The following is a 230686-nucleotide window of genomic DNA, read 5'->3' on the forward strand; positions in this document are numbered from 1 at the left end:
CGATCTGGCGAAGCGTGATGTGCGTGCTCACGGGCGAGGCTCCAGGCAATCCGGGCGGCGCCGGAACGGCGCCGCCTCGACGGTCCGAACGGTACACCGGATCGGGTCGCGCGATATTGATTCAATATATATCACGCCATCAAAAGGATGAATTTGTCGTGGCCGTTGCCGCTTCATAGCATGGAGTCAAACATGAAGCGGACGATGCGAATCGATGGAAACGCAGGAGAAAAAGGGCTTTTGCACGTTGTGCCGGTCGCGGTGCGGCACGATCAACGTCGTGCGTGGCGACATGATGATCAAGGTGCGGCCCGACGCATCGCATCCGACCGGCCAGGCGATGTGCATGAAGGGGAAAGCCGCACCTGAACTCGTGCACAGCCCGAACCGGGTGTTGTATCCGATGCGGCGGACCCGGCCCAAGGGTGCCGCCGATCCGGGCTGGCAGCGCATCGGCTGGGAGGAAGCGCTGTCCGAGATCGCGGAGCGCCTTGCGCATTTCAAGCGCGAGAACGGAGCCGAATCGGTGGCGTTCGGCGTCACGACGCCGAGCGGCACACCCATGAGCGACAGTATCGACTGGGTCGAACGGTTCGTCTGGTTGTTCGGAAGTCCGAACATCTGCTACGCGACCGAGATCTGCAACTGGCACAAGGACAGCGCGCATGTCTTCACGTTCGGCTGCGGCATGCCGACCGCGGATTATCAGCATGCCGACCTCATCGTTCTGTGGGGCAACAATCCCGCCAATACGTGGCTGGCCCAGGCCGATGCGATCGCAAAGGGGCGGCGCCGCGGAGCGAAACTGATCGTCGTCGATCCGCGGCCGACGCCGCTCGCACGCGAGGCGGACCTGTGGCTGCGCGTCAATCCCGGCACCGACGGTGCGCTCGCCATGGCCATCGCGAGGCAGATGATCGCGATCGGCAACGTCGACGAACCCTTCGTCCGGCGATGGACGAACGGCCCGTTGCTGGTGCGTGCCGATACCGGACGGTTCCTGCGTGAACGGGATATCGACCCACGCGCGTCGGGCAATCGATACGCACTCTGGAACCAGACGCTCGATCGGCTGGAGCTGGTTGACGAAGAGGCTGGTACGGCGCTCTCCGATCTGTCGATGACCGGCACGCGCCAAGTCGGGATCACGGACTCGGCCGGCCGTCTCATGCAAGTGGCATGCACGCCTGCGTTCGACCTCTATTCGCGTGCGCTCGCGGCCTATACGCCGGACCATGCCAGCACGATCACCGGAGTCGATGCCGCCGACATCATGAAGGCCGCGCACATGCTGCATCCCGGGCAGGGCATTGCGTATCACGCGTGGTCCGGCGTGGGGATGCACACCAATGCCACGCAGACGGAACGCGCCATCGCGACGTTGTATGCGTTGACGGGCGCGTTCGATACGCGCGGCTCCAATCGGGAATGGGCGAAGCAGCCGGCCAATGCGGTCAGCAGCTACGCGATGCTGGATCCGCAGCAGCGCGCGAAGGCGCTCGGCCTGGCGGAGCGGCCGCTCGGCCCGCCGTCGCAGGGTTGGGTGACGGCACGCGACGTCTATCGCGCCATTCTCGACGCCGAGCCCTATCGGGTACGCGCGCTGTTCGCGTTCGGCACGAACATGGTGCTGTCCCAGGCGGACGGCGGTATGGCCCACGATGCGCTGTGCGCGCTCGATTTTCACGTTCACTGCGATCTCTTCGAGACGCCGTCGTCGCGCTACGCGGACATCCTGCTGCCCGTGAACACGCCGTGGGAGCGGGAAGGCTTGCGGCTCGGCTTCGAGATCAACGAACGTGCGATCGAACTCGTTCAGTTGAGGCAGCGCATGGTGCCGCCGCGAGGGGAAAGCCGCGCCGACTACGACATCGTCTTCGATCTGGCCGTTCGGCTCGGCATGAAGGATCGGTTCTTCGGCGGCAGCATCGAGGCGGGATGGAATCATGTGCTCGAGCCGCTCGGGATGGACGTCGCGATGCTGCGCGAACATCCGGAGGGGATATCGCGGCCGTTGACGCAATACGAGCGTCGATACGCTTCGGCGACACCTGACGGCGCGCGCGGTTTCAACACGGAGACGTCGCGGGTCGAACTGTATTCCGAGCAGTTGCATCGTCACGGCTACCCGGCGGTGCCCCGATATGTGCCGCCGCAGCATGGACAGCGTGGGGAGGCGAACGATCGCCGCCGCTTCCCCTGCACGCTGACCTCGATGAAGAACGGCTACTACTGCCACAGTCAGCACCGCGGGCTTCCGAGCCTGCGCCGCCGCGCGCCGTACCCCGTCGCGGAACTCAATGACGCGCTGGCGGCGGAGCATGGCATCGTCGACGACGACTGGTTCCTGATCGAAACGACGAACGGCCAGGCGCGCTTCAAGGCACGCGTCGTGCCGGAGCTTGCGCATGACGTGATCGTGGCCGAATACGGCTGGTGGCAGGCCTGCGACGAGATCGGCATGGATGCGCTCGCCGTGGCGGGGCGCAAGCACAGCAACTTCAACCGGCTGGTTTCGGCGGCCACGCTCGATCCGGTGAGCGGATCGTCGCCGCTGCGTTCCGTCCGCTGCCGGATCCGCCCGGACCCGTCGATCGATCCGTCGCGCCGTGCGTGGAAAGGGCTGCGGGATTGTGTCGTCTCCGCCATCCACGAGGAAGCGAGCGGCGTGCGAACGGTCACGTTCCGGGCGTCGGATAGTGGGGCGTTGCCGGACTACTTGCCCGGGCAGCACGTGACCGTGCACGTTCCGACGCTGGGCGACGGCGGGACGACTCGCGCCTATTCATTGACGGGCGCCGCCTGCGAAGACGATCGCCGGACTTACGCCATCTCGGTGCGCCACCAGAAGGGCCGAACCGGGGAGGGTGTTCCGTTCGAAGGTGCGATGTCCTCCCATATCCATCGATCGCTCGAGGTGGGGGACCCCGTGTGGCTCGGCGCGCCCGCCGGCACCTTCATCGTGCCGCCGGCGTCGAAGCAGCCCGTCGTGATGTTCGCGGGCGGCATCGGCATCACGCCGTTCATCTCCTATCTGGAGTCGATCCGGGATCGGGGCGCGCAGGCGCCGGAATCGAAACTCTTCTATGCGAACCTGAACAGCGCGACGCACGCGTTCCGTGCGCGCATCGAGATACTGAAGCAGCGGCTGCCGAAGCTGGAAGTCGTCAACTGCTACAACCAGCCGCACGACGAGGTGCTCGGGCGTGACTACCAGATGAGGGGCTATCTGACGGCGGACGTCGTCAGTGACGACCTGATTCGACGGCGCGCACGGTTTTACTTGTGCGGCCCGGAACCGATGATGCAGGCGATTACCGCGGGATTGATCGAACGCGGTGTTCCACCCTTCGACATCTTCAAGGAGGCGTTCAGATCACCGTTCAGGCCGGCGCCCGACCCGTCGAAGCGATTCGTCGTCCAGTTCACCCGATCGCGTCGCGTGGCCACCTGGACGCCTAGTGACGGCAGCCTGCTGTCGTTCGCGGAGTCGCTCGGGGTCGCGATGCCGAGCGGCTGCCGTGTCGGGCAGTGCGAGAGCTGCACGGTCAAGGTCGTATCGGGTGAAGTCGCGCATTTGAGCGGGCACGGGCCCGATGAACCCGATGTGTGTCTCGCCTGTCAGGCCATTCCGGCAACCGACGTTGCCATCGATGCATGAACCCGCCGAAGGAAATGTTCACCATGAAATATTTTGACGCCGTGGCAACACGTGACGCACTGGATTTTGAATCGCTGGTATCGCGTCTGAGGCAAGCGTTCGTCGACGGCTGTCACGTGCCGCTTCGCCATGCGCATGCGATCAATGCCGGCAGTGAAGACGAAGGCACGGTGCTCATCATGCCCGCGTGGGAAGACACCGGCTATCTGGGCATCAAGACGGTCAACATCTTCCCGGGCAATGCACGGCACGGCTTACCCGGGCTGCATTCGACCTATGTGCTTTATGACGGGCGGACGGGAAAACCGCTTGCGCAGCTGGACGGGGACGAGATCACGTCGCGCCGCACCGCGGCTGCATCGGCCCTGGCGGCGACCTATCTGGCCCGTCCGGATGCGTCGCGTCTCGTGCTGCTGGGCGCCGGACGCGTCGGCAGCCTGGTTCCGCTCGCGTATCGCAGCCAGTTGCCCATTTCGGATATCGAAGTGTGGGACAGGAATCCCCGGGCAGTGGCCGAGCTGGTCGATCGGCTGGCCGGGCTCGGCTTCAACGCGGCGCCCGTTACCGATCTCGAGAAAAGCGTTCGGCGCGCGGACATCGTGAGTTGTGCGACGCTCGCGACGGAGCCGATCGTCCATGGCAAGTGGCTTGCGCCGGGATCGCATCTCGACCTGATCGGCAGTTTTACGCCGCGCATGCGCGAGGCCGACGACGATTGCTTCCGGGATGCGGCGATTTACGTCGATACGGACGAGGCACCGCAAAAATCCGGTGATCTCCTTGGCCCGCTGTCACGCGGTGTCGTCGCGATCGGCGGCCTGAACCGGACATTGTCGGCGTTGTGCAAGGGCGAAGCGAACGGCCGGCAGAATGACAGCGAGAGAACGGTGTTCAAGGCCGTCGGTACCGCGATGGAAGACCTGGCCGCTGCGATTCAGGTCTATGAAAAATCAAACTAGCGTGTTGACGGACAAGGAGACAAGGATGAAGGAGTGGATGGAAGTGCCGCGCGTCGATGCGCCGGCGACGGACCGCGAAGGCGCGCTCGAGCGAATGGCCGCCGGCGTCGCGCGCTGGTCGGAGAAGTGGTTCCCGGACGCTTATATCTTCGCCGCGATCGCCGTGGTCATCGTGGCGTTGGGCGCGCTTGCGATCGGTGCGCCGGTCAGGCAGGTCGGCGTGGCGTTCGGCGACGGCTTCTGGAGCCTCATCCCGTTCACGATGCAGATGGCGATCGTGGCCATTTCGGGTTATGTCGTCGCGGTATCGCCACCCGCGTCGAAACTGATCGACGCGCTCGCGCGGCTGCCGTCGTCCGGACGGGCGGCCGTGGCGTTCGTCGCGCTCGTCAGCATCGTCGCCTCGTTGTTCAACTGGGCGATCAGCCTGATCTTCAGCGGCCTGCTGGTCCGGGCACTGGCGCGTCGCGCCGATCTGCGCATGGACTACCGGGCCGCGGGCGCGGCCGCTTATCTCGGCATGGGGGCGACGTGGGCGCTTGGCTTGAGCTCGTCCGCATCGCAACTGCAAGCGAACCCGGACAGCTTGCCCAAGACGCTGCTCGCGATCACCGGCGTCATTCCGTTCGCGGAAACCATCTTCCTGCCGCAGTCGATGCTGATGGCTGCCGTGCTGACGGTCGTTTCGGTGCTGATTGCGTGGCTGTCCGCGCCCGGCGGCACGCGTGCAAAGACGGCGGCGGCGCTCGGGATTTCCCTCGACGACGCCCACGCCGCGATCCCGCGCCCGACTCGCCCGGGAGACTGGCTCGAGTACAGCCCGCTCGTCACCCTCGCGATCGTTGCGATCGGGACGATCTGGATGGCACACACGTTCACGACGAAAAATCCGCTGATCGCGATTTCGAACCTGAACACGTACAACTTCCTGTTCCTGATGCTGGGCATGCTGCTGAACTGGCGGCCGAGGCGCTTCCTCAATGCCGTCGCGCGTTCCGTGCCGTCGGTGGCGGGTGTGCTGATCCAGTTTCCGCTGTACGGCGGCATCGCGTACATCCTGACGAAGGCGTCGGCGCCTGCCGGATTGCCGCTCTCCGATCATCTCGCGCATTTCTTCGTCGCGCTGTCCTCGCAAGCGTCGTTTCCCGCGGTGATGGGGGGGTACTCGGCCGTCCTCGGATTCTTCGTGCCGTCCGGCGGCGGCAAGTGGATCATCGAGGCGCCCTACGTGATCGAGGCGGCAAAACTGCTGCACGTCCACCTGGGGTGGGCGGTGACGGTCTACAACGCGGCCGAGGCGTTGCCGAACCTGGTCAATCCGTTCTGGATGCTGCCGCTCCTCGGTGTGCTCGGGCTGCGGGCCCGCGACATCGTCGGGTTCACGTTCACGCAGCTGGTGGTGCATTTGCCGCTGGTGATCTTCATGCTCTGGGCCCTTGCGAGCACGCTCAATTACCATCCGCCCGTCATGCCCTGACGAACGTCGGGCTTGCTCGCCGCCGGCGGAATGCGTATCCGGCAGGCGCGGCGTGAAGTCGGTGCCGGCCGCGTACCGCGTTGGACACGACTACGCGCCCAGCACCGACAGATCGCGCGGCAGCGCACGCTTGAACATCGCGAGAATCTGCTGCGCCGCCTTCGGCGGCAGCGTGATCGCATGGCGCACGGCCGCCGCGATCTGGATCATCATCAGCTCGGCGAAGGTGCTCCGTTGCGCATGCGGAATATCGGGCGCCACTTCGCCCAGCGCATCCGCGAACAACCCCGCCAGAAACTCACCGTCCGCCCGGTCGAGTGCCTGCAATGCGCGGTCGGCCTGCGTGGCCCGCCAGATGTCGCGCATCAGCGGCTCGTCGACGAACATCCGGTAGTAGCTGTCCGTGATGCGGGCGAGCGTGGCGTGCAGGTCGTCGAGCGTCTTCATCGTCGCGAGGTCGCGTCGCACGCAGACGTGGCCCGCTTCGTTGTAGCGCTCAGCGAGCGTGCCGATCACGGCCGCCTTGTCAGGGAAGTACTGGTACAGCGAGCCGAACGAGATGCCCGTGCGTTCGACGATGTCGCTCATCCGGAACGCATCGCAGCCTTTCTCGATCATCACTTCCGACGCGCACGCGAGGATGCGCTCGAACCGCTCGCGGCTGCGCTGCTGCGTCGGCACCAGCCGTGCGCGCGCGGGCGTATCCGCCGTGTCCGCTGCCGCTTCGGGCCCATCGTTCTGCCCCGATTTTTGTCGGCCCATGCCGCCTCCAGAAAAACTTGACGTTGCTAATGCGAGAGTCTATCGTGTTTTTGAAACGCGAGACATTCTCGTATTTTAGCCAAAGGAGACGGTCATGTCGGCACTTCCCATCCTCATCGTCGGCGGTTCGGGCAAGACGGGCGCCCGCGTCGATGCGCGGCTGCGCGCGCGCGGCATCGCGCCCCGGCCCGTGTCGCGCACGTCGGCCGTCCGCTTCGACTGGACGGCGCCCGACACGTGGCCGGCCGCGCTCGACGGCGTATCGGCCGCGTACGTGACCTACCAGCCCGACCTGGCCGTCGAAGGCGCGGTGGACGCGATCGCCGCATTCGCGCAGCTTGCGCGGGAGCGCGGCGTCGAGCGGGTCGTGCTGCTGTCCGGGCGCGGCGAGCCCCGCGCGCAGGCCGCGGAGGCCGCGCTGCAGGCGTCGGGCGTGGAGTGGGGCGTGGTGCGCGCGAGCTGGTTCAACCAGAACTTCTCCGAGGGCTACCTGATCGACGGCGTGCTGGCCGGTGAAGTCGCGCTGCCGGCCGGCGCGGTGCGCGAGCCGTTCGTCGATGCGGACGACATCGCGGACGTCGCCGTGGCCGCGCTCACCGATGCGCGCTTCGCGAACCGCGTGATCGAGGTCACGGGGCCGCGCGCGCTGACGTTTGCCGAAGCGGTCGGCGAAATCGCACGGGCCGCCGGCCGGCCGGTCGTCTATCGCGAGATTCCGGCCGATGCGTTCGTCGCCGGATTGCGCGAAGCCGGCGTGCCGGAGCCGATTGTCGCGCTGCTCGACGATCTGTTCAGCGTGGTGCTCGACGGGCGCAACAGCGCGGTGACGCACGGCATCGAAGCGACGCTCGGGCGGCCGGCACGCGATTTCGCCGACTATGCGCGCGCGACGGCCGCCACCGGCGTGTGGAGTGCACGATCATGATCGCATTCGCGACCACCGCCTTGCTGTGGGGCTCGGCCGTCGGCTGCGGGTTGATGGCAGGCGTGTATTTCGCGTTCTCGACCTTCGTGATGACGTCGCTCGGACGGATCGCGCCGCAGGCCGGCGTGGCCGCGATGAATGCGATCAACGTCGACATCGTGCGTTCGCCGTTCATGCCGCTGTTCCTCGTCACGACGCTGATGGCGCTCGCGCTGGTCGTGCTCGCGTTGTTCCATCGCGAGCAGCCGGGCGCGATGCTGGCGGTCGCCGGCGGCGTGCTGTACGTGGTCGGGATGTTCGCGGTGACGATGGCCGTCAACGTGCCGCTCAACGATGCGCTCGCCGCGGCCGATCCGTCGACCGCACAGGGCGCGGCGCTGTGGACGCGTTACGTGCACGACTGGACGATGTGGAATCACGTGCGCACGGTGGCGTCGGCCGCCGCGTGCGTGTGCTTCATCGCGGGGATTGCCGCGCGCTAGCGGCGGGCGTCATGCGGTGGGCCGGGCGTGCGCGGGCGCGAGCGCGCCGCGCACGCCCGGCCCTACGCATAAAACGCCGACGGCGACACGCCGAAATGCCGCTTGAACATCGCGGAAAACGCGCTCTGGCTGCTGTAGCCGTGATCCATCGCGACGGTCAGCACCTTCTCGCCGTGCGCGAGGCGCTTGAGCGCGAGCAGCAGCCGCGCCTGTTCGCGCCATCGACGGAAGCTGAGCCCCGTCTCGCGCCGGAACGCACGATGGAGCGTGCGGACCGACAGCCCGAGCAGGTCGGCCCATTCGGCGATCGTGCGCAGATCGTCGGGCGCGGCGACGAGCGCGTCGCAGATCGTGCGCAGGCGCGGGTCGTGCGGCCACGGCAGGTACAGCGGCAGCAGCGGCGCGACCGTCACCTCGGCGAGCAGCAGGTGCATCAGGTGATCGTGGCGCGAGCCCGGCGCATAGTCGAGCGGCACGTCCACCGCGGCGAGGATCAGCTCGCGCAGCAGCGGATGCACTTCCACGACGCAGCTCCGCGCGGGCAGGTGCTCGACCGCGCCCGGTTCGACGAACACCGTGCGCATCTGCACGTCGCCGCTCATCTGCACCGTGTGGTCGAGACCGGCTTCGAGCCACACGCCGCGCGTCGGCGGCACGACCCACGATGCGCCTTCGGACTGCACGTGCATCACGCCCTCGATCGCATAGAGCAGCTGCGCGCGGCGATGCCGGTGCGGCGCGATCGACGTGCCGTGCGCGTACGTCGCCGCCATCGCCGAGACGGGCATCGGCGTCGATTCGAAGCGCAGGTGGGCACCGGGCGGCGTGGACTCGAGTGTCCGATTGGCGACAAGTCGTGACATTTTGGCGTGAGACAGGCAGGTGGACGGGCGGGCACGATGGCGTTCCCATCCACGCCAACCCCCTGTCGGGATATTAATCCGTCGAATGCGATGAACAAGTCTCCTTTTCTGTTTCCCTTCTGCGCGATCGCGCTGTGGGCCGGCAACGTGGTCGTGTCGAAGCTGTCGGCGTCGACGATCGACCCGTCGGCGATCACCTTCTACCGGCTGCTGCTCGCCGTCGCGCTGATGAGCGTGTTCACGCTGCGCCCCGCGTGGCGCAATCGCGTGGCGCTCGCAGCGCACCTGCCGAAGCTCGCGGTGCTCGGCTTTCTCGCGATGGCGCTGTTCCAGAGCCTGTCCTACGAGGCCGCGAAAACGACCAGCGCGACCAACATGGCGATCATCACGGCGCTCGTGCCGCTGATGACGATGGCGCTCAGCTCGCTGCTGCTCGGCGATCCGCCCAGCGTGGGCATGATCGGCGGCGGGGTGCTGTCGCTCGCAGGCGTCGTCTACCTGATTGCCGAAGGGCACCCGACGACGATCGCCGCGCGCGGCGTGCATACGGGCGACCTGCTGATGCTGGCCGCGTCGGCCGCCTATGCGCTGTACGGCGTATTGCTCAAGCGCTGGCGCATCGGTGCGCTGCCGGCGTGGCAGTCGACCTACGTGCAGGGGCTCGCCGCGCTCGTGTTCATGGCGCCGATGCTGCTGCGGTTGCCGGCGCAGGCGGCATGGCCGACGCGTGCGAGCGTGCCGCTGATCCTGTATGCCGGCGTGCTGGCGTCGGTGGTGCTGCCGTATCTGTGGATGCAGGGCGTGCGGCTGCTCGGCCCGAGCCGTTGCGCGATGTTCATGAACCTGCTGCCGGTGATGACGGCCGGCGGCGCGATCGTGCTGCTCGGCGAATCGCTGCGGCTGTATCACCTGATCGGCGGCGGCGTGGCACTCGTCGGCGTGGCGATCGCGCAGCGGTTTCCGTTCCAGGCGCGCGCTTCGCAGGGCGTGCGGCAATGAGTGGCGACCGCGACATGCAGCACCTGATGGCCGCATTGCCGGCCGCGCGTGCATCCGTGGAGGGCCCGGCGCTCGCTCACTCGCTCGAAAGGATCGCAGCCGCGCTCGAAGCGCTCGCGGGCACCGGCCAGCCGGCGCCCGTCGACTTCGACGCGGCCGTCGCATTCCGCTGGCGCGGCTTCGACGGCGGGCCGCGCGCGGCGCCGCTCGAACCGGTCGCGGCGCCCGCGCTCATCGCGTTCGATGCGCTGCGCAACGTCGAGCGACAGGTGGCGATCGTCGAACGGAACATGCGGCAGTTCGTGCGCGGTTTCGCGGCGAATCACGTGCTCACGGCATCGTGGCCCGCTGCAACTCAAACAGTCCGCCGTGAAGGAGCACACCAAAAATTCCACTGGTTGTCCCAATTTCATCTCCCACACATCGACCAGACTGTTGGGCGCTGTCCGACAGATGAAGAAGTGTCCGCCGTCGATACACTCGATCTTTCCTTGCGCGTGAAGATCGCTCCAATGGAACTCGTGGTACTCGTCCGTCTCGGCGTCAGCCAGGAACCGGCGCAGAGATCGCTTTTGATGCGTTTCATCGGTGCGGGATGACATCGACCAGCGAGTCAGATCGGAGCCATACCTCGACGGCAGGCGCGCAGCGCGTCGGCGTCATTCACTTTCTCGATGGTCAGCGTGTCGACTGCCCGGTCGACGAAATGCTGGCTGTCCTTGTCCCAGGGGAACAGGGTGTAAACGCCTGACCACAGATCCGCATGCGTGTCCCTGGCGTGAACGGGGCCGGACGCAGCAATCCACAACAGGACAATGAGCAGGCGTTTCATTGGTATCCCAGGGTCTGCATGACGTTGAACATGGTGCGCGGATCTTGCTGTCGGCATTGCGTCCTTCCGCGGAACGGCAACTGCGGCGTCAGTCCGATTTGCCCTGGTGCGCATCGAATTGCGCTCGATTGAACAGCTCGAAGTACAGCACGTCGTTCCATTCCAGACCCAGCGGATGTTCGGTATCGCCGGTGCGCGTGCTGTCACAGTTGTCGTCGAAACGCAGGCCGAAAAAGGCATCGAGCGGCGCGGGGCGCCGCTCGGCCGCGGCGCGCTGCAGCACGCGAGCCGCCTCTGCGGTGTCGCCCGGCAACGCTTCGAAGGCTGCGCCCACGTGACGGCAGCGGCCGATCTCCGCGTCGACGAGTCCGCGCAACGCATGCGGATCGCTTTCGGACATCAGGTCGAGTTCGACGGTTTCGAGCAGCAGGTACTGGTCGCGATGCTGCTCGAGAAATGCGAGGGTCTCGTCTAGCCATTCGGGCAGATGGTCGACCGCGGCGGGTGTCCCCGGTATCGGCGCGGGTGCGGGTTTGGACGCCGCCGGGGCAGGTGTCAGACCCGCCCAGCGCCGCATCCGGTCCACGAGCGTCGATTTCCCCGGGGTTTCCGGCGGCGGAGCGGCGGGCGTCGGCGCCGCATGCGATTCGATCAGCACCCTCAGGATGGCGACGAAACGCCTGACACGCTCGAATCCGGGCGCGAACGGGCTGCTGATCGCATGAAGCGGCACTTTCGCGCCGTCGAGTCCATCCGAGATCAGCGAAGCGCAGGGCTGCGGGTCGCACGACATCAGTAACCGATACATGAATGGCACGTCGTACGCCCATTCCGACAGCCCCGATATCGTCTCGGGACGATCTTCATACGAGGTCGGCCGGTTGCCGAGGCTATAAAGATAGGATCGATTGGCCATGCTGGCTCCCTGTCGACGAGAAGATGGTCCGATGCGGCGTGCGTGTGGCCGGCGCTAGCGATCGTCCGCAGTGGCGCGCGGATAACCGATCTCCACGAGATCGTCGTGGAGGGAGGCAAAATCACAATCGGGATTGAGTCGCCGGACGAGCCCGGCGGCAAGCGGTTCGTGGCGATACACGGCCGCGACGTCGCGCGGATCGATGTCGCACCCGTAATACTCGGCGGCGAATTCGACGTACTGCCCGGGCCGTCCGGCCAGCATGCCGAGCAATCGGGCGGAGCCGTCGGGGTCTTCAGCCGTGGACGATTCGACCGGCCCGCAGGACCAGCGCGTTTCGTGCGCCAGCCGCCAGATGCAGAACGTGCTGTCCTGGGTGGTGAATGCCGGTTCGTGCAGCAGATTGACGTGAAAGGCTTCGGGCAGGCCGCTGAAGATGGCGGGCGAGGGCTTTCCCGGCCGGTACGTCGGCGCGTCGCGCAGCACGCCACGGAGGGCGGCGCCCGCGGCGGAGAAGATCGCGAACCACTGGTCCCCGGAGCCGTTGCGCATCGAGGCCATCTTCTCCCCGTCTGCCCATGCCTGGTTGAACGAGTAGTACCGGTATTCCCATTCCGGTGACAGGACCGCATCGAGGATCGCAAGCGACTGCGTCAGGCGCATCAGGCCGTCGATGCCGGGGAGCGTGTTCAGATCGCGTGTCGAGACGTTCATGTCGTGTGTACCGGTCGCGAGCAGGATGCCGGTTCTCGATCGAAAGAAGCGTGTTCTCGTTGGACCGGCGAGGGGCCGCACGCGAATCGGCGCGCGGGAGCGCCAAGCGTACCACCGCGACCGCGTCCGCCAATCCTTCGGCGGCCGGGGCGTCACTCAATACCCCGACCCACTCCCCCCCTGATCCATCACGATCGCCACCCCCGAGCTCGTGCCGAGCCGCGTCGCGCCGGCCTCGATCATCGCCAGCGCGGCCGCGCGGTCGCGCACGCCGCCCGACGCCTTCACGCCGAGCACGGGGCCGACCGTGCGGCGCATCAGCGCGACATCCGCGAGCGTCGCGCCGCCGTGGCCGAACCCGGTCGACGTCTTCACGAACGCGACGCCGAGATCGCGGCACATCTCGCACACGCGCACCTTCTCGTCGTCGCTCAGCAGCCCCGTTTCGAGGATCACCTTGAGCGGCACCGCGCCGCATGCCTGATGCACGGCGTCGATGTCGGCCTTCACGTCGTCGGCGCGGCCGCTCTTCAGCGCGCCGATGTTGATCACCATGTCGATCTCGCCGGCGCCCGCCGCGATCGCGGCGGTGGCTTCGAATGCCTTGGCGGCCGACAGCCCGGCACCGAGCGGAAAGCCGACCACCGCACAGACGAGCACGCCGGTATCGGCCAGCTCGCGCGCGGCGAGCGGCACGTTCGCCGAATTCACGCAGACCGAGTAAAAGCGATGCTCGGCCGCCTGGCGGCAGAGTTCGCGGATCTGCGCGTCGCTCGCGTCGGGCGCGAGCAGCGTGTGATCGATGGTTTGAGCGAGTTGGGCGTTGGAAAGCGGCATGTTTCAGGACTCCACGGAGCGTGCGCCGGAAGGGCACACGTAAAGTTGATGTTTTCACATCGGTTTGTTACAAATACGACATTCCGGCCGGGCCCGCGCGCCCGGCACGACGAGCGACGGATGCGGCAGGCACGCAGGATACTGGCATGGAAACGAAGAAAGGCGAACGGATCAAGACACTGATGAACGTGCTGCAAGGGCAGAACGCGATTCATCTGAAGGAAGTGGCCGAGCTGTTCGGTGTGTCCGAGATGACGATCCGCCGCGATCTCGCGGACAACCCGCACGGCCTGAGCCTGATCGGCGGCTACGTGACGCGCCACTTCGCCGCGCAGCGCAGCGACATCGGCGAGTACGTGGTCAGCACCGAGAACGACCGGCAGACCGAGGAGAAGCGCCGCATCGGCAAGCTGGCCGCGCAGTTCGTGACGACCGGCGACACGATCTTCGTCGACTGCGGCTCGACCACGCCGTTCGTCGTCGACTTCATTCCGGACGACCTCGAATTCACCGCGGTCTGCAATTCGCTGAACGTGTTCGCGAAGCTGCAGCAGAAGCCGCATTGCAGCGTGATCCTGTGCGGCGGCGTGTACCACCGCAAGAACATGGTGTTCGAGTCGGTGGCCGAGACGGGCATCCTCGACACGGTGCGCGTGTCGAAGGCGTTCATCTCCGCCGCCGGCGTGAGCGACCGCTGTGGCGTGACCTGCTTCAACTTCCACGAAGTCGACGCGAAGAAGAAGGTGATGGCGCGTGCGCAGAACCGCTTCCTGCTCGTCGACCACACGAAATTCGACGAAGTGCGCGCGGCGTACTTCGCCGAGCTGACCGACTTCAACTACGTGATCTCGGACGGGCAACTGAGCCGCCGCTACGAAACGGCGATCCGCGAACACGGGATCGCGCTCGTGACCTGACGCCGCGCGGCCGCGCATCGCTTCACGCATCGCGGGCTTCCGCCGCGCTCAGGTAGCCGGTGACGACTTCGAAGCGGCGTGTCGCGCCCGGCGCGAGCGCCGCCACATGGCCCTTGCGGCGTTCGGCTTCATACCCCTCCGGCTCGCAGGTCGACGGCAGCGCGAACGCGGCGACCTGCTGGTCCGCGTTGTGCAGGATCCAGCGCGTCGCATGCGGGAATTGCTCGGGACGGTATGCGGTGTGGAACGCGCCGCCATCCGGATGTTCGAGCAGGAAATGCGCGACGCCGTCCGCATCCGTTTTCGCACCGTTCATGAAGAACACGATCTCCGGGTCGTACAGCGCGGGCGCATCGAGCGTGTGGAGCCGTTCCGGTGCGTGCGCGAGCGTGGCCGTGTAGTCGCGCCACGCGGCGGTCGGCTTGACGTGCGCGGGCACGCTGTCGCGCAACCGCAGCCCGCCTCGAGGCAGCGACTGCACGAAACGACCGCCCGGCACGTACGCATAGTTCAGGTGCGCCATGTACATCAGGTCCATCGGCGCGCCGCCGAGATTCGTCACCTCCATCGCGATCGTCATCTGCGCGTCGTGCTCGGCGAGCCGCACCGACGGGCGCGCGATGTAGTGGCTGCCGAATCCCTGCACGTATTCGTATTCGCCGGTCACTTCGACGAACGCGCCGCGCGCCTCCGCGCCGACGACGACGCTCGCGCGATCCATCGGCGCGCACGGCATCTCGCCGTGCAGCGCATGCGTATCGTCCGGCCCCGGGCAACCGTTGCGCAGCAGCCCGCTGTGGAACATGAAGCAGCCGTAGGTATCGATGATCGACGCCGCGCGCTTCGGCTGCCGGAACATGTGCTTCATCGTCAGGTCGCGGCCGTCGAACGCGGCGGCCCAGATCATCTGGCCGAGATACGGCAGCACGACGAGGTGGCCGCGACGGTTCTCGAGTTTCAGCGCCTCGACGCCGGACGGATACGCGAACGCGGTGACGGTGAGCCCGTCGGTGCGGTACAGCGTGCGCGGCGTGTCGCGAAAGTCGTCGCGGCGCAGTTCGATTTCGCCTCGCATGCTCAGGCTCCCGACGTGTTGCGCGTGGCGGCGTAGCGCGCGGGCGCGTGGCCGTCGGCGGCTGCGTCGGGTGTCGCGGCCGGCAGGTGGCGCAGGCAGTAGAAGCCGTAGTAGACGATCACGACGAAGCACGCGAGCGGCACGACGAACGCGAGCTGCATGTTGCCGCCCGTGTGATCGGAGATCAGCCCCTGGATCAGCGGCACGACCGCGCCGCCGACGATGCTCATCACGAGGATCGAGCCGCCGTATTCGGTGTCCTTGCCGAGCCCGTCGATCGTGAGGCCGTAGATCGTCGGCCAGCACGGGCCGAGGAACACGCTCACGCCCACGGCCGCATAGACGGCCGTGATGTCGTGCACGCTGATCGTGTACGCGAGCAGCGCGATGCACAGGATGCCGTAGACGATCAGCACCTTGGCCGGCCCGACACGCTTCATCACGAGCGTGGCGACGAGCTTGCCGACGAAGAAGGCGAAGAACGTGGCAAACAGGTAGTGCGACGCGCCGCGCTCGGTCAGGCCGCCGATCTGCATCGCGAGCCGGATCGTGAAGCTCCACACGCCGACCTGCGCGCCGACATACAGGAACTGCGCGACGACGCCCGCGACGAAGCGCCGGTTGCCGAACAGGCGCGCGAGCGTGCCGCGCGCGTCGATCCGGTGCGTGGCCACGCTCGGGCCGTTGCCCTTGCAGGCCGGGTAGGGCGTGAGCGCGAACACGATGAACACGGCCACGAGCACGACGATCAGCCACTTGTACGGCTCCAGCGTGGCCTGGATCATCGCGAGCTGGTGCACGTGGGCTTCGGCGGCCGACATCGCGGCGAGCTGCGCATGCGACGCATCGCCTTCCTTGAAGATCAGGAAGCTGCCCATGTACACGCCGGCCATCGCGCCGAACGGATAGAACGTCTGCGAGATGTTCAGCCGCCGCGTGCTGGTTGCGCGCGGGCCCATCAGCGTCGAATACGAATTCGATGCGGTTTCGAGAAACGACAGGCCGGCCGCGATCACGAACAGCGCGACGAGGAACATCCCGTACTTCGCCATCGACGCGGACGGGAAGAACAGCAGGCAGCCGGTCGTGTAGAGCAGCAGGCCGACGAGGATCGTCGTCTTGTAGCTGAACTTCTTCACGACGGTCGCGGCCGGAATCGCGAGGAAGAAGTAGCCGAGATAGAACGCGGACTGCACGAAGGCCGATTCGAAATCGGACAGGAAGAACGACTTCTTGAATTGCGCGATCAGTACGTCGTTCAGGTTCGCGGCGGTGCCCCACAGCGCGAACAGGCAGCACAGCAGCGTGAACGCGAAGAGCGGCGTGCGGTTCAGGTAATAGCCGTCGGGGGTGTGTTCGATTCTGGCTCGGCCCATGGGTGTCTCCTTCCCAATTGTCTCGTCGATGAAGGCGCCGCTTACATGCCGGCGTCGCGGAGGAAGCGTTCGAACGTCGCGGTGTCGGCGTACGACTTCTGCGTGCCGAGGCCCGTGACCGAATGCGCGGCATACGCGGACGCGTAACGCATCGCATCGAGTGCATTGCGTGACGCGGCATAGCAGCGCGCGAAGCAGCCGATGTACGCATCGCCGGCGCCCGTCGTGTCGCGTGCGTCGACCGGCACGCCCGGCACGTGCCGCACGCCGTCGCGCGATACCAGCAGCGAGCCGTCGCCGCCGAGCGTGACGAGCACGTGCTTGAGCCCGCGCGCGACCAGCGCTTCGGCGGCGCGCGCCGCGCTGTCGCGCGAATCGACCGGCATGCCGGACACGATCGCGAGCTCGGTTTCGTTCGGCACGAAGAATTCGACGGCGCGGATCCGCTCGAAATCGAGATCGGCCACCGCGGGCGCGGGGTTCAGCAGCACCGGAATGCCGTGGCGCGCGCCGAATTCGATCGCGTGATAGACGGTGTCGAGCTCGATCTCGAGCTGCAGCACGATCAGCGCGCATTCGGCGAGCTGCGGCGCGGCCGCGTCGATGTCGGCCGGCGTCAGGTGGCGGTTCGCACCCTTGACGATCAGGATGCTGTTGCTCGAATCGGGTTCGACGAAGATCGGCGCGACGCCGCTCGGCACGCCGGCGACCTTGCGCACGTGCGTGGTGTCGATGCCTTCGCGCGCGAAGTTGCGGATCGTGTTGTCGGCGAAGACGTCGTCGCCGACCTTCGTGACCATCACGACGCGCGCGCCGAGGCGGGCGGCCGCGACGGCCTGGTTCGCGCCCTTGCCGCCGCAGCCGAGCTCGAAGTTCGGTGCTTCGAGCGTTTCGCCCCGGGCGGGCATGCGTGCGACATAGGTCACGAGGTCGACCATGTTGCTGCCGATGACGGCGATTGTCTCCATCTGCGTCTCTTCCTTGGTATGGGGTGCGCCGCGCGCGTGGTGGGCGGCGACGTGCAATGCACGATAATAAAATCACATAAAATGTGAAAATGCAATCATACGATGTTCGGAGGGTTACTTTTGTCGGGGCGCAGCTGTGCCGGCATGTGCTATCGATGCCGCCTGATGCAAGCCTTGATCCGGCCGGGCGGCGCTTTCGGGGCAGTTCCGATGCGCTCGTCCGGGCCGTGACGAAACCGCTCGACGAAACGCCGCTCAGCAAGCTCGGCGTGGGGCAATTGGTGCGGCGTGCAGGCATGAAGGAATCCGAGCGCAGCGGAAGGGGGGGGCCTCACCGTGCTGGGCGGCGGCCTGATGTGAAAGGCGGTGCACCGGCTTCGGCAGGGCCCGCGCGCGCGAACCCGGACGCGATGGCCACGCGAATGGCCAGCACGTCGGCGACGATCCTCGACGCGTTCGATCCGACGTGCGGGTTCGCGCAGGCCGGTTCCAAATAACGGCGGCGACGCTCGGGAAGACGCCTTTAAGTTCGGTTGCATACGCAGTGGCGACGCGTGAGATGTGCGGACATCTCCGTCCGGGGCGTCCTCGGTTCCCGGCATCCGCACCGCGCCCGCGTGCACAGGGCTACCCGTCTCCGGCATACCGATCGGCGCCGCCAATGGGGTTCGGGGGTTCGCCACCGCACGCCACGCTGACGGCCCGATTACCGTTTTGTCATCAACCGCGTTCCCGCTTGCGCCGTACAGTGCGCCGTCGCCGTTTCCCGGTAACATCGCCGCATGTCACCACGACCGCGACGGAACCGCCATGCGCATCCTGATAGTTGAAGACGAGCCGAAGACGGGCGCCTACCTGAAGAAGGGTCTCGAGGAGTCGGGGTTCAGCGTCGATCTCGCGAAGGACGGCGGCGAAGGGCTGACGCTCGCGCAGGAAGAGCGCTACGACGTGATCGTGCTCGACGTGATGCTGCCGGTGCTCGACGGCTGGGGCGTGCTGAAGCGGCTGCGCGACACGCATACGACGCCGGTGCTGTTCCTGACCGCGCGCGACGACGTGCAGGACCGCGTGCACGGCCTCGAGCTCGGCGCCGACGATTACCTGGTGAAGCCGTTCGCGTTCGTCGAGCTGCTCGCCCGCATCCGCACGCTCGCGCGGCGCGGGCCGCCGCGCGAGACCGAGCATCTCGCGGTGGGCGACCTCGAAATCGACGTCGTGCGCCGCCGCGTGAAGCGCGGCGCCACGCGGATCGACCTGACGCCGCGCGAATTCTCGCTGCTGCAGCTGCTCGCACGCCGGCAAGGCGAAGTGCTGAGCCGCACGCAGATCGCGTCCTACGTGTGGGACATGAACTTCGACAGCGATACCAACGTCGTCGAAGTCGCGATCCGGCGCCTGCGCGCGAAGATCGACGACGCATTCCCGGTGAAGCTGATCCACACGGTGCGCGGCGTCGGCTACGTGCTCGAACCGAAGGACGACGCATGAGGTGGCCGCGTTCGCTGGCCGCGACGCTCGCACTCGCGATTGCCGCCACCACGCTGGCCGCGTTCGGGCTCGTCGGCGTGTACGTGTACGCGAGCCTCGAGCGGCAGGTCAATACGCAGGACGACCTCGACATCGTGCTCGCCGCGCGCCATACGCGCCGGCTCGCGGGCGAGCTCGAATCGCTCGACGCGGTGCGCGCGCATACGGAGCGGCTCACGAGCCAGGTGCTCGGCAACGAGGCGCTGTCGATGGTCGTCACCGATGGGCAGGGTGACATGCTGGTGCGCCACAACGTCACGCTCGCCGCGCTCGACGACGCGCGGCCGGCCGCGTCGGCGCCGCTGGCGGACGCGCAGCTGGTTGCGCCGAATGCGACGCCGATACCCGCGAACGACCGGATCACGGCCGATCGACTCGTCACATGGGTCGCGGCGGGCGGCACGCCGATGCGCGGCGTCGTGATCGAGGCCTTGCTCGGCGACCGCACGCCGATTCACATCGCGATCGCGCGTAACATGCGCGACCGGGCCGCGCTGCTCGACGGTTACCGCGACCGGCTCAAGCTTGCCGGCGGCCTCGGCGCGTTGTTCGCGCTGCTGCTCGGCTACGGGCTGATCCGCACGGCACTCGAGCCGCTGCGCGAAATCGTCGACAACACCGGCCGGATCACGGTCGACAAGCTCGACACGCGGCTCGACGCGTCGCGCGCGCCGCGCGAGCTGCGGGCGCTCGTCGATGCGCAGAATGCGATGCTCGGCCGCCTGCAGCAGGCGTTCTCGCATCTGTCGCAATTCAGCGCCGATCTCGCGCACGACCTGCGGACGCCGCTGAACAACATGCGCGGCGCGACCGAAGTCGCGCTCGCGCGGCCGCGCCCGGCCGACGAATACCAGGCGTTGCTCGAATCGCATCTCGAGGAATACGACCGGCTCGCGCGGATGATCGACAACGTGCTGTTCCTCGCGCGCGCCGAGCATCCGAGCTTCGTCACGCGGCAGCGGGCATTCGACGTGCGCGACGAACTCGAACGCATCGCCGGGTATTTCGAGGGGCTCGCCGACGAAGCGGGCTCGACGCTGCGCGTCGACGGGCAGGGGCGGCTGACCGCCGACGTCGAGCTGTTTCGCCGCGCGATCGGCAACCTGCTCGCGAACGCGCTGCGGTATACCCCGGCCGGCGGGGTCATCACGCTCGCCGTCGACGAAACGCCGGACGCGGTGCGCGTCGTCGTCGCGAATCCGGGCGAGCCGATCGATCCCGCGCTGCTGCCCCGGATCTTCGACCGGTTCGTGCGCGGCGACCCGGCGCGCAGCGGCGGTGCGCCGGGCGGCACGGCCGGGCTCGGCCTCGCGATCGTGCGGTCGGTGATGGAACTGCACGGCGGTTCCGCCCGCGTCGAAAGCGATGCGGCCGGCACGCGTTTCATGCTCACGTTCAGCCGGCCGTCGGCCTGATGCCCAAAACCCGGCTCATCCTCAGGCAGAAGGGCGACCCATTCGAGCTTAGCGTGAAGCGTCGCGTGAATTTCGAAGGGGAGGCAGTGGAGTATTTGGCCGCTGACAGCCTCAAAGTTACGTCGCCAGTTTGTATCGGGCTGCTGGCCTCGGAGCCGGCTTCAGCAGCCACTCAGGCCGCCGGACGTGTGCAACGCGGCTGATAGCTAACGGACATTCGCTTGAAACCAGTTCAGATCCTGTTGGGGCACGCACATATCGATCACGTTGCGCCCTACGTCGATGTCTCCCAGCGAGACATGCGCGAAGCGATTGCCGCGATCGACCTTGGGGAGTGAGGGGGGGCAGCTTGGCGATTTGGCCTCAACTTACGAGTGCTCGCGGCCGATAACTGTACGGTTGGCTGCACCGCGCCTTCGCTCTCGCTGGTATCTTCAATGTAGATACAAAGTGCTTGCCTTTTGATCTGCGGGTATCTACAATGGATCTACATTTGGAGTGATGATATGGAACTCAAAATTCAGAAGTGGGGCAACAGCGCGGCAGTCCGGCTTCCGGCCGTGTTGCTTGAGCAAATCGACGCGTCGGTAGGTAGCTCGCTGAATGCCGATGTGCGCCCCGATGGTGTGTTGCTTTCGCCAGCCCGGCGCAAGTATTCACTGGATGACCTGATCGCGCAGTGCGATCCGAAGGCCCCGGAACCGGCCGACCTGGCCGGGTGGGGCGAATCCAAGCCGGTGGGGCACGAAGCATGGTGAGGCGCGTCAAGTTTGAGAGGGGCGATATCGTGCGCGTTAGCCTGAACCCGACCGTAGGCAAGGAGCAACAAGGGGATTTTCGCCCCGCGCTCGTTCTGTCGCCTGCTGCGTTCAATGCGCTTGGCGTGGCGCTCGTCGCGCCGATTACGCAGGGCGGCGAATTTGCGCGATACGCGGGATTCGCTGTGCCCCTCTCGGGTTCGGGCACTGAAACGCAGGGCGTGGCCCTTGTGAACATGGTTCGCACGCTCGATCTTGAGGCGCGTGGCGCACGCAAGGTCGAGCGCGCCCCGTCCGAAGTGGTCGAAGATGCGCTCGCGCGTCTCCAGACCATTCTCGAATAAAGGAAAACAACATGGCAAATTTCAGCGTTTGGCACTGGACTATCCTGATCCTCCTGCCAATCATTTATCTGGTTCCTGCCGCACGCATTCTCCGAAAGGCAGGCTTCTCAGGCTGGCTTTGCTTGCTGTTGTTGGTACCGGCGGTCAATCTGGTGATGTACTGGGTCTTTGCTTTCGTCCGATGGCCAGTTGAAGGCGCCACCACCCGTACCAGTGCATAGGCATAGGAAAAGTGGTTGGCGTTTGAGGACGGGTATACCCGAGCGTCGCGGTCATAAACAACAAGAATGAGTTCAATATGGGCACTACCCCTGACGTGAAGACCGACGAGATATTGGTCACTGAAAAATCGTTGGCAAATGCTAAGAAAGAGAGCGGGGACCCGTTTGGGTTGGCGCGAGCCGCAGAGAGTTTTCGACATGGTTTCGTCGATAGCACCAGGATTCGCGAAGAGGAGAAGACCTTGCGCGATGCCAATGCGCATACGCAGAAGATGCTTGAGCTCGAACACACAGAAGCGGAACGTAAACGCACCTTTAGGTCGAATTGGGTAGTGGCGGCTGCGTTCTGCTTTTTTCAAGCCTTGATTGCCCTCTATGGCTTTAAGTCGAACAACGTGACGTACATCCTCACCGCCGCCAACGGCTTTGGAGGATTCTTCATTAGCCGGAAGTTTTGAGGTGTCGGAAAACAGGGGAAAGAAATGACGAGTCAAATATCCGTACAGCGCATGTTCAACGGACCGGGATACGACCTTGAATGGTTGCTCTCGAAGGCGGAGCGAGAACTTCAGCGAGCGATGTCGAGTATGTGCCTAGAAAATCCTGGCCGCGATTGATCGGTACAAGACGAGTCGGTAGGAGAACACCGGCGCGACCGGTACCGAGGAAAACGCATGGTTCGTCGAAAATACAAAAGAAAAAATCATCTTGCAGAGGCGATAAATCGCTCAAGTCCGGGATGGCAAATGCTTTGGTCCGTTATCGTTGTTTTTGTATTCGTCTTCTCGATGGTGATGTACTTCTCTCACTGAAAGTTCGGAAAAACCATGCTTTTCAGATGTGTAATTTCTCACCAGTTGCCTGGTTCTCGGTAACACTCCATCGTGCCACTTCATTGGCGTGGCGCTCGCCACGGTTGGACCGTTGAGCGCTGTTGCCGCGCCGAAACGGGAATCGCGGAGAGTGTGACGGTTTCTGATGTGCGCATTGCTCCCCACGACTTTTTCAGAAAGAGCCATGACGACCGCTCACTCGGACCGCGACCTGATCGACTATGCGACCCCGGAGGGCGCTCGGCACCTACTCGAACACGACGGTATTTCCGTGCGCAGGGGCTTTCTCGAGGCTTTGGCGCCGCAACTTGACAACATGGTCGATGCGCTGGCCGCGTGCTTCAAGTGGGTGCAGCCGGTCATGGATGCGGCGGCCGCGATGCGCACCGAGCGTACCGATCTGCTGAAGCTCCTCGCGCTTGGCGGAATAGACGACCTTGTGGTGTCGACCAAGCTGCTGCTGAGTGGCAAGCACGCGGCATCCGGCAACGTCGCGCGCCAGGCGATCGAGGGGGCCGCGATGGCGATGCTCTGTTCGACCGCTCAACCATTGGTGATCCAGCAGGACCGGACGAAGGGCGCAGTGCGGGCGCTCTATTGGCAGGAGGTGCTCAAGGAAGACCGGCGAGTGCAGGGGCAGCACGCCGTACGGCAGTTGGGCTGGAACGTTGAACTACTGGGCACACCAAAGATTTGGTTCGAAGGGCTCGCGGCTGGCCAGAGGCATTTCAGTCGCCTGAGCCACGCGGGCATTGATACGGTGGCATCGCGGATCACGTTTGCTGAGCTCGGATGCGGCGCGATCGAAATGGGCGGGCACTTCGATTCGAAGAAGACATCGTTATACAGCGGCGAGCTATCGTATCGGATAAATATGTGCCGACAGCTCACGCTTTTTATGGAGCATTTTCTCGCCACGATGACGCCGACACGCTGCGTATGACGGCTTCCGGACTCAAGCGAGCAGCGATTGATTATTCAAGGGGAAACTATGCTGAAATGGTTTTTCGATGAGATTCGGGAGGAATTGGGGCAGCCGGTGAAACTCAGGAAGTTGCTTGCTACGAAGTCAAATGTTCGCGTAAACCTCGGCGCGCCGTCCCCCTGTATTCGTGCGTCGAGCGTAATAGCTTGGCATCGGCTTGGAGAGGCCGATGTATCACACTGGCCGATGTTACGACGAGGCACATTGAGGGGTTGGAAGCACGTGGGCGGCCAATATTATGGATATGAAATCCATCGCCCCGAATATGAACAAATCGGCGTCAAGGAAGTTGTTAAGGGTTGGAGATGCGACATCTCGGATGTGCATGGGTTTTCTGCTTCAAAATCGGATCTTTCGATGTTTACGTCAACCGATGAAATGGTTGAACGAAACAGCCGCGATATGATTAGCGATATCACTATCGAAAAGCTCAACGAAAACCTCGCGCATCAAGAGATACGCATCCTGCATTCAGAAGGTACGACCGATTATTTTGAATGTTACCAGTGGGACAGGCGCGTTTGGCTCATGAACAGTGGCGGATCGCATCACTTCGCTGCGGCGAAGTACATCGCGGTACGTTTGAACCGACGGGTTCCACTACAAGGTTCGCTCAATTGGTATTCGATTGATGGAGAGAAGATCGCTTCGCTCCGTCGCGATTTCGAAATGTTCGTCATTCCGGATGACGCGGAATTTTCCAACGCCTTTCTCGACGTCATGCGTGGTTTCCGAGCGACGTGGCTGTGGCATGAAATGCCGCGTCCGTTCAATGCAACGCGGGCAATCCTGTTGCCCCGAACGGAGTCCCGGTCGATGCGCGTAGCAGACGAATTTAGGAGGGCAGGCGTGATTGACTTGGGCGAGTTCCTATCGAACCTGGCCGCTAGTCAGGGGACCAGCATCGGTCTCAATGGCGATGCTCCCACCATAGCTCAAGACGCGATGAGAGCAGAGTAGAGCGCCACGAAAAACGCCAGGAGCATGATCATGGTTCGCTATTTCGTTAGGGAGGAGGGTCGCTTGACCTTCCCGCCATATTCGAGAGCCGGTACAAGTGACAACGAGGCCCTTGCCGTTCGAGGGGGAAAACAACTTTCATGGAGTCTGAGATGATAGAGCGCCAGTTTTCGCCGACAGTCGCTGCTGGACAGGACGCTCCAAAGGTCGAGGCGGTGTACCAGAGGATCTGGACGGCAATGCTGGCGAACGCCTTTCCCGATCCGCTCAAAAACTTGGGGCTGCGATACCACGCCGTCGACGATGTGGTCTACGCAGACCTGCACGGTTTCAGCGTGCGGATGCGGTACGACCATGTGTGGCTGAAAGATGGATTGCCAACTGCAAGGCTGGGCGGTCGACTGCGCTTTATCCTCGTGACCACCGAAGGAAAAGATGGGGAAAAACTGTTCCAAGTGCTGTTCGATCCACGGGGCAATGCACGCTTTGGCACCGAGCAAGGCTACTTTTCGAGCGCTGGCAGCGACCCGCAGGATTTGACTTCATTCGTGCGCAAGACCAGTCTCCAGCTCGCAAATGCGGTTCACGCCAAGATGTCAGTCATCGAGTAGGGAAAACGGGAACGACGATGCGCTTCATGCTCGGCTGGAAGAAGCCTTCCATCTGGAGCGCGTCGGGGAAGAGGACCGGCGCGCGATTGTCGAAACGATGACCGCGATCATTCGGCAGGTATGGATCGAACGGGGCCCAGCGAGAACCAGCAGTAACAACTAGGAAATCGCGATGCAAATCACTCTTGACACCGCTAAGGCGGTCTACCTCAAGGCAATCGGCGCGGGCGCAAGTGATGGAGAATACATGGTTCGCGTGACTGACCGTGACATGCCGTGGGGTGACGTCAACGACCCGTATTACCGACGTGCAGCCTTTCATCCGCCGATTGACGAGTTGGAATGGCGCTACAGCTGCGCGCCTCTCACGTTCAACCGGCCGCCGGCAGCGTGACGGCGGGTTCGGGTCGCGCGGCCGCTGCGGGTTCTTTCTTGCCGGTGTTCGATTCCGCGCCTGATTCTGCACTCGCACTCGCCTGCCAGCCACCGCCCAACGCCTTCAACAACCCGACCTCGGCCTCCATTCGCCGTGCATCGATCTGGTCGGCCGTGCGCCGGTTCGTCAGCGCGATCGTCTGCGCGGTCACGACGTCCAGGTAGCTGACGGCGCCTGCATTGAACCGGTTCGTCGTCAGCCGCAGCGACAGGTCGGCCGCGTCGGTCGCGCGCTGCTGGCTGCGTGCCTCCGACGCGAGCGCATCGAGCGACGACAGCTGATCCTCGACCTGCTGGAATGCCACCAGCACGGTTTGCCGGTAATCGGCGACCGCGCCGTCGTATTGCGCATGCGCGCCGCGCAGCGACGCACTGCGGCGCCCGCCGTCGAACAGCGTGCCGGCGAGCTGCGGGCCGAGCGACCAGAACAGGCTCGGTGCGGTGAGCCACGGCGCGAAGAACGAACTTTCGAGCCCGGCGCTCGCCGACAGCACGAGGTCCGGAAAGAACGCCGCGCGCGCCTCGCCGATCTGCGCGTTCGCGGCCGCGACGCGACGCTCGGCCGCCGCGATGTCCGGCCGCCGCTCGAGCAGTTGCGACGGCACGCCGGGCGGGATGGCCGGCACGTCGTACGACTGCACGCGCGGCGGCAGCGCGAACGTCGACGCGCTTTCGCCGACCAACGTTGCAATCGCATGCTGGCGCTGCGCGCGCGACGCGTCGATGTCGGTGTCCTGCGTGCGGGTCGCTTCGAGCTGCGTGTCGGCCTGCGCGACCGCCGACGCGTCGATCGCACCGGCCGCAAGCTGCTGCTTCAGCAGCGTCAGTGCGTCCGCGTACGCGTGCACCGTGTCGTCGAGCAGCTGCTTCTGCGTGTCGAGCGAGCGCAGCGCGAAATAGTCGGTCGCGAGCTCGGCCGTCACCGACAGCTTCACGGCCTGCAGGTCGGCCGCGCTCGCGGCGGCGTTCGCCTGCGCGCCCGCCACCGCATCGCGCACGCGGCCGAATACGTCGGGCTCCCAGCTCGCGGCCACGCCGGCCTGATAGTCGGGCGTGGTCTTGCCGGCCAGCGACGAGCCGAGCCGGTTCTGCGACACGCGTGCGCGGCTTTGCGCGGCGCCCGCGGCGATCGTCGGCAGGAAGCCCGCATGCTGGTAGTCGACCATCGCGCGGGCCTGCTGCAAATCGGCGAGCGCTTTCTTCACCGTCTGGTTCGATACGTCGACGCGTGCTTCGAGCGCGTTCAGGTCGGCGTCGCCGAACACGGTCCACCATGCGCCGCGCGCGTCGGCGTCGGCCGGCATCGCGACGTGCCAGCCGGCTTGCGCAGGCGGTGCGGCCGGTGCGCCCGCGTAGTGCGCCGGTACGGCGACCGCGGGCGGTGAATACGGCGGCAGCGTCGTGCAGGCGGTCAACGCGGCCAATGCCGCGGCGGCGCCGAGCGCGACGGCGCGGCGGGCGAACGGGAGCGGATGAGCGAGGCGCATGGCGGATATCTCGTCAGGGGTTTTCGATAGGTCAGCCGCGTGCGGGCGCCGAGGCGGGTGTCGATGCGGCCGGCGCTGCGCCGCTCGCGCGCATCGGCGGCATGCCGCCCGCACCGCTCGCGGGCGCGGGTTGCGCGCTTTGCACCGACGAAGCGGCGACCGGTCCCGCCGCGTGCGCGATCGACACGATCTGCACGACTTCGCCGGCCGTGATCGCGTCGCCCGGGTTGTCGATCACGCGATCGCCTGCGGCGAGCCCCGAGACGATCTCGACGCGTGTGCCGAAATCGCGCCCGAGCTGCACGCGCTTGAGCACGGTGCGTCCGTTCGCGGCGACGGTCGCCACCGTCACGCCGTCCGGCCGGAACAGCAGCGCGCTGACGGGCAGCTCGAACGCGGGCGCGGCGCTCGCGACGACGAGGTGCGCTTGCGCATACGCACCGGGCAGCAGCGCGCCGTCGGCGTTGTCGACGTCGATCTCGACGCGCAGCGTGCGCGTGACCGGATCGATCGCGCCCGCCGTGCGCGCGATACGCGCGGCAAAGTGCCGCCCCGGATACTGCTGCGTGGTCAGGTAGACCGGCGTGCCGGTCGAGACGTCGGCCGCGCTGTCCTGCGGCACGTCGACGAACACGCGCAGCGTGCCGGTCTGCTCCAGATGGAACAGCTCGCCGGACAAGCCGGGACTGCCCGGCGTGCCGCCCGCGGTGACGAGCGTGCCGACGTCGACGTTGCGCGCGGTGATCACGCCGTCGAACGGCGCGCTGACCGCTTCGTACGACACCAGCTCGTTCAGGTGCGCGACGTTCGCCTGCGCGGACGCGAGCATCGCACGCTTCGCGTTCATGTCGGCCACCTTCGTGTCCGTATCCTGCTGCGACACCGATTGCGACTTCAGCATGTCCTGCCAGCGCTGCGCGGTCGATTTCGCATAGTCGTAGTTCGCCTGCGCGGTGGCCGCGTCGGCGCGCGCCTGGCGCAACTGCGCATCGAGATCGGGCGCGGCGATCCGCGCGAGCGGCTGGCCGGCCTTCACGTGCGTGCCGAGATCCGCGCTCCAGTGCGCGATATAGCCGCTGGTGCGCGCATAGATCGACGCTTCCGCGAACGGCATCACCGAACCGGGCAGCGTCAGCGTCTGGTCGGCGGGCGCCGTGCCGGGCGCGATCACCGATACCGGCAGCGCTTGCTGCGCGGCCACCTGCGCGCTCTGCGCGGCGCGCGCATCGATACGCGGCACGATACCGGTCGCGAGTAGTACGGCGGCGAGCGCGACGGCGGCGAGCGGCACGGTCAGTCGACGGGCGCTTCGGCGGTGCGGCGCGTCGGGCGCCGCCTCGCGTGAGCGGGGCGGGACGGCCGCGCGTTCGATCGTGCTTCCGGCAGGGTGGGCCGCGTCGGCGGCCGGCGGGGCGAGGGGTTCGATCGAGTCGTTCATGATGGGGGCTCGAGGTTGGACGAATCGGATGAAAGGGCGGCGGCGCGATCAGCCGAGCGCCGGCGTATCGGAGGTGGGCTGCGCGCGTCGTGCGGCCGCGGCCTCGCGACGCCGGTCGAGCCATGCGTGGACGAAGCCGAACACGACCGGCACGAACAGCAGCGTCGACACCGTGCCGAACGCGAGCCCGCCGATCACCGCGCGGCCGAGCGGCGCGTTCTGCTCGCCGCCGTCGCCGAGGCCGAGCGCCATCGGCAGCATCCCGATCAGCATCGCGAGCGCGGTCATCAGCACCGGGCGGAAGCGGTTGAACCCGGCGTCCAGCGCGGCCTGCCACGGCGGCGCGCCGCCGGCGAGCAGTTCGCGCGCCGTGTTTACGACGAGGATGCTGTTCGCGGTCGCGATGCCGATGCAGAGGATCGTGCCCGTCAGCGCAGGCACGGACAGCGTCGTGCGCGTGACGAACAGCATCCACGCGATGCCGGCGAGCGACGCGGGCAGGCCGCCGACGATCACGAGCGGGTCGAGCCACGACTGGAAATTGACGACCATCAGCAGGTAGACGAGCGCGACCGCGAGCACGAGGCCGCCGAGCAGGCCCGCGAACGATTCGTGCATCGCCTGCACCTGGCCGCGCAGCACGATCGACGAGCCGGGCGGCAGTTGCGCGCGGGCTGCGTCGACGAGTGTCGTCACGTCGGCGGTGACGCCGCCGAGGTCGCGCCCCTGCACCGACGCGAAGAGGTCGAGCACCGGCTGCACGTTGTAGTGCGACACGACCGCCTGCTGCGTCGTGCGCGAGAAGCTGCCGAGCGTGCCGAGCAGGTTCTGCGCGGGTGCGCCGGCCGCCGGGCCGCCGGCCGGCGTCTGCGGCGCGCGGGCGGTGCCGGCGGGCAGCGGCACGTTCGCGAGCGCCTGCAGCGAATTCACCGTGTATTGCGGCGTCTGCACGAGCACCGGGTAGCTGACGCCGTTGCGCGGATCGAGCCAGAAGTTCGGCGTGGTCTGCGAGCTGCCGGACAGCGCGATCAACAGGTTCTGCGCGACGTCGCGCTGCTGCAGCCCGGCCAGGATCGCCTTGGTGCGGTCGACGTTCACGTCGATCGCCGGTTCGTCGCCGGGTTGCTGGATGCGCGCGTCGACGAGGCCGCGCACGCCGCGCAGCTTCGCGAGCAGCGCGTTCGCGACCGCGCGGTTCGGGTCGAGCTGGTTGCCGACGATCTGGATGTCGATCGGCGCGGGCAGCCCGAAATTGAGGATCTGGCTGACGATGTCGGCCGGCAGGAACGCGAACGTCACGCCGGGGAACGACTGCGCGAGCACGTTGCGCAGCTTCGCGACGTACGCGGCCGTGGACGCATGGTTCGGCTTCAGCGTGATCAGCACGTCGGCGTCCCCGGTGCCGATCGGGTCGGACGCGTCGTACGTGAGGTTGATCCCGCTCACCGGCACGCCGATGTTGTCGAGCACGCCTGCGAGTTCGGTCGTCGGAATCACGTTGCGGATCTTCGCTTCGACTTCGTCGGTCAGCCGTGCGGTTTCCTCGATCCGCGTGCCGGTCGGCGCGCGCAGGTGCAGGCGGATCTCGCCGGTATCGACCGACGGAAAGAAGTCCTGGCCGGCGAACGCGAACAGGCCGGTCGATGCGACGCAGGCGAGCAGGAACGCGGCCGCGAAGCGGCGGCGCCGGGCGATCGCCGCGGCGAGCAGCGCGCGATAGCGCAGCCGAACGGCCTCGAAGCGATGTTCGAACGCGGCCTGGAAGCGCGCGAGGCGGGCGAACACGCCGCGCGGCGGCCGGCCGTGGCCCTTTGCGCGCATCAGCGCCATCGCGAGCGTCGGCACCAGCGTGCGCGAGAAGAAGTACGACGCGATCATCGCGAAGATCACCGCTTCGGCCAGCGGCACGAACAGGTAGCGTGCGACGCCGGTGAGCAGGAACATCGGCACGAACACGATGCAGATCGACAGCGTCGACACGAAGGTCGGCACCGCGATCTCGCCCGCGCCGGTCAGAATGGCTTCCTCGAGCGGCGCGCCGAGCTCGAGATGATGCGTGATGTTCTCGATGGCGACGGTCGCGTCGTCCACCAGGATCCCGACCGCGAGCGCGAGCCCGCCGAGCGTCATGATGTTGATGGTCTGGCCGAGCACGGCGAGTGCGAGCAGCGACGTGAGCACCGCGAGCGGGATCGTGATCGCGATGATCAGCGTCGCGCGCCAGCTGCCGAGGAACAGCAGGATCATCAGCGCGGTCAGGCAGGCGGCGATCAGCGCTTCGCGCACGACACCCTGGACCGCCGCCTTCACGAATACCGACTGGTCGTCGAGCGGCGAAATGTGCAGCGCCTTCGGCAGCCCGGCCGCGATCTTCGGCAGCATCGCCTTCACCTGGTCGATGATCGTCAGCGTCGACGCGCTGCCCGTTTTCTCGACGGTCAGCAGCGCCGCGCGTTTGCCGTCCACGCGCACGATGTTGGTCTGCGGCGCGTAGCCGTCGCGCACGTGAGCGACGTCGCGCACATAGACGACCGTGCCGCCGATCGTCTTCACCGGCAGGTCGTTCAGCGCGGCCACCGTCTGCGTGCTGCCGTTCATCTGCACGTCGTACTCGTGCGTGCCGATCTTCGCGGTGCCGCCGGGCAGGATCAGGTTCTGCGCGTTGATCGCGTTCACCACGTCGATCGGCGCGAGGCCCTTCGCCTGCAGCGCACGCGTGTCGAGATCGACGACGATCTGGCGGATCTTGCCGCCGAACGGCAGCGGCACGGCCGCGCCCTGGACGGTCGCGAGCTGCGTGCGGATGAAGCTGTTGCCGAGGTCGTACAGCTGCTGCTCGGCGAGCGTGTTGCTCGACAGCCCGAGCTGCAGGATCGGCACCGTCGACGCGTTGTACGTGATGATGTTCGGCGGCAGCGTGCCGGGTGGCAGGATGCGCAGGATCGACGCGGCGTTGCTCGAGGCTTCCGCGATCGCGCGATTGATGTCGGCGCCCGGGTGGAAGAAGATCTTCACGACCGACACGCCGTTCAGCGATTGCGATTCGATGTGCTCGATGTCGTCGACGTCCGACGTGAGCGCGCGTTCGTAGTTCGACGTGATGCGCTTGGCCATGTCTTCGGCGGAGAAGCCGTTGTATGACCAGACGATGCTGACGACCGGAATGTCGATGTTCGGGAAGATGTCGGTGGGGGTGCGCAGCAGCGCGAGCGGCCCCGCGATGAAGATCAGCAGCGCGAGTACGACGAACGTGTAGGGCCTGCGTAACGCCAGCCGGACGATCCACATGATGGTGCTCCTCGAAGCGGGGAATGGACGCGCATTCGATGCGACGAGCACGCAGTCTGCCGGCGCGGCGTTGACCCGACCCTGACTCGAAGATTACGAAACCGTTATCTGCGCCGGCACGACGGCAGCGGCCGTGCGGCGGGCCGCGCGGCGCGATGCGGGCTGGCCAAACACGCGCCGCCGACGGCGGGGCGCCGCTTCATCCATAATGTCCGGCGGCAAACCTTCGCTCATTCGCGTATCTCGCCGATTTCAGGAGCCAGACCGATGTCGTTGCGCACCGATGCAAACTTCTTCCTCCTTCTTGCCGACTCGTATCGCCGGCTCGTGAACCGGCCGCTCGTGCCCGACGGCATGAGCGCCTCCGACGGCGCCGCGTGGCTTTACGAGGCGGCGCCGTTCGGCATCCTGGCGCATGACACGTCGGCCGATCCGGTGTTCGTGTACGGCAACCGGCGCGCGCAGGCGATTTTCGAATACGACTGGGATGAACTGACGGCGTTGCCGTCCCGTCTGTCGGCGGAGCCGATGGAACGACACGAGCGCCAGGTGTTTCTCGACAAGGTGATGCGCGATGGCTTCGTGGCCGAATACCGCGGCGTGCGCGTGACGAAGTCCGGCAAGCGGTTCTGGATCGAGCGCGCGACCGTGTGGCAGCTCATGGACGCGGACGGAGTCGTGCACGGCCAGGCCGCGATGATTCCGGAAGTACGGCCGCTCGACGCGCCCGCATGAACGCGATGCTCGACTGGCATGCGCGTCGCGTTGAGGGCCCGCGCCGCGTGCGGCGAACCGGGTCGGTCCGCCCACGACGGACGCGAGCGCTCAGATAACAAAACCGTAATCGAAGCCTCACCTTCAGGAAAGCGCGCGAATCGCAGAATGAATCCAACTCTTCATCACATCGATGGGGAGCGGATGTCCGGCCTGATCCGCGGACGCGAACACGCCATCATTGAGAGGTGAACATCATGAACAACCTGATTCGTGCAGTCCTGCTTTCCTGCGCACTGAGCGCACCGATCGTCGCATTGGCGCAAACCACCGACCATGCGCTCACACGGGCCGACGTGCGCGCCGATCTCGTCCGCGTCGAACAGGCCGGTTATCGGCCGATCAGTAACGATCCGAACTATCCCGAGGACATCCAGGCCGCCGAGGAGAAGGTCGCCGTGCAGCAAGCGCAATCGGCCGCCGCACCGAGCGTCGCCGCAAAGCGCACTGATGCGCAATCGCTCGCGTCGCTCGACGAGCGCCAACTGTACGACCATCACTGAGCATGGTTGGCGACCGCCGTCCGCGGCTCGACGGCGGTGCCTTCAACGGACGGCATGCATGCCGTAGCGAGTCAGTCGTCGCCTTTCTCGAGCACGTTCTGCGTGAGCGCGATCGACGGAATCGTCGGCTTCAGCAACGCGCGGCGCGCGCGACGGCTCAGCCATTTCCAGCCGGCCACGAGCAGCAGCGCGACCAGCGGGATCGAGGCGATCGTCCAGGTCCCGTTCGGATAGTCGAATGCCATCAACACCAGCACGCCGAGCAGGAACAGCAGCGTGAGCCACGACGTCACGGGTGCGCCGGGCATCCTGAACGATACGTCCTCCACGTCGCCGCGCCTGACCGCGGCGCGGAACTTCATCTGGCACACGACGATGAAGCCCCATGTGCTGATGATGCCGAGCGACGCGATGTTCAGCACGATCTCGAACACGCTCGACGGCACCAGATAGTTGAGCAGCACGCCGACCACATAGATCGCGACCGTCACCAGAATGCCCGCGTACGGGACGGATTGCCCGCTCATCCGCGCGAGGAACGCGGGGGCCGAGCCGCCCATCGACAGCGAACGCAACACGCGCCCCGTCGAATACAGGCCGGAGTTGAGGCTCGACAGCGCGGCCGTGAGCACCACCAGGTTCATCACGGAGCCGATGCCCGGCACGCCGAGCGCGCCGAAGAACGTGACGAACGGGCTCTGGCCCGCCTTGTACGCACTCCACGGCAGCAGGCAGACCAGCAGAACGACCGATGCGACGTAGAAAATCGCGATGCGCCAGATCACGTTGTTGATCGCGCGCGGCAGCACCTTGCGCGCATCCTTGCATTCGCCGGCGGCCGTGCCGACCAGTTCGACGCCCGCGAACGCGAACACCACGCCCTGCACCAGCACCAGCGCCGGCATCAGTCCGTGCGGAAAGAACCCGCCGTTGTCGGTGATCAGATGCAGGCCGGTGCCATGGCCGGCCACCGGCATGCCCGTGCCGAGGATCGCCGCGCCGATCACGAGAAACAGCACGATCGCGGCGACCTTGACCAGCGCGAACCAGAACTCCATTTCAGCGAACCATTTCACGCCGATCAGGTTCATCGTCGCGACGATGCACAGCGCGACGAGCGCGAAGATCCACTGCGGCACGGCCGCGAACGGCGCCCAGTAATGCATGTAGAGCGCGACGGCGGTGATGTCGACGATGCCGGTCATCGCCCAGTTCAGGAAGTACATCCAGCCTGCGACGAACGACGCCTTCTCGCCGAGGAATTCGCGCGCGTACGACACGAAGCTGCCGCTGCTCGGGCGATGCATCACGAGCTCGCCGAGCGCGCGCAGGATCAGGAACGAAAACGCGCCGCAGACGAGATAGACGATCGCGAGCGCGGGGCCGGCGGCCTGCAGCCGGGCGCCGGCGCCGAGAAACAGCCCGGTGCCGATCGCCCCGCCGATCGCGATCATCTGCACCTGTCGATTGCCGAGGGTCTTGTGATAGCCGGCTTCGTGCGATTCGAGCCAGCTGCGTTTGTCGGTTTCGCCGGTTGTCGACGGGTCGGGAATCGATGCCATGACGGGTTCCTCGCGCAGGGAGGGGATGGGATTCGTCCCGGTCGCGGACGATCGGGACCACCGGTACCGGAGGTCCGGCGCGCGCAATCGCGCGCGCCCGTCCTGATGGCGGTTCGTCGAACGTGACGAAAGGCACGGTACGTCGCGAACGTAGTCAGCCGTAATTCCGGTCACAAACGGAATGCAAATTTGGACTGGGCCTGTTCGAATCCATGCATAGGGTGTCGGCGCCGGGTGAACCGGATAGGTAATTTGGTGCGCCGGCGCGCGCTGCGGGGGCAACCGTTACCGATGGCGCCGGCTCATGCACCGAAATGAGGAATCCGGCGCATCGAAATTTCCGTCTGGCGCCGGTGCGGCAAGCGTTTCACGGCGATGGCCCGGTTTTTGCTGGAATGGTGTCGGCCGCGCAATCGTTGCGCGCTGCCCGACGACATACCAGACAAGGAAGATTCACCGTGAGCCCGACGACCCGACCGTTCCCCCGACGCACCTGGCTGGCTGCGCTGCTCGCCGCCCCCGTGATCGCGCTGTTCGCCGCCGCGCCGGCCCACGCCGATGCGCTCGACACCATCGCGAAAAACGGCACGCTGCGCGTCGCGGTGCCCGAGGACTATCCGCCGTTCGGTTCGGTCGGCACGGACATGCAGCCGCAGGGCTACGACATCGACATGGCAGGCCTCCTCGCCAAGGCGCTCGGCGTCAAGTTGAAGCTGGTGCCCGTGAACAGCGCGAACCGGATTCCGTACCTGACGACCAACAAGGTCGACATGGTGATTTCGTCGCTCGGCAAGACCCCGGAGCGCGAGAAGGTCATCGATTTCTCGAGCGCGTACGCGCCGTATTTCCAGGGCGTGTTCGGGCCGTCCGACGTGAAGGTGAGCGCGCCCGCCGACCTCACCGGCAAGACGGTCGGCGCGACGCGCGGCGCGCTCGAGGAGATCGCGCTGTCGCAGCTCGCGCCGAACGCGACGATCAAGCGCTTCGAGGACAACAACGCGACGATCCAGGCGTTCCTGTCGGGGCAGGTGCAACTGATCGCGGCCGGCAACATCGTCGCGGCGGCGATTCTCGCGAAGAATCCGCCGCGCCGCCCCGAGGTCAAGTTCGTGATCAAGAATTCGCCGTGCTTCGTCGGCGTCAACAAGAACGAACCGCGCCTGCTCGCGAAGATCGACGATGCGATCGCGCATGCGAAGCAGGACGGCTCGCTCGGCGAGCTGTCGCGCAAGTGGCTCGGCCAGCCGCTGCCGGCCGGGCTGTGACGTATCGCAGTGCAGCCTGACACGTCGCCGCGGCCGGGATGCCCGGCACGGCGCGTGTCGTTGTCCGAACCCGAATTCATCCGTTTCCCATGAGCTACCAGCTTCAATTCGGCGAACTCGCCGATTACGCCGGCGTGTTCGCGAGCGGCGCGGCGATCACGCTCGCGCTGACGGCGGTCGCGACCGTGCTGGGCGTAGCCGTCGGCGTGCTCGGCGCGGCCGCGTACAGCGCCGACGCGCGCGCGGCCGTGCGGTTGCGCCCGCTGATCGGCGCGTACGTCGAGGCGATTCGCAATACGCCGTTCGTCGTCCAGCTGTTCTTCATCTTCTTCGGCTTGCCGGCGCTCGGCGTGCACATCGACGAGTACGCGGCCGCGATCCTCGCGATGACGCTCAACCTCGGCGCGTACTCGGTCGAGATCGTGCGCGCGGGCGTGGCCGCCGTGCCGAAAGGGCATCTGGAGGCGGCGTCCGCGCTGGCGATGTCGCGCGCGCAGATGCTGCGCCACGTCGTGCTGCCGCAGGCGCTCGCCAAGGTGTTTCCCGCGCTGTCGAGCCAGATCGTGATCACGATGCTGGGTTCGGCGGTCGTGTCGCAGATCTCGGTGGCCGATCTGACCTATGCGGCCGGCTACATCCAGTCGCGCAATTTCCGTGCATTCGAGACGTACTTCGTGATCACGCTCGCGTATCTGGCGATGGCGCTGCTGATGCGCGCCACGCTCGGCGCGATGGGCCGCCGCCTGTTCTCCCGCCGCGTGCGAGGTGCGCGATGACCGATTTCACGTTCGGGCAGATTCTCGCGAACCTGCTGCTGGCCGCGCGCTGGACGATCGTGCTGTCGATCGTGTCGTTCGTATCCGGCGGCCTCGTCGGCCTCGGGCTGCTCGTGATGCGCGTGTCGAATTCGACGGCGCTGCGCGGCATCGCGAAGCTCTATATCGAAGTGTTCCAGGGCACGCCGTTGCTGATGCAACTGTTCATCGTGTTCTTCGGCCTGCCGCTCGCCGGGCTCGACGTGCCGCCGTGGGTCGCGGCCACGGCGGGGCTCACGTTCTTCACCAGCGCCTATCTGGCGGAGATCTGGCGCGGCTGCGTCGAGGCGGTGCCGAAAGGGCAGTGGGAGGCGTCGGCCAGCCTGGCGATGAGTTATGTCGAGCAGTTGCGTCACGTGATCCTGCCGCAGGCCGCGCGCATCGCGATCGCGCCGACGGTCGGCTTCGGCGTGCAGGCGGTGAAGGATACGGCGCTCGTGTCGATCATCGGCTTCACCGAGCTGACGAAGGTCGGTATCGCGATCTCGAACGCGACGTTCCGGCCGTTCGTCGTGTATGGCCTCGTCGCGCTGATCTATTTCGCGCTCTGCTATCCGCTTACCCGTTATGCGCGCACGTTGCAAAGGAGATGGCATGCCGCTCGTTGAAACCCGGGGTCTCGAAAAGAACTTCGGCACCCATCATGTGCTCAAGGGCATCGACCTGTCCGTCGAGCGCGGGCAGGTCGTGTCGATCATCGGCCGCAGCGGCTCGGGCAAGAGCACGCTGCTGCGCACGCTCAACGGGCTCGAGAGCATCGACGCGGGCACGATCTCGGTCGACGGCGAACGCGTCGATGCACGGCATGCGGACTTGCGTGCGCTGCGGCTGAAGGTCGGCATGGTGTTCCAGCAATACAACCTGTTTCCGCACCTGAGCGCCGGACAGAACGTGATGCTCGCGCAGTCGGTGGTGAAGAAGGCGCACCGCCAGCAGGCGCGCGCGATCGCGGAGCTGATGCTCGAGCGCGTCGGCCTCGGCGACAAGTTCGACGCGTTTCCGGAACACCTGTCGGGCGGCCAGCAGCAGCGCGTCGCGATCGCGCGTGCGCTCGCGATGAAGCCGAGCGTGCTGCTGTGCGACGAAATCACGTCGGCGCTCGATCCCGAGCTCGTCGGCGAGGTGCTGGGCGTGATCGAGCAACTCGCGCGCGAGGACATGACGCTGATCATGGTCACCCACGAGATGAACTTCGCGCGTGCGGTGAGCGACAGGATCGTGTTCATGCACCAGGGCCGCGTGTGGGAGAGCGGGACGGCCGACGAGATTTTCGAGCGTCCGCAGACGGTTGAATTGACGCGGTTTCTCGGCAGCGTGCGGCACCCGGAAACGGTTGCGCGCTGACCGACACGGCCGTGCGGCCGGGCCGCGACCCGATGACAAGACCGTAATCGAAGCCTCACCTTCCGGAAAGCGCGCGAATCGCAGAATGGACACCACTCCTCATCGCATCGATGCGGAGCGGATGTCCGGCCTGATCTGCGGACGCGAACACGCCATCTCGAGAGGTGAACGTCATGAACGACCTGATTCGTGCAGTCCTGCTTTCCTGCGCACTGAGCGCACCCATCGCCGCATTCGCGCAAACCGCCGACCCTGCGCTCACCCGCGCCGACGTGGTCGCCGACCTGATTCAGGCGGAGCGCGACGGCACGCTGCCGACGTCGAACTGGGACTATCCGCCGAGCGCGCAGACGATCGCGCGCAATCGCGAGCTGTATGCGATCGCGCACGGCGAGCCGCGCACCGCGACGGCGGGCGTGGGAACGCCCGCGGCGGCGCCCGTCTCGACGGCGAGCGCGCAATGAAGCGGGCCACGGTATCGGCACGCGTGGCGGCCCTGGCGCTCGCCGCGTGGTGCGCGGCGCAGGGCGCGCCGGCCGCCGCGCGCGGCCAGCCGCAACTGCCCGACGACGATGGCGGGCGCGCCAGCGTGCTGCGCGCGCTCGATCCGTCGAGCGAGGCGCTGCGCCGGCCCGCCGACACGCGGCCGGCCCACGTTCAAGCTGCACCCATCCGGCGGGCGCCCAGCGCGATGCCGCGCGCGGCGATCACCGCACCCGCGGCGCGCTGACGGGCGTCCCAGCCCGCCAGCGCGGCGTCGAACCCGCGGCCTTGGCCGACGTCACGCAGCGCTTGTGCGAGGCCGAACGCATCGTCCGCCGCTTTCGCGACACCGGCCGCCGCGGCTGTCCAGGTCGTGCGGTGATTGCTCGAATATGCTGGCGTCCCAGCCGGTTGCGCGCAGGGCGGTCGCGGCGAACCGCGCGCCGACCGACTCGCCGATCGACCCGCCGACGATGACGGCCTTGCGGCCCGATCCGTGTTCCATCCGATGTCTCCCGATGATGGCCGAGCATAGGGCAAGCAACGGACGCAGCGTTTGAATCGTTCTGAAGCGGCCTGCGTGACAGCGCGACAGCGTGACGCGTGCGCCGCCGCTCAGCCGCGGCGGGCGTTTGGCGGGGGTGGCGGAGGAGCGGGAGGCCACGCGTTGCAGTGCGGCCGGCGTGCCGTTCAGGAACGCGTCGACCTGCCGTTCGATTTCGGCGTCGGGATCGTCGGGCACCGCCACTCCGCATACCCGCTTGCGCACGCCGAGAGGGAAGAAGCTCGCGCAGGCTCCAGCCCCGTTCGATTCGCGCGTTGCGCTGCGCTTCCGTCGCCGGCGTTGCTTCAGAAAAATTCAGTTCGCCGCCATGACTTTCAGGCGCACGTCCCCTAGTCTTGCTACCGAACCGCCGCATGGGCCGGCCGCGCAGGTTCAGGGCGCGGACTGCGCCGGCAAAACCATGGAAACCACGACATGCAACCTGGACAAGTAACGGCCGCCGGCGCGGTCGCGCCCGATCGCCTGCCCGGCGAGGACGTCTTTCTCGCGTCGATCGCAGGCTATGTCGACACGCTCGGCTTCGTCGCGCTGTTCGGCCTCTTTACCGCCCACGTGACCGGCAACTTCATCCTGATCGGCTCGGGCCTGGCCGGGGTCGGGCAGGGGCTGCTGATCAAATGGCTCGCGTTTCCGGCCTTCATCGGCGGGATCGTGGCCGCCCGCCTGCTCGACCACCGGATGCGCGTGCGCGGTCACGGCGCGCGGGCCGGTTCGCTGTACGCGTTGCAGGCGATCCTGCTCGCCGGCTTCATGTTCGCGGGGATCGCGGCGTCGCCGATCGGCAGCGCCGACGCGCCCGCGACGATCGTCTGCGGGCTGCTCGGCGCGGCGGCGATGGGCGTGCAGAACGCGCATGGCCGGCTGACCGCGCGCGCGGTGGTCGCCAACACGGTGATGACCGGCAACGTCACGCAGGCCGTCATCGATGCCTTCGACTGGCTCGTGCCGATCGCCGCGCCGGCCGAACGGGACGCCGCCCGCGCGCGGCTGCAGCGCACGCTGCCGCCGGTGGCCGGTTTCGCGCTCGGCGCGGGCGCCGGCGCGACGGCGTACCTGTATGCCGCGTTCTGGGCGCTCGCGCTGCCGCTCGCGGTGCTGGGCTTTCTCACGTATCGATCCGCACGCTTGGCCGAGCTGCCCGCCTCGCGCTGAACCCGTTTTCGCGCGCGGCGTGCCGCTGCGCGCCACCTTCAAGGAGAACCCGATGATTTCACTGAACCTGCGCCATGTGCTGCGCATGACGACTGCGTCGACGGCGCTGCTCGCCGCGTTGCTGGCGGCCGCCCCGTCGCATGCCGACGAAACGCATCTGGACGACACGGCGCGCCAGCCGGCCGCCGCGCGCTTCCCGGCGGTCGCGGTCGGCCCGCAGTACGACACGACGCACGTGTGCGTCGCGCCGGAAGACTTCGACCGCTTCACCGACAGCTTCGTCGCGACGTTCGGCGGCAAGAAGTCGAAGCAGGGCGTGTTCCAGGTCACGCCGACGCCGAGCCAGACGATGTCGCAACTGGTGCTCACGCCGGTCGGCACCATCTCGGTGTTCGGCTTCAAGACACCGATCCCGTATCCGTTCTGCGAGGAGCGCACCGGCTATCTGGTGACCGACATGGACGTGGCCGTGAAATCGGCGCGCGCGCATGGCGCGGACGTGGTCGTCGCGACGTTCCCCGATCCGATCGGGCGCGACGCGATCATCCGCTGGCCGGGCGGCGTGAACATGCAGCTGTACTGGCACACGCAGGCGCCGAATTACGACCCTCTGCAGACGGTGCCGGAAAACCGCGTGTACGTGTCGCCGGAACGCGCGAGCAAGCTCGCGCACGACTTCGCCGCGTTCTCGCACGGCAAGATCGTGTCGGACGTGCGCAAGGCGCCGGGCATCGAGATCGGCCGGCCGAACGACACGTACCGCCGCATTCGTATCGAATCGGGCTTCGGCAAGATGACGGTGCTCGCGACGGACGGCCATCTGCCTTTCCCGTTCGGGCGCGAAATGACCGGCTATGAAGTCGCCGACCTGGCCACGACGCTGAAGCAGGCGGAAGCCGCGGGCGTGACCGTGCTCGTGCCGCCGTTCACGTCGGACGGCCGCGACGCGGCGCTCGTGCAGTTCCCGGGCGGCTACGTCGCCGAAATCCACGCACGGTCGAAATAACGGTGCGCCGGCCGATCAAACCATCGTGGCGCGGCGCGCTGCCGGGCGTCGTGCTGGCCGGCGGCGTCGCGCTGCATGCCGGGACGGCGGCCGGTGCCGATGCGGCGGCCGCAGCAGCCGCAGCAGCACCCGCCGCTCAGCCGCAGGCGCCGGCGGCAGCGAGCGCCGCCGTGGCGTGCACCGCGAAGCGTCCGACCGTGCTGTTCAACCGCTGGCAGGAGGACTGGTCGGTGCTCGCGAACCCTTGCGTGCCGCGCAAGCCGTTCGACGCGCTGAAATACGTGCCGCTCGGCGACGACCCGTCGACCTACCTGTCGCTCGGCGCGAACCTGCGCGAGCGCTTCGAGCTGAACAACGCGCCGCTGTTCGGCCTCGGCTCCGCGCACGACGACAACTACCTGATCCAGCGCACGAACGTGCACGCGGACCTGCGCTATCGCAGCCATCTGCAGGCGTTCGTGCAGTTCGTCGATGCGCGGCCGTTCGGCAAGAATACGGTCGGCCCGGTCGACAAGGACCAGCTCGACATCGAGCAGGCGTTCGTCGCGTATGTCGACCAGATCGGCCCCGGCACGTTGAAGACGCGGGTCGGCCGGCAGGAGATGGCGTTCGACTTGCAACGCTTCGTGTCGGTGCGCGACGGCCCGAACGTGCGGCAGGCGTTCGACGCGCTGTGGGCCGATTACGAAATCGGCAAGTGGCGGCTGATCGGCTACGTGACGCGCCCGGTGCAGTATCGCGACGCCGCCGCGTTCGACGACGTGTCGAACCGGCACCTGCGATTCGACGGCGTGCGCGTCGAGCGCAACGGCACGGGGCCCGGCAACCTGTCCGCGTACTGGTCGCGCTACACGCGCGACAACGCGCGCTTTCCGGATGCGTCGGGCACCGAGCGGCGCGACGTGTTCGACATGCGCTATGCGGGCAAGGCCGACGGGCTCGACTGGGACGTCGAGGCGATGCTGCAGACGGGCCGCGTCGGGCAGGACACGGTGGGCGCGTGGGCGTTCGGCGCGTTGGGCGGCTATACGTTCGCGAAGACGGCCGGCACGCCGCGCATCGGGATCCAGGTCGACGGCGCGTCGGGCGATGCTCACCCGGGCGACCGGCGCGTGGGCACGTTCAACCCGATGTTTCCGAACGGTTATTACTTCACGCTCGCCGGTTATACGGGATACAGCAACCTGATCCACGTGAAGCCTTCGCTGACGTTCAAACCGGCGAGCACGGTCACGGTGCTCACCGCCGTCGGCTTCCAGTGGCGGCAGACGACCGCCGATGCGATCTATGGGCAGGGCATGTCGGCCGTGCCGGGCACGGCGGGCAAGGGCGGTGCGTGGACAGGGATGTACGCGCAGGCTCGCGTGGACTGGCTCGTCAATGCGAACACGGCCCTGGCGGTCGAGGCGGTGCACTTCCAGCTCGCCGATTCGATTCGCGCGCTGGGCGCGCGTAATGCCGACTATGTCGGCGTGGAAGCGAAGTTCGGTTGGTGACGCGGCGCGCGCCGCCGCTTCTGTCAGGGCGGCGCGCGCGTGACCGAACGACGCCACGCACGGGCAGGTCGCCAACGACCGGCGCGCAGACGCCGTTCACGCAGGCGATTGACGAACATCTCGAAACACACGCGAGCGCCTCGACCGTCCTGGTCGCATGCGCTCGAATTTTCCGATCACAGCGGTGTCGATTCGCGGCGCTTCGCGGCAGCGTCAGTTGCATGGGCGCCGGGCAGCGCACCGAACATGTGCTGGCTGCACTTCGCGTCGCGCCATGCGGTTCCCAGCCGGATTCCGCTGAACACGCGTCGCGCGAGCGGAAGAATCTGTTCGCCGGCCAGAATGCCGAGCAGGCCCACCAGGGCGACGGCGGGCGGCGCCGGCGATTGCACGCCGATCAGCGCATAAACGATGCCGGCGAGGATGCCGGCGAACAGCGAAGCAGAGTACGGTTTCATAGGTTTGAAATGACGTGACGGCAGTAAAAAATATGGATAACTACCAATATGGCGTCGATCCTAAAGTCGTGGATCAGCCTATCAGTTCTGCATGCTCGTTGTGAGTGTATTCAATGAAATTCAGATCTTTTCAGTCTGGATTTATAAAGGCCGCGAGAATCAGAACTATTAATTGGTGCGGTCGCAAATAAGCCTGTTGAATGACGCAGGCCGGCTGCCGAGTCGTCCGCCCCAGCGTATTCGACGCGTCGCGGATTCGTCGGCCCGGCGAGCCTTATTTCTCCCTGCGTCAAAGGACATCACCGCCATGAGCAACCCGAAGCTTGAAGTACTTACCCCGCACAACAGCCAACTGATCTTCATCGACCAGCAGCCGCAGATGGCATTCGGCGTGCAGTCGATCGATCGCCAGACGCTGAAGAACAACGTCGTCGGGCTCGCGAAGGCCGCGAAGGTCTTCAACATCCCGACCACGATCACGACGGTCGAAAGCGACAGCTTCTCCGGTCACACGTATCCGGAGCTGCTCGACGTGTTCCCGAACCAGAAGACGCTCGAACGCACGTCGATGAATTCGTGGGACGACCAGAAGGTGCGCGACGCACTGGCCGCGAACGGCCGCAAGAAGGTGATCGTGTCCGGTCTGTGGACCGAAGTCTGCAACACGACGTTCGCGCTGTGCGCGATGCTCGAAGGCGACTACGAAATCTACATGGTCGCCGACGCGTCGGGCGGCACCACGCAGGCCGCGCACGACTTCGCGATGCAGCGCATGGTGCAGGCGGGCGTCGTGCCGGTCACGTGGCAGCAGGTGCTGCTCGAGTGGCAGCGCGACTGGGCGCACCGCGAGACGTACGACGCCGTGATGGCGATCGCGAAGGAGCATTCGGGCGCGTACGGGATGGGCGTCGACTACGCGTACACGATGGTCCACAAGGCCGCGCCGCGCACCGCGACGCCGCACGAGTCGATCGCGCCCGTTCCGGCGAAGTAAGCGCGGACGGCCCGCGATCGCTGATGCCGGTGCGGCGGGTTCGAGGCGAACGCGCCGCATTGGCTCCCTTGCGCGGGCGGCGGACGGGACCGAAACACGCATGCCGCCCGCGGCAGGCTGATCGGACCACGGCCGCCGCATTCGAAATTTCCGGGAGATTTATCGCATGGAACCTTATCTGGTTTCCCTTGGTGCGGGCCTCTTGATCGGCGTGATTTACAGCGCGATCAAGGTTCGCTCTCCCGCACCGCCGCTGATTGCGCTGGTCGGGTTGCTCGGCATGCTGATTGGCGTGCAAGCGTTGCCCACCGTGAAACAGCTGCTTGGCTTCTGATCAACAAGAGGTGATGCATATGACCGCAACCGTGACCCAACCGGATCTGATCCTGCATAACGGCAGATTCACGACGCTCGACCGCGCGAACCCCGTCGCGACGGCGGTCGCGATTGCCGCCGGCCGCTTCGTCGCCGTCGGCAGCGACGCGGACGTGATGCCGCTCGCGGGCCGCGCGACGAAGGTGGTCGATCTCGGCGGCCGTGGCGTACTGCCGGGTCTGATCGACAACCACTGCCACGTGATTCGCGGTGGGCTGAACTACAACATGGAACTGCGTTGGGACGGCGTGCCGTCGCTCACGGTCGCGATGGACATGCTCAAGCGCCAGGTGGCCGTGACGCCCGCGCCGCAGTGGGTCCGCGTGGTCGGCGGTTTCACCGAGCATCAGTTCGTGGAGAAACGGCTCCCGACGATCGACGAACTCAATGCCGCCGCGCCGGACACGCCGGTTTTCATCCTGCACCTGTACGATCGCGCGTTGCTGAACGCGGCCGCGCTGCGGGTGGTCGGCTACACGAAGGACACGCCGGAGCCGCCGGGCGGGACCATCGTTCGCGATGCCGCCGGCAACCCGACCGGCCTGCTGCTTGCGAACCCGAACGCGACGATCCTTTACGCGACGCTCGCAAGGGGCCCGAAGCTGCCGTTCGAGTATCAGTACAATTCGACGCGCCATTTCATGCGCGAGCTGAACCGGCTCGGCGTGACGGGCGTGATCGACGCGGGCGGCGGCTCGCAGAATTATCCCGACGACTACGAGGTGATCCGCAAGCTGCACGACTCGGGCGAGATGACGATCCGGATCGCCTACAACCTGTTCACGCAGAAGCCGAACGCGGAGAAGGAAGACTTCGTGAACTGGACGAAGAGCGTCAAGTACCACGACGGCACCGACTATTTCCGCAATAACGGCGCCGGCGAGATGCTGGCGTTTTCCGCGGCCGACTTCGAGGACTTCCGGGTGGCACGTCCGGACCTGCCCGACCAGATGGAGGATGATCTCGAGGGCGTCGTTCGCGTGCTCGCGGAAAACCGTTGGCCGTGGCGCATGCACGCGACCTATGACGAGACCATCAGCCGCGCGCTCGACGTGTTCGAAAAGGTGAATCAGGACATCCCGCTCGACGGACTGAACTGGTTCTTCGATCACGCGGAAACGATCTCGGAACGCTCGATGGACCGCATCGCCGCGCTCGGCGGCGGCATCGCGGTGCAGCACCGGATGGCGTACCAGGGCGAATATTTCGTCGAGCGCTACGGCGCGCAAGCCGCGGAGGCCACGCCACCGGTGGCGAAGATGCTCGGCAAGGGGCTCAAGGTCTCGGCCGGCACCGACGCGACCCGCGTCGCGTCGTACAACCCGTGGGTGTCGCTTGCATGGCTCGTCACCGGCAAGACGGTCGGCGGCCTGCGGATGTACCCGCAGCGCAACCTGCTCGATCGGGAGACGGCACTGCGCATGTGGACCGAGTACGTGACGTGGTTCTCGAACGAAGAGGGCAAGAAAGGGCGCATCGCGGTGGGGCAGCTGGCCGACCTGGTGGTCCCGGATCGCGATTTCTTCGGGTGTGCCGAGGACGACATCGCCGGCACGACGGCTTTGCTCACGGTCGTGGGCGGAAAGATCGTGTGGGGGGCGGGGCCGTTCGCGTCGCACGACGCGCCGATCCCGCCGGCGATGCCCGACTGGTCGCCCGTGCGCGAGTTCGGCGGCTATGGCGGCTGGGGCGCGACGCAGCGCGCCGGCGCGCCGCTGCAACGGGCGGCCGCCGCTGCGATGTGCGGTTGCGCGAACGCGTGCAACGTTCACCAGCACGCGCACGCGAGTGCATGGGCGAGTGCGCTACCGACGTCCGACGCAAAGGGCTTCTGGGGCGCGTTCGGGTGCTCCTGCTGGGCGGTCTGACATGGCGACGCGGACCCATTGCGACTGCCCGACGTGGGCCCGTGCGCTTCATCGCCCTTGACGCTGTTTGCGAGCCCCTGGGACTCATCGGCGGGCTCGTCCTCGCCACTTGTGCTCAACCAGGGACGAGACCCGGCCGGCAGTCGTCCCGCCATTCGGTGACGATACGACGACCGGGATAAAGCGATGAGCCCGCTCCCTCCTCCAAAAAGGTGGATGGAGCGGGCTGACGCCGCAATATGTCGGATCGGACAGAGTGCGGCATGAACCTCGATTGAACAATCGGCCGGGCTATCGGCGCACGACCGCGACCGCGCAGAGGCTTCAGCGCGAGCGTGCGCGCCGCCACGCGCCGGGCGGATGGCCGACGATCCGCGCGAAGATGCGGTTCAGATGGCTCTGGTCCGCGAAGCCGCACGCGATCGCGATGTCGGCGAGCGTCATGTCGGAGGTCTCGATCAGTTCGCGCGCACGCGTCACGCGCTGTTCGAGCAGCCACTGGTGCGGCGTGCGGCCGGTGGTGCGCGAGAATGCGCGAATGAAGTAACCGCGCGACAGGTCGCATTCGGTCGCCACTTCCTCGATCGATACGCCGAGATCCGCCTTTTCCAGCAACAGCTCCTGCGCGCGCGCCAGTTTCGCCGGCGACAGGCTGCCCTTGTGGTCGAGTTCGCGCGTGCGCGCGTTGCCGTAACGGCGCACGAGGTGCGTGCCGATCGCGAGCCCCACCTGCTCGATGAACAGCGCGTTCAGCGGGCCGGGCGCGTCGAGGCTGTCGGCCACCGCGTGCGCGAGATGGCCGAGCACCGGATCGCGCACGTCGGGGCGGCACGTGAGGCCGCCGATTGCCTGCCCGCCGTGCTCCGGGCCGACGCGCTCGAGATACGCATGCGGCAGCTCGACCAGCACGAAGTCGAAGTTGCCGTACAGGTCCGCATGGAAGTGGCGCGAGAAATCGCGAATGTAGATCGAGTGATGCTGGAACCGGCGCTCGCTCGCGCCGGCGCGCCCGTAAAGCGTGCGGCGATGGCCGGCGGCCAGCGACACGCCGACCAGGAAGCCGCGGTCGCACGCGGGCATGTCGATGTGTTCCACGTGCGCGTCGCGCATGCATTTGCGGTGAAGCCGCAGGCCGCCGGTGGCGGTCTCGACATCCTTCGACAGCAGGCTGGCCACGCAGCCGAGCGTGTCCTTCGGCGGTGGCGGCGGGGATACCGCCGGCGCTGCGGTAACGGAGTCTGACATGGAATTCCCGGGCAAGTGACTCGGCGCGCGAAATGGCGAGTCCAGTTTAGCGACGCATGTGAACATTCAAAATGAATTTGCACAAACGTCCGCTCGCGAATCTGACGAATTGCTTTCAATGACGGCGCACGGCCGCCGTATCGCCCGTCACGACAGGCGTACGAGCGGCCCGGAAGCGTATCGCGCCCTACTTTTTCATGCAAGCGAATGCGCCGATCGCGTGGTCCGGCCGCCGCCCACAGCGCATTTTCCTTCAAGATTTTCGTCGCGCGCCCGTCTACACTCGGCCCGTAATTCAACAGTGTCCGGCCGGCGCCACGGTGCGCGGGGCCGGACATCCTGCCGGGTGGACTGCCGCGTTCACCGGGCGGTCATCCTGAGGGACCCGGAGGCGGCCATGATCCAGATCGGAACGTTGTCGGTGGATTTCGAGCAGCGCGACATTCGCCGTCAGGGCGCGTCGCTGCGCATCGGTGCACGCGCGCTCGACATTCTCGAAGTCCTGCACCGCGCGAGCGGGGCGGTCGTGTCGAAAGACGACATCATGGACGCGGTCTGGCCAGGCCTGATCGTCGAGGAAAACCGCCTTCAGGTGCATGTGGCGACGCTGCGCAAGGCGCTCGGCACGAGCCGCGATCTGATCAAGACGGTGCCCGGGCGCGGCTACCTGCTGGTCGCGTGCGCGTCGCCCGGCCCGGAACCGATGCCCGCGGCCGACACGCCGGCCGCCGTCCCGGCTGCCGTACCGACCGATGCCCGCGCGTCGTTGCTGCCTGCGCCGCTCGTCGGACGCGACACCGAAATCGCGCAGATCGTCGAGATGCTCGAACGCACGCCGGTCGTCACGCTCGTCGGCGCGGGCGGGATCGGCAAGACGAGCCTCGCCGTACGCGTGGCCCACGCGGTGCGCAGCCGCTCGCGCGAGCGCGTGCTGTTCGTGGAGCTGGCGCGCGCGGGGACGCGCGCCGACATGCTGATCGCCGTCGCGGCCGAACTCGGCCTGGATACGCAGCGCGTGCCCGCCATCGAGGACATCGGCGCCGCATTCGCGGCGTCGCGCTACCTGCTCGTGTTCGACAATGCCGAGCACATCGTCGATCTCGTCGCGAGCCTCGTCGAAACGCTGACGTCGTGCGCCGGCTCGCTGCGCGTCCTCGTGACGAGCCGCGAGCCGCTGCATATCTCGGCCGAAGCGGTGCTGCGCATGAGCCCGCTCGCGGTGCCCGGCGACGACGCGCGCACCGACGAGATCGTTCGTTGCTCCGCCGTCGAGCTGTTCCTGGAACGGGTTCGCACGGCTGCGCCGGATTGTCCGGTCGACGAAGCCGGCACGCGGCTGATCGCCGATATCTGCCGGCGGCTCGACGGGCTGCCGCTCGCGATCGAACTGGCCGCGGCGCGCGTCGCGACGCTCGGGCTCGCGGTCGTCGCGTCGCGGCTGGACGACCGGCTGAACCTGCTGACCGGCGGGCTGCGCTCGGCGCTGCCGCGTCATCAGACGCTGCGGGCGACCTTCGACTGGAGCTACGTGCTGCTCGACCCGGCCGCGCGTGCGCTGTTCCGCCGGATGGGATGCTTCATCGGGCCGTTTACGTTCGATGCCGCGCACGCGGTCGCCACCGAGCCCGGCACATCGGCCGCGAACATGATCGCGGTGCTCGGCGAACTGGTCGCCAAGTCGCTGGTGACCGTCGAGTTCCACGGCGCATCGGCGCGGTACCGGCTGACCGAGTCGACGCGCGCGTATGCGCTGGAAAAACTGCACAACGAGGGCGAGTTCGAGCGCATCGCGGCGCGTCACGCACGATACGAGCGCGAGCAAGGGCAGGGATACGAGCACGGGCACGCGGCGGCGAGCGTGGACGCGGCGCGGCGCAACGATGGGGGCGCCGAAGCACTGAACGACGCATCAGCGGAGGTGGGCACCGGGGCACTGAACGACGTGACAGCCGATGCGGTCACGGCAGTGCCGAACGACGCACCAGCCGATGCATCGACCGACGCGCTCGTCCTGGCCGCCGACGCAACGCCCGTGCCCGAAGCGGAACGCCTGGCGCGCGCGCTGCTGGAGCCGGCACGGATGCACGAATGCGCGGCGCGGGCGCGCCAGGTGCTCGCCGCTTTCGACACGGCCGCGGCCGACCCGGTCGATGCCGCGCGCGAGATGCGGTTGCGCGCGGCCTGCGCGTCGGCGCTGCTGCATACGGACGGCGACGCCGTGGCCGCGGCCGCGATGTGGGACCGCACGCTCGGTCTGGCCGCGCATGTCGGCGACGATACGTTCGATGCGCGCGCGCTGGTCGGGCAGTGGCATACGATGCTGACGCTGTCGGACATTCACGAATCGCTGCGTTACGCGACCCGCTTCGAGCGCGCGGCCGAGCGGCGCGGCGACCGCGCGCAGCGGCTTCTGGCCAACGCGATGGTCGCCACGTCGCTGCACTACTTCGGCGAGCACGCGCAGGCGCGCGAGCGGCTCGAAGCGGCGACGGCCGAACTCGGCGCGGTGGGCGAGCCGCCGTGCGCGCAGGCCGCGCTCGGCGTCGACATGACCACGCTCGCGCGCACGATGCTCACGCGGCTCGTGTGGATTCAGGGCGACCCCGACCATGCGATGCGCATCGCCGCGCAAGCGGTCGAGTGCGCGCGCCGCGGCCCGTCCGCGCTCGCGCTGTGCGTGGTGCTGGGGGCGGCCGCCGTGCCGATCGCACTGCGCTACGGTGACCACGACATCACGTCCGACTATCTCGCGACGCTGCGCGCGACCGCGAGTGCGCACGGCTTCGACATCTGGCGCAATCACGCGGAATGCCTGACCGGCCAGTTCGACATCCAGGCCGGTCATCCCGGCGCGGGCCTCGCGCGGCTCGAACCCGCGCTGCGGCGTGTCGAGGCGAGCGGGTTCCGGCGGCTGCTCGCCCCGTTGAACGTCGCGTATGCGGAGGGCCTCGTGCGCGTCGGCCGCGCAAGCGAGGCGCGCACGCGGCTCGATGCGACGCTCGCGCGCTGCCGTGCGCACGGCGAGCATCTGTTCGTGCCGGAACTGCTGCGCGTGACGGGTATCGCGATGCTCGAACAGGCACGGATTGCGGCCCCGGATGTCGCGCTCGCGTACGAGGCCGACGGCCATCGTCATCTGCAGATGGCGATCCAGACCGCGAACGGGCAGGGCGCCGCGATGTGGGCGCTGCGCGGCGCGCTGGATCTCGCCGATCACCTGATCGAGCGCGGGCGCATCGCGCACGCGTCGACGCTGGTCGCCGGCGTTGCGCGGCACTTCGATCCGCATTCGCGCGCCCATGATGTGCGGCGCTTGTTGCGTGTGCAGAATTTCGTCCGCCAGGACATGCCGCCGCCGTCCCGCCCGCCTGCGCGCCACGACGCCGCCGACGCGGCGCAGCAGGCCGCATAGCGATGCGCGAGTTCCAGGCAACAGCGCGACTGCGCGATCGCGGGATGCGTGCCGATGCGCGCGACGCAGCCATGTTCCGTCGTTCGACGACGCGCCGCACGCGCGGCGCGGCGCGGCGTGCGCGTGCGCACGGGAGGCCCGACGGTGCTTAGAGCGACGGAACCCGCGCGCGCGGCGGACCTCGTCGTCTTCAACGGCAAGATTGCGACCCAGGACGAGCAGCGCTCGTTCGTCAGCGCACTGGCGGTGAAGGACGGGCGCATCGTCGCGACCGGCGACGATCGCGGTGTGCTGCGTCATGCGCACGGCGACACGACCTGCATCGACCTGAACGGCCGCACGGTGATCCCCGGCCTCGTCGACGCGCACCTGCAGGCCATCCGCGGCGGCACGCACTTCAACCTCGAGCTGCGCTGGGACGGCGTGCCGTCGCTCGCCGCCGCGCTCGACCTGCTGCATCGGCAGGCCGTGCGCACGCCCGCACCGCACTGGGTGCGCGTGGGCGGTGGCTGGACCGCGCTGCAGTTCGCGGAAAAGCGCGGCCCGACGGTGGCCGAGCTGAATGCGATCGCACCCGATACGCCGGTGTTCGTCCGGCATCTCGGCGACAGCGCGTGGCTGAATGCGGCCGCGCTGCGCGCGATCGGCTACGGGCGCGACACGCCCGATCCGCCGGGCGGCGAATTGCGGCGCGACCGTCATGGGCGGCCGACCGGGCTGCTGCTCGCACGCCCCGATCCGGCCGTGCTGGCCGCGGCGCTCGCGCGCGCGCCGGTGCTCGGCGCGGCCGACCGGATCAACTCCACGCGGCAGTTCATGCGCGCGCTGAACCGCGTCGGCGTGACGAGCGTGATCGACGCCGGCGGCGACGGCCTGGCGTATCCGGACGATTACGCGGCGGTCATCGCGCTGGCACGCCGCGGCGAACTGACGACGCGCATCGCGTACGCGCTGGGCGCGCGGCACGCCGGCCGGGAAATCGACGACTTCGCGCAGTGGATCGCGCTGACCTCGCCCGGCGACGGCGATGCGTTCCTGCGCGCGAACGGCGCGGGCGAGCGGCTGCTGTTTTCGGCGGTCGATCTGGGGAATTTTCTCGACCCGCGCACCGAACTGCCCGCGTCGGTCGATGCGGAACTGGCCGCCGTCGTCCGGCTGTTGGTCCGCCACCGCTGGCCGTTCCGGCTGCATGCGACCTACGACGCGTCGATCGGCCGCTTCCTCGACGTGTTCGAGGCGGTGAACCGCGATACGCCGTTCGCCGGGCTGCGCTGGTGTTTCGACCGGTGCGAGACGATGTCGGATGCGAACATCGCGCGCGTGGCGGCGCTGGGTGGCGGCGTGACCGTGCAGCCGCGCATGGCGTTCCAGGGCGAGGCGTTCATCGCGCGCGACGGTGCGGCCGCGGCGACGCGCGCGCCGCCGATCCGCGCGATGCTCGCGGCCGGGCTGCCGGTCGGGGCAGGCTCCGGCGCGCTGGATGCGGGGAGCTACAACCCGTTCGTCGCGCTGTACTGGATGGTGTCGGGGCGCAGCATCGGCGGCACCGTGCTGTATCCGGCGCGCAACCGGCTCGGCCGGATGGAGGCGCTGCGCCGCTACACCATCGGCAGCGCATGGTTCTCCGCCGACGAGCATCGCAAGGGGGCGCTGGTGCCCGGCCGTTACGCGGACTTCGCGGTGCTCAGCGACGACTATTTCACGATCGACATGGCGCGCATCCCGCAACTGTCGTCGGTGCTGACGGTCGTCGACGGCAAGGTCGTGCACGCGGAACGGGAATTTGCGTCGCTCGCGCCGCCGCCGCCGCCCGTCAGCCCCGGATGGTCGCCGGTCGCCGAGGGCGGCGGCACGCCTGCGCCCGGAGCGAACGGACACGGCGGTCCGCGCGCATCGACGGCGGGCGACGCGTGCACGGAACCCGGTACCGATGCGTGCCGGGCACGCGGCCCCGGGCGCCGCTTCGCACGGCCGCGCTATCCGACGGCCAGCGCGGCCGGCGGCCGCTGCGACGCGTGCGGCGGCCGCTGCGCCGCGTGCTAGCCGGCATGCACCGGTGCGCGCGCCGCCGTGACCGGCGCACGGCATGGCCTTGAACGATTTTTCGTCCCGTGCACGGGACAGGAAGGAGACACGATGAACGTTGCGCACACACGCGCACCGTCGACCGCCGACGAAGTGGCCGGCGTCAGCATTCCGCGCACGACGCTTGCGGTCGAGGCGGCCGACGCGGCGCGCGCATCGTTGCCCGCCGCGCTCGCCGATCATGCCGCGCGCGTGTTCGTGTTCGCGTCGCTCGCCGCGCGGCGTGCGGGCGAAGGGTGCGATGCCGATGCGCTGTACGTCGCCGCGATGTACGCGAACATGGGGCTGAGCCCCGCTTACTGCCGCTCGGCTGAACGCTACGAGCTCGACGGCGCCGATGCCGCGCACGCGCTGCTGGTGCGGCATCGGCGCGCGCGCAGCATGCGCGACGACGTATGGCACGCGATCGCGCTGCATACGACGCCCGGTGTGGCCGCGCGTGCGTCGCCGCTCGCCCGCGTGCTGGCACGCGCCGTGTCGACGGATCTGATGGCCACCGATTTCGACAGCTACACCGCCGACGAGCGCACCGCGCTGCTCGCGGCGTACCCGCGCGGCAGCGGATTTCGCGAAACCTTCCTGGCCGCGGTCGCGCGCGGCGTCGAGCATCGGCCGCAGTCGACGTTCGGCACGTGGAGCGCCGACGTGCTCGAACGCGCGGATCCGGATTTCCAGCGGCCGAATTTCTGCGGGCGCGTGCTGGGGGCGCGCTGGAACGACGCGTGACGGCGCCGTTGCACCGCGCGGGAATCGGCCGCGCGGGCCTGGTGTCGTAAGGGGGGAGCGCGACGACGCGTGCCGCGACGCGCCGCGTCCGGTCAGCCGCGCTTGCCCTGCAGCGTCGGAATCTGCTCGAACAGGCCTGCGAGCCAGTCGACGAACACCTTGAGCTTGACGGGCACGTGGCGATTGGGCGGATACAGCACCGAGATCGGCCGGGCCGGCGCGTTGAAATCCGTCAGCACCTCGCGCAGCCGTCCCGATTTCAGATAGGGCTCGACGAGGTACAGCGACGTCTTGATCAGGCCGATGCCCGCGATGCCGCACTCGATGTAGTTGTCCGCATCGTTGACGGCGACCGTGCCGCACATCTGCACGACGCGCGGCTCGCCGTCGACGACGTAGTCCCACACGCGGGGGCGCCCGGTATCGGCCGAGATGTGGCTGACCGCCACGTGCTGCGCGAGATCGTCGACGGTCTCCGGCTCGCCGCACCGTGCCAGGTACGCGGGCGACGCGCACGTGCAGGTGGTCAGGCTGCCGATGCGCCGCGCGATCATCCCCGAGTCGTCGAGCGCGCCGATGCGCACCACGCAGTCGACGCCTTCGCCGACGAGATCGATCTGCCGGTCGGTCACGCCGAGTTCGATCATGATGCCGGGATGGGCATCGAGGAACGCGGGCAGCGCGGGCACCACGACCTGCTTGGCCATCGCCGGCGGCAGGTTCACCTTCAGCCGGCCGCGCGGCACGTTGCGCGCCTGCGAGACCGACGCCTCCATGTCGTCGATTTCGCGCAGCACCGCGACGGAACGTTCGTAGTACGCCTGGCCGTCCTCGGTCAGCGAGATGCGGCGCGTCGTGCGGTTCAGCAGCCGGCAGCCGAGGTGCTGTTCGAGCGCGCTGAGCAGCGCGGACACGCGCGGCGTCGTGAGGCCGGTCGTGTCGGATGCGCGCGTGAAGCTGCCGGTTTCGACGATGCGCGTGAACACGCGCATCGAAAGCAAGGTATCCATCGTCGGGAGGGCTCCAGTTCTGTCGGGGCGCGGCGCCGTTGCATGCCGGCGCCGTCCGTCTTGTCGGGTGTGTCGGCCGCGCGTAGCGGGCGCGACCGAATTGCTATGCGTCGATGCGTTGTCTCAGCGCGTCGCCGGCGAACGGCATTTCGCGCATGCGCTGGCCGGTCGCGTCGAAGATCGCGTTGGCCAGCGCGCCGGCGGTCGGCCCCATCGACGCCTCGGCCGCACCGAGGAACGGCGCGCCCGGGCGATTGATCAGGTGGACCTTCACGCTTTGCGGTGCGGCCGAGAAGCGCAGGATCGGGTAGCTGCTCCAGTCGAAGCTGCGAATCCGTTCGGTGTCGTACTTCAGCGCCTCGTACAGCGTCCAGCTCGCGGCCTGCACGATGCCGCCCTCGATCTGGTTGCGGATCCCGTCCGGCGACACGACCTGCCCCGCGTCGACGGCGGCTTCCGCGTGCTCGAGCGTCACCTGGCCGGTTTCCGGCACGATCGACACCTCGACCGCGATCGCGACGTACGCCATCAGGTTCTTGTACTTGCCGAACGCGAAGCCGACGCCGCGGTTGCGCGCACGCGGCGGCCGCGGCCAGCCGAAGTGCTGCGCGGCGAGCTTGATCACCTGAAGCGCGCGATGATCTTCCATGTGGCGCAGCCGGAATTCGACCGGATCGACACCGGCCGCGTGCGCGAGTTCGTCCATGAAGCTTTCGATCGCCCACACGTTGGTGTGTGCGCCGAGCGAGCGCATCGCGGACGTCTGCAGCGGCATCGTCGGCGAGAAGTGGTTCACGATGTGCTGGTTCGGCAGCGCATACAGCGGAATCGCGTTGCGGTCGGCGCCGCCCTCCGGTTGCAGCATCGGCGTCGACGGCGCGGGCACGAACGGCGGCTCCAGCATCCGCGCCGGCAGCAGCCGGCCGGCGTTGACGATCCGCTCGTTGTGCGAACTGCTCCACAGCGCGTAGTTCCAGTCGACGATGTGGCCGCTCGCGTCGAGCGAAGCGCTGACCTCGGTCACCATCGCCGGCGTGAAGTGATCCCACGTGTGTTCCTGTTCGCGCATCCATTGCACGCGAATCGGCTTGCCCGGCATCGCGGCGGCGATCAGCGCCGCGTGCGCGGCGGCGTCGTCGGCCCCATTGTGTCCGTAGCAGCCCGATCCTTCGGTGTGAATGCAGCGCACGCTCGCCTTCGGCATCGACAGCATCTCGGCCAGCGCGTCACGAAGCGGGTAGACGCCTTGCGAATGGGTCCACACCGTCATCGTCCCGTTATCGAGGTGCGCGACCGCACACGACGGCCCGATCGAGCCGTGCAGCAGGTAGTTCTTCAGGAACGTCGCGTTCAGCGTTTTCACGGCCGGCGCGGTGGCCGCGTGCGTGTTGGCGATCTCGATGCGCTGCGTCGAGATCCGCTTCAGGTCGGCGTGCACGGTGGCGCGATCGGGCAGCGTGCGGCCGGGCGACCAGCGGCACGCGGCGGCCAGCGCGCGTTGCGCGACCACCGCCTGCCATTCGCCGTGCGCAACCACCGCGAGCATGCTGCCGTTGCGCACGATCCGCACGACGCCCGGCAGCTTCAGGATCGCCGCTTCGTCGAACGACAGCAGCTTCGCTTCGTACACCGGCGGCATCACGACGCGTGCGTGCAGCATGCCGGGCAACTGCATGTCCTGCACGTAGCTGACGCCGCCCGTCACCTTGTTCGGGATGTCGACGCGCGGCAGCGACGTGCCGATCACCGTGAACGTCGCCGGGCTCTTCAGCGGCGACGTGGGCGCGGCGTTGCGATGCAGGTCGACGGTGCGGATCGCGTCGCCGTAGGTCATCGTGCGGCCGTCGGGCGCCTTGATCACTGCGTCGGCGGTCGTCAGCGTGCGCGCGTCGACGCCGAAGCGCTTCGCCGCGCCTTCCACCAGCAGCGCACGCACTTGCGCGGCAGCATTCAGCAGCGCGGAACCGCTGTCGGCCATCGTGTGGCTGCCGGCGGTCAACCCTTCGTCGGGCGAGGCGCCGGTGTCGGCCGTCAGGAACGTGATCAGCGACGGCTTCATGTCGAGCTCCTCGGCAGCCACCTGCAGCAGCGCGGTGCGCACGCCGGTGCCGAGCTCGACCTTGCCGGTAAAGACGGTGACCTTGCCGTCCGGTGCGATCTTGATCCACGCGTCGAGCAGCGGATTGGTCTTCAGGCTGCCGGCGAGCACCTGCGTGGCTTTCGCCACGTGCACGGCGGCGCCTTCGTCGGCGATCACCAACTGCGCGGCCGCACGCGACGCGGGCGCGAGCGTGAACGCGACGAACAGCGCGCCGGAGACGATGAAATGCCGGCGGCCTTCGTCGATATCGTCGTGGGCATTCATCACAGTCCTTTGCTGATCGTAACGGGGGCGGAGGCGGGTTCCGGGGGCGGCAGCCCGGCGACCGAGCGCACGGCCGCGAGGATCCGCATATGCGTGCCGCAGCGGCACAGGTTCGGCTCCATGTGCGTACGCAGTTCCTGTTCGGTCGGCTTCGGGTTGCGCTCGAGCAGGGCCTGCGCGCGCATGATCATCCCCGCGATGCAGTAGCCGCACTGCGCGGCCTGATGCTCGACGAACGCGCGCTGCAGCGGGCCCGGGTGCTCGGCGGTGCCGAGGCTCTCGATGGTGCGCACGCTGCGCGCACCGACCGCGGCCACCGGCATCAGGCACGAGAACGTCGGCTTGCCGTCGACGATCACCGTGCAGGCGCCGCATTGGCCGAGGCCGCAGCCGAACTTCGCGCCATGCAGGTGCAGGTCGTTGCGCAGCGCATACAGCAGCGGCGTGGACGGATCGATGTCCAGCGTGTGCCGCACGCCGTTGACGGTGAGGGTAATCATCGGGCGGTGTCCTCTTTTCTGAGCGTCGCGGCCATCGCGTCGACGCCGGACCATGCGGGGCGATCGGTGTAGGTCGCGCGCACGTACGCGGCGAGATCGGCGATCTGCGCGTCGTCGTACTGGTCGATGAACGACGGCATGTAGTTCAATGTGTCCTCGCCGTGCCAGCCGATGCCGTTGAACATCATCTGGATCGCATTGCGCGGCGTATCGGCGTTGACGGCCGTGCTGAACGCGAGCGTCGGCCGCTCGCCGATCGACTGCATCGGCGCGGCCGGCCCGTGGCACTGCGCGCACGATGCCTGGAACAGCACCGCGCCGCGCTGCGCGGCGGGTGTCGTCGCGGCACGTTCGGCCGGTGCGGCGGCCGTGGTTGCATGCCCGTTCGCCGGCTTCTGGATCGACAGGAGGTACGCGGCGATCGCTTCGACGTCTTCCACCGGCACCGTCGCGAGATCGCGCGTGACCGGCAACATCGGCCCGGCCGCCGCGCCGTGCTCGCTCGCGCGGCCGGTGCGCAGGTACGTGACGAGCTGCGCCTGCGTCCACGGCCGCACGGCCTGGCCGAGCGTATTGAGCGGCGGCGCTTCCCAGCCGTCGACGATGCCGCCGTCGAACGCACGGCCGCTTTGCTCGCCGCCGATCGCGTTCAGCGGCGAATGGCACGACGCGCAATGGCCGAGCCCGTCGACGAGCATCCTGCCGCGGTTCCATTGCGCGGACTGCGCAGGGTCGGGTCGATACGCGCCTTCGCGCAGGAACAGCACGTTCCAGAATGCGACCAGGGGCCGGAAGTTCAGCGGAAATATCAGGTCGTTGGCGGGCGCCGTCGCATGTACCGGCTCACGCGTCATCAGGTACGCATACGCGGCGGCGATGTCGTCGTCCGACATCTTCGTGAAATGAATGTACGGAAACGCCGGGTACAGCGGCTGGCCGTTGCGCCCGATGCCGGTGCGCAGCGCACGGGCGAACGCGTCGCGCGACCAGCGGCCGATGCCGGTTTCCGGATCCGGCGTGATGTTGGTCGCATAGATCGTGCCGAACGGCGTCGCGAGCGGCAGGCCGCCGGCGAACGGCTTGCCGTCCTTCGACGTGTGACATACGACACAGTCGCCCAGCGCGACGACGCGCGCGCCGGCGCGCACCAGCTGCGGATCGAACGAAGCAGGGGCGGGCGGATCGATCGGCGCGATCGACGGCCGCACCATGATGCCGATCGCGACGGCGCAGGCCGCGATCGCGATGCCGGCCGCGCCGATCCAGAGTCGTTTGTGCTTCATGCGCGCTCCAGGCGAAGTGGTGCGGCGCGACGCACGTGCGGCACGTGGTGCGTCGGCCGGTGCGGCCGCGAGCGCATTGCCGCGCGGCGGTGATGGGCAACAGGGGCCACGTTGTCACTCCGGAGGTCGAAAAGGTGCGCAGGCTCGCCTGCGCGGTCGCTCATGCAGTCAGTCTACTGAGGCGCCCGCTTCATTTCCTGAAGGGGGGCTGAAACGTTCTGAACGCGCCGGCACGCCATGCTTCGCGCCACCCGGTTCGACCCGAGCGCTCCGGCGGTGTCCAGCCGCCGCCCAACGCGCGCACGAGACTCACCGTCGCGACGGCTAGCGCCTGCCGGCTGTGAATCGACTGGCGCCGCGCATTCAATGCATCGCGATCCGCATCGATGACTTCGAGATAGCTGACGTAGCCATGCGCATAGCGGCTCAGCGACAGCCGTGCGGCGGCGTCCGTCGCGCGTACCGCGTTGTCGTAGCGCGCGATCCGCGCCTTCTGCGCGGCGATGTCGTTGAGCGCGTCCTGCACGTCGCGCAGCGCGCCGATCGCGGTGGCGCGATAGTTCGCGTCGGCTGCGTCCATGCCGGCACGCGCGGCGGCCACCGTGGCGTCGCGCTTGCCGCCGTCGAACAGTGTCAGCGCGACGTTCGCGCCGAGACTCCACAGCGAGCTGTTGCGGTCGAGAAACGTGCGTAGATCGCGGGTGGCGAAGCCACCGTCGGCGGTCAGCGTCAGTGTCGGCAGCCACGCGGTGCGCGCGATGCCCAGTGCGAGCGACGCCGCATCGGCGCGCCGTGCCGCCGCGAATACGTCCGGGCGTTGGGCGAGCAGCGCGGACGGCAGCCCGGCCGGCACGTCGGGCACTTGCACGGGCACGGGGCGCGCGTCGACGTCGAACGCGGTCGGCGACACGCCGGTCAGCACCGCGATGGCGTCGACGAGGTTCTCGCGCAGCCGGCGGCTCTCCGCGAGATCGGCGTGCGCGGTATCGAGATCGGCCGACGCGCGCAGCCCGTCGAGATCGCTCGCCGCGCCGGCCCGCACGCGGGCGGCGATCACGTCGAGCGCGGTGCGCCGCAGCCCGATCGCACGCGTGAGCGTCTCGAGATCGTCGTCGACGTAACGCAGCGTCAGGTAGTCGACGGCCACTTCGGTCGCCACCCGCAGACGCACCGCATCGCGGTCGGCCGCCGCCTGCAGCACGTTCTGTTCGCCGATGTCGGCATCGCCGCGCAAGCGGCCCCATAGATCGACTTCGTAGCTCGCGGCGATGGGAACCGACCAGTTGTGCATCGTGCGCTTCGGCAGCGCGTTGTCGACCGTACCGGATACGCGCGTGCGGCTGAACGACGGATCGACGCGCACGGTCGGCGCGAGTGCGGCATCGCGCACGCCGAGCAGCGCCTGCGCCTGGTCGACGCGTGCGGCCGCCGCGCGGATATCGAGGTTGTGCGCGAGCGCGGCGTCGACGAGGGTGCCGAGTTGCGGATCGCCGAACCACGCGGGCCACGCGGCGAGCGACGGCGTGCGCGTAGCGGGCGACGTATTGGTCGACGGATCGGCATGGCGGAACCCGTCGTGTCCGACCGGCACGGGCGCGAGCGGCTGCGGCGCGATCGAGCACGCGGCGAGCAGGCTGGCGGCGAGTACGGCGGCGGCGCGCTTCATCGCGATTCGCCGCCGGGTTGCAGCGTGACGACGACCGACAGCCCGGGCCGGATGTGCGGCTCCGTCGCGGCCGGGCCGTCGAGCAGGATCTTCACGGGCACGCGCTGCGTGACCTTCGTGAAATTGCCGGTCGCATTGTCGGGCGGCAGCAATGCGAACTGGGCGCCCGTCGCGGGCGACAGGCTGTCGATGCGGCCGGTGAACGCACGCTGCGGCAGCGCATCGAAGTGCAATTGCACGGCATCGCCGGCGCGCACGCGCCGAAGCTGCGTCTCGCGGAAATTCGCGACGATCCAGGGGTGCGGCTCGACCAGCGTGAGCAGCGCCTGGCCGGGCGCGACGTGCTCGCCGGTCTCGACGGTCTTCTTGCCGACGTAGCCGTCCGACGGCGCGACGACCGCCGTGTAGCCGAGCTGCAGCAGCGCGTCGCGCAATTCGGCATCGTTCTGGCTCGCAGCGGCATCGGCTGCCTCGGCGGCGGCGACGGCGCTGCGCCGTTGCGCATCGGCCGCCGCGACGCGCGCGCGGGCCGACTTGCGCGCGGCATCGGCCGCATCGAACTCCTGCTTAGACAGGCCGCGCGGCGTCTCGCGGGTGAGTTCGCGTGCACGCGCGTAATCGAGTTCGGCCTTTTCCGCATCGGCGTGTGCGGACACGAGCGCCGCGTCCGCCTGCTCGATCAGCGCGTGTGCGCGGCTCGCATCGGCATGTGCCTGGGCGACGCGTGCGCGCTGCGCGGCGACCCGCACGTCGAAATCGCGCCGGTCGATCTGCACGAGCGCGTCGCCGGCATGCACGAACTGGTTGTCGTCGACGAGTACGCGTTCGACGGTGCCGGCGACGCGCGGCGAGATCACGTGCAAGTGGCCGGTCACGTATGCGTCGTCGGTGCCGCGATCGCGCGCGTCGAACTCGTACACGAGCAATGCGACGAGCAGCAGCGCGATCGCGGCGATCGCGACGATGGCCGGCAGGCGCGAGCGAACGGGCGCGGCAGGCGGCACGGCCGAGGCGGCCGGCGTATCGGCGGAAGGTGAGGTCATGATCGACAAACTCCATCGTACGGGCAGGATTCGACGCATCGCGTTATGCTTGCGCCAGCTTGACAGCGGGGAGCCGCCTGACGATGAACACCACGTTTGCGACCGGTCGTGCCGCGCCGGCGGCGGCCTCCGACATACCGACGTTCCGCTCGATCGCCGCGATCGCGGCCGTATTGCTCGGCGCGGTCATCGCGACGCTGACCTCGCGCATCACGTCGCTCGGGCTCGCCGACGTGCGCGGCGCGCTCGGCGTCGGCTTCGACGAAGGCGCGTGGATCAACACCGCGTTTACCGCGTCGCAGATGTTCGTCGGGCCGCTGGCGATCGCCGCGGCATTCATGTTCGGCACGCGCCGCGTGCTGGTCGCGGGCGCGGTCGTGTTTCTCGGCGCCGAAACCGTGCTGCCGCTCTGCACGCAGTTCGGCGCGTTCGTCGTGTTCCAGGCGATCGCGGGGCTCGCGTCCGGCGTGTTCGTCCCGCTGACGGTCGGCTTCGTCGTCCGGACGCTGCCGCCGCGCCTCATTGCGTTCGGCATCGCCGCGTATGCGATGAATCTCGAGATGTCGCTGAACCTGTCGGCCACGCTCGAGGGCTGGTACAGCGAACACCTGAGCTGGCGCTGGCTGTTCTGGCAGAACGCGGTGCTGACGGTGCCGTTCATCGCGTGCCTGCTGCTGTCGCTGGCGGACGAGCCGGTCAAGCGCTTCACGTCCGGCCTCGATGCGCGGGGGATGCTGCTCGGCGCCGGCGGCTTCGCGTGCCTGTGCGTCGCGCTCGACCAGGGCGAACGGCTGTTCTGGTTGCAGTCGCCGCTGATCGTCGCGCTGCTCGCGCTCGGCATCCTGATGGTCGCCGCGTTCCTGATCCATGAGCTCGCGTCGCCGCGCGCGGGCCTCGACCTCGGCTATCTCGCGCGGCCGAACGTCGCGCTGCTGATCGTGCTCGTCGGTCTCGTGCGCTTCACCGTGCTCAATACGAGCTTCATCCCGTCGCTGTTCCTCGCCAGCACCTACGGGCTGCGGCCGTTGCAGATCGGCGATACGCTGCGCTGGATCGCGATCCCGCAGCTGCTGTTCGCGCCGTGCGTCGCGCTGCTGCTGCAGCGCGTCGATCCGCGCCGGTCGATCGTGGCCGGCTTCGTGACGGTGGCGATCGCCTTCGCGCTCGGCGCGCGCCTCACGTCCGCGTGGGCCGAACCCGACTTCATTCCGTCGCAACTGCTGCAGGCGCTCGGGCAGACGATGGCGCTGACGTCGGTGATCTTCTTCTTCGGCAAGCACGTGACGGCCGAACACGCGTTGACGTTCGGCGCGGTCGTGCAGACGACGCGCCTGCTGAGCGGGCAGCTCGGCACGACGTCGATCGCGGTGATTCAGCGGATCAGGGAGGGTACCCATTCGAATCTCGTCGGTCTGCATGTGTCGCTGTCGGATCCCGAGACGCTCGAGCGGCTGCGCGCCGGTGCAACCTCGCTGGTGACGCACGGCGCCACGGTCGCGACCGGCAACCAGGCCACGTACGCGCTCGTCGATCGGGCGGTGCGCGTGCAGGCGACCACGCTCGCGCTGGCCGACAATTTCCGCGTGGCGATGGTGTGCGCGCTCGCCGGTGCGCTGATCGGCCTCCTGTTGAGGCCGGTGCGGGCGCAGTGAGCGCGGCGCGGCTGAATTGTTCTGAAAAATCCTGAACGGCACGTCTGCCGAAGCGGCATGCGCGCCGCGACGGCAGACGGTGCGCTTACGCCTGCAGGAACGCGAGCAGCTCGGCGTTGATGCGATCGGCGTTCACGACGCACATGCCGTGCGAGCCGCCTTCGATCACCTTCAACTGCGCGTGCTTGACGATCTTCGACGACAGCCGGGCCGAATCGTCGATCGGCACGATCTGGTCGTCATCGCCGTGCAGCACGAGCGTCGGCACGTCGATCTTCTTGAGATCGTCCGTGTAGTCGACTTCGGAAAACTCCTTCACGCACAGATACTGGCCGTGAATGCCGCCCATCATGCCCTGCGACCAGAACGCGTCGATCGTGCCCTGCGACGGCTTGGCGTTCGGGCGGTTGAACCCGAAGAACGGCACCGCGAGATCCTTGTAGAACTGCGAACGGTTCTCGGCGACGTTCTTGCGGATGCCGTCGAATACGTCCATCGGCAGGCCGCCGGGATTGGTCGGCGACTTCACCATCTGCGGCGGCACCGCGCCGATCAGCACGGCCTTCGACACGCGCTTCGTGCCGTGGCGGCCGATGTAGCGCGCCACTTCGCCACCGCCCGTCGAGTGGCCGACGAGCGTGGCTTCGCGCACGTCCAGTGCGTCGAGCAGGGCGGCCAGATCGTCCGCGTACGTGTTCATGTCGTTGCCGCGCGACGGCTGGCTCGACCGGCCGTGGCCACGGCGGTCGTGCGCGATCACGCGATAGCCGTGCTGCACGAGGAACAGCATCTGCGCGTCCCACGCGTCCGCACACAGCGGCCAGCCGTGCGAGAACACGACCGGGCGGCCGGTGCCCCAGTCCTTGAAGTAGATCTGCGTGCCGTCCTGGGTGGTGATCGTGTTCATCGAATGGGCTCCTGGGTGGGCTGAAGCGGCGCTGCGGGCGGGGGTGCCGGCCGCGGCCGCGATCGCGGGCAGCGCGGCGGCCGCGACGGCCGTCGCGCCGGCAAGCAGCATGTCGCGGCGGCGCGCCGACGAAACGGCGTCGGTCTGTTCGGGGTGCATCTGGACTCCTGAAATATGCGGCGCAACGATGCCGCACGGGATGGTGGATCGGTGACGACCGGCCGCGGCCATCCCGCCGGCAGCCGGTCCGCTTGCGTCGTCGCACGTCGGTTCGTGCCGCGTGGACGAACGAAAGCCGTCGGGAGCGTATCGCGGCGCGCCGCGCGCCGTACTGAAATCAGGCTGAATTTTCTTGAACGCGCCGCGTCGCGGACGGAAATTCGCCGGGCTGCAGAAAAATTAAGCGCGCGACCGGGACTCTTCAGCGCGCGGCGACTATCGTCGACATCGGATCATCCGCGCACCGTTCGCGCCGCGCGCACGGATCCGACCGCCCGCACCGCCCGTCACTCGCCTGGATATGCCGCCATGGATGCCTTCAATCGCTGGGAGCACATGATCACGTCGCTCGGGCCGCCTTCCCTGGCGGGCGTCCGATCGATGCCGATGCCGCGCGCGCGACAGGCGGACGGCCCGCGCCGCGGCCATCGCGGCGACGCGCCGACGCCGTCGAGCGGCGACATACGCCGCCGCAGCGCGATCGTCACCGCCGAGCGGCAGACCGATTCGTCGATGCTGGTGTCGTGGAGCGACCCGACGCACTGCCGCTACGACGAGCAGCGCTGGATCAGCGCGAAGGCGCGCGGGCTCGGGCGGTGCGCGCTCACCGGCGGGCCGATCCGGGTCGGCGATGCCATCTACAAACCCCAGTGGCGCGGCGCGAAACGGCCGGCGAACTGCCGCGAGATGATTCTGGCGTCGGCGCTCGACGCGTTCGCCGCGCGACAGTCCCGGCCATGACGCCGGCAGCGCGGCGCTGCGCCGGTAGCGACCGGCGCGATACATCGTGAAGCCGCCAGCCGCGGAACGGGAGTGACCGCGACACGCTCGCCGATACCGCGACGAATGGCCGCTGTTTGCACCGGCCCGATCGCACGGCTGCTCGAAGCGGGACTCGTTCCGCTATCGGTGCGGAGCGATGCTCGACCGGCGCAACATGCGGAGTCCGCGCTGATTCGATCGATCGGCCGAATCAAAAGGAAAATACGCCGAATTTTTCAGAACCGGCAATCGTATCGTCTGATATATGGAAATCACATTTACAAACGAATCGGCCATTCGCACATGAATCGTGCGCTGCCGTGCCGAGCCTGCCGCATTGCAGTGCAGATGGCCACGCGCGTGCCGCACATCGTCACGGCGTTTTTCGTCATTTCAAAAAATTCGATCGCTTCATTCTGATAATTTGAATCATTCTGCGACGTAAATACCGTAGCATTGACGCGAAACCGGCGCGCGGTTTAAACCGTGCGCCGTTGAATGTCACCATCAAGAAATTGCGATGATCCGAATTGGAACACTTCACGTTTTTCTCGACAGACGTGAAATTCGTTCGAACGGCAAGCTGTTGCGCATCGGTAGCCGCGCATTCGAGATTCTCGAGCTGTTGATTCGGGCGAACGGCGCACTGGTATCGAAAGACGAAATCATGCAGCGCGTGTGGCCGCACACCGTGGTGGAAGAAAACAACCTGCAGGTGCACATCGCGTCGCTGCGCAAGGCGTTGGCCGACGACCGGAACCTGATCGTGACGGTGCCGGGCCGCGGCTATCGGCTCGTCACCGAGCAACATGACGACGGCGGCGCGCCCGTGCGCCCCGCGATGTCGCGGCCGTCCGCCGCGCCCGGCGCGCTGTTCGGCCGCGAACGCATGGTCGGCGAGGTGCTGGCCGCGTTGCAGGACGCCCGCATCGTGACGCTGGTCGGCGCGGGCGGCATCGGCAAGACGCGCATCGCGATCGAAGCGGCCGCGCGCGCGGACGCGCGTTTTCCCGAGGGCACCGTGTTCGTGTCGCTCGCGACGGTCGCGTGCCCGCGCTTCGTGCCGGATGCGCTCGCGGGCGCGTTCGGCATCGCGCAGCCGACCGGCGCGCTGACCCTCGAAGCGGTGCTCGCCGCGGTCGCACGCCGCCGGATGCTGCTCGTGCTCGACAATTGCGAACACCTGCTCGATGCCGCGGCGCGGATCGCGAGCGCGCTGACCGATGCGGACGACGGGCTGTGCGTGCTCGCGACGAGCCGGGAATCGCTGCGCATCCACGGCGAGCGCGTGTGCCCGGTGTTGCCGCTCGACGTGCCGGACGAAGGCGCGGCCGAACACGATGCGATGCGCGCGAGCGCCGTGCAGTTGTTCGCCGCGCGCGCCCGCGCGGCCGATCCGCGTTTTCCGCTCGATGCGCGCAGCCTGTCGCTGATGGCGTCGGTCTGCCGCCGGCTCGACGGTCTGCCGCTCGCGATCGAACTGGCCGCGGCGCGTGCCGCCGTGCTCGGCATCGACGTGCTGGCCGCCCATCTCGACGATCATTTCCGGCTGCTGACGGGCGGTTTCCGCACCGCGCTCCCGCGCCATCAGACATTGCAGGCGATGTACGACTGGAGCGACCGGCTGCTGGGCGATGCCGAGCGCCTGCTGTTGCGATGGCTCGGCGTGTTCCGCGACGGTTTCTCGATCGAGGCCGTGCGCGCGGTGGTCGGCCCGAACGGGCTGGCCGGTGCCGACCTGCTCGATACGATCGCGGGCCTCGTGTCGAAATCGCTGCTGATTCTCGAGACCGCGCACGGCGCGCCGCGCTACCGGTTGCTGACGACCACGCGCGCGTACGCGCAGCAGCAGCTCGACGCGCACGGCGACGGCGCGGCGGCCGCGCGTGCGCACGCTGGCTATTTCCTCGAGTTGTTCCGGCAAGCGGCGCATGGCGGTGGCGCGCGGGGCGGCGATCAAGGCGGCTCCACGCGGCTCGAGGCGGTGCGGCGTGAGCTCGGCAACCTGCGTGCCGCGCTCGACTGGGCATTCTCGGCGAACGGCGATGCGGCGCTCGGCGTCGCGCTCGCGGCGGTCGCGGTGCCTTGCCTGTTCGACCTGTCGCTCGTCGACGAATGCCGCGAACGGGCGCGCGTGGCGCTCGATGCGATGCGCGACGCCGACACCACGGCAGAGACCGCCGATGCGCGCGTGCGCTTGCTCGCCGCGTATGCGGCGGCGCTTGCGCATACGGCCGGATCGACGCAGGCGGTGCACGACGCGTGGTCGGAAGTGCACGCGCTCGGCTTCGATGCGGCCGAGGCGGAGCTGCCGGCGCGCGACGGCTGACGGCGGACGGGCGGGGTGCCTGCCGCGCTTCAGAACGTTTCAGCGCGGCTCAAGGACACGGGCACGCGGCATGCGTAGAGTGCGAGCGTAAGGCGCGGCCATCCCGGCACGCTTGCGTGGCGATCCCGTGCGCGCGCCGAGATATCGCGACGCCATCCGCCAAGCGGGCGTCGCGACACGTGCGGCGCCCCCTGCGCCGCCGCGTGCCCGCCCAACCGGACGAACCGCCGCATGAAACTTCCCGAATCCGACCTTTCCCGCCACGCGGCCGACCTCGGCCTGCTGTTCCTGCGCGTCACCGCCAGCGTGCTGCTGCTCGTGGTTCACGGCTTGCCCAAAGTGCTTCACTACACGTCGGAAGCCGCCGCCATCGAGGATCCGTTTCATCTCGGCCGCACGCTGTCGATCCTGTTTGCGATCTTCGCGGAAGTCGTGTGCCCGGTCTTCATGATCGTCGGCGTATGGCCGCGGCTGGCCGCGTTGCCGGTGATGATCATCACGCTCGTCGCGCTGGTGTTCGTCCATCCCGACTGGTCGCTGCGCGATGCGCAGTTCGCGTGGATGCTGCTGATCCTGTTCGGCACGATCGCGATCGCGGGGGCCGGCCGCTATGCGTTGCCGGGCGTGGTGCGCCGGCGCGAATAGCGTGGCCGCGGGCGCGCCCGCGCTCAGCCTCTCGTCGCAGCGGCGCCGGCCCGACCGTCACGCCGCCGTCGCGATCGTTCCATTCCGTTCCGCTTCGTTTCGATATGCTGAATCTTTCCGACACGGCGCTCTACGGCGCGCCGATCGTGCTGGCCGATCTCGTCGCGTGGCGCCTGTTCGGGCGCGGCCGCGGCGCGACGCGGGCGGTGTGGCGCTGCGCGGCCTTCGCCGCACTGACTGCCGTGCTGTTCGCGCACGGCGTGAGCCCGCTCGCCGTTCCCGCGTCGGCCACCGGCCTCGACCGCATCGCGCTCCAGGCCATCTGCATCGCGTGGTGGCTGCAATGCGCGATCGTCTTCAGCCTGCTGCTCGATCATCTGCTGTTGCCGCCCGCGTGGCGCAGCCAGCGGCTCTTTCACGACATCGCCGCGGGCGTCGTGTTCGGCGCGGCCGTGGTCGCCGCGCTGGGCTACGTGCTCGGCCTGCCGTTGAGCGGCGTCGTCGCGACGTCGGGCGCGGTGGCGGTGATCCTCGGTCTCGCGCTGCAGAACACGCTGAACGACGTATTCTCCGGGCTCGTGCTGAACACCACGCAGCCGTTTCGTCTGAACGACACCGTGTCGATCGGCGAAATCGAAGGGCGGATCGTCGAGAGCAACTGGCGGGCGACGAAGCTGATCGACAGCCTCGGCAACCTGGTCGTCGTGCCGAACAGCGCCGCGGCCCGCGCCACCATCGTGAACCTCAGCGAACCGTCCGGCCTGCACGGCGTGACGCTCACGCTCGACGTCGATCCCGCGGTGCGGCCGGCGGTCGTGGTCGGCGCGCTCGAGCGCGCGGCGGCCAGTTCGCTCGACGTGCTCGCGCGCCCCGCGCCGGTTGCCGTCGTGAAGGCGTTCGGCACCAACGCGATCCGCTACGAGCTGCTCGGCTACGTCGACGCGCTGCAGAAGACGACGGCCGTGCGCAACGCGCTGTACGATCTCGCGCACCGGCATCTGGCCGCGGCAGGCACCGCATGGCGGCCGCTCGCGAGCGCCGCGCCGGCAGCGGCGCAGGACGGGCGCGACGGGCACGATCGGCGTGACGTATCGCGCCGGTTGCTGCTGTTGCGTGCGGTGGACCTGTTCGCGCGCGTCGACGGCGACGATCTCGCCGCGCTGGCCGATGCGCTGGTCTCGCGTTCGTTCGGCCAGGGCGACGTGATCTATGCGTCGAATTCGGATACGCGCGTGCTGACGATCGTCGAATCCGGCGTCGCGGCCGTATTCGTGCCGGGCCCGGCGGGCGACGTCGAGGTGCGGCGCATGGCGCCTGGAGACGCGATCGGACAATCGGTCGTGCTGGCCGGCACGCGCCTGCATGCGACCGTGCATGCGGTGACCGCGATGACCGTCCTGCAACTGCGCAGCGACGACCTGTCGGCGCTGATCCGCAGGAAGCCGGAGCTCGGCAGGCTGATGTGCGAATCGGTGACCGAGCACATCGCGGCCGAGGAAAGGATGATGATCCCGCCGGTCGAGAAGGCGCACGCGTCATTCAGCCTGATCGCGTGGCTCGAGAAGGAAATGAAGCGCGTGCACGACTCGATCGTCTGACGCGGGGGGGTGACCTTCGCCGGCGCCGAACGCGATCAGGCGAGCTGCAAGAGGCGATCGACGAGGTCGGGGCGATCGAGTTGCTCGACCCACCACAGGAGTGCACGGCCGGCCTCGTCGCTGCGCCACGCGAGATAGCAATGCGTGGTATCGCGCATGCCGGTCACGCGGCGGGCGACGAGCTTGCCGTCGGCGATCGCACGGGCGGCGATGCATTCCGGCAGCGTGCCCACCGCCAGCCCTTCGCATTGCGCATCGAGCTTGGCCGCGAGCGTCGGCACCGCGAGCGTCGGCTGGCCCGCGTCGATCGCAACCGATTGCGGCGGCAACTCGCGCGACGTATCGCTGATCACCGCGCCGCGATACTGGACGACCGTTGCCATCGACAGCGGCTCGGGAAGCGCGGCGAGCGGGTGGGTCGGCGCAATGGCGAACACGTGTTTCAGCGCGCCGATCGGGCGCGCGATGATGTTCGGCAGTTCGGGCGGCGCGCCGGCGGCGCCGACGACGAGATCCGCGCGGCGCGAGATCAGCGCGTCCCAGGCACCGCCGAGCACTTCGGTCGACAGCCGCAGCCGCGTGTCCATCTCGAGCGCATAGAACCGGTGCACGAACGGCCACATCGCATCGAACGGCAGGATCTCGTCGACACAGATGCGGACCTCGGTTTCCCAGCCTTCCTGCGCGCGCTGCGCCTTCATCTCCAGCTGTTCGGCCGCATGCAGGAGCCGCCGGCCTTCCTCGACGACGATGCGGCCGGCGTGCGTGAGCTTCGCGCGTCGCCCGCTGCGGTCGAACAGCATGACGCCGAGATCGCTCTCGAGTTTTTGTACCAGGTAGGTCAGGGCGGACGGCACGCGATGCAGCAGTTCCGCGGCTTCGGCGAACGTGCCGGTACGGTCGATCGCATCCAGTGCTTCGAGCGCTTCGAATGACAGCTTCATCGCGAGTTCCGGGTGGAGGAGGCTGGCGCATCATACCAGCGCGTGCCGCGCGGAGGGCCGCGCGCGTCATGGTGGTTTGCTAGACTGATGCTCCTCGTCATTCACCTGCTTGTCTCCACTCATGACTGCGCGTCAGCCGGACAATGCTTCTTCCGATTTCATCCCGGCCGACGTCCGGCAGACCGTCGTCGCGCAGGCGCTCCCGAAGGGACAGGTCAGCATCGTCCGGCTGAAGTCGCCGCGCCGCAACAGCGGGCTCACCGCGCCCTATCAACTGGAGAATTCGGATCTCATCGTGTTGCAGTTGCGCCCGTTCGGCGAGCAGGATCTGTGGCTCGACGGCCGCCGCGCGCCGTTCGTGCCGTACGGCGCGGGCACGGTCACGGTTTACGATCTCGATCGCGAGTGGGTAGCCGATCTGAAGGGCGCGTTCGACTGCCTGCATTTCCACATGCCGCGCCCGCTGCTCGAGGAAACGGTGGACGACCTCGGCGGCCGGCAGCGGCCGCGGCTTTACCTGCCGCCTCATCTGAGCGCGCACGACCCGATCATCCACTCGCTCGGCCAGTCGCTGCTGCCCGCGCTCGCGCGGCCCGACCAGGCATCGCAGATCTTCATCGATCACGTCGGGCTCGCGTTTCAGGCGCACGTGGCCCACCGTTATGGCGGCGTCAGCGAGCGACGGGAAAAGACGTACGGGAAACTCACGCCGTCGCAGGCGCGCCGTGCGAAGGAATTGCTGCTCGAGCATCTCGACGGCAACCTCGGGCTGGCCGACGTGGCGAGTGCATGCGGCCTGTCTCGCAGCTATTTCGTGAAAGCGTTTCATCAGACGACCGGGCTGCCGCCGCATCGCTGGCTCATCGTGCAGCGTGTCGAACGGGCGAAGGAGTGGATGCGCAATCCGAGCCTGCCGTTGAGCATGATCGCCGACGCGTGCGGTTTTGCCGATCAGAGCCACTTCTCGCGGACCTTCACGCGCCTGACCGGCGTCAGCCCTCGACGCTGGCGAGCGGACCATACCTGAGCGTCGTGATGCGGGGCCGGGCAGGTTTCCGTGATGGCGGGTGGGCAGTTGCCCGGGGAAATCGAACCTGCCAGGCGCGCGCCCATTCGAATGCGCAGCAGACGCTGAGCGCAGCGTGCTTATGCGTAGAAGCCGATCAGCATGTCGAGATTGCGTTGCGCGTGCTGCTCGAGCGGCGCGAATTCCGCCGATCGAAACAACGGGGCCTGCGCGCGCAGATGTTCGAGCGCCTGCCTGCGGCCGGCGCGGAAGGCTGCCGACGGCGCATCGGGATCCTGCGCCCACTCGCGCGCGATCGCGCGGTCGTATTCACGGAGCCGGTCGGGTGCGGCCGCGAGGATCGCGAGATCGGCGTCGAGAAAAATTTGCGCGGCGCGCTGCAATTCCGGATCGACGGCGAACCTGTCAGGCAGCCGGTGCGACTTGGTCGCCAGCACCAGGTCGCGGGCCACGGACACGTGCGATGCATGCGCATGCAACCACGCTGCGTCGCAATGCGCGTGCGTGACCTGCGCGAGCCATTGCGCGCTGAGCGCTTCGTTGTCCGCATACGCCGGCAGTGTCGTCGCGTAGACGATGTCGTGTGCCCACACGGCTAGCTCGATGGCCGGCCACAGCGGGTCCGCGCGATACGGCGCGAGGTGCGCGAACAGTTCCGCCAGATGGGCGAGCGTGTGGTAGAAGCGCTGCGGCTCGCCGTACGCGCGTTCGACGAGCGGCCACACGGCCGTCGTGCCGAAGCAGGCGTCGCAGGCCGCGCGCAGCGTGCGCGCGATATCGGGATCGAGGGCGTTCATGGTGGCGATCGGCTCGGGCAGGCGGTGCGCGGAGCATAGCAAACATGGCCGCGAGCAGGCATGCCGCTTGCGCACGCGCACGGATTGCACCGTATCGGAGGTTGCCATGAAACGCATCTGGCCGCGCTGCCCGCTGCTCGCGATCTGGGCGGTCGGGGCGCTCGCGCTGTCCGCAGACCTCGCATCGGCGGCGCCCGACGTCTCGATCAGCCGCGCGGATGACGGAACGACCGCGGCCGGGCAGCCGGTGAGCGAGTACACGCTGGCGAACCAGCGCGGCGTGACGCTGAAAGTCATCACGTACGGCGCTATCGTGACCTCGCTCGACGTGCCGGACCGCGCCGGCCACGTCGCCGACATCGTGCTCGGCTTCGATTCGCTGCACGACTACGAAGCGCACAACGGCAACATCCATTTCGGCGCACTGATCGGCCGGTATGCGAACCGCATTGCCGGCGGGCGGTTCCCGCTCGATGGCCGGACGTGGACGCTGCCGGTCAACGACGGGCCGAACACGCTGCATGGCGGCCCCGGCAGTTTCGACGCGAAGGTATGGACGGTCACCGGTACGCACAGCGACGCGAGCGGTTCGAGCGTCACGCTGCGCTACGTGAGCCCCGACGGCGAGAACGGCTTTCCCGGCACATTGACGACCGACGTGACCTACACGCTGACACGTGACAACCAGATCCGGATCGACTATCGCGCGACGACCGACAAGGACACGGTCGTCAACCTCACTAACCACAGCTACTTCAATCTGGCCGGGCACGCAGGCGGCAGCGTCGAGCGGCAACTGATCGAGATCGCCGCCTCGCGCTTCACGCCGACCGACGAGACGTCGATTCCGACCGGGCAACTGGCGAGCGTCGCGGGTACGCCGATGGATCTGCGCCAGTTGACGCCGATCGGTGCGCATTTGCGCGACGCCTATCCGCAGCTCGTCATGGCGCATGGGTACGACCAGAACTGGGTGCTCGACCAGGGCGGCCAGCCGGCGCCGGCGTTTGCCGCGCGCGCCTATGATCCGGCGTCGGGGCGTTTTCTCGAGTTGTACACGACGCAGCCGGGGCTGCAGTTCTATACGGCCAACGGATTGAACGGCAGCGTCGCGGGCAAGGGCGGGACGGTCTATCGGCAAACCGATGCGTTCGCGCTGGAGGCCGAGCATTTTCCCGATTCGCCGAATCATCCGGCATTCCCGACGACGGTACTCAAGCCCGGCGAGACGCTGCACGAAGCGACGGTGTGGCGGGTGGGGGCGCGATGAGCCGGGGCGCGGCCCGGATCGTCTCCGCTACAGGTTGACCACGCCGCGCCCGAGTTCGATCACGCGGCCGCCCACGCCGATCTCGCCGCTCGCACTGACGGACAACCGCAACCGGCAAGGCCGGCCGATAGCGTCACCCTGTTCGACCTGAAACGCGGCCGGCAGGTCACGCTGCATCGCAAGCAGCCACCCGCCCAGGTTTGCGCAGGCCGACCCGGTGCCCGGGTCTTCCGAGACGCTGCCTTGCTTCACGAAGAAGTAGCGCGACACCACCGTCCCCGGGCGCTCGGCATCGAACGCGAAGACGTAGGCGGTCTTGCGGCCGAGGCTGCTGGTCGGCCAGATATCGAGGCAGGCGCTGTCGGGCTGCGCGCGGCGCACGGCGGCGGGATCCTTGAGCGCGACCAGCAACTGGTCGGCGCCGGTGTCGACCCAGATCGGCGGCGCGAGCAGATCGTCTTCCGTGAGCCCCAGCAAGGTCGCCGTCCGGGCGTCCGACAATTCGCACGGCGCCGTCTTCGGCATGCCTGCGTGCGGCGCGGTGAACGTCCACACGTCGTCATGCGCGCTCACGTCGACCACGCCTGCCTTGAACTCGAGCGCGAGCGCGTGGCCCGCACCCTGCAGGTCGCGCACGACATGCGCGGTGCCGAGCGTCGGATGGCCGGCAAAGGCCATCTCATGGCCCGGCGTGAAAATGCGAACCCGCGCATGGGCGCGCTCGGACGGCAGCACGAAGGTCGTTTCGGACAGGTTGAACTGCACCGCGAGCGCCCGCATGGTCGCGTCGTCCATGCCGCGCGCATCGTCGAATACGCAAAGCGGGTTGCCGCCGAAAGTCGATTCGGCGAATACGTTCAGCAGGCGGAAGGCGTAGGAAGGCATTTGAATCTCGTGTGGGTGCGGCAATCGACGGACCGAGGGGGCACGTTTGTCGCCGGCTTGCGGCAGAGCGGCGGCGGCATGCCGTCGTGATGCAATGCGTCATTGTGCCCGCAAGATGCGATGAAGGGGCGGCATACGGGCTGTCCGCAATTCATGCATGATCGGGGTTCTCCGGTTGGCCGACGGAGATTCGATTTGATCGTTCAACTATCCGCAACGTGCAGGTTCAAGCGTGGAAGGGGAAGACATGGGATCTGACGAAAGCGCTTCGAATACTGGTGGCGCTCAGGTGAGTACCGGCTCGCCCCAACCGCTCCTGGACGCGATCGTCCGTGGCGTCGAAGGCCACGGCATCCCTGCCGGCACCGATTGGCCGACCGCGAGGCAACTCCTCGCGGACAACGAGGGGCAGTGGAAATTCTCGGCGGTGCTGGTCGCGATCGTCGCGCGGCGCGAGCCGACGATCCTGTTGACCCGACGCGCGTCGGACCTCAGCGAATACTCGTCGCATGTGAGTTTTCCGGGCGGACGCCCGGCCGAGTCCGACCGCGATATCGGCGCGACCGCCTTGCGCGAGGCATTCGAGGAAATCCGCCTCGCGCCTGATGTGGTCCGCGTGGCCGGCAGCTTGCCGATCCACAAAACCAGAAAACGCAATCACGCGATCTTTCCCGTGGTCGGCATCGTGCCGGACACGGCGATATGGGAGGCGGCGCCCGCGGAAGTCGCGGAGATCTTCGAGTTTCCGTTCGCCGTGCTGCTGAATCCGGAGCTGCTGCGGCAATACACGGACGGCGAGCGCACGGGCGCATGGTACTGGGCGGAGCAGACGCAGGACATCTGGGGCGTGACGGCGCTCATCCTGAGGTCGCTCGCCGGTCTGGTGCGCGATGCCATGCGATGACGGCATGCGTTGACGGTCGCATGCCGACGCACGTCAATGCGACGACACGAACACAGCATCCTCGAAGGCTTCCGGAATCGCGAAGCTGTCGCGCATGCGCTGCGTTTCCTTCGCCGGCGTCAGGCCGAACAGGCGCTTGAATTCGCGGCTGAACTGCGACGGGCTCGCATAGCCGACCGCGTAGCCGGCCGCCTCCGCCGTCAGGTCCTCGCGCACCATCAGCAGGCGCGCCTGATGCAGCCGCGTCGACTTCAGGTACTGCATCGGCGACACCTGCGTGATCGCCTTGAAGTGACTGTGAAAGCTCGGCACGCTCATGCCGGCTGCGTCGGCCAGTTGCGGCACGTCGAGCGGTTGCGCGTAATCGGCATGGATCACGCGCAGTGACCGGCCGATCCGGCCGAACTGCCCGTGCATCGCCAGCGCGCTGCGCATCGCGCTGCCCTGGGCGCCGGTGAGCACGCGGAAATACAGCTCCCGCAGCAGGGCCGGGCCGAGCACCGCGGCGTCGAGCGGCCGGTGCATCGCCTCGACGAAACGCAGCACCGACGCATGCATCGTCGCGTCCATCGGCGTCGACATCATGCTCCTGGGCGCCTGCACGGGCTCCGCCGTCCCTTCGCGGTCGATCTGCGCCGCGAGTTCGGCGGCCAATGTGAAATCGAGGTGCAGGTACAGCGCGAGCAGCGGGCGCTCGGGCGTGGCGTCGGTTTCCATGCTGAACGGCACGGGGACGGACACCGCCAGGTAGTGATGTTCGTCGTACAGATAGCGCTCACCGCCGAAGTAGCCGCGCTTGCAGCCCTGGCACACGATCACGATGCCCGGGTCGTACAGCACCGGCGTGCGCGTCAGCGCGCGGTTCGAACGCAGGATGCGCACGCTCGGCAGCGCCGTCAGGTTGTAGCCTTCGTCGGGCGCCAGCGTGCGCAGCAGCGCCACCAGGCGCTTCCGGTCGCGCGGCGGCAGCGTCGGGGATCGGGCGGGGATGGGATCGGCGCTCATAGTTTTGTGCAAGAAAATCAGCGGAATCGGGCTTATTCGACGGGGTTCGTCAGACTAGTATGCATGCTCCAATCGACATTCGGGAGAAGCTCACATGGCATCCGGCAAGCTCATGCTCATTACCGGCGTCAGCAGCGGCTTTGGCCGCGCCCTCGCGCAGGAGGCCCTCGCGGCGGGTTACACGGTGGTCGGCACCGTGCGAAGCGCGCAGGCGGCGCAGGATTTCGACGCACTGTCCGCGCAGGCGTTCGCGCGGGTGCTCGACGTGACCGACTTCGACCGCATCGACGGCGTCGTGGCGGACATCGAGGCGAACGTCGGCCCCGTCGACGTCCTGGTGAACAACGCCGGCTACGGGCACGAAGGGATCATGGAAGAGGCGCCGCTCGCGGAGATGCGCCGGCAGTTCGACGTGAACGTGTTCGGCGCGGTCGCGATGATGAAGGCGGTCATCCCTTACATGCGCGAACGGCGGCGTGGCCATATCCTGAACATCACGTCGATGGGCGGCCACATCACGATGCCGGGCATCGCGTACTACTGCGGCAGCAAGTTCGCGCTGGAGGGCGTGACCGAAACCGTCGGCAAGGAGCTGGCGCCGTTCGGCATCGCGGTGACGGCCGTGGCGCCGGGGTCGTTCCGCACCGACTGGGCCGGCCGCTCGATGGCGCGCACGCCGCGCTCGATCGCGGATTACGACGCGCTGTTCGATCCGATCCGCCAGGCGCGCGAAGAGAAGAGCGGCAAGCAGCTGGGCGATCCCGCGAAGGCCGCGCGGGCGATGCTCGCGGCGATCGCGGCGGACCATCCGCCCGCGCACCTGCTGCTCGGCAGCGATGCGCTGCGGCTGGTACGCGGCAAGCTGGCGGCGCTGGACGCGGAAATCCGCGCGTGGGAGGCCGTGACGGTGTCGACGGACGGTTGAAGTGCGGCGCTGGACGATCGTTCGCCCGTAGCGGGATCGACCACGTCGTCGACATCGTCGACGGTCATTCGCAACTTGGCATCCTCGTTTAACAAACCTGTCCGATAATGGCTGCCGGCCAGTGCGCCGTTCATCCACCTCTCAGGAGTCATCGCGATGCCATACGTCACCACGAAGGATCACGTCGAGATCTTTTACAAGGACTGGGGCCCGAAGGACGCGCAGCCCATCGTCTTCCATCATGGCTGGCCGTTGTCCTCGGACGACTGGGACGCGCAGCTGCTCTTCTTCGTCCAGAAGGGCTTTCGCGTGGTGGCGCACGACCGGCGCGGCCACGGCCGGTCGGCGCAGGTGTCGGACGGCCACGACATGGATCATTACGCGGCGGACGCTTTCGCGGTCGTCGAGGCGCTCGACCTGCGCAATGCGGTGCACATCGGCCACTCGACCGGCGGCGGCGAAGTGGCGCGCTACGTCGCGAAGCACGGCGAGCCGGCCGGCCGCGTCGCGAAGGCGGTGCTGGTCAGCGCGGTGCCGCCGCTGATGGTGAAAACCGCATCGAACCCGGAAGGCTTGCCGATCGAGGTGTTCGACGGCTTCCGCAAGGCGCTCGCCGACAATCGCGCGCAGTTCTTCCTCGATGTGCCGAGCGGTCCGTTCTACGGGTTCAACCGCGAAGGTGCAACCGTGCATCAGGGCGTGATCCGCAACTGGTGGCGACAGGGGATGGAAGGCAGCGCGAAGGCGCATTACGAAGGCATCAAGGCGTTTTCGGAAACCGACCAGACGGAAGACCTGAAGTCGATCTCCGTCCCGACGCTCGTGCTGCATGGCGAAGACGACCAGATCGTGCCGATCGCGGATGCCGCGCTGAAGTCGATCAAGCTGCTGAAGAACGGCACGCTGAAGACGTACCCGGGCTACTCGCACGGGATGCTGACGATCAACGCGGACGTTCTCAACGCCGACCTGCTGGCTTTCGTGCAGGCGTAACAGTGTTGGCGCGGGCCCGCTTCGGCGGGCTGCGCCGCCATTGCGGGCCGGCGGCGCGCGGTCGCGCCCGTCGCGCTGCCGGCCACGCGGCCGGATCACCGGCCGCTGCGGTTTAGCCCGGGCCGTTGAAGCGGATGCCCGGAAACGTCAGACGCGGGAGCCGGCTTTCCAGGAACGCCAGCAGTTCGCGCACCTGCGCGGCCTTGGCTGAATCGTCCGGCCACACGAGGTAGTACGCGTCCCCCGTATTGACGGCGGTCTTGAACGGCAGCACGAGCTGCTTCTCGTCGATGGCCGTCGCGCACAGCGCGAGATCGCCGATCGAAATGCCGTGGCCGGCAATCGCCGCCGCGATCCCCTGTTCGAGCATGTCGAACACCTGCCCGCGCGTGATGTCCACCTCGAGATCATGGCCGCTGCCCTTGAGCCAGCGGCGCCAGTCGCGCCGGTCGGGCGACGGGTGGATCAGCTCGCACGCCGCCGGATTCGTGCGTGCGACCGTCGCGGTCGCCCGCGAGCACACCGGAATCAGCCATTCGTCGAACAGCTTCACGCACTGCGTGGCCTCGCCGAACTTGCCCGCGCCGAGCAGGATCGCGCAATCGTAGGATTCGCTGAAGAAATCGACGGTATCGACGTCCATCCACACGCTCGCGATCTGCACCTCGAACGCGGGCCGCGTGGCGCGAAACGCGGCCAGGGCGTCGAGCAGCCAGCGCATCGTGAGCGTGGACGGCGCCTTGAGCCGCAGCACGTCGCGTTGCGACTGGAACAGCACGCACGCTTCCTCGATCTGCCGGAAGCCGCGCCGCAGGCCCGACGCGAAGATGTGCGCTTCCGCCGTCACGGTCATTCTGGGGCCGTGCCGGACGAACAGCTTCCGGCCGAAGTACGCCTCGAGCGTCCGCACGTGCTTGCTCACCGCGCTTTGCGTGAGGCTCAGTTCTTCTGCGGCCAGCGTAAACGAGCCGGTACGCGCGGCGCTTTCGAACGCGCGCAGCGCGTAGACAGGCGGGAGCGGTTTGGCCTTCACGGGTTTTGAACAGGAATAAAACTCATGTCATCCGGCAGGATTATCCGTTTTTCAACGGCAGGCCGGGTACGCAATACTTCAGAAAACCGTGCAATCCGGTGCGCTGAAGCACGATGATGCCACCGTGGCGGGCACGCGCGTCAATTCACCCCACAACTTTTATTCATGACACTTCATTACCCGCTGCTGTTCGCCTATCTCGCCGCGATCGTGCTGCTCATCGCGACGCCCGGCCCGGTGGTCATGCTCGTGGTCGGCACCGTCGCGCGGCGCGGCTTCCGCCAGGGGATGCTGACCGCGGTGGGCGCGAATGCCGCGAGCCTCGTGATGATCGCGGGGGCGATGCTGATGGTGTTCGGCGTCGTGCTCGTCAGCGAGCGCCTGTTGACCGGGTTGCATGTGGCCGGTTGCGTGTTCATCGCGGTGCTGGCCGTCCGGACGCTGCTCGGCGAATGGCGCGCCGGCCGCGCGCGTCACGGCAACGACGCCGCGCAACGCGAACCGGCGTCGCAGGCGCGCGGCTTGCCGGGCGTCGTGCGCGGCTTTCTCGTCGGCATCGCGAATCCGAAGGACCTGCTGTTCTTCGTCGCGTTCTTTCCGCAGTTCGTCGGCATCACGCCGGATTCGCGCGTGAGCCTGGCGATCCTGGCCGCCCTGTGGATCGCGGTCGATTTCACGATCCTGACCAGCTACATGGCCGCGATCAACCATCCGCTGATTCATCGCAAGCAGCGCTGGATCACGGCGTCGTCGGCGGGCGCGCTACTCGTGATTGCGCTCGCCGGGCTCGGCAGCACGATCGCGGGTGCCGCGTAAGCGGTCCCGATTGACCGCGCGAGTCATATCAGCCGTTGCGCAGGAACACGACGTAGCCGCGGAACCACGGATTCGTCGCGAGGTACGGCGGCGCGTCCCATTCGCCGCCCTGGATGATGCCGATGCGAAACGGCAACTGCAGCCGCGCGACGCGCGGCAGGTAGTCCGCATAGTCGGGGATCGTGCGGCGGCCCTGGTAGGTCTGCACGACCACTTCGTCGACGATCCCCCTGAGCTGGTTGACCTGGTCGGTGTCGATGCGGCTGCTCCAGTCGAGCAGCCCGGTGATGCTGAGCCGATAGTCGGCGGGCAGCGTGTCGCGCAGCGACTGCAGGAATGCGAGGTAATCCTGCAGGTGGCGCGTGCGCGCATCGAAGTCGATCTGGATGCCGGTGATCGTGCGGCCCGACGCGCGCCAGCGCGTGAGCTGCGCGAGCATGATCTGCGTGACGCGCGGCGTCCAGCGCAGCGTATGCGCGCGATAGACGAGCCACACGCGCGCCTGCGGCGCGGGCGGCAGCGCGACGCCCTGCGCGATCACGCGGACCTGCGACTCGTCCCGCGGCGACGCCTCGATCTGCCCTTGCAGCACGTAGACGGTGCGCGCGCCGTGCACGACCGCCTGCGGCTTCACGCCTGCCCACAGCCAGAACGCGTCGTACCGCGCGGCATCGACGGTGCCGGCCAGTGCGACGCGTCCGGCCAGCAGCAGTGCGAGGCACGCCAGGCATGCGATGCGCGTCACGCGGCGCTTACCAGTAGTAGCGAAGCTTCTGCGCCCACGGGCTGCCCGCGTAGCTCGCCTTCAGCGTATCGAACCAGCGCTTGCGCACGTTCTTCGGCACGTCCTTGCCGCCGCATTCGTTGGAGCCGCCTGGTGCATAGCACTTGATCGCGCGGTAGTACGCGTAGGCGCGGTCGTTCGGGTTCGCCTGCGCATCGGCCATCACCGTCAGGTAGCTCGACATCCGCTCGTACGGTTTGCCGTCGAACTGCGACGGCCCCGCGCCGAGCGTCGGCGGAATGCGCGCGGCGGCCGTCGTCGATGCGTTGCGGATCCACAGCGGCACCGGATCGCTTTCGAGGCCGGGTGCGGGCGGGTGCAGGCGCACGAAATCGGCGAGGCAGTTCAGCCCTTTCGCATCGGCGGGATTCTGCTGGAGCGCCGTGGCGATGTCGTGCGCGGACGGGCACGTATATCCGTCATCGTTCCTCGCGCCGGCCGCGATGAACGGCTTCAGCGGATCGGCCGGCTTGCCGGACACCAGCGCGGCATCGGCGATGAACTCGGCGTAATGCGAGCGGGTGAGTTCCTTGTACAGCAGCGTGGTCAGCGCGGTGTCGCGCAGCGCGCCGCCGGTCGCCTGGTTTTGCGCCTGGGCGCGCAGCAGGTCCGCATTGGCCGAGCGTTGCAGCAGCACGGCGCGGATCGCGGCGTTCTGCACGGGCGAATCGTCGGCGAACGCGTCGTTGACGAGCCCGGCCTGCTCCAGGTTGATCGCGAGCGCGAGTTCCAGCGCTTCGCGCTGGAAGCGGAATGTCGCGAGCGGGATCAGGTCGCGCCACAGCTGGCGCGCCTTGTCGGACTGGCCGCTATCCTCCAGCGCGAACCCGCGCAGCGCCTGCTGGCTCAGGCCGAAGTAGTCGAGCGGCTCCGCGGGCGTCTGCGGCAGTAACGCGAGCGCGGCGTCCGGCTTGTGCCCGATCTGGACGTACCAGGTCGCGAGCAGGTAGTCGTAGAGCGCGGGCGCGTTCGCGAAGCGCGGCTTCTGCGCCTGCAGGTCGTCCAGCGTCAGCGGCTTGCGGTTCGAATCGCTGCTGTCCGACGTGCGCATGCGCAGCAGGTCGACGGTCGCGAGCACGGTCGGCGACTGGATCTGGCTCGCGTCGAATTCCGACCCGAACAGCAGCTTGCTGTCGAGTTCGTTCGCCAGCTGGATCAGCGGCACGTTCGACGTCGCCGGCGACCAGCGCGCGAGCGCGTGGCCGTACAGGTCGGCCTGCTGCGTCACGTTGCCGCCGAGCCATGCGACCCGCCGCAACAGCCCGTTTGCGGAGGTCGCATAGCGCCCCTGCGGGTACACCTTCAAGTAAGTGCGAAACACCGTGTTCGCGGCGTCGAGCGACACCTTCGTCACGCGGCCGCGCGTCGGCGTGGGGCTGTCGTGGTCGAACACGTTGGCCTGCGCGGCGTTCAGCTGCGCGCGCCCGGCCATGTAGAGCCCGGTTTCCTTCAGCCACGGGTTCGCGCTGTGCGAAGCGCTCGCGAAGGCCCGGGTCGCGGTGAGGAAGTCGGCGCGGTAGAACGCGTTCGTGCCGTCGAGGTACGCGGCGAACTGCTGGCCGAGTGGCGACTTGGCCGGCGGTTTGGTCCAGGCGGCACTCGCGCCGGCGGCGGCGCAGGTCTTCTGCGCGATGTCGGCACGCGCCGCGCGCAGCCGTGAGGCTTCGTCGGCGGGGAGACCGGCACCGCCCAGTGCGTCGTTGAATGCGTCGGCGCCCGAAGTCATGCTGCGGCAGATGCTGCCTTCGCCGTCGGCGTACTGGTTCGACGGCGCTTCGGCATCCGTTGCGCTGCCGGTCTTGTCGGGCTCCTTCTGCCCGATATAGATCCATCCGGAGAAGTCCATCTGGAACGGCACGATGATCTGGTGGATCCGGTCTTTCGCCGGGATGGTCTTCGGATCCGGAAACGCCTGCGCGACCTTGGCGCTGTCGACCATCATCAGCATCGCGTTGATGCGCGTGTCGTTGGCGGGGCTCAGCATCGGCACGTTGGCGCAGGAGTAGGTGGTCTGCCGGAGCGTGGTCGGCGCATAGCAGCCGTCGTCGCCGCTGGCATGGGCCGCCGGAATCCAGAACAGGCCGACCGCCAGCGCGGCGAACAGGTGGCGGTGCAGCAATGGGGTGTTGGGCATTTTTTTCTTGTGCCAGGTAGGGGGCCGCAGCGGCCGGGTCTCTCAGGTGAGGCGTTTCGCCCCGGCGCGTATCGTACCGCACCGGTCGCTTCGGCCGCGAGCGCGCGCAGGCCGGCCGATCGCCGCATCGAATGCGGGCCGGCGAAATGGAAGTCCACTTACTGTAGACGCAACGCCACCTTGAATCCGGATCGTCTGAATTAAGATGCAGCCGGCAGTGATGGACATCCGACGATAGACGACTTGTCGTCGTCGCTGCCCGACGGGGGGCTGCCGGAAGCGGCGTTCGCATCGATCCGCACGACGGAGTCGATCATGATTGACGGCGAGCGGCCGCCGGTTTCCATGCCTGTTCAATAGTATTGCTTATCAATAGGCCGAACGATGCGAGGCATCGTGAGGCGAACGGCAGACGAGAGTGCGCCGGCACACGAAAAGAAGAGGATTCCGATGAAACCCATTACATGGATGGTCATGGCAGTCGCGCTCGCGCTGTCCGCCTGCGGCGGCGACGACGTCGCCACGAACGGCGGCGCGTCGTCGTCGCCGAACACGCCCGGTTTGCCTTCCGGCCCGACGTCGCCCGGTGGCGGCTCGAACGGCGGCTCGAACGGTGGGCCGACGGGCGGCGGCGGGACGACGCAACCGCAGGCCGGCTGGTCGAAGGCTGCCGCCGTGGACGGCAAGGGGCCGGAGGGCCAGCCCAGCGTGACCATCGACGCGAGCGGCAACGCGCTCGCCACCTGGATGACCAATGGCCCGGCCGGCACGAACGGCAACGAAATGTGGGGCGCGCGCCGTGTGGCGGGCTCGGGCTGGGGCAGCGCGACGCGGCTCGACACGGGCGACGGTTCGCATGCGATGAACACGCTGACCGGCGTGCAGCCGAAACTGGTCGGCAACGCGAGCGGGCAGGCGGTCGCGTTCTGGACCGAATGGACGCCGGGCGCCAACACGTACGCGTTGTGGGCGCGCCCGTACAGCCCGGGTAGCGGCTGGGGCACGCCGGTCACGCTGGCGCCGGACATGGCCGGGTCGTCCTATTCGGCCGGCATGGACAGCCAGGGCAACGCGCTCGTCACGTGGACGCAGTCGATCAGCCTGCTCGATACGCGCATCGCGTGGACCCGCTATACGCAGGCCGGGCAGTGGTCACCGACGGCGCTGGTCCAGATGCCGGTGCAGAGCGGCCCGGACGCCGTGACCGGCGACACCGACAACGTGAGGCCGATGCTGTCGGTGCTGTCATCCGGCCGGGCGGTGCTCGCGTGGCGGCAGACCAACCATACGAAGTCGGCGCTGTGGACGGCCACGTACGACGCGACCAACGGCTGGACCAACGTCAACCCGGCCGTCTCGAACTCGAGCCTGTTCACGACGATCATCTCGCCGGTCGCCGGCATGGACGCGAAGGGCAACATCACGCTGGTTTGGGGGCAACTCGACGTGACGGGCGGCAAGCTCTACAACGCCACGATGTCGCAGCGCTATGTGTCCGGAACCGGATGGCAGCCGGCCCAGCCGGTCGCCCCGGCGATCGTGGTGCCCACGGGCTTCATCGCGACGCCGATGCTGACCGTCAACGAAAACGGCGTGGCCGCCGCGATGTGGGCGGAAGGCGGCGCGGTGCTGCAGGCGAGCGTGTCGGATGCCAGCGGAAACTGGGGGCCGCTGCAGAAGCTGACGGAACACCTGAACGGGGCGGCGCTTCAGTACCCGCCGCTGGTGATCGACCCGGCCGGCAACGTGACGGTCGCCTGGGAGGACACGGGCACGCCGAACGCGTCGGTCCTCCTCGTGGGCGGCTACCGCAACGGCGCATGGAGCACGTCGACCGCGGATCCGCAGGATGGAACGTGGCCGGCGCTGGCCGTCAACGCGGCGGGGGCGATGGCGCTCGTCTGGCAGGGGTTCGCCGCGAACATCGGCAGCCAGATCCAGTCCAGTTTTTATACGCCGGGCTCGTAATCGTGTCGCGTCGGGCATTCGAAGGAGAAGCCATGAAGCAAGTCTTGCAGTGCACCGTTGTTACCTTGCGGACCGCGCTGGGCGCGGCGGCCGCCGGCCTCGTGTTGTCCGCGTGCGGTTCGACGCAGATGAACATGGTCGACGTGCAGACGTCGACCGCGAAGACGCTCGGCCTCGCGTCGTCGGACGAGATCACGATTGCCAACGTGCAGTACGGGAAGAAGGACGGGCTGGGTGGCCAGAAGGTGGGTTACGACGCGACGACCGGCAAGGGGCGGCGTTTCGGCTGTACGGTGTTCATGATTCCGGGGCTCACGCCGATCGATCGGCCGACGTACAACAACTGGGAATGCCATCCGCAACGCTGATGGCCGCGAGATCGACGGCGCCCGTCGCAGGGCGCCGGTCGGCCGCTTCTGTGGACGACATGCCGCGCCGGCCTTGCGCCGACGCAATTTGGTCCGATAATCGACGAACCGATCTATCCTCTCGTGTCGGCTCGATAAAAAAACTGTCATGGATCAAGCGGCATTCGTCCCTGTTTTCAAGTTTCGCACGATCGACTACCCCGAACAGGACCGATTCCACGTCTGGGTCAAGGACATGCTGTGCGACTACCGTCTCGATGACGACGGCGGCCACGGCGTGTTCGACGCGGAAGCGAGCGGCGCGGCGCTCGGCCCGCTGATCCTGTCGGGCCGGCAATGGCGGTCGCGCGCACCGGCCTATCGGGTCAATCGCACCACGCGGCGAATCCGGCTCGACGGCCAGGACTCGATCCGCTTCACGCTGCTGCTCGGCGGGCGGCTGGCCAGCCACACCGGCGGGCCCGAACTGGTCAAGCGCGCCGGCGACGTGTTCGTCTACGACGTCGCGCAGGTCAACGACTGCCGGGTCGAGGCCGGCGACGTGATCAGCCTGGTCGTGCCGAGGTACCTGCTGCCGAGCCATGCCGCACAGGCGCACGGCCAGACGCTGACGAGCGGCGTGGGGCGGCTGCTCGGCGACCACATGCTGTCGCTGTTCCGCAACCTGCCGACTCTGCGCACGCACGAGATCCCGAGCATCGTGCAATCGACGTTGCTGCTGCTGGCCGCGGCCATTTCACCCACCATGCAGGCGCTGAACGACGCACGCGGCCCGATCGACGGGGCGCTGGCCGAGCGGGTCCGGCGCTACATCGACGTGCATCTGCTGGAGCCCGACCTCGATCCCGACCGGATCTGCCGTGACATCGGCGTGTCGAGAGCGCGGCTCTACCAGCTGTTCAAGGAAGACGGCGGCGTGATGCGGCAGATCACGCGCCGGCGGCTGCGCCATGCATACCACGTGCTGGGCGACCCGCAGCGCCGGCATCGGCGCATCGCGGAAATCGCGTGGGCGCACGGCTTTCCCGACGAGAAGTATTTCCACCGGCTGTTCAAGGCGGAGTTCGGCCACACGCCGAAGGAAACGCTCGAATGCGCGACCGCGCCGGTGCTGCTGCCATACGATGCGGCCGAGGATCGATGGGCGGACGGCGGCCGCCTGACAGGATGGACGTTGCCGTTCGGCGTGCTCACCAACTGAGCGGGCGGGGCACGCCGGCCGCCGCACGGCGGTTCGTGTCGTGCGTCACGCGTACGCGCTGCTCGCCACACCGCCTTCATCGACATCGTCGATCGCGGCCCGCCAGTCGTCGATCGCCACCATCAGCTCGCGCACCTGCCGCAACGACGGGTACTGGTGCAGCACCGCGTGCCATTGCGGCAGCGTCAGCAGCGCGTGCCAGACCACACCGAGGCCGCCCGGATCGGCATCCGGCCGCTGCGCGAGCGCGCTCGCGTATTCGAGGCTGGCCTGCGCGGACAGCAACTGCATCCGGCTGGCGGCGCCCAGCAGGCGCGGCGTCGTGTCGGCGGATGCATCGCAGCAATAGAGCACTTCGCGCGGCAGCGTCGCTTCGTCGGTCGTCAGCGCGCGCAGCGACGCGCCGTGCACGCGCACCGTGCCCTGGTGCGTCTCGAACGCATAGAGCGTGTCCGGGTCGGCCTGCGCGAGCAGGTTCAGGCCGCGCAGCAGCCGCGGCAGATCGGTCGTCGCGGCATCCGCGGATGCTTTCGCTTCGACGAGGAAGCGCACGTTCCAGGCGGGCGCCGGGTCATCGCCGCGCGGGCGTTCGAGCAGGATCGCGTCCCATTCGGTTTTCGCGCGATCGTGGCGGCCCGGAATCGATGACGGCACGCGCATCGACGTCACCACCCGGTACGTGCGGCGTGCGTCGACGGCGTCGAGCCGGCGCGCCAGCGCGTCGAGCGCCTGCGCGGCCAGCGCTTCGACGGCCGCGCCGCGCTGCTGCGACGCGACGCCTTGCGCGACGGCGACGGTGCTGCCTTCGAGCGGGCCCTGGCGTACCCAGAGCGCGCGGTAGCGACGCACGTGCTCGTCCGATGCCAGTGCGTCGACGCGCAGCATGCGTTCGAGCGCGGGGCTGTCTTTCAGCTTGACGATGTCCTGCTCGAACGCGGCGTCGGTCGCCATGTCGGGCAGCGCGAGCAGGTGCAGCAGCGTGTCGTGCAGGTCGGCCCACGACGCGGCGGTGGCGGCCGCATGCAGCCGCGCGAGCCCGTCGCGTTGCCAGGGGCGGGCGCTGCGCTCGAGCTTGGCCGGGTGCGCGATCGCGTTGACGGCCGAGTGCAGCGCGCGACGGTCCTGTTCGGCGTGCGCGGACAACGACGCGTATTCGCGCACGCTCGGCGCATCGTGCCGCAGCACCGCGGCCTGAAAGGCGGGATCGCCGGCGTGCGTGTCCATTGCATCGCGGATCATCCGCGCGAGGGCGTCGATGAAGCGCTGCCGCAGTGCCGCGTCGGGCGTCTGTCCGTCGCTTTGCATCCGGCGCGCTGCCTCGATCACGATTGCGAGCGTGGCGGCCGGGTTCGCGGCATCGGCCGGCGACAGCGTGCTGTCGAGCGGCGGCAGCCGGTAGCGGCGTGCGACGGTGCGCAGGGTTTCGTCGAGCAGGGCGGGAAGCGGTGTCAGCGACATGGTCGGTATCGGCTTGAAGGCGATGCGCGTGCCCGGGGTTGGGGGAGTGAAGTGGTGGACGCGATGATGTGCAACGTTATCACGCCGGGTCGGTCGGCACGACGGCGCAAGCGTCCCTGCGCGTCAGCGATCAGCGCAACCGCTCCCGCCCACCCCACGCATCACGCCGTCAACGTCACCGACAGGCTGCCGAGTTCGCCGAAGCGCACCGTCAGCGCATCGCCGAGCGGCACGTCGATCGCGCCGGCGTACGAACCGGTCGTCACGATCTGTCCGGCGCGCACGGCGTCGCCGCGCGACGCGAGGAAATTGACGAGCCACACCAGCGGCTTCAGCGGATCGCCGTCCGGATGGCGGCCGTCGATCGCGCGGTTCAGTGCGCCTTCGAACGACAGCGCCAGCGTCTCGAGCGGCACGTTCAGCCCGTCGGGCACGACCGGGCCGACGCACAGCCCCTGGTTGAATTGGCCGTCGGCCAGCAGCTCGAACTTCGACGCGCGCGTGGGCTCCGCATAGCGGCAACCGAGCACTTCGAGCACGATGCGCACTTCGCGGATCGCGTCGCGCACGTGCTGTTCGTCGTAAGGCTGTTCGTCGTAAGGCTGTTCGCGCGCAGGCAGGTCGCGATCGAGCACGAATGCGATTTCCGGTTCGATCCGCACGATCGGGCCGCCGACGACGCGGTACGGCGCATCGGCTTCGCGGATCGTCGACGCGAAGATCGGCGCGAGGATCGCGCGGTCGGGCGGCGGCAGCGCGCATTTCCAGCCGCCGACGGGTTCGCCGAGCAGGTCGGCCACGCGCTGCTGGATCGCGAGGGCGGTCTCGACGTTCTCGGGGCGCAGCGCATCGGGCAGCAGCGGGCCGGGCGAGCCGGCATGGCGGGCGGCGACGAGATGCTGGGCGGCGCCGTCCACGCGTTCGGTAGTCGTTGTCATGTCGGTTGAGCGAGTTGAAAGTGGGCCGGCAAATAAGGGCCGGACGAAAGTCGCACATTCGATGATAGCGCTTTCGGCACGATGACCGCTCGATCGCACCGCTTCGGCTGTTGTGTCAGCCGGGTTCGCGACCTGGCCGCAAGCGAGCGGTATCGGCATCACGTCGCGACGCTTTGCCGCACAGCCGGCCGCCGGTGGACCTTGATCGCCATCAACATTCGAACCCGCCATCCGCCGATGATGGTGACAAGGCCGCGCGATCGGAAGCGTGGCCACTCACCCCAGCGAGGTTCGCATGTACGAGAAGATCATGGTGGCCGTCGACGGCAGCGCTTCGTCGAAGCAGGCGCTTGCCGAGGCAGTGAAGGTCGCGCTGGCAGGCGACGCACACGTCAGCGTCGTGTATGTGGTGGACAAGTCGGTGCTGTTCACTTACGCGGGCCGTTTCGATCCGCACGCACTGGTCGAGGAGATCCGCGACGACGGGCGCAAGGTGCTGCGCGAAGCCGAGCAGATCATCGCGCTGGCCGGCGCGAAGGGCGAGGCCGAACTCGTCGAGACCGAAAGCATCGGCGAGGACATCGCGGAGCGCCTGCAGCGCTACGTGAAGGAAGGCGGTTTCGATCTCGCGGTGGTCGGCACGCATGGGCGGCGCGGAATCCGGCGCGTGCTGCTCGGCAGCGTCGCGGAGCGCTTCGTGCGCGGCTCGAAGTGCCCGGTGCTGCTGATTCGCGGCGACGATCACGACGTAGCGGCCGCCGCCGCGGCTGCCTGACGCGGCGCGCGATGATCCGCCGCCAGTCCCGCATCGTCGTCGCGGCGATCGCCGTGTTCGTGTCGCTCGCGGGGATGATGGCCGTCGTGTCGGGGCTGCTGTTCGACAACGCGATGGCGCTGCGCGGCGGCGCGATCGCGCTGGTGGTCGGCGTGGCCGGCTTCGTCGTGATGCTCAATCCGGGCGCGAAGGGCGAGGAGTGACGGAAGCGCGCGTGGTCGGCCTCGTCCGGTGAAGGTGCCGGACACGGCCGGCCGCCGCGCTCCACGCGCCCCCGCGACAGCCGCTGCAGCGCCAGGCATCCGCTTGCGTGTCCGCTCGCGTCGCCGGCTATTCGCTTGCCGTACCCGGCGCCTTCGCGCCATCCTGCCCGAGCGGGATCGCCAGCCGTTTCAACGTCTCCGCCAGATCGGCGTTCTCCGGCTGAACCTGCCGCGCCTGCGCGAACGCCTCGCGCGCTTCATCCCGGCGCGCCAGCTTCCACAGCACTTCACCCTTATGCGTCAGCCCGCTTGCATAGGCTTCGCGCGCATCCTTGTCGATGTCGCCGTCCTTCGCGAAGATCGCGATCGAGCGGTCGAACCACGTCAGCGCGTCGTCGTTGCGACCAAGGCGATACAGTGCCCAGCCCTTGCTGTCGAGCGCATACGCGTCGTCCGGCGATTTCGCGAGGCGCGCATCGATCATCGCCATCGCACGATCGATCTTCAGGCCGGCATTGACGAGGTCGTAACCGACCGTGTTCAACATGCGATCCGTGAAATTGCCCACATCGAGCGCGGTGTCGATGCGGCCTTCGTCCCGTTCGGCAATCGCCAGCGCGACCATCTTGGCCGCGATCTGTTGCCGGAGTGCTCGGCCGAGATGCTGGCCGTCGGCGACCAGGCTGCCGAGGTACTGCGTGTAGAGATCGGGCGCGCCCGGATTGCCGGCACTGTTGGCGATGTTCGTGGCGGGCCCTGCGCACCAGTCGGTGTCCGCGGGCACGCGCAATACCGTGGGGTGCAACCAGAGCTTGCGGTCCTCGTGCGATTGCGCGAAGACGGTATAGCCGTTGGCGTCGATCTGCCCGCAGGCCAGGTAGGCCCCCGTCACGTCGAGTACGTACGAGTAATGGCCGTAGGGTCGCCCCGTATCGATGTCGATCACGCGGAACGTTCCGCCCATGTCGCCTTCGCCGACGATGGGCTGAAGCGCCCACTCACGCTCGGGATGACGGGCGGGCAGGCGGATCCGCACCGTGCGTCCGGCGGCATCGGTCGTGCCGAACACGACGCTTTCGCCGCCTTTTTCATGAGGCGGCAGCCCCGCGATCGCCTGCCCGGGCAGCAGCAGCCGGTAGCGCGCATTCGGCAGCGGCTGGTGCGTGACGGGGTCGCGCAGCACGAACTGGTGAACGTAAGCCCCGGTTCCGAGCGACGCGGTCGGTGCGACGTAGGTGCGTGCGTAGGCGACGGGCAGGGCGGCGCAGCTCAAGGCCGCGGCAACGAGCGCGGCGAGAAGGCGGGATGTCATGGAATGGCGGTTCTTGTTGGTAGAGGTGTGATTGACCGACGGCCGGAATTGCATTGGACGATCCACGCAGCCTTTGATATCCGGCTGCGCATTCCGATTCGGATGGCCGGATCGTCCAGCGCAGTTCAACGCGGAACCCGCCCGTCGCAACGTGATGCGAAGAAGCGGCAGACGGATGACGCGGGAATGCAGTGCGGAGCATAGCAGGCCGTGTCGAGCGTCACGCTCGTGAACGCGCCTCACGCCCGACACGCCGCGTACGACGTATCCGGCCGCGCGCGCTTCTGTCAAACTCGCGGTCATGAAACCGCGCCTCGCCTCACCGCCTTCCTCCGATTCCACACCTGCGCCCGCAGGCTTTCCCGATGCCGACGAACTGGCCGCGCTGCGTGCGTGGTACGCGGGCATGACCGTGCGCCAGGCCGTCGAGCGCTACCTGCCCGATCGGCTCGGCGAAGGGCGCTCGGCGCGCGGCGTGATCGGCGGCATTCGCCGCCGCCTCGTGCGCGTCGCGCGGCAGGTGGGCCGGCCCGATCTCGCGGAGCGGCTCGGTCATGCCGACGGGGAGCGTATGCGGGAAGCGAAGGCGGCCGCCGAAGCGATCGGCCTGCTGCGTCATGCGCGTGCGCCGGTCCCGCAGATCAGCGACGACGTCGGCCTGTGGCTGCCCGCGCGTGCGGTCGGCGCGCTACGTGCGCACGGGATCGCGACGCTCGCCGATCTCACGGTGCGGATTCCGCGGCGGCGCCAGTGGTGGCGTGCGATCGCGGGCCTCGGCATGGCCGGTGCGCGGTACATCGAGGCGTTTTTCGCCGCGCATCCGGCGCTGACCGAACGGGCGCGCGCGCTGATCGCGGCGACGCCGCGCGGCGCCATCGTGCCGTGGGAGCAGCTGAAGCTGCCGCACGAGGTCGACGGATCGGCCGGCACCTTCCGCGCGCCGCGCGCGACCAGCACGCTCGATGCGGACAACGATTACGCGGCCGTGCATGCGTGGCTGTCGCTGCACGAATCGGCCGCGACGCGGCGGGCGTACCGGAAGGAGGCCGAGCGGCTGATCCTGTGGGCGATCGTCGAGCGCGGCCGCGCGCTGTCGTCGCTGACGACCGAGGATGCGGTCGCGTATCGCGCGTTCGTGCGGCGCCCGACGCCGCACGAGCGCTGGGTCGGGCCCGTGCGGCCGCGCAGTGCGCCCGACTGGCGGCCGTTCTCGGGTGCGCTGTCCGCGCGCTCGGCCGCCTACACGCTGTCGGTGCTCGGCGCGCTGTTCCGCTGGTTGATCGAGCAGCGCTACCTGCTCGCGAATCCGTTCGCGGGCGTCAAGGTGCGCGACACGCGCGGCCCGAACGCACTCGACACGTCGCATGCGTTCACCGAAGGCGAGTGGCTGCTCGTGCGCACGATCGCCGACGGGCTCGAGTTCCGCAAGGGCACGCCGGCCGCGCCGCAGTCGGGCTGGACGCCGGCCGCCGCGCAACGGCTGCGCTTCATTCTCGATTTCGGCTATGCGACCGGGCTGCGCGCGAGCGAGCTGGTCGGCGCGACGCTCGGCGACATCGAGACCGATGCGCACGGCGACGCGTGGCTGAAGGTGATCGGCAAGGGCAGCAAGGCGGCGCGCGTCGCGCTGCCGCCGCTTGCACGCACGGGGCTCGACCGTTTCCTGGTCGCACGCCGGCTGCCGGTCACGCCGTCGCGCTGGCGGCCCGACACGCCGCTGATCCCGAGCCTCGCGGAAGACGGTGCGGCCGCGATCACGAGCGTGCGGCTGTGGAAGGTGATGCAGCGCTTCTTCGCGCAGACGGCCGATCAGGTCGATGCCGACAACCCGGCGCTCGCGCAGAAGTTGCGGCAGGCCAGCCCGCACTGGATGCGTCATACGCATGCGACGCACGCGTTGGCGCGCGGCGCGGAGTTGACGACCGTGCGCGACAACCTGCGCCATGCGTCGATTTCCACGACGTCGATTTACCTGCATGGCGACGACGTGAAGCGGGCGCGGCAGATGTCGAGCGCGTTCGCGGCTGACAAGTAACGGCGTCTTGCCGATCGGCGCCGCGTCCGGAGACGGGGCGGGTTTGCAATCGGCGCCGCGCCGCCATGCGTTGTTCCGTGGTCGCAGGTCGTTCAATCACCGGCCGGATCGTCACGCTCCGCCGCCACGCGGGCGAGCCATTCCGCAAAACTCGATGCGATCCGTTCGCGCTGCTCGTCGTCATGCCAGACCCGGATCACCTGCCCGACCGTGCCGCCTTCCGCGGGATCGAGGTCGACGCACAGATGATTGCCGCTGCCGTCGTGCGTGAACGGAATCCACTTGAGGTTGTACCAGTCGTCGCGGATGCCGGCGGCGGGGTCGGACGTCATGTCGTCGAAGTCGCCGCCGGAAACGAGCTTGTTCCAGATCGACCATTGCGCGCCGATCTCGTGTGCGCTCAGCATGGCATCGCCTTCGGCGAAGACGGCGTCCGGATCGGCTTGTCCATCGTGCAGCCGGAGGCTTTCCAGCAGGTCGTCCGGCAGCGTCGTGCCCAGCGCGGCATGCAATGCGGCGATCGCGTGCCCCGGGGCCGGTCCGTTGAGTCCGCCGGGCAGGCGTGCCGGATCGGCGGCGATCCAGCCTTCGATCCGTTTCCACGATTCGCGAACGGCGGGGACGGTTGCGCCGGCAATGGATGTGTAGGGTACGTTCATCGGGTTCCTTGCAGAGATGCTTCGGGGCGCACCGCGATTCGGTGGGCTGGCCCGTGCCGCTCTCCCGGCACGTCGGCGAAGCACATTTTTTGTGAAGCGCTATTGGACGATTCACCGCGCGGTAATGCAACTGTCAGGGATATCAGGAGGGGACGGGCGATTGCGATGGGACGTGCGTGACCGGAATGCTCACGCCGCCTTCCAACGGATGATGCCCCGCAGCGCATCTGCCAATCAGGCGGAACGGTCGGCCACCCGCTGCGGTCATAAACTTTTTCAAAGGAACAGCGATGGCATCGAGCCAAGGCACAGTCGATTTCATCGTCGAGCAGATGGCGGCGGCCGGCACGGTATCGGCGCGCAAGATGTTCGGCGAATACGGCATTTATTGCGACGGCAAGATGGTCGCGCTCGTCTGCGACGATCGGCTGTTCGTCAAGCCGACGGCCGAAGGCCGCGCGTTTCTCGGCACGTGCGAAGAAGGTTCGCCGTATCCGGCCGCGAAGCCGCACCTCGTCATCGCCGGCGAGCGCTGGGACGATCGCGAATGGCTGTCGGCGCTGATCCGGATCACGGCCGCGCAGTTGCCGGTGCCGGTGAAGCGGAGCCGATAACGGCGCGTTCGCATGCGATGTTGCGCTGCGGCCAGGCGTATTCTGTGACACATGTGCGCGACCATCGCGCATCCGGTGGGAGCACAAGAATGAAGACATCCGGACATCCGCGCGGCACGCGGCTTGCTCGCCGCGCCCGGCACGCGCTCGTCGCGGCCCTGTGCGCGGGCTGGAGCGCGCTGTCGTTCGGCGCGGACGACGCGGCGACACTGCTCGAGCGGTACCGCAGCCTCGGCCCGCAACTGAAGGACAACGCGTTTCACCGGCCGCTGGTCCTGGAATCGGCGGAAGCGTCGTCGTCGCTGAAGGGCGACATCTACGCGGTGGTCGACTATCCGTATGCGGTGGTGAGCGGCCAGCTCGACGATCCCGCCCAGGGCCCCGCGAACTGGTGCGCGGTGCTGATCCTGCACCTGAACACGAAGTATTGCCACGCGTCGACCGGCAGCAACGGCCCGGTGCTCGACGTGAACCTCGGCCGCAAGATCCAGCAGAAGCTGCCGGACACCTACCGCGTGCAGTTCCGCTATCGCGCGGCGGCCGCGACGCCCGACTATTTCCAGGTCGACCTGACCGCCGACAGCGGGCCGATGGGCACGAAGGATTACCGGATCGCGCTGGAGGCCGTGCCGGTCGGCGCGTCGCGCACGTTCCTGCATCTGACGTATTCGTATGGCTTCGGCACGGTGGGCCGGATGGCGATGAAGACCTACCTCGCGACCGTCGGCAGCGACAAGGTCGGCTTCACGACCGTCAGCGGCGGATCGGCCGCGCAGCCGCAGTACGTCGGTGGCGTGCGCGGGCTGCTGGAGCGCAACACGATGCGCTACTACCTCGCGATCGACACGTATCTCGCGACGCTCGACAAGCCGCTCGACCAGCGCCTCGCGCGCTGGTTCGACGCGACCGAGCAGTATCCGCAGCAATTGCACGAGGTCGAGCGCGGCGCCTATCTGCAGATGAAAGCGCAGGAGGTGCAGCGGCAGCAGGCGGCGCGGTAGGCGGTGCATGCCGCCGCATCGCCGCCTCAGTCGAGCAACCCCGCGACCACATCGACGATCCGCTGCAGCAGCGCTTCGTCATAAGGCAGCCACGGCACCGCGCGCAGCGGCGACGGCGGCGGTTCGATCGAAGGTTCGACGGGTTCGCCGTCGCGCATCACGCGCCCGGTCGCGCAATGCACCGACCACGCGCCGACGCGCACATGGCGATCGTCGAGCGTCACCCGGCCTTGCGCGATCGGTTCCGCGAACACGAGCGCGAGCACCTGCTTGCGATGCCGCGCCATCGCGCCGAGCGGCAGGTCGGACAGCCGGTGCAGGCGCTGCGCGCGCGCGTTTCGCGCGGCGCGCTGGCGCACCGGGTCCGCCGGCGTGTCGGCCGCGCGCGTCGCTTCATCGTCGAGCGCGAAGGCGGCGACGCTGACGAGCAGGTCGACCGCGCGCGCCACTTCCGAGAACACGACGGGATCGATTTCGCCGATCGGCGCGGCCATCCACCGCCGCTCGAGCCTGCGTTCGACGTGCAGCCGGCCCGACGTGCCCTGGCCGTCCGTGCCCGGAAAGAGCCGCGCGGCGACGCTGAAGGTCGCGCGCACGTCGCCGAACTCGCGTGCAAGGCCGTCGTCGTACGCGCGGATCGACCAGCCTTCGCGGCGCGCGACGCCGAGCAGCGGGCGACTCGCGAGGACATGACCTTCGAACATCGCGGAATGACTGGTCGCGGTGTCTTCGTCGGCCGGCACGTAGAACTCGCGGAACGCCTGCCGAACGGGCTGCCGGATCGCACGGCCGACGATCGCGCGCTGCCACGCGAGCCGCTCGTCCGCATCGGCCAAGAGCGGATGCCAGAGCCGGATCTCGCTGTCGGCATCGAGTTCGCACGCCGCGCCGGCGGCGTTGCGCAGCACGACCTTGCCCTTCGCGATATCGGGCATGAACGAAACGGTCGCGCCGTCGCGCGCGCGTGCCTGCCAGATCGTGCGGGTCGAGAACGCGGCGCCGGCCGGCGCATCGACGAGGCGCTCGCGCCATTCGGCATGGCCGAGCGTCATCGACTGCCAGAAACCCGCTTCCATGCAGGTGGCGAGCATCGTGAGCTGCTTCTTGTCGGGCTTCGCGTCGAGCGTCATGCGCAGCGCGGTGTGCGGCCGTTCGCCGAGCGCGCGTTCGGCGGGCTTCAGGTTACGCGCGAGCTTCTTCTGCACGCCCGCGTGGCGCACGGTGGCCAGCGCATCGCGCAGCGCACGCACGCTCTCGGGTGTCGGGATCGTCTCGACCGCATGGCCGAGCGCGATCGCAAGCGATTGCGACGGCGCGGTTTTCGCGGCGGTCGGCGCGACGCACACGCCGGTCAGCAGCGGCCCGATCAGCGGGGGGAGCCACGGCGCGTCGCGATAGGCCGCGACGCGCGCCGCGCGCGCGACGACCTGCGCGTCGTCGGTCGTGAACGCGCGATCGGCCTGATAGGGGACGTCACCCGCGTGAATCGCGGCGACGTGCCGCGCCGCTTCGGTCAGCGTGTCGCGCGCGAAGTCGACGTAAGCGGGCTCCTCCGCGAGCGTGGCGGCCGGATCGTCGGCGTTGAACCACAGCCGCTTCGGCGCGAAATAACCGTCGTTCGTCGCGGCCAGCGCGAGCAGCGCCGCCGGCCCGAGTTCGGGCAGCACGTCGAGCTCGCGCACGCGAAACGGGGAATCGGCATTCGACTGCGCATACGCATCGCGCAAGGCCGTGATGTCGCGCCGGCCGGCGAACGAATGGAGCGCATATTCGCCGTACACGGAGAGTCGTTGCAGGCCGTCGTTCTGCGGTTCGCCGAGGATGCGCGCGAGTTCGGCCTGCAGTGCGGGCGCGGGCAGCGCGTCGAGACACGACAGTTCCTGTATCGCGCGCTGCCACGCGCCGGCCGGAATGTCGCGGAACAGTTCGAGCGCGGCTTCGGCATCGACGAGCGGCGCGAGCTCGAGTGCGTCGATCTGGGTGCGTAGCCAGCGTGCGAATTCGGCGCGCGGATCGTCGTACGCGTAGTCGTGCTGCGCGACGTGTTCCTCGGTGCGGCGCAGCGCCGGCCACACCGCGCCGAGCGCGTGCGCGTCGAGCGTCGACAGGTCGAGCGGCGCGCCGGTGAAGCGCGGGTGGTCGGCGCTGCCGGTCAGTCGAGCGACGAGCGGGTCGACGATGGGCGGGCGGACAGATTGGGTCATGATGTTCGGCGGCCTTCGCGTGGCGGCATCGGATCGTCTTGGGTGGTGTTTGGCGTCAGCGCGGGCGCAGCCGCTCGACCATCTCGTGGATGACGATATGGCGGATCGCGCGCAGCAGGTGCATTTCGCCGCCGAGCGTCGCCGTGAGTTCGGGGCGGGCAGTCTTCATCGCGTCGTTGTCGGCGGCGATCTCGAGCAGCAGCGCGTCGGCCTGCGCCGGAATGCGCGCGAGCACTTCGTCGATGTGGCGATGCGCGGTCGCGCGCGTCAGCCCGAGCGTCGCGCCGGCCTGGTCGAGCACGTCGCGTGTGAAATCCGCATAGCGCTGCACACCCACGACGGGCCGCGTGAATTCCGTCAGGTCCGACCAGCGGCTGCGCGCGCTATAAGTCGCGGTTTCGTAGACACCGTCGCACAGCAGGTCGTAGTGCGGTGCCAGCGCGAGCCCGCTGTCGGTGACGAGGAAGCTCAGATTCTTCAGGTGTGAATCGCCGTTGCCGACGACGATGCAGAACACGAGCCAGCGGAACAGGCGCAGGCGAACCGGTGCGGGCGCGCGGCACGCGTTGGCGAGCGTTGCGAGCGCGTCGAGCGACCAGCCCGTGTATTTCATCGTCGCGGGCAGGTTGAGCGCCTGGCAACCGTCGATCGCGTGGCGTCGTTCGACGCCGGTATCCATCTGCGCGCGGTCGAAGCGGCGGATCACGTACACGGGCGCCGGCACGTAGCGGCGCTCGACCTCGGGCACGTCGAGGCCGACGCGGCGTGCGAGCGTCATCACGAACCACTCGTTGATGACCGAATGCGGATAGTCGTGCGCGTGCGGATGATTCGGCTTCAGGATGTGCGTCGACACCGCCTGGCCGCTCGGCTCGAACAGCGCGCCGTCGCGCAGCACGACCGGCAGCTTGTGCTGCGCGCCGGCGAGCGACATCTTCTTCGGCGCGTCGTGCGTCAGCGGCACGGCAGGCAGGTGGCGGATGCGCGCGTCGAGTTCGGTATCGTCGAGCGGGCGCAGGCGCGTGTCCTCGTCGGCCGTGTCCGCCGGCAGGCGCAACGTCACCGAGCCGGCCGATTCGCGTCCGTAGTGCTCGAGCAGCGCGAACGCGTCGCCGATGTCGGGCAGGCCCGCGTCACGCGTCAGCAGCGCCCGCACCGATTCTTCCGGCAGCAGGTTGTCGAAATACCACTGGACGGGGCGGGTGGTCGCGCCGTCGCGCAGCACACCGGCCTGCAGCGGGAGATGCGGGCTCAGCGCGAAGCGGGACGCCTGCGCGAGCCACGACGGCGCGTATTCGAATGCCCACAGATTGCGGTTTTCATGCAGCGTGCCGATTGATTGGCCGTCGATGGCGGCGACGAGGGTGCGCTCAGTCATGCGACGCGTCCTCGTCGGCGGGGCGCGCGTGGTCGGGTACGGCTTCACCGGCGTCTGTCAGCACGCGGCGCGCGATCTCGATTGCACGGGCCGAGGCCTGACGGCCGGCGTCGGTCGTCCTGATCCGCGGGCGGCGCGTGTCGTCCGCCCCCACGCCGGACGCTTCGGCAGGCGACAGCACGAGACGTGCGGCCGAGAGCACGCGTGCGGCCGCGCGGGCGGGCGGCGCGGATTCGCCGGCCGGGGCCGGGTGCGCGGCGTCCGCGCGCAGCAGCAGGCGCTCGGCCGCGCGCCGTGCACGCACGCCGGCCCGATGGCTCGCGCGCGCCGACTGGCGTTCGAGCAGTTCCTCGCTGGCGTCGGGAATGTCGACGACGACCCGAACGCCGAGCCCCTGCAGGATCTGGAACACCTTGGCCCACTGGATGGTGTCCGCGCCGCGCTCGGCCTTGACCATGAACGACTCGCTGACGCCGACGCTGCCGGCCGCGTCGTCCTGGCGCAGTTGCTGCACTTTCCGCGCGGCGCGGATCACGCCGCCGATGTCGGATGCCTGTTCGATCGTGTATCGCATGGTGGGCCCTGCTACCGTTGCCGGCTCGGCAGGATGAAAACTGTGAGATCAAACAGTATTGCATCTCGATGCAAGAATTCAAGGGAAAACTGTGCGATCGACGAGTTTTGGCTCGTTGGCGACGGTACCGAACGAAAAACTGTTAGATCGAACAGTTTTTCATCTCCGAATGGCCGGCAACGTGTACCGGCCGCTCCGCGACCGCCTGGTGCATTCGCGGTCCGTTGTCGTGCCTTCCCCGAAAGCCCCGCGCACCGTCCGGCGTCGCTGCGCGCGATTCACCGCCCTCGCGGCCCATTCTTAAGACGTACAGTTTTCCTGCTGTGAGCGATGCGCGCCGAACTGTACTCTTGTTCGCGCGATCGATGTGTGTACTCGTCGCCAACTGTTCTGCTCTTAAGATTCCACCATCAAGTGCACAGTGCCGCGGATCCAGTCGCACCGGAACCCTGTCGGCGCATCTTCAAGAGAGAGCCAGTGCGATGGAAAAGGCAAAACCGGAGGGAAGGATCAGGAATCACGACGGCCCGGCCGGCGGGCGCAACACGGGCGTGTCGGACGCAAACGGCGGGGCAGCCCAGCTGCGCCGCCCGGCGGGAGGCACGCGATGAAACTCTATGAAAAACTCGCGGACGACATCGAGCGCCTGATCCGCCAGGGCGTGTACCGGCACGGCGACCGGATTCCTTCGGTGCGGCAGGCGAGCCAGCAGCACCGGATCAGCATCACGACCGTGCTGCATGCGTATCTGCTGCTGGAAAGCCGCGGGCTGCTCGAAAGCCGTCCGCAGTCGGGCTATTTCGTGAACCTGCGACGCGACGACAGCCATGCGCCGGTGCGCGAGCTGCGCCCGTCGAAGCCGATCGCGATCTCGTCGTCAGTGGACGTGAGCCGGCTCGTGCTGTCGACGCTGCGCTCGATCGGCACGGACGACGCGGTGCCGCTCGGCTCGCCATACCCGGACCCGAGCCTGTTTCCGTTCGAGAAGCTGAACCGCTACGCGTATGCGGCCGGCCGCGACAAGTCGTTGTGGGGCGTGACGGATGGCTTGCCGCCCGGCCATCCGCGGCTGATCCGGCAGATCGCGCGCCGCTACCTGGAAAACGGGATGTCGGTGGACCCGAACGAGATCATCGTGACGGTCGGCGCGACGGAGGCGATCAACCTCTGCCTGCAGGCGGTCGCGAAACCGGGCGATACGATCGCGGTGGAATCGCCGACGTTCTACGCGATGCTGCACGCGATCGAGCGGATGGGGATGAAGGCGATCGAGGTGGCGACGCATCCGGAATACGGAATCGACATCGCGGCATTGGCCGCGATCGCGAAGTCGCAGCCGATCGCCGCGTGCATGGTGATGCCGAACTTCCAGAACCCGCTCGGCTTCCAGATGCCGGACGAGCGCAAACGCGAGCTGGTCGAGTTCGCGACGAAGACGGGGATGCCGCTGATCGAGAACGGCGTGTACAACGAGCTGTATTTCGGCGATGCGCATCCGAGTTCGCTGAAGTCGTATGACCGCAGCGGGATCGTGCTGCATTGCTCGTCGTTCTCGAAGAGCCTGACGGCTGCATACCGGATCGGCTGGGCGCTGCCGGGCCGCTATCGTGACCAGGTCGAGAAGCTGAAATTCCTGAACACGCTCGCGACGCCGTCGTTGCCGCAGCTCGCGATTGCCGAGTTTCTCGAACGCGACGGCTACGAGCATCACCTGCGGCGCCTGCGCAAGGCGTATGCGCAGCAGGCGAACCTGATGCGCGCGATGGTGTCGCGGTTCTTTCCGGAGGGCACGCGCATCTCGAGCCCGGCGGGCGGATACGTGCTGTGGGTCGAACTGCCCGCGCAGATCGACGCGATGCGGCTTTACCAGCTCGCGCTGGAGCAGGGGATCACGATCGGGCCCGGCTACATGTTCTCGATCACGGACAGCTACCGGAACTTCATCCGGCTGAACTACAGCAGCCCGTGGTCGCCAGAGATCGAGCAGGCGGTGATCACGGTCGGGAAGCTGGCGGCGGCGTGCATGCGGTGAGCGGGCACGCGCGGTATCGTGTGCTTCAACGACGAAGCCGGCCTGGTGCCGGCTTTGTCATTTCGACGGTATGCAGCGGTGGCCGTGCAGACGCCATCGCCGGCCGGGCGCTCGCAATCGCGTGCCCCGGAGCCTTGCCTGATCGATGTTACCCGCCCGTCACCGGCGGGAAAAACGCCACCTCGCTATCCTCCCGCACGACGAATCCCCCCGTCACCATCTCGAGATTCACGGCGGCCCGCACGGGCCGGTCCATCCGCAGCGCTTCCGCGCTGCGCGCGTCGCGTGCGGCCAGCGTGTCGCGCAGCGCGTCGACGGTGAGTTCGCGTGCATCGATCTCGACGATTTCCTCGTCGCGCTCGAGTTGCTCGCGAATGCTTGCAAAGTATTTGATCGTCAGTTTCATTGCGATGTCTTGAAAGGAATCACTCGGCGGAATCGGAACATGCGCAGCGCATACGTTCAGCCCCAGCGTCGCATCGCCTGGTCGTCGTGCGCTTTCGCCTCGACCCAGCCGGATACGCCGTCGTGGCGGATCTCCTTCTTCCAGAACGGTGCGTGGGTCTTCAGGAAGTCCATCAGGAATTCGCACGCGTCAAACGCGGCGCCGCGATGCGCGGCAGCCACCACGACCAGCACGACCGCCTGGCCGAGCGGAATGCGCCCGACGCGATGCACGATCCTGATCGTTTCGAGCTGCCAGCGCGCGCTGGCTTCCTCGACGATGCTCCACAGCGCCTGTTCGGTCATCGTCGGATAGTGCTCGACCTCGAGCGCGATCACGTCATCGACGTCGCCTTCGTTGCGCACGACGCCGAGGAAATTCACGACCGCGCCGACATTCGGATTGCGAACGATCGGTGCGAGCTCGGCACCGGCATCGATCGACGCGTACTGCACGCGCACTTCGAAGCCCGCGGCGATCGACGGTGGCGGTTCGGGATGCGGGTCGGTCGCGTTGTCGGGCGCGGGGCTGCCCGCGTGCAACGGATCGTCCGGCAGCCCGGCACGGGATTCGGTGAAGCTCGTCATGACGATTCTCCTGTTGGCGGTGCGTCCTGGGTCGCGCGGCGGCCCCTCAGCCGCCGACCAGCGACATGCGCACGGTCGGATAGGTCTTGCCCGGCGCGCGGGCAGGCCGTGCGGCCCGGCGCTCGGAATAGCGGTCGTCGCGGTGCGTCCAGCGCTCGCGCACGGCGGCGGCGAGGTCGGCGCTCGACGCGGCGTCGTCGAGCCACGGCCGCAGGTCGGTGCCTTGCGTCGCGAACAGGCACGTATAGAGCTGCCCGTCGGCCGACACGCGGGCGCGCGAGCAGGTGCCGCAGAACGGATGCGACACGCTCGCGATGAAGCCGACTTCGCCCGCGCCGTCGATGTGCGCGCAACGAATCGCGGTCGCGTCGTGCGCCGGTTCGCCGACGAGCACGAGCGGATAGTGTTCGTCGATCAGTTCGCGCATCCGCGCGGCCGGCACGACCTTGTCGCCGGACCAGAAGCTCGCGCCGCCGACGTCCATGTATTCGATGAAGCGCACGGCCACGCCGGTGTGCCGGAAGTGCCGCACGAGCGGGAGGATCTGGTCGTCGTTCGCGCCGCGCTCGATCACCGCGTTGACCTTGACCGGCGCGAGCCCGGCCGCCTGCGCGGCCTCGATGCCGGCCAGCACGCGCGACACGGGCACGTCGGTGTCGCTCATCCGGCGGAACAGCGCGTCGTCGAGCGCATCGAGGCTGACCGTCACGCGCGACAGGCCCGCGTCGCGCAGCGTGCGCGCCTTCGCGGCCAGCAGCGAGCCGTTGGTCGTCAGCGCGATCTCGACGGGCTTGCCGTCGACGGTCGTCAGCGCGGCGAGGCGTTCGATCAACGCTTCGAGGTTGCGGCGCAGCAGCGGCTCGCCGCCGGTGATGCGGATCTTCTCGACGCCGAGCGACGTGAACGCACGGGCGATCTTTTCGAGTTGCGCGAACGACAGCCGCTCGGACGACGGCATGAACGCATAGTCGGCGCCGAAGCTTTCGCGCGGCATGCAGTAGCCGCAGCGGAAATTGCATTGATCGATCACGGACAGGCGCAGGTCGCGCAGCGGGCGGCCGAGCGTGTCGGTCGTGCGGGGGAAAGCGCCGGGCGATGCGCCGCCGGACAGTGCGGCAGCGGCCGGCGCGGCGGAAACGATGGCATTCACGATCGGTTCGTCTGCCTGCAAGAAGTAAGCGGTGGGGCGTTGCCGGTCGGCCGTGCGTGTGCGGATGGGCAGGCGCACGGCGCGTGACGAGCCTCATCGTGAGGATAGTCCGCGGGGTTTTCGCGGCAGGGACACAATCGCGCCCGAATTGCAGGGATACAGTTCGCCGGGCGGCCGGCGCGGCGGCGAATGCCGCGAATCGGGCGGGTGAGCGGCGTCGCGCTCATGCGAGCCAGTGCGCGAATTCGTAATACGGAACCGCGTCGCCGCACGCGATGCGCTGCCCGGCCGGCAGCCGCGCCAGCCCGCTCGCCTGCACGAGCGACTGCAGCGTGCCGGCGCCTTGCTGGCGCAACGTGTCGAGCGCGGGCGTGCCGTCGAGGCCGACGGTGCAGTGCACGCGCACGAAGCGCTCGCGCTGCGCATCCGGTTCGAAGTCGGCGTCGATCGGCAGCGACGGCACGATCGGCAGGCGTGCGTGGCGCCCCTGCAGGCGCCGGATCAGCGGTGCGACGAACAGCGCGAACGCTGTCATCGCGGCCCCCGGATTGCCGGGCAGCAACACCACCGGCCGCGTGTCGAGCCGGGCGAGTGCAACCGGCTTGCCCGGCTTCATGCGCACGCCGGCGACGATGAACGACGCGCCGAGCGCGTCCAGCGCGGGGCGCAGCAGATCCTTGTCGCCGACCGACGCGCCGCCGACGCAGATCACCAGGTCGCAGCCCGCATGCAGATCGCGCAGCGCACGATCGACGGCGGCCGCGGTGTCGGCTGCATGCAGGCGCATCGCGACCTCGGCCCCGGTTCCCGCGACCAGCGCGGCGAGCATCGGCGCATTGCTGTTGTAAATCTGTTGCGGCGCACGCGGCTGCCCGCACGCGACGAGCTCGTCGCCGGTCGTCAGGATGCCGACGCGCAGCGCCGGGCGCACGTCGACGCGCGCGAACCCCTGCGCGGCGGCCACGCCGACGTGCATCGGGCCCATGCGCACGCCGGCCGGCACGAGCCGGTCGCCGGCGCGCACTTCCTCGCCCTGGCGGCGGATGTGCGAGCCGCTGCGCTGCGGCGCGTCGAACGCGACCCAGCCGTCCCGCTCGCGTGCGTGTTCCTGCATCACGACGGTGTCCGCGCCGGGCGGAATCACGCTGCCGGTGAAGATGCGTGCGGCCGTGCGCGGGGCCAGCGGTGCCGGCGTGTCGCCCGCATAGCAGCGCTGCGCGACGTGCAGCGGCTCGCCGTGCGCGAGATCCGCGTGACGCACGGCGTAGCCGTCCATCGCGCTCTGGTCGGCCGGCGGCTGATCGAGCACGGCGGTGAGCGGCGCGGCCAGCACGTGGCCGGCGGCTTCCGCGACCGGGACGGACGTGGTGGCGCCGAGCGGCGCGAACGCAGTGGCGAAATGCTGCTGCGCGGTGTCGAAATCGGTCAGGGGTTTCATCGGGAGCGCGCCGGATGCGCTTGAGCGAGCGCGGGTTGATCGGGTTGAGAGGGTTGAGCGGCGTCGGGCGACACGTACTCGACGAAGCCGTCGTTGCGGCAGAAGCCGACCAGCCGCACGCCGGCTTCACGGGCGACGTCGATCGCGAGCGAGGTCGGCGCCGAGATCGTCGCGATCATCGGGATGCCGACCCGCGCGGCCTTGCGCACCAGTTCGTAGCTTGCGCGGCTCGACAGGAACACGAAGCCGTCGTGCAGGTTCGCGCGGCGCCGCGCGAGCCGGCCGATCAGCTTGTCGAGCGCGTTGTGGCGGCCGACGTCCTCGAACACGTCGAGCACGTCGCCGTCGCGGTTGCACCACGCAGCCGCATGGATGCCGCCCGTCTCGCGCATCAGCGTCTGGTGGGCCGGCAACGCGCGCGCGGCACGTTCGATCGCAGGTGCGCCGATACCGGCGGCCGTGCCGGCGGCGGCGATGCGCGGCGGGTGCAGGTCGAGCTGCGCGATGCTTTCGATCCCGCAGACGCCGCAGCCGGTGCGGCCGGCCAGCGCGCGCCGGTGCGCCTTCATCGCCATGAACGCCTGCTGCGACACGGTCAGCCGCACTTCGGCGCTGCCGGCACGGCATTCGCTTTCGATGTCGAAGACGTCCGATGCGCGTTCGACAATCCCTTCGCTCAGCGCGAAGCCGAGGCCGAACACGTCGAGGTCGATCGGCGTCGCCATCATGACCGTGTGCGCAATGTCGTTGAACACGAGTGCAACCGGCGTTTCGTCGACGACGCTGTCGACGGCGTCGCGCGCTTCGCCGGCACGGTGGCGCGTCACCTGACACGCGGTGCTGCCGGTCGGAGCGTCGCGGCGGATGCAGGACTCCATGCGGTTTTCTCCAGGCGGATCGGCCGGCGGGCCGGCCGGGTCGGGCGGGTACGCCGGACCAGGGGAATCGGGAGGCTGCCGGGCGGGCGCGGCCGAAGGGGCGCGCCGTCGCTTCGGGCAGGCGTTTCATGGGATGTTAACGGGGATGACAGGCGCGCCGGATGTACAGCGCTGCAATGCCGAAAGCAGTACAGCTGACCCTCCCGCAGGCACGAAATGTGTTTTCCGTGCACACATCTTCGGCGGCGTAAGCAGCACAGTTTCAACGCACGTTCGAACGATTGCGAGTATCGTTGCAAACGCGATATCGTCATTCACGCTTCGATGCCATGCGAGTGACCGTTTGTGTTCGCATGTGTTGTCGCCAAGCCGTCGCGCGATTTCCTGCTTCGAGCGTACGTCCTCACAACCACGAGCAAATTACGGTCATGGAAATCTTCGATGCGTTCCATCTCGCCCGCTTGCAATTCGCGTTCACGGTGTCGTTCCACATCGTGTTTCCCGCGATCAGCATCGGTATGGCGAGCTTCCTGGCAGTGCTGGAATGGCGCTACCTCGTCACCGGCGATGCCGCCTACAAATCCATGTTCCAGTTCTGGTCGAAGATCTTCGCGATCGGCTTCGGGATGGGCGTGGTCTCCGGCGTCGTGATGGCGTACGAGTTCGGCACCAACTGGGCCGGCTTTTCGCGTGTCGCGGGCAACATCACGGGCCCGCTCCTCACGTATGAAGTGCTGACGGCGTTCTTCCTCGAAGCCGGCTTCCTCGGCGTGATGCTGTTCGGCTGGCAGCGCGTGAGCCCCCGCGCACACTTCTTCGCGACGCTGATGGTCGCGGTCGGCACGCTGATCTCGACGTTCTGGATCCTCGCGTCGAACAGCTTCATGCAGACGCCGCAGGGCTACAAGATCGAGAACGGCCTCGTCGTGCCGGTCGACTGGTTCAAGATCGTCTTCAACCCGTCGTTCCCGTACCGACTCGTGCACATGACGATCGCGGCGTTCATCGTCGCGGGCTTCATCGTCGCCGCGTGCGGCGCGTGGCACCTGCTCAAGGGGCGCCGCGACGAGCCGGTGAAGCGCAGCTTCTCGATGGCGCTGTGGATGCTGCTGGTGCTCGCGCCGATCCAGATCGTCGTCGGCGATGCGCACGGGCTGAACACGCGCGAATACCAGCCGGCCAAGATCGCGGCGATCGAGGGGCTGTGGGAAACCGAGAAGGGCGGCACCGCGCTGAACCTGTTCGGGCTGCCCGACATGCAGGCCGAAACCACGCGCTATGCGATCCAGGTGCCGCACCTCGGCAGCCTGATCCTCACGCACAGCTGGGACGGCGAGATTCGCGGGCTGAAGGAATTCCCGCCGCAGGACCGCCCGTATTCGCCGATCGTGTTCTGGACGTTCCGGATCATGGCGGGCCTCGGGATGCTGATGCTGCTCACCGCGCTGCTCGGGCTGCTGCTGAGAAAGGGCGGGCGCCTGTATGAAACGCGCTGGTTCCAGTGGTTCGTCGTATGCATGGGGCCGTCGGGCATCCTCGCGCTGCTGGCCGGCTGGATCACCACCGAGGTCGGGCGGCAGCCCTGGACCGTGTACGGCGTGCTGCGCACCGTCGATTCGGTCGCGCCGCTCAGCGCGCAGCAGGTCGGCGTGTCGCTGCTGATCTTCGTGGTCGTGTATTTCCTGGTGTTCGGAACGGGTATCTATTACATGATGAAACTGATGAAGCGCGGGCCGGCTGCCCAGGCCGGGTATATCGAGCTGCACCGGCATCCGGGGCTGCGCAAGAGCGCGCTGTCCACGCCGCTGAACGTCACCGAAGCGGAGTAAGCCATGCACATCGATCTTCCTGTCATTTGGGCCGCGATCATCGGCCTCGGCGTATTCATCTACGTGATGCTGGACGGCTTCGATCTCGGCATCGGCCTGCTGTTTCCGTTCTTCGATGCGAAGGCCGAGCGCCAGGTGATGCTCGACACCGTCGCACCGGTGTGGGACGGCAACGAGACGTTCCTGGTGCTCGGCGGCGCGGGGCTCTACGGCGCGTTCCCGGTCGTGTATTCGACGCTGCTGCCGGCGAACTACCTGCCGCTGGTGCTGATGCTGGTCGGGCTGATCTTCCGCGGGGCGGCGTTCGAGCTGCGCGCGAAGGCCACGCGCACGCAACACATGTGGGATCTCGCGTTCATCGGTGGCTCGGCGCTGGCCGCGTTCTGCCAGGGGATCGTGCTCGGTTCGCTGCTGCAGGGCATCAAGATCGAGAACAACCAGTTCGCGGGCGGGCCGTTCGACTGGCTGTCGCCGTTCAGCCTGCTGTGCGGGATCGGCGTGCTCGTCACGTATGCGACGCTCGGCTGCGGCTGGCTGATCCTGAAGGTCGATGGCGAGCTGCAGCGCAAGATGCGCCTCCTGATGAAGCCGCTCGCGGGCGTGCTGCTCGCCGTGATGGGCGTGGTCAGCCTGTGGACCGTGATCGGGCTGCCGGCCGTCGCGCATCGCTGGTTCGGCAGCGGCAACCTCGGCTGGTTCCTGCCGGTGCCGGTGCTCGTCGTCGCCTGCGTGTGGGGCATCTTCCACACCGTGAAGCGCGCGCACGAGGCCACGCCGTTCCTGCTGACGCTCGCGCTCGTGTTCCTCGGCTACACGGGGCTCGTGATCAGTATCTGGCCGAACATCGTGCCGCCGTCGCTGTCGATCTGGGACGCGTCGTCGAGCCACTCGAGCCAGCTGTTCGCGCTCGTCGGCACCGTGATCGTGCTGCCGATCATCCTCGTGTACAACGCGATGCAGTACCGCGTGTTCCGCGGCAAGGTGCGCGAGGGCGATATCGGCTATCACTGAGCGGCCATCGCTGAACGCCGCATGATGTGACGGGCGTGGCGGGCGCGGGCGTATCATCACGCGCAGCGCGTTGCCCGCCCCGGCCTTCACCCGACAGCGGCCCGCCACGCGCGGGCCGTTGCGCATCGGGCGCCGGCGCGCCGTTTGATGCATTCCCTGCAGTCGAGAAAACACCATGATCGTCCGACCACAACAAAACTGGCTCAGGATGCTGTTCGTCTGGAACGGCTCCGTGCTGCAATCGATCATTCCGCAGCTCGTGTTCATGGCGGTCGTCAGCACGCTGGCGGTCTTCACGAACGGGCGCATCTTCGGCGAGAAGATCCCGCTCAACACCGCGCCGTTCACGCTGTTCGGGCTCGCGCTCGCGATCTTTCTCGGGTTTCGCAACAGCGCGAGCTTCGAGCGTTTCAAGGAAGCGCGGCATCTGTGGGGCAACCTGCTGATCGCGGCGCGTACGCTGACGTCGCAGTTCAATCGCTACCTGCCCGACAGCGTGAGCGACGCCGAGCGCAACCGGCTCGCCGACCTGCTGATCGCGCTCACCTATGCGCTCAAGCATCAGCTTCGTCATACCGATCCGACCGCGGACCTGCAGCGCATGCTCGGTGCGGACCACACGGCCGAGCTGGGCGGCAAATGCTTCAAGCCCGTCGCGATCCTCGACGAGTTGCGCGGCGACATCGTCCGCGCGCTGGGCCGTGCGCCCGGTAGCGATGCGACTTGCTGGATGTTCGAGACGCAGCTCGACGAGGTCGGCAAGTCGGTCGGTGGTTGCGAACGCATCCTGTCGACGCCGATCCCGTTCTCGTACAGCGTGCTGCTGCATCGCACCGTGTATGCGTATTGCGTGCTGCTGCCGTTCGGCCTCGTCGATTCGACGGAGTTCTTCACGCCGCTGATCTGCGTGTTCATCTCGTACACGCTGATCGCGCTCGAAGCGATCGCGAGCGAGGTGGCCGAGCCGTTCGGCCTCGCGCCGAACGCGCTGGCGCTCGATGCGATGACGCGTACGATCGAGCGGTCGGTGCTCGAACTGGGCGACCGCCCGCTGCCGGAGGAATTCGTGCCGGCGTCGACGTACCAGATCACGTAAGCGGCGGCACGTCGCGGCGCTGCATCGATTTCGGGCCGGCGCCGGGCGGCAGGGTCGGGCGAGTCGTGCGTTTCCCGCATGATCCCGACCGCGATGCGGTGATCGCCGACGACTTCGACGGCTACCTGTGCACGCTGATCGACAACGGTGATGCATTTGTCATCGATTTCGGCGAAGAATAGTGGCAGGGCGGTGGCTGCCGCGACAGGAGCGATTGACATGCGAATCTACGTGACGAGTATCTTTGTCGACGACCAGGACACGGCGTTGACGTTCTATACCGACAAGCTCGGGTTCAAGCTGAAGAACAACGTGCCGGTGGGCGAGACCCGCTGGCTGACGGTCGTGTCGAAGGACCAGCCGGACGGCACCGAGCTGCTGCTCGAGCCGAGCCACCATCGCGCGGTCGGGCCTTACAAGCAGGCGCTGTACGAGGACGGCATTCCGGCGGCATCGTTCCAGGTCGACGATCTCGATGCGGAGTTCGCGCGGCTCACGGATCTCGGCGTGCGCTTCACGCTGGAGCCGATGGATGCCGGGCCCGTGCGTGTCGCGATCATCGACGATACGTGCGGGAACTTGATTCAGCTGATGCAAATGAAGTGACGTAACACGCCGCGAGCGGGGCGCTCAGCGCACCGCGACCGGCGGCGCATCGTGCATCCAGCTGCGCTCCTGCGTGCGGCTCCGGATGCGTCATCCGCGTTCGTTTTGTACCGGCAGGTCGCGAGTGGACCAGCGGCCGCTCCGCCGTCGGCTCGGATAGCCGCTCGAGCGACGGTGGCGGAGGCGCAGAATCGCCCACGAGCAGCAGGGTGACTCCGGTGCGAAATGCCCCGCTCAGGTAGACTCGTGTGCCCTTCAACGGAGTAGATGCGATGCAACTGCTTGATCATGTGTCAATCAGCGTGCCGGATATCGATCTGGCGCGCCCGTTCTACGATGCCATCATGGCCGCGCTCGGCGCAGCCAAGGTTTATGACCGGCCGACCGCGCTCGGCTATGGCGAACGTTGCAATGCGAACGACACCGCATCGACTTTCCTGGCGGTCTATCTGGATCCCGCTGAAATCGGCGCGAGCAAGCGGCACTGGTGTTTCAAGGCCGCGAGCCGCGAGCAGGTGGATGCGTTTTTCGAGGCCGGCCTGGCGACGGGCGGGCAGTCCGACGGCGAACCCGGCTTGCGGCCGCATTACCACGGCGACTACTACGGCGCGTTTCTCGTCGACCCGGCCGGCAATCGGGTCGAGGCGGTGTGTCATGCGTCCGTGCCGGCGCAGGCATCGCGATGAAGGTGCGGTTCACTCGACACTCGCTCGCTCGATCGCTCGCGCACGTGACGCGGTGAACGCCACGCGCCGGCTCGATACCGACCGGCGCGCAAAGCGCGTTCGCGCACGCGCCGCCTGCGTCGTTCAATCGAAGTAATTCAACCCCATCGCGCCCTTCACCTCGGCGAGCGTCGCGCCGGCCACGTCGCGAGCGTGCATCGTGCCGCGCTTCAGGATCGCCATCACTTCGGCCTTGTCGGCCTCGAATTCGCGACGGCGCGCGCGGATCGGCTCGATCAACGCCTGCAGCCGCTCGTTCAGCACGCGCTTGACGACGCTGTCGCCGAGCCCGCCGCGACGGTAGTGCGCCTTCAGCTCGTCGACCTTCTGCACGTCGGGTTCGAACGCATCGAGGAACGTGAACACGACGTTGCCCTCGACCTGGCCGGGATCGCTCACGCGCAGGTGGTTCGGGTCCGTGTACATGTCCTTCACCGCTTGCGTGATCTCGTCCGGCGTCGAGCCGAGCGTGATCGCGTTGCCGAGCGACTTGCTCATCTTCGCCTTGCCGTCGATCCCCGGCAGCCGCGTGACCGCCGACAGCACGGCCTCGCATTCGACCAGCACCGGCTGCTCGACGGTCGCGTTGAAGCGGCGCACGAGTTCGTTGGTCTGCTCGATCATCGGCAACTGGTCGTCGCCGACCGGCACGTGCGTCGCCTTGAACGCGGTGATGTCGGCCGCCTGGCTCACCGGGTAGGTCAGGAAGCCGGCCGGGATGTCGCGCTCGAAACCGCGCAGGCGGATCTCTTCCTTGATGGTCGGATTGCGTTCGAGGCGCGCGACCGTGACGAGGTTCAGCAGGTATTGCGTCAGCTCGGCGAGCTCGGGCACCTGCGATTGCACGACGATCGTCGAGATCGCCGGATCGATGCCGACCGCGAGATAGTCGAGCGCGACTTCGATCACGTTCTCGGTGACGCGCTGGCGGCGGCCCATGTTGTCGGTCAGCGCCTGCGTGTCGGCGAGCAACAGGAACTGCTTCGCTTCGTGCTGCATCTGCACGCGCGCGCGCAGCGAGCCGATGTAATGGCCGAGGTGCAGCGGGCCGGTCGTGCGGTCGCCGGTGAGGATGGTCGGTCGGGCGGGGTGGGTCATGTTGGTTGTAGCTCCGGGTTATCGAAGCCGCCAGCCATGGTGTGTGCGCAGAAACGCAAATGCCGCCATCGCTGGCGGCATCACGTTTGGGACATGCAAAAGGAAACGGGCCGCCTGGGTCAGGCGCGCCACCAGCAATGCACGTTGGGCGAGGCGGTTTGGGTTTCCATTGCGCGAGTATAGCGTAGTGCGGGGACGGATGGCCGTACGCGTCAGCGGATCACCGACTCCATCGCGAGGTACGCGGTTTCGGCCGACGGCCACAGCAGATACAGCAGGCCGGCCATCAGCAGCAGCGCGCCGGCGCGCGCCAGCGGCGTGCGGTCTTTGTGCTGCGGGGGGCGGGGGGGCTGCTTCGAGTTCTTCATGCTCACAGGCGCGGGTGCGCCACTCCAACGGTTGCTGCAACGGATCGCGCGGGGCGATGCCGGGGTGTTGCGGGGTTCGACGGGGGCTGTGGGGTACCGTGTTGCCTGGGCTGGGCGCGACAGGGATGGCGGGGCACGATCCATTAAAAGGGATCGATCGGGTATCCTGTGACTGCCTTTCATGCCGAGGCGACCGGCATCCTACCAGTTTGGCGATGTGTGCATAGTCAAGAATTGTCGGAGAGGCGTGCGGCCGGCGGCGGCACCTCCGACTCGCAGTGGTTCACAACGCTTGCGGTGCGTAGCGCGCGGAGCCGTCGCCGATGATCGCGACGACGGGCTTCCCGCCTGCCGTCTTGGCCCCGGCGATAGGTCGACCGCCGCTCCCTGACCCGATCCGAGGACGGGACACGAGCTGCATCGAAAATAAACTGCTGCTGATGTTGATCGACGACAGTTTCTTCACGTTGGGAGCGCCGACCGGCTTCCTGCATCCGTCCCATGATGAGCGTGCGACAGGCGTTCGCTTTTCCTGAACAGGCTTCCCGAATCGTGCTGAATCAATTGCGTTCGACTTCCGCCAACCGTATCGGCTTGACCCGATTGGTTTCGGCTTTCCTGTTCATTGCATGCGCAGCCTGCTCGATGAATGATTCTCTTCCGCGAAACATGTCGCTCGACGCTTTCAACCCCCATCGGGATACGTTCGTTTGTGTACACGAAGCCGCTGTCGTTCCGGGAGTCGACCCGGACGCGGATCGCTGGAATCAGCAGGCGATGAAGATGACAAGTGCATTGTTGTGGCCGAACCAGCGCGACTACGTTGGTGCAGTTGCGCTATGGGAGAAGGCTGCCGAGCGCAAGCACTGGAAGGCGATGCTCAACCTGGCGAACGCCTACGCTCAGGGGTTGGGTGTGGATCGCAATACCGAGCGAGCCGTGCAGATCACCGAAGCTGCAATGAAGCTGGGCATCCCCGCAGCTTACGACCTGATGGGCACGGACTACATGAACGGAGTGGGCGTAAAGCAGGATGCCAGTCGTGCCTACGCCTTCTGGCAACTTGCGGCGGACAAGGGCAGCCCCAGCGCCATGGCTTATTTGGGCAGCAAGCTCGATGCAGTCTACGATGATCCGAAATCCGGTTTCTGGGGGAACCGAAAAATTGCGCTCAAAATGCTTGAATGTGGATTCGCCCAGGGTAGCGGCGATGCCGCGTATGCGCTTGGAACGACGCTGGTTGGCTCCGACAAGTCGCTGGACGAGGACAATGCGCGCGCATTCAAGATTCTGCATGAAGGCGTGAAATTCGGTAGCGCCAAAAGTGCTGCATATTTGTTCGGTGCGTTCGATGATGGCGATCCGGTAGCCGGTGGCGTGAAGGATCGCGCCCGCGCCGAGCGTTATAGCGTCCTTGCCGATCGCCTGGAGCGCGACCCCGACCTGCGTCTGCCGAACCTGGACAAGGTGGTGCCGCTGCCGCCCGCCAAACTGCCCAAATGGGACGGCAAAAAGGAGACGTTGATCGACGCGGCGAAGGCGGTGACGTCTGCGCCGGCAGCGAGTACACGGCTACTTTCGATGTGACGGCGTGGAAGGTCGCAGGGATGCCGTTGATCAGGCGAGCATGCCACTGCGCAATATCAAAAGAAGGCGCGGCCATCTCTTGTCAGACGAGGCCGCGTTCAAGCTGATCTGGAAAAGTGTGATGACGCGGTTTGCGCTTATTTACCGGAGCGCTTTGGCATCGGGATCCGGGTTTTGACCGGCGTCACACGGAAAGTCGCGCGTACGCCAGGCGGCGTTCGTCACTATTCACGATGCTCGTGCTCGTGCTCATGCTCGCGCCATGGATCACGATCACGCGGATGACGATGCCTCCACTCGTCGCGTTCCCAGTAGCGGTGGCCGTCCCAGTAGCGGTCGCCGTGCATGCCGATCTCGACCGATACACCGGCCTCCGGGGCGCGCTCTCGCTCCTCGACCCTCGGTTGCGGTGCACCGTAGCCTTGCGCGAAGGCCGTGCTGGTCGCGGCGAGTGCACCGCCTGCCACGAGGGTCGCCAGAATGCGACGCGTTGCAATTGTCAGGGGTTTCATCGAGCCGTCCTCCATTGAATGCCGACCACGACTCACGCGCATGATTCGTTCCCGTATGGCGCGGCAGATGCCTCGCTCGCCATGTCGACCTGCCGCCGCGTCACCTCGCAGCGAGTGCCGACCCGGCGTCGGAACGCATGATGTCTCCGTCTGGAGGCATCCCTGATCCCCCAGCTTTTTTCTCGTCAACAACCACAAAAAACATCATTTCGCCCACGCCGGGCTGTCAGCAGAATGTCTCCATTCCCACTCGCGCGACGACACGAGCATCCGAGCCTCGCAGCGAGCCGCACTTCAGAAGGAGACAGCCGTGGCAGTCGAAACAACTTCAATCGATACGCTCGTCGTCGGCGCCGGTCAGGCCGGCGTGGCCATGAGCGAGCACCTGGGCAAGCTGGGCGTACCGCATCTCGTGCTGGAGCGCAGCCGCATCGCCGAACGCTGGCGCACCGGGCGCTGGGATTCGCTGGTCGCGAACGGCCCCGCATGGCATGACCGCTTCCCCGGCCTCGAATTCGACGGCCTCGATCCCGACGCGTTCGCCTCGAAAGACCAGGTCGCCGACTACTTCGAAGCGTATGCGCGCAAGTTCAACGCGCCGATCCGCACCGGCGTCGAGGTGAAGCAGGTCGTGCGCAATGCGGGCAAGCCGGGTTTCATCGTCGAGACGTCCGACGGCACGATCGAGGCGAACCGCGTGGTCGTCGCGACCGGGCCGTTCCAGCGCCCGGTGATTCCGCCGATCGCGCCGGACGACGCACGCCTCGTGCAGATTCATTCCGCCGACTATCGCAACCCGGCGCAGCTTCCGGAAGGCGCGGTGCTGGTGGTCGGCGCGGGGTCGTCGGGCGTGCAGATCGCCGACGAGCTGCAGCGCGCGGGCCGGCAGGTGTACCTGTCGGTCGGCCCGCACGACCGGCCGCCGCGTGCGTATCGCGGCCGCGATTTCTGCTGGTGGCTCGGCGTGCTCGGCGAATGGGACAAGGAAGTCGCGACGCCCGGCCGCGAACACGTGACGATCGCGGTGAGCGGCGCGCGCGGCGGCCATACGGTGGATTTCCGCAAGCTCGCGAACCAGGGCGTGACGCTCGTCGGGCTGACGAAGTCGTTCGACGGCGGCGTGGTCACGTTCGAGCGCGATCTCGCGATCAATCTCGCACGCGGCGACGAGAACTACCTGTCGCTGCTCGACGTGGCCGATGCCTATGCGGCCCGCAACGGCCTCGACCTGCCGGAAGAACCGGAAGCCCGCCGCATCCTGCCGAATCCCGATTGCGTCGCGCATCCGATCCTCGCGCTCGACCTTGCCGGCGCTGGCGTCACGTCGATCGTCTGGGCGACCGGCTACGCGGTCGACTACGGCTGGCTGAAGGTCGACGCGTTCGCCGACAACGGCAAGCCGCAGCACCAGCGCGGCGTGTCGAAGGAGCCGGGCATCTATTTCCTCGGGCTGCCGTGGCTGTCGCGGCGCGGCTCCAGCTTCATCTGGGGCGTGTGGCACGACGCGCGGCACATCGCCGATCACATCGCGATCCAGCGCACCTACCTCGAGTACCACGACGCGTCGCAGCGCCGCTCGACCGCGCAAGCGGAGCAGGACGTTGCCGTGCCTCATGCCGACACGCAGCCGCTCGCCGACGCGGTGAACTGACCGAACCCCCGCCGCCCGCCGCACCGCGTCTGCTGCCGGTGCGGCGGCGTGCCCCCTGACGACTGAAGGATTCCGATGAGCCAACCCACCCATACCCGTATCCGCATGTTCAACACGAAGGATACCTACCCGAACCAGACGCTCGACAACGACCTGTGCCAGGCCGTGCGGGCGGGCAACACCGTCTACGTGCGCGGCCAGGTCGGCACCGATTTCGACGGCAGGCTGATCGGCCTCGGCGATCCGCGCGCGCAGGCCGAGCAGGCGATGAAGAACGTCAAGCAGCTGCTGGAGGAAGCCGGCAGCGACCTCACGCACATCGTGAAGACGACGACCTACCTGATCGATCCGCGCTATCGCGAGCCGGTGTACCAGGAAGTCGGCAAGTGGCTGAAGGGCGTGTATCCGATCTCGACGGGGCTCGTCGTGTCCGCGCTCGCCCAGCCGCAGTGGCTGATGGAAATCGACGTGATCGCCGTGATCCCGGACAACTGGCAGCCGAACCGCGCGTAGGAGGGAAACATGACTTTCTCCATCGTCGGGCGTTGCCCGGAGACGGGCCAGCTCGGCATCGCGATCAGCTCGTCGAGCATCGCGGTGGGCGCGCGCTGCCCGTGGGTGCGCGCGGGCGTCGGCGCCGTCGCGACGCAGAACATCACGCTGCCGGCGCTTGGGCCCCAGATCCTCGACCTGATCGAGCACGAGCAGCTCGCGCCCGCCGCGGCGCTCGACCGTGCGCTCAGCGCGAACGGCTGGAGCCAGTACCGGCAGGTCACGGTGATCGACGGGCAGGGGCAGACGGCCTGCTTCACCGGCAAGGAGGCGCTCGGCACGCATCACGCGGTGCAGGGCGAGCAATGCGTGGCGGCGGGCAACCTGCTGGCCGCACCGGCCGTGATCGACGCGATGGTGCGCGCCTTCGAACAGGCGCCCGGCCTGCTCGCCGATCGCCTGCTGGCCGCGATGCGCGCGGCGATGGCGGCCGGCGGCGAGGCAGGGCCGGTGCATTCGGCCGCGCTGAAGGTGGCCGGCGATGTGACCTGGCCGATCGTCGACCTGCGCGTCGACTGGGCCGAGGCCGATTCGATCGGGCAGCTCGATGCGCTGTGGCAGGCATATCGGCCGCAGATGCAGGACTACCAGACGCGCGCGCTGAATCCCACCGACGCGCCGAGCTACGGAGTGCCGGGCGATGAATGACACGTCGAGCCGCGCACTGCTGGAACGGCTGATCGGTTTCGCGACGGTCAGCCGCGAGTCGAACCTGGAGATGATCGGCTTCATCCGCGACTATCTCGCGGGCTTCGGCGTCGAAAGCGAACTGTTCTACAACGCGGAAAGCACGAAGGCGAGCCTGTACGCGACGATCGGGCCGCGTGATCGCGGCGGCATCGCGCTGTCGGGCCATACCGACGTGGTGCCGGTCGACGGGCAGGCGTGGACGGTCGAGCCGTTCCGGCTGACCGAGCGCGACGGCCGCCTGTACGGCCGCGGCACGGCCGACATGAAGGGCTTCATCGCGTCGGTGCTCGCGGCCGTGCCGGCGTTCGTCGCCCGGCCGCTGAGCATGCCCGTGCATCTCGCGTTCTCGTACGACGAGGAAGTCGGCTGCCTCGGCGTGCGGCCGATGCTCGATGCACTGGCCGCGCGCGAGCACCGGCCGCGCCTGTGCCTGATCGGCGAGCCGACCGAACTGAAGCCGGTGCTCGGTCACAAGGGCAAGCTCGCGATGCGTTGCCATGTAAAGGGTGCCGCATGCCACTCGGCGTACGCGCCGTCGGGCGTCAACGCGATCGACTACGCGGCGAAGCTGATCGGCCGGCTCGGCGAGATCGGCGCGGCGCTCGCACGGCCGGAACGGCACGACGCGCGATTCGATCCGCCGTTCTCGACGGTGCAGACGGGGCTGATCAAGGGCGGCCGCGCGCTGAACATCGTGCCGGCCGAATGCGAGTTCGATTTCGAGGTGCGCGCGCTGCCGGATTTCGATGCGCACGACGTGCCGAGGAAGTTGCAGGACTATGCGGAATCCGAACTGTTGCCGAGGATGCGCGCGGTGCAGCCCGATACCGACATTCAACTGCAGCCGCTGGGCGCGTATCCGGGGCTGGCGACCGCGCCGGACAGCGAGGCCGCGCGCCTGCTCGCGATGCTGAGCGGCTCCGATGCATTCGGCACGGTGGCGTTCGGCACCGAGGGCGGGCTATATGGCGAGGCCGGCATTCCGACCGTGGTGTGCGGGCCCGGCAGCATGGACCAGGGGCACAAGCCCGACGAATTCGTCACGCTCGACCAGCTCCACGGCTGCGACGCGATGCTGGGGCGGCTGGCCGTCCATCTCGCCGCGGCCGCCTGACGCGGCGCGCCTGACCGACACGCACGCACCGCCTCCCGCGGCGCGTGCGCTTTCGTGTTCCTTCAGGTTCCTTATCGCACCGTTTCCGCGACGATCTGCGCGAGCCGCTCGCGGCAGAAATCGACGAACGACTGCGCCTGCTTCGTGAGTTGCCCGCGCTTCAGCCGTGCGCTCACGAGCCCCGACGGGCTCACCGTTTCGCTGAGGCCGATCGTCACGACGCGCTGGCCGTCGTACGTGTATTCGGAATGCGGGCGCGTGACGAGCAGCGAGAAGCCGAACCCCTGGCCGACCATCCCGCGCACCATCTCGATCGACGGAGAGCCGAACACGATGTTCGGCGTGAGCCCGAGTTCGTGAAAGAGACTGACGAAATACGTGCGGCTCGGCTGCACGTCGAGCAGGATCATCGGCTCGACACAGAGGTCGCGCAACGACACGTGCGTCTGGCCCGCGAACCGGTGATTTTCCGGCAGCAGCACGTACGGCTGCTGCGGCGGCATCAGCGGCTCGGTTTCGATCGTGCCGTCGAGATCGTGGTCGTACATCAGCGCGAGATCGAACGTGCCCGACGTCAGGCCCTGCACGAGCTCCTGCTGGTCGCCGTCGCGCAGCCGGATGTTCACGCCCGGGTAGCGTTCGCGAAAGCCCGCGATCAGTTGCGGCAGATAGAGCGGCGCGACCGTCTCGAAGCAGCCGATGTCGATCTGCCCGGTGATCACGTCGTTGTCGGCGAGCGCGTTCTGTTCGAATTCGTGCGCGATGCGCAGCAGCTCCTGCGCCTTCCGGTAGAAGCGCGTGCCGCTCGGCGTGAGCGACACGCCCTGCGCGTGATGGCGGATGAACAGCTTCACGCCGAAGCTTTCCTCCAGACCCTTGATCGCGCTGGAGATCGACGGCTGCGCGATGAACAGCTGGCGCGACGCCTCGGCGACGCTGCCGGATTCCACCGTCGTCACGAAGTATTTCAGTTGCCGCAAAGTGTAGTGAGCCACAAGCACCTCTGATGCACGGCCCCGGCGTGCCGCCGCGGGCGCAATCTGTCCATGGTTTGCGTAGCACCTTACCTGAAAGCCCCCCGGCGCCGAAATGTCCGCTGCAGAGCTTTTTCGTATGTCCCGGAAATATTTTTAGTATTTTCCGGTCGCGCGGGTCGTGGCGCACCATCGTCTCCAACCTGGATCAAGAAGCAAACGAAGCGGCCGCGCACGCACCGGCGGGACATGGCATCCGCCCCCGCATGCGTATCGTCCGCTTCGTTCGATGCCGCCGCGCGTGCACGCGGCGCGTCGTCGCTCGCGTATCCGGACCCGATTGCAGGCGCGCCCCCAACGCGCGCCGGCTGACACGGCAAGCGCGCATCGCCGCGCAGGACAGGAGACATCACCATGACGAACGTGGACCGCAACGCGTCCCCGATGATAGAGAAGCACACGATCGGCTACGTGCCGCCCGCGGAGCGCCACGGCAAGGTGCGCGACCTGTTCACGCTCTGGTTCGGCGGCAACATCGCGCCGCTGCCGATCGTGACCGGCGCACTCGGCGTGCAGCTCTTCCACCTGAACCTGATGTGGGGCATCGTCGCGATCGTCGTCGGCCAGGCGGTCGGCGGCGTGCTGATGGCGCTGCATTCGGCGCAGGGGCCGCAGATGGGCATCCCGCAGATGATCCAGAGCCGCGCGCAGTTCGGCTCGTGGGGCGCGCTGCTGGTGACCGTGATCGCGGCCGTGATGTACGTCGGCTTCTTCGCGTCGAACATCGTGCTGGCCGGCAAGTCGGTGCACGGCATCGCGTCGTCGGTGCCGGTGCCCGTCGGCATCGTGATCGGCGCGGTGGGCTCGGGGCTGATCGGGATCGTCGGCTACCGGTTCATCCACATCCTGAACCGGATCGGCACGTGGGTGCTCGGCATCGGCATCCTGGTCGGCTTCTGGATGATCCTCACGCACGTGACGACCGACGATTTCCTGACGCGCGGCGGCTTCAACTTCGCCGGCTGGCTCGCGACGGTGTCGCTGTCGGCGTTGTGGCAGATCGCGTTCGCGCCGTACGTGTCGGACTATTCGCGCTATCTGCCGGAAAACGTCGGCGTGGCGTCGACGTTCTGGGCGACCTATCTCGGCTGCACGATCGGCTCGACGCTCGCGTTCATCTTCGGCGCGGTCGCGGTGCTCGCGGTGCCCGCCGGCGCGGACGCGATGGATGCGGTCAAGCAGGCCACGGGCCCGCTCGGCCCGCTGATGCTCGTGCTGTTCCTGCTGAGCGTGATCAGCCACAACGCGCTGAATCTGTACGGTGCAGTGCTCGCGGTGATCACGTCGGTGCAGACGTTCGCATACAAGTGGATTCCGACCGCGAAGGCGCGCGCGGTGGTGTCGGTCGTGATCTTCGTCGCGTGCTGCTACGCGGCGATCGGCGCGTCGACGAACTTCGTCGGCAACCTCGTGGATCTCGTGCTCGCGCTGCTCGTCGTGCTGGTGCCGTGGACGGCGATCAACCTGATCGACTTCTACGTGATCCACAAGGGCAAGTACGACATCAAGTCGATCTTCATGGTCGATGGCGGGATCTACGGCCGCTTCAACCCGCAGGCGCTGCTCGCGTATGCGATCGGCATTCTCGTGCAGATTCCGTTCATGAACACGCCGATGTATGCGGGCCCGATTCCCGCGCATCTCGGTGGCGCGGACCTGTCGTGGCTCGTGGGGCTGGTGCTGACGTCGCCGCTGTACTACTGGCTCGCGACGCGCGACAGCGCGTACCGGCGCCGGCAGACGGGCGCGACGATGCCGCCGACGGCGGCGCGGTAACAACGGGGAAGGAAGGGGGCCATCGCATCCGTTCAGACACGGTGGCCCGTGGAGGAAGTCGGGCCGGCTCGCGGTAGCCTGTGCGCCGCGAGCCGGCCCGTCAGTACGTCAGACCACCGCCGAGCGCGCGACGCGCACCGGCACCGACTTGTACGACGGCGTGCCGCTTTCCTTGTCGATGTAGTCGAGCGGCACGAGCACGTTCGCTTCCGGGTAGTACGCGCCGACCGACCCCGGGGCGATGTCGTACTCGATCGCGGTGATCTTCTCGAGGCGCAGTGCGCGACCCGATGCGGTGACCGTCTCGATGTCGACGAGGTCGCCGTGCTCGAGCCCGTACTTCGCGAGATCGGCAGGGTTCATGAACAGCACGTCGCGCCGGCCGAACACGCCGCGATAGCGGTCGTCGAGCCCGTAGATCGTCGTGTTGTACTGGTCGTGGCTGCGCAGCGTGATCAGCCGCAGCACCTGCTCGGCGCCGAGCACGTCGGCATCTTCCTTCACGCCCTTGTAGACCGAGAACATCGCCTTGCCGGTCGGCGTCGGCCACACGCGCTCGGTGGGCGGCAGCGGCAGGCGGAAGCCGCCCGGCGTGCGGATGCGCTCGTTGAACGCCTCGAAGCCGGATACCGTTTTGTCGATCAGGTCGCGGATGCGGTCGTAGTCGTCGATCAGGTCGAGCCACGCGACCTTGCTGGCCGGCAGCGTCGCATGCGCGATGCCCGCGACGATCGCCGGCTCCGAGCGCAACTGGTCGGACGCCGGCTTGAGCTTGCCGGCCGACGCGTGAACCATCGACATCGAATCCTCGACGGTGATCGACTGCCGGCCGGTGGCCTGCATGTCGAGCTCGGTGCGGCCGAGCACCGGCAGCACGAAGGTTTCCTTCGCGACCAGCAGGTGCGAGCGGTTCAGCTTGGTGCCGAGATGCACGCTCAGGTCGAGCTTCGCCATCGCCGGGAACGACTGCTCCGGATCGGGCAGTGCGACCGCGAAGTTGCCGCCGAGGCACAGCAGCGCCTTCGCGGTGCCGTCGATCATCGCCTGCATCGCCTGCACGGCGTCGTGCCCGTGATGCGCGGGCGGCGTGAAGCCGCACACGTCCTCGATCTTCTTCAGGAACTCGGCCGACGGCTTCTCGGTGATGCCGACCGTGCGGTTGCCCTGCACGTTCGAGTGGCCGCGCAGCGGGCACACGCCGGCGCCGGGCTTGCCGATGTTGCCGCGCATCAGCAGCAGGTCGGCGATCAGGCGCACGGTTGCGGTGCCCTTGTTGTGCTGCGTGACGCCCATCCCGTACGTGACGATCGTCGCGTTCGACTTCGCGTACGCGAGCGCGACCTGTTCGAGCTGCGCCTGGCTGAGCCCGCTCGCGCGCTCGATGTCGTCCCACGACGTGGCCTCGAGGTCGGCCGAGAACGCGTCGAAGCCGTTGGTGTGCTGCGCGATGAAGTCGCGGTCGAGCACGTTGCCGCGCTCGGCTTCGAGCTGCAGCAGCGCCTTCATGATGCCCTTCAGCGCGGCCGCGTCGCCGCCGGCGTCGACCTGGTAGTACGTCGATGCGATGCGGGTCGAGCCGAACGACGCCATCTCGATCATGTCCTGCGGATCGGCGAAGCGTTCGAGCGCGCGCTCGCGCAGCGGGTTGAACACGATGATCGGCACGTTGCGGCGCGCGCACTCGTGCAGCGTGCCCATCATCCGCGGGTGGTTCGTGCCGGGGTTGTGGCCGATCGAGATGATCAGCTCGCAGTGGTCGAAATCCTCCAGCGATACCGTGCCCTTGCCGATGCCGATCGACTGCGGCAGGCCGACGCTGGTCGGCTCGTGACACATGTTCGAGCAGTCGGGGAAGTTGTTGGTGCCGAGCTCGCGCGCGAACAGCTGGTACAGGTACGCGGCTTCGTTCGACGCGCGGCCCGACGTATAGAACTCGACCTGGTCGGGCGGCAGCGCGCGCAGCACTTCGCCGATGCGCGCGAACGCGTCGTCCCATTCGATCGCGCGGAACGTGTCGGTCGCGCGGTCGTAGACGAGCGGATGCGTGAGCCGGCCCATGTTCTCCAGCTCGTAGTCCGACATGCGCAGCAGCGACGACACGGTGTTCGCCGCGAAGAACTCGGGCGTCACGCGCTTGGTGGTCGCTTCCCACGTGACAGCCTTCGCGCCGTTCTCGCAGAACTGGAACGTCGACTTGTGTTCCTTGTCGGGCCAGGCGCAGCCGGGGCAGTCGAAGCCGTCGGGCTGGTTGGTCCGCATCAGCACGATCGGCGCCTCGATGGTTTCCATTTGCGTGCGCACCGCATCGGCTGTCGCGCGAAGCGCGCCCCAACCACCGGCGGGCCCGTCGTACTTCCTGATGCCTGGCACTTCGCGTCGATTTGTCATGTTGAATCTCCATCAGCCTTACCCGGTGCGGGCGGCTCGGTTTGCGCCGTGTCGCGGCGTGGGGCGGCTCCGCCCGGAGGACGGAGCCGGTCATGCGTGCCCCGGGCGTGCGGGGCATGCTGTTTTTCAGTGCGCGTCCTTCTTCGCGCCGGACGACTTCTTGCCGGACGCTTTCGCGGCTGGCGCGGGCGGCGGTGCGTCGGCGGGCGTGTCGCCCGTCTTCGCATCGTCGCTGGCCTTGGCCGCCTTGCCGTTCGATTTCGCCTTGCCGTCGGCGTCCTTCTTCGCGTCCCGGGTCTCCTTCGCTTCAGGCGCCGCGAGCTTGGTGAACGTCACTTCGTCGCTGGCCTTGTCGTAGTCGACTTCGCACCGGTCGCCCGACTTCAGCCGGTCGGCGAGGATCTCCTTCGCGAGCCGGGTCTCGATGGTCTGGCGGATCTGGCGCTTCAGCTCGCGTGCGCCGAACTCCGGCTGGTAGCCGGCTTCGGTCAGGTGCTCGACGAGCGCGTCGCCCATCACGAGCGTGATGTCCTGCGCGGCGGCGGTGCGCACCACGCGGTCGAGCTGGATCTGCACGATCGCGCGGATGTTCTCCTTCGACAGCGCATGGAAGACGATCACCTCGTCGATCCGGTTCAGGAACTCGGGGCGGAAATGGCTCTTCAGCACCTGCATCAGCTCCTCGCGGATCGCCTTGTCGGTCTTGCGCGCGGCTTCCGGTTGCGTGAGGTTGTCCATGATGATCGCGGCGCCGAGGTTGCTCGTCGCGATGATGATCGTGTTGCTGAAGTCGACCACGCGGCCCTTGCCGTCGGTCAGGCGGCCGTCGTCGAACACCTGCAGCAGCACGTTGTAGACGTCCGGATGCGCCTTCTCGATCTCGTCGAGCAGGATCACGCTGTACGGGCGGCGCCGTACGCGCTCGGTGAGCTGGCCGCCTTCGTCGTAGCCGACGTAGCCGGGCGGCGCGCCGATCAGCCGCGCAACGGCGTGCCGCTCCATGTACTCGGACATGTCGATGCGGATGATCGCCTGTTCGTCGCCGAACACTGTCTCGGCCAGCGCCTTCGCGAGCTCGGTCTTGCCGACGCCCGTCGGCCCGAGGAACAGGAACGTCGCGATCGGCCGGTGCGTCTGGCCGAGCCCCGCGCGCGACAGCCGCACGGCATCGCTGACGGCCACCACGGCATCGCTCTGGCCGACCACGCGCTCGCGCAGCTGCTCTTCCATCTTCAACAGCTTCTGGCGTTCTTCCTGCGTGAGTTCGGACACGGGGATGCCGGTGAGGCGCGACACGACCTCGGCCACCGATTCGACCGTCACTTCGAGCGTCTCGGAGCCCGTCTTGCGCTGCCACGCCTCCATCTTCTCGTCCACGGATTTCTGCTTCGCGTTGATCTGCTCCTCGAACTGCTTCGCTTCGTCGAAGCGCTTGCGCGATGTGGCGTAGTCCTGCTCGCGCTTCAGTTGCGCGATCTGCGCTTCGCCTTCCTGGATGTCGACCGGACGCGACGTCGCGCCGATCCGCACGCGCGCGGCGGCCTGGTCGATCAGGTCGATCGCCTTGTCGGGCAGGAAGCGCGACGTGATGTAGCGATCGGCGAATTCCGCGGCCGCGACGAATGCGTCGTCGGCGAACGTGACCTGGTGGTGCGCCTCGAGGCTGTCGCGCAGCCCGCGCAGGATCACGATCGTCTGCTCGACGCTCGGCTCCGGCACGAACACCGGCTGGAAGCGCCGTTCGAGCGCGGCATCCTTCTCGATGTACTTCTGGTATTCGTTGAGCGTCGTCGCGCCGATCAGGCTCAGCTCGCCGCGCGCGAGCGCGGGCTTCAGCACGTTCGCGATGTCGAGGCCGCCTTCGCCGCCGCCCTGGCCGGCACCGACGATCGTGTGCAGCTCGTCGATGAACAGGATCAGTTCGTCCTGCTTCGCCGTGACTTCGTCGATCAGCTGCTTCGCGCGCTCCTCGAATTCGCCGCGATACTTCGCGCCGGCCACCATCGAGTTGATGTTGACTTCGACGAGCCGCTTGTCGCGCAGCACCTCGGGCACGTCGCCGTTGACGATCCGTTGCGCGAGCCCTTCGACGATCGCCGTCTTGCCGACGCCCGGCTCGCCGATCAGCACCGGGTTGTTCTTCTTGCGGCGTGCAAGCACCTCGATCGTGCTCTCGATTTCCTGCGCGCGGCCGAGCACCGGGTCGAGCTTGCCCTGGCGCGCGATCGCGGTGAGGTCGCGGCCGAATTTGTCGAGGTTCGGCGTACCGGTCGGCGCATCGACGCGGCCGTCCTCGGCGCCTTTGCCGACCACCTTCACGACTTTCTGGCGCAGCGCCTCGGGCGTCACACCGTATTTCTTCAGCAGCGTGCCGGCGACGCTGTCCGGCACCGACGCGAGCCCGATCAGCAGGTGCTCCGGGCCGATGTACGAGTGGCCGAGGTCGCGCGACGCCTGGAACGCGTACTGCACGGCCTTCTTCACGCGCGGCGAGATCGACAGCTTGTCGAGCGGCGCATCGGGGGCGGCCGTGCCGGTGTGCGCATGCGCGTCGATGTACGACTTGATGTCCTCCGGCGACAGCTTCAGTTCCTTCAGCAGCGCGGCGCACACGTCGGTGTCCGCGAGCGCGTACAGCAGGTGTTCGGAATCGAGCTCGCTGCGGCGCAGCTCGTGCGCCTTCTCGGCCGCGCGCTGCAGCAGCTCCAGCGTCTGCTCGCTGAACGCGTCGGTCGGGTCGACCGATTCGCGCGGAATCTCGGCGGCGAGCGGCGATTCGTCATCGAGCCCGCCGAACAGCGACGACGAGCCGCCACCGCCGAGCAGCGAATCGAACGGGTTCAGCATGCTCTGATGCCGCATCAGCTGACGGAAGTGGTAATCGCAGATCGAGATCGTCTTGCGCTCGCCGTCCTGCATCACGGTTGCGCGCGCGACGGCCGGCCGCGCGTGGCAGATATCGCAAAGTGCGGGCATGGTGGTCTGGCTCCTGTCGGTGAAAGTGGGTCGAAGGGTGAAGTCCCGATGCGGTGCGGCGCTTGGACGCTACCGACCGCGAACGCACGACACGCGGCACGGCGGCGCACGGGCGGCACCGGTGCTGTCACGCAGCGCGCGTCGGCGTCGTGCACGGTCGCGGTCAGGGCGGCAAGCGTGCGTGCCGGGAGGAGCCCACGGCATCGCTTCGACTGCGTTCAAAATAGCGAATCGGCGCAGGCTATCCAAGGCACAGTTCCGCACCGGCCCGGCCGTGAATTGCACCCTCGCATGCGCGCGCGCACGGGTGGCAAGGAGTACAGACGGGCGGGCGCACGGCGCCACGGGCGTGCGCGGCGTGCGCGGCGGGTGATGACAGGAAGCGGAAGCGGGCGGCGCGCGAACGGATCGCGGTGCGACATCGGCGCGCAGGGCGCCGGTGATGGGGGGATCAAAGGCAGCGCGGATGGGGAGGCGCGACGGAAGCGCGGCAGGGGGCGCGACACGGGGCGCGTGCCGCGAGCGGCCAAGCGCCACCACGCACGCACCGCGGACGATGCGTGTGGGGCGGCCGCAGGCGAGGGCGGGTTGCACGGTCCGGGCCGGACGCGGCGCAACCGACGCGTGCCGCGATCAGTCCGGGAGGGTCATCGCAAGCCGCTGCCGGGCGATCTGCTTCACGTCCTGTGACAGTGCCGCATTCGGCAGGCCATTGGCCCAGACGGAGAACGAATCCTCGATCAGGTTGCGCGTGTCGGGCGGCAACTCCGCCAGGACCAGCGACAAGACGGTGAACAGCACGGCGGTGTCGCCGGCCTGGCTGCTCGCGTTCGCGTCGACCGCCTGCTTCAGGTGGTCGACCGACGTCTGCAGCGCCTGCAATGCCTCATTCGACTCGCTCATCACACACTCCATGCAAGATGGGTTTGATCGGCGACGAACATGCGGCCGGCAGTGCGGCCGCTCGCGCGCGACACCCGGCGGGCATCGCGCGCAGGCAACCGCGGTCAGGCCGCCGTGCTGGCCTGCGGCGCCACGGCCACCGATGCTTCGCTCGTGAGCATCAGGAACGTGAACGTTTCGCGCAGGTACAGGCGGACGACCTTGTCGGTATGGCTCGTGTAGCCGATCGATACGTCTTCCCCGAGATGCAGCTCGTAATCGCCGCCGCGCGTGGACAGCACGCAGCCGCCGCTGATCGCCGGCGCCCAGATGATCTCGCCGCTGACGATCCGCTTGATATGGCCGAGGACCGGATAGCCCTGGTCGCGCGCTTCGCTGAGCGCCGTGTACGCATCCGAGCCGAGCACGACCGAGTACGGGCCGTCGACGCCGGCAAGCCGCAGCGCTTCGAGCGCGTCGCTGATCGCGTCGGGATACGCGGCGACGTCCGCCGGCAGCGTGAGCTTGCGGTTCGACGTGCCTTCGCGGATGCCGAGAATGCCGGCGGCCCGGTAGCCGTCGAAAATCGCGCCGTCCTCGGCGAACGCGAGCCGCTGCGCGGCGTCCTTCGCCGGTTGCCAGTCGGCGTCGCGCGCGCCGCGCTCGACGCTGTCGATCGCATCGCGGCTTAAATCGAACGGCACCGTCAGCTCGACGATCGTGCGGACTTCGCGCAGCCGCGCATTCACCAGCTCGCGCGGGGCGGCGACGTCGACGAGGTGCCCGGTGCCGACGGCCGACAGTTCGGGGCCTTCGGGGCCGTCGACATCGACGACGCGGCGGCCGGCCACCGAGCGTTTGAACGTGCGTGCCACTTCCTCCTCGATTTGCTCCCAGGCGGAGGACGAGATCGGGGCGAGTTCGCGGTGCAGGTTGTTCATGGGTTTGGGTTGCCTCACGTCAGCGAAAACACTTCAGGGTGGGCCGATCGGCTGACGGACTGCGTCTGAGCCCGGCAGGCCGATCGCGGACGAAAATGCATATTAGCAGGCTCTATTGACACCGCTGCAGCACAAATCGAAACGACACACTGCGGTGGCGCAACTGTTCTGCAATTCACGTGCGGGGAGAGGCGGTGCGCTTGAGCTGAACGCCGCGACCGGATGGCGATGCCCGGGTTCGCGCCGGCGCTCGCGTCGCTCGGGCCGCGCTCGCTGGCGAGCCGAACCCTTGGCGGTCGACGGCCGATCACGTGTCGTGCATTCTTACGAACATTCATCCGGCAGGGGTTCCGGACGCCGGGGCTCGGCCGCGTTCAGTTGCCGGGGCCGAGCCCGGATGAATCATAGGCGCAGTCTATTGAAGCTTCGCAACGAGTGGAGGGCATTCATGGCGCGACCATTCGCCTCGCCCGGCGCGGGGTTGGCGCGCCGGACTGCCCTTGGTGATGATGTGCGTTACGACGGCACGCCTTTCAGCGAGCCGATCTTCAGCGAGCCGTCGCGATGCGGCGCGGAAGATGCCGGCTCCGGCTCCGCGGCATCGGCGGCCGGCGCCGCGCGATCGGCGAGCGCTTCGAGCAGGTCGGCGGACGGCACGAAGAACAGCGAGCCGGTGACCGCGCGGCTGTAGTCGAGCAGGCGGTCGTAGTTGCCGGGCGGGCGGCCGACGAACATGTTCTCGAGCATCTGCTCGATCGGCGCCGGCGAACGCGCGTAGCCGATGAAGTAGGTGCCGAATTCGCCCGCGCCCGGGCGCCCGAACGGCATGTTGTCGCGCAGGATCTTCACCTCCTGGCCGCCCTCGTCGAGCGTGGTCAGCGAGCTGTGCGAGCACGACGGCTTCACGTCCGGCGCGAGCTCGATGTCGGCGAGCTTGGTGCGGCCGATGATGCGCTCCTGCGTCTCGACCGCGAGCGCGTTCCAGCCGGCCATGTCGTGCAGGTACTTCTGCACGATCACGTAGCTGCCGCCGGTGAATGCCGCGTCCTCGTCGCCGATCACCGTGAAGTCGACCGCCGCGCGGCCTTCCGGGTTCTCGGTGCCGTCGACGAAGCCGATCATCGCGCGCTGGTCGAAATTGCGGAAGCCGTGCACCTCGTCGACGACCGTGACGGCATCGCCGAGCGCGCCGAGCAGCTGCGTCGCGAGTTCGAAGCACAGGTCCATCGCTTCCGCGCGAATGTGCAGCAGGATGTCGCCCGGCGTCGCGACCGCGACGCGCTGGCCCGCGCCGAATTCGCGGAACGGATGCAGCGCGGCGGGGCGCGGGTTGCCGAACAGCGCATCCCACGCGTCGGCGCCGAAGCCGCACACGCAGGTGAGGTTGCCGCCCGGCACGCGCTTGCCGACCGAGCGCACGAGCGCGGCGATGTCGCCGCACCATGAGCGGATCGTATCGGCGTGATCGGCGCCGGGATTGATCGTCGCCACGAGGAAGATCGCGCTGCGCGTGATCGTGCTGTGAACGTTTTGGGGGAGCGGGGGAGGTGTCTGCATCGTGGGCTGCCGGTCAGTCAGGTCGGGACGGAAGTGCCGTGGCGCGCGAGGGCGAACGGTTGAACTGTGTCATGCGACTGTTCTCTTTGTGTCACGCGGATGAAGGACGCTGTGCGGGCATCCCGCAACGGGCCGCAGCGGTGGCGGCCGCACGGGGCGCGCGACCTGCCCGCCCCGCGTGACGTCGTCGAGCAAGCAATCTAGCAGCTTCGACCGGTCTTTGGAATACGAATCGCCAAACTGTCATGCGAATCCGTCAAACAGGGCCGGATTTTGGCCGGCGCCCGCTCAGCTGTACTCCTGGCGCATGCGGCGCTGTGCTCTTGAGCGTGCGTGCCGCGTGCAGTAGATTAGGTCCCGCTGCGCCGCCACGAGGAGCGTCATCATGAACCTGCTGGAAGCGATGCGTGTGTATGTCGCGGTGGTCGAGCATGGCGGCCTGTCCGGTGCGGCGTCCGAGCTGCAACTCGACGAAGCGCAGGTGAGCGAACGGATCGACGGCCTCGAACGGTATCTCGGCTGCCGCCTGCTGCTGTGCCGCGACCACGACGACGTCGCCTGCACCGACGCGGGTGACGCGTTCCACGTGTGCTGCCGCCGGACGCTGTCCGCGGTCGAGCAGGCGACCGGCGCGGCCGGCCCGCATGCGACGGACAGGCCGGATCGGCCCGACGCGCACGATACCGTGCATGCCGCCGCGCGCGACGCGACGTTCCCGCCGCCGCCCGGCGCCGCTCATGCCTCAACCCAGCGACTGTCACCTTGAATACGACCTCCATTGCCTGCTCGCCCGCCGAGCGCATCCGCCGCCGCTTCGGCCATTTCCTTCACGCGGCCGAACTGGCCGGGCTGATCGTGATCGGGCTCGCGACCGCGTTCGCGATGGCGCAGGAAGCGTGGAAGGTCGTGCTCGCGGGCGAGGTGTCGCTGACCGACCTGCTGCTGATGTTCCTGTATCTGGAAGTGCTCGCGATGGACGTGCGCTACCTGCGGCTTGGCCGCTTGCCCGTACGGTTTCCGCTGTTCATTGCGATGACGTCGCTCGCGCGCGACCTGATACTGCGCGGCGCAACCGACAGCCCCGAGCGGATGCTGATGACGACGGTCGGGATCGTGCTGCTCGCCGTCGGCGTGCTGATCCTGAGTTTCGGCCAGCACCGCTTCCCGGCCGACGTCGCCGATGTCGAGGACGATGCGCAGGCGCGCAGGTAAGCGCGCGGGCGGCCGCATGCATTTTCGCTGTCCCTGCAAGGAGGGAGCTGGATGAGCACACATTCCGTTGAATCGAAGCGGGCGATCGAGCTGCAGCACGCGGCGTCGGACGCCTACCGGCTGGCGCGCGACACGCGCGATGCCGATCCGGCGCTCGCCCGCGCGCCCACCGTCGCCGGGTTGCAGCGAGAGGCTGCGTACGCCTATGCCGACGCGGCGCGTGCACGCGAGGCGGCCATCGGTATCTGAATCGAACCCCGGCGTGCCGCATCGGTTGCGGCGCTGCCACTGACCCTCCAACCGAGCGAGGTATCGCATGACCCAGCAACTGATCGTCGCCGTGTTCGGCAGCGTCGACACGGCCCGCCAGGCCGCGAACGATTTCGAGGCGCTGTCGGAGAAGGACGAGGGATTCCACATCGAGAACGGCGTCGTCGTCGAGAAGGACGCGACCGGCAAGCTCGCGGTCCTCCACGCGGAATCGCGGCCATTCAAGGGCGGCGTGATCGGCGCGATCGCGGGCGGCTTGCTCGGCCTGCTCGCCGGGCCGCTCGGCGTGGTCACCGGCATGGCGGCCGGCGCGGGCGCCGGCATTCTCGCGGAAGCGGCCGGCAACGCGCTGCTCGACGGCACGTTCGTCGAGACGGTGGCGGCGCGGCTCGTGCCCGGCAGCGTCGCGATCATCCTGGAAGCGAAGGAAGACACGCCGTTCTCGGTCGACAACGTCGTGACCGGATTCGGCGGCAAGGTGTTTCGCCAGTCGCTCGACTGAGCGTGTCGTCGTCGAACCGTAAAGGGAGAACCGCATGCACATCGAACAATCGTACCGGCGCTTCGACATCACGGCGACGCTGTCGCCGCTGCCCGGCCACGGCAACCGCGCGATCGCGAGCGTCGACGTGACGACCGACGATCCGGCCCGCCTCGCCGATCTCGGCACCGGGCAATTCCTGCAGATCCGCAAGTGGGTCGAGTCGAACGACATCGCGTTGCTGACGGTGGTGTTCGACGAGTGCAAGGTCGCGATCGATCACTACGCGGACAACGTCGACGACGCTTGAGCGCACGCGGGGCCCGCGCATCAGCGGGCTTCGCGTGACTGCCGCCCGACGGCGTCCGGCAAACCGCGACGACGCACGCCGGCACCGCGCCCGGCGAATGCTTGCCGCGCGATCGCGCGGGGCCGTTTGCCGTCGCGTTCGAATCTGTTCACCACGCCGGCCGGATTTCACGTTTCCTCGCCAAACTGTCACTTACATTCGTCGAAATGACGCAGTAGGATGCCGAACCTTGTCTTGATGAGATTCGCATTGCTATCCGCCTTCAATTTCGATAACGGACGAGGTTCGCACCGGCACGCCCGCGCCCGGGCACGGCTATCCGGCTTCGTGCACCGGCGCGGCCATGCCGCCCGTGCATCGCACGCCGGTTCACCGCTGGCGGGGCGAGGCGGATGAAGCTCTACGAGAAATTTGCAAACGACATAGAGAGACTCATCCGGCAGGGCGTATATCGACACGGCGATCGTGTCCCTTCGGTGCGGCAGGCGAGCCAGCAGCACCGGATCAGCATCACGACCGTGCTGCATGCGTATCTGTTGCTGGAAAGCCGCGGGCTGCTGGAGAGCCGGCCGCAGTCGGGCTATTTCGTGAACCTGCGGCGCGACGACAGCCATGCGCCGGTGCGCGAGCTGCGGCCGTCGAAGCCGATCGCGATTTCGTCGTCAGTGGACGTGAGTCGGCTGGTGCTGTCGACGCTGCGCTCGATCGGCACCGACGATGCGGTGCCGCTCGGCTCGCCGTATCCGGACCCGAGCCTGTTTCCGTTCGAGAAGCTGAATCGCTACGCGTATGCGGCCGGCCGCGACAAGTCGCTGTGGGGCGTGACGGACGGGCTGCCGCCCGGCCATCCGCGGCTGATCCGGCAGATCGCGCGCCGCTACCTGGAAAACGGGATGTCGGTGGATCCGAACGAGATCATCGTGACGGTCGGCGCGACCGAGGCGATCAACCTGTGCCTGCAGGCGGTCGCGAAACCGGGCGACACGATCGCAGTGGAATCGCCGACGTTCTACGCGATGCTGCACGCGATCGAACGGATGGGGATGAAGGCGATCGAGGTGGCGACGCATCCGGAATACGGGATCGACATCGCCGCGTTGGCCGCGATCGCGAAGTCGCAGCCGATCGCCGCATGCATGGTGATGCCGAATTTCCAGAACCCGCTCGGCTTCCAGATGCCGGACGAGCGCAAGCGCGAGCTGGTCGAGTTCGCCGCGAAAGCCGACCTGCCGATCATCGAGAACGGCGTGTACAACGAACTGTACTTCGGCAACATGCATCCGAGCACGCTGAAGTCGTTCGACCGGCACGACATCGTGCTGCATTGCTCGTCGTTCTCGAAGAGCCTGACGGCCGCGTACCGGATCGGCTGGGCGCTGCCGGGCCGCTATCGCGAGCAGGTCGAGAAGCTGAAATTCCTGAACACGCTCGCGACGCCGTCGCTGCCGCAGCTCGCGATCGCGGAGTTTCTCGAACGCGACGGCTACGAGCATCACCTGCGGCGGATTCGCAAGGCCTATGCGCAGCAGGCGAACCTGATGCGTACGATGGTGTCGCGGTTCTTTCCGGAGGGCACGCGCATCTCGAGCCCGGCGGGCGGATACGTGCTGTGGATCGAACTGCCGGCGCAGATCGACGCGATGCGGCTGTACCAGCTCGCGCTGGAGCAGGGGATCACGATCGGGCCCGGCTACATGTTCTCGATCACGGACAGCTACCGGAACTTCATCCGGCTGAACTACAGCAGCCCGTGGTCGCCGGAGATCGAGCAGGCGGTGATCGCGGTCGGCAAGCTCGCCGCCTACTGCCTCGACTGAGTGAGCCGCCGCGCGTCGCGCGTCGTGCGGCACGCGCGCGGCGTCACGTCAGCCGGTACGACTGCGCGCCCGTTCCCGCGAGCGTGCCGCCGTCGACGATCAGGTATTCGTTGCGGATCGGCTTGCCGTCGAACCAGCATTGCAGGATCTCCAGCGTGCCGGCCGCGTAGCGGGCCTGCGCGGACAGCGACGTGCCCGAGATGTGCGGGGTCATCCCGTTGAACGGCATCGTGCGCCACGGGTGATCGGCCGGCGCCGGCTGCGGAAACCACACGTCGCCGCCGTAGCCCGCGAGATGCCCGGACGTGACGGCGTTCACGACCGCGTCGCGGTCGACCAGCTTGGCGCGCGCGGTGTTGATCAGGTACGCGCCGCGCTTCATGCGCGCGATCATCGCCGCGTCGAACAGGCGCTCGGTCGACGGGTACAGCGGAATCTGCAGGTTGACGATGTCGACGGCGCTCGCGAGCGACGCGGCATCGGCGTGATACGTGAGCCCGAGTGCCTGCTCGACCGATGCATCGAGCCGGTGGCGCTGCGTGTAGTGCAGCTGCAGCCCGAACGGCTGCAGCCGGCGCAGCACGGCGAGCCCGATGCGGCCCGCGCCGACCGTGCCGAACTGCATGCCTTCGACGTCGTAGCTGCGCGACACGCAATCGGCGATGTTCCAGCCGCCTTGCTGCGCGATCGCATGCGACGGCAAGTAGTTGCGCACCAGCGCGAGCGTCGTCATCACCACGTGCTCGGCCACGCTGATGCTGTTCGAGCCGGTGACTTCGGCGACGGTGATGTGCGCGCGCGCGGCGGCGTCGAGATCGACGTGATCGGAGCCGATGCCGGCCGTCAGCGCGAGCTTCAGCTTCGGCGCCCGGGCGATTCGTTCGGCCGTCAGGTACGCGGGCCAGAACGGCTGCGAGATCACGACATCCGCTTCGGGCAGCCGGCGCTCGAATTCGGAGTCGGGGCCGTCCTTGTCGCTCGTGACGATCAGCGTGTGGCCGTGCGCTTCCAGATAGGCGCGCAAGCCGAGCGCGCCGGACACCGAGCCGACGAGTTCGCCGGGACGAAAGCCGGGCGGGCCGGCCGGCGTCGGCGCGGTCTGCCCGTCCGCGTAGTGCGTGATGACCGGAATCGCATCGCGCACGTAGCGCGGCGGATAGCCGTCCACGGGATCGGGGTAGAGCACGCACAGGACGGTAGCCATCGGGTAGTACTCCTGGTGACGGGGAGAAGGCGGCACGCGGCTTGCGCGGGAGGCGCGGCGTGCGTCGCGGGCCGCTGCCGTGTTGCGCCGCAACGTTGATGACGTTCTACGCCCGTCATGGATCGCGTACAAGCTACAGTGCGTGTTTGCGTGCGCTGCGGGGACGTCTGTACCTGTTCTTTTCAGGAGGGATGTCGATAATGGGATCGTTACCTGACTTTTCGGGAGCCACGTCATGACTGAAAGCGACGATTCGTCGTCACGCCCCGATCTCACGCAAGGCATCGCGCTCGACGATCTCGCCGACGGCGCAATGATAGAGGGCCATGTCGGCGATGCAGCGGTGCTGCTCGTGCGCCGCGCCGATGAACTGTTTGCCGTGGGCGCACAGTGCCCGCACTACGGCGCGCCGTTGGCCGACGGCCTGCTGGAAGGCGACACGATCCATTGCCCGTGGCATCACGCGGCGTTCTGCCTGCGCACCGGCGCGCTGCTGCGCGCGCCCGCGCTCGACGGGCTGCCGTGCTGGCGCGTCGAACGCCGCGACGGCCGCGCCGTCGTGCTCGACGAGCGGCCGGCCGCCGCACCGCCTGTATTGAATGCAGCGGGACTGCCCGCGTCGGTGGTGATCGTCGGCGGCGGTGCGGCTGCCATCGCGGCCGCGGTGACGCTGCGGCAGGAAGGCTATCCGCATCCCGTCACGCTGCTCACCGCCGATGCCGATCCGCCGTACGACCGCCCGAACCTGTCGAAAGACTATCTCGCCGGCACGGCCGATGCCGACTGGCTGCCGCTGCGTGCGCCGTCGTTCTATGCGGACCATCACATCGACATGCGGTGCGGCACGCGTGTCGTACGCATCGACCCCGCGCGGCAGGCGGTCGAACTGGCCGACGGCAGCCGCGTCGGCTACGGCGCGCTGCTGCTTGCAACGGGCGCCGAGCCGAACCGGCTGACCGTGCCCGGCGCGGATCTGCCGCACGTGTGCGTGCTGCGCTCGCGCGCCGATTGCGACGCGCTGATCGGCAAGCTGAAAACGGCGCGTCGCTGCGTCGTGGTCGGCGCGAGCTTCATCGGGCTCGAAGCGGCCGCCGCGCTGCGCACGCGCGGGCTCGACGTGCAGGTCGTCGCGCCCGATGCGCATCCGATGGCGCGCGTGCTCGGCGAAGCGCTCGGCAGCACGATCCAGGCACTGCACGAGTCGCACGGCGTCGTGTTCCATCTCGGCGCGACGCCCGTGCGGATCACGCCGGACAGCGTGACGCTGTCGACCGGCGACGTGCTGCCGGCCGATCTCGTGGTGGTCGGCATCGGCGTGCATCCTAACGTGGCACTCGCGCAGGACGCGGGGCTGGCCGTCGAGCGCGGCGTGACGGTCGACCGCTTCCTTCAGACGAGTGCGCCCGGCATCTACGCGGCCGGCGACATCGCGCGCTGGCCCGATCCGCTGACGGGCGAGCGGATTCGCGTCGAGCACTGGGTCGTCGCCGAGCGGCAGGGCATCGCCGCCGCGCGCAACATGCTCGGGCAGCAGCGGCCGTTCGACGCGGTGTCGTTCTTCTGGAGCCAGCATTACGACCTGACGGTCAACTATGTCGGGCATGCGGAGCAATTCGATCGTGTCGAGATCGACGGCGACCTCGGCGCGCACGATTGCTCGATCGCGTACTGGCGCGGCAACACACGGCTCGCGGTCGCGACGGTCGGTCGCGATCTCGACAGCCTGAAGGCGGAAGCGGCATTCGAGCGGCAGATTGCAGCCGCGTGACAGCGTTGTGACGACATGATTCGAACCCGGAGGCGAGATGAATCCCGATGTGCGTACCCGTTTCGAAACCGAGTTTGCGCCGCGCATCGCGGCGCGCGTGCTCGGCCTGTATCAGCCCGGCGAAGTGAGAGTGGACGTCGTGCCGCACGACGGGCAGGGCAGCTCGACCTGTGTCGACGTGATCGGCCTCACGTCGACGGTCGGCTTGCCGAACCGGCTGAACGCGCGGCTCGCGTGGCGTGACGATGCGATCGATGCGTTGCTGGCCGAGCCCGACCGCAGCCGCTTCGACCGCTATCTCGCGGCGCTGCCGGTCACGATCGAACGCTGGCAGATGGAGTTGCCGGTCGATTTCAGCACGCGCACCCAGCGCGATCGCGAGATCCTGATCGGCGATCTGGATTTCGATGCGTGAAACGCGCCGTGCGATGCGTGCGGATGAGCCGGTTGCCGCTAGCGGTCGCGGGTCTTGATGATCACGCGGCCCTGGTCGATGCCGCCGCGCAGGGCTTCGTCGCACGTGAGCCATTCGGGTGTGACGAGCTCGGGCGCGGGCAGGTCGACCGGCGCGCCGTCGCGGAAGATCTGCACCTGCGCGACCCACGCGCCGTTCGCGTTGCGCGTCGCGTCGACGCGAATCTCGTGATCCATGAAGGTGTCGGTGGCTTGCATCGGTCGGGGCCCTCCGTCGTGCGTGAACGCGGTGCGTCGATCGTAGCAGCATGGCGTGCGCCGTGCATCCGAAACGAAGCGGAACCTGCGCGCGATTCGACGCACGTATCGCCGCGCGAGACGGGAGCGAACCTGTGGCCTTCGACCTGACCTTTTCCATCAAGGTATTCGCGGCGCTGTTCGCGATCATGAACCCGATCGCGAACATCCCCGTGTTCCTGTCGCTGACCGAAGGCGCGGCGGACGGCGTGCGCCGCAAGGTCGCGCTGACGGCCGCGATCGGCGTGACGGTCGGCTGTATCGTGTCGGCAGTCGCGGGCGGCGCGATCCTGCACGTGTTCGGCCTGACGGTCGACGATTTTCGCCTCGCGGGCGGGCTGCTGGTGTTGCTGATCGCGCTGTCGATGCTGCATGGCGCGCCGAGCCGCCAGCATTCGCCGGGCGACGACGAAGGCGCCGATCCGGCCGCGGCCGAGAGCGTCGCGATCTATCCGCTGACGATCCCGCTGCTCGTCGGCCCCGGCACGATCGCGACGATGATCGTGCTCGGGCACACCGCGTTCTCGACCGGGCAGGCATTCGCGTTCGCGCTCGGGCTCGCCGCGTTTCTCGTGTTGCTGGCCGTGTCGCTGCTGTCGGCACCGCTGATCGGCCATTACCTGTCGCCGCGCGTGACGGCGGTGACGCAACGGTTGATGGGGATGATGCTCGCGGCGATCGCGATGCAGATGATCGTCGCGAGCCTGAAGGCCGCGTTCGGGCTGCCGCACTGAGTGCCGCCCCTCTCGAACCGGCCGCCTGATTTCATGGAGTCGTTGATGAATACGTTGATCGTGTTGTCCTATCCCGACCTCGCGGCCGCCCATCGCGCGCTCGCCGAACTCGATACGTTGCGCGACCGGCACGTCGTCGCGCTGTCGGGGGTGGCGATCGTCGAGTGCACGGCTGACGGACAGTTGCGCGCGCATGCGCTCGACCCCGATCGCACGCCGCCCGCGTCGCTGCTCGACAGCGTGGTCGAGCACATCGAATCGTCGCTCGACGCATGGCGCGAGAAGCCGGTGGACGACGCGCTGATCGATCGCGTCGCACGCAAGGCGCGCCCCGGCACCGTGTCGCTCGGGCTGGCCGCGACGCAACTCGATATCTACGCGCTGAGCACGGCGCTCGCACCGTTCGGCGGAGACGTGATCGACACGACGTTGTCGATCGACGACGAACTGAAGCTTGTCGAAGCGATCTCGAAAGCGCGTGACAGCGGCAGTCAGGCCGCGACCGACTGACGGATCCGCGAAGCGGACAGAACGCTCGATGCGCGGCAAGTGACGCAGCAGGGTCTGAATCGAACGCACGCCATCGAGCGACCACTCCCGCCATCGGAACATTCCGACATGCGAAAAACCAGACCGGAAAGTTTGACCGCATGGCACGTCAAAGTGCGCAAAAGACGTGATCTGCACGATTTCACGCCGCATGATCCCCTTGAAACGACGGCGTTCTTACCGATTGCCGCGCATTGAATCTGGCAATGCAGATGACGAGTGCGGATAGATTTATTCGATGACCGGCGAATGCGCGACATGCCTCTCCTATACTCACAGGGACTGCTTTTCACGGGAGGACAGCCCATCCGCACGAGTGCATCGATCAAGCCGTATCGTCGTGCGACCAGTGGCCGGACCTCGCTGCAACCTGCCGCGGTTCCGGCAGCTACGCGCGCCGGGCTGCTTCACAAGGAGCCACGATGCCCTACGTCCTGATCGTCGAAGATGACGCCGATACGCGCGCCATGCTCGCGGCGCTCGCGCGCACTCAGCAGCTTGCGTGCGATACGGCCGCGACGCTCGAGGAAGCGCGCACGCTCGTCACGACGCACCCCCCTGATCTCGTGCTGTGCGATCTCGTGCTGCCGGACGGCAACGGGATGGATCTGTTCGATGCGTTGCCGAAGCATTCGCACTGCGAAATGGTGCTGACCACCGGCCACGCGAGCCTCGAAACCGCGATCGACGCACTGCGGCGCGGCGCGACCGACTACCTGGTCAAGCCGCTGAACATGCAGCGGCTGAACAGCATCTTCGCGCGCGTGCCGCGCACCACCGCGCTGCATGAAGAGATCGCCGAGCTGCGCTCCGAACTGCAGCGTCTCGGCCGCTTCGGCCGCATGCTCGGCAGCTCGCCCGCGATGCAGACCGTCTACGACGCGATCGGCCGGGTCGCGCGCACCGAGGCATCGGTCCTGCTGACGGGCGAATCGGGCACCGGCAAGGAGCTGGCCGCGCAGACGGTGCACGACCTGAGCCTGCGCCGCCGCGGCCCGTTCCTCGCGGTGAACTGCGGCGCGATTGCCGCGAACCTCGTCGAGAGCGAGATGTTCGGCCACGACCGCGGCAGCTTCACGGGCGCGGAGCGACAGCACAAGGGCTTCTTCGAACGCGCGGACGGCGGCACGCTGTTTCTCGACGAGATCACCGAGATGCCGCTCGAGTCGCAGGTCAAGCTGCTGCGCGTGCTCGAGACGGGGCGCCTCACGCGGCTCGGCTCGACGCGCGAGATCGACGTCGACGTGCGCATCGTCGCGGCGACCAACCGCGACCCGGAGGCCGCGATGGCCGACGGCAAGCTGCGGCCCGACCTGTTCCACCGGATCAACGTGTTCCCGATCCCGCTGCCGTCGCTGCGCGAGCGCGGCGACGACATCCCGATGCTCGCCGATGCGTTCCTGCAGCAGTTCAACGCCGAAAGCGGCCGGAACCTGCGCTTCGCACCGGCCGCGCGCGATGCGCTGAAGAGCTATGCGTGGCCCGGCAACGTACGCGAGCTGCGCAACTTCGTGCAGCGCGCGAGCATCTTCTGCGACGCGGACGTGATCGATACGCTGCCGCCGCCGATCATGGACGAACTGTCGAACCTGGCCGATTCGCACGAGGATCGTGTGACCGTGCCGTTCGGCACGTCGCTCGAGGAAGCCGACCGCAAGCTGATCCTCGGCACGATCGCGCAATGCGGCGGCGTGAAGGCGCAGGCGGCCGAGGTGCTCGACGTCAGCCTGAAGACGATCTACAACCGGCTCGCGCAGCTCGAAGACGAAGTGGACAAGCCGGAGTCCTGATGCCGCCGCGACCGACCCGCCGGCAGGAGCGTGATCGATGATCGACATTTCGCGGACTCGCGCGGGCAACTACGTCACGGCCGTGATGCTGGTTGCGATCGCCACCGTGCTGCAGGCGCTCGCGATCCGCTTCGGCGGCGTGAACCTGCCGCTCGTCCTCTACTATCCGCTGCTCGCGGGCGCCGCGTGGGCGACGTCGTTCCTGTTCGGGATGGCCTCGACGGTCGTCAGCGGCCTGCTCGTGTGGACGCTGTTTCTCTCGGATCCCGCGGCCTATACGCAGCCGCTGCCCGATCGGCTCGTGCGGCTCGGCACCTTCGTGCTGATCTGCGCGCTCGTCTGCGCGATCGCGTCGATGCTGCGCCGCGCGCGCTTCACGAACGATGCGGCGCTACGGCGTGAAGCGGCCGCGCGCCGGCGGCTCGAAGCCGTGCTGCAGGCGTTGCCGCATGGCGTGATCGCCACCGATACGAACGGGCGGCTCACCTACCTCAACGCCGCCGCGGCCGCGCTCGTCGGCTGCCGGCCGGACGATGCGACGGGCCGCGCCGCGCGCGACGTGCTGCGGATCGTCGATCGCGACGGCCGGCGCGTTCAATCGACCCCGCTCGATCTCGCGCTCGGCGGCGAGGGTGTCACATCGGATCGCCACTGGCTGCAGGCGGAAGGGAGCGAGCCGGTGCCGATCGTCGAGGTGGCCGCGCCGCTCGGCGATGCGGACGGCAACGTCGACGGCGCCGTGCTGCTGCTGCGCGAAGCCGGCGCCGACCGTTCGCGGGCCGATGCGTCGCGGTTGCAGCGCGCTGTCGTCGACGCGTCGCCCGACGCGATCGTCGGCATCGATGGCGACGGCCGCATCGTCAGCTGGAACCCGGCCGCGCAACGCATGTTCGGCTACGACGAAAGCGATGCGCATGGGCGCACGTTCGAATCGCTGGTGGCGATGCGCTGGCTGAAACGCAAGCCGCTCGTGCAGTCGTTCGACGACATGCACGCAGCGGTCGGGCCGATCGACCTGCTGTGCGTGCGGCGCGATGGCCGGCGCTTTCGTGCGACCGTGTCGGCGGGCCCGGTACGCGGCGACGTGCGTGCGTCCGTCGCGTTGTCGCTGACGCTGCGCGAAGCCGGCGCGCAGCGCCGTCATGACCTGCGCGCGCAGCGGTCGCTGCAGGGCGCACGCGATGCGCGCGACCAGGCCGATACGTCGAACCGGCTGAAGGACGAACTGCTCGCGACGGTGTCGCACGAGCTGCGCACGCCGCTGAACGTGATCTACGGCTGGGTCGAGGTGCTGCGCAATTCGGGCGACAGCGCGCTGCAGCAGCAGGCGATCGACGCGATCGACCGCAGCGCGCGCTCGCTCACGCGGATGGTCGGCGACATCCTCGATGCGTCGTCGCTCGCGACCGGCAAGCTGCAGCTCGACGCGCGGCCGGTGGACGTCGTGCGGCTGTTCTCCGATTCGGTCGGCGCGTTCCAGACGGCCGCGTCGTCGGCCGGCATCGTGCTCGAATTCGACTGTGCGGCGTCGACCTGCGTGGTGTCGGGCGATGCCGAGCGCTTGCGGCAGATGCTGTCGAACCTCGTGTCGAACGCGCTCAAGTTCACGCCGTCCGGCGGCAGCGTGACGGTCGGGCTCGCCCGCAACGATGCGCGGGTGGTGCTGACCGTGAGCGACACGGGGCAGGGCATCGTGCCGGCGTTCCTGCCGTACGTGTTCGACATGTTTCGCCGCGCGGAGGATTCGCCGGCGTCGTCGCGGCGCGGGCTGGGCCTCGGCCTGTCGATCGTGCGGCATATCGCCGAGCTGCATGGCGGCGGCGTGACGGTCGAGAGCGCGGGCCGTAATCGCGGCGCGACGTTTACCGTGACGCTGCCGGCCGGCTGGCAGCCGGTCGGCGCGATGGCGTGGGGGAGCGCGCACATGGACGCCCATCGCGCCCCGTTGACGCTCGATACGCAACGCATCCTGATCGTCGACGACGATCCGACCACGCGCGAGAGCCTCACCGCCGCGCTGACGACGTTCGGCGCGGCCGTCGCGATCGCGTCGACGGGGCGCGAAGCGCTCGCGGTGGCCGCCGACCTGCGGCCGACCGTCGTGCTGTCCGATCTCGCGATGCCCGACGGCGACGGCTTCTGGCTGCTCGACGCGTTGCGACGCGCCGGCATGAACGGCGGCGGCGGGCCGCCCGGCATGCGGGTGCTCGCCGTGACCGCGCATGCAGGCCTGGCCGACGAACGCCGCGCGCTCGAGGCCGGGTTCGACGGCTATCTGTGTAAGCCGGTCGACGTGCGCGAACTGGCGGACAAGATCGTGCGCGTGACGAAGCAGCACGGCTGACGCGGCGGCCGTCCGTCGTTGTCCTGATGCGACGGCCCGTTTCGGTGATGCGGGGCCGATCTTGGCCGGAGGCCGGCAGGCAGTATCGCGCGCGGCCTTCGATGCGCCATCACGTCCGCTTCGGCTGCGACACGCCTTCGAGCGTGTTCGCGACGTCGTCGCGTGCCGGGCCGGCCGAGCGCGTCGCGATGTCCGCGAGCGACAGCATGCGGACCAGCCGCTTGTCGTGATCGACGACCGGCAGGCGCCGCAACTGCGCATCGGCCATGTCATGCTGGATCTCGCCAGCGAATCCTCCTCGATGACCCGAACGTCTTCGCAACGACCATGCCCGGGGTCGGCACGCGGCACGCGACTTGCCGTAGCGACGCGGAACACGACGAAGATGACGACGACCACGTGCGGCGCGACCCGTGCCGGCCGCGCGCCCATCACACGGAGGCACGATGACGATTCCAAAACGGCGAGAGGGCGTGCGCTACGAGCTCAACGTTTGCGGGGGCGGGTTCGATTCGGTGAAAAGCCGCTTCCAGGAATGGAAGCGCGAACCGCTGATCTACCGGCCCGAGCGCCGGATGTTCGAGGGCAAGGCGGACGTGCGGCCGCTCGGAGACGAGACGTTCGGCGCGACCGAGCCGGCGAGATTCGCGCTGCAGCGTGCATGCGAGCCCGCCGACACGTATGCGCTCGCGGCACGCGTGCGCGACGACGGCCGCGAGCTATGGCTCGTGATGGCCGCGTACGACGCCTAGCGGCGCGCAGGCAGGCATCGCGGCGAACGACGGCGGCCCGCGACCTTCGGGCGCACCGCGGGACGACGTGCTTGACGCGTGAACGGACGGCACGTGGATTGCGGATTGGCCGGGGCCTGCCCAACCGATTCCGCGGCTGCCGCGGATGTCAGGAGGTGTTCGATGAAACCGATCCGCACGATCCGCACCGGCGCATGCCTGCTGGCCGCCGCGTGCGCGCTGGCTGCCTGCACGCAACCTGCTCCCTACGGCGCGCGAGGCGCGCCGCCCGCGCCGCCCGGCGCCCATCCGCCGTCGCCGGGCACGACGATGCCCGATGCCAATACGCGTTACGAGCCGCGGCCGTCGCCGGGCAACACGTTGCCGCCGGGCGCGACGGGCGGCGATCCGGCCGACGTGCCGCCCCCCGGCCCGAACGGCACGCCGGGCGACCCGCCGCTGCCGGGCACGCCGCCGCCGACGCAGTACTGATACATCCCACGGCCGGCGCGTGGCGGGACCGTGCGCGAAACGCGTGCCCAAAACTTGCCGACCCGCTTGTAAAAAAGCGGCCCTCGACGGTTTGCAAGACGGGGTACGAACCCGCGTGACCCGCGACGCGGTGCGGTCGCGCCGTCTGGCATGGAAGCTGCATCAATCCTGACCGAATACGAAACGAAACCCGTGAAACGTCAGGAGGACCATCGATGTCCGTCTCGCTTGCGCTGCAGATGCGACAGCATCTGGCACTTACGCCGAGGCTTCAGCAGTCGCTGCGGTTGCTGCAGTTGTCCTCGCTCGAATTTCAACAGGAATTGCGGCAGGCGCTCGATCAGAATCCGTTCCTCGAGGATGGCCAGGCAGACGAGGAGGCTGGCGCCGACGCCTCCGGGCAGCCGGCCGAGGCGGCCGCGCCTGAAGCCGCACCCCAGCCCGACGACGCTCGCCCGCAGGACGGCGAAGCGCCCGAAGTGCCCGACGTGTCCGAAGTGTCGTTGACGGCCGCGCCCACGCCGCACGGCACGAGCCGCCACGGCGACGATGCGGGCGGCCAGTCGCCTGGCGAATGGCTGGCCGCGGAGCCGTCGCTGAATCAGCAGTTGCACGATGCGTTGCGGCTCTATCCGTTGAACCGGCGTGACCGCGAAGCCGCGCGCATCGTGATCGACGCGCTCGACGATGACGGTTACCTGCGCCAGGAACTGGCCGAACTGCTGGTCGCGGCCGACCCCGCGCTGCTGCTCTCCGAGCAGGATCTCGCGGTCGCACTGCGGCTCGTGCAGATGCTCGACCGCCCGGGCCTGGCCGCGCGCTCGCTGTCCGAGTGTCTCGTGCTGCAACTCGATGCGATTCCCGCCGGCACGCCGGCGCTCGCGGAAGCGAAAGCGATCGCGCGCGAGCATCTCGAGCGTCTGGCACGCCGCGAGACGGCCGAGATCCAGCGGCGGCTCGGCTGCGACGCGCCGACGCTGCAGGCGGCCTGCGCGCTGGTGCGCGGGCTCGACCCGCGCCCCGGCAATCATTACGGCAGCACGCGCGGCGACTACGTGGTGCCCGACGTGATCGTGCGCCAGGTGCGCGACGAGTGGATCGTGACGATCAACCCTGCCGTGCTGCCGCGCGCGCGGCTGCATGAACGCTATGCGACGCTGTTCGCGCAGTCGAGCGGCGAACGCGATTCGCCGCTCGGCCAGCAGCTGCAGGAAGCGCGCTGGCTGATCCGCAACGTGCAGAAGCGCTTCGAGACGATCCAGCGCGTCGGCGAATGCATCGTCGCGCGGCAGCGCGATTTCTTCCGCTACGGCGAGATCGCGATGAAGCCGCTCGTGCTGCGCGACATCGCCGAGGAGCTCGACCTGCACGAATCGACGGTGTCGCGCGCGACGGGCAACAAGTACATGGCCACGCCGCACGGCACGTTCGAGTTCAAGCATTTCTTCCCGCGCAAGCTCGAGGCGGCCGGCAAGGGCGTGTGCTCGGCGGCGGCCGCGAAGGTGCTGATCCGCGACATGATCGCGTCCGAACGGCACACCGATCCGCTGTCCGACGTCACGCTCGCGCAGAACCTCGCGGGCCGCGGCATCCTGCTTGCGCGTCGCACGGTGACGAAGTATCGCCAGGCGATGAAGATTCCGCCGGCCGACCTGCGGCGCCGCGACGCCGCATGACGGCGGCCTGGGCGAACCCGTCGCGTGCATGTGCCGACCGTCGCGTCGACGCGTGCACCCACGACCGGCGCGCAACCATGCCGGCAACGTCCCGTGCCCGGCAGGGCGCGGCGCGTGCCGTGCTGTCGGCCCGATGCGGCAACACGACAATGCGGGATCTCATGCCGCCGGCGAAGCCGATCGCCAGGTCGATGAACGAAAGGGAACGTGAAAAAACGGCGTCCAAGCCGAGACGCGGCAAACCGGAGCACAAGCACGATGCGTGACCGGCGACGACGTGTATTGACCACTGCTGCCATCCAGGAGGTATCCATGCTGCGATACGCCGTCATCTTCTTCATCATCGCGATCGTCGCGGCCGTGTTCGGCTTCGGCGGGATCGCGGCCGGCGCGGCCGAGATCGCGAAGATCCTGTTCTACATCTTCGTCGTGATCTTCCTCGTCACGCTGCTGCTGGGCGTCGTGCGACGATGACCGGCACACCCGGCCGGTCGCAGCGCATCGCGGAGCTCGAGCATGCGCTCGCGAACGGTTTTCCGTCGGAATCGACCGTCGTCGTGCAGTCGGACGACGCGTCCGGGCGGCTGACGATCCAGGTGTCGTGGGTGCGCGTGCCGTCCGACGAGGACGCGCGCGAATGGCGCTGCACGGTCGACCTGCGGTTCGAGCCGGACGTGATCACGCGCTATGCGTCGCTCGGCGCGGACGACCGGCTGCGCGTGCGCACGGTTCTGTGCGACCGCGCGCGGCGCGCGGTGGACGAGCGCAAGCCGCGCGTCGAGGAGGCGGCGATCGAATGCAACGTCGCGCTCGACGTGACGCGCGCCGAACTCGACGCGGCGCTGCGCGCGCCCTGACGCCGTTGCCGTTCGCAGGATGGCGACGCGGCGATCCGCGTGGTCGCTGCATCCCGAACGCGGCGAGCGCATGTCGATATCGATGCTTCCCTCACCCACGCGGCGCCACCCGCTGCGTGGCGGCCCGATTGCGTGGCCGCGCGCATCGTCATGCACGCGTCAGCGCCGATGCTGCAGCCGGTGATACCAGTTCATCAGCGGCGTCGCGGTGATCCCGTGCGCGATCACCGATGCCGACACGACGGCCAGCACGGGGGCCGCGAGCGGGCGCACCGCGGCGGCGGGCCCGTGTTCGAGCGCGAACAGCAGGTAGTAGAACGAGCCGATTCCGCGAATGCCGAACCACGCCATCAGCCGTCGCTGCGCATGCGTCGCGCGCGAGCCGGTGAGCGTGACCAGCACGGCGAGCGGGCGCACGGCGACGAACAGCACGACGGCCAGCGACGCCGCGCCCCACGTCAGCAGCGGGCCCGGCAGCGTCATGAGCACGCTGCCGATCATCGTCATCACGATGGCTTCGGCGATCCGTTCGAGTTCGATCGTGAAGCCGAGCACCGATTCGGCCATGAACGCGTGCGCTTTGTCCGGATGCTTCTCGGTGGCGACGACGTCGGCCGAATCGATCTGGCCGATCACGTCGCGCGGCGCGCGATCGCCGCTCGCGCGGTGCTCGACCCGCCGCATCGCGACCCCGGCCGCGAACGTCGCGATGAACCCGAATGCATGCGCGAACTGCGCGGCGCCGAACGACAGCACGATCAGCGCGAGCGCGAAGAAGCCTTCGAGGCCGAGCGCCTGGGCGTGGCGCGTGCGCAGCCAGCCGATCGTCTTCGTCGTGATCCAGCCGAGGCCGCCGCCGATCGCGGCCGCACCGGCGATGCCCCACAGCGCGGTGAGCGCGAACGCGCCCGACAGCGGCGGCAGCCCGTGCGTCGTGCCCGGCGCGCCGCACAGCGCGAGCCCGGCCAGCGCGAACGGCAGCGCGATCCCGTCGTTCAGGCCGCCTTCGCCCGACAGCGCGAAGCGCACGAGATCGCGATCGCCCGGGTCGTGCACCTGCACGTCGTGCGCGAGCACCGGGTCGGTCGGCGCGAGGATCGCCGCGAGCAGCAGCGCGGGGCCCCAGTCGAGCCCGAGGGCGAGCATCGCGCACGCGGCCAGCAGCGGCACGGTGAGGCCCATCGCGAGCAGGCCGAGGCGGCACGGCACGCGCCACAGCCGGTCGGTGAGCGGCACGCGCAGCCGCAGCCCGATCGCGAACAGCGAGACGAGCAGCGCGATCTCGACGATCTCACGCAGCAGCCGTGCATCGCGTTCGAGGTCGAGATCCAGCAGGCCGGCGCCGGCCGGGCCGAGCACGACGCCGAGCACGAGATAGATCATCGCGGTGCTGACGGGCAGGTGGCGCAGCGCGGACGTCGCGACGCCCATGCCCATCAGCACCGCGCCGACGATTACGTACCAGAGCGTCTCGTGCATGTGTGCGGTAGCAGGCAGATATCGGGTCGCGCGACGTCAGGGCTTGCGGCCGAACGCTTCGCGCAGCTTCCGTTTCGCGCGTTCGAGCGTGGCGCGGCGCGTTTTCGGCAGGTTACGGCCCGCGCGGTTCACGTAGAAGTTCAGCATCGACATCGCCGACTGGAACGGCGACGCCTTGCGGCGGCGGCTGTGTTCGGCCGAATGCTTCAGCGACGCGGCGATCGCGGCCGGGTCGTCGGACTTGAAGATGTCCGGTTCGAGGTCGAGCGCATCGCTTTTTTGCATGACGTCGGCGGACCAGCGCTTGCGGTGCGGGTCGTTGCCGCGGGCGCGGCCCGGGCGTCGCGTCAGGTGCTTGCCATGCGCGTGGGTAGCGGTAGCGGAAGGCATTAAGTCGGCTCCATTGGGGTGACAGGGACGTAGTGACGGGGTGGGCGACGCAAACCGCGTGCCGCGCGGCGCGCGTGATCCGTACGACGAACCCGTGCCGGCCGCGGCACGGGTGTTGCTGCAGAAGAGGGGCTGGACATGCCATCCCGCCATCCCGTCATCACGCAGGAGGACATCATGCAATCGCATTCCCGGATCTGGCTGGAAAACGACGAGATCGACAACGATGCCGATGGCGACATGATCGACGCCGACGATCTCGATACGACGGTCCATGTCGACGTCTCGACGGGCAGGATCATGTTTCAGGCGGCGTGGGCGGAGGCGGCCGACCCGCCGCCCGAGACCGCGCGGCATTCGGTCGTGCTCGTGCTCGACTGCGACACGATGGAACGCTATGCGGATCTCGACGAAAGCACGCGGATGCGCGTGCACGCGATCCTGCACGCCACGGTGGAGGATCTGCTCGAGCGCCTGCCCGACGAACACGTGACGCTGACGGTCGAGCTGACCGATGCGATGCTTGACGCCGCGCGCCGTCTGCAGTAGCCGTGCGGATCGGTTTTCGATACTTGACTTGCGCGCGCGAATGGGCTCCAGGCACGTCGCTTGCTGGGGGACTGGCATGGCACGACACGTGCCACCACGCGGACGGAGGGGCTCATGAGCAGAAGGTTGGGGCATTGCCAGATAGCCATTCTCGCGGTCGGGGTCGCACCAATTGATCGCGTTTCGGCGCGGGGCGCCTGACACCATGGCCGCCGATCCCGCCCGCCGCGTGACGCTGGTCGACGAGCCGCCCGTGTTCGACGGGGCGGCGCTGCAGTTGCGTTTCGTCGTTGATGTCGATGGCGAACCGCAAACCTGCGCGATCACGGTCGAAGCGCTGGAAGATCATTTCGGCGCACGCTCCGCGCTGGAGGCCGACTTGCGCGATGCGTTCGAACAGGGCCGCGCGCGGATCGAAGCCGCCTGCGCCGACGTGCTGGGCGACAGCAACCGCGACGGCAACGGCGGCGTGGTGCTGCACAGCGGCTATTTCCGTGCGCCGGCCGGTCGTGCGCGAGCGGGCCTGTTCCGGTCCCGGCGATCCTGACCCGGTTGACGTTCCCGGCGTGTCCCGCTCCTGTTTCCCTCCTGCCGGTTTTCCTCCCGCATTACACGCCGTTGAAAACTTTGCACCGCGCACGGGCCGCGGTGTGGTGCCACATCGCGCCGCGCGCAGGCAGCACGGATGACGGGGGCGCCACGCAACCCGGCATGGTCCCTGCATGCATTGCTGCTCGCCGGCGCGCATCTCGCGCAGCCGCCCACGGGGAACGAGCATGCTGACCGCACATGAATTCGCCACGCTGCTCCTGGTGCATCGCGCACCGGAGCAGATCCAGATCGACCGCGAGGATGTCCTTGCGCTGGTCGAACAGCACCTGATCGTGATGCAGCACGACGACGCGTCCGGCGAGCGCCGGCCCGCGTTGACGGCCGACGGGTTGTCGGTCGTGCAGTGCGTGCAACGCAACGACGCGCGCGAGCCCGACGTCACCGACGCGTGACGGGCGGATGCGGAGTTTCCTGTGTAGCGAAAAGCTGCGCGTTGCCGGCGGCTGTGTTGTCGTGAGGCTTGCTTTACTGTCCGGCCGGTCGTTCAGGGCGGTATCGATCAACGATCGCGGGCTAGATACACGGCTGCTGCAAGACGGGCATCTCCTTCGCCCCAGCCAATGCGCAAAACCGATTATGAAAGCTCGTTTCTGGCGTAAATCGATTTTGGATGTACAAAAACGATTACACGCAGGCTGTCTTGCACAAATTTGATTTTGCCCCTGGCAACTTGGGTACGAGCAAATACGCGATGCTCGTGACTAAAGGCAAACGCCACGACTTCCCGGAATTTCATCCGCCGGAAACGCGCGTGCGCTGGACGATCGCGATTCGCTCGTTGGACGCGCAGCCACCAGCACGGCAACCGGTAGCGCGGCGAGCCAGTCACCGAGCTTGATTAACCCTCCCGCCACGTCGATGGCATCCCCCGCATTCAGCCCATCCACCCACGGCCCGTCGATATCGCGCGGCAGCACGACCGCCGTATCGCCCCATTGCCCGGGTTCCATGCGCGGCAATTCCGGCGCTTCACCGAGCAACCGGCCCGCAAGCCGTGTCGCGACCACCACCACGGTGGCCTCGTCGCTGCACCGTGCGAACGCCACCGCATGACGCCCGAGCGGGCCGCGTACGCGCAGCGGCACGTACGCGCCGTCCGCGAACGTCGCCGGCCATCGCGCGCGCAGCGCCAGCATGCGCTCGACCAGCGCCCGTTTCACGCGCGCATCGGGCCACGTCGCCAGATACGACGCGACCGGCCCGTCGACCCGCTCGGCCGCGAGCGCCGCGAACGGCACGTCGCGGCGGTTGTCCGGATCGACGAGCGAGTGATCCCATGCTTCAGATCCTTGATACAGGTCGGGCACGCCGGGCGATGCCATCCGCAGCACGGCCTGCGTCAGGCTGTTGACGACGCCGGCCGGCGCGATCCGCGCGACGAACGCATGCAGCCGATGGGCGAAGTCGCCGGCGCCACGCGGCTTCAGGATCGCGCGGACGAACGCTTCGCAATCGCGCTCGTAGCGCATGTCGGGCGCGAGCCAGTCGGTATGACGCTTCGCCTCGCGCAGCGCTTTCGTCTGCCACTGCACGACGCGTTCGGTGAGCGCCGTGAGCCCCGCCGCATCGTCGGGCGAGAGTTCGGGCGGCCAGCAGCCGACGAGCGTCTGGTACAGCATCGCCTCGGCGGCCGGCCCCGGTGCCCATGCGAGGTCGCGATGCGCGCTGCCGCGATGCGGCCGGTTGAGCGCGGACCAGTCGAGCGACACCGCGCGCCACGCGTCGGGCATTTCGCTGAGCACGGCCAGCCGCGCACGCGCATCCTCGCCGCGCTTGTGGTCGTGCGTGGCGGTGGCGACGAGCCCGTGCGGCACGGTGCGCGCGCGGCGCCGATTGCGCGCATGGAACGCGCCGCGCGACAGGCTGAAGTCGCCCGCGTCGGCGCCGACTTCGTTGCGCGACAGAAGCCGGCCGTAACGGTAGTGGGCCGTATCCTCGACACCCTTCGCGGCCAGCGGCGCGGTGAGCTGCGCGAACGCGACGCGCGCCGCGTGCAGCGCGGCGGCGTCCGCGCGCGGCACGCGTACGACCGGCCACCCGAGCCAGGTGGCGACGTGATCGAGTGCGAACCGGTCGGCAGGATCGACGGCCTCGACCGCCCGTTCGTACGCCTGCGCGAGCACGCGGCGGTCGGCGTCGGCGGGTTCTTCGTCCTGCACGGGATACATCCGGTACACGGGCAACTGCACCGCGAGTTCCCCCAGTACGCGTCGAATCGCGATCCGGCTGACGTCGCGCGTCGCGGGTGCCGCACGTGCCACGCCGTGCAACGCCCGCGCGGCGCGCGCATGCTCGACGGCGAGCTGGCGCATCAGCACGCGCCGCTTGCCGTCGAGCGCTTCCTGCGCGAACGTGCGCGACACACCCGACACGTGGGCCCAGTGCGCGGCGAGCGGCGCGGCGCCGGCCGGATCGTGCAGCAGCGCGCCGACGTCGTTCATGAAGTCGTAGCCGGTCGTGCCGTCGACGGCCCAGTCGTCGCGCAGCGTTTCGCCGGGCGCGAGGATCTTCTCGACGACGATGTACGGCCGCACGTCGCGTTGCGCGGCAAGCCGCTGATGCAGCCGCCGGCCATACGCGCGCGGATCGGCGAGGCCGTCGACGTGATCGACGCGCAGGCCGTCGATGTAGCCGGCCGCATGCAGCCGTAGCGGCAGCGCATGGACGGCATCGAACACCGCATCGTCGTCGACGCGGACGGCCGCGAGCGTCGCGATGTCGAAGAAGCGCCGCCAGTTCAGATCGTCGGCGGCCGTGCGCCACCACGCGAGCCGGTAGTGCTGGCGTTCGAGCAACCGGTGCAGGCAGGCGCGGGAGCGCGCGCGGCGCGGATCGACGCCGCGCAGCACCGCATCGAGCGCGTGCGGGCCGTGCGCGGCCGCATGATCGCGCAGCGCCGCATGCGCGGCGGCCAGTCGCGTGCTGTCGCGCGGCGGCGCGGCGTCGAAGCGTTCGGCGAGCGCGTTCAGGTCCGCGCGGTTCGCGATGCGCAGGAGCTCCGCGTAGGTGGCGGCGGCCACCGGCAGCCGTCGCCCGGGGCACGACACGAAGAAGCGCCCGGTGGCCGGATCGGCGTCGAGCGTGATGTCGCCGGCCGCGAGCGCTTCGCCGTACGGCGTGCCGAGGCAGGGCAGCAGCACCTTGCCGTCGAGCGCCGCGTCGGGCGGATGCCAGTCGATGTCGAAGTAGTGCGCGTACGGGCTCGCGGGGCCCCATTCGAGCACGTCGTTCCACCAGCCGTTCGACGAACCGCCGACGCCCATGTGGTTCGGCACGATGTCGACGATCACCCCCAGCCCGTGCGCGCGCAACGCATCGACGAGCCGGACGAAACCGGCTTCGCCGCCGAGCTCGGGGTTGAGCGTGCCGTAATCGACGGTGTCGTAGCCGTGCCGCGAACCGGGTTCGGCCGTCGCGACCGGCGACAGGTACAGGTGGCTCACGCCGAGCCGCGCGAAATAGTCGGCGTGCGCGGCCGCGTCGTCGAACGTGAAGCCCGCATGCAGCTGCAGTCGCAGCGTCGCGCGTGGCGTCATGGGCCGGGCTCCCGCGAACCGCGTGCGCGCACCACGGCCGCGATGCGCTTGCGCACGTCGGCGTCGAACAGCGTGTCGATCGCGCGCGGCAGGCGCTGCCGCCAGTTCGGGTGCCCGCAAGGCGGCCCCGGCAGGTTCGGCTGCATGTCCAGCGCAAGCAGATCCTCGAGCGGCAGGATCGCGAGCGGCGACGGGCTGCGCGCGACGTACGCGAGTATCTCGGCGACCGGCGGCGCATCAGCCGGCGGGGGGGCGGCGTCACCGGCCGGCGCGCAGCCCGCATGCTGCAACGCTCGCCACAGCGCCGCGCGTTCGGTGGCGCGCGCCGCATGCGCGGCGACGACGTCGGGATCGACGGCGGGCGGCGGGGTGGCCGGGCCGGCTTCCGGGGGCGGCGTGGCGGTGGCCGAGGTGGCCGCGCGGGGCACGGTGTCGTCCTGCTCGTGCTCGGTCAACTCGTCTGGCGGCGCACGCGGCGCCGCATTGCGCGCCTCCCCGTCGTCGGACTGCTGCGCCGCCTCGGCCGCGATCCGCCGCCAGGCCAGATCGACCCCGCGCCACCAGCCGGCCACGGTCGGCAGATCATGCGTCGACGTCATCGCGATCGCATCGCGATCCCATGCCGACGTTGGCCGGAAGGCGCCGCCGGCGTCGCGCTCGAACCACAGCACGCGCATCCCGGCGATGCCCTGCGCGCCGAGCCGTTCGCGGAAGCCGGCCGGCACCGTGCCGAGATCCTCGCCGATCGCGAGCGCGCGATGACGGGCCGCCTCGAGCGCGACGAGCCGCACGAGATCGTCGACCGGATAGCGCAGGTAGGCGCCGTCGCGCGGCGAGCCGCCGTCCGGCACGATCCACATCCGCGCGAAGCCGAGCACGTGATCGATGCGGATGCCGCCCGCATGCGCGAACGCCGCGCGCAACAGTTCGACGAACGGCACGAAGCCTTCCGCACGGAGCGCGGCGGGCGTCCAGGTCGTCACGCCCCACGCCTGGCCGGCCGCATTGAACAGGTCGGGCGGCGCCCCGAGAGACACGCCGCGCAGCAGCGTCGCGCCGTGCGCCCACGCGTCGCTGCCCGCGCGATCGGAGCCGACCGCGAGATCGGCGATCAGCCCGGTGGCCATGCCCGCACCGCGGGCCGCGTGCTGCGCGTCGCCGAGCGCGCGCGACGCGCACCATTGCAGGTACGTGTGGAACGCGACCGTATCGGCATGGGCGTGCGCGAACGCATCGACTTCCGCCGATCCCGGTTCGCGCCACGGCGCCGGCCATTTCCGCCAGTCGATGCCCGCCCCGTGCTCGAAGCAGAATGCCTGCAACGCGTCGAAGCGCGCATGCGCATCGAGCGCCGCCCCGCCCGCGGCGCGAAACCGCTGGAATGCGTCACGCGACGGGTCGTCGCCGGCGCGCCACGCGTCGAAGCATGCCCGCAGTCGCCGCAGTTTCAGCGGCAGCACGTGCGGCCAGTCGATCAGCGGCGTGTCGGCCGCGGCACCGGTTGCGTGCTGCACGGCCGCGGCGCCCGGCACCGCGTCGCAGTCGAGATACGCGACGTTGTGCCAGCGCCGCGACGACGGCGAATACGGGCTGTCGTGCGCGGGCAGCGCCGGAAAGCCGGCGTGCGTCGGGCTGATCGCCACCGCCTGCGCGCCGTGCCGTGCCGCATGCGCGGCCAGCCGCGCCAGCGCGGTGTAGTCGCCCGCGCCGTCGTCGCCGTCGCGGCGCAGGCTGTAGAGCTGCGCCGCGATGCCCCAGCGCCCGCCCGCATCCGCCGCGCGCGGGTCGACCGGTTGCGGGCGCGGCGGCGCGATCGTGAGCCCGATGCGCTGGTCGCCGACGTCGAGCGCGTGATAGCCGGGGATCGCGAGCGGCGGCAGCGTGCCGTGTTCGCCTTCGCCTTCGCCTTCGCCGCCCACGCGCCCGTCGACATGCCCGCCGGCTTCGAACGTGACCCGGAAGCGCGCGCCGGGCGGGGCGATCGCGGCCGGCAGGGTCAGCGGCAGGCCGGCGTCGCCGGTGACGATGCGCGGGGGCGCCGCGTTCGCGTCGGCGAGCGCGGCGGCGCTTTCCACCCGCTGGGTCGCCGTGCCGCACGGCCAGCCGAGCGCGTCGACGAGCGCGACGAGGGCGTCATCGTCCACCCGCCGCGCGATGCCGCCCGCATCGGTCCAGTCGGTTTCCAGGCCGGCCGTGCGCGCGAGTTCGGTGATCGACACGTCGGAAGTCATGATCGTCCCTGCCCATTCAGGCGGTGCTGCCGCGCATCGTGGTTGACCTCGCCGTCGCGCCACGCGATGCACGCGCGGGGCGGCAGCCGCAGGTCGCGCAGCCGGTCGCGTGCACGTGGCGGCGTCTCGAACACGATCTTGCCGACCGGCAGCGCGGGCAGCACCGCGTCGTGCGCGCCGAGGTTCAACGCGATCGTCAGCGTGCTGCCGTCGCCGAGGCGCCAGCGCGCGGCGAGCGCCTGCGGGTCGCCGTCGCCCGCGAGCAGGTCGACGCCGAGCGCGCGGGCGCCGGGCAGGTTCGGCGTCACGAGCGCCGCACGCACGGTCAGTGCGCTGCGGTAGAAGCGCCGCCAGGCGTCGGTGTCGGGTGTGGTTTCGTCGCTGCTGCCGTGCAGCGTCGAACGCACGAACGTCGCGATGTCGTTCGGATCGGGAATCGCGTCGCGATGCGCGGCATCGGTGAACGCCGGAAAAGCCGCGAATTCGCGGCGCCGGCCCTCGCGCACCGCGTCGGCGAGCGCGCCGCGATAGTCGGTGAAGAACTGGAACGGCTGCGTGCTGCCGTCTTCCTCGCCCATGAACAGCAGCGGGATCGACGGCGCAAGCAGCAGCAGCGCGGTCGCCGCGCGCACCGCGTCTTCGTTCGCGAGCGTGCGCAGCCGTTCGCCGAACGCGCGGTTGCCGACCTGGTCGTGGTTCTGCAGGAACGCGACGAACGCGGTCGGCGGCAGGTGCGCGCTCGGTTCGCCGCGCGGGGCGCCGTCGTGCAGCGGCGACGGTTCGCCCTGGTACGCGAAGCCTTCGCCGAGCGTGCGCGCCAGATGGCGCAGCGGCGCATCGGCGTACGCGCGGTAGTAGCCGTCGCGCTCGCCGGTCAGCAGCACGTGCGCGCTGTTGTGGAAATCGTCGTTCCATTGCGCGTCGAAACCGCCGGGCCCGAGCAGGCTCGCCGCGTTGCGCTCGTTCTCGAGCACGAGGTGCACATGGCGCGTGTCGCCCGCGTACGCGCGCACGCGGCGCGCGAGTTCGCGCAGCCACGCGTCGTCGTCGATCGCGTGCGCGGCATCGATGCGCAGCCCGTCGAAACGGAATTCGTCGAGCCAGTACAGCGCGTTCTCGATGAAGAACGCGCTCGTCTGTTCGCGCGAAAAGTCGATCGCCGGCCCCCATGCGGTCTGCCGGTCCGCGCGGAAGAATGCGGGGGCGTAGCGCGGCAGCAGGTTGCCTTGCGGGCCGAAGTGGTTGTAGACGACGTCGAGCAACACCTGCAGCCCGAGCCCGTGCGCGGCATCGATCAGCGCTTTCAGTTCCTCGGGCCGCCCGTACGACGGATCGGGCGCGAACGGCAGCACGCCGTCGTAACCCCAGTTGCGCGCGCCGGGAAACGTGTTGACGGGCATCAGCTCGATCGTGGTCACGCCGAGCGCGGCGATCTCCGGCAGCCGCCGCTCGACGCTCGCGTGGCCGCCGCATGCGCCGATGTGCAGCTCGTACAGCACCGTCTCGTGCCACGGGCGGCCGCGCCACGTGTCGTGGCGCCAGCGGTACGCAGCCGGATCGACGACCTGGCTCGGGCCGTCCACGCCGCCGGGCTGGAAGCGCGACGCGGGATCGGGCACCACGAGATCGCCGTCGAGCCGGTAGCGATACAGCGTCCCGGGGCCGCACGGCACGACGGCCTCGAACCAGCCGTCGCCCACCGCGGTCATCGGGATGGCGGGTCGGTTTTCGCCTTCGATTTCGACGGCGGCCGTGCGGCTCGCGGGCGCCCACAGCCGGAAGCGCGTGCGGTCGGGCTCGACGCAGGTCGCGCCGAACGACGTGTCGAACGCATGCGAACCCGATGGGCGGGCGGGGCGTGATCTCATGTCGGGTCTCCCGGAGACAGATCGGGCGGCACGGCGGCCACCGCGATCGCGGCCGCGTGCGCGGCGACGTCGAGGCCGTCGGCCGGCCACGAGCGCGGGCCGGCATCGGGCGTGGCCGTGTCGACCAGCACGCGATAGTCGAGCGCCGGCGCGGGCGGCGCGAACACGACCGTCTCGGACGACGCGTTCAGCATCACGAGCAGCGCCTCGGTGCGCCCGGTGCGGCCCGTGCCGACGCGCCGCATCGTCAGCGCGCGCCGCTCGCGGTCCTGCCACGCGGGCACGGTCATCGCGTCGCCGCGCTCGTCGAACCAGCCGATCTCCGCCATGCCCGGCGCCGCTTCGCGGTCGCCCGACGGATAGCCTGGCGTGGACATCACCGGATACATGCGCCGCAGCGCGGCAAGCCGCGACACGAAGCGCATCAGCGTCACCGCTTCGTCGCCGCGCGCCTGATCCCAGTCGAGCCACGACAGCTCGTTGTCCTGGCAGTACGCGTTGTTGTTGCCGTGCTGGGTGCGGCCGAACTCGTCGCCGGCCACCAGCATCGGCGTACCGAGCGCGGTGAACAGCGTCGCGAGCATCGAGCGAGCGACGCGCGCACGTACCGCGCGGATCGCCGCGTCGTCGGTCGGCCCCTCGGCGCCCCAGTTCGCGCTGCAGTTGTCGTCGCGGCCGTCACGGTTGTCCTCGCCGTTGGCTTCGTTGTGTTTCGCCGAATACGACGCGAGATCGGCGAGCGTGAAGCCGTCGTGCGCGGTGATGAAATTGACCGACGCCCACGTATGGCGCCGCTGGTGGTTGAACAGGTCGGCCGAGCCCGCGAGGCGCGCGGCGAGCTCCGGCCGCTGGCCCGGGTCGCCGCGCCAGAAGCGCCGCACGGTGTCGCGGAAGCGGTCGTTCCACTCGGCGAAACCGGGCGGGTGGCGGCCGAGCTGGTAGCCGCCGGGGCCGAGATCCCACGGCTCGGTGATCAGCTTGCGCTGCGCGAGCACCGGGTCCTGCCGCAGCGCGTCGAAGAACCCCGCGCCGGGATCGAAGCCGTGTTCCTCGCGGCCGAGCGTCACGCCGAGGTCGAAGCGGAAGCCGTCGATGTTGAACGCGGTAGCCCAGTAGCGCAGCGAATCCATCACCATCTGCACGACACGCGGATGCGACAGGTTCAGCGTGTTGCCGCAGCCGGTCTCGTCGACATGAAAGCGGCGGTTGTCCGGCATCAGCCGGTAGTAGCTCGCGTTGTCGAGGCCGCGCCACGATAGCGTCGGGCCGAGCTCGTTGCCCTCGCACGTATGGTTGTAGACGACGTCGAGCACGACCTCGATGCCGGCCGCATGCAGCTGGCGGATCGCGATGCGCATCTCGTCGAGCCGCCGCGTCGCGAGATACGCGGGCTCCGGCGCGAAGAACGCGGCCGTGTCGTAGCCCCAGTAGTTGCGCAGCCCGCGGTTCACGAGCGCGCGCTGCTGCAGGAACGCGTGAACGGGCAGCAGCTCGACCGTCGTCACGCCGATCGACAGCAGGTGATCGATGAACGCCGGATGCGCGAACGCCGCGAACGTCCCGCGCTCGGGCGGGCGCAACCCGGCACGCCGCATCGACGCGCCGCGCACGTGGGTCTCGTAGATCACCGTGTTGCGCCACGACACGCGCGGGCGCCGGTCGGTGCTCCAGTCGAACGCCTCGTCGACCACCACGCACTTCGGCATCGCGGGCGCCGAGTCGCGCCGGTCCATCGACAGGTCCGCGCGGTTCGAATGCAGGCGGTAGCCGAACAGCGCGTCCGACCAGCGGAACTGGCCGACCAGCTTGCGCGCGTACGGGTCGAGCAGCAGCTTGGTCGGGTTGAAGCGATGGCCGTGCTGCGGCTGGTACGGGCCGTCCGCGCGAAACCCGTACACGGTGCCCGGATGCGCGTTGGGCAGGTAGCCGTGCCAGATCTCGTCGGTGCATTCGGGCAGGTCGAGGCGCGCCAGCTCCTTGCGGCCGGTCGGATCGAACACGCACAGCTGGATGCGGTGCGCGTGCGCGGAAAACACCGCGAAGTTGGTTCCGAGGCCGTCCCAGGTCGCGCCGAGCGGGTAGCTGCGGCCGGATTCGAGACGGGCGGGCAGGGCAGTCGGCATGCGGGGGATCTCCGTGTCGAGGGCGCAAGCATTCAGATGGGGCGCAGCCACAGCGTCGCGAGCGGCGGCAGGCGCAGGGTGGCCGACCACGCCTCGCCATGCGCGGGCACGGCTTCGGCCCACACGGCGCCGTCGTTGCCGGCGTTGGTGCCGCCGTAGGGCGCGGCATCGGTGTTCATCAGTTCGCGCCACTGTCCGGGCGCGGGCAGGCCGACGCGATAGCTCGCGCGCGGCACCGGCGTGAAGTTGCAGACGGCGACCACCAGGTGCCCCGCGTCGTCGCGGCGCGCGAACGCGAACACGCTGTTGTCGCGGTCGTCGCCGATCAGCCAGGAGAAGCCGGCCGCGTGGCAGTCGAGCGCATGCAGCGCCGGCTCGGCCGCATAGGTGCGGTTCAGGTCGCGCACGAGCCGCTGCACGCCGCGATGCGCGGGCGCGTCGAGCAGGTCCCAGTGCGGCGTCGCGTCGTGCGCGAACTCGGCCCATTGCGCGAATTCGCTGCCCATGAACAGCAGCTTCTTGCCGGGATGCGCCCACATGAAGCCGAAGTACGCGCGCAGCGTCGCGAGCCGCTGCCACGCGTCGCCCGGCATTTTCGCGACGAGCGAGCCCTTGCCGTGCACGACCTCGTCGTGCGACAGCGGCAGCACGAAGCGCTCGGAGAACGCGTACACGAGCCCGAACGTCATCCGGTCGTGGTGATAGCGGCGATGCACCGGATCCTCGCGCAGATACGCGAGCGTGTCGTGCATCCAGCCCATGTTCCACTTGAAGTCGAAGCCGAGCCCGCCGTCGCCGGTCGGCGCGGTGACGCCCGGCCAGGCGGTCGATTCCTCCGCGACGGTGACGACGCCGGCCGGCGCGGCCGCACCGTGCAGCGTGTCGTTCAGCATGCGCAGGAACGCGACCGATTCGAGGTTCTCGCGGCCGCCGTGCACGTTCGGCACCCATTCGCCTTCCGCACGCGAATAGTCGCGGTACAGCATCGACGCGACCGCGTCGACGCGGATGCCGTCGACGTGATACCGGCGCGCCCAGGCGAGCGCCGATGCGGCGAGGAATGCGCCGACTTCCGTGCGCCCGACGTTGAACACGCAGGTGTGCCAGTCGGGATGCAGCCCTTCGCGCGGGTCGGCGTGCTCGTACAGCGCGGTGCCGTCGAACTGCGCGAGGCCGTGTGGATCGTCGGGGAAGTGCGCGGGCACCCAGTCGACGAGCACGCCGATGCCGGCCGCATGCGCGCGGTCGACGAAGCGCGCGAAACCGTCGACCGGCCCGAAGCGCGCGGACGGCGCGAACTGCGCGAGCGGCTGGTAGCCCCAGGAGCCGCCGAACGGGTATTCGGCGATCGGCATGAACTCGACGTGCGTGAAGCCCATCCCCTTCACGTACGGAATCAGCCGCTCGGCGAGTTCGTCCCAGGTCGCGCTGCGGTTCATCTCCTCGGGCACGCGTTGCCACGATTCCGCATGCACCTCGTAGATCGACCACGGCACGCGGTAGCGGTCGGCGTGCGGCCGCGCGTGCATCCAGCCGTCGTCGTGCCACGCAAACGCGTCGAGCGCCGCGACGTCGGCGACGACCGACGCCGTGCGCGGCGGCGCCTCGGTCGCGCGCGCGCAGGGGTCGGCCTTGTGCGGCAGCACGCGCCCGTCGGCCGCGCGCAGCTCGTACTTGTAGCACTCGCCCGCGCCGATGCCCGGCACGAACAGCTCCCACACGCCCGACGGCCGCCGCAGCCGCATCGGATGGCGGCGGCCGTCCCAGCCGTTGAAATCGCCGACCACCGACACGCGCTGCGCGTTCGGCGCCCAGACCGCGAAACGCACGCCGTCGGTGTCGTCGATGCGCGCGGGCACCGCGCCGAGGCAGTCGAGCACGGCGGCCGGGTCGCCGGCGGAGAAGCGCGCGAGCACCGCGTCGTCGAGCAGCGTGCCGAACGCATACGCATCGTCGATCACCTGCCGCGCGTCGGGCCAGTCGATCGCGAGCAGATAGTGGGGCGCGCCGCCGTTGCGCGGGATCGTCCCCGCGAAGCAGCCGGCGCGATCGACGCACGCGAGGGGGCCGAGGTCGGCGCCGTCCGGCGACAGCGCGTGCACGCTTGTCGCGCCGGGCAGCAGCGCGCGCACGACGACCTCGCCGGCCTGCCCGTGCGGGCCGAGGCACGCGAACGGATCGGGATGACGGCCGGCGAGCAGCGCATCGATGTCGGATCGTTCGAACAGCGTGTCAGTCATGGCGTGCCTCCGTCGTCGGATGCGCCGCCATCGCCGAGCAGCCGCTCGACCAGCGCGGCGAGCCCGCCGACCGGCACGCTCAGCCAGTCGGGCCGGTTCGCGGCTTCGTAGCACAGCTCGTACGACGCCTTGTCGATCAGGAACAGCGCGAGCAGGCGATCGGCGTAGCGCGGGTCGACGAAACGCGCGGGGGCCTGCTCGGCCGCCATGCGATAGCAGTCGACGAAGCGGTCGGCGGCGGCCTGCCCGAAGCGGTCGAACAGTGCACGCTTGCGGCCGGCCGCCTGCGGCGGCGCCTTCTCGATCGCGAACTGCGCGGTCGCGCTCACGTACGACAGCGAACGCAGCAGGCCGGCCACGTCGCGCAGCGGATGCGATTTCGCGCGGCGGTGCTCGAGCGGGCGCGCCGGCTCGCCTTCGAAGTCGATCAGCAGCGCGTCGCCCTGCACGTCGAGTACCTGGCCCAGATGGAAATCGCCGTGGATCCGCATGCATTGCGCATCGAGCGTGCGCGGAACGAGTTCGCCGAGCGCGCGTACGGCCGCGTCGCGCGACGCGAGCAGCGTGTCGGCCGACGCACGCATCGCGGGATCGAGCGCATCGAGCCGCGTGTGCAGCACGTCGAGCGCGTGCTCGAACGACGCGATCGCGTCCGCGCACCAGCCGTCGACGTGTTCGGGCGTCGCATGCTCCGGCGCGAAAGCGGGATCGTCGGACGGCTGCGCGAGCGCGACGTGCAGCTGGCCGAGCCGCGTGCCGATGATCCCCGCGAACGCCGCATAGCCGAGCAGCGCGTCGGGTTCCTCGTTCGCGCCGTCGGCGCCCTCATCGTCGGCCGCCGGCAGCGCGAGCTCGTCCACCGCGCGCCGCAGGAAGTCGAACGAGCGCGTCCACGCGTCGCCCTGGTTGTCGACGTAGCGCTGCAGGATCGCGACCGTGTGCGGCGTGCCGTCCGGATCGACGTGCACGACTTCGCCCGCGAGCGTCGCGGTGTTCGGGTAGCCGATCCGCGTCAGGTACCGGCTCATTTCCGCTTCCGGATGCACGCCGTGCGCGACCTTGCGCACCAGCTTCAGCACGATCGCGTCGCCGATCACGAGCGAGCTGTTGCTCTGCTCGGCCGCGAGCCAGCGCACTTCGGCGTCGTCGCCGGGATCGAGCGCGGCGAGCGCGTCTTCCGGCAGGAACGCGAGCCGGCCGCCGTCGGTGGTCGGCACCGTCGCGCCGTCGCGCAGCTTGCGCAGCATCCCGTGCGCGAACGCCGGCAGCGCGAACGCATCGGTCAGGTAGCCGACCGAATGGCCGCGCCGCACGCGCGCCAGCGCCAGCTGCGTGAACAGCGGCTGCGAGGTCTCGCCGCCCCACGCGGCCGCGAGCGGCACGACGTAGCGTTCGACGTCGCCCGTCTCACCGGATTCGACCCAGGCCTCCGCATACTGGAACGGTTCGCCCGGCACCGGTGTGACGACGTTCAGCCGGGCCGTGCCGATCGCGCGGTCCTTCGACGCGAACCAGCGCCGCCGCGCGAGCCACGAGGGCAGGGCATCGTGCGCGAGCACGTGCAGCTGTTCGACGTTCGGCCGCGTATCGCCGCGCCGCATCACGAGCGTCACGTATTCGGGCAGCGGCTCCGCGTGCGGCTGCCGCCACGACGGCTCGCGGCCGTGCTCGGCGAGCACGAACCACAGGAACCCGTACGGCGGAAAGGTCAGCAGGTACGTGAGCTGCCCGATCGGCGGAAACGGCGAATCCGACGTCATCTCGATCGGCACGCGGCCCGCGAATTCGGACAGGTCGAGCTCGACGGCCTGCGATGCCCGCGACAGGTTCGCGACGCACAGCACCGGGTCATGGCCGTCCAGCTCGCGCAGGTACGCGAGCACCTTGCGGTTCTCCGGGCGCAGGAAGCGGATCGTGCCGCGCCCGAACGCCTGCGACGCGCGGCGCGTCGACAGGATGCGGCGCGTCCAGTTCAGCAGCGAATGCGGGTCGCGCGTCTGCGCCTCGACGTTGACCGCGTCATAGCCGTACAGCGCGCCCATCACCGGCGGCAGCACGAGCTGTTCGGGGTCGGCGCGCGAGAAGCCGCCGTTGCGGTCCGACGACCACTGCATCGGCGTGCGCACGCCGTCGCGGTCGCCGAGGTGGATGTTGTCGCCCATCCCGAGCTCGTCGCCGTAGTAGATCACCGGCGTGCCGGGCATCGACAGCAGCAGCGAGTTGATCAGCTCGATGCGGCGCCGGTCGCGTTCCATCAGCGGCGCGAGCCGGCGCCGGATGCCGAGGTTCAGCCGCGCGCGCCGGTCGCTCGCATAGGTTTGCCACAGCAGGTCGCGCTCGGAATCGGTGACCATCTCGAGCGTCAGCTCGTCGTGGTTGCGCAGGAACACGGCCCACTGGTTGCTCGGCGCGAGTTCCGGCGTTTGCCGCATGATGTCGACGATCGGGAAGCGGTCCTCGCTCGCGATCGACATGTAGATGCGCGGCATCAGCGGGAAATGGAACGCCATGTGGCATTCGTCCTCGTTGCCGAAATATTCCTGCACGTCTTCCGGCCACTGGTTCGCCTCCGCGAGCAGCATCCGGTTCGGATACTCGGCGTCGATCGTCGCGCGGATTTGCTTCAGGATCGCGTGCGTCTCGGGCAGGTTCTCGTTGCTGGTGCCTTCCCGCGCGACGAGATACGGCACCGCGTCGAGCCGCAGCCCGTCGATGCCGAGGTCGAGCCAGAAGCGCATCACCTGCATCACCTCGCGCACGACGGCCGGGTTGTCGAAGTTCAGGTCCGGCTGGTGCGAATAGAAGCGGTGCCAGTAGTACTGGCCGGCGATCGGGTCGTGCGCCCAGTTCGACGTTTCCGTATCGAGGAAGATGATCCGCGTGCCCGCGTATTTCGTGTCGGTGTCGGACCACACGTAGTAGTCGCGATGCGTGGAGCCGGGCTTCGCGCGGCGCGCGCGCTGGAACCACGGATGCTGGTCCGACGTGTGGTTGATCACCAGCTCGGTGATCACGCGAATGCCGCGCGCATGCGCTTCGCGGATGAAGCGCCGCACGTCGGCCAGCGTGCCGTAGTCGGGATGCACGTCGCGGTAGTCGGCGATGTCGTAGCCGTCGTCGCGGCGCGGCGACGGGTAAAACGGCAGCAGCCAGATCGTGTCGACGCCGAGTTCGGCGATGTAGTCGAGCTTCGCGATCAGGCCGGGGAAATCGCCGATGCCGTCGTTGTTCGAGTCGTAGAACGACTTCACGTGCACCTGGTAGATGATCGCGTCCTTGTACCACAGCGGATCGTCCGCGCAGAGCGCCGGCGCGCGGCGGCGTGCGCGGCGCCGGCGCGGGGTGCCGGCCGGCGCCAGCGACGGGAATTGCGCGCGGCGTACGTCGTCGAGGGAATCTTCGCGTTTCATCATCCATGGGCTCCCGAGGAGGGCCGGGCGTCGCCCGGTTCGCGCGCCGCCGCCCGCGCGGCGCCTGGAGACGGCGTGAGCCGCCAGATCGCATACGGGCGCACATGCGGATCGAGCGAGACGTACTGGCGATGCCCGCGCCAGGTTTCCGCATGCGTGGCGTCCTGTTCGAGCGCGTCGAGCGGTTCGCCGTCGACGAGCCCCAGGCCGCGCCACAGCGACGCATCGAGCGTGAAGTTGGCGACCTGCGGATGCCACGGATCGGTGCTGATCGCGACGACGACCACGCTGTCGAACGCCGGCGTCGCCTTCACGAACACGAGCACCGCGTCGTTGTCCGCGTCGGCGAACGTGAGGCCGAGATGCGTCTGCAGCGCCGGGTGCGCGCGCCGCGCGCGGTTCAGCCGCGCGACCTCGGCGCCGATATGCGCGGCCTTGCTCCAGTCGCGCGAGCGCAGCTCGTACTTCTCCGCGTCCGCGTATTCCTCGCTGTCGGGCAGCGGCGCCGATTCGCCGAGCTCGAAGCCCGAGTACAGGCCCCACGAGCCGGCCAGCGTCGCCGCGAGCGCCGCGCGGATCACGAACTGCGTGCGCGGCGCGTTCTGCAGGTGGCGCGGGTTGATGTCGGGCGTGTTGACGAAGAAGTTCGGCCGGAAGAATTCGCGCGCCGGGCCGGTCGTCAGCTCGGTCAGGTAGTCGATGAATTCGCGCTTCGTCTCGCGCCACGTGAAGTACGTGTACGACTGCGAGAAGCCGACCTTCGCGAGCCGATACATCATCCCCGGCCGCGTGAACGCTTCGGACAGGAACACGACGTCCGGATGCCGGCCGCGCACGTCGTCGATCATCCACGCCCAGAACGGCAGCGGCTTCGTGTGCGGGTTGTCGACGCGGAAGATCCGCACGCCTGCATCGACCCAGAACAGCACTGCGTCGCGCAGCGCGAGCCACAGGTCGGGCAGCGCGTCCGGCGCGTAAAAATCGGGGTTCACGATGTCCTGGTAGCGCTTCGGCGGATTCTCCGCGAAGCGCAGCGAGCCGTCGGGCCGCCACGCGAACCAGCCCGGATGCGCGGCGAGCCACGGATGGTCGGGCGAGCACTGGATCGCGAAATCGAGCGCGATCTCGAGCCCGTGGCCGCGCGCGGCATCGACCAGCGCGCGGAACGAGTCGAGCGTGCCGAGCTGCGGATGCACGGCCGTGTGGCCGCCGTCCGGCGAGCCGATCGCATACGGGCTGCCGACGTCGTCGCGGCCGGCCTTCAGGCTGTTGTTGCGGCCCTTGCGCGCCGTCGTGCCGATCGGGTGGATCGGCGGGAAATACAGCACGTCGAAACCCATGTCGCGGATCCGCGGCAGGTGCGCGATCACGTCGTCGAACGTGCCGTGCCGGTGCGGATCGTCGCTCGCCGAGCGCGGAAACATCTCGTACCAGCTGGAGAAGCGCGCCGCGCGGCGCTCGACATCGACCGGGAAGGTCGTCGTGTCGTGCGTGACGAACGGGCGGTAGCGCAGCGCCGCGAACGCGTCGGCGAGCGGCGCCGCGCCGAGCTGCGCGAGCCGCGCGTCGGCCGGTGCGTCCTTGAATTCGGCGACGAGTCGTTTCATCTGCGTGCGCGCGCGCGCATCGAGCGGATCGGCGAGCTTGAGCGCGGTCGCGAGCAGCAGTTGCGCTTCGCGCAGTTCGAGTGCCACGTCCTGGCCGGCCGCGTGTTTCTTCGCGACATCGTGGACGAGCGAGGCCCAGTCGTCGCGCCAGGCAATCACGCGAAATTCATGGCGGCCGAGCCGGTCGAGCACGACGCGGGCCTGCCAGCCGTCGTTCGGTTCGGCTTCGAACGGGATTTCGCGCCAGTCGTCATCGCCGGCGGCGCGCCACTGCAGCGCGGCCGCGAGATGCGCGTGCCCGTCGGTGAAGATCGATGCGTGGACGACGAGCGTCTCGCCGATCACGCGCTTGACCGCGAAGCGGCCGCCGTCGACCGACGGCTCGACGCGCTCGATCGCGATCCGGTCGGCCGCGAGCGCCACGGATAGCACACCGCGCTCGCGTGCGGCGTCGTGGCGTGTCGTGACGGGCGGCGCCTGCCACGCATGCAGCAGCGCATACGCGCCCGGGTCGAGCGTGAACGGTTCGAGCGCGGCCGGCGGGTGGGTGTGCGTGCCGTCGTGCGTGGCGACGCGCGTGAATCCGCCCGGCACGCCGGGCAGGATCGTCGCGGGGTCGACCGTCACCGCTGCGTCGAGCTCGGGATTCAACGCGATCAGCAGCGCCGCTTCGTCGTGCTCGAGCGACGGCCCGGTGCCGCGCAGCAACGCGGTCGCCGGTGCGCCGGGCGCGCTCAACTGCACGATTTCGCCGCGCGCGGCCGCCACAGGCGTGGCGCGGCGCCACGCGTTCGCATCGGCGATCGTGCCCGACAGGTCGAAGCGCGCGCGCTCGAACGCGGTGCGGTAGCGCGCCGCTTCGGCGTCGCGCGCCATCAGCGGCATCGTGACGCCGCGCTCGAAGCCCATCGGGACGAGCCAGCCGGTGCCGACGGCGGCAGCGGTCCACAGCGCGCGGCGATAGGCGCGGGCGATGCTGTCATCCGACGCGTCGGGCCAGTCGTCGGCGAGGCGCGGGCCGTCGAACGCGTCGGGAAACGCGATCGGCGTGCCGATCCGCCGCAGCAGCCGGTGTTCGTCGACGAACCACGGCGCGCGCAGATCCCACCAGCGCACCGATGAAAACACCGCGTCGAACCCGGCGCCTTCGAGCTGCGCCAGCGCGTCGCGCGCATGGCCGGGCACGCCGGCGAGCACCGCGGCGTCCGGGCGCGTACGGCGCAGCGCCGCGCGCCAGCCGGGCCACCAGCCCGCCGGCAGATGATGTGGCGCGTCGATCAGGAAGCCGGCCGCGCCCGCATCGGCGAACGCGGCGAGGTGTTGGCACCACCACGCGGACAGCGCGTCGCGCGCAGCTTCATCGCCGAGATTCGCGTGGGCGACGTCCAGCGCGTGCGCGGTGCCGCGCGGATCGATCAGCGCGTCGTCGTGCGTGCGCTCGACGTACCAGTCCGGATGCTCGGCACGCAACGGGTTCTCGCGCGCGACCCGATCCGGCACGACTTCGAGCAGCACGCGCAGCCCGTGGCCGTGTGCGAGCTGGGCGAGCCGCGAGAAGGTTTCGAGCGCGCTCGCGCGGGTCGCGAACGCTTGGGACGGACGCCGGAAATCGGCCACGTGGCGCGGAAAGCCGGCGACGCTCGCGGCCCAGAACGCGCCGACGAGCACATGATCGAAGCCCATGCCGGCGACATGCGCGAACGTCTGCGGCCATGCGTCGAGCGGCCCGACGAGACGGGCGTCGCAGAAGTAGAGGTTCGGAGAAAAGGGCGGCGTGGGGTCCATGGCGCGGGCGTAGGGGCGGCAGTCGATGACGCCGGTTCGCCGCAACGCGCGTGCCTGCCGGGTGGTTCCCCGTGGGGCAAGGGCGGGTGGCGGCCCGCGGCGGCTGGGACTGTCGTTTTTACATGACCGCTGGGTACTGCATGCACTTACATGCGCGGTACCGAGCGGATATCCGTGCTGTCGCCCGTGGCACGATCGTCATCGGCTTCGGGAAGCGGCACGCCGGGATCGCAGCGCACCACCGCACCGTGTTCGATCCGGTGCGGGAACGGCGGCGGTGCATCGATTTCGTCGCCGAAGCGGGCGCGCACGAACGCCCGCAGCAGGGCCACGCGCGCATCGCGTCCGTGCGCGCCGCAGGTGGACGGCCCGTCGACGAAGGTCGCGTCGCATTCGACGTCGTCGCCGTGCCGTGCGATTCGCAGATCGTCGACACGGTCGAGCACCGCGCCCGCGTCGGACCACGACGCCGACGGCACGAAGCACGTGTCGAGCCGCCTGAGCGCGTCGCACGCAGCCGTCACGACCAGGTGCGGTGCGACGGCGGTGAAACGCAGCGTGTCTTCGTCGTCGGCGCACAGCGCGCGTGCACACCAGTAGTCGAGATCGTTTCCGTCGAGTGCGTCGGTTCGCATGGGCCGGCTCCGTCGGGTCAAAACGGGCTCACCGCGCAAGCGGCGTGCCCGCTGCGGGGCGTCGCGCGGTCGGGCACGATCACCATGCGTCGACGTCCCGGTTGCCGTCGATCCGCTGCAGCAGCACGTCGCAACGCTCGCGCAGCGCGTTCAATTCCGGTGAATCGGCGTCGAGCCGCACCCGTTCGCCGCTGTCGGGATCGCGGTTCGCGATCGCGATGTCGTAGATCCCTTGCGCGATCGTCACGGACGCGTCCGCGATCCTGATCCGCGCAAGCCATCCGCATTCGGCGCGATGGCACGCGAGCCACATCCGCTGCACGTCGACGAGCTGACCGGTCGTGAGCCATGCACCGGACCGCATGCGCGCGGCCAGCTGGCTCGTCACGAGATAGGAGAGCAGATCGGTCGTTTGATTCACACGAGGCTCCTTCGCGAAGGGTCGGGACGGTCGATCCGCGAGCCGGGTCGCGGGAGCGGAGCCGGGGAAGGCGTCGGTGCGCGGATCGTCGTCCGGTTGCTGGAGGAACCGCTTCGCGGGCTCGCGCGGCATGCCGCGGCAGTTCGGTGCGCGACCGGCGCGCAAACCGCGTGCCAGCGGCCGGGTGTCAGGCACGGCGCGTGCGTATGGGCCGACGGGGCGCGCGGCGCTCATGCGGCGCGTATTATTTGCATCGCCATCGCAGATAGGTACAAGGAGGCCACCGTGCAAAATCAACAGGACGCACAGATTCGGGACCCGTATCGCGGGCACGAGATACGCGTGTGGGCGCGGCGCAACGACAGCGGCGCGTGGCGTGACGAGGTGCAGGTGTATGTGGGCGGCGAGCGCATCGAGCTGGTCGTGCCGGCGGCCGACGGCCCCACCTGGACGACCGAGAACGAAGCGCTGCTCGCGGGTGTCGAGCGAGGCCGTTATCTGATCGACAAGCGCGTTGACGACGATTGAGCCGCGCGGCGGCCGCGAGCCGGTTCCGCGCAGGCGCGGCCGGTGGTCGTTCGCGGCCTGACGAAACCGACGGCGCGCCGGTGCGGGCGCCGTCGGCGAAGCAGGCGTTTCAGGGCCGCGCCGCAATCTCGTCGAGATGCCACAGCAGATCGGCCGGATCGTCGTACACACGCAGCGCGCCCGCGCGTTCGAGTTCGTCGCTGCCGTACCCACCCGACAGCAGCCCGACGCCGAGCGAGCGGCAGCGGGCGGCAGCGAGCATGTCCCAGATGCTGTCGCCGACCACGACCGTGTGTTCGATCGGCACGTTCAGTTGCGCGGCGGCCGTCAGGAACAGGTCGGGGTCGGGCTTCGCGTACTTGACCTGATCGCGCGTCACCACCACGTGCTTCGCCGGATCGACGCCGAGCGCCTCCAGATTGATGGCGGCCGTCTCCATCCGCCCGCTGGTCGCGATCGCCCAGCGGATGCCCGCCGACGACAACGCGGCCAGCAGCTCGCGCGCACCCGGCAGCGGCCGGACCTGCGCGCGCAGCCGCTGGTACGCGGCCGCATGGAGGCGCGCCAGCCGCTCGACGCGCTCGGCGTCGAGGTCGCCCGACGTCTCGCGCAGCAGCTGATTCAGGAACAGGCCGCCGCTCATGCCGATCTTGCGGTGGATGCGCCACACCGACAATTCGATGCCTTCCGCATCGAGCGCTTCCTTCCACGCGAGTACGTGCTGGTAGACGCTGTCGACGAGCGTGCCGTCGAGATCGAACAGAAAAGACGTTTCAATGCGCATGTGTATCTCCTGGATCGAAAGGGGCGCGTGCAAACGGGTCGTGAGAAGCGTGTCGGCACATTATCGGCGCACGGCCATGTCATGACCATGTCCCGCGGCTCACCGACGCCCCCACGCCGCGCCGTGTCATGGGCCGCTGGTACAATCGCGGCGATCGCCGGGCCGGGTTCTCCGCGCCGCGCGCCCCCAAACCCTCGTCTCGCCGATTCCAGGTATGGCTACACCGGACGCCGTCAGTTCCAAGCACTCGTGGTGGGGTGTCCTGACCCTGGCACTCACCGCCTTCATCTTCAATACCACCGAATTCGTGCCCGTCGCGCTGCTCAGCGCGATCGGCGACAGCCTGCACATGCAGCCGACCGACGTCGGCCTGATGCTGACGATCTACGCGTGGGCCGTGGCCGTCGTGTCTTTGCCGCTGACGCTGGCCACGCGCCATGTCGAGCGCCGCAAGCTGCTCACGTGGGCGTTGCTGGGGTTCATCGCGAGTCACGTCGTGACCGGTGTCGCATGGAATTTCGCGGTGCTGATGGTCGGCCGGTTGGGCATTGCGTGCGCGCATGCGGTGTTCTGGTCGATTTCCGTGCCGCTGGCCGTGCGGCTCGCGCCGAGCGACCGGAAAAGCCGCGCGCTCAGCCTGCTGGCGATGGGCACGGCGATCGCGATGGTGGCCGGCATTCCGCTCGGGCGCGTGGTCGGCGAGACCTTCGGCTGGCGCGTCACGTTCCTGATCATCGCCGGTGCGGCGGCCGTCGCGCTGCTGCTGCTGCGCGCGACGTTGCCGGTATCGCCGAGCCAGGGCGCCGGGTCGCTCAGCAGCATCGGCGTATTTCTGCGCAAGCCCGCGCTGGTGGCGCTGTACGCGATCACCGTGCTTGTCGTGTCCGCGCATTTCACGTCCTACACGTACATCGAGCCTTTCGTCCAGAGCGTGAACCACGCGAGCAGCAGCCGGATTACGTATGTGCTGATCCTGTTCGGCGTCGCCGGCATACCGGCCGCGATCTGCTTCAACCGCATCTATCCGCGCCGGCCGGACGACTTCCTGCTCGGGTCGATCGTCGCGCTGGCCGGATGCCTGCTGATCCTGTTCCCGTGCGCGCTGAACATCGTCACGCTGTCCGTGCATACGCTGGTCTGGGGCGGGGCGATCGTCTGCTTCGGGCTCGCGATGCAGGCATGGGTGCTGAAGCTGGCGCCGGAGGGAACCGACCTCGCGGTGTCGATCTTCTCCGGGCTGTACAACGTAGGCATCGGCGCGGGCGCGCTGATCGGCAACCATATCGCCAGCGACTTCGGGCTGCCGTGGATCGGCACGTTCGGCGGCGTGGTCGGCGCGGTGGCCGTCGGGATCGCGTGGCTGGCGCTGCGGCTGCACGCGAGGCAGGCGGCGGCCTAGCCGACGCCGGGGGGGCGGCATGCGGCGCACGCCGCCACGGCCCGGCCTCGCGCGTTGCCCGTCATGCCACCGAATAACCGCCGTCGGCCACGAGCGCATGCCCCGACACGTAGGTAGAGTCGTCCGATGCGAGGAACGCGACGATCGTCGCCATCTCCTCGGCGGAGCCCCAGCGTCCTGCCGGCGTCGATGCGGCGAATGCCTGTTGCGCCTCGTCCGACGGCCAGATGCCGCGATGATGGAACGGCGTTTCGATCAGCCCCGGGCACAGTGCGTTCACGCGCACGCCGCGTTTGAACCATTCGATCGAAGCGGTCTTCGTCATCCCGATCACCGCGTGCTTGCTCGCGATATAGACCGACGCATTCTCGAAGCCGATCAGCCCGCCCATCGACGCGTTGTTGATGATGCTGCCTGAACCCTGCCGCAGCATGATTTCAGCAGCGTACTTCATCGAGTTGAATACACCGCGCACGTTCGGTTCGAACACCCTGTCGAACCGCTCGGCATCCTGCTCGAGCAGCGGCGCGAACACGCCTTCCGTGCCGGCGTTGTTGAACGCGATGTCGAGGCGTCCGTAGGTCGATACCGTGAAATCGAACAGCTTGCGCAAATCGTCTTCGTTCGCGACGTCCGCGACGAAGGGCTTGGCTTCGCCGCCGGCAGTCACGATTTCGTCGACCAGTCGATCGAGTTCGGCCTTGCGCCGTGCGGAGACGACGACCTTGGCGCCGCGCCGCGCGAGTTCGATGGCGGACGCGCGGCCAATGCCGGAGCTGGCGCCCGTGACCACGGCGATGCGGCCGTCGAGTTGGGCCGGTTTCGTGCTTGCGTTCATGATGAGATTCTCCAGAGTGAGGGATGAAAGCGGCGCATGGGGCTGAGTTGAATCGGTTGCGATGCACGCTTGATGAGCATTGTGGTCGCTCGCCGGTCGTAAAAAAATGGAACAATGGCGCATTCAGAATTCCCGTTTCGGGAATGAAAGGCGCTGCCGCTTTCGCGTTCCGTGAGGGTTCTCCATGCTCAACCGACTCGACATCCTGAAGATCTTTGCCGCGGCCGCCGCGGCGCCCACGTTCCGCGAGGCGGCGGCGCGCCTGGGCGTGTCGCCGCAGGTCGTGACGCGTGCGGTGCGCGAACTGGAGGAGATGCTCGGCGAAACGCTGTTTCACCGGACGACCCGGAGCCTGCGGATCACCGCGTTCGGGCAGGCGTTCGCCCGTGACGCGCAGACGGCGCTGGCTGCCGTCGACGGGCTGTTCGGACCCGCGACGGGTCAGGCCGACGCGCCGGTGGGCGTCGTGCGGATCACGGCGCCGTCGGGCATGGGGCGTCGTTACGTGCAACCGATCCTGAGCGATCTCATGCAGCGGTATCCGGGGCTCGTGCCCGACTTGCGGCTGTCGGACGTGCCGTCGCCGGTGGTCGACGAGCAGATCGACATCGGCGTGCGCGTCGGAGCGATCGGCGACAACCGCTTCGTCGCGCGCATGGTCGGGCCGTTGCCGATGTGGATCGTCGGCGCGCCGTCGCTGATCCGGCGGCTGGGTGAGCCCAAAAATCGCAAGGAACTCGAATCGATGCCGGTCACGTGCCTGATCGATCGCGCGAGCGGCCGCGCGTGGCCGTGGATGTTTCGGGGGGAGCACCAGTTCGTCCCGTCGTCGCCGGCGTATATGACCGACGATACCGAGGTGGAGATCGAGGCCATCTGTGCGGGGGTGGGGCTGGGGCAGTGCTCGGAATACCTCGTCCGGCCGTACGTCGACAACGGGCGCCTCGTGCGGCTGCTGCCCGGCCTCGAACCCGAGCCGTGGAAGCTGCACGTCTATCGGCCGAGGCGCGGGCCGATGCCCCGGCGCATCCGGGTCGTGTACGACGAACTGGTGGCGAAGCTCGCGGACGCGACGTGGCGGGGGTAGGCGGTGCGGCCGGGCTACGGATCGGGTTGGCGCGAAGCGGTATCAACCACCACTCGACGACGTCGGCGCACCTGCGAAACGGTAACGTGCATCGCGCGCGGCCATCCGGCCTGGCGCGGTCGCGCCATTCGCCACTCACCGCCGTGCACGCGGCAAGCCGACATATTGCGGCATCATCATGGATGCCGACGCACCGACGCACCGACGCACCGACGCACCGACGCCCGAAATTCGACTGGAGAACTGTGCATGCCGATACCCCGGATTGAAACCCGCGACGCGATGGGCGACCTCGATGTGGTCTATCTCAACCCGGATCACGTGCTGTGGATGTCGCAGCCGACCGCGGCGCAGCGGCGGCCGGGTGGCACGGCCATTCGCGTGGACGACCGCGTGAAGGGCGGTTCGTTGCTGATGGCCGACAATCCGCCGACCGCTCGACTGCTGCAGGATCTCGGGCCGTTCGTGACGGTGACACTCGCGAACCCGTCGTCCGACTATCCGGACGGTCTCGTCCATGTGCGTGCGCAGGCGATCGTCAAGATCGCGACGGACGACCACGACAAGCCGCTCGCCGAGCGCACGCTCGGCTGGGTCCACGTCAAGGATGGCTCCGCGTTCAAGGTTCGGGATTACGCCGGCGCGGCCGCGCAATGGCAGGCGTCGGTGGGGGCTGCCGGCCGCTGAGCGGGGCTTCACGTTGGCGCTATGACGCAGCGGCCCGGCCGTTGTTCTCTCGGGAAAACGGCCGTTTTGCCTCGTGCTTCCTGGCGAGTCGCCCAGGTGTCGAAGGGCCGCGCGAACCATGAGCCCGCTCGGCGCCGCAGTCAATACGCGATCCGCCGTACGTCGATCAGCCAGGTAACATGGCGCATCGCGACGCACCCACGCCCGTTCGGGCCTCCGCCGCGACACCCCGTCGAAGCGCTCGATGCAGGTGTTCTCCACCGGCTTGCCGAGGAACCGTCCGTCATGAACCTTTCCGCGTCCGATATCACACCGGAGGAACTCCGGCTGTTCGGCGACCTCGTCGCCCGCCTGGAAGAACTGGGGTCGGTCGTCGACGTGCGGACGTTCGTGCTGCCCGCGATCACGCAACTGCTCCGCGCCGATTTCGCCGCATCGTTCGATTGCGACGAACACACCGGCCTGTGGCGCAACGGCTTCTCGTACAACCTCGATCCGTTGCAGATCGCCCGCTACGAAGCGTGGTTCCAGCATATCGATCCGGTCACGCCGCCACTGCGCGCGCGCCGCGTGGCGACCTGCGTCGACGAGGTGGTGAGCCGGCGCGAGCTTGAACAGACCGAGTTCTACACCGATTTCCTGTGCCGCGACGGCATGCACCACGGCATCAACGTCTACGCGTTCGACGGCGCGACCCACGTCGGCGACCTGCGCATCTGGCGGGCGCAAGGGCGGCCCGATTTCACCGAACGCGACAAGCTGCTGCTGAACGGCATCGAGCCGTTTTTCCGGCGCGCGCTGCTGCGGCGGCGCCATGCGTGCACGGGGCTGACCGAGCGCGAGAGCGACGTCGCGCGGCTGGTTGCCGCCGGTTATACCGACAAGGACGTCGCGCGCACGCTCGGCATCGGGGTGCCGACGGTGCGCACGCATCTGCGGCGCGTGATGGCGAAGAAGGGCGTCGCCAACCGCGCGAGCCTGGCGGCCGCGCTGGCGTAACGGCGGGTTGCACGGCCGTCGGCCGAGGGGTCATCCGTTGTGATGATGGGCGTCAAAATCGGCGCGCCCTACCTTGTGACGATCCCCCGTTACGAGGAACGACGACGATGCCCACCCTGGGAACCCTGACGCTCACCGAAGCCCGGCACGCGATCCTGCGCCGTGAGTTTTCCTGCGTCGAATACGCGTACGCATTGATCGAGCGGCACGCACGCTGGCGCTACCTGAACGGCTTTACGTGCGTCGACGATGCGCGGCTGCTCGCCGAAGCGGCCCGCTGCGACCGCGACCTCGCGACGTCGGCCACCCCGCACGCGCTGCTGGGCCTGCCGATCGCGATCAAGGACAACATCGACACCGCGTGCCGGCCGACCGGCAACGGCACGCTGGCGCTGCACAACCGCGTGCCGCCGCAGCATGCACCGGTCGTCGCGCGGCTGCTCGCGCAAGGGGCGCTGATCGCGGGCAAGGCCAACCTGCACGAGCTGGCGTTCGGCGTGTCGGGCAACAACCGCGTGACCGGCGCGGTACGCAATCCGTACGACTTCAACCGGATTCCGGGCGGCAGCAGCAGCGGCTCGGGCGCGCTGGTCGGCGCGGGCGTGGTGCCCGCCGCGCTCGGGACGGACACCGGCGGCTCGGTGCGGATTCCGGCGTCGTTGTGCGGTGCCGTCGGCCTTCGCCCGACCGTGGGGCGCTACCCGTCGACCGGCGTGGCGCCGATTTCGCGCACGCGCGACACGGTCGGCCCGATCGCGCGGTCGGTCGAGGACATCGCGCTGCTCGACGCGATACTGTCCGGCACCGGCGCCCACGCGCCCATGTCGCTGCCGACCCGTGGCACGACACGCTCCGTGCGCCTGGCGGTCCCGCGCACGACGTTCTGGCGCGGCCTCGCACAGGATGTCGAAAGGGTGGCGAATGCCGCGGTGGCGAAACTGGCGCAGGCGGGATTCGAGTGCGTCGATATCGACCTGAACGACTATCCGGGGTTCTTCGACGACGAGCCCGCCGTCATCGCCATGTACGAATTCCGGTCGTCGATGCACGCGTATCTGGTCGAGAACGGCTACGACCTGTCGGTCGACGACATCGTCGCGAACGTGGGGAGCCCGGACGTCGCGAAGATCGCCCGCCATATCACCGGCCCCGACGGGATCGGCGAAGCGGCGTACCGCACCGCGCTCGACCGGCGTACGCGGTCGCGTGCCGCGTATCGGCAGTGCCTCGCCGACAGCGGCGCCGACGCGCTGGTGTTTCCGACCACGATCGCCACCGCGTGCCCGATTCCGGCGGGCGACACGATGATGCTCAACGGCGAGCCTGCGTCGGTGTTCGCGACTTACATCCGGAATACCGAGCCGGGCAGCAATGCCGGCGTACCGGGCATGACCGTCCCGGCCGGCCTGACGGCGACCGGGCTGCCGGTCGGCCTCGCACTGGACGGGGCGGCCGGCACCGATCGCGAACTCATCGCGGTCGCGCTGGAGGTCGAGCGGGTGCTCGGGCGGTTGCCGGCGCCGAATGATGGATTCGGGGTGGAGGGCAGGTTGGGTGGGTACGCGGGTGTCGATGGGGAGTCGTGATGCGGTGCCGCCGCGCCCCGGGGCGGTGCGGCGGTTGAATTGCCCGAGCCGGTGTGGCTCGCGACGAAGCCAGCGAGCATTCGCGTGAAGCGGACTGCCCTGACGACGAGCCCTTCGCGCGCCCGATCCGATGCACAAGCACCGCTGACGTGAATCCCGCCGGCGCCGCAGCGTCTTGACCCGACAACCGCTCGAACCAACGCACGCGAAGCCGGCCGCCAACCGCATATACCGAGAAACTCGCGCACGAGCCCCCGGGCGAAGCATCAGGAAAACCCTGACAGCGGCCCGTCGAGGCCGCTTTTTTGCGTCGCTGCGCGCGTGGCGGCCGATGCCTTTCGTGTCTCCGTCCGCATCCCGGTTGACCGCTCCTCTCGATCCAGCGCGGCTTCCCGGCCATACTGCCTGTCATCGAGGGTATGGTAACCAGCGATATCCCGCGAATATCCCCGAATTTCAATACCTGTCAGGTATTGAAATGACCGCCTAAAAGTATTGGACGCTCGATCCGGACGAGACGTATAAATCGCCTCAAGAACTTCACCCCCACGGCGTGCCCCATGTCCTCCGTCACCATCGAACGCATCGAAACCCGCCTCGTCGACCTGCCGACGATCCGCCCGCACAAGCTGTCGGTGGCCACGATGCATGGCCAGACGCTGATGCTCGTCAAGGTGTGCTGCAGCGACGGCGTCACGGGCCTCGGCGAAGGCACGACGATCGCCGGCATGGCCTACGGCCCGGAAAGCCCCGAGGCGATGAAGCTCGCGATCGACACGTATCTCGCGCCGGCGATCATCGGCAAGGACGCGACGCGCATCCAGACGCTGATGGCGTTCCTCGGCAAGCTCGCGAAGGTCAACCACTTCGCGAAGAGCGCACTCGAAACCGCGCTGCTCGACGCGCACGGCAAGCGGCTCGGCGTGCCGGTGAGCGAGCTGCTCGGCGGCCGCCGCCGCGACCGCCTGCCGGTCGCGTGGACGCTCGCATCGGGCGACACGGCCACCGACATCGCCGAAGCCGAACGGATGCTCGACCTGCGCCGCCACAACGTGTTCAAGCTGAAGATCGGCGCGAAGTCGCCGGAGACGGATATCCGCCACGTGGCCGAGATCAAGCGGGCCGTCGGCGATCGCGCGTCGGTGCGTGTCGACGTGAACATGGCGTGGAGCGAAACGCAGGCCGCGCGCGCGATTCCGGCGCTGGCCGATGCCGGTTGCGAACTGGTCGAGCAGCCGGTGGCCTCGGCCGCGGCGCTGACGCGCCTGATGCGCCGCTTCCCGGTCGCACTGATGGCCGATGAAATCCTGCAAGGCCCCGACAGCGCCTTCGAGATCGCGAAGCATCACGGCGCGGACGTGTTCGCGATCAAGATCGAGCAAAGCGGCGGCCTGTTCGCCGCGCAGCGCGTCGCCGCGATCGCGGACGCGGCCGGCATCGAGCTGTATGGCGGCACGATGCTCGAAGGCGCGTTCAGCACGGTGGCGTCCGCGCACCTGTTCGCGAGTGTCGCGAACCTGCAGTGGGGCACCGAACTGTTCGGGCCGCTGCTGATCACCGAAGAGATCCTGACGCAGCCGCTCGATTACAGCGAATTCGAACTGACCGTGCCGGACGGCCCCGGCCTCGGCATCGAACTCGACGAGGACAAGGTCAGGCGTTTCACCCGCGACGGGCTGACGAAAGTCGCGCGATAACCCGAGCCAGGCAACGGCCGTCATTCCCCCCAATACACGTGGAGACACCATCATGAGCGTCAAAGTTTTCGAGTCCCGGGAAGTGCAGGATCTGCTGAAGGCCGCGTCGAACGCGGGCGCGAACGGCACGAACGGCGGCAACGCGCGTACGCAGCAGATCGTGCTGCGGCTGCTCGGCGACCTGTTCAAGGCGATCGACGATCTCGACATCACGCCCGACGAGGTGTGGGCCGGCGTCAACTACCTGAACAAGCTCGGCCAGGACGGCGAAGCGGCGCTGCTCGCGGCCGGCCTCGGCCTCGAGAAGTATCTCGACATCCGGATGGACGCCGCGGACCAGGCGGCCGGACTCGACGGCGGCACGCCGCGCACGATCGAAGGGCCGCTGTATGTGGCGGGCGCACCGGTGCGCGACGGCGTGTCGAAGATCGACCTCGACGAAGACGACGGCGCGGGCCCGCTCGTGATCCACGGCACGGTCACCGGCCTCGACGGCAAGCCGGTCGCGGGCGCGCTGGTCGAATGCTGGCACGCGAACTCGCACGGCTTCTATTCGCACTTCGACCCGACCGGCAAGCAGAGCGAGTTCAACCTGCGCGGCGCGGTAAGAACGGGCGCCGACGGCAAGTACGAATTCCGCACGCTGATGCCGGTCGGCTACGGCTGCCCGCCGCAGGGCGCGACGCAGCAGCTGCTGAACAGCCTCGGCCGCCACGGCAACCGCCCGGCGCACGTGCACTTCTTCGTCGACAGCCCCGACCACCGCAAGCTGACGACGCAGTTCAACATCGACGGCGATCCGTTGATCTGGGATGACTTCGCGTATGCGACGCGCGAGGAGCTGATCCCGCCCGTGGTCGCGAAGACCGGCGGCACGGCGCTCGGCATGAAGGCCGATGCGTACCAGGACATCGAGTTCAACTTCGTCCTGACGCCACGGGTGCAGGGCAAGGACAACCAGATCGTCCACCGGCCGCGCGCAGCCGCGACGGCGTAACCGCCCACCGCCCGCCGGCGCGGCGCCGATGCGCCGCCGCCGGCCGGGTTCCCGCGAGATTCAACCGATTACCGATGCGAGCGTGCTTGCAGGACGCGGCACGCGCATGGGAGGAGCCAACATGTCCGCCACGATCGACCAAGCCACCGACCTGGATCACCTGCTCGCCACTGCCGTGCAGGACGACAAGGAAGCCGGCGTATTCCGCTGCCGCCGCGACATCTTCACGAACGCCGAGCTGTACGAACTGGAGATGAAGCACATCTTCGAAAGCAACTGGGTGTACCTGGCGCACGAAAGCCAGATCCCGGCCAACAACGACTACTACACGACGTGGATCGGCCGCCAGCCGATCGTGATCACGCGCGACAAGACCGGCGAGCTGCACGCGGTGATCAATGCCTGTGCCCACAAGGGCGCGATGCTGTGCCGACGCAAGCACGGCAACAAGGGCAGCTTCACGTGCCCGTTCCACGGCTGGACCTTCTCGAACACCGGCAAGCTGCTGAAGGTGAAGGACGAGAAGACGACCGAGTATCCGGTGCAGTTCAACACGCACGGCTCGCACGACCTGAAGAAGGTCGCACGCTTCGCGAACTATCGCGGCTTCCTGTTCGGCAGCCTCAGCGCCGACGTGCTGCCGCTCGAGGACTACCTCGGCGAAGCGCGCGTGATCATCGACCAGATCGTCGACCAGGCGCCGAACGGGCTCGAGGTGCTGCGCGGCAACTCGTCCTACATCTACGAAGGCAACTGGAAAATGCAGATGGAGAACGGCTGCGACGGCTACCACGTCAGCACCGTGCACTGGAACTATGCGGCGACGATGGGCCGCCGCAAGGAAGACGGCACCAAGGCCGTCGATGCGAACAGCTGGAGCAAGTCGGTCGCGGGCGTGTACGGCTTCGACAACGGCCACATCCTGCTGTGGACGCAGACGATGAACCCGGAAGTGCGGCCGGTGTACCAGCACCGTGACGAGATCAAGGCGCGCGTCGGCGACGTGCAGGCCGACTTCATCGTCAACCAGACCCGCAACCTGTGCGTGTACCCGAACGTGTTCCTGATGGACCAGTTCAGCACGCAGATCCGCGTGGTGCGGCCGCTCGGCGTCGACAGGACCGAGGTCACGATCTTCTGCTTCGCGCCGAAGGGCGAGAGCGAGACCGATCGCACGGTGCGGATCCGCCAGTACGAGGATTTCTTCAACGTCACCGGCATGGGCACCGCCGACGATCTCGAGGAATTCCGCGCATGCCAGGCCGGTTACGCGGGTATCACGGCGATGTGGAACGACCTGTCGCGCGGTGCGCCGCTGTGGGTCGACGGCCCGGACGAGAACGCGAGGAAGATGGGGCTGAACCCGCGCATTTCAGGCGAGCGCAGCGAGGACGAAGGGCTGTTCGTGTGCCAGCACGAACACTGGGTGCACGTGATGCGCGATGCGCTGAAGAAGGAACGCGGGGAGGTGGCAGCATGAGCTTCGATTACCGGACCATTTGCGCGGCGCTGTATCGCGAAGCGCGCCTGCTCGACGATCGCCAGTGGGACGCGTGGCTGACCTGCTACACGGAGGACGTCACGTACTGGATGCCCGCATGGGACGACGACGATCGGCCGACCGACGATCACCAGAGCCAGATCTCGCTGATGTACTACCCGGACCGCGGCGGCCTCGAGGATCGCGTGTTCCGGATCAAGACCGAGCGCAGCGGCGCATCGACGCCCGAGCCGCGCACCAGCCACAACGTGACGAACGTCGAGGTGCTGGCCGAACGCGACGGCGAGGTGGACGTGCGTTACAACTTTCACACGCTGAACCACCGCTACCGCGTGACCGATCACTTCTTCGGCACGATGTTCGTCACGTTGCGCCAGGTGGGCGACGAACTGCTGATCGCGTACAAGAAGATCGTGCTGAAGAACGACTACATCCGGCAGGTGCTCGACGTCTATCACGTCTGACGCCCGTTGTTTCGCCATCAAAGACAAGGAAGTGGAGGCGACGCCATGTCCAGCTACAAGATTGCACTGAATTTCGAGGACGGGGTAACCCGCTTCATCGACTGCAAGGCCGGCGAGAAGGTGCTCGACGCAGCCTTCCGCGCGAAGATCAACCTGCCGATGGATTGCTCCGACGGCGTGTGCGGCACCTGCAAGTGCCGCGCCGAAAGCGGCCGCTACGACCTCGGCGACGATTACATCGACGACGCGCTCACCGAGGACGAAAAGGACGGCGGCCTCGTGCTGACGTGCCAGATGGTGCCGCAAAGCGATTGCGTGATCGCGGTGCCGACGTCGTCGGTCGCGTGCAAGACGGGCCAGAGCGGGTTCGCCGCCACGGTGACGAAGGTCGAGCAGCACAACGACGCGGCCGTCGTGCTCGAACTCGACGTCGGCGCGGCCGCGCCGGTGTTCCTGCCGGGCCAGTACGTGAACATCGACGTGCCCGCGAGCGGGCAGCACCGGTCCTACTCGTTCTCGTCGGCGCCGGCCGATGCGAAGGTCAGCTTCCTGATCAAGAAGATCCCCGGCGGCGTGATGAGCACGTGGCTCGAATCGGCGCAGCCCGGCGACACGCTGGAACTGCACGGGCCGCTCGGCAGCTTCTACCTGCGCGACGTGCAGCGGCCGCTGCTGTTCCTCGCGGGCGGCACGGGGCTCGCACCGTTCCTGTCGATGCTCGAGGTGCTCGCACGCACCGGGTCGCGGCAGAAGGTGCACCTGATCTACGGCGTGACGCGCGATTTCGACCTCGTGCTGGTCGACGCGATCGAAGCCTACGCGGCGAAACTGCCGAACTTCAGCTTCGCGACGGTCGTCGCGGATGCGGCGTCGAGCCATCCGCGCAAGGGCTGGGTCACGCAGCACATCCCGGCCGATGCGCTGAACGACGGCGACGTCGACGTGTATCTGTGCGGGCCGCCGCCGATGGTCGACGCGGTGCGCCAGTATTTCGACGACGAAGGCGTGAAGCCGAACAGCTTCCACTACGAGAAGTTCACCCCCAACGTCACGGCAAAGGCGGCGTGATCATGCAACGATTCTCTGGCAAGGTCATCGTCGTCACGGGCGCCGCGCAGGGCATCGGCCGCGGCGTCGCGCTGCGCGCGGCGGCCGAAGGCGGCAGGGTGCTGTTCGTCGATCGCGCGGATTTCGTCGCCGACGTCGCGGCCGAAGCTGCCGGTGGCGAGACGGCCGGCTTCGTCGCCGATCTCGAAACCTACGACGGTGCGCAGGCGGCGATCGCGCACGCCGCGCAGACGTTCGGCGGCATCGACATCCTGATCAACGGCGTCGGCGGCGCGATTCGCATGCGCCCGTTCGCCGAATTCGAGCCCGCGCAGATCGATGCGGAAATCCGTCGTTCGCTGATGCCGACGCTCTATACGTGCCACGCGGTGCTGCCGCATCTGCTCGCGCGCGGCGGCGGCACGATCGTCAACATCTCGTCGAACGCGACGCGCGGCATCCGCCGCGTGCCGTACTCGGCAGCGAAAGGCGGCGTCAATGCCCTGACGGCGGCGCTCGCGATGGAATACGCCGAGCGCAACATCCGGGTCGTGGCCACCGCACCGGGCGGCACCAGCGCGCCGCCGCGACGCGTGCCGCGCAACGCGGCCGGCGACAGCGAGCAGGAACAGGCATGGATGGGCGAGGCCGTACGCCAGGTCACCGAGTCGACGTTCTTCAAGCGCTACGGCAGCCTCGACGAACAGATCGCGCCGATCCTGTTCCTCGCGTCCGACGAGGCGAGCTACATCACCGGCACGGTGCTGCCGGTCGCGGGCGGCGATACGGGTTGAGCGATGTGTCGTGGCGCCACCTGCACGTGTTCAACCTGTGTTCATCGACAACCCACCGGCCGGCGCGAAGACGCTGGCCACGGAGACTCTCATGCGTGATCGCAAAGCCATCGTTCCGGCGGGCATGGAAGCGGTGTACGAGAAAATCGGCTATGCGCCGGGCCTGATGGTCGGCGATACGCTGTACGTATCCGGCCAGATCGGCCGCGATGCGGCGATGCAGCTCGTCGAAGGCCGTGAAGCGCAGATCGTGCAGGCGTTCGAGAATCTGAAGCTTGTGTTGGAGGCGGCAGGCGCATCGTTCAACGATGTGGTCGACCTGACGACCTTCCATACCGACATGCGCGACCTGCCGTTGTTCATGCAGGTGCGCGACCGTTACCTTGCTGCGCACCCGAAGCCGGCGTGGACGGCGGTCGGTGCGCACATGCTGGGCGGCGCGCCGGGCTATATCGTCGAGATCAAGGCGGTGGCCGTGTTGCCGGCGTGATGGGCGCAGATGAGGAGAGGGCGCGGGCTGACCGGGAGTGACAGGCGTCACGACGCAAGACGGCATCCTGACGAAAGCCTTTCTCTCGACCTGCGGCGTGAAGCGTGATGCGTCGGTCAGCGACAAGTCATGCGAGTTCGTTTATGGTGCGAGGGAACGCCGCGTCGTTTCTTTCCTTACGCCGGGAATCCGCGATGAAATGCCTGCCACGCGCCATCCTCGCCGCCCTCGCTGTCACCGTCGCGCAAGCCGTGCTCGCCCAGGCGCCGGGCACGGTGCAACTCGAAGACATGACCTGGACCGAGCTGCGCGACAGCATCCGGGCCGGCAAGACCACGATCCTGATTCCGATCGGCGGGACCGAGCAAAGCGGCCCGTACGTCGCGCTCGGCAAGCACAACGCGCGGGTCAGGGTGCTGTCCGAGCGGATCGCGGAAGGCCTCGGCAACGCGATCGTCGCGCCAGTCATCGCCTATGTGCCCGAGGGCGGCTATGCGCCGCCGACGTCGCACATGCGCTTCCCGGGCACGATCACCGTGCCCGACGACGTCTTCGAAAAGACCCTCGAATCCGCGGCCAACAGCTTCCGCGTCCATGGCTTCACGAACATCGTGTTTCTCGGCGACCACGGCGGCTACCAGAACGACATCAAGCAATCCGTCGCGCGGCTCAACAAGTCGTGGGCCGGCACGGGCGCGCGCGCGTTCGTGCCGGCCGCGTACTACGGCACCAGTTCCGACGGCTATGACCAGATCCTGCGCGAGCACGGCGTGCCGGCCGCGGAGATCGGCACGCATGCGGGGCTGGCCGATACGGCGCTGCTGCTGGCGGTCGAGCCGCGCATGGTCAGGGTCGACAAGCTGCGCAACGCCGCGAAGCCGGGCGCCGTCGACGGCGTCTACGGCGGCGATCCGCGTCACGCGAGTGTCGAACTCGGCCGGCTGGGCACCGACGCCATCGTGTCGCGCACCGTCGACGCGATCAGAAAGGACATCGCCGGCCGCTGACGCAGCCGCGCCGTCGCGCTACCGTTGTCGTCGTTCCCTTCAATCGAACCGGGACATCGTCATGCAACCGCGCTTACGCCGTCATCTTCGCTTCTCCCGTCCCGCGACCGTCATCGTGGCGGCGCTGGCCTTCGGTGCCCGCGGGGCGATCGCGGCGACCGCCATCGCGACCGTACCCGGCATGCCGCCCGTCGTCCATCCCGACAACCTGTACAGCGAGGCGCAGGCCGGCCGCATGAGCGCGGCGGTAGCGGGCGCGTTGCCGCGCATCTACGTGCCGAACCTGAGATCGAACGACGTCTACGTGATCGACCCGGCCACGAACAAGGTCGTCGACCGGTTCGCCGTTGGCCGCAGTCCGCAGCACGTCGTGCCGGCCTGGGACCTGCAGACGCTGTGGGTCGCGAACAATGCGGAAGGGCGGACCGACGGCAGCCTGACGCCGATCGATCCGAAGACGGGCAAGCCCGGCCAGGCAGTGAACGTCGACGATCCGTACAACATGTATTTCACGCCCGACGGCCACGATGCGATCGTGGTGGCCGAAGCGCATGCGCGTCTCGACTTCCGCGACCCGAAGACGATGGCGCTGAAATCGAGCCTCGATGTGCCGCAATGCAAGGGCATCAACCATGCCGACTTTTCGATCGACGGCCGGTACGCGCTCTTCACGTGCGAGTTCGGCGGCAAGCTGGCCAAGATCGATTTCGTGAACCGCCAGGTGGTCGGCTATCTCGAGCTCGACCGGAAAGGAATGCCGCAGGACATCCGCGTGTCGCCCGACGGCAAGGTGTTCTATGTCGCCGACATGATGGCCGACGGGGTGTACGTCATCGATGGCGACGCCTTCACGAAGATCGGCTTCATCCCGACCGGCGTCGGGACGCACGGCCTGTACCCGAGCCGCGACGGCACGAAGCTCTATATCGCGAATCGCGGCTCCAATCGCGTCCATGGGGCGCGTCACGGCAAGGGCAGCGTATCGGTGCTCGATTTCGCGACCCGCAAGGTGGTTGCAACGTGGCCGATTCCCGGCGGCGGCAGCCCCGACATGGGCAACGTCAGCGCGGACGGCACCACGCTGTGGCTGTCGGGCCGTTTCGATGACGTCGTCTACGCGATCGACACCACGAGCGGCGCGGTCCGGTCGATTCCCGTCGGCATGGAGCCGCACGGCCTGACGGTGTGGCCGCAACCGGGCCGCTATTCGCTGGGCCATACGGGAAACATGCGGTAGGGCGGCGGCCGGTCAGCGCGTACCGGCCCGGCCGTTCGACACGCGGGCCGCATGGCTCGCCGATGAAAACCGCGCACGCAACCGCCGCGGCGCAAGCGGCGCGCGGTTCGCGCACCTGCCCGGCCTGCCGCCGGGCGGGCGGCGTCAGACGAACGACACGCAACCGGCGCGCGTGGCCGCCGTCGCGGCGGCCACGTGGCGTCCCAACCGGAGAAAGCCGATGACCGAACGTCAGTCCCCCGACACGACGCCTCCGCACCCGGAGCCCAGCGCGCACGATGCGCTCGAACATTTGCTCGGCAGCCTGCACCGGCATGGATTCCTGCATTTGGCGACCGAGGTCGTCAGCGCGAACGCGCGGCTGGCCGACACGTTCGTCGATGCGCTCGACAAGCCGGGCATGCAGAGCGGCATGCAGAATCTCGCGGTGCTGTTGATGGCGCTGTCGCGCATTCCGCCCGAACAGTTCGGCAAGGCCGTGTTCGCGGCCGCCGACGCGCTGCATCACGTCGGCGCGTGGCAGCCGGCGCAGCACGAGCATGTCGCACCCGGCGTGCGCGGCGTGTACCGGCTGCTGCACGACGAAGCGCTGTGGGACGCGCTGACGCCGTTGCTCGAAGGGTTGAAGGTGTTCGCGCAAGGGCTGGCGCGCGCCCCGGAGACGCCCGTCACCGCGCCCGGCGAGAAGACGACGGGCACCTGACGCAGCGCGTCAGTCCCACGCGTGCTTGCTGAACTGATAGCCCTTGCCGCGAATCGTCTTGATTCGCTTCGGTTCCGTCAGGTCGTCACGCAGCTTGCGGCGCAGCTTCGAAATGCGGCCGTCGATCGAGCGGTCGAAGCCGTCGAACTCGATGCCGCGCAGCAGCAGCGTCAGGTCTTTTCGGCTGACCACCTCGCCGGCGCGGCAGACGAGCGCCCACAGCAGGTCGAACTCGGTCGACGTCAGGCGGGGTGCGCTGCCGTCGGGAAGACGAACCTTGCGATCGGCCCGGTCGATCGAAAACTTGCCGAACTCGAAACGATGCGGCGATGCCGGCTCGACATCGTCCGGGCGCATACGCACCCGTCGCAGATGAGCCTTGATCCGCGCGAGCAGGATGCGCGGCTCGACCGGCTTGTGGAGAAAGTCGTCCGCGCCGAATTCCAGGCCGAGCAACTCGTCGAACAGCTCGTCGCGGGCCGTCATCATGATGACGATGCCGTCGTACCGCATGCGTGCCTCGCGACAAATCTCGAAGCCGTCCTTGCCCGGCAGGTTGATGTCGAGCAGCACCAGGTCGGGGTGACGCGCGACGATCGTGGCGACGGCGTCGGTGCCGTCGAACAGGCGGTCCACTTCGTACTGATGCGTGCGCAGATAGTCTGCGATCAGTGCGGACAAGTGGACGTCGTCTTCGACGAGCAGGATTCGGATGGGCATCGCTAAACGAGGGGATGAAACGGGAAAGTGGCGAGCGCTCAAGCCCAGTCCGACCATGGGGTGACTGAAGAGACGCGCATGATACGTCCAAACATTTCGCTGGAATGTAGCGAAATCTGCATCGCTCGACCGCCCCGTCCGCACGCGAATCACCCGGCCCATGCAGCCGGGCAAATGGGCGAAAGTGTGGAATCGTGTCGTCGCGGAACGGGGCGATGGTTGGGCGATAAGCTCAGGCGCGGGATCCGCTTCATGGCCGCCGAGGACCGCTGGCGCGAAGTCGTTCGCACGAAAACGTTTGCGGAAAAATGGCGCGTGAAAAGCACACTCGCCCGGCCCGCAAGCCGGTAAAGATTGCTCGACATATCATTACAAAATATTACGAAACGGGCAACGAACAGGTCCTTACAATCGTGGCGACTCGATGGCGAGCATGCTGCACACCGGCTACCGGCTGGCCACCAAAGGGAATGCCAACGCGGTGGCGGTGACCGACAGCGTGCCATTGCTCGCCCGGTGCGTCCGTTGGGCGCGGCACTGCCGGTGCCCGACGCGCGCGAATCAATGTCGACGTCTTCCCGCCTTCCAGGCGGCAAACGTGTGGCCGGCAGGATGTTCTGATAGGAATGCGAAATGACGCCGCTTCAAATCATCCGGAGTCTCGATGCACTCACGACCGCGATCGAAGTCGCGGTCGCCCGGGCCGACTGGAGCGAGGCCGTCCGGGCAGCGGAAACACGTTCGGCGTTCCTGATGACGCTGTCACCCGGTCAACCCGACGAGGTTCACGCGGCGCTCCGGAGAATGCGGGAGATCGATATCCGGATCTCGATCGCCGCACGGGAAACGCTGGAGGCACGCGTCGCGGAGAGCCGGAAGGCGTTGCACGAAACCCGGCTGGCGTCGCCCGGGGCGGATGTCACGGCCGCCCGATCCCCTTCGTGGCGCTCAGCCATTTCACGGCGCTTCGCGCCGTACACGCATTGACACGGACAGATCCTTGAACATGCCGGTCAGGTCTCAACATTTCGGTGGCGGTATGCGATTTCGAAAACGCATCAGTTATGTCGATGCAACACGGTGGTTCGCGGATGGCGACCACGATCGGGTGGAAACCCGTGAAGGCGGACGCGCGATCGCCACACCGGAGGGCTGGCGTTCGGTGAAGTCGGGTGACTGGATCTTGCGCGATGATTGCGGCAACTGCTGGCCGATGGACAACGGGCTCTTTACGAGCCTGTATGAACCGGTCGTGGAGTGAGCGGCGAGGGCGCGCCGGCGCCGTCCGTACGGCACGCCCGCGTCACCCGTACGCCGGCAGCCTATCGGCGCGCACGCGAAAACAGCAATGAGTCGGTATCGTTGAACAGGATCGGCACCGGCTCCCCATAACCGGCTTTTTCCGCCACGCGGATCGACGCGACGTTGGTCGGCGCGATCAGGCACACGCTGCGCTCGAACCGGTGCTGGCCGTCGAGCCATGCCAGCGCGGCCGAGAGCGCCTCGGTCGCGTAGCCCTTGCCATGCGCCCACGTCGCAAGGGCCCAGCCGGCTTCCGGCACGCCGCGAATCGACGGCTCGATGAGCCGGTGGAAATCGGCGAAGCCCAGATCGCCGACATAGCGGCCCGACGCCTTCTCGCGAATCGCCCAGTACCCATAGCCGAGCAGCGGCCACAGCCCGCGATACGCGAGCATGCGCATCCACGAGTCGCGCGGCGCGGACGGCTTGCCGTTGAAGATGTGCTCGACGACCTTCGGCTCGGCCCACATCTTGGCGAGCGCCTCGAAGTCGCCGAGCGGATGACCTTCGAGGATGAGACGCGGCGTATCGAGAACGGGCGGGGAGGAGACAGGCGGCATCGTGGCTTCCGGAGAGGAGGGGCATGGGACGGTCAGGCCGTCAGCATGTCGATGCCGCGCTGGTTGGGTTCCATTCACGCACCGGCAGGCAGATCGGCCGGCGATGTACCTCGGCGAGCGACGACGTGCGATTGACGGCAGGCGACGGCGGCCCGCTGCGAGCGGGCATGTCCAATTCGGCAAGACAGGGAGCCGGAATGATAGCAAAACCCTTGCACGGACGAGCTTCGGTGCGGCCGGCCGGAGGTGGTGCCGCCGCATCGACGACGTCGCACGGGAAGCGGGCGCAATTCCATCTGCTTCCCGCGCGATAACCGGGCTTTCATGCGGTGCGCCGCCCTTTCGATGTGCCGCCGTCACTCGACATGATGCTCGGAGGGATCAATCCGATTTGCGGCCGCAGGCGGTCTACTTCCGGTTCTTCAGGAAGGTCCGGCCTTCGGCCGTGATCGAGGCGCCCGAGCGGCCGTGTGCGGGATGGCTGACGAAGCCCGCGCTGACGAGTTCGCTCGCGATCGACCAGCCGAGCGCCGGTGCGTCGCGCCCGTAGCGGACATCGGCGAGGCGCTCGAGCGCCCAGATGGCGGAGGCCGACAGGTTCGGGGTGTTGGACGTGAAGTTGTCGCTCATCGCTTCCTCGTGAAAAGGGGATTCGGGGTGGGCGGGATGCCGTGACATCGGGTGGCGCGCCGGTCAGCGCGCCTGCAGCACGGGCAGCAGCGCCTGTAGCGCCGCCTCCTCGTCGGGGCCGGTGGCCAGCACCTGGGCGGACGTGCCGCCGTGCACCTGCAGCGCCGCGACGGCGGCACTGTCCTTTGCATCGCTGCTGATCCCGTTCGCGATCAGCAGGATGTCGCTTTCGAAGCCGCGCGCCGCATCGGCGGCGGCTGCTCGTGCGGCGTGGCCGCGGTTGCGGTTCCACGCGGGGCCGATTTCAACGAACACAACGGTTGCCACGATGTCGGAGAGCCTCTGGACGGAACGTCGGGATCGGTGTGCGGCGCCGGGCCGGCGGTGCGCCAGGCAGGCGAGAAACGCGCTGTTCCGCATGACTCCGGAACGCCGGCAGCGCTGCCGGGGCATGCATATCCTGCGCGGATGTGCCGGCATTCTCGGTGAAACGGGCCGCAAGTCCGGCGAACAGCGCGAAAACGCTCATTATAATACAGCAGCCAAGATATGTGTATTGCATTATAATGCCGTGTGCGCCGAAGGCGGCTCGCCGACCCGTCGGCGCGTGCCTTCACGCGGGCCGGGCGACGCTGCCAGCGCGCCCGGCCTTTTTATCGACGACTCAACTCCCCCTGAATGGAAGCTGCAATGAACGCCGCCCCCGCCTGCCCGCAATGCGCGATGGACAACACTTACCCGGACGGCACGCTGACCGTATGCGCGGACTGCGGCCATGAATGGTCGGCCGGCGCCGGCGCCGAAACGGGCGACGAACCGGCGGGCGACGTCGTCAAGGACGCCAACGGCAACGTGCTGTCGGATGGCGACTCGGTCGTGCTGATCAAGGATTTGCGCGTGAAGGGCTCGTCGATCACGCTTAAGATGGGCACCAAGGTCAAGAGCATCCGGCTCGTCGGAGGCGATCACGAGGTCGACTGCAAGACCGACATGGGTGGCTTCATGCTGAAGGCCTGCTACCTGAAGAAAGTCTGAGCGCGCACGCTCCAATCGTCCGTCAGTAACTGACTGCCCGCTCATGGAAGAGGATCGAATTTCCTACGACGCGTTCGTCAGGTTCCTGGCGACGCCGCTGAACGACGGCCGGCCGTTCGTGCTGGAGACGCAGCACGCGCTTTCGCTGCACTTCGACCATTTCGGCACGCAGAGCTTCATGTCGCTCCGGGATCCGGGCCGGCTCGAGCTCGGCTATACGCGCGTGATGATGGGCTTTCTGCTGCTGCAGCCCGAGCCCGCGCACATCTGCATGCTCGGGCTCGGCGGCGGTTCGCTGGCGAAGTACTGCTACCGGCACTTGCCCGGCGCGACGATCGACGCGGTCGAGATCAACCCGGACGTGATCGCGCTGCGCGACGTTTTCAGGATTCCCGCTGATGACGGCCGGTTCACGGTGGTGTGCGCCGACGGCGCGGATCATCTGGACAGGGCGGATGTCCGGACGGACGTGATCCTGCACGACGCGTTCGTCGCCGACGGCATGCGGGGCCGCTGTACGGGCGCCACATTCCTCGCCGCATGTCACGCGCGCCTGAGCGAAAACGGCGTGCTGGCAATCAACTTCATGGACGACGATCCCGCGCTACCCGAGCATCTCGAGCAGTTGCGATCCGTATTCGGTGCGTCGTATACGCTGGCGCCGTGCGGCGACGACAACAACTTCATCGCGTTCGCATGGAAGGGGGGCAGCCGGCTGCCGTCGCTGCGGATCCTGCTCGAACGCGCACTTGCGTGTGCACGGGCCGGCGAGCTCAAGCTTGCGGCCACGGCGAGGCGGATGAAGGCCGGTGAAAGCGTCGACCCGCAGCGGCTGGTGATGCGTGCGCAGCCGCACGGGCGATGGGAGATCGGCGCGTAGCCTGCAGGTAGGTGCGGCCTGTACGGCCGGCCCTTACTTCACGCGCTTGCCGAGCGCGCTCTTGGTCTTGTACGTCACGCCGTGGCGGTCGAGATACTCGCGGATCAGTTGCCGCACGACTTGCGACGGCGTGAGATCCTGCTCCGCGCAGAGCATCTCGAAGGCTTCCTTTTTCGCGGGGTCGATCAGGACGGTCAGGCGGGCGGTTTTCGTTTCCATTGCGGGGCGAGGGTGGTCGGTATGTTAATCAAATTATAATCGATCCGCCTTCGGCGCCACCGCCGACAGCGCGCTCCCGGTGCGCGATCAGCGCCTGCTGCGGAGCAACACGAGCAGGTCGTCGATCACCGGCACGATCGCGAGCGTGACGAGCACCGCGGCAAGCGGCACGGTCGACACGTAGCCGACATGCTTGAAGCCGATCGCGCCGGCCAGGCCGCCGATGAAGAACGACGCGAGCATCGTCGCGTGAATCCGCAGTTTCGAGCGGTTGGCGACCACCGCCTGCGCGTCGACGTCGACCGCCGACCGGTTCCAGTAGAACAGCTTCCCGAGCTCGATGCCGAGGTCGGTCACGATGCCGGTCATGTGCGTCGTGCGGATCTCCGCGCCCGACAGCTTCGTGATCGTCGCGTTCTGCAGCCCCATGATGAAGCACAGCAGCGTCACGGTCACCGGCACGAAGAAGGTTTCCCACAGCGCGAGGTGGCTGCCGAGCAGCCCGAACAGGAGCAGCAGCGCGGCCTCGACCAGCAGCGGCAGCATGAACTGGCTGTGCAGGCCGCGACGGCGGCCCCAGTTGACGAGGATCGCCGAGCAACTGGCGCCGATCAGGAACGACCCCAGCGAGCTGATGCCGGCCAGCGCGAGCCGCACGTCGCCGAGCGCCGTCTGGTCGGCGATCGCCGACACGATGCCGCTCATGTGCGACGTGTATTGCTTGACCGCGAGGAAGCCGCCGGCATTGGCCGCGCCGGCGACGAACGCCAGCGAGAACCCGAGCTGACGGTTCGCGGTCGCGCTGCGGTGTTTTCCCGTCAGGTTTCGAAAGTACTGCGCTGGCATAGGGGCTCAGGGCTTCGCTCAATCGCCGCGGGTCGCGGGCATGGACATGACGACCGGCACCGGACGGCAGGGCGGGCACGCCGCCTGCGCACAGGGGCCGGTCTCTCGAATCATGTGACGAACATGATAATGCCATTATCATACTCTGTTAGTCGAATAGGGCTTTCAGTACAATGTCATCCGGCGCGGCCTGACTGCGGCCCGATTGCGGTTTCGCTACCGTATGGGCGCGCCGCGCGCATTCGCGATCACTTCTGCCCACCGTTTCATGACCCCGATCAAGTTCATTCTTCGCTATACGGCGATCCCGTTCACGGCCATCGTGGCTGTGGTGATCTGGACTGTCATACCATCGTCGAAAGAGATCGATGCGAGACAATATGCGGCGCTGTCGCGCGCGTACGCGAGTTTCCCGCTGCCGTTCCGGCGCGAGATCTCGGAAACGATGGACCACGGCCGGATCAACGACCGGCGCTACCAGGCGCTCGTGCGCGATTCGCTGGGCAACGGCGTCGCGCTGGACTGGCCGGCGTCGGGCGTCGGCGCGCTCGCCGACGAGCGGCACAAACTGGCCGAACTGATTCAGGCCGATTCCGATCTTCAAGGGCATCACCAATGAAAACTCTGCTGGTTTCCGTGGCATTCGCGATGATCATCGCGAGCCTGATCTTCGCGCTGTATTTCATGAATCACGATCGCGGCAAGTCCAAGCGGATGGCATGGTCGCTCGCGGCGCGCGTCGGGCTGTCGGTCACGCTGTTCCTGTCGCTGCTGATCGCTTACAAGCTGGGCTGGATCGAGCCGACCGGGTTGCCGATCGGGCGCTGAAAGGCGAACGCCCCGTTGCATGCGGGGCGTTCGCGCAAATGCGAGTTCCGAGCTACGATAGAGCTATTGTGATAAGAAAACTTATCGTGACGACGTGGATGTGTGACCCAAAATCAGGGTTCGCACGACGCGCGACAGAGGCTGCCCACGCGGCAACGGCAGCGCAGGGGAGTTGATACGGGGCTTCGCGAGGCCACGGCCAGCGACAGCGTGGATTCGCGACGTGCAGCCTCACGAATTCACGAGGCCTTCGCACCTTCCGGCCAACGTTGAACGGCGAAGTGACAACCTTGCTTCGCAAACCGCGACAATTTCATTCTGGTCAACGCTACCCGGCATACGGCACCGCGCGAGCAACAGTCGTGATGCGCGGCAGCCCCGTGGACAAACCCGCCGCGCTCGCACGCCTGGCTCGGCGTGCTACTCTCGCGAACGGCACCGGCCAGGACAGTTCAGTGGTGCGCGACCCGTCAACATGCTGGATTCACGCATATGTACTCGATCTTGCCTGCGTTCGTATCCGCGTTGTTTCTCGGGTTTGGCCTCTACGTGCTGGCCACCAAGGGGCTCACGCGGGTCTCCGTCCCGTTCGTCCTGATGTGCGCGACGACCTTCGTCTGGCAGGGAACGTGGGCCTTCCTGTTCCAGACGACCGACGCGGACGTCGCCAACGTGTTGGTCAAGGCCGGCTATCTGTTCATCCTGTTTCTGCCGACGACCTTCTATCATTTCGTGACGGAAGTCGTATCGCGTCGGGACGAGCGGCCGCTCATATTCGCGTCCTACGGACTCTGCGTCCTGCTGGCCGTGCTGCTGGTCACGAGCAATGCGGTCGTCGATGGATTCCGCCCGCATTTCTTCGGCCCGTATCCCAACGCGGGCCCGCTGCATCCGTTGCACGTCGCGCAGACGGTACTCCTGGTCTGCCGCAGCGGTTGGCTCCTGATCGAGGCAAGACGTCAGGGGCGGGCGCGAGACGTCCGGCAGTTGCTCACGCAATGCCTCGTCAGCCTGGGCCTCTACTCGCTCGCGGCGACCGACTATGCGGTGAACTACGGCGTCGACTTCTATCCGGTGGGGGTGCTGTTTATCGCGATCAGTCTCGGGATACTCGCGACCTCGATCGTCCGCTACGGGCTGATGGGCCCCTATCTGCTGGCCGCGACGGTCGCGCACGAAGTGGCCACGCCGCTGGCGGCGATCGGCCTGCACGCGGACGAGCTACGCTCAGTCCTGCCGGTGCTGGTGCGCGGCTATCGGCTGGCGGTCGAGCACCGGTTGTGCGCCGACGGTTTGTATCCCGGGCAACTGGAGCGGCTGCCGACGCTCGCGTCGTCGATCCGGCGCCAGGTCGATACCACGAGTACGGTAGTCGAGATGTCCCTGGCGTCCTTTACGCTGGACCGGCTCGATCGCCACAGTTTCGCGGCCTATCCGATACGGGCCTGTGTCGAAGCCGCCGTGGATCGCTTTCCGTTCCGTCCGGGTGAGCGGGACCGGGTATCGGTCGACGCGATCGATACGGACATCCGGTTTTTCGGCTCCGACTCGCTCGTGATCTTCGTCATCTTCAATCTGCTGAAAAACGCCCTGTACGCGATCCACGCAAACGGCCGTGGGCAGATCGAGATCGACGCGCATCGCAGCAACGGTTACTGCGTGGTGCGTTTCAGCGATACGGGCCCGGGCATCGCCCCCGATGTGCTCCCTCAAATCTTCGACGCCTTTTTCTCGACCAAGTCGCACGGTCGCGGCGCCGGCATGGGCCTGAGTTTTTGCCGCCGCGCATGTGAAGCGCTCGGTGGCACCATCGCGTGTGAATCCGTTCCCGGCGTGCGGACCACGTTCACGATTCGGCTGCCGGAGCCCGGTGCGCCGGCGGACCCGACATTGAACGGTCCGCCGGCGCTCCCCCCGCGCTATCGCGTCGGGTAGGGCGGTCTCACATTCAGTTCGCGCTGGACGGCAGGATCAGCTCATACGCCTTGACCCGCTCGATGATGCCCGGCGGAAACCGGCGGATCCGCTTGTCGGAGCCGGCAAACACGATTTGCTGATACCCCAGCGACACCTGCCGCCCGTCCACGTAGAAGCGAAACAGCAGATAGGCCGAGCATTGCCGGACCTCGAACGTATTGAGAAAGCAATCCACGCGCTGGAACGGAAACGTCTCGTGGACGTATTCCTGATGCGCGCGCTTCGTCACGAACGCCCCGCCGGCCCCCATCAGGTTGTTGTGGATGCATTCGTGAAACCAGCGTTCACGGCACACGCCCTGCCATTCGAAATAACGTGCGAAATACGTGTTCATGAAGGCATTGGAATCCTTGAGGTAAATGTCGACCACATGGTGGAAGGTTTTCTCGGAAAGATAGGCCGTTTCGTTGGAAAGGACGTGAAGAATCGCGTCTCGCGTCAACATGGATAACTCCTTGAATCGCTACTGGCGGTAGCGGCGCATTCCTTCAACGAGAAGGAATGGCCCGATTCTCCCCGTGCAATTCCGCTGAGCGGCATGGTTGAAACGTGCCGAATTAGCGGATGAGGAATAGTTGATGTGCGTCCCACTTTCGCCGGATAATTGCCGCGATAATCATTCGCGGTAAAGCGTCTCCGATACCGCCTCTTTTTCTGCTGATTTATCGAGACTCTTATGCAACCCTTCGTCAGGCAGCCGGTGCTTTACCCCGTGTCCGTGGTATTTGTCGACGACAATCCGGATTTCCTGCAGGCGCTGCGGGGCGCATTTCCGGACGAACGCCTGAACCACTTTTTTACGCACCCCCGGGCGGCACTCGACTTCGTGTCATCGCGTGACGCGGAGAGTCCCCCCACGGCTGCGGACTATTTCGGTGCGGAGAAAACAGGCGGGAATGCGATCGGCGAGGATGCGCTCGCCGATCCTGCCCGATTCGAGGCGGTGGGCGCGGTGGTCGTCGACTATTCGATGCCGGAGGTCGACGGCATCCAGTTTCTGACCTCCATCCGCAACGCGAACTGCATGAAAATCCTGCTCACCGGCATCGCCGACGAGCGCGAGGCGGTGGCCGCGTTCAACGCGGGACTGATCGATTGCTATCTGAAGAAAACCGACGTCGAGATGGCGCGCAAGCTGGCGAGCGCGCTGGACGACGCGAAACGCAAGTGCTGCGCGGCCCGCGGGCACATCAGCCTGCATGAAGCGGGGGCGACCTACCGGGATCCACGGATCGTCAAGCTGATCGATGAGGTGGCCGCGCGGGAAGGCATCGTCGAATACTACTGGCGCCCCAATCAGGACGCGGTGCTGATGTTCGATGCCGCCGGCGCGCCCAGTGTATTTCTCGCCTGGAGCGAAGAGGACTGGGCGTTCCACTGCGATATCGTGTCCGACGCGGGCGGACCGGCCGAATTGCGCCAAGACATGGAAGCGCGCCGCATCATGCCGCTATTCTGGCCGTTTCAGGCCTATCGGCCGGGCCTCGCGGACATTCGCTGCACGGCCCCGCTTCCGGTTCCGGGATGGCACGGCACGTTTTATAGCTGGCTCCGGCTGGATGATCCGGTCACCGAGCGCGAACTGCCTACATTGGCAAAATGGCGTCACGCGTAGAGGATCATTCGCTGATTTCCAGATGGGCGGTGCTGTCGTCGGCTCGGTAGCCACTCGAATTGGAACAATCCCTGTCAATGTTGTCAGTTATCAGCGGCGCGGGATTTTGTTTCAATAGCACCTTGTTCCGAGGGCCGCCCAATATTCCAATACACGGCACATCCGTTCAGTGCAGACCGTTGACCAACGGTCTGCACGCGCTTCCAATATCGATCGGTTGTCGATCTGATTTTGTCATCACGCTTCACAAAAGCTGAAGCGGCAAGCGATCCCGAAAATTTCCGATTGGCTCGTTAAAGCTCGTTTTCACGGCACGTCGATTTAGAGCCTTCGCCGCATTGTGTCCGCCGGCGCGTCATATATTCAAATGGACGCCCTCAGACACCCACCGCCATTAATACGTTCCGGAATGCGGCAATCGAACTGAAATCGACATCTGCCGGGAATCGACCCCAGAAGCCTGCGCTTCCTGAACTGGGCCTTCGCGGTCGACGACCCGCGCGTGTACGACCGGACCAACACGACCCTGGCCGTGTGCGAAGGCATCGACCGTGCGAGCGTGGAAGCCGCGCCGCCGCTACGCATCCGCGACAAGAACGGGCTGATCGACATCCGGTATCCGGAAGGCGCCGTGCATGTACCCGATCCGTCGACGGCGTCGTGACGGCCGCCGCGATCGGCCGCTTTCGCACATGAGCCCGCCGCCCGCTGCCGCGCCGTATGCGGGAGCAGCGATCTTTATCAGCGCAGCAGATAAACGTATCGGAATCGCTTCGTTGACGCCGTCCGGCACGCACTCGTAGATTCGCGTTTTGACCGAATCAGGGGGCCGTGCCGTGACGACTACCGCCATCCGCGACGACGCATCGCTTTGCGCTGGGCATCCGCCCGCATCGCGGCCGCGCGTTGCGGCGCAGCACTTCGACATCGTGCCGTTCGATGCGCCGCTCGGTGCCGAAGTGGTCGGCCTCGACCTGTCGCAACCGCTCGACGCCGGCGACTTCGCGCGCATTCATCGCGCGCATCTCGACCAGCACGTGCTGGTGTTTCGCGACCAGCGCATCACGCCGGACGAGCACATCGCGTTCAGCCGCCGCTTCGGCCCGCTGCAGATCCACGTGCTGCACCAGTTCGCGCTCGCCGGCCATCCGGAGGTGCTGATCGTGTCGAACGTCGTCGAGAACGGCAAGCCGATCGGGCTCGGCGACGCGGGCCATTTCTGGCACTCGGACCTGTCGTACAAGGAGAAGCCGAGCCTCGGCTCGCTGCTGCATGCGCAGGAACTGCCGGCCGAAGGCGGCGACACGCTGTTCGCGAACATGCATCTGGCGTGGGACACGCTGCCGGCCCATCTGCGCCGCGCGGTGGAAGGGCGGCGCGCCGAGCATACGTATCTCGCGCGCTATGCGGAATTGCAGGCGCGCAGCCCGTGGCGGCCGAACCTGTCGCCCGAGCAGATCGCGCAGGTTGCCGCGGTCGTGCATCCGGTCGTGCGCACGCATCCGGAAACGGGCCGCAAGGCGCTGTTCGTCAGCGAGCATTTCACGACGCGCATCGTCGGGCTGCCCGATGACGAAAGCCGCGCGCTGCTCGACGAGCTGTTCGCCCACAGCGTGCGTGCCGAGCATGTGTACCGGCACCCATGGCGCGAGCACGATCTCGTGTTCTGGGACAACCGTTCGCTGATGCATCTCGCCGCCGGCACGCCCGATCATCTGCGCCGCAAGCTGTATCGCACGACGATCGAAGGCGACGCGCCTTTCTGAGCCACGTGCCGCCGCGTCAATCTTCCGCCCCATCCTGACTGGAGTTCCGATGTCGTTTTCGTTTTTGCCGGCGCGCCGCGCGCTGGCGGCCGCACTGACCGCAGCGCTCGCGTTCGCCGGCGCACTCGCCCCGCGAGCCGCGCACGCGGAAGGCCGCATCCGCATCGCCGAGCAGTTCGGCGTCGTCTACCTGATGCTGAACGTCGCGCGCGACCAGCAGTTGATCGAAAAGGAAGGGCGCAAGGCCGGCCTCGACATCAAGGTCGACTGGGTCCGGCTGTCGGGCGGCGCGGCCGTGAACGACGCGCTGTTGTCCGGCGCGGTCGACATCGCGGGCGCGGGCGTCGGGCCGCTGCTGACCGTGTGGGACCGCACGCGCGGCCGGCAGAACGTGAAGGGCGTCGCGTCGCTCGGCAATTTCCCGTACTACCTCGTCAGCAGCAACCCGAACGTGAAGACGATCGCCGACCTGAGCACGAAGGACCGCATCGCGGTGCCGGCGGTCGGTGTGTCGGTGCAGTCGCGCGTGCTGCAATACGCGGCCGCGAAGCAGTGGGGCGACAAGCAATTCGACAAGCTCGACGCGCTCACGCAGGCGATTCCGCATCCCGACGCAACGGCGGCCATTCTGGCGAACAGCAGCGTGATTACCGGCCACTTCGGCAATCCGCCGTTTCAGGAGCAGGAACTCGCCGGCAACCCGAACGCGCACATCGTGCTGAATTCCTATGACGTGCTCGGCGGCCCGAGCTCCGCGACGGTGCTGTATGCCACCGAGAAATTCCGCGACGACAACCCGAAGACCTATCGCGCATTCGTTGCCGCGCTGGCCGAAGCCGCGCGCCAGATCGCGGCCGATCCCGAGCGCGCCGCCGATACCTATATCCGCGTGAACGCATCGAAGATCGATCGCGCGCTGCTGCTGAAGATCCTGCGCAATCCGCAGGTGCAGTTCAAGACAGCGCCGCAGAACACGCTCGCGCTAGCGCAGTTCATGCACCGCACCGGTGCGATCCGTAACGAACCGAAGTCGTGGCGCGACTATTTCTTCGACGATCCGGCGACGGCCGGCGGCAGTTGAGCAGAGCCGCTTCGACGCCGCGATCGACGCTTATGCGTCGGTGCGGTTTCGATATGGGCAATCGATGGTTGGCCCGCGAAAGGGCTGGCCGCATGCTGATGCTTTACCCGCAAGAGATTCGATCGTGAACGCCACTTCTCCCCGAACCTGGCTGCCGCCGTATGCAGCACGCGGCGGCGCGGCGCCTGCCGGCCACCCCGAGCCCGACGCGCAAGTCGCCGGCCGGCCCGCGCCGGACGCCGCGCAGGCCGGCGCGCACAGTGAACGCCTGCTCGCCATCGACCGCGTGAACCTCGAATACCGCAGCGGCGCGCGGATCGTGCGCGCGACCCACCAGGTCAGCTTCGACGTGTACGGCAGCGACCGCTTCGTGCTGCTCGGCCCGTCGGGGTGCGGAAAGTCGACGCTGCTGAAGGCGATTGCCGGCTTCATCGAGCCCGTATCGGGTTCGATCGCGCTCGACGGCCGGCCGGTGCGCGGGCCGGGCCCTGACCGCGTCGTGGTGTTCCAGGAATTCGACCAGTTGCCGCCGTGGAAGACGGTCGTCGAAAACGTCGCGTTTCCGTTGCGTGCCGCCGCCAGGTTGTCGCGCGCCGAAGCACGGGCGCGCGCGCTGCATTATCTCGACAAGGTCGGGTTGAGCGGGTTCGCCGACGCCTACCCGCACACGCTGTCGGGCGGCATGAAGCAGCGCGTCGCGATCGCGCGCGCACTGGCGATGCAGCCGCGCGTGCTGCTGATGGACGAGCCGTTCGCCGCACTCGACGCGTTGACGCGCCGCAAGATGCAGGAGGAACTGCTGCGCCTGTGGGACGAATTCCGTTTCACGCTGCTGTTCGTCACGCATTCGATCGAGGAAGCGCTCGTCGTCGGCAACCGGATCCTGCTGCTGTCGCCGCATCCGGGCCGTGTGCGTGCGGAGCTCAACAGCCACGAGCATTCGCTCGACAACGTCGACACCGGCGACTTCCGCGACAACGTCGCGCGGATCCATCGCCTGCTGTTCGATACCGACTCGACCCACGCCCCGACGACGGAGGAAGCCGCATCATGAGCACGATCGATCCGTCCCTGCCGCCGCTGCCGCCCGTGCGCGCCGAATACGAACGCACGCTCGACACGCTGCCCGACGCCGAACGTGCCGTGCCGGCGCCGCTGTGGCGTCGCGTCGCCGGCGCGGGATGGTTTCGGCGCAGCGTCATCGCACTCGTGCTGATTGCCGCATGGGAGATCGTCGCGCGCATCGTCGCGAACGATCTGCTCGTGCCGACCTTCGGCGCGACACTGGCCGCGTTCGTGCAGGGCATCGAGTCGGGCGAACTGCTGGTGAAGACGGGCATCTCGCTGTCGGTGCTGCTGCGCGGCTACGCGCTGGGCGTGGGCTTCGCATTCGCGCTGACATCGCTCGCGGTATCGACGCGCATCGGCCGCGACCTGCTGGCGATGCTGACGTCGATGTTCAATCCGCTGCCGTCGATCGCGTTGCTGCCGATCGCGCTGCTGTGGTTCGGGCTCGGCACCGGCAGCCTGCTGTTCGTGCTCGTGCACGCGGTGCTGTGGCCGCTCGCGCTCAGCATGTATACGGGCTTCGCGGGCGTGCCGGCCACGCTGAAGATGGCGGGGCGCAACTACGGCCTCACGGGCCTGCGCCAGATCGCGCTGATCCTCGTGCCGGCCGCATTGCCGTCGATCCTGTCGGGCCTGCGCGTCGGCTGGGCATTTGCGTGGCGAACGCTGATCGCGGCCGAGCTGGTATTCGGCGCGAGCGCGGGCCAGGGCGGGCTCGGCTGGTACATCTTCCAGAACCGCAACGAGCTGTATACGGATCGCGTGTTCGCCGGCCTCGCGGCCGTCATCGTGATCGGCCTGCTCGTCGAGAATCTCGTGTTCGACACGCTCGAACGCGTGACCGTGCGGCGCTGGGGCATCCAGCACTGATATCACCGCACGCGGCAATTCCCGGCGCCTGCATAACGTAAGCTGAAATCGGCTTTTCACGCGCGCCGGGTGCGTCCCTATACTTTGCGGTGCTGCGCATGCGGCGGTTCGCGCATGCCGCGATCGCGCTGCGCAGCGCCCGATCTTCCCGAACAAGGACTTGCCGAATGACTGCCCGTGATGCCGTCGATCCGCGCGACGCGTTGCGCGACGCGCTTGCCGCGCTACCCGATCTCGCGAACGCGATCGGGCAGGATGCCGCGCAACGCGAGGCGCGTCGCGAACTGCCGTTCGAGGGGTTTGCGATCTTCCGTCGCTCGACGCTGGGCGTGCTGCGGATTCCGGTGGAGCGCGGCGGCCTCGGCGGCACGCTGGTCGACCTGTTCGACACGATCGCGACGCTGGCCGCCGCCGATTCGAATCTCGCGCACGCGCTGCGGATTCACTACGACCAGATCGAGACGCTGCGGCTGTCGCCGCGCACGCCGTTCAACGACGTGCAGCTCGAACGGGCGCTGGCCGGCGCGATCTTCGGCGGTGCGTCGACCGAGCGCGGCACGTCGCGGCCCGGCGAGAACACTACGGTGTTGCGTCGGGACGGCGATCACTATCGCGTGACGGGCCGCAAATATTATTCGACCGGCACCGCGTTTGCCGATTTCGCGCGCATCAACGTGGAGAACGAGCAAGGTAACGCGGTCGCCGTGATCATTCCCGTCGCGCGGGACGGCGTGCAGGTACTCGACGACTGGGACGGCATGGGCCAGCGCATGACCGCGAGCGGCAGCCTGCTGCTGAACGACGTGCAGGTGTTCGCGGATGAGGTGGCCGCGCGCGACGGCTCGACGCTCGTCGGCCGCCATTGCGGCGCGCTGCGGCAGCTGCATCTCGTCGCGACGGGGGCGGGCATCGTGCGCAACGTGGTTGCCGATGCGCGCCGCTACGTGCTCGCGCACGGCCGCCCGGTGCTGCACAGCCCGGCGCCGACCGCACGCGACGATCATTTCATCCAGCAGGTCGTCGGCGAGCTGTCCGCGCACAGTCATGCAATCGACGGGCTCGTGCGCGAAAACGCGCGGGCGCTCGACCGTTCCGCCGACGCGATCGAAGCCGGCGATGCCGATGCGCATGCGCTGGTGCTCGACAGCGCGCTCGCCACGGCACGCACGCAGCTCATCGTCAGCAAGCTGGCGCTGCATGCGGCGGAGCGGCTGTTCGAAGTCGGCGGCGCGTCGGCGACGGCGCGCGAACACAACCTCGACCGGCACTGGCGCAACCTGCGCACGATCTTCAGCCACAACCCGCTGCTGCACAAGGCGCGCGTGATCGGCGACTACGAGCTGAACGGCGTGACGACACACCTGACCGAAGGCCGCGTGTTCTGACCTGGCCGCGCGCGCGGCCCTCTTTTTCGGAAACCCTTCCCGATGACGACCCGCACCGGACACCTGCATCTCGGCGCATTCCTGTACCCGACCGGCCATCACATCGCCGCATGGCGCCACCCCGGTTCGCAGGCCGACGCGGGCGTCGATTTTCGCCACTACGTGCGGCTTGCCCAGGCGGCCGAGGCCGCGAAGTTCGATCTCGTGTTCCTTGCCGACGGCGTGGGCACGCGCGGCGACGACGTCGAGTTCCTGAGCCGCACCGCGCACAGCTACATCGCGCAGTTCGAGCCGCTGACGCTGCTGTCGGCGCTCGCGGCCGTCACCGAGCGGATCGGCCTCGTCGGCACCGCGTCGACGAGTTTCAACGAGCCGTTCCACATCGCACGCAAGTTCGCCTCGCTCGACCACATCAGCAGCGGTCGAGCGGGCTGGAACCTCGTCACGTCGTCGAGTGAGCACGAGGCGCGCAATTTCAATCGCGACGCGCATTTCGATCACGCCGAACGCTATGCGCGTGCGGAGGAGTTCGCGGATGTCGTGCGTGGCCTCTGGGATAGCTGGGACGACGATGCGTTCGTGCGCGAGCGCGCATCGGGCCGCTTCTTCGATCCCAGCAAGCGCCACGTGCTCGACCATCGCGGCCGCTTCTTCCAGGTGCGCGGGCCCTTGAATGTCGCGCGGCCGCCGCAGGGGCACCCGGTCGTCGTGCAGGCCGGTTCGTCGCCGGCCGGTACGCGGCTGGCCGCGCGCACGGCCGAGGTGATCTTCACCGCGCAGCAGACGCTCGACGACGCGGTCGCGTTTTATGCGGACGTGAAGGGCCAGCTCGCGGCGTTCGGCCGCGATCCCGATACGCTGAAGATCATGCCGGGCGTGTTTCCGGTGGTGGGCCGTACCGAAAGCGAAGCGAGGGAGAAATTCGACGCGCTGCAGTCGTTGATCGACCCGACGGTCGGGCTCGCGCTCGTATCCGGCCTCACCGGTGGATTCGACCTGTCCGCGTATCCGCTCGACGGCCCGATTCCGCCGCTGCCGGAGACCAACGCCAGCAAGAGCCGGCAGGCACTGACGATCGAGCTCGCGCGCCGCGAGAACCTGACGATCCGCGAACTCTATTTGCGTGTCGCAGGCGCGCGCGGCCACTGGCAACTCGTCGGCACGCCGGAACAGATCGTCGACCAGCTCGAAGAGCGCTTCGTGCGTTACGGCGCGGACGGCTACAACGTGATGGCGCCGACGTTGCCCGGTGGCCTCGACGATTTCATCGCGCTGGTGCTGCCCGAGTTGCGGCGCCGAGGGCTGTTTCGCGACGACTATGCGGGCCATACGCTGCGCGAGCATCTGGGGCTGCGGCGGCCCGTGCGCCGCGCCACCGCCGCCCGTGCCGAAACGGCTGCCTGACGTCAGCGCCGCAAACCAGCATCGCGCAGTAGCGGCAGCACACGCTCGCCGAAGAAGTCGAGATCGGGCTTGAAGTCGTAGAAGCTCAACTGGATGCCGTCGATGCCTGCACGGTGCAGCCGCACGATGGTATCGGCGACTTCCTCCGGCGAGCCGGTGATCGAGATATTGCCGCCGATCGCGCGCGAGGCAGCCTGCGAGCGCTGTTCGAAGCCGCCTCTCCATGCATGCGCGTCACTGTCGAAACGGTGGAAGCTGCCTTCGTCCGCATGCGCGACGATCGCGTCGCGGTACGCACGGGCTTCCGCCGCCGTCTCGCGGCAGATCACGAGCGGGTTGAGCAACGTGCGGATCGTTCGGCCGCGCGCCGCGGCGGCTGCCTTCACCCGTGCGGTATGCGCGGGCAGCGCAGCGATCGCGCGTTCGGCATCCGTGCCGGCGGGGCTCGTGACGAACACGATGTCCGAGTAGCGCGCGGCGAAGTCGATGCCCGCATCGGAGCCTGTCGCGTTGATCAGCAGCGGGCGGCCGTAGCGCGGCTTCGGCGTCACGAATGCGCCGCCCAGCCGCCAGCTCGACAGCGCCGGCGTGTAGCTGAAATTGTCCGGTTGCGCCCACAACTGCTGGACCGCATCAAGAAATTCGGCGGCCATATCGTAGCGCCGGTCATGCTCGATCCGGTTCCAGCCGAACATCTCGTGCTCGATCGCGCGGTGGCCGGTCACGACGTTGATGCCCCAGCGCCCGCGCGAGATGTGATCGAGCGTCGCGGTGAATTTCGCGAAATGCAGCGGATGCCAGGGCCCGTAGAGCACGTGGCTCGTCGCGACGAGGATGATCCGTTCGGTGCGCGCGGTCAGCGCGGCCAGCGTCATGAACGAGTCGAGCGCCTGGCCGTCGAACACGCCGCCGTAACCGCCTTTCGGCAGCCACTGCGACAGCGCGAACACGAGATCGAAGCCGAGTGCCTCCGCGCGCGCGACCAGGTCGGCGTTGTAGTCGAAGGTCCAGTCGGTCGTGCGCGGCAGCGTCGACGCGCTCCAGCCGCCGGCCTGGATCGGCAGGAACAGCCCGAGCATCAGCGGCTGCGCGAGGACGCGCGACACCGGGCTGTCGGGGAAATCCGCCGGTGAGCGCACGTCGACGAACGGCGACGGCGCGACCGGCGCGGCGAGGGAAGTGTCGCTCATGAAGGCTTCCTTGCGGGTTGGACAGGGTTCGGACGACAACGCTCGGCACGCGCGGCGGCGAATCGCCCGGGTGTCATGCACGATGTGCGTGCGCGCGGTTCGAGCCGCGTCATAGCGTGCCGGGCCTCGGATCGGGCACGAACCCGTCGCGGTTCGGCATCCGCACGCGTGGCAGCGTGCGCGCGTCGAGCCGTGCATCGGCGGGCACGATGCCGTTCAGATGGAGGATATACGCGGTGACCGCATAGACTTCGTCCGCGCTCAGCGATTGCGGCGCGTTGTACGGCATCGCGCGGCGGATGTAGTCGAACAGCGTCGTCGCGTACGGCCAGTAGCTGCCGACCGTCTTTTTCGGCTTGGCGCTCGCGAGCGAGCCGATGCCGCCGACAAGCGGATCGCCGACGCCGCCTTCGCCGCCGGCGCCGTGGCACATCGCGCATTTGTCCGCGAACACGTGAGCGCCGCGCGCGACCGTGCCCGAGCCGGGCGGCAGGCCGCTGCCGTCGGGCGCGACGTCGATGTCCCACGCCGCGAGCGCCGCACGGTCGACGGGCTGGCCGAGACCGTAGCCCGCGCCGAATGCGCTCGGAACCACCAGGCTCGGAACCAGCAGGGATGCGACGAGCAGGCAGGCAAGCGGCTTACGCATTGCGCACCTCGCCGTCCGCGCCGACGCGCCAGTTCTGGATGCCGTTGTAGTGGTACTGCGAATTGACGCCGCGCACGGCGACGAGCGCCTCGCGGGTCGGCTGCACGTAGCCGGTGTCGTCGGTGGCGCGGCTTTGCAGGTCGGCGGGCTCGCCGTTCCAGATCCAGTCGGCTTCGAAGCGCGTCAGCGCGCGATCGCGCACGTCGCCCGCGAGTCGCGCGGGGCGCCAGGTGCGGCCGCCGTCGGTCGAGACGTCGACCGCGCGAATCCGGCCGCGTCCCGACCACGCGTAGCCGCCGATCGGGTAATAGCCGTGCGCCGCGAGCCGATGGCCGGCCGACGGCCGCGTGATGACCGACTTCGCATCCATCTCGAACACGAACTGGCGGGCGCAGCCGCCGGGCAGCAGGTTCGTGTATTTCGACGTTTCCTCGCGCGTCATCTCCGGCGCGCGCACCAGCTTCAGCCGCCGCAGCCACTTGATGTTCGTGTTGCCTTCGAAACCCGGCACGATCAGCCGTACCGGATAACCGTTCTCGGGGCGCAGCCGTTCGCCGTTCTGCGCATAGACGACGAGCGCGCGCTCGAGGATCCGGTCGAGCGGCAGGCTGCGTGTCATCGCCGCGCCGTCGGCGCCTTCGGCGAGCAACCAGCGTGCGTCCGGATCGATGCCGCTTTCGTCGAGCAGCGTCGACAGCCGGACGCCCGTCCATTCGCAGCACGACAGCAGCCCGTGCGTGAACTGAACGGGCAGCCCGCTCGGGCCGTTCCATTCGCTGCCGGTGTTGCCCGAGCATTCGAGGAAGTGGATCCGCGACTCGGACGGAAAGCGCAGCAGGTCGTCGATCGTGAACACGCGCGGCTCGCGCACGAGGCCGTGCACGACGACGCGGTGACGCTGCGCATCGATTTCCGGCACACCCGCATGATGACGCTCGTAGACGAGGCCGTTCGGCGTGATGTCGCCGAACAGGTCGGCGAGCGGCGTCATCGACGAGCCGGAGCCGGGCAAGGCCGGCGTGCGGGCGCTGCGGCGGATCACGTCGCGTTCGTGCGGCCCCGGCACGCCGTAGGGCGGCGACAGTAGCGGCGCACCCGGTTCGCGTGTCCATGGCGGCACGTCGAGCGGGGAGCGCGGAGAGGGCGGGGCGAGCGGCTGGCTCGCCAGCGCGCCGCTGGCAGGCAGCATCGCTGCCGCCCAGCCGCCGGCGAGCCGGCGCAGTGCCGCGCGCCGGCCGCTGCGCGGTGGATGGGGCGGGAAACGGGAGTCGGTCATGGTCGAACGCGTATCGTGCGCCGGGGCAGCACGCGGGGAAACGCCCATTCTCGGCAACCGAACCCGGTGCGACAAACAACGATTCCCGCTTTGCTTATCGCACCACGCTGCACCGCGCCCGATGCGCCCGATGCTCGCCGTCAGAACTTCACGCGCAGCCCAGTGACGAACGCGACCTGGCGGTTCGTCGACGACGCGCTGCCGATGTTCGAGATCGCCGCGATCTTGCGATAGCCGCCCGACGTTGCCGTGCTCGCATCGCCGGCCGCGAGCTGGTAGATGCCGGACAGGTAGATATCGGTGCGCTTCGACAACGCATAGTCGAACCCGAGCGTGAACTGGTGCCAGCGCGGCTTCAGCGTCTGGCCGCCAGTGCCCGGCAGGCCGCTCGCGCGCCCGTCGGTGAACGTATAGACACCGATCAGCGTGGCGGCCGGCGTGAGCTGGTAACGCGCGTTCACGTCGTAGTTGTTGAACTTGCGCGACGAGCCGTCGAGATAATCGAGCTGCGTGTGGCTCCACGCGAAGCCCAGCGTCGCACGGCCAAGCGCGTAGTTCGCGCCCGCCACGCCGATCTGCTGCTTGAGCACGCCGCCGTTCAGCCCGTAGAAGAATCCGCCGCTGTAGTCGTTGCCGGTGGTGGTGGTCGCACCACCCACCGCGCCGCTCGTATTCGACGTCGAATTCGGGTGATTGATGCGGACATAGCCGGCGCCTACCGACAACGGGCCGTTCACGTAGTTCGCCGACGCGCCCCACGCGTTGTTGTTCGAGAACCCGGTGCCCGCGCCACCGTTGGCCTGGTTGCTGAACGCATAGAGCAGGTCGGCCGTGAAGCCGGCGATCGTGTCGCTGCGGAACTTCACCGCGTTGTTCAGCCGGAAGCTCTGGTTCATGTTGTCGTTGTCGCCCACGTGCGTGGCCGGCGACCAGAAGCCGGACCCCGAGTACTGCGCAACGAGGTCGGTGATCGGCTCGTACTGGCGGCCGAAGGTCAGCGTGCCGAGCCCCTTGCTGGCGAGGCCCACGTAGGCGGAGCGGCCGAACAGGCGGCCGCCCTGGCCGAGCCCGCCGTCGCTCGGCCGGAACCCGCTTTCGAGCGTGAAGACCGCCTGCACGCCGCCACCGAGATCCTCCACGCCTTTCAGGCCCCAGCGGCTGCCGCTCAGCTTGCCGCTCGTCTGCTGGATGTTGCTCGCGCCACCCTGATTGTTCGTATAAGCGAACCCGGCATCGACGACGCCGTACAACGTGACCGAACTCTGCGCATGCGCGCTGACCGAACCGATCGAAACCAAACCCAGGACTACCGTTTTTTTGATCATGACTATCCTCTTTTTTATGGGTACATCTGCGAGGATCACGATCCTATTGATGACGGCGGTGCCGGCGAACGGTCGATCCGTGGTTTGCAAATCGCTGCGCGGCCGATTTGCAATATGCGTTGCCGCAAGCCCTGCATGTGCGCCGCGATCGCGTCCGGCACCCATGCTGCGGCGAACGTATCGCGCGAACGGCGAACGTCGGGCACCGGATACACGCGGGCGCCGTCATATCGATCGCTGAAATCGTTCGATATGCGCACTATCTGCGGCCCGGCGCGCGATGTTTTTACGCAACGCCCGCTGTGCGGCGGGCGCCCGATGCGCTACGCGCGGCCGCATATCGATTCCGCAAAACGTTGGTAGGGCCGTGCGACGCATGCCGGTAGAGTCGGGCATCCGGCCTCGGGCCGGCATGCTCCGGGAACGGAAGGGCGCCCAAGCGCATTCGTCCCGGCTGAACCACGAACACGGGAGCCGTCTGTCATGAGTCGCGATGTGCTGTTTCTGCTGGAACCGGGCTTTGCCGATCCGAAGCATCCGGGCCAGCGCTTCGTCTGCCCGCATGGACTGTCGATCGAGGGGCTGCTGGCGAGCGCGCCCGATCGCGCGAGTCGAATCGACGTGAAACGTGTCGGCTTCGAGCGGCCGCGGCACGCGGTGATCGACGCGCTCGACGATGCGCACCAGGGGCTGCCGGTCCTCGTGCTCGGCCGTGACCAGCCGGCGCCGGACGATGCACGGACGCTCGGCGACGTGCGCTTCGTCACCGACGCGCGCCGCATCCTCGAACTGCTGGCCGAGCGCCACGGATTTCCGGTGCTGCATTGACGCAGCGCTTTTCACTTCCCGTTTGATCGACCGACAGGAGCATCCGATGTCGTCAATTTCGGCGGCACGTCGCCGTTTGCTGCTTGCCGGCGCCGCAGCGGCGGCGGCGCCATGGGCCGCGAAGGCCGCGTTCGCCGCGCCCGCGGTCAACACCGATCTCGCCGGCACCACGTTGCGCGTCGCAACCTACAAGGGCGGCTGGCGCGCGCTGTTGCAGGCGGCCGGGCTGGCCGACACACCGTACCGGATCGACTGGCGCGAGCTGAACAACGGCGTGCTGCACATCGAGGCGCTCAACGCGGATGCGCTCGACATCGGTTCGGGCAGCGAAATTCCGGCCGTGTTCGCCGCGCGACAGAAGGCCAACGTGCGGCTCATCACCCGCGTGCGCGAAGACCTGAACAACCAGGTCACGCTCGCGCGCAAGGACACGCCGATCCGCGGCATCGCGGACCTGAAGGGCAAACGTGTCGGGTACGTGCGTGCGACGACGTCGCACTACTTCCTGTATCGCCAACTCAAAGAGGCCGGCCTGAGCTTCGACGATATCCAGCCGATCAACCTGTCGCCGGCCGATGGCTTGTCCGCATACGATCGCGGCGACATCGACGCATGGGCGATCTACGGCTACAACGGGCAGCTCGCGCGCAATCGCTACGGTGCACGCGTGCTGAAGACGGGGAAGGGCTATCTGTCGGGCAACTTTCCGGTCTATGCGAACCCGCGCACGCTCGACGATGCGCGCCGTCGCGCGGCGACGGGCGATCTGCTGCTGCGGTTTCGACGCGCGTATGCATGGGCGAACGCGCATTTCGGCGACTATGCGCTCGTGCAGAACCGCGAGACGCGCGTGCCGGTTGCCGATCTCGTCGCGATGTTCGACCAGCGCAGCGAAGACTACGCACTGCTGCCGGTGACGCCCGACGTGGTGGCGCAGCATCAGCAGGTCGCGGACGTGTTCGCGCGGATCGGTGTGCTGGATGGGCCGGCCAATGTCGCGCCGCTGTGGGATACGTCGTTCAACGCGCTGGTCGCGGCGACGTGATCGAGGGCAATGGGAAGGCGGCCGGGTGAGTGGGAGATTGGGGGGCGCACGCGCATTCCGGAAACGCTGCTTTCCCTTCGTGAGCGAGGCTTCGCGCCCTGCGCAGGCCCCGATGGGAGATTTTTCTCGACCGGGTCAGGCGAACGTCGTCGCGACCATGATGCCGAACACGACGCCGATCGCAATCCCGCAGAGCCGGCCGTAAATCGATGCACGCACATTGTCGTCGAGCACGAACGGCGAGCGTTTGTGCTTCCATACCGTGCTGAATGCGAGGGGGCGCGTCAGCAGGGTGATGCATGCGATCAGCACCGGCGTGGCGACGAGCATCGCGATGCGCGGCCCGTTCCAGTCGACGCCGTGCATCGCAAGCGAAACGATCGCGGCAAGCGGAACCTCGACGCACAGGCCCAGCAACGAACCGTTGACGAAGGAATCTCCCGGGGACTGAAACATGATCGGTCCTGGCGTGCGGATGAAATCGGCGCCCGGCTCGAGCTCCCGAAGATAAAAACCATGGCCGTTGCCCAAGGTCGCTCGACCGCATTCGACATTAGCCAGGATGACGGGCGGATAGTACGCCAAATCATTCGCACGTTGGCGGGTATTCAAGCTATTTAACAAATGTCCCGGGTAGGCGCGCATTTTCGCGCTCAGGGCCGTCCGGACATCGTCGACTGGATCCGACGCGATTTCAATCGACAGCACACGGACACGTCAATCGATAACCGCACTTCCTCGAATACGAAACCCTGCGCGCCGCTGTATGGCATGCCGTGCAGGGTCACCCGTGCCGACCACGCATGTCAGATTTTGACAGTTCTTGACAGCTGGAGACCAGTGCAGCGCTATGATCTAACTCTTTATTGGACGGGCATCCTGGAGAACCTCCCATGAGTTTGGCACGCTCACTCAGCGTCGGTATCACAATTGGCCTTCACCACGCGGCGGAGAGTCTCTGGGTCAACGGCATCAAGCAGAACGCCTTGTATCTGATGAAGCTCTTTCAACACTCGCCTCTTGGCCATCAGGTCACGCTCGTCAACACCACGAACGTCAAGATCACGCCGGAACTTCCATGGGATACCACGCAGTATCCGATTCGCTCGTTCGACGATGCGAAAGACTCGCTCGATGTCCTGATCGAACTCGGGGGGCAAATTGACCAACAGCAAACCGCGTATCTGCAGGGCCGCGGTACGAAAGTGGTGAGCTACTGCTGCGGTCCGGAATACGTGCACATGATGCAGGCCATGATTTTTGGCAGGCGGCATGCGGAAACGGTATTCATCAACCAACGTTACGATCAAGTGTGGATCATCCCGCAAGTTGTCGATACCAGCGCGAGCTACTTCAGCGTATTACGACGCCAGCCGGTTCGTGAAGTCCCGTTCGTTTGGGACCCGATGTGTGTCGAAGAGCGGTCGGCAGCGCTTCCGCATGGCGGGGAGTATCGTCCAACCGGGCAATCGAAGCGCCTCTCCATCATGGAGCCGAATATCGACGTTACGAAGTTTTGCCTCTATCCGCTCTTGATTGCAGAACTGGGCTATCGAAAATTTGGCGAGAAGATATCTTATGTGCACGCGACGAACACGGAGCATCTTGCAAAAAACAGCCCCGAATTTATTGGCATCGCGTACCACCTCGACCTGGTGAGAGACTCAAAGATAAGCTTTGTCGGCTATTACAACACCCCTCAATTTCTTTCGGAACATACCGACATTGTAATATCCCATCAATCAGGGCTCGCGCTGAATTACTTCTATTTCGATGTTTGCTGGAACGGGTATGCATTGATCCATAACGCATACCTCTGCCGTGAGCTTGGTTATTTTTATAATGGACAGGATGCGGAGGAGGGTGCACTGCAACTCGGGCAGGCAATCGATTCGCACGATGAGAAATGGGTTGATTACAAAAATCGGCAGCGCGAATTTATTGGTGGTTTTCTGTCGACAAATTCTAGGCAAATCGAGTCGTATGACAGGCTGCTGATCGGTCTTTTTGATTGAATGCGTGGAACTTTGGGGGAGGACTGAGAAAATCGTTGACCGAGGCGAGTGAGATTCGGAATGTGCATGTCGCTGCCGCCTCGAGACCGCTATTGATTGCGAGCCGGTAGCAACAAGTGGAGCGAGATTGGTCTTACCCGTTGAGTGCGCTATTCGCTGATCAACATGCATGACGGGAGCAATATTGCTCATGCTTTAGCACGGTTAAACAATTGATTTTAAATGACTTCCTTGCGAGCGCGGGGAAAAATACTGCAAGAGTTAAAGAAGGCAATATTGGCCATCTGCCGCACAGAGGAAGCAATCGCATTCAGTTGGTGAGCGGGATCGAGCCGTCGGTTGGCAGCCGGGGCGACTGCTACGACAATGCACTGACTGAAACGATCAATGGCTAGTACAAGACGGAACTGATTCATCGTCGTCCCGCTGGAAAACGAGGGAACTCGTCGAACTGGCAACGCTGGAATGGGTGGCCTTATACAACCATCATCGACCGATGGAGCCGCTCGGCTATATCCCCCAGCTAAGGCTGAGGCAAACTACTACAGGCAACTCAGAAATATCGCTGACGTGCCTGCATTAACTTAAATAACCCAGCCTCCACGACTCCCGGCGCGGTTCAACTGCTTGGAGAAATTCCGCATCGCAGAGGAACTGCAAAACGACGCGTGCGCGCCAAGCTGGTGCGATATTTTGGGAAAGCGCGCGAGATTGCGGTCGTGGTCACTGGAGACCATCAGGCGGCGTCATCGGCAATCGAACCTGCTGAAACACGAGAGCTTGCCGACGCCACAACCGTGCGCTGACACGGTCTCAACGCAACGACCGGTCGAGCTTAACCGGCAGCGAGCGCTTCGAGGATGCGCGCTGGTGCTCGTGAGTAGGACGCAAACGACTGAGCCCTGAGATGACCTCCCACTCAGAATCGGCGTCAGCCTGACGGCGTCCTGATCTTTGACCCCGAAAATGTAACAAAGTGTAACTTTCAGGTCGATCGGCTAAACGAATCTCCAACGCTTCGGATAACTCCCGCATGAAAGCCGAATCCGGTCCACCCGGCCAGACGGCACCACATCGAATACGGGAGAACAAGCGCATGGTAGCGATCGTTACGGGCCAAGGGCTGGGTCTGCAATCATCTTCGTCCACGGCGTTGGGCAACAGAGGCGTGCTGGGTAACGCCGCGTTCGGCCAGATGGGCGAACAGGTCTACGTCAACGCGGCGAATGGCAACCTGATGCTGCAAGATCGCGATCAGTTGCTGTTGGGGCAGGGCATCAACGGCGCCGTGTACCGCGCGTACAACAGCCTCGGGCAGCTCAACTGGCGTGAAGGGGCATCCCGTACCGTGGATGGGCTGGCCGGCACGCTGAATGAGGCCGGAAGCACGATCACGCTAACCGACTGGGACGGTTCGCAAACGAAGTTTGCGTTCGATGCCACGCGCAATCTCTACGTATCGACTGCCGGTGTTGGCGCGAACGTCGGAAATGCAAACCAGCCTGGACCAACGGCCGTGACGACGACGGGGCCGCGTGCGACCCTGCAGTTCGATGCTGCCACGAACAGCTGGACGTGGACCGATGGTACCCAGCATGTGACGGAAACGTACGACGCGGCACAGGGCGGACGGCTGGTGTCGAGCCGGGACGTCGACGGTAACACCGTGAAGTACGGCTATACCGCTTCGGGTCAGCTCTCACAGATCACGACGGCGGGCGGGGATGTCACTTATCTCGACTACGACGCCGCCGGGCGGCTTTCGGCGCTGCGTTCGGTCTATCAGCAAGCGAACGGGCAGTCGGCGACCGAGACCACGGTGCGCTATGCATACGACGCGCAGGGGCGACTGTCGCAGGTCGTGACCGATCTGTCGCCTGAAGACAACAGCATTGCCGACGGCAACGTGTTTACGACGACGTACACCTATGACGGCACGAGCAACCGGGTAGCGTCGATCGGGCAGACGGACGGCTCGCGGGTGGAATTCGCGTATGCGCTGCTCGATGGCGAATATCGTGTTTCGGCGATTGCTCAGTTTGCCGACAACGGTGCCTCACGGGTCACGAGCCTGCGCTACGACCTCGTGAAACGCGAAACGACCGTGATTGATCCGCTTGGTTTCGCTCAGGTGATGTCATGGGACGAGTCCGGGCGGCTGACTGATATTCGGACAGCACCTTCTCTCGACGGGCAATGGGAAGGTCGCGAGGCAAGTTTCTACTACGACACCCAGGGAAACCTGAGCAACCAAAATGATACGGTGCTCGGTAACGCGTACCTCAAGTACGACGCCGCAGGAAATCTGGTTCTGGAAAGTAATATCGGGACGAGCGTGGAGCGTACCTACGGCCCGCGTAACGAGCTGCTGACGGAGACGGTCAAGAGTTCGATGGACAGGCCCGAGTTCATGTCGCAGACGACGCGCTATGCGTACGATGCCGTGGGACACCTGCGCTATACAGTGACCGCCGAGGGCCGGGTAACGGAATACCGCTACAACGCGGCCGGACAGCGCGTGTCGGAAATCCGATACAACAGCGAGGTGTTCGACGTCGCCGGTTTGGCTGAGTCGACGGCGCTGTCCATCGGTTCGCTCGATGCGTGGGTGAGCGGCCTCGGTGGTCGGCAAGATGCGTTGCGTATCGATTCGACCTATGACTGGCGCGGTAACGTGGCGGTCGAAACGCGGTACGAGCACTTGCTGACCGATGGCACGGGCGATACGTCTGGCGGGGTATCCCAGACGCGGTACGTTTACGATCCGCATGGGCGCCTGCTGCAGCGCTACATTGGCCCGTCGGGGCAGGAGCAGGTTGAGCAATTCGCTTACGACGGCCTCGGTCGGTTGTTGAGTGCCGTGAGTTTCGATGGTGCACTGACGACGTATCAGTATGACGATACAGGTCACGCGGTTTCGGTGACATTCGCCAACGGCCTCACGCGTACGTCGGTCTGGAACGCGACCGGCGAACTCGTCGCATCCACCGATACGGTCCAAGGTCGTCTTCTTTCGAAGACGACGAATCGATACGACGCCGACGGCAGGCTCCGGATTTCGACCGACGCGAATGGCCAGAGTACCCATTATTTGTACAACGCCCGCAACCAGCGGGTTGCCGAGATAGCGTCGGACGGAACGCTCACCGAATACGTCTACGACAAGGCCTACGCATTCCCGACGAGGACGGTAACGTACGCAACGCGATTGACCGCGGCGCAACTCGCAACGTTGTCTGACAACACCGGACGCGCGATCGAACGGTTACCGTCAGGAAGCGCGCTCACCCTCGAAACATCGGGACTTCGGCCGGCCGCAACCACGGCGGACCGCTCGACCTGGTTGTTCAGAATGAACAATGCGTGGGTCGACCGCACGGTCGATGCCGATGGCACGTTGACGCAACTGAGCTATGACGGTTTTGGGCGTTTGACCGGCAAGACGGTATTCGCCAATCGCGTCGATCCGGCTGCCGTGCTGGCGTCCGGTCTTCCGCCGGCGGATCCGGCACGGGATCGGTCGACACGCTACCTGTACGACCAGGACGGGCTGCTGCGCGGCGAGCTTGACCCGCAAGGTTATCTGACGGAATACCGCTATAACGCTGCTGGCGAACGCATTGAAATCGTGCGCTATGCGACGCCAGTGAACGAGTCGCTTCGCCTGGCCTTCGCCGGTGGGCAGGTACCCAAACTTGCTGACCTGATTCCAGTCGCCAACGCACAGGACATGTCGTCGCGCTTCGTCTACGACGCACGCGGGTGGCTTGCAGCCGAAATAGATGGTGAGGGGTACGTCACCCGCTATCAATACGATGCTCAGGGCAACGTAACCGAGCGTGTGCGGGGGCAGCGCGTCGCGTTGGGCGCGTTGAGTCAGCCGCAGCAGGTGCCGGTGAAGATCGAGGCGTCCGGCCAGGTCGGCGCAAAACTCGAGGTATGGCTGGACGGCGTGCAAGCAGGGACGGTAACGCTGACGGCGTCGGATTACACCTCTTATACGTTGACGGTACCCAATGCGATTCCGCTGGCAAGTCATACAGTCGAATTCCGCTCAGGGAGAGAAAACCCGGTCACGGTAAGTAGTGCAAGCTTCGACAATCACGTGTTCAGTCAGGTGGTTGCGACGCCGTCGTTAATGGGCATCGACGGCCCGCAATGGTTCAGTGTTCGCTACACGCTCAACGCAGCCGATCTGATCGCATCAGCATCAACGCCGGGCGACCTTGAACGCACGACCTATGCGTACGACGCGATGGGCCGTCTGCTGGAGCAGGTCACCTATGGCGTAATGGGATCCAAGACGTCTAGCTTCACTTACGACAAGATGGGGCGCGTGCTGACCGAAACGCAAGGCAAGGCCCCATTCAATCGCACGACGACGTATCGCTACGACGAAGAAGGCCGCGTGGTTCGGAAATATTCCGGAGAAGGCAGCCGGATACTCGAGCTGATCGACCTGTACGAAAAGAGCGGCGATACCGCCATGCTCGCGCAGCTTCGGCGTGACGAGTTCTACGAAGCCTACACATACGATGCGGCTGGTCTGCGGACATCTGCTACCGACGCGGACGGTCGCAAGACGCTCTACTACTACGACGCGAACGGCAATCTCGCGGTGACGATCAACGCGTCCGGTGAAGTTGTCGCGCACAACCGTGACGCGTTCGGAGATATAGCACAAACCACTGCTTACGCAGTTCGGCTGTCGGCCGACGTACTCAAGACGCTGCAGGGTGGCCGCCTCACGGATGATGTGGCGACTGCCCTTGCTGCACTCGATAATGCCGATGCGTCGCGCACGTCCTTCAACTACAGTACGGCGGGCCGCTTGACGAAGCGCACCGATGCGATGGGTGCGACCACCGAGTATGCGTACAACACGTTCGGTGAGGTGACATCGCAATCGCAACAGGTGGGCGTCAATACGCATCGAATCACGACGTACGACTACGATCGCGTTGGACATCAGATTCAGCAAGCGACGGACCCGGGTTACCTGAATCAGATCACGAAGGCAGTCTACGATGCGTTCGGCCGTGTGGTGCAATCCGTCGATGCGAACGGGGTGTCGCGGGTCACGGAGTACGATCGAAACGGGCGAACTGTCGGTACGCGTGACGTGTCCGGTCGAACCAGCACGACATACGATGCGTTCAACAACGTACTGACGCAAACCGATCGTCTGGGCAACACGACTACGTACAGCTACAGCTCGAAGATGCAGTGGATGATCGTCAAAACGCCTGAGGGCGTAGTGACAACCACAAAGTACAACGAGTATGGCCAGATCGAGAGTGTGACCGACGGACAAGGGAATGTAATTCAATATCAGTACGATCGCGATGGGCTGTTGAAGAACGTCAGCTCCCAAAGCAGGACGCTGAATGGCTATGACACGGCCCAGTCCCACGGATACGTTCGCGATCACGCTGGAAACGTGTTGACGGAGTACGAGGGCGACCGAAAGTCCGTCGAGTACACCTATGACGCAGTTGGGCGTGTTCTGACGCGCAAGGAGCGGACCAACCAAAGCGCGCCGACAAGTGGCCCGAACGGGTGGATCCCGGTCGAACTGGTAACACGATACGAATACGACGCGAAAGGGCAACAGATCCGCACAACGGATCCGTCCGGAACGGTGACCGACACACATTACGACCTGAACGGTCGAAAGATGACGGTGATCGTCGATCCGAACGGCCAGAAGTTGACGACGACCTTCGCCTACGACGGCACGGGCCAGATTCTGACGGTGACCGAGGGCGCGGACAGCACGGCCGCGAAGGCCACGCAGAACACCTACGACGGCGCTGGCCGGCTGATCGAGCAGGTAGTCGATCCCGCCGGACTGAGACTGACCACGCACTACGTCTACGACCCCGCCGGCAATCTGGTGTCCGAGACCAATGCGGCGGGTGGCGTTACGCACCATGTCTACGATGCCGCGGGCCGTGAGATCGGATCGGTCGGTCCGACGGGCACCGTAATCGTCATCGACCGCGATGCCGAAGGGCGGATCGTCAAACGCACCGTGCATGCAACGTTGGCAGCGCTGGCAACCTTGCCGGACCAGTTGACGGCGGAGCAATTGCGCGCTCTGGTGCCGGCATCGCAACAGGACGAGATTGGGCGGAACGTCTACGATGCCGACGGTCGGCTGCGCTTTACTGTCGATGCGGCGGGCGCCGTCACTGAATTGACGTACGACGCTGGCAACAACGTGATCCGCAAGACCGCGTACGCGGGATTTATCGATACTGCGGACGGCGAGTCGCAAGATACCGTTCGCAATGCACTGTCGCGGATCGACGCGCAGGTTCGAACCGGCGACCGTGTGACGCGCATGGTGTACGACGTCAAGCATCGTCTGATCGCAACGATCGATGCCGCCGGTTATGTCACACGAAATTCGTACAACGCTATCGATCAGCTTGTCGACTCGAAGTCTTACGCGACACCGTATACCGGCAGCGACAATCCGAATTACGCCACCTTCTCGGATCTGCTGAACTCGTGGGACGCCCAAGGCGCACAGAACACTGCGCGCGAAACCCGGTGGTTCTATGACGACGCGAGCCGACCGGTGTACACGGTGGATGCCGAAGGCTACGCTACGGAGAACCAGTACGACAACGCGGGCCGTCTCGCGAAGACGATCCGTTACGCACGTGCTCATCCGGAAGCAGCGAGCTACAAGACAACCTACGACGCGTGGCTGGCGTTGAGGTCCGAGTCGCTCGATCAGGCTGCGGTCACGGCCTATCGCTACGACGGCGCCGGTCGGCTGATCGAGATGACCAACGCACTGGGCGTCAAAACCAGCTATACGCTCGACCCGCTCGGCAGGGCGATCGATACGACAGTGGCCGCCGGCACGAGCGACGCATCGACGACACATGCCGTCTATGACCTTGCAGGCAACCTGATCGCGAAGACGCTGGCATACGGTACGGCCGTCGCCAGCACGACCCGCTATGCGTATGACGCACTCGGCCGGCAAATTGCGGCGACCGACCCACGTGGTGTCGAACTCGCCGAACAGGATACTGCCTGGGCGTTGGCGGAGCGCGGTGCGCGAGGCCTTGTGGATGGCGCCGGCACGGCGCTGGCGGCGGCCGCGCTGAACGCGGACCAGAAGCTTGCGCTGTTGCAGGCTTACACCAGTACCCAGAGCTACGACGCCGCCGGTCGCGTGAGCGAGAAGGCGGACGCGCTGCACAACGTGACGCGTTATCAGTACGACGCGTTCGGCAATCAGGTGACGATGACCGATCCTCTGTCGGCCACGACGGTGTCGTTCTACGACAAGCTCAACCGGGTCGTTGCGCAGGTCAGCCCGGAGAACTGGGTGGTCGGCACGCAATACGATGCGTTCGGCAACGTGTCACAAGTGACAGATTATCGGCTCGCACGCGCGGGTGCAGTCGATGACGCGTGGAAACGCGACGGCTGGAAGTCGGATCTGTCGCAGGTGCTGCCGGCCGGCGATCCGGCAGATGCCGTCACTCGCATGGCGTACGACAAGCTCGGTCGCGTGGTCAAGTCGACGGATGCGGAAGGGTATTTCGAAACCTACGGGTATGACGGGCTCGGCAATCGCACGAGCTATACGAACAAGCTGGGTGGTACGTTCAAGTATACGTACGACCATCTGGGCCGGATGACGTCGGAGACGTTGCCGGTGCTGTCGAAAGACCAGACTGTCATCAACCGCTTCGAGTACGATTCGCGCGGCAACCGCATCAAGATGACGGAGGCGCAGGGGCTCGACGAAGAACGAATTACCGAATACGGCTACGATCTTCTGGACCGTCAGGTAAGGACCTATCAGTCCGTCTATTTGGGCAACTATAACGTGGCCGATGCAATCGAAACATCGGTCTACGATGCGCGCGGCAACCTTGTATCGAAAGTCGGCGTCAACGGTGCGATCACAACGTGGTACTACGATGCTGCCGGTCGCAAGACGGGGCAAGTCAGCCCGAGCGGCACGCTCACGTTGTGGGAGTATGACCCGGCTGGCAACGCGACACGTACGCGGATCTTCGGGGACCCGGTGAAGGCTACGCAAGGTTCACAGCCTCCGGCGCCGGTCGATGCGACCAGCGTGCGTGAAACACGTATGGTCTATGACGCAGACGGACGCCTCGTCCAGTCGCGCGTGATGAACGTCGCGACCGGGTATTTCGATCCGAGCGCCGGTGAAGACCAGCGTGGCGAATACTTCATCACGTCAGGTAGTGAGCTCGTCACTCAATGGGAATACGACGGACGCGGCGCGGTCATCTCCAAAACGGATCCTGGCGGCGGTCGCACACTGTACTTCTACAACGGTAGCGGCAAGAAGACGCTGGAGATCGACGCAAAGGGATACGGCATCGCCTATACGCTGAACGAGCGAGGTGACGTGACGCAGGAGATACGGTTCGCCAAGCCGTATCCGGACCCAGTGACGGCGAATCCCTCGCTCGGCGCCACGCTGATCAACGCGTGGCCGCGCAGCGAGGATGACCGGATTACCGATTACACGTGGGATCGCAACGGCCGAAAGACGAGCGAGACGCGTGAAAATGTACAGTTTGCAACGGTTGACGACAACGGCAAGCTGACGCAACAGGTCGGTGCGGCGACAACGCGTTATGCATACGACGGCAACGGCAATTTGTTGAGGCAGATCGATGCCAACGGCAATCAGTATGACTACGGGTACGATGTTCTCAGCCATCGCACGCTGGAAATATTGCCGGAGTTCACCGACTACCAGGGACAGCGAACCCGCGCACGGACTGTGTACCAGTATGACGGTCTCGGCAATATCACCCGGGAAACCCGGCAGCACAGCAGCGGGGACGAGGAGACTGCATACACTTACGCTCGTGGCCGAGTCAATGGCAAGTGGTATGCGGACGGGACGCTGACGATTTACTCGTACGACGTGGCCGGTAATGTGACGGGTACGTCTTTCGGTAACGTCGAGGCTGATGGACCCGGAAAATTTTATTCGTTCGGGACCCGCTACGACTTGGAAAACCGGGAAATCAAGCGATTCAGCGGAACATGGCGGGAAAGCGGCTCGGAGCAAGGCATCCAGACCGAGTTGCGTTATAACGCGTACGGTGAATTGATTGGTCGGCGCACGAACGGAAACGGGGTACTCTCCGAGCAAGGCGGCGAGTGGCAGGAATACACGGACTACGACAATGCTGGCCGCGTTGTTCGAACGAACTTCAACGACGGCATCTCGCATCTGTACATGTACGATCGCAACGGGAACGCGACGCTGAAGGTCGAGTCAATGCAGACCGATCTGCGTGAATTCGCGATCAAGACGGGTGACGATCTCGAGAAGTTGCTCCAGAAGGCCGACATGATGCAGACCTTTACGCGCTACGACGCACGTAATCAGGTCATCCAGATTCGCCAGCCGAAGACGTCGGGCAGTGTCCCGCGTATCAGCTTCCACCCGGTCGATATTCCGATCGACGGCGGAATCTTTGCGAATACGCAACTGAGTATCGGTGGATGGATCGAAAAACAGAATCGGCCAGTTGCTGGTCCGGTGTACACCGAACCGGCGGAAGTGAGCTTGACTACGTCAGCGGGCGCCGCAGCTACAGCCAGCGTGTCATGGAACCTGGTGTCGTCTTATATTGAGATATATAGCCTCGACATCAATCTCCCTGACCTGAAAGATGTATACGGAGCCTATCAGTACGAGGTCGTCGCGACGTATCGGGAGCAAGGCGAAAACCTCGGGACATCACGGCCTTCCGGGGTAGACCACGATCCGGTAGACATCACGCAGACCCAAACGGTTCAAACAGCGGTCAACCAGTCGGGTAAGGTCACCTTTCCGGTCAATAGCTACGTCCGGATAGGTACGCCAAGCGGCGACTATCCCAATAAACCGCTCCAGTTCGATTACTCCATCGAAGTCTATGTCAAGCCGCAAAATGGCTCCGGCGAACGACGTTTGCTCGGAAAGGTGGAAAAGGGGGCCGTCCTGTATGAAGCGTGGGTATCCAACGGCAACGTTCAGGCCAAAGTGGCTGATCAGGACGCCCTCAATTCGTCGCAGGAGCTGCAGTCGGTATCCAATCGATTGAGTCTGGCCAATCACACGCTGCCCCAGGGTGCGCGTGCGATGCTGTACTACCGTCCATCGGGGTCCACCGAAGCATTCCGGACGCTCGGCAAGGACCCCAACAGCGAACCCGGTTCATACACGATCGACGTAGGCAATTTGCCGGACGGCGATTACGAAATGATCTTCATGGCCATATCGGACGGCAGCGACGGGCGTGAGCCCGGTACGTTGCTGCGCCGCGATGGCTATAACGCACATATCGCGCGCGGCGGTAACTCGACCGTAACGTCTTCGCCGATCCCCGCTTACGAGGAAAGCAGCCGTGCTGGTTTCCTTGCCGATGCATCCGGCAGCTACATCTGGACGTCGCCGCAAACCCTGAACCTCTATTCAGCCCGCGATTCCGCGTTGCATCTGGCCGACCACGTCGTCGTGAAGACGCGCCCGCAGGGCGGCACCACATGGAATGAGGAACGAACGCTTTGGCGCGATCCGGCCACGGGTGCGTTCTCGGTCGATCTGTCGGGATACGCGCCGGGCAACCTGGATGTGGAATTCGACCTGTACAACGCAGCAGGCCAGAAGCTTGACGCCCTGCTGAGTTCGGTCGGATTGCCGGGAGGAAACGGCTCGCCTTCGTTCAGCACGAACTATCTCGCCGACCTGAAATCGACGATCGTTTTCCACGCACAACCGGCCGACACCGATTACATCATGGTGTCGTGGGTGCAGGACGGGACGACACGCTATTCGCGCATCACGCGCACGGGTAATGGCGAGTTCACCTGGGACGTCCAGTCGGGTGGCTTGATCCCGCAACCGGGCCAGTCGTATGCCTATTCGATCAAATACACCGCCTACGACGCGGCGGGCATACCGCTGGCGATGGGCGCCGGCGACATCACCGTCGGCTCACTTGGCAATACGCAGGTCACGTTGACGGGCAGCGAGCGCCCGAGCATTTTCGAGTTCAAACCGGTCGGTTCCGACGGTCAGCCGCTTACGAACGTCAATACAGTTACGCTGTACTACCGTCAGTCCACGGCAAAAGACCAGGTGTTCGATCGTCCTTTCACCGAAGTGACGCTGACGCGCGACGCGCTGGGACGCTTTCTGTTCGATGCATCGGCGCTGCCAACGCGCACGGAGTTCGAATACCGCTATCTCGCCAAGGATACGAACGGTGATGTCCTGACCGAGCGCCAGAGCTATTTCCTGACCGGCACGCGCAACAACCCGGTGACGAACGTTGACATCGTGGGCGTGATCGAGGAAACGGCGAAGGACATGACGATCGACCGGCTGCAGCAGCACAACGCATTCCGCGAGGTGTCGGCCGAGCGAGACGGCCGCGGCAACTGGACGACTTCCTTCTACAACACGATGGGGAATCTGACGCTCAAGCACGAGCCGAAGGTCAGCGTGACGCTCGCGAATGGTGCGCAGGTGGAAGTCGAACCAGAGACGCGGTTCTACTACGACCTCACCGGTAACCTGGTCGGGTTGAAGGATGCCAACGGCAACCTGACCACGCAGCAGTGGAACTACGGGGCATCCAAGGCCGCGGTGGCCCGGACGTGGGACGCGCTGGGGTTCAATAAGACGATGCAGTACGACGTGTTTGGCCACCTGCGAACGTCGATCGATGAGCTGGGGCGGCGCACCGACTATCGCTACGACAAGATGGACCGCCTGATCGAAGTCGATCGGCCGGCACTGGTCGACGGTCAGCGGAGCATTGACCGCTACGAATACGATTCGCTGGACCGGCGCATCGCGCATACGGATGCACTGGGTAACCGTGAGCGCACCTTTTACGATGTCGATGGTCGGGTCGTCAAAACGATCAGTGCGGCGGGTCGTGAAGTGAAATACGACTACAAGTGGGCCACAAGCATGGGCTCGGCCGGGACGGCGACCGCCGGCGGATGGATCCGCACGACGACCAACTCAAACGGCATGACAACGGTCGACGAGAACGATCAGTTCGGGCGTCTGATGAAGCACACGGACCTCGGTGGGCACGTGTTCCAGTATGCGTACAACTGGGCGGGGCTGCTTGCCAAGCAGTCTGGCTCGAGCGGACAGGATGTTGACTATACGTATTACTCGAACGGGCTGGTGCGCTCGATCCAGGATAACGCGACGAAGACACAGTCATTGTACGAATACGATGGCGACGGCAACCGGACGGCGGAGTATTTCTCAAACTTCGGCGACGTCTACGTGTTCGCGCAGTCGCGAGTCAAGTATGACGCGCTGAACCGGGTGACGGCGATCGAGGACGACGCGTACAAGGTCTATTACGAGTACGACGCGGTAGGTAATCGTCGGCACATGCTCGCGAAGTACACCGACATGGTTGGATATCACGATCGTGAGCAGGAGTACTGGTACGAATACGATGCGTTGAACCGCTTCACGGTGTCGATGGGTAGTTTGTCGGGTGCGCGTGCAACCGATCCGAACGACACGAGCGTTTCGATCGTGAAGGGAGCACTCGGCGGCGATGGCGTGCAACTCGGCTACAACGCGGCGGGGGAGCGCGTGCTGGCTGCGTATGCGAAGGATGGCCGCACCGAACGTTATACGTACGATGCGAACGGCTACCTGACAACGCAGAGCGTCAACGACATCATCGTGCAGGAGCGCAAGAACGACCTGCTGGGCCGCGTGACGGGATTCGTCGAACGCGACGCGAAGACGGGGCAGCAGGTCACCGGAATCGACCGCACCTGGGACGCGGACGGGATGATCACGCAGGAGCGCGACGCGCTGCATCGTGCGACGACCGCATATTCGCGCATGGCGGATGGCACGTTGACGAGGGTTGAGACGACGCCGGACGACTCCAGCGAGACGCGTACGACTTCCACGTATGCATACGAGTGGTGGGACAGCGCGAAGCAATCGCGCGTGACCGTACAGGCGTCGAATCCGAATGCACCGGGCTGGCGTCCGGCAACGTCGTACTTCAACTACGACGTGAACGGCAACCTGAAGAGCACGTACGACGACGGCGGGAACGATCCGGGCAAGGCGCGTGCGTTCCAGTACTGGACTGACCTGCGCGGCCAGGTGCAGCGGCGCGACGAGCTGACTGGCGTCACGGTGGATGCAAATGGACGAATCAACGGGGCGGCGGGCGACCGCAAGCACAACTATTACTACCTGAACGGCAACCGGGTTGGTAACCAGGGCAACGACGGGATCGACCAGATCGACTACATGCAGGAACTTGCCGGCAAGCTGGGCAAGGGCAACGAGAACCAGTATCGGGTCTTCACGCCGATCAGTGCCGCCGACTTCGACGAGAACTACATGGCGATCAACGGCACATATCCGGCGGCAAGCGCGGGCCAGTGGACGGTGCGTGCAGGAGATACGCTGAAGTCGGTTGCGTCGGCGCTGTGGGGCGATTCGAGCCTGTGGTACATCCTGGCGGACGCGAATGGTCTGAAGAGTACGGACGAGCTGCGGGCCGGCCAACTGCTGACTGTGCCGAACAAGGTGACGAACGTCCACAACACGTCGACGACGTTCAAGCCGTACGATCCGGGGCTGGCGATCGGCAATACGCAGCCGACGCTGCCGGCGCCGCCACCTCCGCCGGGACCGAGCGGGTGCGGCGGATTCATGCCGATCATAGCGATCGTCGTCGCCGCCGTGGCAACGGTGATAACAGCAGGGGCCGCGGCGCCGGCGTTGGGCGCGACAGCCACCGGAGGGCTATTCACAACCGGTGTCAGCGCCCTGACGGGTTCGTTGGGTGCTGCTGGTTTCGGAGCCGCAGCAATTGGCGGCGCTGCGGGCGCGCTAGCATCGCAAGGCGTGATGATCGCGGCCGGCGAGCAGCACGGTTTGAATTTGAACAGCATCACGTTAGGGGCGGTAGCGGCGGGTTTGACCGCAGGTATTGGAGCGGCAGTGGGCGCGCCGGCGAATGCGTTGAGCGCGGCAGCTCAAGGCGCCATGAGATCGGTGGCAACGCAAGGTATCGGGGTTGTAACCGGACTACAGGATCGCTTTGACTGGAAGGGTGTGGCGGCCAGCGCGATTGCATCGGGTGTAGGATACGGGGTAGGCGAGCAGGTCGGAAAAGTAGCGATCGGGGCTGGTGCCAGCACGGCCATGGCGCGATTTGCCAGCGGCGTAACCGGCGGATTGAGCGCTGGTGTTGCGAGCACGCTGGTTCGTGGCGGAAGTTTGGGGCGCAACATCGGGGCAATTGCGGCGGATGCGGTGGCGAGCACGGTCGGCAACATGGTGGCCAGCAATGTGCAGGCAGCCTCCGTCGACAAAACTACGCAGCGCGCGCAGGACGCGATCGCCGCCGTCAACGACCAAATTCTGCCGGGTGGGTTGGGCGGAGTTGGTAGTGGGTTCATCGCACCGGAGTCGACGTACAGCAATGCCGCCTTGATGTATGGCGCGTACGGTGGGCTGGTCGATACAACGCCGACAACCTACAGCAGCGCGTCGACGCTGTATGGCCTGTCTGCGGGATTCTCTACTCCAAGCCCATTGGGGCGTGCTGACGCATTTGGCTACACTGCGAACCCCGATCTCGCGAACCGCAACGGTGGTTCGCTCGGTTTGGCAGGAAGCGACGCCGATGCGCTGAAATATGTGTGGGATGCGCAGCGACGTCTGTCCACGGACGTACGCGGCGGCTTTGATCGTTTCGGGAACAGTACTGCTGGCCGAGCGCAATTCGATCTCGGGAGTTCATGGTTTGCCGATGTTCCGAAGCTGCCGATCAACCTTGCACTGAACACGATTGAGGGAGGGGTCAACCTGCTGGGCGGCGCATTGCCTGGCACGCCGGATTATGTTCCCTTCCTGAATGGAGCAAAAATTCCCTACAACTCGGGGGCATCGAGCTATGCTGAGTTTGGGGTTGGGCTTCTCCTTGGGCGAGGTGCCGCGAGCGGCCCAAGTACCGTGACGGTCTATCGTGTTGAGGGAGCAGGAAATCGTCGATTGTTTATTGATGAGGCAACTGGCAGCGTCACGATTCCGCCGGTACTAGCCAACAAGGGGCGAGGCGATGAGCGGAATCTCTACTTGAATTTCGGGGACGAGGCTCGTGCTCAGGAATTCTT

Annotated in this window: 205 protein-coding genes and 4 pseudogenes (2 of these 209 running past the window's edge); 127 read left to right on the forward strand and 82 right to left on the reverse strand. The window is 67.4% G+C overall.

Features of this window, described 5'->3' with window-relative positions:
* Window positions 1–31 carry the 5' portion of a LysR family transcriptional regulator gene (locus CFB43_RS34010; RefSeq protein ID WP_089498511.1) on the reverse strand. It extends 881 nt beyond the left edge of the window, so the window shows 31 of its 912 coding nt (coding positions 1–31); the start codon lies at window positions 29–31; its stop codon lies beyond the left edge, outside the window.
* Window positions 32–214: 183 nt separating this feature from the next.
* Between CFB43_RS34010 and CFB43_RS34015 the strand changes: the two genes are divergently transcribed.
* Genes CFB43_RS34015 through CFB43_RS34025 form a run of 3 tightly spaced genes read left to right on the forward strand, consistent with a single transcriptional unit; the run spans window position 215 to window position 6097 of the window.
* Complete coding sequence (locus CFB43_RS34015) at window positions 215–3661, forward strand: molybdopterin-dependent oxidoreductase (RefSeq protein ID WP_089498512.1); 3447 nt, start codon at window positions 215–217, stop codon at window positions 3659–3661.
* Between the two features lie 23 nt (window positions 3662–3684).
* Window positions 3685–4620, forward strand: a complete 936-nt coding sequence (locus tag CFB43_RS34020; RefSeq protein WP_089499048.1) for an ornithine cyclodeaminase family protein — start codon at window positions 3685–3687, stop codon at window positions 4618–4620.
* 25 nt (window positions 4621–4645) lie between these two features.
* Window positions 4646–6097, forward strand: a complete 1452-nt coding sequence (locus CFB43_RS34025) for a short-chain fatty acid transporter (protein WP_089498513.1) — start codon at window positions 4646–4648, stop codon at window positions 6095–6097.
* Window positions 6098–6187: 90 nt separating this feature from the next.
* On the opposite strand, the gene CFB43_RS34030 is transcribed toward CFB43_RS34025, so the two are convergent.
* Window positions 6188–6859 carry a TetR family transcriptional regulator gene (locus CFB43_RS34030; RefSeq protein ID WP_089498514.1) on the reverse strand — a complete coding sequence of 224 codons (672 nt, stop codon included), beginning with the start codon at window positions 6857–6859 and terminating at the stop codon, window positions 6188–6190.
* Window positions 6860–6953: 94 nt separating this feature from the next.
* On the opposite strand from CFB43_RS34030, the gene CFB43_RS34035 reads away from it, so the two are divergent.
* Both CFB43_RS34035 and CFB43_RS34040 read left to right on the forward strand, forming a co-directional pair.
* A complete protein-coding gene (locus CFB43_RS34035; protein ID WP_089498515.1) occupies window positions 6954–7784 on the forward strand; it encodes an NmrA family NAD(P)-binding protein in 831 nt (276 codons plus the stop codon).
* Window positions 7781–8266 (forward strand): anthrone oxygenase family protein, encoded by a 486-nt coding sequence (locus tag CFB43_RS34040; protein WP_089498516.1) that lies wholly within the window; start codon window positions 7781–7783, stop codon window positions 8264–8266. Before CFB43_RS34035 ends, CFB43_RS34040 begins: the two co-directional genes overlap by 4 nt.
* Window positions 8267–8328: 62 nt before the next feature.
* Here CFB43_RS34040 and CFB43_RS34045 read toward each other — a convergent pair whose 3' ends face one another.
* Window positions 8329–9129, reverse strand: a complete 801-nt coding sequence (locus tag CFB43_RS34045; protein ID WP_039362607.1) for an AraC family transcriptional regulator — start codon at window positions 9127–9129, stop codon at window positions 8329–8331.
* Between the two features lie 90 nt (window positions 9130–9219).
* Here CFB43_RS34045 and CFB43_RS34050 point away from each other — a divergent pair, with 90 nt between their 5' ends.
* The gene (locus CFB43_RS34050; RefSeq protein ID WP_089498517.1) at window positions 9220–10128 is read left to right on the forward strand and encodes a DMT family transporter; all 909 of its coding nucleotides are present in this window, start codon (window positions 9220–9222) and stop codon (window positions 10126–10128) included.
* A pseudogene (locus CFB43_RS39265) lies at window positions 10125–10460 on the forward strand (DUF815 domain-containing protein); the annotation flags it as partial. The gene CFB43_RS34050 and the pseudogene CFB43_RS39265, both read left to right, overlap by 4 nt.
* A gap of 281 nt (window positions 10461–10741) precedes the next feature.
* On the opposite strand, the gene CFB43_RS34060 reads toward CFB43_RS39265, so the two are convergent.
* From CFB43_RS34060 to deoC, 5 genes and pseudogenes are all read right to left on the reverse strand, one after another.
* Window positions 10742–10960, reverse strand: a complete 219-nt coding sequence (locus CFB43_RS34060) for a hypothetical protein (protein ID WP_089498518.1) — start codon at window positions 10958–10960, stop codon at window positions 10742–10744.
* 88 nt (window positions 10961–11048) lie between these two features.
* Entirely contained in the window at window positions 11049–11618 is a 570-nt protein-coding gene (locus tag CFB43_RS34065; protein ID WP_144023163.1) for a hypothetical protein, read from the reverse strand.
* Window positions 11619–11630: 12 nt separating this feature from the next.
* Window positions 11631–11876, reverse strand: a pseudogene (locus CFB43_RS39270) (DUF7822 domain-containing protein); the annotation flags it as partial.
* A gap of 54 nt (window positions 11877–11930) precedes the next feature.
* Window positions 11931–12590 carry a hypothetical protein gene (locus CFB43_RS34070; RefSeq protein WP_089498520.1) on the reverse strand — a complete coding sequence of 220 codons (660 nt, stop codon included), beginning with the start codon at window positions 12588–12590 and terminating at the stop codon, window positions 11931–11933.
* A 156-nt stretch (window positions 12591–12746) separates the two neighbouring features.
* Complete coding sequence (gene deoC / locus CFB43_RS34075) at window positions 12747–13427, reverse strand: deoxyribose-phosphate aldolase (protein WP_089498521.1); 681 nt, start codon at window positions 13425–13427, stop codon at window positions 12747–12749.
* A 146-nt stretch (window positions 13428–13573) separates the two neighbouring features.
* On the opposite strand from deoC, the gene deoR reads away from it, so the two are divergent.
* Entirely contained in the window at window positions 13574–14344 is a 771-nt protein-coding gene (gene deoR / locus CFB43_RS34080; RefSeq protein ID WP_089498522.1) for a DNA-binding transcriptional repressor DeoR, read from the forward strand.
* 22 nt (window positions 14345–14366) lie between these two features.
* Here the strand turns inward: deoR and CFB43_RS34085 are convergent, their stop codons facing one another.
* Genes CFB43_RS34085 through rbsK form a run of 3 tightly spaced genes read right to left on the reverse strand, consistent with a single transcriptional unit; the run spans window position 14367 to window position 17763 of the window.
* A complete protein-coding gene (locus CFB43_RS34085) occupies window positions 14367–15419 on the reverse strand; it encodes an aldose 1-epimerase family protein (RefSeq protein WP_089498523.1) in 1053 nt (350 codons plus the stop codon).
* 2 nt (window positions 15420–15421) lie between these two features.
* Window positions 15422–16795, reverse strand: coding sequence for an L-fucose:H+ symporter permease (gene fucP, locus CFB43_RS34090; RefSeq protein ID WP_089498524.1), 1374 nt, complete (start codon window positions 16793–16795; stop codon window positions 15422–15424).
* A 41-nt stretch (window positions 16796–16836) separates the two neighbouring features.
* Window positions 16837–17763, reverse strand: coding sequence for a ribokinase (gene rbsK, locus CFB43_RS34095; RefSeq protein ID WP_089498525.1), 927 nt, complete (start codon window positions 17761–17763; stop codon window positions 16837–16839).
* 89 nt (window positions 17764–17852) lie between these two features.
* Between rbsK and CFB43_RS38635 the strand changes: the two genes are divergently transcribed.
* The 11 genes from CFB43_RS38635 to CFB43_RS34155 all read left to right on the forward strand — a co-directional run bounded on the left by CFB43_RS38635 (window position 17853) and on the right by CFB43_RS34155 (window position 25811).
* The gene (locus CFB43_RS38635) at window positions 17853–18260 is read left to right on the forward strand and encodes a hypothetical protein (RefSeq protein WP_179254967.1); all 408 of its coding nucleotides are present in this window, start codon (window positions 17853–17855) and stop codon (window positions 18258–18260) included.
* Window positions 18261–18573: 313 nt separating this feature from the next.
* Entirely contained in the window at window positions 18574–19251 is a 678-nt protein-coding gene (locus CFB43_RS34105; protein WP_027786146.1) for a heavy metal response regulator transcription factor, read from the forward strand.
* A complete protein-coding gene (locus CFB43_RS34110) occupies window positions 19248–20705 on the forward strand; it encodes a heavy metal sensor histidine kinase (protein ID WP_089498526.1) in 1458 nt (485 codons plus the stop codon). The genes CFB43_RS34105 and CFB43_RS34110 overlap by 4 nt, the downstream gene beginning before the upstream one ends.
* A 506-nt stretch (window positions 20706–21211) precedes the next feature.
* On the forward strand, window positions 21212–21463 hold the full coding sequence (locus tag CFB43_RS34120; RefSeq protein WP_089498527.1) for an AbrB/MazE/SpoVT family DNA-binding domain-containing protein: 252 nt from the start codon (window positions 21212–21214) through the stop codon (window positions 21461–21463).
* Window positions 21457–21807 carry a type II toxin-antitoxin system ChpB family toxin gene (locus CFB43_RS34125; RefSeq protein WP_089463857.1) on the forward strand — a complete coding sequence of 117 codons (351 nt, stop codon included), beginning with the start codon at window positions 21457–21459 and terminating at the stop codon, window positions 21805–21807. The genes CFB43_RS34120 and CFB43_RS34125 overlap by 7 nt, the downstream gene beginning before the upstream one ends.
* An 11-nt stretch (window positions 21808–21818) precedes the next feature.
* Complete coding sequence (locus tag CFB43_RS34130; protein WP_089498528.1) at window positions 21819–22028, forward strand: hypothetical protein; 210 nt, start codon at window positions 21819–21821, stop codon at window positions 22026–22028.
* 77 nt (window positions 22029–22105) lie between these two features.
* A complete protein-coding gene (locus CFB43_RS34135; RefSeq protein WP_047852790.1) occupies window positions 22106–22486 on the forward strand; it encodes a hypothetical protein in 381 nt (126 codons plus the stop codon).
* Window positions 22487–23045: 559 nt separating this feature from the next.
* Complete coding sequence (locus CFB43_RS34140) at window positions 23046–23804, forward strand: hypothetical protein (RefSeq protein ID WP_089498529.1); 759 nt, start codon at window positions 23046–23048, stop codon at window positions 23802–23804.
* Between the two features lie 48 nt (window positions 23805–23852).
* A complete protein-coding gene (locus tag CFB43_RS38190; RefSeq protein WP_144023164.1) occupies window positions 23853–24806 on the forward strand; it encodes a DUF6685 family protein in 954 nt (317 codons plus the stop codon).
* 152 nt (window positions 24807–24958) lie between these two features.
* Entirely contained in the window at window positions 24959–25417 is a 459-nt protein-coding gene (locus CFB43_RS34150) for a hypothetical protein (RefSeq protein WP_144023165.1), read from the forward strand.
* Window positions 25418–25589: 172 nt separating this feature from the next.
* The gene (locus tag CFB43_RS34155) at window positions 25590–25811 is read left to right on the forward strand and encodes a hypothetical protein (RefSeq protein ID WP_089498532.1); all 222 of its coding nucleotides are present in this window, start codon (window positions 25590–25592) and stop codon (window positions 25809–25811) included.
* Here CFB43_RS34155 and CFB43_RS34160 read toward each other — a convergent pair.
* Genes CFB43_RS34160 through CFB43_RS34170 form a run of 3 tightly spaced genes read right to left on the reverse strand, consistent with a single transcriptional unit; the run spans window position 25789 to window position 32065 of the window.
* Window positions 25789–27339, reverse strand: coding sequence for an efflux transporter outer membrane subunit (locus tag CFB43_RS34160; RefSeq protein WP_089498533.1), 1551 nt, complete (start codon window positions 27337–27339; stop codon window positions 25789–25791). The genes CFB43_RS34155 and CFB43_RS34160 overlap by 23 nt on opposite strands.
* Before the next feature lie 31 nt (window positions 27340–27370).
* Entirely contained in the window at window positions 27371–28777 is a 1407-nt protein-coding gene (locus CFB43_RS34165) for an efflux RND transporter periplasmic adaptor subunit (protein ID WP_089498534.1), read from the reverse strand.
* 48 nt (window positions 28778–28825) lie between these two features.
* Window positions 28826–32065 carry an efflux RND transporter permease subunit gene (locus CFB43_RS34170; RefSeq protein WP_089498535.1) on the reverse strand — a complete coding sequence of 1080 codons (3240 nt, stop codon included), beginning with the start codon at window positions 32063–32065 and terminating at the stop codon, window positions 28826–28828.
* A 267-nt stretch (window positions 32066–32332) separates the two neighbouring features.
* On the opposite strand from CFB43_RS34170, the gene CFB43_RS34175 reads away from it, so the two are divergent.
* Complete coding sequence (locus CFB43_RS34175; protein ID WP_089498536.1) at window positions 32333–32800, forward strand: MEKHLA domain-containing protein; 468 nt, start codon at window positions 32333–32335, stop codon at window positions 32798–32800.
* Between the two features lie 236 nt (window positions 32801–33036).
* Window positions 33037–33342: a DUF4148 domain-containing protein gene (locus tag CFB43_RS34180; protein WP_089499049.1), complete on the forward strand. Its 306-nt coding sequence runs from the start codon at window positions 33037–33039 to the stop codon at window positions 33340–33342.
* 71 nt (window positions 33343–33413) lie between these two features.
* Here the strand turns inward: CFB43_RS34180 and ansP are convergent, their stop codons facing one another.
* Window positions 33414–34904, reverse strand: a complete 1491-nt coding sequence (ansP, locus tag CFB43_RS34185; protein WP_089498537.1) for an L-asparagine permease — start codon at window positions 34902–34904, stop codon at window positions 33414–33416.
* A gap of 458 nt (window positions 34905–35362) precedes the next feature.
* On the opposite strand from ansP, the gene CFB43_RS34190 reads away from it, so the two are divergent.
* The 6 genes from CFB43_RS34190 (at window position 35363) to CFB43_RS34215 (ending at window position 39058) form a co-directional block, all read left to right on the forward strand.
* Window positions 35363–36169, forward strand: coding sequence for a transporter substrate-binding domain-containing protein (locus CFB43_RS34190; RefSeq protein WP_046546696.1), 807 nt, complete (start codon window positions 35363–35365; stop codon window positions 36167–36169).
* Window positions 36170–36258: 89 nt separating this feature from the next.
* The gene (locus CFB43_RS34195; RefSeq protein ID WP_089498538.1) at window positions 36259–36945 is read left to right on the forward strand and encodes an amino acid ABC transporter permease; all 687 of its coding nucleotides are present in this window, start codon (window positions 36259–36261) and stop codon (window positions 36943–36945) included.
* Complete coding sequence (locus tag CFB43_RS34200) at window positions 36942–37592, forward strand: amino acid ABC transporter permease (protein ID WP_089498539.1); 651 nt, start codon at window positions 36942–36944, stop codon at window positions 37590–37592. The genes CFB43_RS34195 and CFB43_RS34200 overlap by 4 nt, the downstream gene beginning before the upstream one ends.
* Window positions 37579–38328 (forward strand): amino acid ABC transporter ATP-binding protein, encoded by a 750-nt coding sequence (locus CFB43_RS34205; RefSeq protein ID WP_089498540.1) that lies wholly within the window; start codon window positions 37579–37581, stop codon window positions 38326–38328. The genes CFB43_RS34200 and CFB43_RS34205 overlap by 14 nt, the downstream gene beginning before the upstream one ends.
* 173 nt (window positions 38329–38501) lie before the next feature.
* Window positions 38502–38792, forward strand: a complete 291-nt coding sequence (locus CFB43_RS34210) for a DUF4148 domain-containing protein (RefSeq protein WP_089498541.1) — start codon at window positions 38502–38504, stop codon at window positions 38790–38792.
* Window positions 38789–39058 (forward strand): hypothetical protein, encoded by a 270-nt coding sequence (locus CFB43_RS34215; protein ID WP_089498542.1) that lies wholly within the window; start codon window positions 38789–38791, stop codon window positions 39056–39058. Before CFB43_RS34210 ends, CFB43_RS34215 begins: the two co-directional genes overlap by 4 nt.
* A 51-nt stretch (window positions 39059–39109) precedes the next feature.
* Here CFB43_RS34215 and CFB43_RS38640 read toward each other — a convergent pair whose 3' ends face one another.
* On the reverse strand, window positions 39110–39553 hold the full coding sequence (locus CFB43_RS38640; RefSeq protein WP_179254968.1) for a hypothetical protein: 444 nt from the start codon (window positions 39551–39553) through the stop codon (window positions 39110–39112).
* A 237-nt stretch (window positions 39554–39790) separates the two neighbouring features.
* Between CFB43_RS38640 and CFB43_RS34230 the strand changes: the two genes are divergently transcribed.
* Genes CFB43_RS34230 through CFB43_RS34240 form a run of 3 tightly spaced genes read left to right on the forward strand, consistent with a single transcriptional unit; the run spans window position 39791 to window position 43030 of the window.
* Entirely contained in the window at window positions 39791–40528 is a 738-nt protein-coding gene (locus CFB43_RS34230) for a YoaK family protein (RefSeq protein ID WP_089498543.1), read from the forward strand.
* Window positions 40529–40580: 52 nt separating this feature from the next.
* Window positions 40581–41534 (forward strand): glyoxalase, encoded by a 954-nt coding sequence (locus CFB43_RS34235; RefSeq protein ID WP_089498544.1) that lies wholly within the window; start codon window positions 40581–40583, stop codon window positions 41532–41534.
* Window positions 41535–41548: 14 nt separating this feature from the next.
* Window positions 41549–43030, forward strand: coding sequence for an alginate export family protein (locus tag CFB43_RS34240; RefSeq protein ID WP_089499050.1), 1482 nt, complete (start codon window positions 41549–41551; stop codon window positions 43028–43030).
* Between the two features lie 176 nt (window positions 43031–43206).
* Here the strand turns inward: CFB43_RS34240 and CFB43_RS34245 are convergent, their stop codons facing one another.
* Window positions 43207–43488, reverse strand: a complete 282-nt coding sequence (locus CFB43_RS34245) for a XapX domain-containing protein (protein ID WP_089498545.1) — start codon at window positions 43486–43488, stop codon at window positions 43207–43209.
* Window positions 43489–43795: 307 nt separating this feature from the next.
* Between CFB43_RS34245 and CFB43_RS34250 the strand changes: the two genes are divergently transcribed.
* The 3 genes from CFB43_RS34250 (at window position 43796) to CFB43_RS34260 (ending at window position 46725) form a co-directional block, all read left to right on the forward strand.
* A complete protein-coding gene (locus tag CFB43_RS34250; RefSeq protein WP_046546706.1) occupies window positions 43796–44482 on the forward strand; it encodes a hydrolase in 687 nt (228 codons plus the stop codon).
* Between the two features lie 166 nt (window positions 44483–44648).
* Window positions 44649–44816, forward strand: coding sequence for a DUF1427 family protein (locus CFB43_RS34255; RefSeq protein WP_039362659.1), 168 nt, complete (start codon window positions 44649–44651; stop codon window positions 44814–44816).
* 19 nt (window positions 44817–44835) lie between these two features.
* Window positions 44836–46725 carry an amidohydrolase gene (locus CFB43_RS34260; RefSeq protein ID WP_089498546.1) on the forward strand — a complete coding sequence of 630 codons (1890 nt, stop codon included), beginning with the start codon at window positions 44836–44838 and terminating at the stop codon, window positions 46723–46725.
* Window positions 46726–47049: 324 nt separating this feature from the next.
* On the opposite strand, the gene CFB43_RS34265 is transcribed toward CFB43_RS34260, so the two are convergent.
* Window positions 47050–47970 carry a helix-turn-helix domain-containing protein gene (locus CFB43_RS34265; protein WP_089498547.1) on the reverse strand — a complete coding sequence of 307 codons (921 nt, stop codon included), beginning with the start codon at window positions 47968–47970 and terminating at the stop codon, window positions 47050–47052.
* 397 nt (window positions 47971–48367) lie between these two features.
* Here CFB43_RS34265 and CFB43_RS34270 point away from each other — a divergent pair, with 397 nt between their 5' ends.
* The 3 genes from CFB43_RS34270 (at window position 48368) to CFB43_RS34280 (ending at window position 54193) form a co-directional block, all read left to right on the forward strand.
* Complete coding sequence (locus CFB43_RS34270) at window positions 48368–51382, forward strand: ATP-binding protein (RefSeq protein ID WP_089498548.1); 3015 nt, start codon at window positions 48368–48370, stop codon at window positions 51380–51382.
* A 144-nt stretch (window positions 51383–51526) separates the two neighbouring features.
* Window positions 51527–53425 (forward strand): amidohydrolase, encoded by a 1899-nt coding sequence (locus CFB43_RS34275; protein WP_089499051.1) that lies wholly within the window; start codon window positions 51527–51529, stop codon window positions 53423–53425.
* Between the two features lie 93 nt (window positions 53426–53518).
* A complete protein-coding gene (locus CFB43_RS34280) occupies window positions 53519–54193 on the forward strand; it encodes a phosphohydrolase (RefSeq protein ID WP_089498549.1) in 675 nt (224 codons plus the stop codon).
* A 92-nt stretch (window positions 54194–54285) separates the two neighbouring features.
* Here CFB43_RS34280 and CFB43_RS34285 read toward each other — a convergent pair whose 3' ends face one another.
* The 6 genes from CFB43_RS34285 to CFB43_RS34310 form a co-directional block, all read right to left on the reverse strand.
* On the reverse strand, window positions 54286–55203 hold the full coding sequence (locus tag CFB43_RS34285; protein ID WP_089444081.1) for a LysR family transcriptional regulator: 918 nt from the start codon (window positions 55201–55203) through the stop codon (window positions 54286–54288).
* Between the two features lie 103 nt (window positions 55204–55306).
* On the reverse strand, window positions 55307–57568 hold the full coding sequence (locus tag CFB43_RS34290) for a xanthine dehydrogenase family protein molybdopterin-binding subunit (protein ID WP_089498550.1): 2262 nt from the start codon (window positions 57566–57568) through the stop codon (window positions 55307–55309).
* On the reverse strand, window positions 57568–58068 hold the full coding sequence (locus tag CFB43_RS34295; protein ID WP_039362674.1) for a (2Fe-2S)-binding protein: 501 nt from the start codon (window positions 58066–58068) through the stop codon (window positions 57568–57570). The genes CFB43_RS34290 and CFB43_RS34295 overlap by 1 nt, the downstream gene beginning before the upstream one ends.
* Complete coding sequence (locus tag CFB43_RS34300) at window positions 58065–59351, reverse strand: c-type cytochrome (RefSeq protein ID WP_089498551.1); 1287 nt, start codon at window positions 59349–59351, stop codon at window positions 58065–58067. Before CFB43_RS34300 ends, CFB43_RS34295 begins: the two co-directional genes overlap by 4 nt.
* Window positions 59352–59541: 190 nt before the next feature.
* Window positions 59542–61017, reverse strand: a complete 1476-nt coding sequence (locus tag CFB43_RS34305) for an efflux transporter outer membrane subunit (protein ID WP_256990180.1) — start codon at window positions 61015–61017, stop codon at window positions 59542–59544.
* On the reverse strand, window positions 61014–62060 hold the full coding sequence (locus CFB43_RS34310; protein ID WP_089498552.1) for an HlyD family secretion protein: 1047 nt from the start codon (window positions 62058–62060) through the stop codon (window positions 61014–61016). The genes CFB43_RS34305 and CFB43_RS34310 overlap by 4 nt, the downstream gene beginning before the upstream one ends.
* A gap of 83 nt (window positions 62061–62143) precedes the next feature.
* On the opposite strand from CFB43_RS34310, the gene CFB43_RS34315 reads away from it, so the two are divergent.
* Window positions 62144–63712, forward strand: coding sequence for an MFS transporter (locus tag CFB43_RS34315; RefSeq protein ID WP_089498553.1), 1569 nt, complete (start codon window positions 62144–62146; stop codon window positions 63710–63712).
* 85 nt (window positions 63713–63797) lie between these two features.
* Here the strand turns inward: CFB43_RS34315 and CFB43_RS34320 are convergent, their stop codons facing one another.
* The gene (locus CFB43_RS34320; protein WP_089498554.1) at window positions 63798–64778 is read right to left on the reverse strand and encodes an alpha/beta fold hydrolase; all 981 of its coding nucleotides are present in this window, start codon (window positions 64776–64778) and stop codon (window positions 63798–63800) included.
* Between the two features lie 369 nt (window positions 64779–65147).
* Here CFB43_RS34320 and CFB43_RS34325 point away from each other — a divergent pair, with 369 nt between their 5' ends.
* The 5 genes from CFB43_RS34325 to CFB43_RS34340 all read left to right on the forward strand — a co-directional run bounded on the left by CFB43_RS34325 (window position 65148) and on the right by CFB43_RS34340 (window position 70172).
* Entirely contained in the window at window positions 65148–65579 is a 432-nt protein-coding gene (locus tag CFB43_RS34325) for a DUF3331 domain-containing protein (RefSeq protein ID WP_089498555.1), read from the forward strand.
* Between the two features lie 72 nt (window positions 65580–65651).
* The gene (locus tag CFB43_RS38645) at window positions 65652–66020 is read left to right on the forward strand and encodes a hypothetical protein (RefSeq protein ID WP_179254970.1); all 369 of its coding nucleotides are present in this window, start codon (window positions 65652–65654) and stop codon (window positions 66018–66020) included.
* A gap of 100 nt (window positions 66021–66120) precedes the next feature.
* Window positions 66121–67929, forward strand: coding sequence for a winged helix-turn-helix domain-containing protein (locus CFB43_RS34330; RefSeq protein WP_089498556.1), 1809 nt, complete (start codon window positions 66121–66123; stop codon window positions 67927–67929).
* 231 nt (window positions 67930–68160) lie between these two features.
* On the forward strand, window positions 68161–68574 hold the full coding sequence (locus tag CFB43_RS34335) for a DoxX family protein (protein ID WP_089433593.1): 414 nt from the start codon (window positions 68161–68163) through the stop codon (window positions 68572–68574).
* Window positions 68575–68678: 104 nt separating this feature from the next.
* Window positions 68679–70172: a mechanosensitive ion channel family protein gene (locus CFB43_RS34340; protein ID WP_089498557.1), complete on the forward strand. Its 1494-nt coding sequence runs from the start codon at window positions 68679–68681 to the stop codon at window positions 70170–70172.
* A gap of 35 nt (window positions 70173–70207) precedes the next feature.
* On the opposite strand, the gene CFB43_RS34345 is transcribed toward CFB43_RS34340, so the two are convergent.
* Entirely contained in the window at window positions 70208–71116 is a 909-nt protein-coding gene (locus tag CFB43_RS34345) for a LysR family transcriptional regulator (RefSeq protein ID WP_089498558.1), read from the reverse strand.
* Window positions 71117–71237: 121 nt separating this feature from the next.
* Between CFB43_RS34345 and CFB43_RS34350 the strand changes: the two genes are divergently transcribed.
* A complete protein-coding gene (locus CFB43_RS34350; RefSeq protein WP_089498559.1) occupies window positions 71238–72143 on the forward strand; it encodes a helix-turn-helix domain-containing protein in 906 nt (301 codons plus the stop codon).
* Between the two features lie 119 nt (window positions 72144–72262).
* Here the strand turns inward: CFB43_RS34350 and CFB43_RS34355 are convergent, their stop codons facing one another.
* A complete protein-coding gene (locus CFB43_RS34355; protein ID WP_089498560.1) occupies window positions 72263–72940 on the reverse strand; it encodes a hypothetical protein in 678 nt (225 codons plus the stop codon).
* A gap of 106 nt (window positions 72941–73046) precedes the next feature.
* Here CFB43_RS34355 and CFB43_RS34360 point away from each other — a divergent pair, with 106 nt between their 5' ends.
* Window positions 73047–74210 (forward strand): aldose epimerase family protein, encoded by a 1164-nt coding sequence (locus CFB43_RS34360; protein WP_089499052.1) that lies wholly within the window; start codon window positions 73047–73049, stop codon window positions 74208–74210.
* A gap of 27 nt (window positions 74211–74237) precedes the next feature.
* On the opposite strand, the gene CFB43_RS34365 is transcribed toward CFB43_RS34360, so the two are convergent.
* On the reverse strand, window positions 74238–75095 hold the full coding sequence (locus CFB43_RS34365) for a PhzF family phenazine biosynthesis protein (protein ID WP_089498561.1): 858 nt from the start codon (window positions 75093–75095) through the stop codon (window positions 74238–74240).
* Between the two features lie 247 nt (window positions 75096–75342).
* Here CFB43_RS34365 and CFB43_RS34370 point away from each other — a divergent pair, with 247 nt between their 5' ends.
* Window positions 75343–75999 (forward strand): NUDIX hydrolase, encoded by a 657-nt coding sequence (locus CFB43_RS34370; RefSeq protein WP_089498562.1) that lies wholly within the window; start codon window positions 75343–75345, stop codon window positions 75997–75999.
* 33 nt (window positions 76000–76032) lie between these two features.
* Here the strand turns inward: CFB43_RS34370 and CFB43_RS34375 are convergent, their stop codons facing one another.
* A complete protein-coding gene (locus CFB43_RS34375; protein ID WP_089498563.1) occupies window positions 76033–77004 on the reverse strand; it encodes an AraC family transcriptional regulator in 972 nt (323 codons plus the stop codon).
* Between the two features lie 94 nt (window positions 77005–77098).
* Between CFB43_RS34375 and CFB43_RS34380 the strand changes: the two genes are divergently transcribed.
* Window positions 77099–77929 (forward strand): oxidoreductase, encoded by an 831-nt coding sequence (locus tag CFB43_RS34380; protein ID WP_089498564.1) that lies wholly within the window; start codon window positions 77099–77101, stop codon window positions 77927–77929.
* 156 nt (window positions 77930–78085) lie between these two features.
* On the forward strand, window positions 78086–78922 hold the full coding sequence (locus tag CFB43_RS34385) for an alpha/beta fold hydrolase (RefSeq protein ID WP_089498565.1): 837 nt from the start codon (window positions 78086–78088) through the stop codon (window positions 78920–78922).
* A 112-nt stretch (window positions 78923–79034) separates the two neighbouring features.
* On the opposite strand, the gene CFB43_RS34390 is transcribed toward CFB43_RS34385, so the two are convergent.
* The gene (locus tag CFB43_RS34390) at window positions 79035–79955 is read right to left on the reverse strand and encodes a LysR substrate-binding domain-containing protein (protein WP_089498566.1); all 921 of its coding nucleotides are present in this window, start codon (window positions 79953–79955) and stop codon (window positions 79035–79037) included.
* A gap of 165 nt (window positions 79956–80120) precedes the next feature.
* Between CFB43_RS34390 and CFB43_RS34395 the strand changes: the two genes are divergently transcribed.
* On the forward strand, window positions 80121–80771 hold the full coding sequence (locus CFB43_RS34395; RefSeq protein WP_089498567.1) for a LysE family translocator: 651 nt from the start codon (window positions 80121–80123) through the stop codon (window positions 80769–80771).
* A 28-nt stretch (window positions 80772–80799) separates the two neighbouring features.
* Here CFB43_RS34395 and CFB43_RS34400 read toward each other — a convergent pair whose 3' ends face one another.
* Together CFB43_RS34400 and CFB43_RS34405 are read right to left on the reverse strand one after the other, a co-directional pair.
* Window positions 80800–81507: a DUF3142 domain-containing protein gene (locus tag CFB43_RS34400; protein ID WP_089499053.1), complete on the reverse strand. Its 708-nt coding sequence runs from the start codon at window positions 81505–81507 to the stop codon at window positions 80800–80802.
* Between the two features lie 16 nt (window positions 81508–81523).
* A complete protein-coding gene (locus tag CFB43_RS34405; RefSeq protein ID WP_089498568.1) occupies window positions 81524–83689 on the reverse strand; it encodes a hypothetical protein in 2166 nt (721 codons plus the stop codon).
* Between the two features lie 450 nt (window positions 83690–84139).
* Between CFB43_RS34405 and CFB43_RS34410 the strand changes: the two genes are divergently transcribed.
* The 3 genes from CFB43_RS34410 to CFB43_RS34420 all read left to right on the forward strand — a co-directional run bounded on the left by CFB43_RS34410 (window position 84140) and on the right by CFB43_RS34420 (window position 87226).
* Window positions 84140–85657, forward strand: coding sequence for a hypothetical protein (locus tag CFB43_RS34410; RefSeq protein WP_089498569.1), 1518 nt, complete (start codon window positions 84140–84142; stop codon window positions 85655–85657).
* Between the two features lie 32 nt (window positions 85658–85689).
* Complete coding sequence (locus CFB43_RS34415) at window positions 85690–86025, forward strand: hypothetical protein (protein WP_069249419.1); 336 nt, start codon at window positions 85690–85692, stop codon at window positions 86023–86025.
* A gap of 148 nt (window positions 86026–86173) precedes the next feature.
* The gene (locus tag CFB43_RS34420; protein ID WP_089498570.1) at window positions 86174–87226 is read left to right on the forward strand and encodes a helix-turn-helix domain-containing protein; all 1053 of its coding nucleotides are present in this window, start codon (window positions 86174–86176) and stop codon (window positions 87224–87226) included.
* Window positions 87227–87271: 45 nt separating this feature from the next.
* Here the strand turns inward: CFB43_RS34420 and CFB43_RS34425 are convergent, their stop codons facing one another.
* Together CFB43_RS34425 and CFB43_RS34430 are read right to left on the reverse strand one after the other, a co-directional pair.
* Window positions 87272–88684 carry a 3-deoxy-D-arabino-heptulosonate 7-phosphate synthase gene (locus CFB43_RS34425; protein WP_089498571.1) on the reverse strand — a complete coding sequence of 471 codons (1413 nt, stop codon included), beginning with the start codon at window positions 88682–88684 and terminating at the stop codon, window positions 87272–87274.
* Between the two features lie 161 nt (window positions 88685–88845).
* On the reverse strand, window positions 88846–89622 hold the full coding sequence (locus tag CFB43_RS34430) for a 2-keto-4-pentenoate hydratase (protein WP_089498572.1): 777 nt from the start codon (window positions 89620–89622) through the stop codon (window positions 88846–88848).
* 295 nt (window positions 89623–89917) lie between these two features.
* On the opposite strand from CFB43_RS34430, the gene CFB43_RS34435 reads away from it, so the two are divergent.
* Window positions 89918–90397: a universal stress protein gene (locus CFB43_RS34435; protein ID WP_089498573.1), complete on the forward strand. Its 480-nt coding sequence runs from the start codon at window positions 89918–89920 to the stop codon at window positions 90395–90397.
* An 11-nt stretch (window positions 90398–90408) separates the two neighbouring features.
* Complete coding sequence (locus CFB43_RS34440) at window positions 90409–90600, forward strand: DUF2964 family protein (protein ID WP_089498574.1); 192 nt, start codon at window positions 90409–90411, stop codon at window positions 90598–90600.
* Window positions 90601–90727: 127 nt separating this feature from the next.
* Here CFB43_RS34440 and CFB43_RS34445 read toward each other — a convergent pair whose 3' ends face one another.
* Complete coding sequence (locus tag CFB43_RS34445; protein WP_256990181.1) at window positions 90728–92215, reverse strand: tetratricopeptide repeat protein; 1488 nt, start codon at window positions 92213–92215, stop codon at window positions 90728–90730.
* Between CFB43_RS34445 and CFB43_RS34450 the strand changes: the two genes are divergently transcribed.
* Window positions 92214–93947, forward strand: a complete 1734-nt coding sequence (locus tag CFB43_RS34450) for a site-specific integrase (protein ID WP_089498576.1) — start codon at window positions 92214–92216, stop codon at window positions 93945–93947. The genes CFB43_RS34445 and CFB43_RS34450 overlap by 2 nt on opposite strands.
* Window positions 93948–94039: 92 nt before the next feature.
* Here the strand turns inward: CFB43_RS34450 and CFB43_RS34455 are convergent, their stop codons facing one another.
* Window positions 94040–94606 carry an SMI1/KNR4 family protein gene (locus CFB43_RS34455; protein ID WP_089498577.1) on the reverse strand — a complete coding sequence of 189 codons (567 nt, stop codon included), beginning with the start codon at window positions 94604–94606 and terminating at the stop codon, window positions 94040–94042.
* A gap of 290 nt (window positions 94607–94896) precedes the next feature.
* Here CFB43_RS34455 and CFB43_RS34460 point away from each other — a divergent pair, with 290 nt between their 5' ends.
* Both CFB43_RS34460 and CFB43_RS34465 read left to right on the forward strand, forming a co-directional pair.
* Window positions 94897–95220 carry a TfoX/Sxy family protein gene (locus CFB43_RS34460; RefSeq protein ID WP_089498578.1) on the forward strand — a complete coding sequence of 108 codons (324 nt, stop codon included), beginning with the start codon at window positions 94897–94899 and terminating at the stop codon, window positions 95218–95220.
* An 89-nt stretch (window positions 95221–95309) separates the two neighbouring features.
* Window positions 95310–96221 carry a hypothetical protein gene (locus CFB43_RS34465; protein WP_089498579.1) on the forward strand — a complete coding sequence of 304 codons (912 nt, stop codon included), beginning with the start codon at window positions 95310–95312 and terminating at the stop codon, window positions 96219–96221.
* A gap of 26 nt (window positions 96222–96247) precedes the next feature.
* On the opposite strand, the gene CFB43_RS34470 is transcribed toward CFB43_RS34465, so the two are convergent.
* The 3 genes from CFB43_RS34470 to CFB43_RS34480 are packed head-to-tail and all read right to left on the reverse strand — an operon-like array spanning window position 96248 to window position 100377.
* Window positions 96248–98425 carry a DUF4132 domain-containing protein gene (locus CFB43_RS34470; RefSeq protein WP_089498580.1) on the reverse strand — a complete coding sequence of 726 codons (2178 nt, stop codon included), beginning with the start codon at window positions 98423–98425 and terminating at the stop codon, window positions 96248–96250.
* A 55-nt stretch (window positions 98426–98480) separates the two neighbouring features.
* Window positions 98481–99803: a HipA domain-containing protein gene (locus CFB43_RS34475; protein ID WP_089498581.1), complete on the reverse strand. Its 1323-nt coding sequence runs from the start codon at window positions 99801–99803 to the stop codon at window positions 98481–98483.
* Window positions 99796–100377, reverse strand: coding sequence for a helix-turn-helix domain-containing protein (locus tag CFB43_RS34480; protein WP_089498582.1), 582 nt, complete (start codon window positions 100375–100377; stop codon window positions 99796–99798). The genes CFB43_RS34475 and CFB43_RS34480 overlap by 8 nt, the downstream gene beginning before the upstream one ends.
* A 607-nt stretch (window positions 100378–100984) precedes the next feature.
* Between CFB43_RS34480 and CFB43_RS34485 the strand changes: the two genes are divergently transcribed.
* Window positions 100985–102409, forward strand: a complete 1425-nt coding sequence (locus tag CFB43_RS34485; RefSeq protein ID WP_089429568.1) for an aminotransferase-like domain-containing protein — start codon at window positions 100985–100987, stop codon at window positions 102407–102409.
* A 148-nt stretch (window positions 102410–102557) separates the two neighbouring features.
* Here CFB43_RS34485 and moaD read toward each other — a convergent pair whose 3' ends face one another.
* The 5 genes from moaD to fdhD form a co-directional block, all read right to left on the reverse strand.
* A complete protein-coding gene (gene moaD / locus CFB43_RS34490; protein WP_089498583.1) occupies window positions 102558–102815 on the reverse strand; it encodes a molybdopterin converting factor subunit 1 in 258 nt (85 codons plus the stop codon).
* Window positions 102816–102871: 56 nt separating this feature from the next.
* Window positions 102872–103441 carry a molybdenum cofactor biosynthesis protein MoaE gene (locus CFB43_RS34495; RefSeq protein WP_069249442.1) on the reverse strand — a complete coding sequence of 190 codons (570 nt, stop codon included), beginning with the start codon at window positions 103439–103441 and terminating at the stop codon, window positions 102872–102874.
* Window positions 103442–103487: 46 nt separating this feature from the next.
* Window positions 103488–104612 (reverse strand): GTP 3',8-cyclase MoaA, encoded by a 1125-nt coding sequence (gene moaA, locus CFB43_RS34500; protein ID WP_089498584.1) that lies wholly within the window; start codon window positions 104610–104612, stop codon window positions 103488–103490.
* A gap of 202 nt (window positions 104613–104814) precedes the next feature.
* Window positions 104815–106029 carry a molybdopterin molybdotransferase MoeA gene (locus CFB43_RS34505; protein ID WP_089498585.1) on the reverse strand — a complete coding sequence of 405 codons (1215 nt, stop codon included), beginning with the start codon at window positions 106027–106029 and terminating at the stop codon, window positions 104815–104817.
* Window positions 106026–106907 carry a formate dehydrogenase accessory sulfurtransferase FdhD gene (fdhD, locus tag CFB43_RS34510; RefSeq protein WP_089498586.1) on the reverse strand — a complete coding sequence of 294 codons (882 nt, stop codon included), beginning with the start codon at window positions 106905–106907 and terminating at the stop codon, window positions 106026–106028. Before fdhD ends, CFB43_RS34505 begins: the two co-directional genes overlap by 4 nt.
* A 428-nt stretch (window positions 106908–107335) precedes the next feature.
* Here fdhD and CFB43_RS34515 point away from each other — a divergent pair, with 428 nt between their 5' ends.
* The 5 genes from CFB43_RS34515 to CFB43_RS34540 all read left to right on the forward strand — a co-directional run bounded on the left by CFB43_RS34515 (window position 107336) and on the right by CFB43_RS34540 (window position 112135).
* Window positions 107336–108736, forward strand: coding sequence for a cytochrome ubiquinol oxidase subunit I (locus tag CFB43_RS34515; protein WP_089498587.1), 1401 nt, complete (start codon window positions 107336–107338; stop codon window positions 108734–108736).
* A gap of 3 nt (window positions 108737–108739) precedes the next feature.
* Window positions 108740–109747: a cytochrome d ubiquinol oxidase subunit II gene (gene cydB / locus CFB43_RS34520; protein ID WP_089444122.1), complete on the forward strand. Its 1008-nt coding sequence runs from the start codon at window positions 108740–108742 to the stop codon at window positions 109745–109747.
* 175 nt (window positions 109748–109922) lie between these two features.
* Window positions 109923–110843, forward strand: a complete 921-nt coding sequence (locus tag CFB43_RS34525; protein ID WP_089498588.1) for a bestrophin family protein — start codon at window positions 109923–109925, stop codon at window positions 110841–110843.
* Between the two features lie 219 nt (window positions 110844–111062).
* On the forward strand, window positions 111063–111449 hold the full coding sequence (locus CFB43_RS34535) for a VOC family protein (RefSeq protein ID WP_089429578.1): 387 nt from the start codon (window positions 111063–111065) through the stop codon (window positions 111447–111449).
* Window positions 111450–111721: 272 nt separating this feature from the next.
* Entirely contained in the window at window positions 111722–112135 is a 414-nt protein-coding gene (locus CFB43_RS34540) for a VOC family protein (RefSeq protein ID WP_089498589.1), read from the forward strand.
* A gap of 123 nt (window positions 112136–112258) precedes the next feature.
* On the opposite strand, the gene trpS is transcribed toward CFB43_RS34540, so the two are convergent.
* The 3 genes from trpS to CFB43_RS38195 all read right to left on the reverse strand — a co-directional run bounded on the left by trpS (window position 112259) and on the right by CFB43_RS38195 (window position 114106).
* Entirely contained in the window at window positions 112259–113272 is a 1014-nt protein-coding gene (gene trpS, locus CFB43_RS34545) for a tryptophan--tRNA ligase (protein WP_089498590.1), read from the reverse strand.
* Window positions 113273–113484: 212 nt separating this feature from the next.
* Window positions 113485–113640 (reverse strand): hypothetical protein, encoded by a 156-nt coding sequence (locus CFB43_RS38650; protein ID WP_174970848.1) that lies wholly within the window; start codon window positions 113638–113640, stop codon window positions 113485–113487.
* Between the two features lie 283 nt (window positions 113641–113923).
* Window positions 113924–114106 carry a hypothetical protein gene (locus tag CFB43_RS38195; RefSeq protein ID WP_144023166.1) on the reverse strand — a complete coding sequence of 61 codons (183 nt, stop codon included), beginning with the start codon at window positions 114104–114106 and terminating at the stop codon, window positions 113924–113926.
* A 35-nt stretch (window positions 114107–114141) separates the two neighbouring features.
* Here CFB43_RS38195 and CFB43_RS34550 point away from each other — a divergent pair, with 35 nt between their 5' ends.
* Complete coding sequence (locus CFB43_RS34550) at window positions 114142–115227, forward strand: tetratricopeptide repeat protein (RefSeq protein ID WP_226273910.1); 1086 nt, start codon at window positions 114142–114144, stop codon at window positions 115225–115227.
* A 224-nt stretch (window positions 115228–115451) separates the two neighbouring features.
* Here the strand turns inward: CFB43_RS34550 and CFB43_RS34555 are convergent, their stop codons facing one another.
* Window positions 115452–115739, reverse strand: a complete 288-nt coding sequence (locus tag CFB43_RS34555; protein ID WP_089499055.1) for a hypothetical protein — start codon at window positions 115737–115739, stop codon at window positions 115452–115454.
* A gap of 310 nt (window positions 115740–116049) precedes the next feature.
* Between CFB43_RS34555 and CFB43_RS34560 the strand changes: the two genes are divergently transcribed.
* The 4 genes from CFB43_RS34560 to argE all read left to right on the forward strand — a co-directional run bounded on the left by CFB43_RS34560 (window position 116050) and on the right by argE (window position 119746).
* Window positions 116050–117390, forward strand: a complete 1341-nt coding sequence (locus CFB43_RS34560; RefSeq protein ID WP_089498591.1) for a flavin-containing monooxygenase — start codon at window positions 116050–116052, stop codon at window positions 117388–117390.
* Window positions 117391–117465: 75 nt separating this feature from the next.
* On the forward strand, window positions 117466–117903 hold the full coding sequence (locus CFB43_RS34565; RefSeq protein ID WP_089498592.1) for a RidA family protein: 438 nt from the start codon (window positions 117466–117468) through the stop codon (window positions 117901–117903).
* A 9-nt stretch (window positions 117904–117912) separates the two neighbouring features.
* On the forward strand, window positions 117913–118590 hold the full coding sequence (locus CFB43_RS34570) for a DUF1028 domain-containing protein (RefSeq protein WP_089498593.1): 678 nt from the start codon (window positions 117913–117915) through the stop codon (window positions 118588–118590).
* Complete coding sequence (gene argE, locus CFB43_RS34575) at window positions 118583–119746, forward strand: acetylornithine deacetylase (protein ID WP_089498594.1); 1164 nt, start codon at window positions 118583–118585, stop codon at window positions 119744–119746. The genes CFB43_RS34570 and argE overlap by 8 nt, the downstream gene beginning before the upstream one ends.
* A 71-nt stretch (window positions 119747–119817) precedes the next feature.
* Here argE and CFB43_RS34580 read toward each other — a convergent pair whose 3' ends face one another.
* Window positions 119818–120741 carry a LysR substrate-binding domain-containing protein gene (locus tag CFB43_RS34580; protein ID WP_089476051.1) on the reverse strand — a complete coding sequence of 308 codons (924 nt, stop codon included), beginning with the start codon at window positions 120739–120741 and terminating at the stop codon, window positions 119818–119820.
* A gap of 393 nt (window positions 120742–121134) precedes the next feature.
* On the opposite strand from CFB43_RS34580, the gene CFB43_RS34585 reads away from it, so the two are divergent.
* A complete protein-coding gene (locus CFB43_RS34585) occupies window positions 121135–122556 on the forward strand; it encodes a purine-cytosine permease family protein (protein WP_089429590.1) in 1422 nt (473 codons plus the stop codon).
* A 108-nt stretch (window positions 122557–122664) separates the two neighbouring features.
* On the opposite strand, the gene CFB43_RS34590 is transcribed toward CFB43_RS34585, so the two are convergent.
* From CFB43_RS34590 to CFB43_RS34610, 5 genes are all read right to left on the reverse strand, one after another.
* The gene (locus tag CFB43_RS34590; protein WP_089460105.1) at window positions 122665–124944 is read right to left on the reverse strand and encodes an FdhF/YdeP family oxidoreductase; all 2280 of its coding nucleotides are present in this window, start codon (window positions 124942–124944) and stop codon (window positions 122665–122667) included.
* Between the two features lie 126 nt (window positions 124945–125070).
* Window positions 125071–127920 (reverse strand): ATP-dependent Clp protease ATP-binding subunit, encoded by a 2850-nt coding sequence (locus tag CFB43_RS34595; RefSeq protein ID WP_089498595.1) that lies wholly within the window; start codon window positions 127918–127920, stop codon window positions 125071–125073.
* Between the two features lie 633 nt (window positions 127921–128553).
* The gene (locus tag CFB43_RS34600) at window positions 128554–128823 is read right to left on the reverse strand and encodes a hypothetical protein (RefSeq protein ID WP_089498596.1); all 270 of its coding nucleotides are present in this window, start codon (window positions 128821–128823) and stop codon (window positions 128554–128556) included.
* Between the two features lie 104 nt (window positions 128824–128927).
* Window positions 128928–129743, reverse strand: coding sequence for a family 1 encapsulin nanocompartment shell protein (locus tag CFB43_RS34605; RefSeq protein WP_089498597.1), 816 nt, complete (start codon window positions 129741–129743; stop codon window positions 128928–128930).
* Between the two features lie 516 nt (window positions 129744–130259).
* The gene (locus tag CFB43_RS34610; RefSeq protein ID WP_089498598.1) at window positions 130260–131300 is read right to left on the reverse strand and encodes a Dyp-type peroxidase; all 1041 of its coding nucleotides are present in this window, start codon (window positions 131298–131300) and stop codon (window positions 130260–130262) included.
* 385 nt (window positions 131301–131685) lie between these two features.
* Here CFB43_RS34610 and CFB43_RS34615 point away from each other — a divergent pair, with 385 nt between their 5' ends.
* The 6 genes from CFB43_RS34615 (at window position 131686) to CFB43_RS34640 (ending at window position 135390) form a co-directional block, all read left to right on the forward strand.
* On the forward strand, window positions 131686–132066 hold the full coding sequence (locus tag CFB43_RS34615) for a LysR family transcriptional regulator (protein WP_089429596.1): 381 nt from the start codon (window positions 131686–131688) through the stop codon (window positions 132064–132066).
* Window positions 132063–132512: a phosphate-starvation-inducible protein PsiE gene (locus CFB43_RS34620; protein ID WP_089498599.1), complete on the forward strand. Its 450-nt coding sequence runs from the start codon at window positions 132063–132065 to the stop codon at window positions 132510–132512. Before CFB43_RS34615 ends, CFB43_RS34620 begins: the two co-directional genes overlap by 4 nt.
* A 51-nt stretch (window positions 132513–132563) precedes the next feature.
* Window positions 132564–132761, forward strand: a complete 198-nt coding sequence (locus CFB43_RS34625) for a hypothetical protein (RefSeq protein ID WP_089498600.1) — start codon at window positions 132564–132566, stop codon at window positions 132759–132761.
* Between the two features lie 67 nt (window positions 132762–132828).
* Complete coding sequence (locus CFB43_RS34630) at window positions 132829–133284, forward strand: DUF1269 domain-containing protein (protein ID WP_089498601.1); 456 nt, start codon at window positions 132829–132831, stop codon at window positions 133282–133284.
* Window positions 133285–133318: 34 nt separating this feature from the next.
* Window positions 133319–133573: a hypothetical protein gene (locus CFB43_RS34635; protein WP_089498602.1), complete on the forward strand. Its 255-nt coding sequence runs from the start codon at window positions 133319–133321 to the stop codon at window positions 133571–133573.
* 392 nt (window positions 133574–133965) lie between these two features.
* The gene (locus tag CFB43_RS34640; protein WP_069249479.1) at window positions 133966–135390 is read left to right on the forward strand and encodes an aminotransferase-like domain-containing protein; all 1425 of its coding nucleotides are present in this window, start codon (window positions 133966–133968) and stop codon (window positions 135388–135390) included.
* Window positions 135391–135433: 43 nt separating this feature from the next.
* Here the strand turns inward: CFB43_RS34640 and CFB43_RS34645 are convergent, their stop codons facing one another.
* Window positions 135434–136594 (reverse strand): NAD-dependent formate dehydrogenase, encoded by a 1161-nt coding sequence (locus CFB43_RS34645; protein ID WP_089498603.1) that lies wholly within the window; start codon window positions 136592–136594, stop codon window positions 135434–135436.
* Window positions 136595–136829: 235 nt separating this feature from the next.
* Between CFB43_RS34645 and CFB43_RS34650 the strand changes: the two genes are divergently transcribed.
* Complete coding sequence (locus CFB43_RS34650; RefSeq protein WP_089498604.1) at window positions 136830–138362, forward strand: FAD-dependent oxidoreductase; 1533 nt, start codon at window positions 136830–136832, stop codon at window positions 138360–138362.
* Window positions 138363–138399: 37 nt separating this feature from the next.
* Window positions 138400–138777, forward strand: a complete 378-nt coding sequence (locus CFB43_RS34655) for a DUF5594 family protein (RefSeq protein ID WP_089498605.1) — start codon at window positions 138400–138402, stop codon at window positions 138775–138777.
* Between the two features lie 38 nt (window positions 138778–138815).
* Here CFB43_RS34655 and CFB43_RS34660 read toward each other — a convergent pair whose 3' ends face one another.
* Entirely contained in the window at window positions 138816–139034 is a 219-nt protein-coding gene (locus CFB43_RS34660) for a DUF6566 family protein (RefSeq protein ID WP_089498606.1), read from the reverse strand.
* Between the two features lie 134 nt (window positions 139035–139168).
* On the opposite strand from CFB43_RS34660, the gene CFB43_RS34665 reads away from it, so the two are divergent.
* The 4 genes from CFB43_RS34665 (at window position 139169) to CFB43_RS34680 (ending at window position 144490) form a co-directional block, all read left to right on the forward strand.
* Entirely contained in the window at window positions 139169–139807 is a 639-nt protein-coding gene (locus CFB43_RS34665; RefSeq protein ID WP_089498607.1) for a MarC family protein, read from the forward strand.
* A gap of 45 nt (window positions 139808–139852) precedes the next feature.
* On the forward strand, window positions 139853–140317 hold the full coding sequence (locus CFB43_RS34670; RefSeq protein WP_089498608.1) for a DUF1269 domain-containing protein: 465 nt from the start codon (window positions 139853–139855) through the stop codon (window positions 140315–140317).
* Window positions 140318–140778: 461 nt separating this feature from the next.
* The gene (locus CFB43_RS34675; protein ID WP_089498609.1) at window positions 140779–142146 is read left to right on the forward strand and encodes a sigma-54-dependent transcriptional regulator; all 1368 of its coding nucleotides are present in this window, start codon (window positions 140779–140781) and stop codon (window positions 142144–142146) included.
* A 37-nt stretch (window positions 142147–142183) separates the two neighbouring features.
* Window positions 142184–144490, forward strand: coding sequence for a hybrid sensor histidine kinase/response regulator (locus CFB43_RS34680; protein WP_089498610.1), 2307 nt, complete (start codon window positions 142184–142186; stop codon window positions 144488–144490).
* A gap of 109 nt (window positions 144491–144599) precedes the next feature.
* On the opposite strand, the pseudogene CFB43_RS34685 reads toward CFB43_RS34680, so the two are convergent.
* Window positions 144600–144773, reverse strand: a pseudogene (locus CFB43_RS34685) (CBS domain-containing protein); the annotation flags it as partial.
* Between the two features lie 163 nt (window positions 144774–144936).
* On the opposite strand from CFB43_RS34685, the gene CFB43_RS34690 reads away from it, so the two are divergent.
* The 6 genes from CFB43_RS34690 to CFB43_RS34715 all read left to right on the forward strand — a co-directional run bounded on the left by CFB43_RS34690 (window position 144937) and on the right by CFB43_RS34715 (window position 148246).
* Window positions 144937–145242, forward strand: a complete 306-nt coding sequence (locus tag CFB43_RS34690; protein WP_089498611.1) for a hypothetical protein — start codon at window positions 144937–144939, stop codon at window positions 145240–145242.
* Window positions 145243–145404: 162 nt separating this feature from the next.
* Window positions 145405–145713 (forward strand): hypothetical protein, encoded by a 309-nt coding sequence (locus CFB43_RS34695; RefSeq protein ID WP_089498612.1) that lies wholly within the window; start codon window positions 145405–145407, stop codon window positions 145711–145713.
* A gap of 215 nt (window positions 145714–145928) precedes the next feature.
* Window positions 145929–147389: an RNA polymerase factor sigma-54 gene (locus CFB43_RS34700; protein ID WP_089498613.1), complete on the forward strand. Its 1461-nt coding sequence runs from the start codon at window positions 145929–145931 to the stop codon at window positions 147387–147389.
* Between the two features lie 77 nt (window positions 147390–147466).
* Window positions 147467–147655: a DUF3008 family protein gene (locus tag CFB43_RS34705; protein WP_089499056.1), complete on the forward strand. Its 189-nt coding sequence runs from the start codon at window positions 147467–147469 to the stop codon at window positions 147653–147655.
* A 46-nt stretch (window positions 147656–147701) separates the two neighbouring features.
* The gene (locus CFB43_RS34710; RefSeq protein ID WP_011349711.1) at window positions 147702–147863 is read left to right on the forward strand and encodes a DUF1328 domain-containing protein; all 162 of its coding nucleotides are present in this window, start codon (window positions 147702–147704) and stop codon (window positions 147861–147863) included.
* Window positions 147860–148246 (forward strand): DUF3022 domain-containing protein, encoded by a 387-nt coding sequence (locus tag CFB43_RS34715; protein WP_089498614.1) that lies wholly within the window; start codon window positions 147860–147862, stop codon window positions 148244–148246. The genes CFB43_RS34710 and CFB43_RS34715 overlap by 4 nt, the downstream gene beginning before the upstream one ends.
* 159 nt (window positions 148247–148405) lie before the next feature.
* Here CFB43_RS34715 and CFB43_RS34720 read toward each other — a convergent pair whose 3' ends face one another.
* The gene (locus CFB43_RS34720) at window positions 148406–149725 is read right to left on the reverse strand and encodes a cation:proton antiporter (protein WP_089498615.1); all 1320 of its coding nucleotides are present in this window, start codon (window positions 149723–149725) and stop codon (window positions 148406–148408) included.
* 36 nt (window positions 149726–149761) lie between these two features.
* On the reverse strand, window positions 149762–150115 hold the full coding sequence (locus CFB43_RS34725) for a DUF3175 domain-containing protein (RefSeq protein ID WP_089498616.1): 354 nt from the start codon (window positions 150113–150115) through the stop codon (window positions 149762–149764).
* Window positions 150116–150292: 177 nt separating this feature from the next.
* Between CFB43_RS34725 and CFB43_RS34730 the strand changes: the two genes are divergently transcribed.
* The 3 genes from CFB43_RS34730 (at window position 150293) to CFB43_RS34740 (ending at window position 151668) form a co-directional block, all read left to right on the forward strand.
* Window positions 150293–150664: a DUF3022 domain-containing protein gene (locus CFB43_RS34730; protein ID WP_089430115.1), complete on the forward strand. Its 372-nt coding sequence runs from the start codon at window positions 150293–150295 to the stop codon at window positions 150662–150664.
* Window positions 150665–150869: 205 nt separating this feature from the next.
* The gene (locus CFB43_RS34735; RefSeq protein WP_089498617.1) at window positions 150870–151211 is read left to right on the forward strand and encodes a DUF1488 domain-containing protein; all 342 of its coding nucleotides are present in this window, start codon (window positions 150870–150872) and stop codon (window positions 151209–151211) included.
* Between the two features lie 229 nt (window positions 151212–151440).
* Window positions 151441–151668: a hypothetical protein gene (locus CFB43_RS34740; RefSeq protein WP_089429619.1), complete on the forward strand. Its 228-nt coding sequence runs from the start codon at window positions 151441–151443 to the stop codon at window positions 151666–151668.
* Window positions 151669–151977: 309 nt separating this feature from the next.
* Here CFB43_RS34740 and treY read toward each other — a convergent pair whose 3' ends face one another.
* The 9 genes from treY to CFB43_RS34785 all read right to left on the reverse strand — a co-directional run bounded on the left by treY (window position 151978) and on the right by CFB43_RS34785 (window position 171075).
* Window positions 151978–154812, reverse strand: a complete 2835-nt coding sequence (gene treY / locus CFB43_RS34745; protein ID WP_256990182.1) for a malto-oligosyltrehalose synthase — start codon at window positions 154810–154812, stop codon at window positions 151978–151980.
* Window positions 154809–157043: a 4-alpha-glucanotransferase gene (gene malQ, locus CFB43_RS34750; protein WP_089498618.1), complete on the reverse strand. Its 2235-nt coding sequence runs from the start codon at window positions 157041–157043 to the stop codon at window positions 154809–154811. The genes treY and malQ overlap by 4 nt, the downstream gene beginning before the upstream one ends.
* Window positions 157040–158911: a malto-oligosyltrehalose trehalohydrolase gene (treZ, locus tag CFB43_RS34755; RefSeq protein WP_089498619.1), complete on the reverse strand. Its 1872-nt coding sequence runs from the start codon at window positions 158909–158911 to the stop codon at window positions 157040–157042. The genes malQ and treZ overlap by 4 nt, the downstream gene beginning before the upstream one ends.
* Window positions 158908–161034, reverse strand: a complete 2127-nt coding sequence (glgX, locus tag CFB43_RS34760) for a glycogen debranching protein GlgX (RefSeq protein ID WP_089498620.1) — start codon at window positions 161032–161034, stop codon at window positions 158908–158910. The genes treZ and glgX overlap by 4 nt, the downstream gene beginning before the upstream one ends.
* A gap of 32 nt (window positions 161035–161066) precedes the next feature.
* Window positions 161067–163274 carry a 1,4-alpha-glucan branching protein GlgB gene (glgB, locus tag CFB43_RS34765; protein ID WP_089498621.1) on the reverse strand — a complete coding sequence of 736 codons (2208 nt, stop codon included), beginning with the start codon at window positions 163272–163274 and terminating at the stop codon, window positions 161067–161069.
* On the reverse strand, window positions 163271–166684 hold the full coding sequence (treS, locus tag CFB43_RS34770; protein WP_089498622.1) for a maltose alpha-D-glucosyltransferase: 3414 nt from the start codon (window positions 166682–166684) through the stop codon (window positions 163271–163273). The genes glgB and treS overlap by 4 nt, the downstream gene beginning before the upstream one ends.
* Window positions 166684–170076 carry a maltotransferase domain-containing protein gene (locus CFB43_RS34775; RefSeq protein WP_089498623.1) on the reverse strand — a complete coding sequence of 1131 codons (3393 nt, stop codon included), beginning with the start codon at window positions 170074–170076 and terminating at the stop codon, window positions 166684–166686. The genes treS and CFB43_RS34775 overlap by 1 nt, the downstream gene beginning before the upstream one ends.
* A gap of 146 nt (window positions 170077–170222) precedes the next feature.
* On the reverse strand, window positions 170223–170711 hold the full coding sequence (locus CFB43_RS34780) for a phage protein NinX family protein (protein ID WP_089498624.1): 489 nt from the start codon (window positions 170709–170711) through the stop codon (window positions 170223–170225).
* 79 nt (window positions 170712–170790) lie between these two features.
* Window positions 170791–171075 (reverse strand): hypothetical protein, encoded by a 285-nt coding sequence (locus tag CFB43_RS34785; RefSeq protein WP_089499057.1) that lies wholly within the window; start codon window positions 171073–171075, stop codon window positions 170791–170793.
* Between the two features lie 342 nt (window positions 171076–171417).
* Here CFB43_RS34785 and CFB43_RS34790 point away from each other — a divergent pair, with 342 nt between their 5' ends.
* Window positions 171418–171660 (forward strand): DUF6566 family protein, encoded by a 243-nt coding sequence (locus tag CFB43_RS34790; RefSeq protein ID WP_089498625.1) that lies wholly within the window; start codon window positions 171418–171420, stop codon window positions 171658–171660.
* 109 nt (window positions 171661–171769) lie between these two features.
* On the opposite strand, the gene CFB43_RS34795 is transcribed toward CFB43_RS34790, so the two are convergent.
* On the reverse strand, window positions 171770–172444 hold the full coding sequence (locus CFB43_RS34795) for an HAD family hydrolase (RefSeq protein ID WP_089498626.1): 675 nt from the start codon (window positions 172442–172444) through the stop codon (window positions 171770–171772).
* Between the two features lie 214 nt (window positions 172445–172658).
* Here CFB43_RS34795 and CFB43_RS34800 point away from each other — a divergent pair, with 214 nt between their 5' ends.
* A complete protein-coding gene (locus CFB43_RS34800; protein ID WP_089498627.1) occupies window positions 172659–173843 on the forward strand; it encodes a sugar transporter in 1185 nt (394 codons plus the stop codon).
* 61 nt (window positions 173844–173904) lie between these two features.
* On the opposite strand, the gene CFB43_RS34805 is transcribed toward CFB43_RS34800, so the two are convergent.
* The gene (locus CFB43_RS34805) at window positions 173905–174681 is read right to left on the reverse strand and encodes an SDR family NAD(P)-dependent oxidoreductase (RefSeq protein WP_089498628.1); all 777 of its coding nucleotides are present in this window, start codon (window positions 174679–174681) and stop codon (window positions 173905–173907) included.
* A 184-nt stretch (window positions 174682–174865) separates the two neighbouring features.
* Here CFB43_RS34805 and CFB43_RS34810 point away from each other — a divergent pair, with 184 nt between their 5' ends.
* The 14 genes from CFB43_RS34810 to CFB43_RS34875 all read left to right on the forward strand — a co-directional run bounded on the left by CFB43_RS34810 (window position 174866) and on the right by CFB43_RS34875 (window position 188977).
* Window positions 174866–175768: a LysR family transcriptional regulator gene (locus CFB43_RS34810; RefSeq protein WP_089498629.1), complete on the forward strand. Its 903-nt coding sequence runs from the start codon at window positions 174866–174868 to the stop codon at window positions 175766–175768.
* Between the two features lie 249 nt (window positions 175769–176017).
* Complete coding sequence (locus tag CFB43_RS34815) at window positions 176018–176455, forward strand: hypothetical protein (RefSeq protein WP_144023167.1); 438 nt, start codon at window positions 176018–176020, stop codon at window positions 176453–176455.
* Between the two features lie 285 nt (window positions 176456–176740).
* The gene (locus CFB43_RS34820; RefSeq protein ID WP_089498631.1) at window positions 176741–177454 is read left to right on the forward strand and encodes a helix-turn-helix transcriptional regulator; all 714 of its coding nucleotides are present in this window, start codon (window positions 176741–176743) and stop codon (window positions 177452–177454) included.
* A 107-nt stretch (window positions 177455–177561) separates the two neighbouring features.
* Window positions 177562–179040 carry an indoleacetamide hydrolase gene (gene iaaH / locus CFB43_RS34825; protein ID WP_089498632.1) on the forward strand — a complete coding sequence of 493 codons (1479 nt, stop codon included), beginning with the start codon at window positions 177562–177564 and terminating at the stop codon, window positions 179038–179040.
* Window positions 179041–179600: 560 nt separating this feature from the next.
* Entirely contained in the window at window positions 179601–180737 is a 1137-nt protein-coding gene (locus tag CFB43_RS34830) for a muconate/chloromuconate family cycloisomerase (protein WP_089498633.1), read from the forward strand.
* 52 nt (window positions 180738–180789) lie between these two features.
* A complete protein-coding gene (gene catA / locus CFB43_RS34835; protein ID WP_089498634.1) occupies window positions 180790–181734 on the forward strand; it encodes a catechol 1,2-dioxygenase in 945 nt (314 codons plus the stop codon).
* A gap of 121 nt (window positions 181735–181855) precedes the next feature.
* Entirely contained in the window at window positions 181856–183214 is a 1359-nt protein-coding gene (locus tag CFB43_RS34840) for a Rieske 2Fe-2S domain-containing protein (RefSeq protein WP_089498635.1), read from the forward strand.
* Complete coding sequence (benB, locus tag CFB43_RS34845) at window positions 183211–183699, forward strand: benzoate 1,2-dioxygenase small subunit (protein ID WP_089476094.1); 489 nt, start codon at window positions 183211–183213, stop codon at window positions 183697–183699. The genes CFB43_RS34840 and benB overlap by 4 nt, the downstream gene beginning before the upstream one ends.
* A gap of 45 nt (window positions 183700–183744) precedes the next feature.
* A complete protein-coding gene (gene benC, locus CFB43_RS34850; protein ID WP_089498636.1) occupies window positions 183745–184767 on the forward strand; it encodes a benzoate 1,2-dioxygenase electron transfer component BenC in 1023 nt (340 codons plus the stop codon).
* 2 nt (window positions 184768–184769) lie between these two features.
* Window positions 184770–185540, forward strand: coding sequence for a benzoate diol dehydrogenase BenD (gene benD / locus CFB43_RS34855; RefSeq protein WP_089498637.1), 771 nt, complete (start codon window positions 184770–184772; stop codon window positions 185538–185540).
* A 91-nt stretch (window positions 185541–185631) separates the two neighbouring features.
* Complete coding sequence (locus tag CFB43_RS34860; protein ID WP_089498638.1) at window positions 185632–186030, forward strand: RidA family protein; 399 nt, start codon at window positions 185632–185634, stop codon at window positions 186028–186030.
* 194 nt (window positions 186031–186224) lie between these two features.
* Window positions 186225–187037 (forward strand): creatininase family protein, encoded by an 813-nt coding sequence (locus tag CFB43_RS34865; protein WP_089498639.1) that lies wholly within the window; start codon window positions 186225–186227, stop codon window positions 187035–187037.
* A gap of 61 nt (window positions 187038–187098) precedes the next feature.
* On the forward strand, window positions 187099–188274 hold the full coding sequence (locus tag CFB43_RS34870) for a YVTN family beta-propeller repeat protein (protein ID WP_089498640.1): 1176 nt from the start codon (window positions 187099–187101) through the stop codon (window positions 188272–188274).
* A gap of 220 nt (window positions 188275–188494) precedes the next feature.
* Window positions 188495–188977, forward strand: coding sequence for a DUF1641 domain-containing protein (locus CFB43_RS34875; protein ID WP_089498641.1), 483 nt, complete (start codon window positions 188495–188497; stop codon window positions 188975–188977).
* 9 nt (window positions 188978–188986) lie between these two features.
* On the opposite strand, the gene CFB43_RS34880 is transcribed toward CFB43_RS34875, so the two are convergent.
* A complete protein-coding gene (locus CFB43_RS34880; RefSeq protein WP_089498642.1) occupies window positions 188987–189697 on the reverse strand; it encodes a response regulator in 711 nt (236 codons plus the stop codon).
* A gap of 633 nt (window positions 189698–190330) precedes the next feature.
* On the opposite strand from CFB43_RS34880, the gene CFB43_RS34885 reads away from it, so the two are divergent.
* Both CFB43_RS34885 and CFB43_RS34890 read left to right on the forward strand, forming a co-directional pair.
* Window positions 190331–190684: a hypothetical protein gene (locus CFB43_RS34885; RefSeq protein ID WP_256990183.1), complete on the forward strand. Its 354-nt coding sequence runs from the start codon at window positions 190331–190333 to the stop codon at window positions 190682–190684.
* A 19-nt stretch (window positions 190685–190703) separates the two neighbouring features.
* A complete protein-coding gene (locus CFB43_RS34890; protein WP_226207943.1) occupies window positions 190704–190958 on the forward strand; it encodes a hypothetical protein in 255 nt (84 codons plus the stop codon).
* A gap of 61 nt (window positions 190959–191019) precedes the next feature.
* Here CFB43_RS34890 and CFB43_RS34895 read toward each other — a convergent pair whose 3' ends face one another.
* The 3 genes from CFB43_RS34895 to CFB43_RS34905 all read right to left on the reverse strand — a co-directional run bounded on the left by CFB43_RS34895 (window position 191020) and on the right by CFB43_RS34905 (window position 192516).
* Window positions 191020–191559, reverse strand: a complete 540-nt coding sequence (locus CFB43_RS34895; protein ID WP_089498643.1) for a GNAT family N-acetyltransferase — start codon at window positions 191557–191559, stop codon at window positions 191020–191022.
* A gap of 408 nt (window positions 191560–191967) precedes the next feature.
* Window positions 191968–192189, reverse strand: a complete 222-nt coding sequence (locus CFB43_RS34900; protein ID WP_039371644.1) for a hypothetical protein — start codon at window positions 192187–192189, stop codon at window positions 191968–191970.
* Window positions 192190–192252: 63 nt separating this feature from the next.
* Entirely contained in the window at window positions 192253–192516 is a 264-nt protein-coding gene (locus CFB43_RS34905; RefSeq protein ID WP_174970737.1) for an HPr family phosphocarrier protein, read from the reverse strand.
* Between the two features lie 124 nt (window positions 192517–192640).
* Between CFB43_RS34905 and CFB43_RS38205 the strand changes: the two genes are divergently transcribed.
* From CFB43_RS38205 to CFB43_RS34915, 3 genes are read left to right on the forward strand one after another with little or no spacing between them, the layout of a single operon-like run.
* On the forward strand, window positions 192641–192883 hold the full coding sequence (locus tag CFB43_RS38205; protein WP_144023168.1) for a hypothetical protein: 243 nt from the start codon (window positions 192641–192643) through the stop codon (window positions 192881–192883).
* Window positions 192880–193224, forward strand: a complete 345-nt coding sequence (locus CFB43_RS34910; RefSeq protein ID WP_039371651.1) for a zinc ribbon domain-containing protein YjdM — start codon at window positions 192880–192882, stop codon at window positions 193222–193224. The genes CFB43_RS38205 and CFB43_RS34910 overlap by 4 nt, the downstream gene beginning before the upstream one ends.
* Window positions 193225–193267: 43 nt before the next feature.
* Window positions 193268–194104 carry a spermidine synthase gene (locus CFB43_RS34915; protein WP_089498644.1) on the forward strand — a complete coding sequence of 279 codons (837 nt, stop codon included), beginning with the start codon at window positions 193268–193270 and terminating at the stop codon, window positions 194102–194104.
* A 33-nt stretch (window positions 194105–194137) separates the two neighbouring features.
* On the opposite strand, the gene CFB43_RS34920 is transcribed toward CFB43_RS34915, so the two are convergent.
* Together CFB43_RS34920 and CFB43_RS34925 are read right to left on the reverse strand one after the other, a co-directional pair.
* A complete protein-coding gene (locus CFB43_RS34920) occupies window positions 194138–194323 on the reverse strand; it encodes a ribbon-helix-helix protein, CopG family (RefSeq protein WP_021158209.1) in 186 nt (61 codons plus the stop codon).
* Window positions 194324–194410: 87 nt separating this feature from the next.
* Window positions 194411–195169: a YoaK family protein gene (locus tag CFB43_RS34925; RefSeq protein WP_089498645.1), complete on the reverse strand. Its 759-nt coding sequence runs from the start codon at window positions 195167–195169 to the stop codon at window positions 194411–194413.
* A 268-nt stretch (window positions 195170–195437) separates the two neighbouring features.
* On the opposite strand from CFB43_RS34925, the gene CFB43_RS34930 reads away from it, so the two are divergent.
* The 3 genes from CFB43_RS34930 (at window position 195438) to CFB43_RS34940 (ending at window position 197932) form a co-directional block, all read left to right on the forward strand.
* The gene (locus CFB43_RS34930) at window positions 195438–195788 is read left to right on the forward strand and encodes a hypothetical protein (protein WP_089444220.1); all 351 of its coding nucleotides are present in this window, start codon (window positions 195438–195440) and stop codon (window positions 195786–195788) included.
* Entirely contained in the window at window positions 195785–195997 is a 213-nt protein-coding gene (locus CFB43_RS34935; RefSeq protein ID WP_006489184.1) for a twin transmembrane helix small protein, read from the forward strand. The genes CFB43_RS34930 and CFB43_RS34935 overlap by 4 nt, the downstream gene beginning before the upstream one ends.
* A 492-nt stretch (window positions 195998–196489) precedes the next feature.
* Window positions 196490–197932: a sensor histidine kinase gene (locus CFB43_RS34940; RefSeq protein WP_089498646.1), complete on the forward strand. Its 1443-nt coding sequence runs from the start codon at window positions 196490–196492 to the stop codon at window positions 197930–197932.
* Between the two features lie 13 nt (window positions 197933–197945).
* Here the strand turns inward: CFB43_RS34940 and CFB43_RS34945 are convergent, their stop codons facing one another.
* Window positions 197946–198419, reverse strand: a complete 474-nt coding sequence (locus CFB43_RS34945) for an acyl-CoA thioesterase (protein ID WP_089498647.1) — start codon at window positions 198417–198419, stop codon at window positions 197946–197948.
* Between the two features lie 231 nt (window positions 198420–198650).
* On the opposite strand from CFB43_RS34945, the gene CFB43_RS34950 reads away from it, so the two are divergent.
* The 8 genes from CFB43_RS34950 (at window position 198651) to CFB43_RS34980 (ending at window position 207163) form a co-directional block, all read left to right on the forward strand.
* The gene (locus CFB43_RS34950) at window positions 198651–199589 is read left to right on the forward strand and encodes a response regulator (protein ID WP_089498648.1); all 939 of its coding nucleotides are present in this window, start codon (window positions 198651–198653) and stop codon (window positions 199587–199589) included.
* Window positions 199590–200091: 502 nt separating this feature from the next.
* Complete coding sequence (locus CFB43_RS38655; protein WP_179254971.1) at window positions 200092–200253, forward strand: hypothetical protein; 162 nt, start codon at window positions 200092–200094, stop codon at window positions 200251–200253.
* Window positions 200254–200425: 172 nt separating this feature from the next.
* A complete protein-coding gene (locus CFB43_RS34955) occupies window positions 200426–201355 on the forward strand; it encodes a TauD/TfdA dioxygenase family protein (RefSeq protein WP_089498649.1) in 930 nt (309 codons plus the stop codon).
* Between the two features lie 49 nt (window positions 201356–201404).
* Window positions 201405–202436 carry an ABC transporter substrate-binding protein gene (locus CFB43_RS34960; RefSeq protein ID WP_089498650.1) on the forward strand — a complete coding sequence of 344 codons (1032 nt, stop codon included), beginning with the start codon at window positions 201405–201407 and terminating at the stop codon, window positions 202434–202436.
* Between the two features lie 64 nt (window positions 202437–202500).
* On the forward strand, window positions 202501–203490 hold the full coding sequence (locus CFB43_RS34965) for an ABC transporter ATP-binding protein (protein ID WP_089498651.1): 990 nt from the start codon (window positions 202501–202503) through the stop codon (window positions 203488–203490).
* Window positions 203487–204374: an ABC transporter permease gene (locus tag CFB43_RS34970; protein ID WP_089498652.1), complete on the forward strand. Its 888-nt coding sequence runs from the start codon at window positions 203487–203489 to the stop codon at window positions 204372–204374. The genes CFB43_RS34965 and CFB43_RS34970 overlap by 4 nt, the downstream gene beginning before the upstream one ends.
* A gap of 167 nt (window positions 204375–204541) precedes the next feature.
* Window positions 204542–205759 carry an acyl-CoA dehydrogenase family protein gene (locus tag CFB43_RS34975; protein ID WP_089498653.1) on the forward strand — a complete coding sequence of 406 codons (1218 nt, stop codon included), beginning with the start codon at window positions 204542–204544 and terminating at the stop codon, window positions 205757–205759.
* A gap of 42 nt (window positions 205760–205801) precedes the next feature.
* Window positions 205802–207163, forward strand: coding sequence for an LLM class flavin-dependent oxidoreductase (locus tag CFB43_RS34980; RefSeq protein WP_089498654.1), 1362 nt, complete (start codon window positions 205802–205804; stop codon window positions 207161–207163).
* Window positions 207164–207165: 2 nt separating this feature from the next.
* Here the strand turns inward: CFB43_RS34980 and CFB43_RS34985 are convergent, their stop codons facing one another.
* From CFB43_RS34985 to CFB43_RS35000, 4 genes are all read right to left on the reverse strand, one after another.
* Window positions 207166–208353, reverse strand: a complete 1188-nt coding sequence (locus CFB43_RS34985) for an LLM class flavin-dependent oxidoreductase (RefSeq protein WP_089498655.1) — start codon at window positions 208351–208353, stop codon at window positions 207166–207168.
* Window positions 208354–208462: 109 nt separating this feature from the next.
* Window positions 208463–209002: a c-type cytochrome gene (locus tag CFB43_RS34990; RefSeq protein ID WP_089498656.1), complete on the reverse strand. Its 540-nt coding sequence runs from the start codon at window positions 209000–209002 to the stop codon at window positions 208463–208465.
* The gene (gene soxC / locus CFB43_RS34995) at window positions 208995–210278 is read right to left on the reverse strand and encodes a sulfite dehydrogenase (protein WP_089498657.1); all 1284 of its coding nucleotides are present in this window, start codon (window positions 210276–210278) and stop codon (window positions 208995–208997) included. Before soxC ends, CFB43_RS34990 begins: the two co-directional genes overlap by 8 nt.
* Before the next feature lie 140 nt (window positions 210279–210418).
* The gene (locus CFB43_RS35000; RefSeq protein ID WP_089498658.1) at window positions 210419–211603 is read right to left on the reverse strand and encodes a porin; all 1185 of its coding nucleotides are present in this window, start codon (window positions 211601–211603) and stop codon (window positions 210419–210421) included.
* On the opposite strand from CFB43_RS35000, the gene CFB43_RS38660 reads away from it, so the two are divergent.
* The 3 genes from CFB43_RS38660 to CFB43_RS35015 all read left to right on the forward strand — a co-directional run bounded on the left by CFB43_RS38660 (window position 211547) and on the right by CFB43_RS35015 (window position 213476).
* Entirely contained in the window at window positions 211547–211966 is a 420-nt protein-coding gene (locus CFB43_RS38660; RefSeq protein WP_179254953.1) for a hypothetical protein, read from the forward strand. The two genes, CFB43_RS35000 and CFB43_RS38660, sit on opposite strands and share 57 nt — an antisense overlap.
* A 120-nt stretch (window positions 211967–212086) precedes the next feature.
* A complete protein-coding gene (locus tag CFB43_RS35010) occupies window positions 212087–212431 on the forward strand; it encodes a DUF3088 domain-containing protein (RefSeq protein ID WP_089498660.1) in 345 nt (114 codons plus the stop codon).
* Between the two features lie 46 nt (window positions 212432–212477).
* Window positions 212478–213476: an ABC transporter substrate-binding protein gene (locus tag CFB43_RS35015; protein WP_089498661.1), complete on the forward strand. Its 999-nt coding sequence runs from the start codon at window positions 212478–212480 to the stop codon at window positions 213474–213476.
* A gap of 135 nt (window positions 213477–213611) precedes the next feature.
* Here CFB43_RS35015 and CFB43_RS39055 read toward each other — a convergent pair whose 3' ends face one another.
* Complete coding sequence (locus CFB43_RS39055) at window positions 213612–214184, reverse strand: hypothetical protein (protein WP_256990184.1); 573 nt, start codon at window positions 214182–214184, stop codon at window positions 213612–213614.
* Window positions 214185–214369: 185 nt separating this feature from the next.
* Between CFB43_RS39055 and CFB43_RS35025 the strand changes: the two genes are divergently transcribed.
* The 3 genes and pseudogenes from CFB43_RS35025 to CFB43_RS35035 form a co-directional block, all read left to right on the forward strand.
* A complete protein-coding gene (locus CFB43_RS35025) occupies window positions 214370–215491 on the forward strand; it encodes a DUF2827 domain-containing protein (RefSeq protein ID WP_089498662.1) in 1122 nt (373 codons plus the stop codon).
* A 320-nt stretch (window positions 215492–215811) separates the two neighbouring features.
* A pseudogene (locus tag CFB43_RS35030) lies at window positions 215812–216079 on the forward strand (integrase core domain-containing protein); the annotation flags it as partial.
* Between the two features lie 445 nt (window positions 216080–216524).
* Window positions 216525–230686, forward strand: partial view of a LysM peptidoglycan-binding domain-containing protein gene (locus CFB43_RS35035; RefSeq protein ID WP_089498663.1) — the 5' portion only. The gene runs 232 nt beyond the window's last position; only the first 14162 of its 14394 coding nucleotides appear in the window; it begins with the start codon at window positions 216525–216527; its stop codon lies off the right edge, out of view.

The organism is Burkholderia sp. AU15512 (assembly GCF_002223325.1).
Lineage (GTDB): Bacteria > Pseudomonadota > Gammaproteobacteria > Burkholderiales > Burkholderiaceae > Burkholderia.

Coding starts and splice junctions, on each gene's coding strand:
- treY (WP_256990182.1), bottom strand. CDS start 154,812: ATGACGCCACGCGCGACGCTGCGACTGCAGCTGCATGCGGGCTTCACG.
- CFB43_RS34820 (WP_089498631.1), top strand. CDS start 176,741: ATGAACCTTTCCGCGTCCGATATCACACCGGAGGAACTCCGGCTGTTC.
- CFB43_RS34060 (WP_089498518.1), bottom strand. CDS start 10,960: ATGAAACGCCTGCTCATTGTCCTGTTGTGGATTGCTGCGTCCGGCCCC.
- CFB43_RS34035 (WP_089498515.1), top strand. CDS start 6,954: ATGTCGGCACTTCCCATCCTCATCGTCGGCGGTTCGGGCAAGACGGGC.
- CFB43_RS34420 (WP_089498570.1), top strand. CDS start 86,174: ATGGATCAAGCGGCATTCGTCCCTGTTTTCAAGTTTCGCACGATCGAC.
- CFB43_RS34410 (WP_089498569.1), top strand. CDS start 84,140: ATGAAACCCATTACATGGATGGTCATGGCAGTCGCGCTCGCGCTGTCC.
- CFB43_RS34110 (WP_089498526.1), top strand. CDS start 19,248: ATGAGGTGGCCGCGTTCGCTGGCCGCGACGCTCGCACTCGCGATTGCC.
- treS (WP_089498622.1), bottom strand. CDS start 166,684: ATGAAACGCGAAGATTCCCTCGACGACGTACGCCGCGCGCAATTCCCG.
- CFB43_RS34730 (WP_089430115.1), top strand. CDS start 150,293: ATGCAATCGCATTCCCGGATCTGGCTGGAAAACGACGAGATCGACAAC.
- CFB43_RS34305 (WP_256990180.1), bottom strand. CDS start 61,017: ATGAAGCGCGCCGCCGCCGTACTCGCCGCCAGCCTGCTCGCCGCGTGC.
- CFB43_RS34535 (WP_089429578.1), top strand. CDS start 111,063: ATGCGAATCTACGTGACGAGTATCTTTGTCGACGACCAGGACACGGCG.
- CFB43_RS34465 (WP_089498579.1), top strand. CDS start 95,310: ATGAAGACATCCGGACATCCGCGCGGCACGCGGCTTGCTCGCCGCGCC.
- CFB43_RS34815 (WP_144023167.1), top strand. CDS start 176,018: ATGCCGATACCCCGGATTGAAACCCGCGACGCGATGGGCGACCTCGAT.
- CFB43_RS34315 (WP_089498553.1), top strand. CDS start 62,144: ATGAACACCACGTTTGCGACCGGTCGTGCCGCGCCGGCGGCGGCCTCC.
- fucP (WP_089498524.1), bottom strand. CDS start 16,795: ATGGGCCGAGCCAGAATCGAACACACCCCCGACGGCTATTACCTGAAC.
- deoR (WP_089498522.1), top strand. CDS start 13,574: ATGGAAACGAAGAAAGGCGAACGGATCAAGACACTGATGAACGTGCTG.
- argE (WP_089498594.1), top strand. CDS start 118,583: ATGAATGACACGTCGAGCCGCGCACTGCTGGAACGGCTGATCGGTTTC.
- CFB43_RS34590 (WP_089460105.1), bottom strand. CDS start 124,944: ATGACAAATCGACGCGAAGTGCCAGGCATCAGGAAGTACGACGGGCCC.
- CFB43_RS34980 (WP_089498654.1), top strand. CDS start 205,802: ATGACGACCCGCACCGGACACCTGCATCTCGGCGCATTCCTGTACCCG.
- iaaH (WP_089498632.1), top strand. CDS start 177,562: ATGCCCACCCTGGGAACCCTGACGCTCACCGAAGCCCGGCACGCGATC.
- CFB43_RS34130 (WP_089498528.1), top strand. CDS start 21,819: ATGGCAAATTTCAGCGTTTGGCACTGGACTATCCTGATCCTCCTGCCA.
- CFB43_RS34440 (WP_089498574.1), top strand. CDS start 90,409: ATGATCCGCCGCCAGTCCCGCATCGTCGTCGCGGCGATCGCCGTGTTC.
- CFB43_RS34725 (WP_089498616.1), bottom strand. CDS start 150,115: ATGCCTTCCGCTACCGCTACCCACGCGCATGGCAAGCACCTGACGCGA.
- CFB43_RS34290 (WP_089498550.1), bottom strand. CDS start 57,568: ATGAATGCCCACGACGATATCGACGAAGGCCGCCGGCATTTCATCGTC.
- CFB43_RS34740 (WP_089429619.1), top strand. CDS start 151,441: ATGCTGACCGCACATGAATTCGCCACGCTGCTCCTGGTGCATCGCGCA.
- CFB43_RS34345 (WP_089498558.1), bottom strand. CDS start 71,116: ATGAAGCTGTCATTCGAAGCGCTCGAAGCACTGGATGCGATCGACCGT.
- CFB43_RS34415 (WP_069249419.1), top strand. CDS start 85,690: ATGAAGCAAGTCTTGCAGTGCACCGTTGTTACCTTGCGGACCGCGCTG.
- ansP (WP_089498537.1), bottom strand. CDS start 34,904: ATGGCATCGATTCCCGACCCGTCGACAACCGGCGAAACCGACAAACGC.
- CFB43_RS34435 (WP_089498573.1), top strand. CDS start 89,918: ATGTACGAGAAGATCATGGTGGCCGTCGACGGCAGCGCTTCGTCGAAG.
- CFB43_RS34160 (WP_089498533.1), bottom strand. CDS start 27,339: ATGCGCCTCGCTCATCCGCTCCCGTTCGCCCGCCGCGCCGTCGCGCTC.
- CFB43_RS34775 (WP_089498623.1), bottom strand. CDS start 170,076: ATGGACCCCACGCCGCCCTTTTCTCCGAACCTCTACTTCTGCGACGCC.
- CFB43_RS34165 (WP_089498534.1), bottom strand. CDS start 28,777: ATGAACGACTCGATCGAACCCCTCGCCCCGCCGGCCGCCGACGCGGCC.
- CFB43_RS34525 (WP_089498588.1), top strand. CDS start 109,923: ATGATCGTCCGACCACAACAAAACTGGCTCAGGATGCTGTTCGTCTGG.
- CFB43_RS34350 (WP_089498559.1), top strand. CDS start 71,238: ATGACTGCGCGTCAGCCGGACAATGCTTCTTCCGATTTCATCCCGGCC.
- CFB43_RS34105 (WP_027786146.1), top strand. CDS start 18,574: ATGCGCATCCTGATAGTTGAAGACGAGCCGAAGACGGGCGCCTACCTG.
- CFB43_RS34380 (WP_089498564.1), top strand. CDS start 77,099: ATGGCATCCGGCAAGCTCATGCTCATTACCGGCGTCAGCAGCGGCTTT.
- CFB43_RS34030 (WP_089498514.1), bottom strand. CDS start 6,859: ATGGGCCGACAAAAATCGGGGCAGAACGATGGGCCCGAAGCGGCAGCG.
- CFB43_RS35010 (WP_089498660.1), top strand. CDS start 212,087: ATGAGTCGCGATGTGCTGTTTCTGCTGGAACCGGGCTTTGCCGATCCG.
- CFB43_RS34695 (WP_089498612.1), top strand. CDS start 145,405: ATGAAACCGATCCGCACGATCCGCACCGGCGCATGCCTGCTGGCCGCC.
- CFB43_RS34690 (WP_089498611.1), top strand. CDS start 144,937: ATGACGATTCCAAAACGGCGAGAGGGCGTGCGCTACGAGCTCAACGTT.
- CFB43_RS34645 (WP_089498603.1), bottom strand. CDS start 136,594: ATGGCTACCGTCCTGTGCGTGCTCTACCCCGATCCCGTGGACGGCTAT.
- glgX (WP_089498620.1), bottom strand. CDS start 161,034: ATGCCGACTGCCCTGCCCGCCCGTCTCGAATCCGGCCGCAGCTACCCG.
- CFB43_RS34170 (WP_089498535.1), bottom strand. CDS start 32,065: ATGTGGATCGTCCGGCTGGCGTTACGCAGGCCCTACACGTTCGTCGTA.
- CFB43_RS34910 (WP_039371651.1), top strand. CDS start 192,880: ATGAACGCCGCCCCCGCCTGCCCGCAATGCGCGATGGACAACACTTAC.
- CFB43_RS34475 (WP_089498581.1), bottom strand. CDS start 99,803: ATGACTGAGCGCACCCTCGTCGCCGCCATCGACGGCCAATCAATCGGC.
- CFB43_RS34595 (WP_089498595.1), bottom strand. CDS start 127,920: ATGCCCGCACTTTGCGATATCTGCCACGCGCGGCCGGCCGTCGCGCGC.
- CFB43_RS34395 (WP_089498567.1), top strand. CDS start 80,121: ATGACACTTCATTACCCGCTGCTGTTCGCCTATCTCGCCGCGATCGTG.
- moaD (WP_089498583.1), bottom strand. CDS start 102,815: ATGAAACTGACGATCAAATACTTTGCAAGCATTCGCGAGCAACTCGAG.
- CFB43_RS35000 (WP_089498658.1), bottom strand. CDS start 211,603: ATGATCAAAAAAACGGTAGTCCTGGGTTTGGTTTCGATCGGTTCGGTC.
- CFB43_RS34405 (WP_089498568.1), bottom strand. CDS start 83,689: ATGCCCAACACCCCATTGCTGCACCGCCACCTGTTCGCCGCGCTGGCG.
- CFB43_RS34640 (WP_069249479.1), top strand. CDS start 133,966: ATGAAGCTCTACGAGAAATTTGCAAACGACATAGAGAGACTCATCCGG.
- CFB43_RS34205 (WP_089498540.1), top strand. CDS start 37,579: ATGCCGCTCGTTGAAACCCGGGGTCTCGAAAAGAACTTCGGCACCCAT.
- fdhD (WP_089498586.1), bottom strand. CDS start 106,907: ATGGAGTCCTGCATCCGCCGCGACGCTCCGACCGGCAGCACCGCGTGT.
- benC (WP_089498636.1), top strand. CDS start 183,745: ATGTCCAGCTACAAGATTGCACTGAATTTCGAGGACGGGGTAACCCGC.
- CFB43_RS34320 (WP_089498554.1), bottom strand. CDS start 64,778: ATGCACCCCGAACAGACCGACGCCGTTTCGTCGGCGCGCCGCCGCGAC.
- CFB43_RS38650 (WP_174970848.1), bottom strand. CDS start 113,640: ATGAAGAACTCGAAGCAGCCCCCCCGCCCCCCGCAGCACAAAGACCGC.
- CFB43_RS34255 (WP_039362659.1), top strand. CDS start 44,649: ATGGAACCTTATCTGGTTTCCCTTGGTGCGGGCCTCTTGATCGGCGTG.
- CFB43_RS34960 (WP_089498650.1), top strand. CDS start 201,405: ATGTCGTTTTCGTTTTTGCCGGCGCGCCGCGCGCTGGCGGCCGCACTG.
- CFB43_RS34020 (WP_089499048.1), top strand. CDS start 3,685: ATGAAATATTTTGACGCCGTGGCAACACGTGACGCACTGGATTTTGAA.
- CFB43_RS34175 (WP_089498536.1), top strand. CDS start 32,333: ATGTCGTTGCGCACCGATGCAAACTTCTTCCTCCTTCTTGCCGACTCG.
- CFB43_RS38205 (WP_144023168.1), top strand. CDS start 192,641: ATGCATATCCTGCGCGGATGTGCCGGCATTCTCGGTGAAACGGGCCGC.
- CFB43_RS34015 (WP_089498512.1), top strand. CDS start 215: ATGGAAACGCAGGAGAAAAAGGGCTTTTGCACGTTGTGCCGGTCGCGG.
- CFB43_RS34445 (WP_256990181.1), bottom strand. CDS start 92,215: ATGACCGCGAGTTTGACAGAAGCGCGCGCGGCCGGATACGTCGTACGC.
- CFB43_RS34635 (WP_089498602.1), top strand. CDS start 133,319: ATGCACATCGAACAATCGTACCGGCGCTTCGACATCACGGCGACGCTG.
- CFB43_RS34370 (WP_089498562.1), top strand. CDS start 75,343: ATGGGATCTGACGAAAGCGCTTCGAATACTGGTGGCGCTCAGGTGAGT.
- glgB (WP_089498621.1), bottom strand. CDS start 163,274: ATGACTGACACGCTGTTCGAACGATCCGACATCGATGCGCTGCTCGCC.
- CFB43_RS34780 (WP_089498624.1), bottom strand. CDS start 170,711: ATGCGAACCGACGCACTCGACGGAAACGATCTCGACTACTGGTGTGCA.
- CFB43_RS34450 (WP_089498576.1), top strand. CDS start 92,214: ATGAAACCGCGCCTCGCCTCACCGCCTTCCTCCGATTCCACACCTGCG.
- CFB43_RS34040 (WP_089498516.1), top strand. CDS start 7,781: ATGATCGCATTCGCGACCACCGCCTTGCTGTGGGGCTCGGCCGTCGGC.
- CFB43_RS34260 (WP_089498546.1), top strand. CDS start 44,836: ATGACCGCAACCGTGACCCAACCGGATCTGATCCTGCATAACGGCAGA.
- CFB43_RS34180 (WP_089499049.1), top strand. CDS start 33,037: ATGAACAACCTGATTCGTGCAGTCCTGCTTTCCTGCGCACTGAGCGCA.
- CFB43_RS34610 (WP_089498598.1), bottom strand. CDS start 131,300: ATGCAGACACCTCCCCCGCTCCCCCAAAACGTTCACAGCACGATCACG.
- CFB43_RS35015 (WP_089498661.1), top strand. CDS start 212,478: ATGTCGTCAATTTCGGCGGCACGTCGCCGTTTGCTGCTTGCCGGCGCC.
- trpS (WP_089498590.1), bottom strand. CDS start 113,272: ATGACCCACCCCGCCCGACCGACCATCCTCACCGGCGACCGCACGACC.
- CFB43_RS34455 (WP_089498577.1), bottom strand. CDS start 94,606: ATGAACGTACCCTACACATCCATTGCCGGCGCAACCGTCCCCGCCGTT.
- CFB43_RS34325 (WP_089498555.1), top strand. CDS start 65,148: ATGGATGCCTTCAATCGCTGGGAGCACATGATCACGTCGCTCGGGCCG.
- CFB43_RS34505 (WP_089498585.1), bottom strand. CDS start 106,029: ATGAAACCCCTGACCGATTTCGACACCGCGCAGCAGCATTTCGCCACT.
- CFB43_RS34155 (WP_089498532.1), top strand. CDS start 25,590: ATGCAAATCACTCTTGACACCGCTAAGGCGGTCTACCTCAAGGCAATC.
- CFB43_RS34140 (WP_089498529.1), top strand. CDS start 23,046: ATGACGACCGCTCACTCGGACCGCGACCTGATCGACTATGCGACCCCG.
- CFB43_RS38635 (WP_179254967.1), top strand. CDS start 17,853: ATGCAATCATACGATGTTCGGAGGGTTACTTTTGTCGGGGCGCAGCTG.
- CFB43_RS38190 (WP_144023164.1), top strand. CDS start 23,853: ATGCTGAAATGGTTTTTCGATGAGATTCGGGAGGAATTGGGGCAGCCG.
- CFB43_RS34920 (WP_021158209.1), bottom strand. CDS start 194,323: ATGGAAACGAAAACCGCCCGCCTGACCGTCCTGATCGACCCCGCGAAA.
- CFB43_RS34700 (WP_089498613.1), top strand. CDS start 145,929: ATGTCCGTCTCGCTTGCGCTGCAGATGCGACAGCATCTGGCACTTACG.
- CFB43_RS34245 (WP_089498545.1), bottom strand. CDS start 43,488: ATGAAACCGTACTCTGCTTCGCTGTTCGCCGGCATCCTCGCCGGCATC.
- CFB43_RS34050 (WP_089498517.1), top strand. CDS start 9,220: ATGAACAAGTCTCCTTTTCTGTTTCCCTTCTGCGCGATCGCGCTGTGG.
- CFB43_RS38660 (WP_179254953.1), top strand. CDS start 211,547: ATGCGCGCTGACCGAACCGATCGAAACCAAACCCAGGACTACCGTTTT.
- CFB43_RS34360 (WP_089499052.1), top strand. CDS start 73,047: ATGAAACGCATCTGGCCGCGCTGCCCGCTGCTCGCGATCTGGGCGGTC.
- CFB43_RS34565 (WP_089498592.1), top strand. CDS start 117,466: ATGAGCCAACCCACCCATACCCGTATCCGCATGTTCAACACGAAGGAT.
- CFB43_RS34430 (WP_089498572.1), bottom strand. CDS start 89,622: ATGACAACGACTACCGAACGCGTGGACGGCGCCGCCCAGCATCTCGTC.
- CFB43_RS34210 (WP_089498541.1), top strand. CDS start 38,502: ATGAACGACCTGATTCGTGCAGTCCTGCTTTCCTGCGCACTGAGCGCA.
- CFB43_RS34670 (WP_089498608.1), top strand. CDS start 139,853: ATGAATACGTTGATCGTGTTGTCCTATCCCGACCTCGCGGCCGCCCAT.
- CFB43_RS34680 (WP_089498610.1), top strand. CDS start 142,184: ATGATCGACATTTCGCGGACTCGCGCGGGCAACTACGTCACGGCCGTG.
- CFB43_RS34425 (WP_089498571.1), bottom strand. CDS start 88,684: ATGTCGCTGACACCGCTTCCCGCCCTGCTCGACGAAACCCTGCGCACC.
- CFB43_RS34935 (WP_006489184.1), top strand. CDS start 195,785: ATGAAAACTCTGCTGGTTTCCGTGGCATTCGCGATGATCATCGCGAGC.
- CFB43_RS34735 (WP_089498617.1), top strand. CDS start 150,870: ATGGCCGCCGATCCCGCCCGCCGCGTGACGCTGGTCGACGAGCCGCCC.
- CFB43_RS34785 (WP_089499057.1), bottom strand. CDS start 171,075: ATGCGGTCCGGTGCATGGCTCACGACCGGTCAGCTCGTCGACGTGCAG.
- CFB43_RS34880 (WP_089498642.1), bottom strand. CDS start 189,697: ATGCCCATCCGAATCCTGCTCGTCGAAGACGACGTCCACTTGTCCGCA.
- CFB43_RS34605 (WP_089498597.1), bottom strand. CDS start 129,743: ATGAACAACCTGCACCGCGAACTCGCCCCGATCTCGTCCTCCGCCTGG.
- CFB43_RS34385 (WP_089498565.1), top strand. CDS start 78,086: ATGCCATACGTCACCACGAAGGATCACGTCGAGATCTTTTACAAGGAC.
- CFB43_RS34675 (WP_089498609.1), top strand. CDS start 140,779: ATGCCCTACGTCCTGATCGTCGAAGATGACGCCGATACGCGCGCCATG.
- CFB43_RS34615 (WP_089429596.1), top strand. CDS start 131,686: ATGAACCTGCTGGAAGCGATGCGTGTGTATGTCGCGGTGGTCGAGCAT.
- CFB43_RS34135 (WP_047852790.1), top strand. CDS start 22,106: ATGGGCACTACCCCTGACGTGAAGACCGACGAGATATTGGTCACTGAA.
- CFB43_RS34985 (WP_089498655.1), bottom strand. CDS start 208,353: ATGAGCGACACTTCCCTCGCCGCGCCGGTCGCGCCGTCGCCGTTCGTC.
- CFB43_RS34270 (WP_089498548.1), top strand. CDS start 48,368: ATGATCCAGATCGGAACGTTGTCGGTGGATTTCGAGCAGCGCGACATT.
- CFB43_RS34265 (WP_089498547.1), bottom strand. CDS start 47,970: ATGTCAGACTCCGTTACCGCAGCGCCGGCGGTATCCCCGCCGCCACCG.
- soxC (WP_089498657.1), bottom strand. CDS start 210,278: ATGACCGACTCCCGTTTCCCGCCCCATCCACCGCGCAGCGGCCGGCGC.
- CFB43_RS34600 (WP_089498596.1), bottom strand. CDS start 128,823: ATGAGCGAGTCGAATGAGGCATTGCAGGCGCTGCAGACGTCGGTCGAC.
- CFB43_RS34925 (WP_089498645.1), bottom strand. CDS start 195,169: ATGCCAGCGCAGTACTTTCGAAACCTGACGGGAAAACACCGCAGCGCG.
- CFB43_RS34715 (WP_089498614.1), top strand. CDS start 147,860: ATGACCGGCACACCCGGCCGGTCGCAGCGCATCGCGGAGCTCGAGCAT.
- CFB43_RS34705 (WP_089499056.1), top strand. CDS start 147,467: ATGCCGGCAACGTCCCGTGCCCGGCAGGGCGCGGCGCGTGCCGTGCTG.
- CFB43_RS34940 (WP_089498646.1), top strand. CDS start 196,490: ATGTACTCGATCTTGCCTGCGTTCGTATCCGCGTTGTTTCTCGGGTTT.
- CFB43_RS35025 (WP_089498662.1), top strand. CDS start 214,370: ATGAGTTTGGCACGCTCACTCAGCGTCGGTATCACAATTGGCCTTCAC.
- CFB43_RS34125 (WP_089463857.1), top strand. CDS start 21,457: ATGGTGAGGCGCGTCAAGTTTGAGAGGGGCGATATCGTGCGCGTTAGC.
- CFB43_RS34625 (WP_089498600.1), top strand. CDS start 132,564: ATGAGCACACATTCCGTTGAATCGAAGCGGGCGATCGAGCTGCAGCAC.
- CFB43_RS34570 (WP_089498593.1), top strand. CDS start 117,913: ATGACTTTCTCCATCGTCGGGCGTTGCCCGGAGACGGGCCAGCTCGGC.
- CFB43_RS34235 (WP_089498544.1), top strand. CDS start 40,581: ATGATTTCACTGAACCTGCGCCATGTGCTGCGCATGACGACTGCGTCG.
- CFB43_RS34975 (WP_089498653.1), top strand. CDS start 204,542: ATGACTGCCCGTGATGCCGTCGATCCGCGCGACGCGTTGCGCGACGCG.
- CFB43_RS34515 (WP_089498587.1), top strand. CDS start 107,336: ATGGAAATCTTCGATGCGTTCCATCTCGCCCGCTTGCAATTCGCGTTC.
- CFB43_RS34355 (WP_089498560.1), bottom strand. CDS start 72,940: ATGAACGCCCTCGATCCCGATATCGCGCGCACGCTGCGCGCGGCCTGC.
- CFB43_RS34470 (WP_089498580.1), bottom strand. CDS start 98,425: ATGACCCAATCTGTCCGCCCGCCCATCGTCGACCCGCTCGTCGCTCGA.
- CFB43_RS34365 (WP_089498561.1), bottom strand. CDS start 75,095: ATGCCTTCCTACGCCTTCCGCCTGCTGAACGTATTCGCCGAATCGACT.
- CFB43_RS34900 (WP_039371644.1), bottom strand. CDS start 192,189: ATGAGCGACAACTTCACGTCCAACACCCCGAACCTGTCGGCCTCCGCC.
- CFB43_RS34150 (WP_144023165.1), top strand. CDS start 24,959: ATGATAGAGCGCCAGTTTTCGCCGACAGTCGCTGCTGGACAGGACGCT.
- CFB43_RS34230 (WP_089498543.1), top strand. CDS start 39,791: ATGCAACCTGGACAAGTAACGGCCGCCGGCGCGGTCGCGCCCGATCGC.
- CFB43_RS34120 (WP_089498527.1), top strand. CDS start 21,212: ATGGAACTCAAAATTCAGAAGTGGGGCAACAGCGCGGCAGTCCGGCTT.
- CFB43_RS34215 (WP_089498542.1), top strand. CDS start 38,789: ATGAAGCGGGCCACGGTATCGGCACGCGTGGCGGCCCTGGCGCTCGCC.
- CFB43_RS34200 (WP_089498539.1), top strand. CDS start 36,942: ATGACCGATTTCACGTTCGGGCAGATTCTCGCGAACCTGCTGCTGGCC.
- deoC (WP_089498521.1), bottom strand. CDS start 13,427: ATGCCGCTTTCCAACGCCCAACTCGCTCAAACCATCGATCACACGCTG.
- CFB43_RS34890 (WP_226207943.1), top strand. CDS start 190,704: ATGCCGGTCAGGTCTCAACATTTCGGTGGCGGTATGCGATTTCGAAAA.
- CFB43_RS34800 (WP_089498627.1), top strand. CDS start 172,659: ATGGCTACACCGGACGCCGTCAGTTCCAAGCACTCGTGGTGGGGTGTC.
- CFB43_RS34945 (WP_089498647.1), bottom strand. CDS start 198,419: ATGTTGACGCGAGACGCGATTCTTCACGTCCTTTCCAACGAAACGGCC.
- CFB43_RS34875 (WP_089498641.1), top strand. CDS start 188,495: ATGACCGAACGTCAGTCCCCCGACACGACGCCTCCGCACCCGGAGCCC.
- CFB43_RS34830 (WP_089498633.1), top strand. CDS start 179,601: ATGTCCTCCGTCACCATCGAACGCATCGAAACCCGCCTCGTCGACCTG.
- CFB43_RS34250 (WP_046546706.1), top strand. CDS start 43,796: ATGAGCAACCCGAAGCTTGAAGTACTTACCCCGCACAACAGCCAACTG.
- CFB43_RS34375 (WP_089498563.1), bottom strand. CDS start 77,004: ATGAGCGCCGATCCCATCCCCGCCCGATCCCCGACGCTGCCGCCGCGC.
- catA (WP_089498634.1), top strand. CDS start 180,790: ATGAGCGTCAAAGTTTTCGAGTCCCGGGAAGTGCAGGATCTGCTGAAG.
- CFB43_RS34860 (WP_089498638.1), top strand. CDS start 185,632: ATGCGTGATCGCAAAGCCATCGTTCCGGCGGGCATGGAAGCGGTGTAC.
- CFB43_RS34720 (WP_089498615.1), bottom strand. CDS start 149,725: ATGCACGAGACGCTCTGGTACGTAATCGTCGGCGCGGTGCTGATGGGC.
- CFB43_RS34895 (WP_089498643.1), bottom strand. CDS start 191,559: ATGCCGCCTGTCTCCTCCCCGCCCGTTCTCGATACGCCGCGTCTCATC.
- CFB43_RS34990 (WP_089498656.1), bottom strand. CDS start 209,002: ATGCGTAAGCCGCTTGCCTGCCTGCTCGTCGCATCCCTGCTGGTTCCG.
- CFB43_RS34630 (WP_089498601.1), top strand. CDS start 132,829: ATGACCCAGCAACTGATCGTCGCCGTGTTCGGCAGCGTCGACACGGCC.
- CFB43_RS34865 (WP_089498639.1), top strand. CDS start 186,225: ATGAAATGCCTGCCACGCGCCATCCTCGCCGCCCTCGCTGTCACCGTC.
- CFB43_RS34285 (WP_089444081.1), bottom strand. CDS start 55,203: ATGGATACCTTGCTTTCGATGCGCGTGTTCACGCGCATCGTCGAAACC.
- CFB43_RS34840 (WP_089498635.1), top strand. CDS start 181,856: ATGTCCGCCACGATCGACCAAGCCACCGACCTGGATCACCTGCTCGCC.
- treZ (WP_089498619.1), bottom strand. CDS start 158,911: ATGAGATCACGCCCCGCCCGCCCATCGGGTTCGCATGCGTTCGACACG.
- CFB43_RS34540 (WP_089498589.1), top strand. CDS start 111,722: ATGCAACTGCTTGATCATGTGTCAATCAGCGTGCCGGATATCGATCTG.
- CFB43_RS34310 (WP_089498552.1), bottom strand. CDS start 62,060: ATGACCTCACCTTCCGCCGATACGCCGGCCGCCTCGGCCGTGCCGCCT.
- CFB43_RS34335 (WP_089433593.1), top strand. CDS start 68,161: ATGAAACTTCCCGAATCCGACCTTTCCCGCCACGCGGCCGACCTCGGC.
- CFB43_RS34485 (WP_089429568.1), top strand. CDS start 100,985: ATGAAACTCTATGAAAAACTCGCGGACGACATCGAGCGCCTGATCCGC.
- CFB43_RS34550 (WP_226273910.1), top strand. CDS start 114,142: ATGATGAGCGTGCGACAGGCGTTCGCTTTTCCTGAACAGGCTTCCCGA.
- CFB43_RS34195 (WP_089498538.1), top strand. CDS start 36,259: ATGAGCTACCAGCTTCAATTCGGCGAACTCGCCGATTACGCCGGCGTG.
- CFB43_RS34885 (WP_256990183.1), top strand. CDS start 190,331: ATGACGCCGCTTCAAATCATCCGGAGTCTCGATGCACTCACGACCGCG.
- CFB43_RS34650 (WP_089498604.1), top strand. CDS start 136,830: ATGACTGAAAGCGACGATTCGTCGTCACGCCCCGATCTCACGCAAGGC.
- CFB43_RS34950 (WP_089498648.1), top strand. CDS start 198,651: ATGCAACCCTTCGTCAGGCAGCCGGTGCTTTACCCCGTGTCCGTGGTA.
- CFB43_RS34870 (WP_089498640.1), top strand. CDS start 187,099: ATGCAACCGCGCTTACGCCGTCATCTTCGCTTCTCCCGTCCCGCGACC.
- rbsK (WP_089498525.1), bottom strand. CDS start 17,763: ATGGAGACAATCGCCGTCATCGGCAGCAACATGGTCGACCTCGTGACC.
- cydB (WP_089444122.1), top strand. CDS start 108,740: ATGCACATCGATCTTCCTGTCATTTGGGCCGCGATCATCGGCCTCGGC.
- CFB43_RS34970 (WP_089498652.1), top strand. CDS start 203,487: ATGAGCACGATCGATCCGTCCCTGCCGCCGCTGCCGCCCGTGCGCGCC.
- CFB43_RS34045 (WP_039362607.1), bottom strand. CDS start 9,129: ATGTCACGACTTGTCGCCAATCGGACACTCGAGTCCACGCCGCCCGGT.
- benD (WP_089498637.1), top strand. CDS start 184,770: ATGCAACGATTCTCTGGCAAGGTCATCGTCGTCACGGGCGCCGCGCAG.
- CFB43_RS34585 (WP_089429590.1), top strand. CDS start 121,135: ATGACGAACGTGGACCGCAACGCGTCCCCGATGATAGAGAAGCACACG.
- benB (WP_089476094.1), top strand. CDS start 183,211: ATGAGCTTCGATTACCGGACCATTTGCGCGGCGCTGTATCGCGAAGCG.
- CFB43_RS34460 (WP_089498578.1), top strand. CDS start 94,897: ATGGCATCGAGCCAAGGCACAGTCGATTTCATCGTCGAGCAGATGGCG.
- CFB43_RS34915 (WP_089498644.1), top strand. CDS start 193,268: ATGGAAGAGGATCGAATTTCCTACGACGCGTTCGTCAGGTTCCTGGCG.
- CFB43_RS34805 (WP_089498628.1), bottom strand. CDS start 174,681: ATGAACGCAAGCACGAAACCGGCCCAACTCGACGGCCGCATCGCCGTG.
- CFB43_RS34340 (WP_089498557.1), top strand. CDS start 68,679: ATGCTGAATCTTTCCGACACGGCGCTCTACGGCGCGCCGATCGTGCTG.
- CFB43_RS34070 (WP_089498520.1), bottom strand. CDS start 12,590: ATGAACGTCTCGACACGCGATCTGAACACGCTCCCCGGCATCGACGGC.
- CFB43_RS34495 (WP_069249442.1), bottom strand. CDS start 103,441: ATGACGAGCTTCACCGAATCCCGTGCCGGGCTGCCGGACGATCCGTTG.
- CFB43_RS34965 (WP_089498651.1), top strand. CDS start 202,501: ATGGTTGGCCCGCGAAAGGGCTGGCCGCATGCTGATGCTTTACCCGCA.
- CFB43_RS34085 (WP_089498523.1), bottom strand. CDS start 15,419: ATGCGAGGCGAAATCGAACTGCGCCGCGACGACTTTCGCGACACGCCG.
- CFB43_RS34480 (WP_089498582.1), bottom strand. CDS start 100,377: ATGCGATACACGATCGAACAGGCATCCGACATCGGCGGCGTGATCCGC.
- CFB43_RS34300 (WP_089498551.1), bottom strand. CDS start 59,351: ATGAAGCACAAACGACTCTGGATCGGCGCGGCCGGCATCGCGATCGCG.
- CFB43_RS34280 (WP_089498549.1), top strand. CDS start 53,519: ATGAACGTTGCGCACACACGCGCACCGTCGACCGCCGACGAAGTGGCC.
- CFB43_RS34660 (WP_089498606.1), bottom strand. CDS start 139,034: ATGCAAGCCACCGACACCTTCATGGATCACGAGATTCGCGTCGACGCG.
- CFB43_RS34710 (WP_011349711.1), top strand. CDS start 147,702: ATGCTGCGATACGCCGTCATCTTCTTCATCATCGCGATCGTCGCGGCC.
- CFB43_RS34930 (WP_089444220.1), top strand. CDS start 195,438: ATGACCCCGATCAAGTTCATTCTTCGCTATACGGCGATCCCGTTCACG.
- CFB43_RS34295 (WP_039362674.1), bottom strand. CDS start 58,068: ATGATTACCCTCACCGTCAACGGCGTGCGGCACACGCTGGACATCGAT.
- CFB43_RS34655 (WP_089498605.1), top strand. CDS start 138,400: ATGAATCCCGATGTGCGTACCCGTTTCGAAACCGAGTTTGCGCCGCGC.
- CFB43_RS34555 (WP_089499055.1), bottom strand. CDS start 115,739: ATGAAACCCCTGACAATTGCAACGCGTCGCATTCTGGCGACCCTCGTG.
- CFB43_RS34025 (WP_089498513.1), top strand. CDS start 4,646: ATGAAGGAGTGGATGGAAGTGCCGCGCGTCGATGCGCCGGCGACGGAC.
- CFB43_RS34810 (WP_089498629.1), top strand. CDS start 174,866: ATGCTCAACCGACTCGACATCCTGAAGATCTTTGCCGCGGCCGCCGCG.
- CFB43_RS34795 (WP_089498626.1), bottom strand. CDS start 172,444: ATGCGCATTGAAACGTCTTTTCTGTTCGATCTCGACGGCACGCTCGTC.
- malQ (WP_089498618.1), bottom strand. CDS start 157,043: ATGACTTCCGACGTGTCGATCACCGAACTCGCGCGCACGGCCGGCCTG.
- CFB43_RS34330 (WP_089498556.1), top strand. CDS start 66,121: ATGATCCGAATTGGAACACTTCACGTTTTTCTCGACAGACGTGAAATT.